The sequence below is a fragment of the Methylobacterium sp. A49B genome, from assembly GCF_053346215.1.
In genome coordinates, this window is the sequence record NZ_JBKFBO010000117.1 from 1 (window position 1) to 225,306 (window position 225,306).

The window sequence follows — 225,306 nt, forward strand, 5'->3', positions numbered from 1 at the left end:
CCGCCTGCGCGCCCTTCACAGCGCTGTAGCAGGCGGGATCTCTCGCGGGGTGGTCATCGGCGGTTGCCGGGTAGGGTCGGGTTGCGAGCACCAACCTCGAACCCGAGAGACCCCCGATGACCGACGAGATGATGGCCCTGCGCGGGCTGATGGAGAAGAGCGCCGACGCCGATCTGCTGCGCGAGATGATCGGCTTTGCGGCCGAGCGGCTAATGGAGCTGGAGGTCGGTGGCCTGACCGGCGCGGCGCACGGCGAGAAGAGCGCCGAGCGGCTGGTCCAGCGCAACGGCTACCGTGACCGGGATTGGCAGACGCGGGCCGGCACGGTCGAGCTGCGCATTCCGAAGCTGCGCAAGGGCAGCTACTTTCCGGGCTTCCTGGAGCCGCGACGCATGGCCGAGAAGGCGCTCACGGCTGTGATCCAGGAGGCCTACATCCAGGGCATCTCGACCCGATCGGTTGATGACCTCGTCCAAGCGATGGGCGGCACAGGCGTGTCGAAGAGCCAGGTCAGCCGGCTCTGCCAGGAAATCGACGAGCGCGTGGGCGCGTTCCTCGCCCGGCCCATCGAGGGCGAGTGGCCCTACCTCTGGATCGATGCGACCTACGTGAAGGTGCGCCAGGACGGCCGTATCGTCTCTGTCGCCGTAATCGTGGCGGTGGGCGTCAACGGTGACGGCCGTCGCGAGGTGCTCGGCATGGATGTCGGCCCGTCCGAGGCCGAGACGTTCTGGACGGACTTTCTCCGCAAGCTGGCGCGCCGCGGCCTGCGCGGGGTCAAGCTGGTCATCTCGGACGCCCACGAGGGCATCAAGGCGTCAGTGGCCAAGGTGATGAACGCGACCTGGCAGCGTTGCCGCGTCCACTTCATGCGCAACGTGCTCGCCCATGCCGGACGCAGCGGGCGGCGTGTCGTCTCCGCCTTCATCGCCACGGCATTTGCCCAGGACGATGCCGAGGCGGCCCGTCAGCAGTGGCGGCGCGTGGCTGATCAGCTCCGGCCGAAGGTCCCCAAGCTCGCCGCCCTGATGGACGAGGCTGAGCCGGACGTGCTGGCCTACATGGGCTTCCCCACCCAGCATCGGGTCAAGCTGCACTCCACGAACCCGCTTGAACGCCTCAACGGCGAGATCAAGCGCCGGACCGAGGTGGTCGGCATCTTCCCCAACGAGGCGGCCATCACACGCCTCGTCGGCGCGATCCTGCTGGAACAGAACGACGAGTGGGCCGTCCAGCGCTCCCGCTACATCACCCTGGAAAGCATCGCCCCGATCGGCGATGATCCCCTCGTCAGCCTGCCGACCCTGGCAGCCTGATCAATCCGGCCCCGGCCGGTGATCGTGGTGGCCACGCCGAAGCTACACCACGCCAGGGGACACAGCCCCGCGGACAGCGCGCGATCAGGCGACGGGCCACCTGCCTGACCCGCTCGCGATCGGCTTCCGTTGTGATGTACTCGACGGGCGACTTGCCATCGACGCGGCCAAGAAGGAGTGCCGGCAGGAGCCGCGCTGCACGCGCCTCCAGATCCTCGGGCCGCTCCCACTGCACACCGGAGAGATAGGCCGCTGAAAGGGCATCGAAACAGGCGAGGTACCGCGTCGCGTGCTGCCGCTTCCAGACGCACTTGAGGAGGAGGTGATTGAGGCAGAAGGCCAAGTCGAAGGCGGGTTCGCCGTACCAGGCGCATTCGGCGTCGAGGAGGACCGGTCCGGCTGGACCGGCCAGAATGTTCTTCGGACTGACGTCCCCGTGCACCAGAGCCAGCTTGCGCTGGATCGCTTCGCGGGACAGCGCGTACAGCTCTTCCGCGAGGTCGTTGTGTCGTCGCGCCGTCGCCTCAAGGTAAGGTTCCAGGCGGATGGCGTGGAACGTCTCATCGTTTCGGAAGCGGCGCGCGACGTCCGCCGATCGAGCGGTCGCCTGGTGAACGGCGACAATGGCTTGGCCGACCGCCGCGGCGAATGCCTGGCTGATCCGGCCGTCGCGGAGCTCGTTCTTCCAGATCGGATAAGTCGCAGGGTCGAGATAGGTCATTGCGAACACGCCCGCGGCGGGGTCGTGCGCGAGGATCTTCGGAACGGCGTTCGAGACGGCGCGCTGCGCCTCGATGAACCAGCCCACCTCGCTGGCATTTCGCGAGACCGGAGCGTTCCATTCCTGTTCGACGCGCAGGCGAGCCAGAGCCCTCTTCACGACAAACCTGCAGTCGCCAAGCTCTACCCGGAAGATGTCCGACGCAACCCCGCCTGTCAGAGGCACGAGTTGCGCTGCTTCGCCGGGCTTCACCAATCCAGACTGTTCGAGAAATGCCCTGATGGCCGGATCGGACTCGACCGGCGACGATGGGCCGACATCCATGCTGCGCCTCACCTGCGTCGGGGCCGATCGCACGCCGGACGCTACACGGCCTGACCTCGGCGCGCCACGAGCGCAATCCATGACCGCGTTGCGCCGATAGTCAGCGATCCGAGCCGCGCCCGCTCGTCTCATGCCTCATAGAGCAGGCACAGACCGGATCGAACCGTCACGAAATTCGATGGCAAGATGAAGGACGCTCGCACCCGCGATTGCAATGGACAAACCCGCGACTCGGCCCTCGAACCCGATGACACGTTCGTGCTCAGTGACCCAGGGCGCGTCGGTGTCCTCGGTGACGGTCAGCGCCGTTCAGCAGGGCCGCTGCGGTCTCGGCCTGGGGTTGCAGCGCGAGCCCATACCTGCCGCCTGAACGGTGGGAAGTGGCGGATCGTCGTCGAGCATCGGGACGTCGAAAGACGGTAGCGACCACTGCCCTCGGCTGGGTACGGCGCTTGATGCCGTTCGAGCGCACCGGTGCCGCCTGCTTGTGGCGAAGATCGAGCGGCTGACGCGCTCCTTCAACTTCCTGTCCCGCCCTCTGAAAAGCGGCGTTGCGGCGCGGTTCTGAGATCTGCGGCAGACCGAGGGGTCCGACGGCAAGTGCATCCTCAACGGAAAGGTGCCCTTCTGAGCCGGAGGCTGGCCTCATCAATGCCCGCAGCAAGACCGTCCAAGCAGCCGCCAAAGCCTGCAAGAAGCCGAGGCGCGGAGCGCGGTCGGTGCCATCCGAAGCCGCCGGCACGGCCGCCGTGAAGGTTAAGCTGGATGCCCCCTCGACCGACCTCGCCCGAACCAGCGCCGCGATCCGCGCCACCGCCATCGCTTCCGCCGGTGGTGTCGCGCAGGCGCTCACGGATCGTCGTATCAAGGCGTCCCAGGGCGGCGATCCGTGGAGCACCACGAAGGGTACCGTTGCTGCCGGCAAGGTTCGACGCTCAAGAGACGGCGTCAGCTACTTATTCAAGGGATCGTTGTCGCGCTGCCACCGCGTAACGAAGGCGTTGAGCTTGTTGCCATCGAGGTCACGGAAGTAGGCCACGTAGTAGTTGCCGCGCACCCCCGGCCCGCCCTCGCTGCTGCCGCCAAGATCGAGCGCCAGCCTGTGCAATCGGGCCACTTGCTCGCGATCCTTGGCGCCAAGCGCAACCATCACGCCATTGCCGACCGTGGCCGGATTGCCGTCGAAAGGTTTGGTCAAGCAGATGCCTGCTCCCCCGCCGCTCTCCCCCCAGGCAATGAAGTCGTCGCTCTCCATGGTGCGACCGGCACCCAACTCATGAGCCAGGGCGTCATAAAACTGAGCCGCTCGCTTCAGATCTTTCGTTCCGAGGGTCACGTATCCGATCATGAGCTTAACCCCCATGAGGGTGGCATGCCCGTGGCTTGACCGGTCCTCGGCTCATTCGAGCATCCGATCGATCGCGCGGCGGCTCTGACAATCATGCTGCAAGGGGCGAAGCACGACAAATGACAACCCCGCGATGGCGCTGATGCGAAACGTTGCTTTTCTGATAGGCTTCGACTGTTGAGACTGTTGAATTGATAGCCGAAATGCCGCCCCCCGCTTACCGGCATGAAGCTTCGGGCACGAGACAGACGCGTCAAGGTCAGCCGGCTGATATTGCGCGTTGGTGGTCAATGCCTTCGGGCGAGCCGGATGCGCGAGATTGCGCCCGTCCACCTCAGCGAACGGAGTAACGCCGACGCGGCCTCCATGTCCGAGACGAGCATCAGCCGCCGGATCGCATCGCCGACGGTCGAGCTGGAGCGGAGCGAGGTGCGCTTCGCCGCGGACGCCGAGGCCGAGGCGTCGGACTCCAATCCACGGAGGAGCGGAAACCCCATCGGTTGCTTGCATCCATGAGGCTGCGGCGGGGGCCCGCGCGACCGAGGCTCTCCGCATCGTCGGAGATCGGCCATGAACGCCTGCATTCGCGGCGCCGCACGCACCGCCCTGCAAGTTTTTTCCAGCCCCGTCGCTTCCGACTGTCCCGACCTGCTGCGCTCGGTTCGACACCGGGAAGCCTTGGAGCAGACCCGCGACGACGAGACCGGAGGGCTCGAAAGTCCAGGCCTGCGCGCGTCCGACAGCACTGGGAGCCGGCTTTGCTGCGACTATAAACTATAGAGAGCCGCGAGAGACCGTTATGCGGATCCGCCGTCAGGGAGCGCTGCGGTAACGACGGGTGAAGGACCCGTCTGTCTTTCCTGGATACTATGCGACGATCGAACCGAAAGGAATGCCAATCGGCGCCAAACCGCCGAGGCCGACTGCCACGAGCGTGACGTATCAGCCGGCAGCTTCGATAAGTATTTCAGCTCGCGAACGCTTCAAAATTCAATAATCACGGGTTTGGAACCGCGCAGACCGGGGCGCATCGCGGGCTGAGACCCGATTGGGTGACGGAGAGTTTCGTCTAGAAGCCTTCCGAACGCGCGACGGCCCGGCTTTTGAAACGCGAAAACGGCTGCCGTTCTGCCAGACCAGATCTTGGCATCCACGCCCGCGCTAGCAGCTTGAGGGGCACACCAGTCTACGGGCGTGGAGGTCGACCGGAGCCGACCGCACGCAATGCAGCTCTCGATGAAACGGTTCAAATTTTTCTGGATTCCTCTACGCCCGATCACGTCGCTTGATGGACGAAACGGCGCGTCCGTGGAGGGAGGAAGGCCTCGACCCCCGCATGGTGCAAGAACTGGACATCCACGCCCGCCCGGCGAGCTTCGGTGAGCACATAGGACGGGCGTGGATTGGCAGCCCATTGTTGGGCTGAAGGCGGCAAGTCTGAGTGGCAATCGTTACCGAAGGCTTAACGAACGCCGAATAACGCCGCCCTGAGCGCGTCGGGCGGGCGGAGACGCGTTCGCTTCCGACGACCTCCGGGTGGGGATCGAGCCGCATCAGCCGAGCTTGAGAAGTCGAAAGGCAGCCAACCGCGCGCCCCAGACCGACCGGCGCTGGCGGGGATCATTCTTGTGCGGCACACGGGCCTGCACTGGAAGCACCGGCCGCGTTCTGAGCCGGGCTGCAGCGGCAAGACGAGTTGGCGGCGGCTCGGCACGTGGCAGGCAGCCCGTGTCAGGGCCGTCCTGCATCGCGTGATGCTGGCGAAAAAAGGTGATCTGCGTCAGGGCCGAACCCGGCGGATCGGGGCACGCCGTGGACGAAGCGCCATCGCGTCGTGGTCGCCAACGGCACGCCCCTCCTGATGAGGCTGTCGAACCATCGGCCTGACCCAAACCCCGGGGCCAACTGCAACGACAGCCGTAGGCTGGCATCGCCGCCCGCAGCCCAGCCCAAACAAGCTGCACGCCGACAACGGCGACGACCGTCTTCGCGCCGGCGCGAGTGTGGCGCCGGCAGCATCACACCGCAGATCGCTCGACCGACCGCCAGCACCGCCTCCGTGGCTGAAAAACACAAACCGTCTCAAAATATCTGACGACGGACGCCCGTGATCAGTTCGATCTCGCTAGAGCGACTTGGATAAAATTCCTGATACGGCAGGCCCGCTAAGCTGTCTCAGCCGATCAAGCATCCAGCCTCGGCAGCCATACACTGCGGGGCGTCTTCGCGGTGGTGGTGCTTGACCACTTGATCTCGCTCAACAGGCCATCGGCCGCGGCGGCGTACGTGTGCGTTGCGCCAGGAGGAATGATGGTGCCGACCTTGGCTTCCGAGCGGCCATCGGTGGAAACGCGCCGCCACGACAAGTACGACCGGCTGATCGCTGCCGCCAAGGCGCTGCCGAAGCTGCGGGTGGCGGTTGCTCACCCTTGCGATGAGGCCTCGCTCGGGGCCGCCCTCGAAGCCGCTTCACTGGGGCTCATCGAGCCCATCCTGGTGGGGCCGCCGGGCAAGATCCACGCGGCCGCGGCTGCGCTCGGCGCGGACACCAGGGCGCATCGCAGCGTGGAAGCCGCGCACAGCCACGACGCCGCCGCCAGGGCCGTCGCCCTCGTACGTGCCGGCGAGGCCGAGGCTCTGATGAAGGGCAGCCTCCACACCGACGAACTCATGGCCGCCGTGGTCCGCCCGGACAGCGGTCTGCGCACCGCCCGCCGCATCAGCCACTGCTTCGTCATGGATGTGCCGGGGCATGCGACGCCCCTCATCGTGACCGACGCCGCCATCAACATCGCGCCAACGCTCGCGGAGAAACGCGACATCACGCAGAATGCCATCGATCTCGCGCACGCTCTGGGCGTCGAGAGGGTTCGGGTCGCCATCGTCTCGGCCGTGGAGACCGTCAACCCGAAGGTGCCCTCGACGCTCGATGCCGCCGCCCTCTGCAAGATGGCCGACCGGGAGCAGATCACGGGAGCCTTGCTGGACGGGCCGCTCGCCCTCGACAACGCCATCGACCTCGGAGCGGCCCGGATCAAGAAGATCCGTTCACCCGTAGCCGGCCAAGCCAACATCCTCGTCGTTCCCAATCTCGAAGCCGGCAACATGCTGGCCAAGAGCCTGACCTTCCTGGCCGGCGCCGATGCCGCCGGCATCGTGCTCGGGGCCCGGGTCCCGATCATCCTGACGAGCCGGGCCGATTCCCGCGTGACGCGGCTCGCCTCCTGCGCGGTCGCCGCCCTGTTCGCAGCCGCGCAGCGGACCGTGCGTCTGCTGCCCGAGGTCTAGCCGATGACCCCGGTCCTGCTCGTGCTGAACGCGGGCTCGTCGAGCCTCAAGTTCCAGGTCTTCGCGTCCGACGATGCAGCGGGCCCGCGCCGCCTCTTCAGGGGCCTCTTCGAAGGCCTCGGCGGGTCCGCCCATCTGATCATCCGGGACGGCACCGGCTCGGTGGTCGCCGAGGCGAGGTTCGATCGCGGGGGGGCGTTCGGCCACGAGGAAGCGCTGCTGCACGTGTCGGCGTGGCTCGGCGAGCAAAGCGGTGGCTTTCGGCTGATCGCCGCAGGACATCGGATCGTCCACGGCGGCACGACCTATTCCGAGCCCGTACGGGTGGACACCCAGGTCCTGGAAGCCCTCGAGCGGCTGGTTCCGCTCGCCCCCCTTCACCAGCCGCACAACCTCGAACCGATCCGGATCCTGCAGCGGCGCCTCCCCGACCTGCCCCAGATCGCCTGCTTCGACACGGCCTTCCATGCCGGCCAGCCGGAGATCGCCCGGCTCTTCGCCGTGCCGCACGCGATGATCGAGCGCGGCGTGTGGCGCTACGGCTTCCACGGCCTGTCCTACGCCTACATCGCCTCGGTGCTGGCGGAGTACGACCCGGCCCTGGCCGCAGGACGCGTGATCGTCGCGCATCTCGGCAGCGGCGCCAGCCTGTGTGCCCTGAACCGCGGCGCCAGCGTCGCGACCACGATGGGCTTCTCCGCCCTCGACGGGCTGCCCATGGGCACGCGCTGCGGCAGCCTCGATGCCGGCGTCGTGTTCTACATGCTGCGCGAGATGAAGCTCGGCCCGGACGAGGCGGAGCGCATGCTCTACACCCAGTCGGGGCTGCTTGGCGTCTCGGGAATCTCGAACGACATGCGCACGCTGCGCAGCGTCGCGGTGACCGACCCCGATGCCCGCCGCGCCATCGACCTGTTCGTCTACCGGATCGGACGGGAACTCGGCTCCCTAGTGGCGGCGCTGGGCGGCATCGACGCCCTCATCTTCACGGCGGGGATCGGCGAGAACGACGCCGCCACCCGCGCCGAGGTCCTGCGGGGTGCCGCCTGGGCGGGGTTCACCCTCGACGAGGCGGCCAATGCGTCCGGCGGCCCGCGCGTGACCCGCGGCTCCGGGCCGTCCGCCTGGGTCATCCCGACCGACGAGGAACTGATGATCGCGCGCGGCACGCGCGCGGTGCTGGCCCAGCACGAAAGCAGCCGGCCGCGGCCGACCCTACGAGCAACGGGAGATCGCCATGGAAGCGTTGAAAACGAGGCCGCCGACCGATCTCGAACTCGCCGACGAAACCTTCATGTCGGCCGCTGAACTCGGCGCGTACACGGCCAAGTTGAAGGCCGCCAAAGCCATGAAGGACATGAAGGCCGAGGATCAGGCGAGCAAGGCGCGAGATGAACTGATCAAGACCCTGTCCAAAACCATCGAACTCACGCCCGAGCGGGTGCAGGAGATCACGCGGCCGCTTCTGCACAAGCTGAGGATCGCGGCCGAGCAGGGCAAGAACGAGCTGCTGGTGATGCGCTTTCCGAACGCGATGTGCAGCGACGGCGGACGGGCGATCAACAACACGGAGGCTGACTGGTCCGAGACCCTGACCGGCCGGCCACGTCAAGCTTACGAGTTCTGGCGCGAGCGGTTGCAGCCCCTCGGTTACGGCCTGGCGGCGATGATCGTCGACTGGCCGGACGGCATGCCGGGTGACGTGGGCTTCTTTCTCACTTGGGAAAAGCTCCACGTGTGATGTCCAGGACGGCTCGGGACGGCAATCATGACCGAAGAGCGGACACAGGCCTCCACTTCCGCGAGGGGACACGCGTCACTTCCCAGTCTCTTCGCCCTCCAGAGACACATTGCGGATGTTTACCAGGGCCGCTGCGCGGCCGCCGCGCAGAGCTACTTCGACACGATGGGTCGGGCGGCCCAGACATGGCTCGACGCCACTCGGCCGCTCACGCCGCTTCAGGCCTGGAGCGACGCCGCGCGGTACTGGACCGACTTCCCCCAGCGGTCGCTGCTGTTCTGGGACACGCTCCGGCAGCGCGGCAACGGGTGGCTGGACCATGAGAAGGCCGGCAAGCCGCCCCTGCTGGCCTTCGATTGGGAGGTCGTGGCCGACGGCCGGACATTCGAGCGCCCGGTCAACTACGCGCTCGCGCGCATCGCGCCGCCGCCGGGCACGCACACCGATCCCGACAAGCGGCCCTTCGTGATCATCGATCCTCGGGCCGGCCACGGGCCCGGGATCGGGGGCTTCAAGGCCGAATCCGAGGTCGGGGTAGCGCTCAGGGCGGGGCATCCCGTCTACGTGGTCATCTTCTTTCCCGACCCGGTCGATGGGCAGACCCTTGCCGATGTCGCGCGGGCGGAAGCCGAGTTCGTGCGCATCGTGCGGTCGCGGCATGCCACCCGAGGCAAGCCGGTCATCGTCGGCAATTGCCAGGGCGGCTGGGCCGCCATGCTGGTCGGCGCGCTCGACTCCGATGGCGCAGGTCCTATCGTGGTGAACGGCGCCCCGATGTCGTACTGGGCCGGCAACGACGCCGAGAACCCGATGCGCTACGCGGGCGGCATGCTCGGCGGAAGCTGGACGGCACTGCTCGCGAGCGATCTGGGCGGTGGCAAATTCGACGGGGCCCACCTCGTCGACAACTTCGAATACCTGAACCCGGCCAACACGTTCTTCGGAAAGAACTACACGCTCTATTCCAAGATCGACACCGAACCGGGGCGCTACCTCGATTTCGAGCGCTGGTGGGGCGGCTACTTCCTCATGAACCGGGACGAGATCCGCTGGATCGTCGACAACCTGTTCGTCGGCAACCGCCTCGCCGCGGGCCGCGCCGAGTGGGCCGAGGGCAAGGCCTTCGACCTCCGCGCGATCCGCGCGCCGATCATCCTGTTCGCGTCGCTCGGCGACAACATCACGCCGCCGCAGCAGGCCTTCAACTGGATCGCCGACCTCTACCCGACCACGGAGGACCTCAAGGCGAGCGGCCAGGTGATCGTGGGGCTGATGCACGAGAGCGTCGGGCATCTCGGCATCTTCGTCTCGGCGGCCGTCGCGCGGCGCGAGCACGCCCAGATCGTCGACCTGCTCGAATATATCGAGCACCTGCCGCCGGGCCTCTACGGGATGCGGATCGAGGAGACGCGCGCGGGCGGAGCGGCCCAATACGATGTGGTGCTGGCGGAGCGGCGGGTCGAAGACCTGCAGGCGCTGCAGAAATACGCCCGGCGGGACGAGATCCCGTTCGGCGCCGTGGAGCGGGTTTCGCAGCTGAATGCCGCGCTCCACGAGACGTTCGCGCATCCGCTGCTCGCAGCCCTCGTGTCGCCGGAGGCGGCACGGGTCGCCCGCGCGCTTCACCCGCTCCGGGCGCGGCGTTGGGCGATCTCGGACCTGAATCCCTGGCTGGCGCCGGTGAAGGGGTGGGCGGAGTTCACGCGGGCTCATCGGGCGCCCCGCGACGAAACCGGTCCGAGCGTCGCCACTGAGCGGCTCGCGGCGGCCGGCATCTCGGCCGTCTGGGACCTGTATCAGCACTTGCGCGACGCCGCGGTGGAGAACACGTTCTACGCGGTCTACGGCCCGGCGAGCCTCGCGGTGCCTGCCGAACCGGGCGCGCCTGCCGTTTCTGAGGCGGCGGGCAAACCCTCGGCCGTCGCGGAGGCGCTCGTCCGGATCGAGGAGGGTGGACTGGTCGAAGCCGCGGTCCGGGCAGGCTTGCTGATTGCCCGCCGCGGAAGCCGCGAGAAGCGGCTCTCGACCGCCAAGCGCATCCGCGAACTCGTCGGCCGGGAGATCGGCCTCCTCGGGCGGCCGGCCGAGGCGGCGCGGCGAATCGTTCGGCAGCAATCCTACATCGTCCAGCACGAGCCCGAACGCGCCCTCGCGACTCTGCCGACACTCGTGCGGACGGCGGAGGACCGTCGACGGCTCCTGGAGATCCTAGAGCGGCTCGCGGAGCACATGAACTTCGACGGCGGGCAAAAGGCGCTGATGCCCGAGTTCCGGCGTTTGCTGGCGCGGGAGCCCCTTCCCGTACAGGCCGCCGCGGCTGGCGCCGCACCGCAGGTGCCCGGGCGCCGCACCCGCCCGGACCGGTCGCAGAGGGCGCGCCGATGACCCGGATCCCTGACGGCAACGCGCTGGCCGGCAAGCGCGCCCTCGTGCTCGGCGTCGCGAACGCGCACTCCATCGCGTTTGGCTGTGCCAGGGTCTTCCGCCAACTCGGAGCGGAGCTGGCTCTGACCTACCTGAACGAGCGGGCGAAGCCCTTCGTGGAGCCTCTGGCGCGGGAGCTCGGGGCCTCGGTCCTGGTCCCCTGCGATGTCCAGAGGGAAGGGGATCTTGAATCCGTATTCCACCAGCTGACCGAGACCTGGGGCAGCCTCGACATCGCCCTGCATTCGATCGCTTTCGCGCCGAGGGAGGATCTTCAGGGCCGGCTCGTCGACAGTTCGTCCGAGGGCTTCAAGATCGCCATGGACGTGTCCTGCCACTCCTTCATCCGCATGGCGCGGCTCGCCGCACCCCTGATGCGGGACGGCGGCACGCTCCTCACCATGAGCTACCACGGCGCCACGAAGGTCGTCCCGAACTACAACCTGATGGGTCCCGTGAAGGCGGCTCTGGAGAGCGCGGTCCGGTACCTCGCCTACGAGCTGGGCGGCCAAGCGATCCGAGTCCACGCGGTCTCGCCCGGCCCTCTCAAGACGCGGGCGGCGTCGGGCCTCAAGGATTTCGACGTTCTGCTGGCGGAGGCCGTGCAGCGCGCACCGATCGGCGAACTCGTCGACATCGACGATGTCGGCCTCACCGCGGCCTACCTGACGACCCCCTACGCCGCCCACCTGACGGGCATGACCGTGTACGTGGACGGCGGCCTCAGCATCATGGCGTGACGCGCACCGGCCCCTGTGCCGGCGTGCCCGCGCGCGACGGAGCGCAGCACGATGACTGACCTTTTCGCCGAACTGATCTCTCCCGAGCGGGTCGTCTTCGCGGGCGAGGTCCGCTCCGTCGTCCTTCCGGGCGTCGAGGGTGACATGACGGTCATGCCCGGCCACCAGCACCTCGTGACGGCGCTGCACCCCGGCATCGTGTTCGCGATCGATGCCGCCGGAACCGGCCGCCGGGCCTTCGTGCGGGGGGCCCTGGCGGAGGTCACGGCCAAGCGGGTGACGATCCTCGCCGAGCGGGTCCTCGCCGTCGAGGAACTGACCGGCGATCAGATCGACGCGGAGATCCTGCAGCTCCAGACGCAGCGGGACGCCACCCGCGATGAGGCGACACGGGCCGGATTCGAAGTCTCGATCGCCCGCCTCGAAGAGTTCAAGGCCGGGCTTGAACTTTGACGGACCGACCTTCGCGCGGGTGCTCGCCGTTGCCCTTTCAGTATCGCTCTGGAACGAAGTGCCCCGCGTTGAGGGCGTCGTCATAGGCCCTGTCCTTGATGCGCTTCGGCAAGGTCACGGCCTCGCGCTTCACCTCCTTGTAGGGAATCAGGTGAAGCAGATGGGCGATGCAGTTGAGCCGGGCCCGCCGCTTGTCGTCCGAGCGGACGATGTGCCATCGGGCCTCGTCGATATCGGTCGCGGCGAGCATCTCGTCGCGCGCAATTGAGTAGTCGTACCAGCGACTGTAGGACTCGAGGTCCATCGGGCTGAGCTTCCACTGCCGGAGAGGGTCATCGATCCGGGCCAGGAAGCGGCGCTTCTGCTCCTTCCTGCCCACTTCGAGCCAGAACTTGATCAGCTGCGTTCCGCCGCCGACGATGAAGCGCTCGATCTGCGGACAGAGTTCGAGGAAGCGGCGGCGTTCCGCTGCGCTGCAAAAGCCCATCACATGCTCGACGCCCGCGCGGTTGTACCAGCTCCGGTCGAAGACCACGATCTCGCCGGCCGCCGGGAAGTGCTCGATGTAGCGCTGCACGAAGATCTGGGTCTTCTGCCGGTCGGAGGGTGCCGGCAGCGCAGTGACGCGGAAAACCCTTGGGCTCACCCGCTCGGTGAGGGCCTTGATCGTGCCGCCCTTGCCGGCGGCATCGCGACCCTCGAAGACCACGATGATGCGCGCCCCGGTCTTCCGGACCCAATCCTGCAGGTGACAGAGTTGCACCTGCAACGCACTCAATTCCCGCTCGTACGCCTTGCGCTTGAGCTTGGGATGCGCCTGCCCGTCGTCGGCGGCTTCGTTGTCCTGTGCGAATTCCCGGACCTGCGTCGCCTCGTCCATCATGGCTGGGCCTCCCCATCCTGCCCGGCACGACCGCACGCGGTCATTCGGCCGGCATGTGCTCCTGCGTCCCGACCGGCTCTGCTGACTCTGCTGGCTCGTGTCGGTGGCCTTTCCCGCCCACGAGGCTCCAGGCCCGCTCGCGCAGGCTCTGGAACAGCACGTAGAGGGGCGGGATCACGAAGATGCCGAGGAACGACGCGGCGATCATGCCGCCGAAGACGGGCGTCCCCACGTTGCGCCGGGCGAGTTGCGAGGCGCCGACGGCGATGACGAGCGGAAACAGGCCGAGGATGAAGGCGAAGGAGGTCATCATCACCGGCCGGAAGCGCAGGCGCGCGCCCTCGGTCGCCGCCTCGTGGAGCGGTACGCCCCGCTCGCGCTGCTCCTTGGCGAATTCGACGATCAGGATGCCGTTCTTGGCGGCCAGACCGATCAGCACCACCATGCCGATCTGGGCGTAGAGATCGAGGGTCAGGCCGCCCCAGACCATCGCCGCGTAGGCGCCCAGGATCCCGACGGTGACCGACAGCAGCACCGGCACGGGGATCGTCCAGCTCTCGTAGAGGCCGACCAGGAACAGGAACGCGAACAGGATCGCGAATCCGAGGATGATCGCGGTCTTGCCCTCGGCCCGCTTCTCCTGGAACGCCGTATCGGTCCACTCGCCCGCGAACCCCGCCGGCAAGGTCTTGCCCGCGACCGCCTCCACGGTGGCGAGCGCCTGACCCGACGAGACTCCGGGCGCCGGAGAGCCCTGCACGGTGACCGCCCGCAGGTTGTTGTAGCGGATCAGCGCGGGTGGCCCGACCACGATCCGCGCCTCCGCCAGCGAGCGCAGCGGCACCATCTCGCCGTCCTTGTTGCGCACGTTGATGCGGTAGATGTCGTCGATCCGCGCCCGATCGGCCGCCTCGGCTTGAACCTGAACCTGCCAGGTACGGCCGAACAGGTTGATATCGTTGACGTAGTAGCCGCCGAGGGAGGCCTGCAGCGCCTGAAACACGTTGTCCAGGGGCACGCCGAGGATCTGGACCTTGTCGCGGTCGATATCGAGGAACACCGACGGGTTCGTGGCCGAGAAGGTGCTGAAGACGCGGTTGAGCTTCGGTTCCTCGTTCGCCGCCACGATCAGCCCGCGCACGACCTGGGCGAGGTCCTTCGGATCGCCGCCGCGCAGATCCTCCAGGACGTAGGCGAAGCCGCCGCCCGTGCCGAGGCCGATGATCGGCGGCGGTGCCAGAGGAACCACGGTCCCGCCCGGGGTCTCCCGGAATCGCCGGCCGAGCCGCGCGATGACGGCCGCGGCTCCGTCCCCGGCGCCGGTGCGGTCCTCGAAGGGCTTGAGGGTCACGACCAGGAAGGCGGCGTTGCCCTGCGAGTAGTTGTCGATGAAATTGAGACCGATCACCGATGTCGTGTCGGCGACCACGTGCTCCTGCCGCAGGATCTCCTCGGCCTTGGCGACCACCTCGGAGGTCCGCCCGACCGCGGCGCCTTCGGGGAGCTGCACCACGACGAAGAAGGCGCCCTGATCGTCCTCCGGCAGGAAGCCCGTGGGCGTCGTCCTGGCGAGCTGGACCGCGCCGTAGGCGGCCGCGCCGGCGAGCACGAGGCCGATGACGGAGAGGCGGACGATCCGCGCCACGACCGCACCGTAGCCGTCGCGCACCCAGTCGATCGCCCGCATGATGGCGCCCATGATACCGCGGCGGGGGCCCTGATGCGGTCGCAGCAGCACGCCGCACAGAGCCGGCGACAGGGTCAGCGCGTTCAGCGCCGAGATCAGCATCGCGACGGCGACGGCGACCGCGAATTGCCGGAACAGCTCGCCCGAGATCCCGGGCACGAAGGCGACCGGCACGAAGACCGAGAGCAGGACCAGGGTGATCGCGATGATCGGCGCCGTGATCTCGCTCATCGCCCGCTTGGTGGCCTCCCGGGGCGACAGCTCCGGGTGTTCCTCCATCACGCGCTCGACGTTCTCGACGACCACGATGGCGTCGTCGACCACGATCCCGATGGCGAGCACCAGGGCGAGCAGCGAGACGGAGTTCGCCGAGTAGCCCACCGCCTTCAGGGCGATGAAGGTCCCGATCAGGCTGACGGGCACGGCCAGCGTCGGAATCAGCGTCGCGCGCAGGCTGCCGAGGAACAGGAATACCACCACCACGACCAGCACGAAGGCCTCGACGAGGGTCTTCCGGACCTCGTGGACCGTCTCGGTGATGAAGGCGGTCGGGTCATAGGTCACCTTCCAGGCGAGCCCCTCGGGGAAGGCCTTCGCGAGCGCCCCGACCCGCCGCTCGACCTCCTTCAGGGTCGCCAGAGCGTTCGCCCCGGGCGACTGGTAGATCGCGATGACGGTGGCCGGGCTACCGTTCAGACGCGTCTCCCGGTCAAGGTTGGCGGCGCCGAGTTCGACCCGGGCGACGTCGCCGAGCCGCAGCACGGATCCGTCCGGGTTGGTGCGCAGGATGACGTCGCGGAACTGCTCCGCGGAGTTCAGGCGCCCCTGCGTCTGGATGCTCAGCTGGAGCTGCTGCTCGTCGGAGATCGGCCGGGCGCCGATCCGCCCCACCGGCGCCTGCACGTTCTGCGCCCGCAGCGCCCCGATGACGTCACCCGTGGTGAGGTTGAGGCCGGTGAGCTGGTCGGTCCGCACCCAGGCCCGCATCGCGTAATCCTGCGGCCCCCACAGCGTCGCGTCGCCGACGCCGGGCGTGCTCTTGATCCGGTCGAGCAGGTTGATCGTGACGTAGTTCGAGATGAACAGCGGGTCCTGCATGGCCTGGGGCGAGTAGACCGCCAGCACGCCGAGCAGCGCGGAGGATTTCTTCTTGACCGTGACGCCCTGCTTGCGCACGTCTTCGGGCAGCTTGGCGAGGGCGATCTGGACCCGGTTGTTGACGTTGACGGCGTTGATGTCCGGATCGGTGCCCAGCTCGAACGATCCGGTGAGCGTGTAGCTGCCGTCGTTGCCGCTGACGCTCTTCATGTAGATCATCTTGTCGACGCCCACGACCTGCGACTCGATCGGCTGGGCGACCGTGGATTCCACCACCGCGGCGGAGGCCCCGGGATAGGTCGTCGTGACCGAAACCTGGGGCGGCACGATATCGGGGTACTGCGCGACCGGGATGGTGTAGAGCGCCAGCGCTCCGGCGATCGACGTGACGATCGCAATGACCACCGAGAGGCGCGGCCGGTCGACGAAGATCGCCGAGAACATGGTCTCAGATTCCGCTGGCTGGCTGGGCGATCGGGTTCGCCTGCACGGCGATCCCGGGGCGCACGCGCTGCAAGCCGTCCACGATGACGAGTTCCCCACCCGATAGGCCGTCGTCGATGACCGCATCCGGGCCGGTGCCGCCGGCACCGGGCTTGACCCGCCGGATCACGGCCCGCCCGTCCTCGACAACGAAGACGTAGACGCCGCCCTGATCGGCGATGAGCGCGGCTTGCGGAACCACGACCTTCTGGTCAGGCTTGCCGATCTGCAGCGCGACCCGGACCAGCTGCCCGTCGCGCAAGGCACCCGCCGGGTTCGGCATGACGGCGCGGACCAGGACCGTGTCGGTCGTGCGGTCGACGCTGATGTTGACGAAGTCGACCCGGCCCAGCTGGCCGTAGTCCGAGCCGTCCTGGAATCGGATCCGGACCCCGACCTTGCTGCGGTCCGGGCTCTTCGCGCCCTGTTGGTAGCCCAGGAATTCGCGCTGGCTCACCGGGAAGGTGACGTAGATCGGGTCCTGACTGACGATCGTGGTCAGCACGCCGCTGTCGGGTCCGACAACGTTGCCCTTCGTCACGCTCGTGCGGCCGATCTGGCCGGCGATGGGGGCGGCGATGTCTGTGTAGCCGAGATTGATGCGGGCGGTCTGGAGGTTGGCCTCGTCGCCCGTGACGGCGCCCTTCGCCTGATCGAGGGAGGCGCGTGCCTGGTCGCGGGCCACGACGGTCCCCGAATTGCGGTCGAGCAGCTCCTGCGCCCTCTGCAACTGAATGGCGGCCAGAGCCTGGGCCGCCTTACCGCGCTCCAGGGCGCCTTCGGCCTGCCTGACGGCGGCCACGAACAGGTCACGCTCGATCCGATAGAGGGGGGTTCCCGCCTTGACCGGATCCCCCTCCTTGAACAGGACGGCCTCGAGATAGCCGGTGACACGGGCGCGGACCTCGACGCGACCCACCGCCTCGACCCGACCGACGAAGTCCAGCGCCTTGTCCAAGGCCTTGAGCTGCGCCGTGACGGTTCCGACCGCCAAGGCCGCGTTCGGCTCACCCTCGCCGCGAACCGACGGGCCGAGGCCGGCGGTCAGAAGGGCAGCCAGCGAGAGCGTGAGCAAGCGGTTCATGGCCAAGCCTCGGTCTCCTCGTGAGGCTGCGGACCGCAATTTTTCCGGTTCTGAGAACTTACGCTTGATCGAACGGGACACATCAGAGTTCCCGTCGCTGCCGATCGACTGATGAAATCTGGTGAAGGGCCTGTCGCGCGCGAGATGTTGAGCTAGCGCAAAGACGATCTCGTCCGTGGTTCGATGATAGGGATCGTGGCTACGCTCGCGCGGGAACAAGGTCGGAAGCTGATCTGAGCACGCCCCCTCGATCGCCGGCTGAGGTCTCCTGCCGTTGTCGCTGAAGCCGACCGACATACTCGGCCTGGACAGCTATGTTCGAGACTCCTCACCCCGTGCTCGTCGAGCGGAATTCCGGCGCCCCACCGGGCCGCATCATCGGGCAGGACGACAGGGACTCGCGTGTGCCCGGCCGTGATCGCGAAGACGCACGGGCCACGGTGGTCGAAGCCGCGATCCGGATCGGACTGGCGGCAGCGCTGGTCTATGCATGTGGCCGCATCATCTTTCCGCTGCACGAAGTCCTGATCTGGTCAGCGATCCTGTCCGTCATGCTATATCCGCTGCATGCGCGCCTGCTCAGCCGGATCGGCGACCGTTGGTCAGCCCTGCTGATCGGGTTCGTCGGTGGGACCATCATCACCGTTCCCACGATCGCGGTGGTGACGTCGGCCGGATCGACGATCTACACGTTCCTGTCGGACGTTCAGAATCAGACGCTGGCCCTGCCGCCGCCCCCGAACTGGGTCGCCCGCGCACCGCTCGTCGGTCCGAGATTGGCAGAAGCATGGGCGCTCGCTGCCGCCAACGCACCTCTGGCTCTCGCGCGATACGGTTCAATGCTCAAGAGACCCGTGGCCTGGCTTCTCTCGGCCGTGCGGGGCTTGGCGACCAGCGAAATCTCTTTCGTTCTCTCGTTCGCGATTGCGGCCGTGGTCATCGCGTATGGCGAGAGTGCAGCCAAGTTCTCGCGGACATTCCTGTCCCGCACCACCGGTAACGAGGCGCGAGGTTCTCAGCTCGCAGCCTTGATCGTCGCGACGATCCGCAGCGTCGCGCTGGGCATCGTCGGCGTCGCGGTGATCCAGGCGTTGCTGCTCGGCGCGGGTTTCTTTGCCGTCGGACTTCCAGCCGCTGGTCTTTTGACGCTCGCGACGTTTTTCCTCTGCATCGTGCAGGTGCCGGCACTTCTCCTGACCCTGCCGATCATCGCCTATGTCTTCGCGACGGAAGCGACACGACCGGCGGTCATCTTCCTCGCCTGGACCATCGGTGCCGGGCTCAGCGACAACATCCTCAAACCGTTCCTGCTCGGACGCGGCATGCAAGTGCCCATGCCGGTCATTTTGACCGGCGTCATAGGCGGCCTGATCGCTCACGGCCTTCTCGGTCTCTTCGTCGGGCCGGTCCTGCTGGCAACCGGCTACGTGCTGTTGGTCGAGTGGATCCGACGGGACGAGATAAACGCAGGCATGCCACCGTAGGCGAGGCCCTTCGGTCGAACGCACGCACCGACGAGGGCACCCCTCAAGCCGAGCCGCCTGGATCCCCGTCCATGCCGCTGCGCGCCGGGAAGGGGCCGCCACAGACCGTCATCGCTTCGCTGCAGGCAGTCGACTGGCAAGCCGGCACGGATCGGGCCTGATCTTCGAGACCCTCAGAGGAGAGCATCCGGCGTCGCGATGGGCTGACGGTTCCCAGCCGACATAGATGCCGCAGCCGCCTCTGGCTGAAGCACGGTTCGTGTGTGCGGTTGCGACCGTTCCATCGCAACCACGTCTGACGCTTCGACTTGGTGCAGGCTCAGACCCACGATGGGCGCTCTCCGATGCGGTAGCCTCACAGCCGGCCCGGTTCGAAATACCGGTCAGGTCAATACGCTCGATCGCGGCGGCATGATGCGGCGCGACCGCCGCCGACGGGCGCTGAGCGCCTCCTCCGGAACGCGTCAAGGCGCGCTGCGTGCCTGGACGATCGTGGTGCAGGCACTCTCGAGCTTCGGGAGGTCCCGGGCGGCGGCCATCCGCACGGTGAGCGGGCGGTTCTCGCCGCGCATGACAGGGCAATAGGGATCCGGCGCGTCGAGCCGGCCCATCAGGCGCCGCCGACCGGCGCAGCCCCCGTGGCAGGCGGCTTCGTGGGCGCAGCCGCTGCAGGGCGCGGGCAGCGATCGCGCCGCGACGAAAGGCTCGGTCTCGACGATCGCCGCGCCCGCCGAGACCAGGGCTTCGAGGCTCTGCCCGGTCCCGTCCCAATACACGCAGGGCTTGACCGTGCCGCGCGGCGTGACCCGCACGGTGCCGGTGCCGCAGCCGCCCCTGCGGGCGGGCAAGCCCGCCATGGCCCGCACCAGCGGCTCGCCGACCGCGATCGCGTCGGTCTCCGCGAAGAGGCGCTCGAATCCGGTCCAGTACTCCTCATAGGTGAGGGCGAAGGCGTCCGTCCGGACGGCCTGATAGACATTGATCCGCAGGGGCGCGTCGAAACGGGCCGCGATCCGCGCGATCTCGTGCAGGCGATCGAAGTTGGAGCGCATCATCACAGCGATGAAGGTCACGCCGACGCCGAGCCGGCGGCAGCGCGCCGCCTGCTCCATCACGAGGTCCCAATTGCCGGCGCCGCGCTGCCCGTCCTGCTCTTCGCGGGTCGGGTAATCGATCGAGAGCTCCACATCGGCGAACGCCCGGACCTGCGCGTCGCCGATCACCGCGATCGAGTGGCCGTTCGACGTGATGGTGAGCTTGATCGGCTCGTCCGCCAGAAGGGCGAGCACCTCCGCGAAGCGCGGGTGCATGCCGTTCTCGCCGGTACCGAGGTTGACCGAGCGCACGGGCAGCCGGTCGAGCACGGCGCGCACCTGCTCGGGCGCGAGGCGATCGACCCGGCCCTCATCGCGGTAGCAGAAGGCGCAGGCGAGGTTGCACTCGTTCGTCAGGCCGAGGCCCAGAGAAAAGCCGCGGTCCGCTCCCGCGAGGGCACTCGACTCGTCGCTCATCTCTCAACCCCTCGAAGGCGTCCGCAGGCGGGTCGCCGGCCCGGCGCCACCTGACCATTCGCGCGAAGGGCCATCCCGGTGACAGGATGGTCACTCCGATTCCGGCGCGATGACTGATGTCACCGACGCAACCTACGCTATCCTGTGCCCGTAACCACGGCCCGTGCGGCGCGAATGGTGTCGCGGCGGGCTTTGGGTCTCTCCCGAAACAGCGAGACCGGCCGCCCCGGATCGCCGAGGCGACGCATGCGCACTGATCCCATCTCGGATACCTTGGCTTTCCTGGCGGCGACGCAGGGTGATCAGGTCGCCTTGGGGCCGTGGCGCTGGGTCGCGATGGCGCTGCTGGCGGCCCTCGTGCTCGGCGGCCTCCTCGCCGCCGCCTACGCCTGGGCGGCGGACCCTGCGCAGCGCACCGGCCGCGACCTCGGGCTGTTCGTGGCCCGGTTCCTCGTCGGCCTGATGTGGTTCCAGAACCTGTTCTGGAAGCTTCCCATATCGACCGGGAACGGCCTGCATTACTGGACCGGCCTCGAGACCAAGGACGCGGCCTTCGCGGTCCACGCGGATCTGATCGCGGCGCTGGCTCTGCCGGCCCCGAATTTCCTGATCCTGAACGTCGTGGTGCTGGTAACGGAGTTCGCCTTCGCAGCCTCGATGATCCTCGGGCTCGGCGTGCGTCTGGCGGGCACGGTGGGCGTGCTGTTCGTGGCGCAGCTCTGGCTCGGGCTCTACCGCAACACCCAGGAATGGCCCTGGGCGTACGTCTTCCTCATGCTGTTGATGGGGTTGTTCGCCCTTCTGGCGGCCGGGCGCAGTCTCGGCCTCGACGCGACGCTCCGCCGGAGCCATCCGCCCGACATGACGGATGGCGTGACCGGCGCCTTCATCCGGCTGGCGACGTGACGCGGTCCGGCGGGGCAGACATGCGCGCCACCGACGCGGCGTCGACCTGCGCCATCGCGGTCATGGCGAAGGCCCCGCAGAGCGGCCGGTCGAAGACGCGCCTGTGCCCGCCGCTCACGCCGGACCAGGCGGCCCGGCTCAGCGCGGCGTTCCTGCGCGACACGACCGAGAGCCTGCGCGCCGCCTGCGCGAACGCGCCGATCGTCGCCTACGCCGCCTATGCGCCGACAGGCACGGAGACGCAGATCACGCCCCACCTCGCCCAGGGAACCGCGCTGCTGCTGGCCGACGGGCACATTCCGGTGCCCGCGGGCGTGGAGGGCTTCGGTCGCTGCCTGTTCCAGGCGATCGCGGCGCTGCTCGCGCGCGGCCATGCGGCGGCCTGTGTCCTGTCCTCGGACACGCCGACCCTTCCGACCCGGATCCTGACGGCGGCGGCCGATATCCTCCTGGCGCCGGGCGACAGGGCCGTCCTGGGCGCCTGCGAGGATGGCGGCTATTACCTTCTCGGCCTGAAGCGCGCCCATGCGCGCCCCTTCGCCGAGATCGCCTGGAGCAGCGACACGGTCGCGGCCACCACCCGCGCGCGGGTGCGGGAAGCCGGACTCGAGCTCGTCGAGCTCGATCCCTGGTACGACGTGGACGACGCGACCGCCCTGGCGCGCCTCGTCGCCGGGCGCGACGGCTATCCCGCGCCCGAGACACGCGCCACCCTCGCGGCGCTCGACGTCGCTGCGCCCCTTGCGGACGCGTCCGCGTGAACCGGGGGCTGGCGCCGCCTGCGCAGCGGCTCGCGTGGCTGGGCTTCGCCCTCGCGACGATCGAGATCGGCGCGCTGGCGATCCATGTGCCCGGCGCGGACACGGTCGGCTCCGCGACGCGCGCCAACCTGTTCGTCGCCGTCGTGGCGGCCGGGCTCATCCCCTATGTCCTGGCCGTGCGGCTGATCCTGCGGGAGCGCCTGCCGGGCCGGGCCCTGTGGCTCGTGCTCGGCCTCGCCGCGGCGATGCGGGCCGCGCTGCTGCCGGCGCCGCCGTTCCTGTCGAGCGACATCTACCGCTACGTCTGGGATGGCCGCGTGCAGGCCGCCGGGACCAACCCCTACCGCTTCATTCCCGCCGATCCGGCGCTGGCGCCCCTGCGCGACGCGGCGGTCTATCCCCTGATCAACCGGCGGGACTATGCTCGGACCATCTATCCCCCCGCCGCGCAGGTCGTGTTCGCGGCGGTGGGCCGGATCTCCGACACGGTCGTGGCGATGAAGCTCGCGATGCTGGCCTTCGAGGCGCTCGGCGTGCTGGCCCTGCTCGGCGTGCTGCGGATCGCCGGCCTGCCCCCGGAGCGGATCCTCATCTATGCCTGGAATCCGCTGGCCCTGTGGTCCTTCGCGTGCGACGGGCACGTCGATGCCGTCGGCATCGGGCTGCTCGGCCTCGCCCTGTGGCTGCGCGCCCGACATCGCGACACCCTCGCGGGGGCGGCCCTGGCCGCCGCGACGCTCGTGAAGGTGCTGCCGATCGCTGTGGCGCCCGCCTTCGTGCGCGGCGGGACATTGCTCGGGCCGGCGCTGGCGGGCCTCGCGGTGATCGCGCTCCTGTATCTCCCCTATCTTGGCGCCGGCCACGACGTGTTCAGCTTCTTCGCCGGCTACGGCGCTGAGGAGGGCTACGACACCGGCATCGGCTACTGGCTGCTCGCCGGCCTCGGACATCTCGGTGTGCCACCCGCATCGCTGCGGCTGCCTTATCTCGCGTTCGCGGCCGTGGGCCTCGCCACACTCGCGCTCGGCATCGCGTTCCGAAGGGATCGGCAGGCCGCCCCCGACGCCGTCACGCTCTGCCGGGACACGGCCCTGCTCGCCGCCCTCACCACCTGCGCGGCGAGTCCGCACTATGCTTGGTATTGCCCGTGGATCAGCCTCCCCGCGGTGGTGGCGCCGATCCCGGCGATCATCTGGATGGGCTCGGCACCGATCCTGTTCCTGATCGACCCGTTCAACGACCGCTTCCTCTGGCCGGCGCTGGTATTCGTCCCGGCGCTCCTTCTGGCGGCCGGCGCATCCTGGCGGAGCCGCCGCACCGTCCCGATCCCCGTGCACGGAGCTGCCCGATGACCGCTTCGGCCGCCCCGACGGACCCGCGCCGCTACTTCGAGGCGGTCGACGCCCGCCGCACCGAGACCGCCGAGGCGCTCCCCGTTTGCCTCTATCTGGAGGTCACGAACCGCTGCAACCTGCTGTGCGAGACCTGCCCGCGCACCTTCGAGACCCTGGAGCCGCCGGCCGACATGAGCTGGGCGCTGTTCACCCGGATCGTCGACCAAGTGCCGAATGTCGCCCGGGTCGTGCTCCACGGAGTGGGCGAGCCGATGCTCGTCAGGGACCTTCCGCGGATGGTCCGCTATCTGAAGGACCGCGGCACCTACGTCCTGTTCAACACCAACGGCACCCTGATGCAGCCGAGGCGCTTCCGGGCGCTGATCGACACCGGGCTCGACGAGCTGCGCGTCTCCCTCGACGCCGCCGACCGGGCCTCGTACCGCAGGGTGCGCGGCAAGGACTTCTTCGACCGGATCGTGCGCGACGTCGGCAAGTTCGTCGCGTTCCAGAACGCGATCGGTGCCACGACGCCCCGCGTCTCGCTCTGGCTCACGGGTCTCAAGGAGACCGTGGACCAGCTCCCGGCCTTCGTGCGACTGGCGGCCGAGATGGGCGTGACCGAGGTGCATTTGCAGCGCCTCGTCTTCGACGAGGCCGGGTACGGCATGGCCCGAGCCGACCTGTCGCTCTTCGAGAGCACGCAGGCCGCCGAGGCCGCGGCGATCACCGAGGCCGAGGCGATCGGGCGGGCGCTCGGCGTGACGCTGGACGCCTCGGGCGCGACCGAGCCGGGGCTCAGCCTCAAGCGGCAGGAGGATCGCGCCTGGGCGACGTGTCGCCGGCCCTGGTCGCTGATGTACTTCACCGCCCACGGACGGGCGCTGCCCTGCTGCATCGCGCCGTTCTCGGTGCGCGGCTATTCCAACTATACGCTGGGCGACGCGACGCAGGCGACGCTCCGGCAGATCTGGAACGGGACCGCCTACCGCGACTTCCGCACCGCGCTCCTCTCCGACGCGCCGCCGGCCCCGTGCCAGAACTGCGGCCTGCGGTGGAGCCTCTAGGGTGGCAACGGGATCGATGCCGGCGGCCACGATATACCCGGTCAGCGTCGTGATCCCGACGCTGAACGAGGTGGCGACGATCGCCGCGGCGATCCGGGAGCTGCCCGCGGTCTATGCGGGCGACGTCATCGTATCCGACGGCGGCTCTGCCGACGGGACGCAGGACGCGGCACGATACGCCGGCGCCCGTGTCATCGATGCCGGGCGCGGTTACGGGCGAGCCTGTGCGGCGGGTGCCGCCGCCGCCAAAGCGGACAGCCGCGTCATCGTCTACCTCGACGGCGACGGTGCCGACCGCGGAGACCTGATTGGGGACATCGCAGGCCCGGTGCTCGCGGGATCGTACGACTTCGTCCTTGCCTCGCGCACCCGCGGGACGCGGGAGCCCGGTTCGATGCTGTGGCATCAGGTGCTGGCGGGTCGGCTCGCCGGGCTCGGCATCGGTCTGCGCTACGGCGTCCGCTATACCGACATGTGCGCCTTCCGCGCCATCGACCGATCGGCTCTCGACCGCCTCCGCCTGCGCGAGCCGACCTATGGCTGGAACATCGAGATGCAGATGCAGGCCGCCCGGGCAGGCCTGCGTATCCTCGAGGTTCCGGTGCCCTATCGCCGCCGCCTGGGCGGCACCTCGAAGGTGGCCGGGTCCCTCGGTGGCACGGTTCGCGCGGGCGGCAAGATCATCTCCACCTATCTGCGCGTCGCTGCGCGGCCGGCCGGCCGCTGAAGCCGTTCCCTCGATCCAGGCCAACCGCGAATGTTTTACGACATTGGCGCGAAGCGGCCTGTCCACTTGCTGCATGGACGGCCCGATCATCGGACTCGTCCACTCTCGGCAGGAGTTAGCTCGCTCGAAGCGGCCTCTGACCTTATCCGCCTACAATCGCAGCCCACCTCGCTCGGCTGCGGAGGATCCGAGGTCATGACGCGGATAAAACGCTATGTTCTCAGCACGGCCGGGACCACCCTGGTGATCACCTCGGCCGTTGGTGCAACGACAAAAATCAGTGTCTGCAGACGGTTGTATGGAGCGGGCGATCGGGATCGAACCGACGACATTCAGCTTGGGAAGCTGACGTTCTACCACTGAACTACGCCCGCGTCGGAAAGGGTTTTGAACGGCTTGCGGCGTCCGAGTCAACGCCCGTCAGCGCGGCCCGCGCTGTTTGACGGCAGATTTGAAGCTCCGGCCCCGCGTCGGCGGCCCGCGCCGGCGGTTCGTTGATGATCGTCCCGCCGGTCACCGGATCCTCGCTCAGTCCAGGGCCACGGCAAAGCCTCGCTGAACAGCCGGTCGATCCATCAGCGTGCGATACCAGCGCGCGACGTGCGGGTAATCGGCCAGATCCACCTGATGGCGTTCGTGCCGCCACGCCCAGCCGAGAATCGCAAAGTCCGCGACGGACAGCGGACCCGCCACATACTCGACCTGAGCGAGACGGCGATCAAGCACACCGTAGAGTCGCCGCGTCTCGGCCAGATAGCGCGCGAGCCCGTAGGCACGGTCCTTCTCGGCCACGTTGAGGAAATGGTGGACCTGACCGGGCATCGGCCCGAAGCCGCCCATCTGCCACATCAGCCATTCGAGCACCGCGACGCGAAGCCGCCGATCCTCCGGAAGGAAGTGGCCCGTCTTCTCCGCGAGATACAGAAGGATGGCCCCGGATTCGAAGACCGAGATGGGCGCGCCATCCGGCCCCTCGGGGTCCACGATCGCCGGGATGCGGTTGTTCGGACTGATGGCGAGGAAGTCGGGTTCGTGCTGCTGCCCCTGGGTGATGTCCACCGGCTTGACCCGGTAGGCCAGGGACATCTCCTCCAACGCCACGCTGATCTTGCGTCCGTTGGGCGTGTTCCAGGCATACAGGTCGATCATGGCGCGTGGGATCCTGCTTGCACGCCGAGGTGGCGCATTCGCCAGTGCAGACCCGACGAACGAGACGGGTCAACCGCGCAGGACGGCCCGCAGGTTCCAGACCTTGCAATCCGTCGCCAGGACGGTGTTCCGATCGGTGCGACGGCGGCGCGCCTCCTGATGTGCGTATGGCCCGAACGATGCGAGGCAGGCACCGAGTGGCGAAAGGTGCCCCTCCGCACAGCCGATCGAGGACTCCGGCCGCCGCGGAACGCCAGGGTCGCCGGACCGTTGCGCTCCCTGGGAGCGTCGCGACCTGGACGGAGAATTGCATCGACGATGTGCGGGATATGCGGCGACATCAGCTTCGACGGACCAGCCAACCCCGCTGCCGTGGCGGCCATGATGGGAAGCCTTCGCCCGCGCGGACCGGACGGCGAGGGTCTGTTCGGCGCGGGCCGGGTCGTCTTCGGGCACCGTCGGCTCAAGATCATCGATCTGTCCGAGGCCGGTCAGCAGCCGATGGTCGATCCGGCGCTCGGCCTCGCCATCGTCTTCAACGGCTGCATCTACAATTTCCGCACGCTCCGCTCGGAGTTGGAGGCGAAGGGCTATGCCTTCTTCTCGACCAGCGACACGGAAGTCGTTCTGAAGGCCTATCACGCCTGGGGAAAGGCCTGCGTCGAGCGCTTCTACGGGATGTTCGCCTTCGCGATCCTCGAGCGCGATTCGGGCCGCGTCGTGCTGGCCCGCGACCGGCTCGGAGTGAAGCCGCTCTATTACAGCGCGACGCCGGGCCGCTTCCGCTTCGCGTCCTCGCTGCCGGCCCTGCTGGCGGCCGGCGGCGTCGACACGGCGATCGATCCGGCCGCGCTGCACCACTACATGAGCTGGCACGCGGGCGTGCCCGCGCCGCTGACCATTCTCAAGGGCGTGCGGAAACTCGCACCGGCGACCATCCTCACCCTTGAGGCGGATGGGACGCGCCGCGAGGAGATCTACTGGACGGTGACGATCGGACCGCGCGCGGACGATCGTGGAATGACCGAGGCGGATTGGCGCGAGGCCGTGCTGGAGACCCTCGGCACCGCGGTGGAGCGCCGGCAGGTCGCCGACGTGCCGACCGGCGTCCTGCTGTCGGGCGGGCTCGACAGCTCGATCCTGGTGGCACTGCTCGCCCGCAAGGGCCAGGCGGGCCTGAAAACCTTCTCGGTGGGATTCGACGCGGTCAACGGCGTCGAGGGCGATGAGTTCAAGTATTCGGACATCATCGCGCGCACGTTCGAGACCGACCACACCAAGCTGGCCGTTGACGGATCCCGCACCCTGGAGGCGCTGCCCGCGGCGATCGCCGCCATGTCCGAGCCGCAGATGAGTCACGACGCGGTGGCGTTCCTGCTCCTGTCGCAGGAGGTCGCCAAGCACGTCACGGTGATCCAGAGCGGGCAGGGGGCCGACGAGGTGTTCGGCGGCTACCACTGGTATCCGAAGCTGATGGGCTCGACCGATCCGGTCGCGGATTACGCCAAGGCCTATTTCGACCGGGACCACGCCGAGATGCGCGAGGCGCTGGCGCCCGACATGGTGAGCGGCGACTACAGCACCGACTATCTCGTCGATTTCTTCTCGACCTCCATGAGCGCGGGCGCCATCGACAAGACGCTTCAGCTCGATCAGCAGATCATGATGGTCGATGACCCGGTGAAGCGCGTCGACAACATGACGATGGCCTGCGGTCTCGAAGCGCGGGTGCCGTTCCTGGACCACGACCTCCTGGAACTCGCGGCCCGTATTCCGGCGGAGCTGAAGGTCCGAGACGGCGGCAAGTACATCCTGAAAGAGGCGGCGCGGGCGGTCGTCCCGGCCGAGGTGATCGACCGGAAGAAGGGTTACTTCCCGGTCCCGGCCCTGAAGCACATCCGCGGGCCCTTCCTCGATTTCGTTCGGGACGTGCTCGACCGGCCGGAGGCGCGTGCCCGCGGCATCTTCAACCGCCGCTACGTCGACCACCTGCTCGCGGATCCGGACGGAACCCTCACGCCAAAGGGCAATTCCAAGCTCTGGCAGGTTGCCCTGCTGGAGAGCTGGCTGCAGACGCACAGCGTCTGACGACCCGGTGGCGGCACGGCTCTCGCGAGGGATCGTGATCGACGCGGCGCTCAAGGTGCCGCGCTTTGTCCACGATCGTCCCGGATCAGACCCGCGACCGACACCCGGAGAAGCCTGTCGATGTGCCGCTGGATCGCCTACGCGGGACGCACCATCCCGCTGGAGCACTACGTCACCGAGCCGTCTCACAGCCTCGTGTCGCAGAGTATCCACGCCCTCGAATCGACCGCGGCCACAAATGGCGACGGCTTCGGGCTCGGCTGGTACGGCGACCACCCCGAGCCCGGCCGCTATCGCGAGGTGCAGCCCGCGTGGTCCGACGATAACCTGCGCTACCTGTGCCGGCACCTGCACTCGCATCTGTTCTTCGCGCATGTGCGGGCCGCGACGGGCACGCCGATCACCCGGCCGAACTGCCACCCCTTCGCGTGCGGTCCCTGGCTGTTCATGCACAACGGCTATATCGGCGACTGGAGCCGCCTGCGCCGGCCCGTCGAAGCGATGATCCCCGACGAGCTCTACCCGTCGCGGGCCGGAACGACAGATTCCGAAGCGATCTTTCTCGGGCTTCTCGGCTGCGGCCTGATGGGCGACGGTCCGCGGCGCGATCCCGTGGAGGCGACGACGCGGGCGCTCAAGCGCCTCACCGAGCTCGCGGGGGAGCATCCGTTCCGGTTCACCGCCGCCCTCGCCGACGGGCGGGACCTCTACGCATTCCGCTATGCGGCCAACGACAAGGCCAACTCGCTCTATTATCGCGCTTCGGAGGGCGGTGTGGTCATCGCGTCCGAGCCACTCGATCGCGACCACGGCACATGGACCGCGGTGGCGGAGAACAGCGTCGTGGTCGCGCGGCGGAACGAGCCCGTGACGATCCTGCCGCTCGCGCCGTTCGGCCTCGGGCAACCTGCACCGGATGCGGCCCCCCGCCGCCTGCGGGCCTGAAGGCGGCTCAGGCCACCCGGGACAGGCTGCCGGCCTGCGACCCACGTGTCTCGCGCGCGGCATCGTAGGCGCGGTTGCGCATGGCCGTCTCGCTTGGCAGCTGCTCCAGCACGGTGCCGGAGGACGAATCCACGACCTGGAAGACGATCGCGCTCGTGTCGGGATCCTGGATGAAGCGCGCCTTGCTCTGGGGCGCGCCGATGTCGAGCTTCACGGCCGGTTCGAGCGCGGCCGACGTGGGCTCGGGTGCCTCCTGCGTCGCCGCGGAGGCGGCGGTCGCTCCGAGCGCGTCGATACCCTGCGGGCCGGGCGTCGGGGTGCTGAGCGGGCGGATCTCCATGGCTGATCTCCTGCGATCCTGTGATCGAAGGATTCAGCCGGGATGCCGCCTAAGCGTCCCTTAACGGTGGCCGCTCATCCACCGCTTGCGCAGCGCCGTTCGCGCCTGCGATGAAGATTGCGTTAGCGCGCGGCCACAAATGCGCGGCGCTTTTGCTGTCCGTTCAGGCACGACAGGCAGGCCGCCCGGCAGCGGAAAACCGCTGCGGCTGCGGGTGAACTGCGCGGGCTGCCGTCGTTGTGATCCCAGCGGAGTGATCGGGCGGCGCAGCGTGCGCGAAGGCCGCAGGTCCGAAAATGCCTTCGCCGCACCCGTGAGGATGGGATCGCGCCGCCGGATCGTGGGGCTGCTCGATAAGAAGCCAATGCGGCGAGGCAGACGCGCCCGGGTCGTGAGAGACCCGGGTGCGGCCGTCGTTCATTCCGCGGCGTCGACGTAGAGCTTTCCGCCCTCGGCGAGGAATTCCTGCGACTTCGCCCGCATCCCGGCCTCGGCCTCCGCCTTCGACATGGCGGGCGATGCGCCCACGACCTCGCCGGCCTCCTCCATCGCCAGCACCTCGGCGCGGAGATCCTGCGTGATCTTCATGGAGCAGAACTTCGGCCCGCACATCGAGCAGAAATGCGCGACCTTGTGGGCGTCCTTCGGCAGCGTCTCGTCGTGGAAGCGCCGGGCCGTGTCCGGATCGAGGCCGAGGTTGAACTGGTCCTCCCAGCGGAAATCGAACCGGGCGCGGCTCAGCGCGTCGTCGCGGAGCTGCGCGGCCGGGTGCCCCTTGGCGAGATCGGCGGCGTGGGCGGCGATCTTGTAGGTGATGACGCCGGTCTTCACGTCGTCCCGGTCGGGCAGGCCGAGATGCTCCTTCGGCGTGACGTAGCAGAGCATCGCGGTGCCGAACCAGCCGATCATCGCGGCGCCGATGCCCGAGGTGATGTGGTCGTAGCCCGGAGCGATGTCGGTGGTCAGCGGGCCGAGGGTGTAGAACGGCGCCTCGCCGCACTCCTTCAGCTGCTTCTCCATGTTGACCTTGATCTTGTGCATCGGCACGTGGCCGGGGCCCTCGATCATCACCTGGCAGCCCTTGTCCCAGGCGATCTTGGTCAGTTCGCCCAGCGTCTCCAGCTCGCCGAATTGCGCGGCGTCGTTGGCATCGGCGATCGAGCCGGGGCGCAGGCCGTCGCCGAGCGAAAACGACACGTCGTAGGCCCGCATGATGTCGCAGATCTCGTCGAACCGCTCGTAGAGGAATGATTCCCGGTGCCCGGCGAGGCACCAGCGGGCCATGATCGAGCCGCCGCGCGAGACGATGCCGGTGACGCGCCGCGCGGTCAGCGGAACGTGCGCGAGCCGCACGCCGGCATGGATGGTGAAGTAGTCGATGCCCTGCTCGGCCTGCTCGATGAGGGTGTCCTTGAACACTTCCCAGTCGAGCTTGAGCGGGTCGCCGCCGACCTTCTCCAGGGCCTGGTAGATTGGCACCGTGCCGATCGGGACCGGGCTGTTGCGGATGATCCACGAGCGGATGTTGTGGATGTTGCGGCCGGTGGACAGGTCCATGACCGTGTCGGCGCCCCAGCGGATCGACCAGACCAGCTTTTCCACCTCTTCGGCCGCGGACGACGTCACCGCGGAGTTGCCGATGTTGGCGTTGATCTTGACCAGGAAGTTCCGGCCGATCGCCATCGGCTCCAGCTCGGTGTGGTTGATGTTGGCCGGAATGATCGCGCGGCCGCGGGCGATCTCCTCGCGGACGAAGTCGGGGGTGATGAACGGCGGCACCGACGCCCCGAAGCTCTGGCCGTCGGCGAGAGCCGCCTCCGCGCCCTCCAGCATCTGCTCGCGGCAGGCGTTCTCCCGGTGGGCGACGTAGATCATCTCCTCGGTGATGATCCCGGCGCGGGCGAACTCGTACTGCGTCACCATCTGGCCGGGGGCCGCCTTGCGGATGGTCCGCTCGGCGGGGCAGGGGGCCACGAGCTTGTCGCCGGCGAAGCCGTTGTCCTCGGGCTTCACCGCCCTGGGCTCGACAGACGCGTAGCCACGGCCCGCGAGCCAGGGCTCACGCACGCCCGGCAGACCGGCATTGAGGTCGATGCGCGCGTCGGTCTCGGTATAGGGGCCCGACGGGTCGTAGACCCGCACCGGCGCCTCCTTGGGATCGGAGAGGGCGATCTCGCGGTAGGGTACGCGGATATCCGGCCGGCCGGCCGGGCTCGCGTAGACCTTGCGCGATCCTGTGACCGGACCGGTGGTCACGGCCTCGGGGCTGCCTTTCACGTCCTTGGGGAGAACGGGTGCGTTCATCGTGGGCCTCTCCTCGTTCTGGAGCGGTCCGGTCCACGCGATGGGTGAGATGAGATCCGGCTGCACGCGTGCGACCGCAGGTTCCCGTCCCTCCGCCGGTATGAGCCGGATCAGGTTCAAGGGTCAGGGCAGCGTGCCCAATCTCAGCCCCCTGCGGGGCCCCCCTCGGAACGGTTCAAGATTCGGGCCCGGAGAAGCCTTTGTCAATGCGGGGCCCGGATCGTAGAGGAAAGATCCGATCCATCCGTCGCCCGGTCGCCGCCGCCTGCCCGATATGCGTCTCCTGATCGGCCTCGGCCTCGCGATCGGACTGGTCTACGGCGCGGCCCTGGCCGTACTGGCGCTCAACCAGCGCCGATTCCTCTACCCGGGCGCTTTTCGAGCGCCTGTGAATCTGCCCACGCCCGAGGGGGTCGCGGCGATCACCGTCGTCACAGAGGATCGGGAGCGGCTGCACGCCCTGTGGCGACCGCCGGCCCCGGGCTGCGCGGTCGTCGTCAGCTTCCACGGCAACGGCTCTTACCCCGAGCCGCACGCGGAACGCTTCGCCGCGGGCCCCTGGCGCGCGGGCGGCTGGGGCGTGCTGGCGCCGGCCTATCGCGGCTACCCCGGGTCGACCGGAATGCCCAGCGAGGACGGCCTGATCCGCGACGGCCTGGCCGCCGTCGCCGCCGCCGCGGAGCGCGCGCCGGGCTCGCCGATCCTGGTGCACGGTCATTCCCTGGGCGCTGCCGTCGCGATCGCGGTGGCCGAGCGCGTGCCCGCCATCGGCCTCTACCTGGAGGCGCCGTTCGACTCGATGACCCACGTGGTGCGGCTGCATGTCCCGCTGGTCCCGTCCTGGTTCCTGCGCGACACCTACCGCTCGGACCGGCGCATCCGCGCCGGAGCCGCCCCCGTCCTGATCATCCAGGGCCGCGATGATGGGATTGTCCCGGCCAAGCTCGCCCTGGCGCTGTCCCGGGCCGCGGGACCTCGGGCGCGGTTCGAAGTCATCCCGGGCGACCACGTCTCCATCCTGGGCGTCCGGGATCACGACGCCGAGGCGCTGTTCCGCGGCGGCTTGGACGCGGCCTGCACCGGGGCCGACGCGGCGGTGCGGTGACGATGGAACGAGGAGGAGGCGGATGGTCGGCCGGCGCGCCCGGCGCTGGAGCGCCGATGACCCCGAGACGCACGGCGCCGCGGCGCGGGTCGACCCGGTCTGTCCGCTCTGCGAGCGGCCGATCCCGCCCCGTGCGCGCTCCAGCCTCCATCACCTGACGCCGAAGCTGAAGGGCGGCACGCATCGCGGGACGGTCCGGCTGCACCAGATCTGCCATTCGGCGATCCATGCCCGCTACAGCGAGGCCGAGATCGCCAAGCGGCTCGCCGACGTGGAGGCCTTGCGGTCGGATCCTGAGATCGCCCGCTTCCTCGCCTGGGTTCGCGGGAAACCCAACGATTTTCACACCGCCACGCGCATGACCCGCGAGCGGCGCGGGGCCAAGCGCCGGACCTGATCGAAGACCCGGGATGGGCGGCACGCCCCTCAGATGCGCCTGCCCTGACGATTGCGCGACCGATCTTGAGCCGGTCCGGTGTGGCGCCTAGAGTCGCGGCCAGTTTTCGCCAGTCGACGCGTCGATGCGCTCTCTGATCTCGACCTCCGGCATTGCATCGCGCAAGAAGTTCGACGTCTGGCGCGATGTCTCGTACGAGCGGCTCGTCCCGAGCGAGGCGAGAAAAATCGGGGATTCGGTGTTCGAGGGGTCGCTTGAGGCGGCCGATATCGGCGGTCTTTTAATCACGCGATCGACGTTCGGGACCCTCCGGACCGAATTCACGCCGGGAAGCATTCGCCGGCACAGCAAGCAGCATACCCTGTCGGTCACGCTGCGACTCTCGGGCAGCGCCGCCACCGCGCAGCACGACCGCGCCCTGATCCAGAAGGTCGGCGACATGGTGGTGGTCGACCGCGCGCAGCCGGCCGTCCTGGAATACCCCGTGCCGACCCAGTCCCTTCTGATTGAGGTTCCGCGCGCCCGGCTGGAAGGCGCGCTCGGCTCGGCGCGCAACTACACGGTCCTCGCCTTCGGCGCCGATCGCCCGAGCACGGCCTTGGTCAGCACCTTCTTCACCGAACTGGTCCGCACGCACGAGGGACTCCTGCCGGCTACGGCGGCGCGCATGGCCTCGATCGGCGTCGATCTCATCGTGGCAAGCATCGCCGACGGTCTGGCCCGCGACGTTCCGAAATCGCTGCACGGCACCGTCATCGTCCAGCGGGCCAAGGCCTATGTCGAGGCCAACCTCTTCGATCCGGCGCTGGACCCACCGCAGCTCGCGGCCGCGCTGGGCATCTCGCTCCGGTGGCTGCAGGAGCTGTTCCAGGAGCGCGGCCAGCACGTCGCCGACTGGATCTGGCAGCGGCGTCTCGAAACCGCCGCCCTGCGTCTGACGGATCCGGGGCGGGCCCACATGGCCGTCGGTACGATCGCCTACGGCTGCGGTTTCGTCAGCCAAGCCCACTTTTCCCGCCGGTTCAGGGCCCGCTTCGGCATGACGCCGAGCGAGTATCGGCAGGCGGCACGGGCAGCCGGCTGACGGCCGGCGTTTACCTGGCATTGGGCACGTCGGCAGGTCGTCCGACGCCCGGCGCGATCCCGTCAACCTTGTCGAGGCAGGATGGTCCGGCCAGGGGGACGGGACCGATGGATCAGGCAGGAGAGACGGCGGGCCGGCTGGCCTGGGTCGACGTCGCGAAGGGCATATGCATCCTGCTGGTCGTGATGATGCACTCCGTCACCGGCACCGGCGAGGCCATGGGCGGAGAGGGCTTCCTGCATCCGGTCGTCGCCTTCGCGAAGCCGTTCCGGATCCCCGACTTCTTCCTGCTGTCCGGCCTGTTCATGGGCCGCGTCATCGGCCGGGACTGGCGCCTCTTCTCCGACCGGCGGGTGGTCCACTTCGCCTACTTCTACCTGCTCTGGCTCGTGATCCAGTCGGTGGCCCGCTACGGGAAGATCGTCGGTGACGGCGGGCCGGCGGCCTTCGCGGCGCATCTCGCGGACGGTCTCATCGAGCCCTACTCCAGCCTCTGGTTCATCTACCTGCTGGCCGTGTTCTCGGTGGTGACCAAGGCGCTCCGCCGTGCCCCCGGGCTGGCGCTGCTGGCGGGAGCCGCCCTGCTTCAAATCGCCGACATCCGCAGCGACTCGACCCTGATCGAGGAGTTCTGCGGCCGCTACGTCTACTTCGTCGCCGGCTACCTGTTCGCCGACCGGATCTTCGCCCTGGCCGACGCCGCGCGGGAGCGGCTCGCGCTCGCCCTCGCCGGACTCGCCGCCTGGGCGGCCGTCGAAAGCTGGCTCGCCCTGACGCCGTCGAGCGATCCGGCGTATCCGACCCTTGCCAGCCTGCCGCTCGTGAGCCTCGCCCTCGGCGCGGCCGGTGCGCTGGCGATCGTGGTGGCGGCCGCGCTGATCACCCGGGCCGGAGGCCCGGTCAGGGAGGCGTTGCGGACCTGCGGACAGCGCTCGATCGTGATCTACCTCGCGTTCTCGATTCCGATGGCCGCGGTGCGGGAGATGCTTGTCCGCACCGGCGCGATTGCCGATATCGGCGTCGCGAGCCTCACCGTCATGGCGGCGGCCGTGCTGCTGCCGCTCGCCCTCGAGCGTCTGGTGCGCGGCACGCGCTTCGGCTTCCTGTTCGTGAGGCCGGGACGGTTCCGGCTCGCGCAGACCGGCGCGCGACCGCGCTCGGCGCTCCACGCGACCTGAGGCGGCGCGTCAGCTCTCGAAGGCGATGCCGATCCGGCGGTCGCGCCGCCACGCCACGGCGGCCTGCCGCGCGGCGCCATCCTCGGTGAGGCGCAGCGAGAAACGCTCCGGCACAATCTCGGCGTCTCCCACCTCGATCTGGGCGCCCGTCTCGGTGGCGTCCCAGACCAAGCAGCCGACCTCGCCCTCGGCGAGCAGGAGCGTGCCGAACGTGAAGGCGTTCTTGCGGAAAGCGCCGCGGCGATTCTCCGTCATCAGCCTCCCCATTCAACGAGCGGGCGAGCCCGCAGGGCTCGACCCGGTCGGCCAGGACGATGCCGACGGGCGGTTAACAGGCTGGATACCGACGCGGACTGCCTCGCTATGTTCCCAGTTCACTCATCGTCCGGATCGGCGCGGTAGCGGCGCCGGGACGGCCCGTAATCCTCGTCGTCAGGACGCCGCGCCGGCGGCCGATCGTAGTCGCGGCCGTAGCGATAGGTGTCGCGGCGCGGCTCATCGTCATAGTCCCGGCGGTCGCGGTCGCGGACGCCGTCGCGCTCGTAGCCGCCGCGGTCATTCCCGACGCGGTCGTTAGCGCCGCCCGCGGTGATGCGCGGCGCGTACCAGCAGCTCTTCGCCTGGCCGGGTGCGGGATCACCGAAGGCCTGGCTGTTGCACGGCACGGCCCCGCCCTGAGGGAACGGCCGCCCGTTGGTCCGGCCGGGAACGCCGTAATACACGTTGGTCGGATAGGGCATTCGGCAGATGCCGCCTTCCTGCGCGCACCCGACGAGGTTCACCGTATCGAGTTGGTAGGCTTGGGCCGGGGCAATCGCCATGGGGCCGAATCCGAGCGATACGGCCCCCACGGCCAGAATAATCCGTTTGCGCACGCCCCGATTCCCCCGTGTCCGCCTTCACCGTGCCGGATAATCCGGATGACGGCTTCCGGCCAGCGGCCGCGCTCGCTATGGCGTCGCGATCGGCGGTCGTCCTGACCGATGTGGGCTATCGCCGGCAGGATGATCGGACGTCGCGCCGCGCTCGCTCCGGGCGGGTGCGCAGGGAGGCCGAGATGAGGGACGCGTCCGCGCAGGAACTGCTCCTGCTCAGTGCGCTGCAGGAATGCCGGATCCGGCTTGACGCGGCGCGCGGCGACGAAGCGGGCCGCACGGCCATCCGCGACGAGCTGGAGGCGGCGCTGCGGCGCGAGGCGGCGCTGAAGGACGAACTCGTGCGGGAGCGGGAACGAACGGAGGCGGTCCGGCTCGTCCTGCGGGCCTTCGCGGCCAGCATCGGGCGGTTCGGGCTGCGCCGCCGCCTGTTCCTGTCGCGGATCGCGCGCCTGGGTCGCGAGACACCGGATTCCGGGCCGCAATCCGCCCGGCATCAGGTTCTCCTCGACGAGGCCCGGCATGTGCTCGGGACTGGATGACGGACTGATCCGGTGACAGGGCCGTGACGGCTGACCCGACCATGCGGCCCGAGATCGACCGCTGCGCCGCGATAACGGCCCCTTAAACCGCCGCATTTAGCGTGCGGAAACCGTTCCGCGCCGCAGGGATACGCGCGCGGGTCCGGATCATTCGAAGACGGGATGCATGGCCAAGGGTCGGGGCAGGATTGAGCCGAACTTCGACGTGCCCGAAGGGCGCACGCGGGATCGCGGCGAACTCGATCTGCGCCTGAGCCGGGAGGACCGTCCCGGGTCAGGAGACCGCGTGGCGAAGAGATCGGGCGGGGCGGCGCAGCGGCCGGCCAAGGCGCCGGCACGGAATGCGGGCCGGTCGAAATCGACGGGCCGCGGCCGGCGCCGGCGATCCTGGCTCGGGCGCCTCGTCTACGCGACCGTCGTGCTCGGCCTGTGGGGCGTCATCGGGCTGGCCGGGCTCATCGCCTATCACGCCTCGCAGCTGCCGCCGATCGACCAGCTCGCCGTGCCCAAGCGGCCGCCCAATATCGCCATCCTGGCGAGCGACGGCTCGCTCCTGGCCAACCGCGGCGAGACGGGCGGCCGGGTCGTCTCCATCAGGGAGCTGCCCCCCTATCTGCCCCGCGCCTTCGTGGCGATCGAGGACCGCCGCTTCTACCAGCATTTCGGCGTCGACCCGGTCGGCATCCTGCGGGCCATCGGCCAGAACCTGACCCGTCGCGGCGTCGCGCAGGGCGGCTCGACCCTGACGCAGCAGCTCGCCAAGAACCTGTTCCTGACGCCCGAGCGCTCCGCCTCGCGGAAGATCCAAGAGGCGATCCTGGCCCTCTGGCTGGAACACAAGTACACGAAGGACGAGATCCTCGAACTCTATCTGAATCGCGTCTACTTCGGCGCCGGCGCGTACGGCGTCGAAGCGGCGGCGCAGCGCTATTTCGGCAAGCCCGCGAAGGAGGTCAGTCTCGCCCAGGCCGCGATGCTCGGCGGCCTCGTCCAGGCGCCCTCGCGCCTTGCGCCGAACCGCAACCTGCCCGCCGCCCAGGCTCGGGCCGCGCAGGTGCTCGCCGCCATGCAGGACCTCGGCTTCGTCCCGGCTCAGGACGTGAAGGTGGCGCTCGCCCAGCCGGCGAAACCCGCCAACGCCCGGGGCGGCGGCTCGGCCAACTACGTCGCCGACCTCGTGATGGACGTGCTCGACGACTATGTCGGCAAGTTCGACACCGACATCACCGTGCAGACCACGGTCGATACGGGCCTTCAGGCCGCCGCCGAGCGGGCACTGACCGAGGAACTCAACGCCAAGGGCGCCCGCTTCAACGTCGCCCAGGGCGCCGTGGTCTCGATGCGGCCCGACGGGGCGATCCGCGCGCTGATCGGTGGACGCGACTACGCGCAGAGCCAGTTCAACCGCGCGACCACGGCCAAGCGCCAGCCCGGCTCCTCGTTCAAGCCCTTCGTGTACCTCGCCGCAGTGGAGCACGGGGCCACGCCCGAAACGGTCCGGGAGGATGCCCCGATCCGGATCGGAAACTGGGCGCCGGAGAACTACTCCCACCGCTACGAGGGGGCGGTCACGCTGCGCACGGCGCTGGCGCAGTCGCTCAACACCGTGGCGGTTCGCCTCGGCCAGGAGGTCGGCCCGAAGGCCGTGGTGCAGACCGCGCAACGGCTCGGCATTACGTCCCCGCTGCAAGCCAACGGCTCGATCGCGCTGGGCACCTCTGAGGTGACGCTTCTCGAGATGGTCGGCGCATACGGCGCCTTCGCCAACGGCGGCACCGGGGTGATCCCCTACGTGGTCACGGCCGTGAAGGGCGCGGACGGCAAGGTGCTCTACAAGCGCGCCGACAGCGGGCTCGGCCGGGTTATGAGCGCCGATGCCGACGGCATGATGAACGCCATGATGCACGAGACCTTCGTCAGCGGCACCGGCAAGAAGGCCGACATCCCGGGCTGGGACCTCGCGGGCAAGAGCGGCACCACCCAGGATTACCGTGACGCGTGGTTCATCGGCTTCTCGGGCAGCCTCGTGACCGGCGTCTGGCTCGGCAACGACGACGGTGAGCTGACCAAGAAGGTCTCCGGCGGCAACCTGCCCGCCGAGATCTGGAAGACCTACATGACGCAGGCGCTGAAGGGACAGAATCCGGTCCCGCTTCCCGGCCTCAACCGCTGGCGCAGGGCGCCCGAGACGACCGCCTCCGTGGCCAGCGCAGGCCCGGGCGCTCCGCCCGGCATCCTCGGCCAGATCTTCGGCGAGCCCGAGGCGCCGGCGCCGCGTCCGGCCGCGCCAGCCCGCCGCGCGCAGAAGGATGACCGCAACTTCATCGAGAAGTTGTTTGGCATCGGTGAGTGAGGCGTAAGCCGACCTTGCAGGCGGATCGGGGTCGCGAATGATCCTGACGGGGCCACGCCCCGGCCTTCGCACCGCGCTGGTAACGGACCCGCCCGGGTTGCGCGAGCGCGGCGGCGCCTTGGGGCGGCGCGGAGCCGACCTGCCGAGCCCGCCGGACTGGATACCGTCGGTTGCAGGGAGATTTGCGCTCTCTGCTGTCGCGATGCGCGATAGCATCACTCTCGCCGACCAGATTGTCCCGCAGCCCGGGAGCGCCTGCGGCTTCGGCCGAGACCCGTTCGTTCAAGAAGCGCGTTGTTTGTTCAACAGCACTGCATCACACCATTTTTCAATATTCACGGACTAATATGGCGGGTGATCATTGATCCGGCGAACGCAAAATCGCGCTCGACCGCCGCCTCGACCCGAGATCCATGGTCCTGCGACCGGCCGTCACAACGATCCGCGCGCACCTCGCCGATCGCGCCACGCGTCTAATCGCGTGCGCCGGCGCGAGCCTGCTCCTCTGCATGACCGCGCTCGGTGCCTACCTCTGCGCCGACCTGCGCACCAACGCCTGGCAGGACGCCCGCCGCAATGCCGCGAACCTGCTGTCGGTGATGGAGGAAGGCGTCGGGCACAGCATCCGGAACTACGACCTGTCATTGCGCGAGGCGGCGCACCTCGCGAGCCGCCCGGACATCGCCGCCCTCGAACCGGGGCTTCAGCGCTTGGCCCTGTTCGACGTCGCGGCGACCGGGTCCGGGCTCGGGCTGCTCGCCGTCACGGATTTTGCGGGTCGCGTCGTCATGACGAGCGATCCGGGCCAGGGGAACCGCCCCGACCTGAGCGATCTCCCCGAGTTCGAGACGTTGCGCGGCAATCCGCTCACAGGCTTGATCCTGACAGGACCGACCCGGTCCCGCATGACGGGTCAGCCGATCATCCGTATGACTCACCGGATCGCGACATCGGACGGCACCTTCAAGGGAATCGCGACCGGTTCGATCCTCCTCGATCATTTCCAGGCCCTGCTCGATCGTCTGCGTTTCGACGACAGCCTCGCCATCACCGTGTTTCACCGGGACGGGACGCTCCTGCTACGCTCGCCGGCTCCAGCGGCGGCGCTCGGCAGAACAATCGCACCGGATGCGCGGGACCAGCACAACCGCATGGCCAAGCGAGGCGAATTCCTCGGGCGCTCGCCCGTGGACGGCGCCGCGCGGCTCTACCTCTTCTCCAATCTCGACGGGCTGCCGCTGACCGTGTCGGTCGGCACAAGTCTCGACAGCATCCGGGAGGCCTGGATCTACAAGGCGGCGATCATCGGCATCCTGATCCTGTGCCTCAATATCCTGACCTTCAGCCTGACGATTCTGCTCCACCGGGAGGTCGGGCGCCGCGCCGCGGCCGAGGCGGACACCCGCCAGACAAATGCCGCGCTCGCGATCCTCGCCAGGACGGATGGCCTGACCGGACTGCCAAACCGGCGTTGCTACGACGAGTGCGTCGCGGCGGAGTGGAAGCGGGCCACTCTGCATCGGACGCCGCTGGCTCTGATGATCGTCGATGCCGACGACCTCAAGCAGTTCAACGACCGTTTCGGGCATCAGCGTGGCGATGATGTCCTGCGGGCAATGGCGGGTTGTCTTCGGCGGACGCAGCCCTCCGGCGGCCTCGGCTTCCGGATCGGCGGCGAGGAGTTCGTGGTGCTCCTGCCTGGGCTGGACGCCGAGGCGGCGAGCGCGGCGGCCGAACGCCTCCGCCGGGCGATCGTCAACTTGCAGATCGGACACGCACCGGAGGTCGGGGACGTCGCCACAGTCAGCATCGGGGTCGCCAGCGCCGAACCCGACGCGGGCGAGACGCCAGACACCCTATTCATGGCGGCGGACGCGGCGCTCTATGCCGCCAAGAAGGCCGGCCGCAACCGCGTGCGGGCGGCACCGCGGCCCGTGCCGCTACCGGTCGAACAATGCGCGTAAGGTTATTCGACCTCACAGCATCGGCAGCATCCTGGGACGCGGCCCGCGGGGAAAATGCGCGTCGATCATGGCGAGTTCGGCCGCGCCGAGATGCAGGTCAGCGGCACCGGCATTCTCGACGGCGCGGCCCGAGCGGCTCGATTTTGGAATCGTAAACGTTCCTGACAGGCGGGTGAGGAAGGCGAGGGCGACCGCGTAAGGCGTGGTCCCGTGCGCGGCGGCGATCCCATCCAGAACGCGTCCGCCGGGACTCGCCGGATCGGGAAAATCGCCGCTGCCGAAGGGCGAGTAGCCGACCATCGCCACGCCCTGCCGCTCGCACCAGGGCAGGACCGCATGCTCGATCGCGCGCTCATTCAGGTGATAGAGGACCTGATTACAGGCGATGCGGTCCGGGCCCGCAATGGCGAGCGCCCGGTCGAGGTCGCCAACATCGAAGTTGCTGAGGCCCCAGGACAGGATCTTCCCGGCCCGGCGCAGATCCTCGAAACCCGCAATCGTCTCTTCAAGGGCATGCTGGCCCGGCCAGTGGAGCAGGTAACAGTCGAGCCGGTCCGTTCCCAGGCGGGTCAGGGACGCCTCGCAGGACCGCGCGACGCCGCGGCGTGTGGCGTTGCCCGGCACAACCTTCGAGACCAGGAAGACCTCCTCGCGGCAATCCGCGATCGCCTCGGCGACGATCGCCTCGGCATCGCCGTACATCTCCGCGGTGTCGATATGGGACATGCCGGCGTCGAGGCCGGCCCGCAACGCGCGGATCGCGTCTTTGCGGTCGGCGCTGTCGATGTGCCACGTGCCCTGGCCGATCACCGGCACCGAGACGCGCGTCGCGCCGAAGCTCCTTGCGTACATGGCAGCGCACCCTTCCCTGTCGCATCGTTTTCTTGGGGGGCGCGGACCGGTGGGTCGCGGGCTCCCGCCGATGCTGCGCCTACGCGGCGCCATCGTCCGGCACGCCTTACTCGCGCCATCTTGGGGGGATGAGCAATGGGGGGCGATCATCCGCGGCGCTGAACTTTAGGCCATTGTCTGAAGGCCGGCATCGCGGGCTCGCCGAGCCTGCGCCTCCACGTGCCGCGCCGCCGCGCGCCGGCTGCGCGGAACCCCGGACCGGGGCGCGGTCAGTCCGTTGGCGATGCTGGAGATGCGCCGATGCTGCCGGCCCACCGGATGTTCTGGGCTCTGATCCTGCTGGCCGCAGCCGGTGCTGGGCTTCTCTACAACATCATCTTCGCGGCGGGCGCCTCGCCGCTTGCCGGTTTCACCTACGGGCTCTGCATGGGCGCGACGGTACTGGCGTTCGATCGCGGGCTGATTCTGGCCGGGCTCCAGGCGCGCATCCGGCGTTTCCCCGCCTGGCTCTACGTTCCTGCGGCCGAGCTCGCCTACGTGCTGATGATCATGGCGGGCAACGCCATGGGCGGCTTCATCGTGTGGGCCTTCGCGCTTACGCCGGACGATCTGGCCACGGCGACCCGCATGACGGCGCGCGTCCTCGCCTACGCGCTGGCTGTCTCGGGCCTCCTCGTTTTCGTCATCCGGATGCGCGACCTCATCGGCGGCGAAGTCTTCGTGAACTTCATGATCGGGCGCTACCACAAGCCGGTGGCCGAGGAGCGTATCTTCCTGTTCCTCGACGTGGTGGGCTCGACCGCCTTCGCGGAAGCGCACGGCGACCTGCGCGCTCAGGAATATCTCGGCGCCGTCTTCGCAACCCTGGCCGAACCGGTGCGGCGCAACGGCGGATCGGTCGACGACTATGTCGGCGATCTCGCCATGGTGACGTGGCCGATGAACCGGGGCTTGAAGGACGCACGCTGCGTCACCTGCCTGTTCGAGGTGCTCGACCGGATCGAGGCGGACGCGGCGGCCTGGACGACCCGGTTCGGCACGGTTCCGCGGCTGCGGGCGGCGCTGCACGGCGGCTCGGTGGTCACGGCCGAAGTGGGCGTCGACCGGCACAAGATCGCGTATTTCGGCGATGCCGTGAACGTCACCTCGCGGATCGAGGCCCTGTGCCGGCCCCTCGGTGTCGGCATCCTCATCTCTCAGGATCTGCTCGGCCGGCTCCCGCGTCTGCCGCCAGGCATCCGTGCGCGCTCGCTCGGCGCCCATGCCCTGCGCGGCCGCGGGGCTCCGCTGGCTGTGGCGACCCTGGAGCGGGGATCCGCCGCGACGGCGGCCGTCGAGGATCTGGCGCCGCGCCGCGCCGCCGTCGCCCGCTGATGGCGACAACCGGCGCGGTGCGCACGCTGATCCTGACAACCGCCAAGATGGCGCTCCGCTTCGGCCTACCGCTGATCGGATTGATCATCTTCGGGGAGGCGATCGTCCGATCCGTCGGCGGGGATATCGAGCACTGGCTGTTCGGCCTCGGGGTGCTGTTCATCCTCGCGGGCTTCACCTCGAAATTGGTGCCGCGCCCGTGAGCGCAAAGCCAGACACGCCCCCAATCTATCTCGATGCTGACGCCTGCCCGGTGAAGGATGAAACCTACCGGGTGGCCGCACGCTACGGCCTGACGGTCCACGTCGTGGCCAACAGCGTCCTGAATCTGCCGCGCGAACCGTGGATCGTGCGGGTCGTGGTCGGATCCGCCCTTGATGCCGCCGACGATTGGATCGCCGAGCGGGCGGGACCCGGCAGCATCGTGCTCACGGCGGATGTGCCGCTGGCCGCGCGCTGCGTGAAAGCTGGCGCCACCGTGCTGGCCTTCACCGGGAAGCCATTCAGCGAGGCCTCGATCGGCATGGCGCTCGCGACCCGAGACCTGATGCAGTCGTTGCGCGAGGCGGGCACGATCACGGGCGGCCCGAAGCCGTTCTCGCGCGCCGACCGCTCGGCCTTCCTGTCCGCCCTCGATCGAGCCGTGAATCGGATCTTGCGGGATCGTTCGAGATCCGCTTGAGGCGTTGGGCCCTTATCCCTGCGCGTTCGGGATGAGCGCTTTCAGCGCCTCGTTGATGCGGTCCTGCCAACCCGGACCGTCCTTCTGAAAATGCGCGAGCACGGTGCTGTCGAGGCGCAGGGAAACCATCTCTCGCGCACCGGGCACAGAGGGGGCGCGTGGCACCGGCTCTTGCGGCAGCGGTGCGGCCGGCTTCGGGGTCGTGGCGGCGCGGAAGGCCGCCTCGGCCGCCGCGCGCGGATCACTGAAGCGGCGGCGATTGCGATCGTCGGCCATCGGCCCCTAATCCTTCGCGGCGGTCTTCTTTGGCGCGGCCTTCTTGGCGGCGCTCTTCGCCGCGCCCTTCGCACCTTTGGCGGCGGACTTGGCCTCCTTCTCGGCGGCCTTCGCCTGCGCTTCAGCGGCCTCCTTGGCGAGGCGGAGTGAGCGCAGCCGGACGGTCCGCTCGTCGACCGCCTTTATGGCCGCGTGATGCTCCGCCATGGCCTGGGCGCCCTCGCGGGCCATCCGCTCGGCGCGCTCGGCGCGCTCGGCACGGTTCTCGGCGCGCGTCTTCGCTTCCGCTTCCGCGTCGCGCGCGGCATTCTCCTCGTCGAGGTCGAACTCAGTATCGTCGCTCATCCTGTCCCTTTCGCCCCAGCGCAGCGGGTTCGTCCCTCCGCCGATGCGCGGGACGGTGACTGGGCGGGTCCGGCCTGTTTGGAGGGGGAGGGGAGGAAAGGCCGGATCATCCGCCCCTCCGCATCGTCGTCGAACGCGAAGGTGCGAATTCGATACGGCCTTAGCATGCTCCCCAGTCTCATGGCGAATCCGGGCAGCCAACTCGGTCCGCTAACGCACACTATTCGTGGCCGGCGCAGCAGAACTTGACAATCCCAAGTCCGCTCTGTCGAGCCGCACGTTGTGCAGATGAAATCACCGCACCCGGAAGTTGAGCGGAATTGAGACCGACAGGCTCGACTGGGTGACGCCGGGCGGAGCCGGAGGAAGGCTTCCCCGCACGGCGGAAAGCGCGGCGCTGTCGATCTGACCCACGCCGCTCGACCGCGCGAGCCCCGCGCTCGTGACCTGCCCCGACCGGAGGACCGTGAAGCGCACCGTCGCGGTCCCGCCGCTGGTCCCATTTGCGGCACCGGCGTTCATCCGCCCGTGGATCGCCGCGCTGATGGCGCCCGTCCACTGACGCATGGCGCTCGGATCGCTGCCGGCTGCGGCGCGTCCGGCGGCGTTCTGACGGGACGCGGACGCCGAGTTGCGCGACTCCGCGCCCTCCTGAGCCTTGGCCTGACGGGCCTTGGCCTCGCGGGCCGCTTTCGCCTTGGCTTCGCGGATCTCCTCAAGACGCTCCTGCCGGGCCTCCTCGCGAGCCTCCTCGCGCTTCTGCTCGCGGAGCTTCTCCTCGCGGATCTTCTTGAGCTTCGCCTCGCGTTCGGCCTTGAGCTTGGCGGGATCGGGCTCCGTCTTCGGCGGATCCTCGGTCTTGGCGACTTCGGCGGGCGGCGGCGTCAACGGCTCCGCGGTCTCCGCCGTCGAAGTGATGACCTGGTTCTGCGTCTCCACCGGCTGAGCTTCCGGCGGCGCCTCAACCGGCTGGCTCTCCTCCGGTTTCACCTCGGTCATCTCGGGCGGCGGCGGCTGCACGGCGTCGTCGGGCGGCAGGTCCACAGGCTTGGTCTCCGGCGGCGCAGCCTGGCTCATCTGCTGCTCCGCGGGCGCCTCGGTCGCCGCGTCGGTCATGACCGGTGCGAGGTCGACCGTGATCTGCTGCTCACCGGGTGGAGCCGGCGGCGCGAGCCGCAGGAACATCACCGTCGCCAGCACGAGCGCGTGCAGGACCAGCGCGACCAGGAAGGCCGGCACCAGCCCGGACGGGCGGCCTGCGCCGAAATCCTCCGACAGATCCGTCGACGTGAATGTGCTCATTGGTTCAGCGCGCGGTCCCTGCGGGGGGAGCGGGTGCGGCGGCAGGAGCGGCGGGCGAAGCCGCGGCGGCGCCGGGCGCCTGCGCGACCAGCGAGACTTTGGTGAAGCCGGCCTGACCGACCAAGCCCATGACTTCCATCACCTTGCCGTAGGGGACATCGCGGTCGCCGCGGACGAGGATCACCTGGTCCTTGTCGGCGGCGGCCATCTCGCGCAGGCGTGGTACGATGCTCTCCATCGTGAAGACCTCCTTGGCGATGGAGGGTTTGCCGTCCTTGTCGACGGTCACTTCCTGGGGCTTCTTGGATTGCGCCACCTTGGGGGCCGCGGTCTTCGGCAACTGCACCGGAACACCGGTCGTCATCAGCGGGGCCGCGACCATGAAGATGATCAGCAGGACGAGCATCACGTCGACCATCGGGGTCACGTTGATGTCGGACATGGGCATGTCGTCGAGGTCGTCCTCGTCGCTCGCGCGAAGGGATCCCATCGCCATGGGGCGTCTCCGGTCTCGTTGGCGTTCAGCGCGGGCAGGCTACTCGGCGGCGGCGCGGCGCGTGGCGGCGCGGTCGCGCGCGAGACGGTTGCCAAGCACCGAGATGTAGGAAGCGAAGGTACTCTGGATGCCGCTCACGTCGCTCGACAGCTTGTTGTAGGCCATGACGGCCGGGATTGCGACGACGAGGCCGATGGCGGTGGCGAACAGCGCCTCCGCGATGCCCGGTGCGACTACGGCGAGCGACGTGTCCTGGCTTCGCGCGATAGATGAGAACGAATTCATGATGCCCCAGACGGTGCCGAAAAGCCCGACGAACGGCGCGGTCGAGCCGGAGGTAGCGAGGAGCGACAGGCCTGTCCGAAGGCGCTTCATTTCGAGCGTGAGGGCTCCCTTCATCGCGCGCTCGATGCGTTCGCGGCGCTCCGCCCGCGTCTCGGACGGGTCCTGATCGCGCCAGGCGTCGATGGCGGCCTTCACCACGTGACCGGCGATTCCACCATGGTCGCCGTCGAGGCTGCCGCCGGACCGCACCAGCGTGGCGAACGCCTTCGCCTGCCGCCGCGCCGCGGTGAGGCGGATGACCTTCTCGAAGACTACGGTCCAGCAGGCGATCGAGGCGATCACCAGCAAAATCATGACGCCCTTCACGATCGGGTCGGCCTGGAGGAACAGGCCGAGGAAGGAGAAGTCGGGGGCGGCCTCGATCGGGGCGGCTTGTGTCGGGTCCATCGCGGGCTCCTGGCGTCGTGTCTCGGGCGGCTCTGCGCCGCCGGCGTGTCGGGGTGCGGCGAAGGCCGCCGACCGCCCGGCGGTCCCGCCGGGCGGCCTGAAAGTCAGCGATCCTCGTCGCCCGCGTCAGCGGTCGAAGGGCAGACCGGCCTTCGTCTCGGTCTCCGTCCGCTCGAGGCAGGCTTCCCGGGCGGCGTCGCCGCCATCGCAGGCCAGAATGTCGTTGAGCAGCACTCGGCCGACCTTGTTGCAGGTGATGCCCGGAAAATCGAAGATCTTCACGGTCGTCTTGCGGGCCGGGAGCGGGCCGAGTTCCACCGCGACGCGCTTCTGCGCCACACCCTCCGTGTCGAAGGCGAAGAGATCGGCCTTGTAGGATTTAAGGCCGGTGCCCTTCGAGTTGTCGATCACCATCGTGATCCGGCAGGCTTCGCCGGCGGTCTCGACCTTGTTCAGCTGCAGCTTCAGCGGCGCCTTCTCGGTGGCGTCCTGAGCCAGCGCGGGCAGCGCGAGTGCCGCACCGAGGGCGGTGCAGGCCGCCGCGGCGCAGGCAGAGCGCCCGGCGCGTCGAAGGTCCTGTGGAAGATGCAGCACTGGCACGGGCCGATAATCCTCTTCGTTTCCACTCCGGAAGCGCTGTTCGAGTCGCTGCCGGTTCAGTTCGAGCCTCGGAGGCTCAGTGCAGCACGGCGCCGCCGGGACAAGCCGCCGGCGCCAGGCGCTCGGCCGCCGCGTCGAGCGGACCCACCGCGGCCCGGACGGCCGCGACGAGGCGGGGCGCGGCCTCGCGCCCGGTGAGTTCGGCCGCGGCCTCCTCCAGATCGGTCCAGAGCCGACGCCGGCCCTGATTGATCAGGTTCACCAGCGCGCATTCGTGACCCGTCACGCGGCAGCAGCTCGCCGGCATGAACGACCAGTCGTCGTCGCGCTCGACCCGGAGCGCACGAATGATCGCCACCACGCAGCCGACGAAGCGACAGCCCTCGGCGGCGCCGAGCAGCTGTTCCGCGCCGTCGAAGGCGGCGTTCCAGCACGCCACGTCGCTGGTCATGTACCCCGCCGCGACGAACCGGGCGACCGACAACGCCAGGATGTCGGCCTCGTCACCGCATACGTCGGCGACGCGCCGCAACGCCGCATGCTCCGCCGGGGTCGAAGGCGCGCTCATGAGCTCGAATGCCTCACCGTGCGAAGGATGTCGGGAATCCGTATGGACCGGACGCGTGTCAGCCGCGGCAGTATCCATCGGCGCCGCCGTGATCAAGGCCCGGCGTGAAAATCAGAGCAGTTCCAAATTGTTACGCGAAAGCTCTGCCGTTTGCGGCGTTGCGCAAAAGTCCTGCTAATAATTGCCATTTCATCCCAATAATCGCGGCCGTCACTGATCCGGCCAATAGCTCCGGGTCCCTTGATGCTCCGAGGGCCCTTGGCCATATCTCCGAGTCGCCGCGGCCCCCGGCCCGGTGGAGCGCTGTCCCGTGCGGGCTCCCTATCGCTGAGGTGCTCGTAGGTTCTCGGGATGCGGCAAGTCCCTGAGATCGGAGGCCTCGCCTTCTGGATGACGGCCGCGATGACACGAACTTCGCCCTTCGGGCACCCTTTTCTGCTCGGCTTCGACGAGATCGAGCAGGCCCTCGACCGCGTCTCCAAGGCCGCCAACGACGGCTACCCGCCCTATAACATCGAGCGCCTGCCGCGGACCGAGAGCGAGCCCGAGCGTCTCCGGATCACGCTGGCCGTTGCCGGTTTCACCCGCGATCAACTCGACGTGATGCTGGAGGAAAGCCAACTCGTGGTTCGCGGCCGACAGGTTGACGAGCGCGAGCGGCATTTCCTCCACCGCGGCATCGCAGCACGCCAGTTCCAGCGGACCTTTCTTCTCGCGGACGGCATGGAAGTCCTCGGGGCCGATCTCGCAAACGGTCTTCTGTCCATCGACCTCGTCCGGCCGGAACCGGACCGGATCGTGCGCAAGATCGATATCGGCGCCCGCGGCTGAGCCCGATTGATCCAGCCGCGGGGATCCCCACATAGCGTTCAGGCCGCTGGTGCCTTGAAGGACCGGCGGTGGACGCTCTGCCACCCCAGGAGGGCTATGATGACCGCTCTGAATCCGTCGCCCCTGACCCCCGCCGACCTCGATCCCGCCGATTTCGAGGCTGCCGATCTCGCGGCCCTGGGAGAGGGCCACATCGCTTACGTCCGGCCGATCCGGTCCGACGACGTGCGCCGCTTCTTCCCGCAGGCCCCCGAGCTGACCCCGGGCCTCGACCTGTTCGCGTTGCTCTCCGCGAGCGGCGCGCCGATCATGCTTGCCGATTCCCGAGACGTCGTGCTGGCCAATGCCGTCGCGCACGACCTGCAGCCTGTCAGCCTGCACTGAGGCCTGGACGGGCCCGACCGGTCAGGCAATCTCCGCGACAGCCGCCTGCAGGCGCGCGATGTCCTGCATCCGCGACAGGCGGTGGTCTCCGTCCGCGATCAGCGTGAGCACGGTCCCCTCGGCGGGCAATTGGCTGAGGATCCTCAGGGCGTGCGTGTACGGCACGTCGGTGTCGCGCATGCCCTGAAGGATATGGATCGGGCAGCCCGGATCGAGCGCGCCGTCGAGCAGGCAGTTCCGGCGGCCGTCCTCGATCAGGTTGAGGGTGATCGGGTCCGGCTCCGGCGCGTAGTCGCTTGGCCGCCTGAGAACCCGGTCGCGCACCAGCATCTCGCGGGCCGCCTCGCTCAGACGCTTCCAGATCAACTCCTCGGTGAAGTCCAGGGCCGGCGCGATGAGCACGAGGCCCGCGAGCGTACCCCCCTGGGCCGCGTGGGCGCGCGCCGCGAGGCAGGCGATCCAACCGCCCATCGACGAGCCGACCAGGATCGGAGGCGCGTCGACATGGGCGCTCAGCACCGCCTGCGTATCCTCCAGCCATGAGGAGATCGTGCAGTCCGTGAAGCGGCCGCTCGACTCGCCGTGGGCGGCATAGTCGAACCGGATGAGCTTGCGTCCCGTCGTGGCCGCCCAGGCATCCAGGGCCGTGGCCTTGGTGGCGGTCATGTCCGAGCGGAAGCCGCCGAGCCAGACGACCGGCGGCCCGGCTCCATCGCGCACCCGCACCGCGATGCGGCGAGCGGCGCTGCCCGTGCCGACGTTTAGGAACTCGGGCCCTGTTTCGGTCATCGTCCTCTCCGATATCCCCATCCGCGCGCGGAAGAAGTCCTGTCGTGACCGGGCAGGCTTCAACTTCCGTTTACCGGACCGTAAAGCCCGGCGGCGATGCTGGAGCAATGGCAGCGAGCTTTTGGCAGACACCGGCGGGAGGCATGCGCCTCCGCATCGGCGAACCGCGGGTGAGTGACGTGACCCGTGACGTAACCCCTGGGCTGTCGGTCTTTCCGACCGAGATCGGGGCGCTGGCGGGCGCCCGGATCCTTCAGATCATCCCTGAGCTGGAAGCGGGCGGCGCCGAGCGGACGACGGTGGATGTGGCCGGCGCCCTCGCGGCGGCGGGCGCGCGCGCGTTGGTGGCCACTGAGGGCGGCCGGCTGGTCGGTGAGCTGCAGGCGAAGGGCGGTCACTGGCTCCGGTTTCCCGCGGCCTCAAAGAATCCGGCGCGCATGGCGGTCAACGTCCTGCGGCTCATGGCCCTCTGCCGGCGCGAGGGCGTGCAGGTCATCCACGCCCGCTCGCGCGCGCCCGCCTGGGTGGCCCTGGGCGCCGCGCGTCGCCTCGGTCTTCCCTTCGTGACGACCTATCACGGCAGCTATTCCGGCCGGACCGGCGTGAAGGTCCTGTACAACTCCGTCATGGCCCGCGGCGACGTGGTCATCGCGAACTCGCGCTACACGGCGGACCTGATCCATCAGCTCCACGCCGAGCAGGCCGGCGAACGGGTGCGGGTCATCCATCGTGGCACTGACCTCGCGATCTTCAATCCGGTCGCCGTCGGGGCGGCTCGGGTCGAGGCGCTGCGTCGGGCCTGGAACGTGGCGCCGCACGAGCGGGTAATTCTCCTGGCGGCTCGCCTGACCGCCTGGAAGGGCCATCGCGTCCTCATCGAGGCGGCCGCCCAGATGCGCGACCGGGGCGTCCCCGACCTCGCAGTGGTGCTGGCGGGCGATCCTCAAGGCCGCACCTCCTACGAGCGCGAACTTGACGGGCTGATCGCGGCGCGCGGGCTCGGCGGCATCGTGCGTCGCGTCGGCCATTGCACGGACATGCCGGCGGCCTTCCGGGCCGCCTCCGCGGTGGCGGTGCCTTCGGTGGAGCCGGAAGCCTTTGGACGCTCGGCTGTGGAGGCGCAGGCGCTCGGCACGCCCGTGGTGGTCTCCGACCTCGGCGCCGTGCCCGAGACGGTCTTGGCGTCGCCGGATGTGCCGAGCGGCCAGCGGACTGGCTGGCGCGTGCCGCCCGGGGATGCTGCCGCGCTCGCGACGGCGCTCACCGAGGCGCTGTCGCTGGGTGCGAGCGCCCGAGATGCGCTCGCCCGCAGGGGGCGGGCGCATGTCGAGGCGCACTTCTCGCTGGAGCGGATGGTCGGCGACACCCTCGCGGTTTACGCCGAGCTTCTCGGCCGCGCGCCCTGAGTGGTGCGCGGGATCAGCTTCGCCGCTCGGCCGCGTCGTGCTGTGCGAGGACCCCTTTGGCGGCAAACGACCCGTTGAGGGCGGCCGGGAAGCCCGCGCAGACGGCCATCTGCATCAGGAGTTCGACGATCTCGGCGCGCGACAGGCCAACGTTGAGGCCGGCCACGATGTGCACCTTGAGCTTGGGCGCCGCGTTCCAGACGGCGGCCGGCACGGTGACGGTGGCGAATTCCCGGCTGCACAGGTCGAGCCCGGGCCGGGAGCAGGTGTCGCCGAACGGAGATTCGATCAGGTAGCGGGCTAGGTCCGGCGCAATCTCCACGGGGCAACGATGAGCGCCTCGCCGGCGTGCCCGTCGATCTTTGGAAGCGCCTGTTCTCCGCGTTCGCAGCGGCTCGAGTGCGGAGCTGGTGCCTGCGACATGGATGATCCTCTCGGTGGATCCGGCGTGTCCGGCAATCGTCGAGTCGAAACGAGGAGGCAGTCCTGAAAGTCGGCCACGCGCCGCCGCAGCTGTTCCCGATGGTGCTCGAGCCGCCGCCGTTTTTCCGGACTTGTTGCCGCTTCCTGCACTCGCGGATCGGCGTAGCGGTGAATCTCGCTGATCGGCATCCTGGTGGCCATGAGCCGGCCGGGAGCGATCTACGCCAGGATCGATGCGTCGTAGTCCCGCCGTCCGGATCCGTCCTGATCGGCTTAAGGAAGCGGCCCGAGCTGCCCGTAGTGGCGGAGGGTGTGGGCCGACAGACCGGACCGCTTCGCGAGGTCGCCGATCGTCATGAACGCCTGTTCTCGTCACGACGCGAGCACAGGTACCGCTTCGAGCGCGCCCCAGGTCAAAGTGCCCGAAGGCGTCCCGCAGCCGAGGACGCACGAGATTTTGCTCCCGCTGGACCGATTATTTCGTCCTGCGTCTGCCGAGACCGTTGACTCTGGCCGCGCTTCTCCCAACGTTGTATGTCCGGATGAGACCGGAGCGGCTGGCGGTCAGGAGATCCTCCCGGGGGTTGTCCGGTCCGCCGTTTCGTCGTTGCAGCAGGAGATCGAAGCCATTCGTAGACCGATGAGAGCCATGCCGGCCCCGCAGAAGGACGGGCCGCGCGCCAACCGCGATATTCGCGGGGTGCGGGAAGTGCAGCTGATCGACGATACCGGGCAGAACCGCGGTGTCGTTGCCTTCTTCGACGCGCTGAACCTTGCCGAGGAAGCCGGTCTCGATCTCGTGGAGATCGCGCCGAACTCCGTGCCGCCTGTCTGCAAGCTGCTCGATTACGGGCGCTTCCGCTTCAACGAGCAGAAGAAGCAGAACGAGGCCCGCAAGCGCCAGAAGACCGTCGAGGTGAAGGAGATCAAGCTCCGCCCCGGCATCGACAAGCACGACTACGACACCAAGATGAAGTCGGTGCACCGCTTCTTCGAGGAGGGCGACAAGGTCAAGGTGACCCTTCGTTTCCGCGGTCGTGAGATGGCTCACCAAGATATCGGCCTGCGCCTCTTGGAGCGCGTGAAGAGCGAGACCGCCGAGATCGCCAAGGTCGAGAGCGAGCCCATGCTCGAAGGCCGGCAGATGATCATGATCCTCGCGCCGCGCTGATCGACCCGACCTCGAGAGTTCGCGCCGCCTCCTGATCGAGGCGGCGTTTCTGTATGCGGCCGCTTCCGCGTCGAGCCGCGGAGGATTATGGGCTGCCCATGACCCTCACCTCGGACGAGATCGAACGCTACGCCCGCCACCTCGTGCTCCCCGAGATCGGCGGTCCCGGCCAAGCCCGTCTTCGGGCGGCCCGGATCCTTGTGGTCGGGGCCGGGGGGTTGGGCGCGCCGCTGATCCAGTATCTGGCCGCCGCCGGGATCGGCACGATCGGCATTGTCGACGACGACACCGTGTCGCTCTCGAACCTCCAACGGCAGGTGATCCACGGGACGCCGGATCTCGGCCGGCTCAAGGTCGAGAGCGCCGCTGACGCTGTGGCACGCCTCAATCCACACGTGCAGATCGTCCCGCACGTTCTGCGGATCGATCCCGACAATGCCGTCGACCTGATCAGCGCCTACGACCTGGTCGCCGACGGGTCCGACAACTTCGCCACGCGCTACGCCGTCTCCGACGCCTGCTTCAGGGCGCGCCGTCCGCTGGTGACGGCGGCGCTCGGCCGGTTCGACGGTACGCTCACCACGATCCGCGCGCACGAGGCCGCTCCGGACGGGACGCCGAACCCGTCCTATCGATGCCTGTTCCCGAACCCGCCGCCGCCCGGGAGCGTTCCGGCTTGCGCGGAGGCCGGCGTTCTCGGGGCGCTAGCCGGCGTGATGGGCTCGCTGATGGCCATGGAGGTGATCCGCGCGGTGGCGGATTTCGGCGAGCCTCTGGTCGGGCGCCTTCTCATGGTCGATGCCCGCGCGATGCGGTTCGAGACGCTCACTTACGGCTGGGATCCCGAGAACCCGCTCAGCGGGACGGCGGTCTCAGCCGAATAGTGGCCCCGGCGGCATCCACGGACCCTCCGCGTCGACTTTGCCGAGGCAGCATTTCTTGAACTTCTTGCCCGAGCCGCAGGGGCAGGGATCATTGCGCCCGACATCCTTGAGCGGGTTGCGCTGGGGCTCGCCGGCGCCCTCGACAGTCCAGTCGAGCGCATCCACCGGATCATCCAGGTAGCCGTACTGGTACGGACCGAGGCGGTCCCGATCCTCCGGTTTGGTCTCCGCCTTGCGGAGGGCTTCTTTGAACCAAGCGGCGTCGCTGATCTCGTCCGTGAGACGCCCGTCCGCCCGGGCCGCCGCGGCCCGTGGGGCGAGATCGCGGAAGCCGAGATGGGCGATCGTCTCCTCCCAGCCAGCCCAGACCGGCGCTTCCTCGACGGCGGCCTGGGCGTTGTCGAACCGCACCAGCAGGTCGTGCATGGCGGCGCGGTCGATCCGGCCTTCCAGGGTCAGGAAGGTGCAGGCGGAGAGGAGCGCCATCCGGACGTAATCGTCAGCCGTGCTGTCCAGGATCAGCCGGAAGAACGGCGCGCGGTCGCCGTCGAACAGGCTCGCCAGGACCTTCGCCAAGGTCGCCGTGACGGCGTCGCCGAGCACGGCGTCGAGGTCTTCCTCGTCCTGCCGCATCAGGCGCAGGAGCGGCGCCAGGGCCCGCGCGTCCCGGGCATGGGCCATGACGTGAAGGCCCCAGAACAGAAGGTTGGTCTTCTCCGGACTCAGCTCCTGCCGGTCGGCCGCCGCCTCGAGCAGCGGCAGGGTCGCCTCGGCGACGGCGGCCGGATGCTTCAACGCCTCGCGCAACGCCGCGGTCGGCCTGTGCTCGGCCGCCGCGAGATCGTCGATGAGCAGGGCGATCCGGTCCATGCGGTCTTCCTCAACTCCGGAGTGTCGCGCCCGTCTTCCGCGACACTTCGGCGACGATCTTGGCGCTCACCGCCTCGATCTCGGCATCGGTCAGGGTGCGCTCCACCGGCTGCAGCCGCACCGCGATTGCTACGGACTTCGCGCCCGCTGGCACGCCCGGCCCCTCGTAGAGATCGAAAACGTCGATTCCGGTCACCAGCTTGCGATCCGCGCCTTGTGCGGCCTTCACGAGGTCGCCGGCCGGCACGTCGCGGCCAACCACGAATGCGAAATCGCGCGACAGCGGCTGGAACTCGGAGAGCGACAGGGCCGGCTTAGCCTTGGTCGGCTTGTGCTTGGGCAGCGGCAGGGCGTCGAGCACGATCTCGAAGGCCACGAGGCTCCCCTTGAGATCGAGCGCCTGCAGAATCCGCGGATGCATCTCGCCGAACCAGCCGAGCTCAGTCTTGGGTCCGAAACGCAGCGTGCCCGAGCGGCCGGGATGTAGCCAGGACGGGCCGCCGGCCGTGATCTGGAGGCCGCCTGTCGGTACCCCGAGGCTGCCGAGAAGGGCCAGGGCGTCGGCCTTAGCGTCGAAGGCGTCGACGGACTTTGCTGATCCGTCCCAGTGTCGCCCCGCTCCGGCCAGTGTGCCGCCGCCGCGGCGGACCGCCGCCGCGCGGATGGTCTGGCCCTCGGGCTCGTCAGAGGCGAAGCACTGGCCGACCTCGAACAGGGCCGCATCGGGATAGCCGCGGTCGGCGTTGCGCTGTGCCGCTCGCAGGAGCCCTGGCAAGAGGCTGGGTCGCATGTCCGACAGCTCCGACGCGATCGGATTCGCCAGGATGAGGGCAGCACCGCCGCCGCCGAACAATTCGGCGTCCGCGTGCGGGACGAAGGACCACGTGACGGCTTCCATCAGCCCGCGGCTCGCCAGCGCGCGCTTGGCGCTGCGGGTACGCTTCTGCATAGCGGTGAGCAGCGGCCGGCCGATCCCGGCGAGGCGGGGCAGAGGCTTGGCCTCGATCCGATCCAGGCCGGCGATGCGCACGACTTCCTCGACGAGGTCGGCCTTGCCCTCGACATCGGGGCGCCAGGACGGCGTGAGAACCTTCGCCCGGTCGCCGGTGCCCGAGACGTTGAAGCCCAGCGTCTCGAGGATCGCCCTCATCTCGGTATGAGGCACATCGATGCCGGCGAGGCGGCGAACCTCGGTCCAGGGGAAATCGATAATGCGCTCGGCTTCGGGCGGCGTGCCGGCGACCCGCGCCTGAGTCGGCGTGCCGCCGCAGAGATCGACGACCAGGCGCGTCGCGAGGTCGAGGCCCGGCAGCGTGAAAGCTGGATCGACACCGCGCTCGAACCGGTAGCGCGCATCGGTGATGATGCCGAGGCGGCGGCCGGACTGGGCGATGTTGGCCGGGTCCCAGAGCGCCGACTCGATCAGCACGTCCGTGGTACCGGCATCGCAGCCGGACTGCTGGCCGCCCATAATGCCGGCGATCGACTCGACGCCGCGCGCGTCGGCGATCACCACCGTATCGCCATTGAGCGTGTAGGTCCGGCCGTCGAGAGCCATCAGGCTCTCGCCGTCCCGCGCGCGCCGCACTGTCAGCGCGCCCGAGACCTTCGCTGCGTCGAACACGTGCAGCGGCCGTCCCCGGTCGAAGGTGACGTAGTTGGTGATGTCAACGAGCGCGTTGATCGGGCGCAGGCCAATCGCCCGCAGCCGGGCCTGCATCCAGGCTGGCGACGGGCCGTTCTTCACGCCGCGCACCAGCCGCAGGGCAAACATCGGGGCAAGATGCCGGTCGGCCGCCGCGAAGGCCAGTTCGACCTCGACAGGGCAGGGGCCTTCGCCCCGTACCCCTGAGAGGGTCTCGCGCTTGAGGGTACCGATCCCGGCGGCGGCGAGGTCGCGGGCAATCCCGTGCACCGAGGTGCAGTCCGGCCGATTCGGCGTCAGGTTGATCTCGATGACCGGATCGTCGAGCCCGGCGTAGAGCGCGTAAGGCTGGCCGATGGGCGCGTCGGTCGGAAGCTCCATGATGCCGTCGTGGTCGTCGCCCAGGCCGAGCTCGGCGCCCGAGCACAGCATGCCGCGGCTCTCCACGCCGCGAATCGTGCCCACCGACAGGGTGATGTTCTTGCCTGGGACGTAAGTGCCAGGCGGCGCGAAGACCGAGACGAGATCGGCCCTGGCGTTCGGGGCGCCGCAGACCACCTGCACGGGCGCGCCCGCGCCGGTGTCGACGGTGCAGACCCGGAGCCGGTCCGCGTTCGGGTGCTGCTCGGCCGTCAGGATCCGGGCGATCACGTAGGGCTTCAGCGCGGCGGCCTTGTCCTCGACGCCCTCCACCTCCAGCCCGATCCGCGTGAGGGTCTCGGCGACGGTGTCGAGGGAGGCCTCGGTGTCGAGGTGGTCCTTGAGCCAGGAGAGGGTGAATTTCATGATGGACCTTCGAGAGCCCTGGTATCGGCTCGACCGTCGGAGGAACAGGATCGCGGGGTCGTCGCCGGGGCCGGAGGGCCGCGGCAGGGCCGGGACGGCTCAGCCGGTGAGGCCGCCCACAAGGCTCGGCACGTCGAGCGGGCGGAAGCCGTAATGGTCGAGCCAGCGGACATCCGCCTCGAAGAACGGACGCAGGTCCGGCATGCCGTATTTCAGCATGGCGATCCGGTCGATTCCGACGCCGAAAGCGAAACCCTGCACGACATCCGGATCGAGGCCGCAGTTACGCAGCACGTTCGGGTGGACCATCCCGCAGCCCAGGATCTCGAGCCAGTCGTCGCCGTCGCCGAAGCGGATCTCGCCGCCTTTCCGCGAGCACTGGATGTCGACCTCCGCCGAGGGCTCGGTGAAGGGGAAGAAGGAGGGGCGGAAGCGCATCTTCACGCCGTCCACCTCGAAGAAAGCTTTGCAGAACTCCTCCAGCACCCATTTCAGGTTGGCGATGTTGGCAGTCTTGTCGATCACCAGTCCCTCAACCTGATGGAACATCGGCGTGTGGGTCTGGTCGGAATCGTGCCGGTAGGTCCGGCCAGGGATGATCACGCGGATCGGCGGCTCCTGCGACCGCATGGTCCGCACCTGCACGGGCGAGGTGTGGGTCCGCAGCACCTTGCGCTTCCCGTCGCGGTCCGGCGCCAGGAAGAAGGTGTCGTGCATCTCGCGGGCCGGGTGGCCGGGCGGGAAATTGAGGGCGGTGAAATTCAGCTCGTCCGTCTCGATGTCCGGACCCTCGGCGACCGCGAAGCCCATGTCGGCGAAGATCGCGGTGATCTCGTCGATGACCTGCGAGATCGGGTGGATCCGGCCGCGGACCTCGGGGGCCTCGCGGACCGGCAGGGTCACATCGACCCGCTCGGAGGCGAGGCGCGCCTCCAGCGCGGCCTCGGCGAGTTCGGTCTTGCGCGCGGTGACGGCGCCTTGAACCCGGTCGCGCAGGCCGTTGATCAGCGGGCCGCGCTCCTTGCGCTCGTCGGGCGTCATCGCGCCGAGGGTCTTCAGCAGATCCGAGACGCTGCCCTTCTTGCCGAGCGCGGCGACGCGGACCGCGTCGAGGGCCGCCTCGTCCGACGCCGCGCCCACCTGGGCCAGGAGATCGCGTTCGAGGGTGTCGAGATCGGTCATCGCTGTCTTCGAGCAGGGTTGGCGGAGTCGGCCGTCGGGCCGTGCTCTCGCGCGTTGTGCGGCCCGGTGCAAGCGCGGGGCGCGGGACCTCGTGAACGACGAAGGCGCGGTTCCCCGGGGAACCGCGCCTTCCGTCCGTCTCGCCCCAGGCCTGGATCAGGCAGCCTTGGCGGTGTTCTGCGGCAGCGCGGCCTTCGCCTTCTCGACGACGGCGGCGAAGCTCGCCGGCTCGTGGATCGCGAGTTCCGACAGGGCCTTGCGGTCGACGACGATGCCCGACTTGGCCAAGCCGTCGATGAAGCGCGAATAGGTCAGGCCATGCTCGCGGACAGCGGCGTTCAGGCGCTGGATCCAGAGCGCGCGGAACGTGCGCTTCTTGTTCTTGCGGTCGCGGTAGGCGTACTGCAGACCCTTCTCCACCGCCTGCTTGGCGATGCGGATCGTATTCTTGCGCCGGCCGTAATAGCCCTTGGCGGCCTTCAGAACTTTCTTATGCTTCGCGTGACTGGTCACGCCGCGCTTGACGCGGGCCATCGGTTATCTCCTGGATTCGACGAAAGACAGTGGCAACGGGTGTCGAAGGCTTACCGCGCGCTCGGCAGGAAGTACTTCTTCACGTTGGCGGCATCGCCCTCGAACAGGGTCGTGGTGCCGCGCAGGTTACGGATCTGCTTGGTCGTCCGCTTGATCATCCCGTGGCGCTTGCCGGCCTGGGCGTACATCACCTTGCCGGTGCCGGTGATCTTGAAGCGCTTCTTCGCGCCCGATTTCGTCTTCAGCTTGGGCATTTGGCTCTCCGTTGCGCGAAAATCCCTCAGACCGGCCCAGGTGGGTCGGATGCGGTTCGCGCGCTGATGCTTCTGGTGGAGCAGCACGAGCCGCCACGGCAGCCCTGATCGGCCGGGCGGTTCGACGCGGGGCGGCTTATGACAGAAAGCCGACGCGGCGGCAACGTCCCCGCTGCGGCGCGCTCCGTCGGAGATCGCCGATCTGTGTCCAGCGAGGGCGGAACGGAGCCGGGCCGTAGCTGTTCTGGTCCAGGCCGCCCGCAATGGTGATTCGGAGGAATTCGGGGACAGCGAGCGCACTGCACAAAACGGTGCGCGACAAGGGGGTCGCCAGGAACCATAACCTTAGCCGTCAGTTTCATTCATGTCCCGCTCAGGCCGGCAGGGTTAGACCCCCCGTCAAATTCGGCCAACCAGGAGACACTTCGTGCGCATTGCCCAGATCGCTCCGTTGTCGGAGGCCGTCCCTCCGAAGTTCTACGGCGGCACCGAGCGCGTCGTCAGCTGGATTACAGAGGAACTGGTTCGCCAGGGCCACGAAGTCACGCTGTTCGCCAGCGGTGACTCACAGACGACTGCCAAGCTCGCGGCCTGCACACCGGAAGGTCTGCGGCTGCTCGGCTATCGCGACCACACAGCGAGCCACCTGGCGATGCTCCATCAGGTCCATCGCCGCGCGCACGAGTTCGATATCCTGCACTTCCACATCGACCTGCTTCAGTACCCGATGTTTGAGGATCTGAACCACAAGTGCATCACGACGATGCACGGTCGCCTGGACGTGCCCGACTTCATGCCGGTCTACCGCACCTTCACCGGAATGCCGCTGGTCTCGATCTCCGACAACCAGCGCCTGCCGATGCCGCCGACCTCGAACTGGCTGGCGACGATCCATCACGGCCTTCCGACCGAGAACTGCCCGTACTATCCAGAGGCGAAGGGTGGCTATCTCGCTTTCCTCGGCCGGATCTCGCCCGAGAAGCGGCCCGATCGCGCCATCGAGATGGCGATCCGGTCCGGCACGCCCCTCAAGATCGCCGCGAAGGTCGACAAGGCCGACCAGGATTACTGGGACGAGGTCATCGAGCCGATGATCCACCACCCGCTGATCGAGTATATCGGCGAGATCAACGAGGAGCAGAAGAAGGAATTCCTCGGCAACGCCCTGGCACTCGCCTTCCCGATCGACTGGCCGGAGCCCTTCGGCCTCGTGATGATCGAGGCGATGTCGGCCGGCACGCCGGTGATCGCCTTCCGTAACGGCTCCGTGCCGGAGGTCATCAAGGACGGCGTCGGCGGCGTTCTGTGCAACACCATGGACGACGCCGTGGCCGCCGTGGCGCAGGTGAAGGCCATGAGCCGCGCCGGCGTTCGCCGTCACTTCGAGAGCCAGTTCACTGCCGAGTGCATGGTCAAGAAGTACGTGGCCGCCTACGAGGAACTGCTGTCGCGCGGCGCTGACGTGATCAAGCTGCCTAAGTCAGGCTTCAAGCCGCAATACGGCGAGGTGAATGGTTCGGCCCGTCCGGCGATCCCCGTCGCGGCGATGCCGGCCTGAAAACCGCCACCGGGCTTGCGAGGCAGGCCCGGCTCGGCCTAGCGTCTTAAAGGCGACTCATCCGTAGCGTGAACAGGGGCCGCCGCATCCGAGATGATGCGGCGGCCCTCTCGATTCGCACCCTCACAGACCCGGAGATGCCCTGCATGGCGGCAGAGAACTCGGCAGCGGCCCACGCAGCGACGGCCCGCGCCACGGCGGGTGTCGGAAGCGCGGCGCTCGGATTTCAGGACGCGGACGACGTGCTGCCGCCCTACCACATCGAGGCGCAAACCTCCCTGGTCGAGCGGCCACTGCGCTCGCTGAAGTTCGGCGAGGCCTTCGGCGTCCTCGATTCCTACGGCGATATCGGCGTCCAGCCGGGTCCGGAGGGTCTGTATTTCCAGGACACGCGCTACCTGTCGCGGCTGGAACTGACGGTCGAAGGTCAGCGCCCGCTGATGCTCTCCTCGGTGATGCAGGACGACAACGGCGCCCTCAGCGTCGACATGACCACGCCCGACATCCGCCTCGACGCCCACGACGAAACTTCGATACCCCGCGAGACGATCGCGATCGAGCGCACCAAATTCCTCTTTCGGGGCACCTGCTACGATCGGATCGGCCTGCGGTCGTTCGATTCGAAGCATCGCCGCCTGCGCATCGCCGTCACCTTCGATGCGGATTTCCGCGACCTGTTCGAGGTGCGCGGCACGGATCGCGGGCAGCGCGGCAAGCGCGGCGTCCAGGTGGCGAGCGATCGGGAAGTCCAGTTCCGCTATGTCGGCCTCGACGAGATCGTGCGGACGACGGCCCTGCATTTCGGGCCGAAACCGGATCTGATCGAGCCGGGCCGCGTCCTCTTCGATGTGTCGCTACCGCCGGGCGGCCGCACCTCGCTCTTCATCCGCGTCGCCTTCGAGGCGCACCGTGCCTTCACCAAGCCGCCGACCGAGACGCTGGTGGGTGAGGACGCGGCCGCCAAGTTGACGCTGGCGGCGAATGCCGGCGGCGCCCGGCGCGAATTGCGCGACACCGGCGAAGGCACGGTGTTCGCACGCGCCTATCGCGATGCGCGCCGCGACCTGCGGGCTTTGACGGCCGGGATCACAACGATCATCTCGTCGAACGATCAGTTCAACGAGGGGCTCTGCCGCGCCACGGCCGACCTCTACATGCTGGCAAGCCGCACCCCTGAGGGGATCTACCCCTTCGCCGGCATCCCCTGGTACTCCACTGTCTTCGGCCGCGACGGCATCATCACGGCGATGATGGCGCTCTGGATCGACCCGAAATTCGCTCGCGGTGTCCTGCGCTATCTCGCCTCGACGCAAGCCAAGGCGGTCGATCCGGCGGCCGATGCCCAGCCCGGCAAAGTCCTGCACGAGACCCGCCGCGGCGAGATGGCGATGCTCGGCGAGGTTCCGTTCCGGCACTATTACGGCACGATCGACGGTACCCCGCTCTTCGTGATGCTCGCCTGGGAGTATTACGCGGTCACCGGCGATCTGGAGACGGTCCGGGCGATCTGGCCGGCCCTGGAACTCGCCCTCGAATGGATGGATCGCTACGGCGACCGGGACGGCGACGGCTTCGTCGAGTACGCCCGCGACACCGACAAGGGCCTCGAGAACCAGGGCTGGAAGGACAGCCACGATTCGATCTTTCACGCGGATGGACATCTGGCCAAGGGCCCGATCGCGCTTTGCGAGGTGCAGGGCTACGTCTACGCCGCCAAGCACGGCATGGCGAAACTCGCGGCGCTGCTCGGGCACGACGCCATGGCAGAACGCCTCACCGAGGAAGCGACGACCCTGCGCGAGCGGTTCGACACGGCCTTCTGGAACGAGGAGATCGGCACCTACGCGCTCGCCCTCGACGGGGCGAAGAAGCAGTGCGCCGTGCGCTCGTCGAATGCCGGCCACGCCCTCTTCACCGGCATCGCCAAGCCGGAGCGGGCGGCGCGGGTCGCCGAGACGCTGTTGTGCAAGGATGGGTTCAACGGCTGGGGCGTGCGCACCATCGCCAAGGGCGAGGCGCGCTACAACCCGATGTCCTACCACAACGGCTCGATCTGGCCGCACGACAACGCGCTGATCGCGATGGGGCTGGCCCGCTACGATCGCAAGCACGAGGCCGCGCGCATCTTTCAAGGAATGTTCGACACCTCCCTCTACCAGGACCAGAAGCGCCTGCCGGAGCTGTTCTGCGGCTTCATGCGCCGCAAGCAGCGCGGACCGGTGTCGTATCCCGTCGCCTGCAGCCCGCAAGCCTGGGCGGCCGCCGCGCCCTTCGCGTTCCTGGCCGCCTGTCTGGGCCTCGAACTCGACCACGAGCGCAACAGCGTCCGTCTCAAGAATCCGATCCTGCCGGAATTCCTCGACGGAGTGACGCTCTACAACGTGAAACTCGGCGGCTCGCGCCTGGACATTCGGTTCCAGCGCTACGACGACGACGTCACGGTCTCGGTTCCGCGTCGCCAGGGAGACGTGCAACTCATCGTCACCAAGTAAGGGCATCCCATAGGGGCTCCCACGCGCGGCCCGCTTCGGGGTAAGCGGGCCGCGCGGCATGTCACGCCGCGCCGAGGACGGGTTCATGCCGGCTGATCACGATGCTCCGCACGCCGCCCTGCGCCTCGCGCAGGACCTGATCCGCTGCCCGTCCGTGACGCCCGAGGATCGAGGCGCCCTCGATGTGGTCGCCGATGCGCTCCGGCCCGCCGGCTTCGCCATCGAGCGGCCGGCCTTCTCGGAACCCGGGTTCCCCGACACGCCGAACCTCTACGCGCGCCTCGGCCAGGGTGGCCCCTGCCTGGTCTTCGCCGGTCACACCGACGTCGTTCCGGAGGGCGACGGCGCGTGGCGCCACGGTCCGTTCGACGGCGCGGTGGCCGACGGGATGCTGTACGGGCGGGGTGCCGCCGACATGAAGGGCGGCATCGCCTGCATGCTCGCCGCGACGCTGGCATTCCTGGAGAAGCGCAGTTCCGGATTCGACGGCTCCATCGCGTTCCTGATCACCGGCGACGAGGAGGGGCCGGCGGTCAACGGGACCGTGAAGCTGCTGGACTGGGCACGGGCCCGGGGCGAGCGCTTCGACCATTGCGTGCTTGGCGAGCCGACCAACCCTGGGCGGCTCGGCGAGATGATCAAGATCGGCCGGCGCGGCTCGCTGACCGGAAAGCTCACCGTACTGGGCCGCCAGGGCCACGTGGCCTATCCCCACAAGGCGGAGAACCCGATCCCAGGGCTGCTGCGGCTCGCCTCTGCGCTGGTCGCCGAGCCCCTCGACGGTGGGACGGCACATTTCGATGCCTCGAACCTGGAACTCACCACGATCGATGTGGGCAATCCGGCAACCAACGTGATCCCGGCTACCGCCCGGGCGACGTTCAACGTCCGCTTCAACGACGACTGGACAGCGGAAAGCCTGGGTGCCGAGATCCGGCAGCGCCTGGAGCGGGCAGCCGGAAATTCCGTCTCGTTCACCCTCGACCTCCAGCCGTCGAATGCGCCCGCCTTCCTGACGCGCCCGGATCCCTTTGTGAATCTCGTCTCGGAGGCGATCCGGGCGGAGACTGGCCTGACGCCGGTTCTCTCGACCTCCGGGGGCACATCCGATGCGCGCTTCATCAAGGATGCCTGTCCGGTGATCGAATTCGGTCTCGTGGGCGAGACGATGCATCAGGTCGACGAGTGCGTGGCGGTCGCCGACCTGGAGCGCTTGACGGCCATTTACGGCCGGGTGCTGGAAGCGTATTTCAGCGCGCCCATCCCCTGTTGAGCCACCCGAAATAAGCGTAGGCTACGCTGTTCAGTGGCGGCCTGCTCGCGCCCGGGAAGCGTCTGCTTTTCCGACCGAGGCGATCGCCGACCGCAATATAGATTTGACGAAGTCGTTGAACATGTGGATCGTCAAGCCTTAACTCTATGCTTCGCCGTACGACGGCAGCAGCGCTTGTCTTGTTAAGGCCTTCAATCGGGATCAATCCAGAACCGAGAATGACCCGACCAACTTCCAAAAGTAAGGCATCGTTCTCGACTTCGTCGTCCGTCGCGAGACGTTCAAGATCGAACAAGGTGCGCACGCCCAGCGGCCACAGCTTGACGATTTTATCGCGTCCTACTGAACAGCAGAGCTGAGCCTGGGCGACCCAGTCCATAATCTGGTACACGCCAAAGGGCGTTTCCACGAATAGCATCAGCGGATTGGCGGCCGCTAGATTCTGCGTCGAATGAATGTGATGATCTTCAAGTCGTGAGCGAATATCGCTATCAATCCCGTCAATGATCTCGATTGGCGTTATCTTGAAGGCTTGGAAGACCTCTCCTTCTTCTTGCTTGAAGTTTTTGAGCTGGTCGCGCTGGATGACCCATCGCAGGGCGACATCGGGCATAATTCCGACCACGAAGCACGCTGTGATCACAACCCCGAGGGCGATTGCGGGCGGTTGATGACCCATGAGCGCGAAAACCGGCTTCGCGATCTCGCCACCTACATTCGTCAGGACGATCGTGATCATCGGAGCCAGAGCTACGCTCAAAAGGATTTTGATCGTTTCAGAACCGATTGCTGCGGGGCTCAAATCGAAATTTCTGATTGCACGTAGCAAATTCCGTAAGGCGGTTATGTAGCTGCTGGCGAACGCGGCACACATTCCAAGGAGCCAGAGTTCGGAGAGGTTCCCTGACTTTGGGTAGGCTACGTCCGACCAGATCAATTGGCTGGGCGCGGTGGTGTAGGACGATAAAACATATAATAGCAGAGACAAAGAATAAAATGTCGCAAATCCGGCCAAAGCACTGAAGGGGCTGCACGCGATCAACCACGAGATGATCGAGAAATCTTTGCGTTTGCGACTGTGATCGATCCAATCAGCGGTCCTGCGATGCGCGTCGCCACGAATGATTTCGGGGTCGCGCCCTCGTTTGTGGCCGACAAAGTATTTGTACTTCACGAATTCAAACCGGGGAACAGAACCGAAAGTGCAGTGCAGACATGGACTGCTGTTGCAAACGGTAGATCCATTCGGGCCCCCTCGAATCGCTCGCAAGTCTCAACGGGGCGAGTGTCTCAGATCGTCCGGAATTTTCAAACCTAAGGTTTCCAAGCCTCCGTCAGTATTACGCTTCTGCGTAGTCCACACCGACGAAGGTCAGTCCGGCGGCAGGCGCCAGGGGGCCGCACCGGCGCTTGTCGCCGGAGGCCAGGATGTCGGCCACGTCATCTGCAGATAGGCGTCCGCAGCCGGCGAGCATCAGCGTTCCGACCATTGCCCGCACTTGGTGATGCAGAAAGGAGCGCGCCGAGGTCGTCACCACGATCTCGTCGTGCAGCGCCATCGGGCCACGAACGACCTCAAGTTGCTCAAGCGTGCGGACCGGACTGTTCGCCTGGCACTCGGCCGCGCGGAAGGCCGAGAAGTCGTGTCGGCCGATCAGGCGTCGGGCCGCCGCATGCATGAGGTCCGGGTCGAGGGGCCAAGGTACGTGCCAGACGTGTGCCCGGGTCAGCGCCGCGGGACTGCGCCGGTTGAGGATCCGGTACCGGTAGTGGCGCCGGATCGCGGAGTGGCGCGCGTCGAAGCTCTCAGGGACGATCTCGGCCGACAGGATTGCCACCGGCTGCGGCCGGAGATGCGCGTTCAGCGCGTCCCGCACCGTGTCGGTCCGCCATGCCTTAGCGAGGTCGACATGGGCCACCTGATGGATGGCGTGCACGCCGGCATCGGTCCTGCCGGCGCAGGCCAGCCGGGCCTCCTCACCCGAGAAGCGCGTCACCGCCGCCTCGATCGCCGCCTGGACCGTGGGATCTTCGGCCTGCCGCTGCCAGCCGCAGAACGGACCGCCGTCATATTCGATGACGAGCTTGTAGCGGGGCATCAGCCGAGACGGGCGCCGAGCGTCAGGCGGGCACCGCGGACGAATTCGGCCCCGCTCGCACTGCCGCCCTTGCCGGCGCGACGGAGCTCCGTCAGCCGCACTGCGCCTTCGCCGCAGGCTACGATGCCCTCGGCATCGACGAGCGTTCCGGCTCCGCCGGCCCCGTCCGTCTGGACCGCGCGAAGTACCTTCACCCGCTCGGGACCCTTCCCGAGATCTACCTCGAAGAAGGCGCCCGGGAAGGGCGAGAGCCCGTTAATGTGGTTCGCGACATGTGCGGCCGGGTGTGTCCAGTCGATCCGCGCCTCATCGTTCTTGATCTTGTGCGCGTAGACGACTCCCTCGTCCGGCTGCGGCGTGAAGGTGAGCGTGCCCCGGTCAAGGAGGCCGACGGCCTGCGCCATCAGGTCGGCGCCGAGCGGCATCAGCGCGTCGTGCAACGCGCCCGCGGTCATGCCCGGATTGATCGCAATCCGCGCTTCCATCGCCACGGGACCGGTATCGAGCCCGGCCTCCATGCGCATCACGCCGACACCACTCTCGGCGTCGCCCGCCATGACGGCACGCTGAATCGGCGCCGCCCCGCGCCAGCGCGGCAGGAGCGATCCGTGCAGGTTGAGGCACCCGTGCTTCGGCGCGTCGAGGATGGCCTGTGGCAGAAGCATCCCGTACGCGACCACCACGGCGACGTTCGCGCGATGCCCCGTGAAGGTCTCGGCGGCTTCCTCGGTGCGCAGGGTGGCGGGCGTCAGGACCGGCAGCCCGAGCGTCTCGGCCAGGGCATGGACCGGGGAGGGGCGCAGGCTCATGCCCCGCCCCGCCTTCGCGGGCGCGCGGGTGTAGACGGCCGCGATCTCGTGGCCGTCCTGCACGAGCCGCGCAAGCGTCGGCACCGCGAAGTCGGGTGTGCCCATGAAAACGACGCGCATCGTCGGATCAGGCCGCGTCGCGCTTGGCCGCCTTGGCGAACTTCTTGATCACGCGGTCACGCTTCAGCTTGGACAGGTGGTCGATGAACAGCACGCCGTTGAGATGATCGATCTCGTGCTGGATGCAGGTCGCGAGCAGCCCATCGGCCTCGATCTCCTGCTCCTTGCCGTCGAGGTCGCGAAACTTCACGCGGACCCGGTCCGGTCGCTCGACCTCGCCGTAATATTCGGGGATCGACAGGCATCCCTCGTCGTAGACGCGCTTTTCCTCCGAGGACCAGACGATCTCGGGATCGATGAACACCCGCGCTTCCCGGACGCCCTCTTCCTTCGACGTGTCGATCGTCACAACGCGCTTGGGCACGCCGATCTGGATCGCCGCCAGCCCGACGCCGGGTGCATCGTACATCGTCTCGAACATGTCGGCGACGAGGGTGCGGATCTCGGCGGTGATCGGCCCGACCGGATCGGAAGCGCGGCGCAGGACAGGATCGGGGAGGATGACGAGGGGGCGGATGGTCATGACAGGAACCGGCATAGACAGCGCCGGGACGAGTCCGGGCAACGCGTCGAATAGGATGCGGCCGGGAACCGGTCAAATGACCGCCGACCCCCATTTCCCCGGCGGCTCAGAAGGCGGTGCGGCTGCGGATGGCGGCGGTCAGCGTCCCCTCGTCGAGATAGTCGAGCTCGCCGCCCACAGGCACGCCGTGGGCGAGGCGCGTCACCTTCACGTCGCAGTGCCGGATCGACTCCGTGACGTAGTGGGCCGTGGTCTGGCCATCGACGGTGGCATTCAGGGCGAGGATTACCTCCTTCACCTCCGGCTGCGCCACGCGCTCCACCAGGGTCGCGAGGTTCAGGTGCTCCGGCCGCACCCCGTCCAGCGCCGAGAGCACACCGCCGAGCACGTGGTAGCGTGCCTTCACGGCGCCGGAACGCTCCAGTGCCCAGAGGTCCGACACGTCCTCGACCACCACGAGCGTCGTCGGGTCGCGTTCCGCATCGCGGCAGATCGTGCAGGGATCCGAGGTGTCGACGTTGCCGCAGCTCGTGCACACGATGATCCGGTCCGCCGCGACCCTCATGGCGTCGGCGAGCGGTCCGAGCAGCGTGTCGCGCTTTTTGATAAGCTGAAGGGCGGCCCGGCGGGCCGAGCGCGGTCCAAGCCCCGGCATGCGGGCGAGGAGCTGAATCAGGCGTTCGATTTCGGGGCCGGCGACGGCTTGGGGCATCGTGCCTCGTGGTGCCTCTGGGCGGAAGACGAGCGGGCGCTCGGTATCGGCATAGCCGTCGGCGCCTGGCATGCAAGGGCGCATGGGCGCTGACGGGGGATGCGGGTATTCCAGAGCCGTTCTGCGCGCCCCGGTGATCGAGCGGGCGCGTCCGACTGCTTACAGACGGGGGTTCCTGCGTCGACAACTGTGATCTAGCCTGTTGGTACACGTTGCGGGCTCCAGGCGGAGCCCATAATGACAGCGAAGCTTCGCCGCCTACTCATGCCGAGAGATGGGAAGCTGCCGGGGAACGGTGATCCTGCGTGCGGCGGACCTGTACGACCGCACGGACGTCCCCTGGTTCTTACCGGTCGACGGTGTCGCCCGGTGCAGTCGCGTCGACGGTCGAACAGGGGCCCGGAGGATACGGTCTTGACCAACATCGGTGATCACAACGCGGCCCATGGTGCCGAGGCGGCTGGCTTCCGCGACCTCAAGGCCGTCCACTGGAATTTCGAGGCCCCCCGGCTCTACGAGGAGGCGTTGTCCCGCAGGGAGGCGCAACTTGCCCGCGGCGGTGCGATCGTCGCCACCACCGGCAGCCACACCGGCCGCTCGCCCAAGGACAAGTTCGTGGTCCGCGACGCCGCCACCGAGTCCGAGGTCTGGTGGGACAACAACGGCGCGATCACGCCCGAGCAGTTCGAGACCCTGCGCCAGGACTTCCTGAAGCACGCCGAGGGCAAGGAGCTGTTTGCCCAGGATCTCTACGGTGGCGCCGACCCGGCCTACCGGGTGAAGGCTCGTGTGTTCACCGAGTTCGCCTGGCACTCGCTGTTCATCCGCAACCTGCTGATCCGCCCGGACCGCTCCGAGATCGCGTCCTACGTGCCGGACATGACGATCATCGACCTGCCGAGCTTCCAGGCGGACCCCGCCCGGCACGGTTGCCGGTCCAAGACGGTGATCGCCATCGACTTCGCCAAGAAGCTCGTGCTGATCGGCGGCTCGGCCTACGCGGGCGAGATGAAAAAGTCGGTCTTCACCTACCTCAACTACATCCTGCCCGGTAAGGGCGTGATGCCGATGCACTGCTCGGCCAACGCGGCGCTGGACGCCGAGGGTGGCTCGGCGATCTTCTTCGGCCTGTCCGGCACCGGCAAGACGACGCTGTCGAACGATTCCTCCCGCCAGCTCCTCGGCGACGACGAGCACGGCTGGTCGAACGAGGGCATCTTCAACTTCGAGGGCGGCTGCTACGCCAAGACCATTCGCCTGTCGCGCAACGCCGAGCCGGAGATCTACGCCACCACCGAGCGCTTCGGCACGGTGATGGAGAACGTGATCATCGATCCCGTCACCCGTGCGCCGAACTTCGACGACGCCTCGCTCACCGAGAACACCCGCTGCGCCTACCCGCTGGACTTCATCGCCAATGCGAGCGCCACCGGCCGGGCCGGGCACCCGAAGAACATCGTGATGCTCACCTGTGACGCCTTCGGGGTGATGCCGCCGATTGCCAAGCTCACGGGCGCCGAGGCGATGTACCACTTCCTCTCGGGCTACACCGCCAAGGTGGCCGGCACCGAGCGCGGCCTGACCGGACCGGAGGCGACCTTCTCGACCTGCTTCGGCGCGCCGTTCATGCCACGGCATCCGAGCACCTACGGCAACCTGCTCCGCGACCTGATCGCCAAGCACAGCGTCGATTGCTGGCTCGTCAACACCGGCTGGACCGGCGGCGGCGTCGGCACCGGCCGGCGGATGCCGATCCGCGTGACGCGGCGCCTGCTGACCGCGGCGCTCGACGGCTCGCTGGCGCAGGCCGAGTTCCGCCGCGACCCGTATTTCGGCTTCGCGGTCCCGGTCTCGGTGCCGGGCGTCGAGCCGCACATCCTGACCCCGGTGAAGACCTGGGCCAACAAGGGCGCGTTCGTCGAGACAGCCGCGCGGCTGGTCAAGATGTTCGACGACAACTTCAAGCGGTTCGAGACCCATGTCGATGCCGACGTGCGCGCCGCCGGACCGACCGCTCAAGCGATCGCGGCCTGAGAATCAGACGGGCGGCTCGACGGGCCGCCCGTTCCTCCGCGTCCTCGCGAGCGCAGCGGCGCAACCCCTGGGCAACGCGACACCCGCAAGCGTGGCCTAATTGAATTGCCTCGCTGCGCTGGCCAGGACGCTTTCGGACTTCTCGTCCGAACCGGTTCCTAGAAAGGCAACTTCATCCCGGGCGGCAGGGGCAGACCCTTCGTGAGCTCGGCCATGCGCTCCTGCATAGTCGCTTCCGCCTTCGTTCGGGCGTCGTTGCAGGCCGCCACGATCAGGTCCTCAAGGATCTCGCGCTCGTCCGCCACCATAAGCGACGGGTCGATGGTGACGCCCTTCATCTGCCCCTTGGCCGACATGGTGACCCGCACGGAACCGCCGCCCGACGCGCCGGTGACCTCGATCGCGTCCATCTCGGACTGCAGGTTGGCCATCTTCTCCTGCATGGCCTGAGCCTGCTTCATGATGCCCATCAGGTCGCGCATGCGGCTGCCTTCCGTTTCCGTGTCGTGGTCTGATCTGGGGACGGAGCTGGCGCTCCGCCACGCGGTGCCGGGCAAACAGCGCTAAAAGTCGTCGTCCGCGACCTCATCGGCCCGCGCCGCATCGCCTTCGCCTAGGATCTCCGCCTCGGCGGTCTCCAAGGCCTCGGACGCGGTCTCGCGCACGTCGACGATCTCCGCACCGGGGAAGCGTGTCAGCACCTCGCGCACGAACGGGTCCGCGGCGGCGTTCTCCCGCCGGGTCTCGGTGGCGGCCCGGGCGGCGGCGTCGAGGGTCGGCGCGCCCTCTTCCTTCGACAGCGCGACGGCCCAGCGCCGACCTGTCCAGCGCTCGATCGCCGTGGCGATATCGGTGGCCAGGGTCGGGCGCCCGCCCGGCGCGAGCCGGATCTCGATCCGTCCCTCCTCGAAGCGTACGAGATGGACGTCGCGCTCCAAGGCTGTCCGCAGCAGAATGTCCCGGTTGGCGTCGGCCAGGGCAATCAGATCTTCGAACCGGCCGAGGCGCGGGGTCGGCGGCGCGACGGACGCCGGCCGCGGCGTGGGGGCCGCCAACGCAGTCGGGGCCGAAACCGGGATCGGCTCTGCCGCGATGGTGCGGGGCGCCGCGGCCAGGGCTGCCGAACCGCCCCGAAGATCCGGGATCGGCGGCAGCGGCGGCCGCGCCGACGGGGACGGGGATTCGTCAGCGGGCGTGGCGGCGGCCTCGGCCTGGAGTTGGCGGAGGGCCTCGTCTGGGGTCGGCAAGTCGGCCGCGTAGGCGAGCCGCACGATCGCCATCTCGGCCGCCGCAAGCGGGCGGGGGGCAGCTTGCACCTCGGGGATCGCCTTGAGCAGGATCTGCCACGCGCGCGACAGGGCCCGAACGGAGAGCTTCTCCGCGAACAGAAGGCCGCGGACGCGCTCGGTCTCGCTGAGCGTCGGATCGGCAGCGGTCTCCGGGACCACCTTGAGCCGGGTCACGAGATGGGTGAACGCCGCGAGATCCGAGAGCACCACCGACGGATCGGCTCCAGCATCGTACTGATCGCGCAGCTCCGAGAACGCCGCCGGGACGGAGCCGCGCATCACGGCCTCGAACAGGTCGAGGATACGGGCCCGGTCAGCGAGGCCCAGCATGTCGCGCACGCCCTGCGCGGTCACCGACCCGGCGCCGTGCGCGATCGCCTGGTCGAGGAGCGAGAGCGCGTCGCGCACGGAGCCCTCGGCCGCGCGCACGATGGCACCCAGCGCCTCCTCCTCGGCCTCGACACCCTCAGCCGCGCAGACCTTCGCCAGATGGGCATGCAGGGTCGGCGCCTCGACCCGCCGCAAGTCGAAGCGCTGGCAGCGGGACAGGATCGTCACCGGGACCTTGCGGATCTCCGTGGTGGCGAACACGAACTTCGCGTGGGGAGGCGGCTCCTCCAGCGTTTTCAGGAAGGCGTTGAAGGCCTTCTCGGAGAGCATGTGGACCTCGTCCACGATGTAGACCTTGTAGCGCGCCGAGACCGGCCCATAGCGGATGCCGTCGATGATCGCCCGGACGTCGTCGATGCCGGTATGCGAGGCGGCGTCCATCTCCAGCACGTCCATGTGCCGGGATTCCATGATCGCCGCGCAGTGGAGGCCGAGTTCCGGCATCGACACGGTCGGGCCACCGTCGGCTATACCAGCCCGGGCGTAATTGAGGCCGCGGGCGAGGATGCGCGCCGTCGTGGTCTTGCCGACCCCGCGGACGCCGGTCAGCATCCAGGCCTGGGGAATGCGGTTGGCCGCGAAGCCATTGGCGAGGGTGCGCACCATCGCGTCCTGGCCGATCAGGTCGCCGAAGTTTGTCGGGCGGTATTTGCGCGCCAGCACCCGGTAGGGCGTCGCCGCTTCGGGGGGCGCCGGTAACCCGGGCAGGCCCGGCTCGTCGTCAGGCGTGCCGGTCGAAGCGTCCATGCCGTGTCGGGATCGGGCTGCCGCGCGGGAAATAGAGGTGGGAGGCTGGACGAAGACCCGCTCGGTCTCGTTAGGGCTGCTTCCTTCCGGACCTGACCCGGTTGGCGAGTGAAACGTCCCTCGCCAACCCCCCGCCGGCTATATGGCCGGGGCTTGCTGCGAACGCAAGCGCCGCCGCGTCACGTCGCCTACTCGGCCTTGCGCTTCACGATGGCGAGCGTCTTCGGATCGAGCTTCAGGTCGAACTTCTTTCCGTTGGCGTCGATAGCGTCGTCGACCTCGATCATGCCGTCGTCCAGCTCGATCTCGTCCCACTTGGTGAAGCCTTCCTGCTTCAGCATGGCCTCGACCTTGGCCTGCTGATCGGGCGGGAGCTTCTCGTCCGCATGGGCGGCGGCGCCGACGCCGGCGATCAGGGCGAGGGCGAGGAGTGGCGGGGCAAGACGCATGTCAGTCTCCTGTTGGTCGCGGAATGCCGGCTGTGAACAGGATTGCGGCACTGGGGTTCCGTCCCGGCGCCGATCCTCTTGAGCACCCCGTGATTCTCCCTCAAACCTGGGCCGTTCCGATCGCCGCGAGGATTTTGCGCCTATGGTCACCCGCGTCGCCACCGTGGCCTTCGAGGGCATCGAGGCGCGCGCGGTCGACGTGCAGATCCAGATCATCCCCGGCTCGGTGGTGTTCACCGTCGTCGGCCTGCCCGACAAGGCCGTGGCCGAATCGCGAGAGCGCGTTCGGGGTGCCCTCATCGCGTCCGGGCTGGCGCTGCCGGCCAAGCGCATCACCGTCAACCTCGCCCCGGCGGACCTGCCCAAGGAGGGCTCGCACTACGACCTGCCCATCGCCCTGGGCGTCATGGCGGCGATCGGGGCGATCCCGGCCGACGCGCTCGCCGGCTACTGCGTGCTCGGAGAACTCGCCCTGGACGGGAGCATCACGGCGGTGAACGGCGTGCTGCCGGCCGCCATCGCGGCGGCGGCGCGCGGCCTCGGCCTGATCTGCCCGGCCGCCACCGGTCCCGAGGCCGCCTGGGCCGGGGGCGACCTCGACGTGCTCGCCCCACGCTCCCTGATCCAGCTCGCCAACCACTTCAAGGGCAGTCAGGTGATGGCCCGGCCGGTGCCGTCCGTGGCGGCCGGCGCGGGGCCGCTGCCGGATCTCGCCGACATCAAGGGCCAGGAGGGTGCCAAGCGGGCGCTGGAGATCGCCGCGGCCGGCAGCCACAACCTGCTGATGAACGGGCCACCCGGTTCGGGGAAATCGATGCTGGCCGCCCGGCTGCCCTCGATCCTGCCGCCGCTCGGCCCTCGGGAGCTGCTCGACATCTCGATGATCCAGTCAGTGGCGGGCGAGTTGAAGGGGGGCGCCCTGTCGAACCGGCGGCCGTTCCGTCAGCCCCACCACTCCGCGTCCATGGCGGCCCTCGTGGGCGGCGGCCTGGGCGCGCGGCCGGGCGAGGTCTCCCTGGCCCATGCCGGCGTCCTGTTCCTGGACGAGCTGCCCGAGTTCAACGCTCAGGTCCTCGACAGCCTGCGTCAGCCCATGGAGACCGGCACGGTGATGATCGCCCGAGCCAATCACCGGGTTACCTATCCGGCCCGCTTCCAGCTCGTGGCGGCGATGAACCCGTGCCGCTGCGGCCAGGCGCTGGAGCCGGGTTACGCCTGCCGACGTGGCCCGAACGCCCGCTGCACGGCGCAGTATCAGGCGCGGATCTCGGGGCCGCTGCTCGACCGGATCGACCTGCGCATCGAGGTTCCGGCGGTGACGGCGGCGGATTTGATCCTGCCGCCGCCCGCGGAGGGGTCCCGCGAGGCGGCCGGGCGGGTGGCGGCGGCCCGAGCACTTCAGACGACGCGTTATGCGGGACGCGGACTGCCGGCGGCTACTACCAACGCGACCTGCCCGGCGAACCTGATCGCGGAGGTCGCGAGTCCCGATGCGGACGGGACGGCGCTGATCCGGCAGGCCGCCGAGACCATGCGGCTCTCAGCCCGCGGCTTTCACCGGACGCTCCGCGTGGCCCGGACGCTTGCCGATCTCGATGGTGAGCCGCAGGTGCGACGGTTGCACCTCGCCGAGGCGCTTTCCTACCGCGGACGCGCCGACGGCGCGGCGGCAGCCGCGTGAGCGAGCCCGGAGCGGCGGCGCGCGAGTTGGCGGTCTCCATCGGCCAGTACAGCACGGCCGGCCGTAAGGGGGCCAACCAGGATTTTCACGGCACTCTCGTGCCGGCACAGCCGGCCTTGAGTCTGAAGGGGATGGCGATGGCCCTCGCCGACGGGATCAGCAGCAGCAGCGCCGGGGCTGCCGCTGCCGAGACCGCAGTCAAGAGCTTCCTAGGCGATTACTACGCCACGCCCGACACGTGGTCGGTGAAGAACGCGGCGCATCGGGTGATCGCGGCGGCGAATTCCTGGCTCTACGCCCAGACCCGCCGGGGCATCGACCCGTACGATGCCGACCGGGGCTACGTGACCACCTTCGACGCCCTGATCCTCAAGGCGCGCACCGCGCACCTGTTCCATGTCGGCGACGGCCGGATCTGGCGCGTGGCGGGGCGGTCCCTCGAGCAGCTCACCGAGGATCATCGGGTCGTGGTCTCGGCGGCCGAATCGTATCTCGGCCGCGCGCTGGGGGCGAACGGCCGGGTCGAGATCGACTATCATGCGGTCGGCATCGAGCGCGGCGACGTCTTCCTGCTCACCACGGACGGCGTCCACGAGCACGTCCGGCCTCGGGACATGGCGGCGGCGGTCGCGGCGGCCGACGACCTCGATGCGGCGGCACGCGCGATCGTCGATGCGGCCCTGGCCGCCGGCAGCGCGGACAACCTCACGATCCAGATCGTGCGGATCGACGCGCTCCCCGAGGCTGAGCCGAACGATCTCCTCGGCGACATCGAGGGCCTCGATCCGGCGCCGCTCCTCGACCCGCCGGCGGCGTTCGACGGTTACCGGCTCCTGCGCACCCTTCATTCCGGACCGCGCAGCCGCGTGTACCTCGCCGTCGAGGATGGGACCGAAGCGAAGGTCGCCCTGAAGGTCCTCTCGCACGACCTCCGCGACGACCCCGCGCAGCGCCGCCGGTTCATGATGGAGGAGTGGATCGCGCGTCGGATCGACAACCCGCACGTCCTCAAGGCCCACCCACAGACCCGTCGCCGCAGCCACCTCTACACGGTGATGGGCTACGTCGAGGGCCAGACGCTGACCCAGTGGATGCGCGATCACGCGGCCCCGGAGCTCGAGACCGTGCGCCGCCTCGTGGAACAGCTCGCTCGTGGCGTGCAGGCGTTCCATCGCCGGGAAATGGTCCACCAGGATCTGCGTCCGGACAATGTTCTGATCGATGCGTCCGGTACCGTACAGGTCATCGACTTCGGCGCCACGAAGGTCGCCGGCGTTGTGGAGGGCGATCCGCGGATCGACACGGCCGAGATTCTCGGGACCGTGCAGTACACGGCGCCGGAATGCTTCCTCGGCGAACCTTCCAGCGCCGTCTCCGACATCTTTTCTGTCGGCGCCATCGCCTACCAGATGCTCACCGGACGGCTGCCTTACGGAGACGCCGTGCCCCGAGCGCGGACGCGCGCGGCGCAGCGCAAGTTGCGTTACGCTTCGGCCCTCTCGGCCCGTCCGCTGCTACCGATCTGGGTCGACGGCGCGCTGCGGAGGGCGGTGCATCCCAACCCCCTGCGGCGCTATCAGGCGCTGTCGGAGTTCGTCCACGACCTGCGGCACCCCAATCCGGCCTTCACCGATACCCGGAAGGCCTCGCTCCTCGATCGCGATCCGCTGCTGTTCTGGCGGCTGCTATCGCTGGCGCTGTTTGTCGTGGCATTCACGCTCGCGGCGATCTTGATCGCGCAGAAGGCAAGGTGAGCCGGCGGCCTCAGGGGTCGAGTTCGGGATAGCGGCGGAAGATGCCATCCTCGCTGAACGGGGTCCGCCGCGGGGTCGCGAGGTAGGCGGCTATCCGCGGACGCCGCGACACGGCCGCGTGCAGTCGTGCAACCTGCGGCACGTCGGTCAACGCGGCGGCCGTGGCCTTCGGGAAGGCGTAGAGCAGCCCGGCCACGAGCTGGAACAGGGAGAGGTCGGCGTAGGAAAGGGCGGTGCCTACCAGATGCTCACCGCCGTTGGCCGCCAGGACCCGCTCGAAGTAGCCGAGGAATTTCGGGATGCGTTCGGCCCGGAATTCCGCGGCACGGCGCAGGGCCTCGGCCTTCTGATCCGCGTAGTAGAGGCCGACAGCCACCGGATGGTGCGTGTCGTGCGCCTCGTTGACGGCATCGGCGATGGTGAGTTGGAGCTGGTGGGTCCAGATCCGGTCCGCTTCCGACTCGCCGACGAGCCCGAGACGCGGGCCGAGATACAGCAGGATCGCGGCGGTCTGCCCGATGACCACGTCGCCGTCGCGCAGGAAGGGCGGCGCCAGCGGCGGGCGCGGGTTGTCCGGATCGGACAGGCGGTCGAGCATCGGACCGATGCCGCCCGCGTCGTCGTCCTGACGGGCGACGTCGATATAGGGGGCGCCGGCTTCCTCGAGGGCGAGGCGGACGAACTCGCCCCTACCCTGGATCATCGGCCAGTAGTGCAGTTCGTACGGCATCGCCGGCAGCGGTACGACCGTGTCAGTTGCCCGGCGCGGCGTCCTCGGCCGATTTGTCGATCGGCGGCTCCGCGCTGGCGACGGCCTTGTGGGTCAGCATCGGCTCGAGCCGCTGGGCGAGCTGCTGGTCCAGATGCTTGACGTAGGCGCCTTTGAAGTAGCGCTCGCCGGTCTTCGCGCCGTAGATCCGGTCGTGCGCCTGGATCATGGCGGCGACCTCCGGCCGGCAGAGGAAGCCCGTGATGCCCACGGCCTCGTACCAGTGACCGGCGCGCGCCTCGGCGGTGGCCTTCGGATTGGACAGAACCGTGTCGGCGAAGCACTCGGTCGCGGCCTGCCGAAGAGGCGCCAGCACCTTCTCGGCGGCCTCGGCGTTCACCGCAGGGGCGGCCGGATGCCGATGCGGGCGCGCCTGCGCCGACGGCACGAGGGCGAGGACGGCGATCGTGGCGAGGAGCAAGGACTTCATGCGGGCGGTCTCGTCGGGTTCCGAACCGCGTTCAGCATTCCCTCATGATTGCGTCGGGAACGGGGCTGACGCGGCGATCGGCGTGCCCGATTGCGGGCAAGATCCGGACCGTTTCACGGCGTCTCAGCCGCGGCGCTCGGCGTTCCAGCGGCCGCGGCACTGCAGCAGGCCGGACGATACCCAACTCCCCACGCCGAAACCGTCCCGGCCGAGCCGACCGCGCACATCCGCCGTGGAGGTGCCGTTCGAGATCGAGCCCCGGATCGCGCCGCTTCCCGTGACGCCGCCCTCGACCGTGAAGGCGGTGCCGACGAAGCGTGCCCGGCCATGCTCGATCTTCACGGGGTAGCGGTAGGCCCGGTCGCAGGTGCCGGACTCGGTGATGATCTCCACGCTCCACGTGCCGTCGAACCGGTCCGGGCCAGCGACCCGGTGTGGGGCCGCGGCGGCGGGTGCCGCGGCGGCCAGGAACAGGATTGCAGCGATGAGGCGCGTCATGCGGCTCCGATTCGTTGGCTGGATTGAAGCGACCGGGTCTGCCCGAACCGTCAGGCGGCGCGCGGAGGGGCGGGCGCGCGCATGGCCGCGCGCAGCGCCGCGTTGAGCAGGGCCTGCATGTCGCAGCCGACATGCAGGAAGGTGGTCACACCTGCCTGCTGGAGCGGCTCCGCCAGATCGCCCGGCTTTCCAGCCAGGTAGACCGTGCCGGCGCCGGCCTGCGTCAAGGCCCCTGCCGCTTCGACCGCGCGCTCGGCGTAGATCGCGTCGGTGGAGCAGATGCAGGCGAGGGTGGCCCCGGAGGCGGTGAAGGCCTCCGCCAGGGCGGCAGGGTCGTCGAAGCCCTCGTTCGACAGAGCCTCGATACCGCCGGCAGCGAAGGCGTTGGCCGCGAAGGTCGCCCGCGCGTTGAAGGCTGCCACGGGACCGAGATTGGCGAGGAAGACCGCCGGGCGGCTCCCGGTCTTGGCGAGGTAGGCGTCGGAGGCGTCGCGCAGGGCCTCGTAGGGCTCGGCGAGGCGCTGGGATGGCAGGGCGTCGCAGGCGACCGCCGACCCGGAGCCGAAATTCGGGCCGCCGGACGCGCTCACCCGCGGCACGTTTAGCACCGTGACGGGCTTCTCGGCGAGGTTCGGGAACTCACTCGCGCCGGTCAGCGCCTCGCGCCGGCTGGCCACCGCCTTCGTCCGAGCCTCCCGGGTCATCTCGATCCGCCGCTGCAGCTTGCCGACGCTGAGCGAGGCAACGATGCCCCCCTCCGCCTCGACCGCCTGGAACGCCTGCCAGGCCGCCTCCGCGATCGCGCCGGTGAGCGCCTCGAACCCGCCGGCGCCCGCCGCCGGATCGCTGACGCGGGCGAGGTGCGCCTCCTCGATCAGCACGATCTGGCTGTTGCGGGCGACGCGGCGAGCGAAGGCGTCGGGCAGTCCGAGGGCCTGAGTATAGGGGAGGACCGCGACGCTGTCGGCGCCACCCATGCCGGCGGCCGCCGCCGCCATGCCGGTACGGAGGATGTTCACGAACGGATCGCGCTTGGTCATCATGCGCCACGCGGTCTCGGCGTGGAGGCGGAGGGGCTTCGGCTCCAGGCCGCAGGCCTGCTCCACCCGGGCCCAGAGACGCCGCATCGCACGGAATTTCGCGACGGTCACGAACTCGTCGGCATCGGCGGTCAGCAGCACGGCGACGCGGTCGCGGGCGCCGGCGAGATCGTGGCCGGCGGCCTCGAGGGCGCGGAGATAGGCCAGAGCGGTGGCGAGCACGGCGCCGATCTCGGTCGCCTCGCTCGCGCCGGCCTCGTGGTACGGCCGTCCGTCGGCCAGGAAGGCTCGACCCTGAAAGCCGGACGCCTCCAGCTCCGCCGCGGTCTCGGCGAGCCGCGGGGCGATCTCGCTCCACACCGCGCCGAGGCTGCCGGTCGCCGCCAGCACGCCGACGGGGTCGATGCCGAGATCCAGATCGTAGGTGGAGAGATCCTCGCCGCGGCGATCGGCCAGCGCCCGCACGAGGCTCGCCGCCTCGAGGCCCCGGCCGCCCGCGTCGAGACGCAGGGCGATCAGCGGCAGCATCACGCCCTTGAGGGCGGCGTCGAGGTCCTCAACGGTCGTAGCAGTCAGGCCGTAGCCGCGGGCCCCCGGGGCGCCCGCGAAGGCGAGGATGAGGGCGTCGGCACCGCCTTCAAGGTCGGCGAGCGCCTGCGCGTTCGCGGTGGCGAGATCCGGATGGTCGACCCGCTGGGCGATGCGCCAGGGACCCGGGGCGCGCACCGGCTGGGCGACTGCGTCCGCGCAGCCGTAGAGCGGCTCGATCCGCAGGCCGTCGGCCGTCCGGGACACAAGCCGCTTCTCGAAGTCGGCACCCTTCAGCACGCCTTCGACGAGGCCGAGCCATCGCGCCCGGTCGGCGGGCTCGAAGAGATCGGCGAGCGGTCTGTCTTCCATCGGTTCGTCCCAGAGCGCGGCGTCTCCCGCACCGCTTTGAAAGGATTGCCTCGCACGGCGCATCGCCGGAGGCAATCGCCCGATGGTTGAGGAAACCTCAAGGCACCGGTCACCGATATTTGATGAGAATTGCCGCAGCGATCGCGCGCCGCCGGCTAGGCCCTCAGCCGAAGATGATCAGCCCTGCGAATCCAAGGGCGCCGACGATGATCCGCCACCACGCGAACAGCCAGAAGCCGTGGCGCGAGACGTAGTCGAGAAGCACCCGCACCACGAACAGGGCCGAGATGAACGAGACGATGAAGCCGATCACGATCAGCCCGACATCGTTGCTCGACAGGTATTTGTAGTTGTCGAGCAGATCCTTGGCGAAGGCGCCAGCCATGGTCGGCATCGCCAGATAGAAGGAGAACTCGGTGGCCGAGCGCTTGTCGGCGCCCATCAGCATCGCGCCGACGATGGTGGCGCCCGAACGCGAGACGCCGGGGATCATGGCGAGGCACTGGAAAATGCCGATCTTCAGGTCCATCGGCAGGGAGAAGTCGTAGACGTCGGTCTTCTTCGCTTCGAGGTCGGTGTCATCGATGACGAGGAGGACCAGGCCGCCTGCCACTAGGGTCGCGCACACGATCCACGGGTTGAACAGATACGCCTTGATCATCTTCGAGAAGATGCCCCCGATGATGGCTGCCGGGAGGAAGGCCACCAAGATGCCGAGCACGAACCGGCGCGCCTTGGGGTCCGACGGCAGCGCCGTCGCGATGCCGAGCAGGCGGCGGAAATAGACCAGCAGGATCGCCAGGATCGCCCCGAGCTGGATCAGCACCTCGAAGGTGTTGTTGGGCGAGTGGAAGCCGATGAAGTGGCCGACCAGGAGCTGGTGGCCCGTGGACGAGACCGGGATAAATTCGGTCGCGCCCTCGACCAGGGCGAGCAGGACCGCCTTCCCGATGCTTGTCAGATCCATCGTGGTGCCTCGCGCCCGGGCGCACGCCGGCCCGTCTCGGGCGCGCCGCGTACCGATCCAATACTGTCCCGGTGCCTTCGCCCATCAGGGTTGACGGGCGGTTACCGGAGCCGGCTGCGCGTGTTAAGGGCTCGGCAACGGTCGGGCAATAACGCTCGGTCCGAAGTCCTGCGCGCCGGAGTCCCGTGCGTCTGGATCGACCGCGCGGACCGGCCGCGCCGTCAGACCGAACCGCTCCTACGGCCTCGATGGCAACGCTCTACCACTTTCCCTTCTGCGCGAATTCCCGGTTCATCCGTCTCGTACTCGCCGAGATGGGCATGGAGCCGACGCTGTTCGAGGAACGGCCCTGGGAGCACCGTGACGACTTCCTGCTGATCAACCCGGCGGGGACGACGCCCGTGCTGCTGGAGCAGAGCGGACTCGTCATCCCGGGCGCGGGCGTGATCGCCGAGTATCTCGACGAGACCCGCGGCCTCGGCCTTTCGGGCCGGCGAATGATGCCCGACGAGACGGTGGACCGGGTCGAGGTGCGGCGCTTGCTCGACTGGTTCCTGGTCAAGTTCGATTCCGAGGTGACCGGCTACCTCGTCAACGAGAAGATCTCGAAACGCTTCATGGCGGCCCGCGAGGGCGGCGGCCCGCCCGACATGAACGCGATCCGCGCCGCGCGCACCAACGTGCGCTACCATCTCAAGTATATCGGCTACCTGATTGCGCGCCGCCGTTGGGTCGCCGGCGACAACCTGACCTATGCCGATCTCGCTGCGGCCGCCCATCTCTCCTGCGTCGACTATCTCGGCGACGTCCCCTGGGACGAGGACGAGATGGCGCGAAATTGGTATGCCCGGATCAAATCGCGACCCTCGTTCCGCGGCCTGCTCGCCGACCGGGTGCCGGGGATGGCTCCGGCTGCTCACTACGCGGATCTCGATTTCTGAAACAGCGACGGATCTATCACGGCGCCGACCTGCGCCGGCTCTTGGAGGCCCGAGCCCGCGATCTCGGCTTCTGCGGCCTGCGCGTCACGCGGCCCGACCGTCTGCCAGACCTGCCGGGCCGGCTCTCGGCTTGGCTCGCTGAGGGCGCTCACGGCACGATGGACTGGATGAGCGAGCGCGCCGACCAGCGCGCTCGCCCGACCGGCCTTTGGCCGGGCCTGCGCAGCATCGTGGTCGTCGCGATGAACTATCGTCCCGAGAACGATCCGCTGGCGCTCGTGGCGCTGAAGGATCGAGGCGCGGTCGCCGCGTACGCACAGCGGCGCGACTATCACGAGGTTTTGAAGGGGAAGCTCAAGGAGCTTGGCGGCTATCTGTCGGCCAAGGGCGACGTGCGCGTAAAGGTCTTCTGTGACACCGCTCCAGTGATGGAGAAGACCCTCGCGGAGGCGGCCGGGCTCGGCTGGCAGGGCAAGCATACGGTGCTGATCTCCCGCGCGCACGGCAATTGGCTACTCCTCGGGGCGATCTACACCAGCGCGGAGTTCGAGCCCGACGTGTCCGGGCGCGACCATTGCGGCTCGTGCCGCGCGTGCCTGGATATTTGTCCCACCGACGCGTTCCCTGCGCCCTACCACCTCGATGCGCGGCGCTGCATCTCGTACCTGACCATCGAATACGCTGGCCCGATTCCCGTCGGGTTCCGCCCCGCGATCGGCAATCGCGTCTTCGGCTGCGACGACTGCCTCGCCGTCTGCCCCTGGAACAAGTTCGCCCGCACCTCCGCCGAGACGCGTCTGGCCGCTCGGGTGGAGCTGGATGCGCCCCCTCTTGCGGATCTCGCGGCCCTGGACGACGCCGCCTTCCGCAGCCTGTTCGCCGGGACGCCAGTGAAACGGACGGGGCGGGACCGGTTCCTGCGCAACGTGATGATCGCCGTCGGCAATTCCGGTGCGCGGGATCTCGCGGACCCGGCCATCGCGCGTCTCGCGGACGACTCGGCGCTGGTGCGAGGCATGGCGGTCTGGGCCTGCGGCCAGCTGCTGGAGCCGGAAGTCGTCCGCGCCCTGCACCGCCGCTACGGGCCGGGCGAGGCCGATCCCCACGTTCGCGCGGAATGGCGCGCCGCCGCCGGCTTGACGGAACCGTGGGCGGACGAGACATCCGCCGCATGAACGTCTTCATCTTCGGTCTGGGCTTCACCGGTCGCCGCTTCGCCGAGCGGGCGCGCAACCGGTTCGGGCGCGTCCGCGCCACCGTCACCGATCCCGCCGCCGCGGCGCGGCTCGCCTCCGAGACGGGCTTCACTCTGCGCGCCTTCGGCCCGGAAGCGGATGATCCGGGCATCGCCGAAGACCTCGCCGACACCGATGTGTTGCTCATCTCGGCGCCCCCCGGCGAGGACGGCGACCCGGTGCTCGCCCGGTATTCTGACGCCATCACGGTGAGCCGGATCGGCTGGATCGGTTACCTCTCGACGATCGGTGTCTACGGCGACCAGGGCGGCGCCTGGATCGACGAGGCGACGCCGGCCATCCCGCGCAGCGCCCGCTCGAAGGTCCGGCTGGACGCCGAGGCGGCATGGCTCGCTCTCGGAGCGCGGGCCGGCAAGGCCGTGCAGGTGTTCCGGCTGTCTGGGATCTATGGGCCGGGGCGCAACCCGATCGTGAAGCTGCGCGAAGGCCGCTCCCAGCGGATTATCAAGGCGGGCCAGGTCTTCAACCGCATCCACGTGGACGACATCGCCACTACCCTGCTGGCCTCGATCGACCGGCCGCGGGCCGGCGCCATCTACAACGTCACCGACGACGAGCCGACGGCGCCGCAGACCGTAACCGAGCACGCCGCCGCCCTGACCGGCTTGCCGCTGCCACCGGAGATCGACTTCGAGACGGCCGACCTCTCGCCTATGGCGCGAAGCTTCTACGGCGAGAACAAGCGCGTCCGAAACCGGCTGATCCGGGACGAACTCGGCGTGGATCTCACCTATCCGACCTACCGTGAGGGGCTGGCGGCGCTGAAAGATCAGCCCTGATCAGGCTTCGAGGTGCCGCGGTCGTCCCAGGCGGCGGAGCAGGCCGTCCTGTGGGCCCGCCAGCATGGAGGCGAGGTAGAGGGTTCCGGCCGCCAGTACGATGGCCGGGCCGCTCGGCAGGTCAAACTGGTAGGACAGGCTCAAGCCCGCCACGCTGGCGATCGCGGCGATCAGCATCGAAACCGGGATCAGGCCGCCGAGATCGCGAGCCCAGAACCGAGCCGCCACCGCCGGGAGCAGCATCAGGCCGACCGCCAGGAGCGTCCCGAGGGCCTGGAACCCGCCGACGAGGTTGACCACCACCAGGGCGAGGAAGACGAGATGCACCGGTCCGCCGCCGCGGCTCACGGTGCGCAGGAATAGCGGGTCGACGCATTCCATCACGAGCGGCCGAAAGATGAGGGCGAGGACCACGAGGGTCAGGGTGCTGATCCCGCCGAGGAGCGTCAGGGCGTCGTCGTCCAGGGCCAGGACCGAGCCGAATAGGAAGTGCATGAGGTCGATCTGCGAACCGCGCAGCGACACCAGCAACACGCCTGCCGCCAGCGAGATCAGGTAGAAGGCCGCGAGGTTGGCATCCTCGCGCACCACCGTGGCACGGGTCACAGCGCCAGCGAGCAGCGCCACCGCAAGGCCGGCGACGAGGCCGCCCAGCGTCATCGCCGGAAGCGACAGGCCCGCGACCAAGAAGCCGGCAGCGGCGCCCGGCAGGATCGCGTGGCTCATCGCGTCGCTCATCAAGCTCATCCGGCGCAGCATCAGGAACACGCCGATCGGGGGCGCCGACACCGACAGGGCCAAGCAGCCGGCCAACGCCCGGCGCATGAAGCCGAATTCCACGAAAGGCGAGACCAGCGACCCGAGCGGCTCGATCACGCGGCGTCCTCATGGTGATGGTGGCTACCCGGACCGTGGTCGTGGGCCTGTTCGGGGGCGTGTTCGTGCGCATGGCCGGCGCTCGCATGCGGCCCGGCGCAGATCGCCGCGTCCTCGTCCCAGGCCTCCGAAAGGCTGCGCGCACGGGCGAGATTTTCGGGCGTCAGCACCCGCGCGGTCTGACCCCAGGCCACCGGCTCGCGGGCGAGGAGCAGGGTGCTGGGGAAATGCGCGCGCACCTGGGACAGGTCATGGAGCGCGGCCACCACGGTTCGGCCCTCGGCGTGCCAGTGGCGCAGCAGCGCCAGCAGATCCTCCACCGTGCGGGCGTCGATTCCAGTGAAGGGCTCGTCGAGAAGCACCACGGGACAATCCTGCAGGATCAGACGCGCGAAGAGTGCCCGGCGGAACTGGCCGCCTGAAAGGGTCCCGATCGGCCGCGACTCGAAGCCTTCGAGGCCGACCGCCCCGAGGGCAGCCTCAATCGCCAGACGGTGCCGGTTCAGGCTGCGCCACGCGCCCGCGCGCTGCCAGAGCCCCATGCCGGCCAGATCCAGGACGCTCAGCGGGAAGCTTCGGTCGATCTCGTCGGCCTGCGGCATGTAGGCGATGGCGCCCGCCCGCTCGACGCGCCCTTCCAGGCAACGGATCTCGCCCACCATGCCTTTCAGGAGGGTCGACTTGCCCGCGCCGTTCGGGCCTACCAGCGCCAGCAGGTCCCCCGCCTGAACGGTCCCGTCGAGGTGGTGGACCGCGGGGTGGCGGTCATAGCCCAGGGTCAGTCCGACGAGGCGGATCGGGGCGTGCTGCGGGGTCATATGGCCAGCGCCCACGCGATGGTCAGCCAGACGAGGGCCGAGAACGCCCCCGCCAAGGCTAGGCGCGGCCCGACCCCGCTGCGGAACAGGGAGGGCGCGGCCACTCGTCTCGGGCTCTGTCTGCGGGGCAAGGCGTCCTCATCGCGCGTTCGTGCCGGCGCGGGGACCGTGCAGGGCAGCTGGTACTGGTGCGGTCCGGGGCGGCGGTGATACACTGTAACAAACCCGCGGGACAACCTGCGGATCTGTCCGTTGGAGACATCATGCACCGCCACGAGGGTCACGACGCGTGCCACGCGGGCGCCGATGACATGCTCGCGCGCGCGGAGACGATCTGCCGGGAGCGCGGGCTGCAGTTCACGCCGTTGCGCCGCGAGGTTTTGGAGGCCGTGTCGGTCTCCGGCAAAGCCCAGGGCGCCTACGACATCGCCGAGCGCCTCAGCGCGCCGGGCAAGCGCGTCGCACCGGTCTCCGTCTACCGCGCCCTCGACTTCCTGATGGAGCAGGGTCTGGTGCACCGGATCGCCAGCCGCAACGCGTTCATTCCCTGCGCCCACGGCCACGCCCCGGGCGAGGGCGTGATCTTTCTCATCTGTCGCACCTGCGGTGGCGTCGACGAGGCGTCTACAGAGGACGTCGAGGGCGGTCTCGGGCGGACGCTGGAGCGGGCCGGTTTCACGCCGATCCACAGCATCCTGGAGGTCGAGGGCGATTGTGGCACCTGCCGCGAGCTGAAGCGGGTGCCCTGACGCCTCAGAACGCGTTCCGGTAGGCGCGGCGCGAGATCACGGTCTGGATCATGATCTGGATGTCGAACCAGATCGACCAATTGTCGATGTAGTGAAGGTCGCAGGCGACGCGCCGCTCCATGGCGAAATCGGTCTGAGTCTCGCCGCGATAGCCATTGACTTGCGCCCATCCGGTGATGCCGGGCCGGACGTTGTGGCGGCGCGCGTAAAGGGCGATCCGCCGCTCGAAGCTGCGGTCGTGGGCGAGGGCGTGCGGGCGGGGGCCCACCAGCGACATCTCCCCCCGCAGGACGTTGATGAGCTGTGGCAGCTCGTCAAGGTTGGTCCGCCGGAGGAGGGCGCCGACCTGGGTGATGCGGTTGTCGTTGCGTGTCGCCTGCCGGAATGCGGCGCCGGCATCCGCGCGCATCGAACGGAACTTGAACACACCGAACGGCTGCTGGTTGAAGCCGTAGCGCTTCTGACGGAAGAAAACCGGCCCCGGGCTGTCGAGCTTGATCGCCACGGCGATCAACGCGAGCAGCGGCGAAAGCGCCACCAGGGCGATCGTCGCCACGATCAGGTCTAGCGCGCGCTTCACCAGAACCTCGCCCAGATTCAGCGGGCGCCTGCCGATGTTGATGCCCGAGACGCCACCGACCCGGGTAACCTGCAGATCTGGAAATCGGTCGAGGACGGCGCCGGGCCGCAGATGCAGCGCCGAGGGCACGCGCAGGAACGCGTCGATGCAACGCTCGACCTCGGCGGCGTCCGTCCACGGCACCAGAACGAACACGTCGTCCGGCCGCAGGAAGCGGACGACCGAGACCGCGAGGTCCAGATCCTCTTGTAACTGGTCATGCCGAGCGGCCGTGTCGGCGCCCGGATCGACGCGGCGCAGGTAGCTGGTTCCCACGATCCGGAGTCCGAGGTGGTCGGCCTCGTTGCCCGCGTAGAACCGGGCGATATCCTCCTCGTAGCCGACGAGATGCACCCGGCTCGCCGATGTCGACCCAGCGCTCAGGCTCCGCCGCACGAGGCGGACCATGGCGGCCCGCGTGAGAACCAGAGCCGGCAAGCCGAGGCAGAAGATGCCGAAGGAAACGATGCGGGAGTAGTCGTTCGTGGTCTTCGTCATGAAGCTGACGACGAGGACGACCGCCCAGGCCAGGAACCACAGCGAGATCGTCCGCTGCGGATTGCTCTTCTGCGTCATCGCGTTGTCGAGGTTGTACTCCGCACGCAACGCGTTCGTGGCGACGATGACGAGGCTCAGCAGCGCCGAGAGCCGCAGGCCGCGCAGCCCGTTGGCCCAGGCCGAGCCATCCTCCCAGACGCAATGATAGCTCAGCTCCAGAGTCAGGGTGATCGCCACGATCGTCGCGATGTCGGCGGCTGCCAGCGCCGCGGAGAGGGCGATCCGAGCGACTGCCTGGCCGCGGCGCGGCATCAGGGCCGACCACACGTCGCGGCGGCGTTCGGCCGCGCTCGGGAGAACCTGGAACGTTTCCGGGAGCCGTTCGTGAAACATCTGGCGCGCCAAGTCCCGTTCTGATCGGACTATGTACCAGTCTGAAACAGGAAAGGTTTCAGGGCCGGCCGATGCAAGCGACGGAGCAAGCGGCGGGCCTCGAAGAATCGCTGTCTGGTCGGCTCAAGAACGGTGTCAGCTAGTACGGTCGACGGAATCCCGCAATAAGGCGATTGTTGCTGAGTGGATCCTCGACGCGCAGCCTCGAGGATCTTAGGCAGGCTGAGCGTGGTATATCTGGCCCATAGCAATTCAGGCGCGATGCTTCTGAAGATCTACAACCGGTGCGCGTCGGCCCGCCGATGACGCCTCGCGCCGGACGGGGCCGATCGGTCCCTCCGGCACGAGAGCGAGACTCAGACCGCCTCCGCCCGCCGCTGCGCGTCGCTGGCGCCCCCGACGGTCTGGATCGCCTCGAAGCCCTCGAACTGCGGATGGCCCAGGTAGAGCGGCTTGGTCGTGGGAACGCGGCCATGCGCCTTCCGGAACTGTTCGGACCGGGTCCAGGCTTCGAAGTCGGCCCGTGTCCGCCAGATCGTGTGCGACGCGTACAGGACGTGATCCTCGTGCTCGGGCCCGCGGAGGAGGTGGAACTCGACGAAGCCCTCCATCTCGCCAAGATGGCTGTCACGGCCGAGCCACACGGCCTCAAAGTCCGCAGTCGCGTCCTTGACGACCTTGAACCGATTCATCGCGATGAACATGCACATCTCCTTCGAAGCGACGACCCTACAAGCCGGTTGGCGCGAAGGCGACCACGGCGCGGCGACACGGCGCAGTCGAAGAATCCGCGCAGACTTCTTACATCGACATTTCAGCAACAATGTTGCAAAGTTGTGTGCGCTTAAACTAGAAGGTGTAATCATTGACTTGCGAAGCTTGACAACTTGGTGTCCTACTGTCGGACGGCTTGAGGTGGCCCGAAAGCGGGCTGCCAGCTCTTGGGTCGTGCGATACACTTGTACGGCATAGGACGTAGGGGCGGACGGTGAAGCAGCGCGACGGCGAGGCGAAAACATCGCGTTCGCAGCAGGACGCAGTCCAATCTTCCGTGAAGGACCCGATCGGTCAGACGATGCCGAAGCAGACCACCGACGTTGATCGTTTGGTCGGGATCCGTATCACAGCGCTGCGGAAGGCGCGGGGCATGAGCCAGACCGCGCTGGGCAACGCGGTCGGCGTGACCTTCCAGCAGGTTCAAAAATACGAGAAGGGCCAGAACCGGGTCGGAGCCGGGCGCCTGCGCGAGATCGCCCGCCTGCTCGAAGTGCCGGTATCGGCGTTCTTCGAGGAGAGCGAGACGCGCGAGAAGACCCAGGAAGACGTGTTCGGCTTCCTGAGCGCCCACGGAGCTATCGAGTTGCTGCGCGCGTACGCGCAGATCGAGGACGAACAAATGCGGCGGGACGTGCTAGCCCTGGTCCGCAGTGCCGCACGCCTCGCGCAGGTCCGCGGCGCATTACCCGTCGATCCGGCCTGACGGCGATCGCTGCTCCCGGCGGTATTTCAAACGAAGCGCCTCGTCGCGAGCTGCGGGAGAACACATCGGGAGCAGGCTCACAGTCGGCGGCCCGATTCCGGGATTACTTCTTCCCGAGCCGCAGACACACGTCGATCTCGATGATTGGGGGCTGACCGGACGTCGCGCGTGCGACGACGGGCATTTCCGGTCATTCGCACGAACCTATCCTGTCGTCAGGGTGGCCCATCCGCGGCGATGAGGTGGAAGAAGCTCCCCGAGACCGTACCGACACGGTGGCCCGCGAAACCGAGATCGGTGCCTTCCGCGTCCGTCACCCGGGCGAGGGCCTCCGCCTCGGACGGAGCGGCCGACAGCTCACTCGCGTAGTGGAATTCGTGTCCGACGAGGCGTGCGCCGCGCAGGCCGAGGAGACCGTCGCCGCAGAGTCGCGCCACGCGGTACCCAAGATGGAGCTTGCGGCGTCGATACGACGTCTCCACCGGGAGCAAGCCCGCCATGAGGTGAGCCGTGCCCTCGGCATCCTCCAGCGTCCGGCCGAGCACCATGTAGCCGCCGCACTCGCCGTGAATCGGGCGCGTTCGCGCGAAGCTGCGCAGTCCGTCGAGGAACCGTGACGCCCCCGCGAGCCGGCCTGCGTGCAGCTCCGGATATCCGCCGGGCAACCAGCAGACGTCGCATTCCTGGGGCGGCGCTTCGTCGGCCAGCGGCGAGAACGGGATGAGGTCGGCGCCGGCCTCTCGCCAGCCAGCCGCTTGATGCGGGTAGAGGAAGCTGAAGGCTGCATCGCGCGCCACGGCGATGCGTTGTCCCGGCGGCGGCGGCAGCGATCCCGTGGAGGCCGGCACGGAGCCGCCCGCGCAGGCGGTCACGGCGTCGAGATCGATTCCCGCCGCCGCGAGATCGGCCAAGCGGTCGAGCCGCGCTTCCAGATCGCTCGTCTCGCCGGCCTGGACGAGACCGAGGTGACGCTCGGGCAGGACGAGCTGCGCGTCGCGCATCAGGGCACCGAGGACCGGCATGCCCGCGCGCTCCATGCCGGCCTCGACGAGGCGGCGATGGCGCGCGCTCGCCACCTTGTTGAGGATGACCCCGGCGATCGTCACCCGCGGGTCGTAGAGCCTGCACCCGAGGGCGACCGCGGCGGCCGACTGCGCCGCGCCGGAGACGTCCACGACCAGCACGACGGGCCAGCCGTAGCGGGCCGCGATGTCGGCGTTGGCGCCGGTGCGGCTCTCGGCCGCCCGCACGCCGTCGAACAGGCCCATGGATCCCTCGGCGACGACGATGTCGGCCTCCGCGGTCGTCGCGCCGGCGAGGGCATCGAGGAGCGGCGTCGCCATGGCGAAGCTGTCGAGGTTGAAGCTCGGCAGCCCGGTCGCCGCGTGGTGGAAGGCCGGATCGATGTAGTCCGGCCCGCATTTGGCGCCGCGCACGCGCAGCCCCCGGCGGGCGAGGGCGCGCATCAGCGCCAGCGCCACCGTGGTCTTGCCGGAGCTCGACCGCGGCGCCGCGACGAGGATCCCGCGGGCGCTCACGCGCCGCCCCCGACGGCGCCGCCCGGACGGTAGCGCCGGTCGTAATCGGCGGCGTAGAGCGCGCTCTCCCGGAAAGTTTCGGCCCCCAGCGCCGGCCCGACGAGGATCAGCGCGGTGCGCTCCAGACCCGCCTCCGCAACCAGCCCGGGCAGGGCGGCGAGTTCGCCCGTCAGCACGCGCTCGTCCGGCCAGGAGGCGCGGAACACCGCCGCCGCCGGGCAGGACGGGCCGTAGAAGGGGATCAGCGTGGCCGCGACGGTCTCGACCACGTGGATCGAGAGATGGATCGCCAGCGTCGCGCCGGTGGCCGCGAAGGCCGCCAGGGTCTCGCGCTCCGGCATGGCGCTCGCCCGACCGGAGGTGCGCGTCAGGACGACGGATTGCGCGACGCCCGGCACGGTCAGTTCGCGCCGCAACAGGGCGGCGGCGGCCGCGAAGGCCGGGACGCCGGGTGTGACCGTGTAGGGGATGCCGAGGGCGTCGAGCCGGCGCATCTGCTCGGCCAGGGCGCTCCAGATCGACAGGTCGCCGGAATGCAGCCGCGCCACGTCCTCCCCGTTGGCGTGGGCAGCCGCGATCTCCGCCATGATCGCGTCGAGGTCGAGGGGCGCCGTGTCGACGATCCGCGCCCCCGGCGGGCACCAGCCGAGGATCTCGGGGGCGACCAGGGATCCCGCGTAGAGGCAGACCGGGCAGCCCGCGATGCGGTCGCGCCCGCGCACGGTGATGAGGTCGGCCGCGCCGGGGCCGGCGCCGATGAAGTGGACGGTCATGGCTCGAGGTTCGGTGTCGGACGGACAGCGAGCGCGCAGGTCGCGCCGGAACTCGCGATGCGGGGCAGGGCGAGACGGCTTTCCGGCCCGGCAGCGGCCAGCGCCGCCGCCTCCGCCAGGGAGCCGACGCCGCGCAGACCCTCGATTCGCGCTGAGCGGGTCACGACCTGCCCGTCTCGGGCCTCCAGCGCCTCTGCGGCGACGGGGCAGGGTGACAGGCCGAAGGAGGCCGCAGCGTCGCGGATCGCCGGCTCGACGGCCCGGTCGGCCGCGGTGGCGACGACGGCGAGGTCGGATTCATCGGCTCCGACGAGGCCGAGGGCGCGGACGATGAGCGCCACGATCTCATCGGCACCGGTGCTGCGGCGAAACCCGATGCCGGCGACCACGGCGCCCGTCATGGCTTCGTCCAGGCCCACTGCGTCACCGGCATGGCGGGCCGCCAACCGTGCAGGCCGCCGACCGGACACGCCCGGTCGACCGCGAAGCGCCGCAGGGTGCCGCCCTGCGCCGCGAAGGCGGCCAGCAACGCGGCCTCGCCCTGGAGGGTGACCGCGTTGGCGACGCACCGTCCGCCGGACCGGAGGGCGCCCAGAGCCGCCGGCAGCAGGCCGGGCTCCGAGACGCCGCCGCCGATGAACACCGCGTCGGGAATCTCAAGGCCCGCGAGGGCGTCGGGTGCCGCGCCGACCACCACGGACAGGTCCGGGACGCCCAGCGTCCCGGCGTTGCGCCGGACGCGCTCGGCGCGGTCGGGCCGCGCCTCGATCGCCGTGGTGCGCAGGCTCGGATGGCGCAGCATCCACTCGATGCCGATCGAGCCGGCGCCGGCCCCGATGTCCCAGAGATGCAGTCCCGGATGCGGACGCAGGGCCGCCAGGGTGAGGGCGCGGATCTCGGCCTTGGTGAGCTGCCCGTCATTCTCGAACAGGTCATCGTCGAGGCCCGGCGCGAGGGGGAGGGCAGGGCCGTCACCCGACACGGCGACCGCGACCGTGTTGAGGGCGTCGATGGCTCCGAGGTTGAAGTCTTCCGCGCGCGCCGCGCGGACCTGTTCGCGGGGGCCGCCCATGGCTTCGAGGACCGTCAGGGTCGAGGCGCCGAAGCCCCGCTCGCGGAGCAGCCCCGCGAGCGCCGCCGGGGTTGCGCCGTCCCAGGACAGGACCAGCAGCCGGGCGCCCGGCTGCAGGTGCGGCACGATCCGGGTCAGCGCCCGGCCGTGCAGGGTGACGAGACCGCACTCCGCCAGCGGCCAGCCGAGGCGCGCGCAGGCGAGGGTGAAGGCCGAGGGTTGCGGGAAGGCGCGAAACTCAGCCGGTGGCACGAACCGGGCGATCTCGGCGCCGATCCCGTAGTGAAACGGATCGCCGGTCGCCAGGATGCATGTGGGCTCGCCCCTTCCGGCGAGGATCTCCGGATAGGCCTCGTGGATCGGGCTCGGCCAGGTCCGCGTCTCCGCCGCGAGCGGGCCTGCGAGGGCCAGATGGCGCCGGCCGCCATAGACCACGCGGGCGGCATCGAGCGCGGCCGTCGCGGCTCGGCTCAGTCCGGCCCGACCGTCCTCGCCGATACCGACGATCGACAGCCACGGGGTACGCGAACCGGCGCTCGACAGGGGCTCAGCGCTCATGGACAAAGCGCCCATGATGCGGCGCGACAAGCGAATCCTGATCCTCGGCGGGACCGGCGAGGCGAGCGCCCTGGTGCGGGCGCTGGCGGGGCGTGGCGACCTGTCCGTGATGCTGTCGCTGGCCGGGCGCACCGCCGCGCCGAAGGCAGAGCCCGTACCGACGCGGGTGGGCGGCTTCGGCGGCGCCGACGGTCTCGCGCGGTACCTGCACGACGAGGCGATCGGTTGCCTGATCGACGCGACCCATCCCTTCGCCGCCGCCATGTCGGCCAATGCCGCGCGCGCGGCAGCACGGGCGGGGGTGCCGCTCCTCGCGATCCGCCGTCCGGCCTGGAGCCCGGTGCCCGGCGATCGCTGGATCGCGGCCGGCAGCGTGGAGGCGGCCGTCGCCGCCCTCGGTTCGCGGCCGCGCCGGGTGTTCCTGACGATCGGCCGCCAGGAAGCCGCCGCCTTCGCGGCCGCGCCGCAGCACGCCTATCTCGCGCGGGCGGTCGAACCGCTCCGGGACGTGCTGCGCGTGCCGCATCTCACCACCATCGCGGCGCGGGGACCCTTCGACGCGGAGGCCGAGGCCGCGCTGATGCGCGAGGCCGGCACCGAGATCCTGGTGAGCAAGAATTCCGGCGGCGCGGCGACCTACGGCAAGATCGCGGCGGCGCGCGCCCTCGGGATCCCCGTCGTCATGGTGCGGCGGCCGGACAAACCCGACGTTCCGAGCGTCGTCGACAGCGCGGCCGCGCTTCGCTGGCTCGATGCCGACGATCACGCCGCGCCCTCGACCCGGCGCGAGGTGTAGACGAAAGGCAGTCGGCCGGTTCGGGGAATCAACCGCGTCGTCGAGGCGCCGAGGATCACCATCGTGGCCATGTCGGCCGGCACTGCGCGCGCCTCCGCGAGGGTCGTGACGCGGATCGCTTCGTCGGGCCGGCTGATCGCGCGGGCGAACATCACCGGTGTGTCCGGCGCGCGGATCCCTGCGGCGATCTCCAGGGCGGCGCCCAGCTGCCAGGGCCGGGCGGTCGAGATCGGATTGTAGAGCGCGATCACCAGATCGGCGCGCAGCACCGCCTCCAGGCGGGCGGTCACCACCGGCCAGGGCTTCAGGTTGTCCGACAGCGACAGCGCGCAGAAATCGCCGCCGAGCGGTGCCCCGAGCCGCGCCGCCGCCGCCAGCATCGCGGTGATGCCCGGCTCCACCGTGATGGCGAGGTCGCGCCAGCCCGGCTCGCCGTGTTCCACCGCCTCGAACAAGGCCGCCGCCATGGCGAACACCCCGGGGTCGCCCCCCGAGACCACCGCCACCCGGCGCCCGGAGGCGGCAAGCTGCAGGGCGTGCCGGGCGCGGTCCACTTCCACCCGGTTGTCACTGGCGTGCCGGGTCAGGCCCGGACGCTCCGGTACCCGGGCGACGTAGGGAAAATAGCCGACGACATCCTCTGCCGCATCGAGCGCGCGGCGCGCCGACTCGGTCAGCAGGCCGGCGTCGCCCGGACCGAGGCCGATGACGGCGAGGCTGCCACTCAAGGCCGCCGCCCCTCCCCCGGCAACAGGACCATGGAAAAGTACGGCGCGTCGTCGTCCGCCTTATCGGCCAGCATCACGACGCGCTCGCCCGCCATCGTGCCGCGCTCAACGTAGATCGCTCGCTCCAGGACGCCCGCAGCGGCGAGCGCTGCGCGCACCTTCGGCAGGTGGCGGCCGAGCTTCATCACCACCGCGGCATCCGTGACCCGCAGGCGCTCCGTCAAGGCGGCGAGCGGCAGGGTCGCGGGCAGGACGGTGAGGACGTCGTCCCCCCAGGTGATCGGCGTGCCGGCCCGGGTCCAGCAGCCGGACATGCCGGTCACGCCCGGCACCACCTCGACCGGGAAGCGGTCCTTCAGGCGCCGCCACAGGTGCATGAACGAGCCGTAGAAGAACGGATCGCCCTCCGACAGGATCGCCACGTCGCGTCCGGCGCCGAGATGGTCGGCGAGCTGCCCCGCCGCATCGTCGTAGAAGCCCGCGAGCGCCGCGACGTAGTCGGGATGCTCGGGATGGATCTCGGTGGTGTAGGGATAGGCCAGCGCCATCTCGCGGGCGGGGTCGCGCAGGATCGCGTCGGCGATGGTGCGGGCGTTCCCGCGCCGGCCGCGCTTGCAGAAATGCACCAGCACCGGCGCGCACTGCAGGATGCGCTGCGCCTTCACGGTCAGCAGCTCCGGATCCCCCGGGCCCATCCCGACGCCGTAGAGCGTGCCGGTGACGGCCGCGACTAGAATTTCTTCGGCGGGGGAATCCAGCCGTTCGAACCCGTCCATCACTCGACCTCGCTGGCCAGAGCGTTCACGGCCGCGGCCGTCATGGCGCTGCCGCCGCGGCGGCCGTGGACCACGACGAAGGGCACGCGCCCGTCCCGGGCCAGCGCCTCTTTGGATTCCGCGGCGCCGACGAAGCCGACCGGGATGCCGATCACGGCGGCGGGGGGCGCCAGCCCTTCGTCGAGCAGCTCCAGCAGGCGGAACAGGGCGGTCGGCGCATTGCCCACCGCCACGACGCTGCCCGGCATGTGCTCGCGCCACAGCTCCATCGCGGCGGCGGACCGGGTGGTGCCGAGGCTCTTCGCCAGATCGGGAACGCGCGGATCGCCCAGGGTGCAGATCACGCGGTTGTCGGCCGGCAGGCGCGCCCGGGTGACCCCGTCGGCCACCATGCGGACATCGCACAGGATCGGGGCGCCGGCCTCGAGCGCCGCGACGCCGGCCTCGGCGAAGCCGGGCGACATCTCCACGTCGGCCGGGAGGTCGGTCATGCCGCAGGCGTGGATCATCCGGACCACGACGCGCTCGGCCGCGCCGGACCACCGCGCCAGATCGGACTCGGCCCGGATCATCGCGAAGGAGCGCGCGTAGATCGCGCCGCCGTCGCGGACATACTCGTAGCGGGACTGGGTCTCGTGGGCCGCGGCCGGCTCCGATCCTGTCTGGCGCAGGGCGTTCTGGCTCGCGCTCATGCCGGTCTCCTGGTCCTCCCGAACTCCGTCGCGGCCGTATCCGGCGCGAAAGCGGCGGCCAGCCCGACAGTCTTGGCCCTTCCTAACCGCTCCAGCACGGCCTCGATAGGGAGATCCCATGCCGGCTCATCGCCGGGCGCGCCGCCGATGATGATTCCGTAGAAGCCGACGCGGCCGACAAGCGTCAGGTCCGCCGGGCCCGGCCGGGCGCAGCCCTTGGCGCAGCCGGAGACGTGCGCGGAGACGTCGCGATCCAGCGCCCCCGCGAGGCGACCCGCGTCCGCGAGGGTCGGGGTCGATCCGGAGGCGCAGCCCGGCGCGCCGGTGCAGGCGTCGATGCGATTGCGGGGATCGTCGGGCGCGGTGATGAAGGCGTCGGCGAGCCCCTCCAGAACCGATGGGGCAGGAACATCCGCCGCGGCCGACAGCACGAAGCCGCGCGTCGGTGAAAGGCGAATCTCGCTCGCGCCGATCGCGACGGCGGCGACCACGATCCGGTCGAAGGCGTCCGCGGTACAGCGGCCGAAAGGCGCGTCGATGACAAGGATTTGACTGGCGTTGCCCTCGTGACGGCCGGGCGTTGGCGCGAACGGCACCCCGCTCCGCGAGATGCCGCCGGGCTCCGTTTCCCGACAACGAGCGGGATCCTGCGCCAGCACCTTGACGTCGAGCGTCTTGGCCAGCGCCGTCCTCTCGTCGTCCGACAGGTCGCGCATTCGACGCCGGCCGGATCGCGCGAGGGCGGCGAGCAGCGTTGCGACCAAGCGGGGCGCTCCGCCTTCGCCGCAGGTCGCGATGTCGCGAAGCCCCTGTCCGGACTCGATCGCGATCGCCACGATGCCCGGACCGCGCGCGATCACCGAGCAATCCGCCTCCGGCAGCGCCGTGTCGCGGCGGCCCGTGACGACGACGAGGGTCTTGGCCGGCAGTCCGGGGATGTCGAGCCCCGCAGCCTCGATGGCGCGGGCCAAGCGCTGGACGTCGACCAATTCGTCCGGATCGCGGCCCGCGAGCGGGCTTGTGAGCGTCAGGCGCTGAGGGCCGCCGTCGGCGCGCACGTCGCCGAGGCCCACGTCTCCGAGCAGGTCAGCCAAGGGCGCACGTGTCGCCTCGGTGACGCCGCGGATCTGGATGTTGGCCCGGGCGGTCAGGTCAAGATGCCCATTGCCGAAGCGGCGCGCGCCCTCAGCCACGGCGCGGGCCTGATCGAGGGTGAGGATCCCGAGCGGCGGATGCACCCGCGCGAGGAGCCCGTCGCCCGTGGGCATGGGGCGCGCCAGCCCCGGGCACCAGCCCCGCCGGGCCGGTGCCTCCGGCAGCATACGGCGATGGTGGCGTGCGCTCACTCGGCCGCCTCCCGCAGCAGCGCGTCCGCCGGGAGGGCGTTGCGCCGGCTGTGCCAGAGGCCGCGGTCCCGGGCCTCGTCGAACCGCTCGAGGATCGCGCGGGTGGCGGCCGGGTTGGCGGCCCGGAGGCGCTCGAACACCTCGGCGTCGGCGATCCAGGCGGCGTAAAGCCGGTCGAAAGCGGCGTCCGTGACGGCATCGCTCGCGGCGGCGAGGACGAAGACGGCGTCGAGCCCCTGGGCCAGCTCCTGCGCTCCCCGGTACCCGTGACGCAACTGCGCGGCGATCCAGCGCGGGTCGGCGAGCCGTCCGCCGATCAGGCGCGCCACATCCTCCCGTGCGGTTCGCGCCTTCGGCCGCTCCGGCACGGAGACGTCGAGGCTGTAGAGGGCGGGCGTCCCGCCGGCCAGGGCGGCGGCGGCCGCGAAGCCGCCCATCGCGTCCACGGCGGCGTCCCCGTCGAACAGGTCGCGCTCGGCGACGTCGAAGGCGTGCAGATAGGCGTCGGCGGCCGCCACGCGGGCCGCGAAATCCGCGTCGGCGGCCTCTTGGTCACCGTAGGCGTGGGTGCTCGCCGCGAGGTAGGCTCGGCCGAGATCGGCGCGGGCATCCCAGGTCCCGTCCAGCGCGGTGGCGGCGGTTCCGGCCCCGTACCGACCGGGCGCCGCGCCGAAGACCCGTGTCGCCGCCTCGCCGCGGCGTCGGGCCGCCGCGAGGGGGTTCTCATCGTCCGGCTCGTCGCGTCCGGCCACCGCTCGGGCGGCGCGATCAATCAGCGCCAGCGTGTCCGGGAAGGTGTCGCGGAACGCGCCGGAGATCCGCACCGTCACGTCGATCCGCGGGCGGTCGAGCATGGCCAGCGGCAGCACCTCGAAGCCGGTGACGCGGGTGCTGGCATGGTCCCAGACCGGCCGGACGCCCATGAGCGCCAGGGCGTGCGCCACGTCCTCCCCGCCGGTGCGCAGGGTCGGGGAGGCCCAGAGATCCATGACGATCCGCGCCGGGTAGCCGCCCTCATCTTGAAGATAGCGGGTGACGACGGCGTCCGCGGCCCGGGCGCCGAGCAGCGCGGCGGCGCGGCTCGGGATCGCGCGCGGATCCAGGGTCGTGAGGTTCCGCCCGGTGGGCAGCACGTCGGCCCGGCCTCGCGACGGAGAGCCCGAGGGTCCGGGCTGCACGAACCGGCCGCCGAGGGCTGCCAGGAGGCCGGCGCGCTCGCCGGCCGCGCTCGCCACTACCGGTCCGTCGTCATCGTCGGGCGAACGGCCGAAAACGTGCAGGCCATCGCGGAACGTCGTCTCGCCGAGGTCACACAGGTGGGCGTCGAGGCGCGTCAATGCCTCGTCCATCGGCGTGTCGGCATCGATCGCGGCCCCGTCGAGCAGACCGGCCGCCTCGGCCTCCTCCAGAATGGCGCGGGCGATGATCTCCGCGCGGCGCGGGTCGAGGACGCTGGCGGCGGCATACTCCTCCACCAGTTCGCGCAGGCGGGCTGCCTCCGGGGGGAGGTCATGCGCGGTCGTCTGCGGCGTCAGGTGGCCGAGCGCCACGCCGCCGAGGCGGCGCTTCAGCGGAGCGGCCTCGCCCGGGTCATCGACGACGAACGGGTAGATCACCGGCAGGCCGCCGACGCACACAGCCGGCAGGCAATCGGGGGACAGCGCCACCGCCTTGCCGGGCAGCCACTCCGTGGTGCCGTGGGTCCCGAGCTGCACCAGCACGTCGAAGTGCTGCCGCAGGCCGAGATGGAACGCCAGATAGGCGTGGGTCGGGAGGCGCTCCGGATCGTGGTAGCCAGCCTTCCGGTCCGCGTCGCGACCGCGATCCGGCTGGAGGAAGACGGCGAGAGTTCTGCGACCGGCTGTGTCAACCATGTCGGGTGAAGCCCTGTCCCCGTCGATCACCGCCCGCGAACCTTCCACCATCCGGAAGCGGAACGCACCGTCCACGCAGGTGGCGTCGTCCTCCGGTTCGCCCCACGCCTCCACGAGGGCGGCGCGACTCGTTATGGGAAGGCTGCCGAGCCAGGCAGCATAGACCGCCAGCGGTACGCCGAACGCCGCCGGCCCTTGGGTCAGGGACTCCATCAGCGCGACTGCATCCGGCAGGGCGCCCGCCGCGTATCCGGCCTCCGCGAGGTCGGCGGCGATCGCGCGGGCGCTCTCGGGCGTGTCGAGGCCCACCGCGAACCCGGCCCGGCCGCCGCGGGCCGGATAATCGGACAGGACCATTGCGACACGGCGCGCGGCCGGGGGCCGGGCGGCGAGGCGCAGCCAGCCGGCGGCCCGGTCCGCCAGCGCTCCGATTCCGGGGGCGTAGGGGACGGCCCGGCGCTCGGCGAAGCCAGCGATTTCCGGAGCCTCCTCCTTGAAGGAGATCGGGAAGCCGGAGAGACGACCGTCGAACTCGGGTAGGGCCACCTGCATGGCGAGATCAGCCGCGCCGAGGCCCCGGGCCGACGACGCCCAGGCCGCTTGCGGAGACCCCACGGTGAAGGCCTGCAGCACCGGGCAATCGGCCCCGTCGAGGACGAAGTCGATGCCGTCCTCGCGGGCCGAGAACGCCGTGGCGGCGATCACCAGATCGGGCCGGCGCCTCCGGACGGCGTCGGCCACCGCGGCGGCGGCCTCCGGTTCCTTCAGGCTCGACACCGCCATCGCCAGGACGCCGATCCCGCGGGCGCGCAGCGCGGCCGTGAGCGCGACGAAGGGTGCGGTGTCGCCGCCGAGCACGGCGGAGCGGTAGACCAGCAGCAGGGCCATCGGCGCGGCCGACGACGCTGCGAGCGGAACCGCCGAACCGGCCGCGGCGAGAGCGACGTCGACGGGCAGGACGCCGCAGCCCGCACACCAGGCAAACCCGCGCGGCAGCGGCTGCGGTGGCTCGACCGCGTGGCCGGAACCGGTTCGAGCGGCCAGCATCCGCAGCATCCGCCGCAGATTGTCGATGCCCCCGGCGCGGAAGTAGCCATCGAGGCGGTCGGCGAAGTCCGGGTCGGTCGAGAAGGGGGCGAGCCGCGGGTCGGGGCGGTCGTCGCCGGGCAGCACCGCCAGCACGACACCGTGTGCACGGGCGGCCTCGGCGCAGCGCTCGATCCCGTAGCGCCAGTAATCCAGGCCGCCGAGGCAGCGGATCACCACGACCTTCGCCCGCGTCACCACCCGATCCACGTAGAGGTCGACCGAGAGCGGGTGACGAAGCTTGGCGAGCTTGGCCAGCCGCAGGCTCGGAAGCCCTGGCTCGGCCGCGTGGGCCTGGACGATCCCGGACAGGTCGGTGTCGGTGAAGGACACGACGACGAGATCGCCGGGCTCCTGCCCGAGATCCACAGCTGCCTCACCCTCGTCGAGGGAAACGGAATCGATGCGCACCAGATGCATCGCGGCGGCCCCTCAGAGCGTATCCGAACGGGCGCGCGCGACGGACATCATCCCGCGAGCGCCGCGGCGACCGCGTCCCGGTCGAAGCCCTTCAAGCCGATCACCACGAGCGTGCCGTCGCGCGGTTCGCCCGCCCGCCAGGGCCGGTCGAAGTGGTGGACGACGCGGCGTCCGACCCCCTGCACCACGAGGCGCATCGCCTTGCCCTCAACCTCCGCGAACCCCTTGATCCGCAGCACACCGTCCGTCCCCGCCGCCCGCTCTACACGGGCCGCGAGGTCACCGGCCGTGATTGCCGGGCGGATCGGCAACGCCACGGTCTCGAAATCGTCGTGGTCGTGGTCTTCGCCCTCGCCATGGTGCGAAGGCCGCGCGTCGAGATCGTCCTCGGCCGCCGCACCGAGACCCAGCAGCACCCGGGGATCGATGACGCCGTTCGCGGTCTCGACCACCTTCACGGCGCGGGGCAGATGGCCCTCCACCTCGGCGCGGACGCGGGCGCGTGTCGGCGCGTCGATCAGGTCGGCCTTGTTGAGCACCACGAGGTCGGCACAGAGGAGTTGATCCTCGAACACTTCCTCCAGCGGATTGTCGTGGTCCACCGACTGATCGGCGGCACGCTGGGCCTCCAGGGCCGCCGGATCCTCCGCGAAGGCGCCCGACGCCACCGCCGGCCCGTCAACCACCGCGACGACGCCGTCCACCGTCACGCGCGAGCGGATCGCCGGCCATTGGAAGGCCTGAACCAACGGCTTGGGGAGGGCGAGACCCGAGGTCTCGATCAGGATGTGCTCCGGCGGCTCGGCGCGCGCGAGCAGGGTCTCGAGGGCGGGCACGAAGTCGTCCGCCACCGTGCAACAGATGCAGCCGTTGGGCAGCTCGACGATGGCGTCCTCGGTGCAGCCCTCGACGCCGCAGGCCGCCAGGAACGACTTGTCGAAGCCGACATCGCCGAACTCGTTGACCAGAATCGCGAGGCGGCGACCCTTGGCGTTCTCGACCACGTGGCGAACCAGGGTGGTCTTGCCGGCTCCCAGGAACCCCGTGACGATGGTGCAGGGGATCTTAGACACGATGGTCATTCGGCGGCCTCCAGGGTGCCGGCCGGGAGCGGGCGGGGCTCGGGGAAGGGGGGAATGCGGGCGATGACGCCGGTGCGAAACGCCGCCGGGCGCTCGCGCCACGGCACGATGCCGTCCGTCGTGGCGGCGTACGCGCCGAGGCCGCCGAGGATCGTCTCGGCGGAGGCGGCGGGATCCATATCGCCATACACGTAGGTCCACCGGCCGGCCGACGCCACCGCCACCGTACAGGGCCGCTTACAGACGGAGAGGCACTCCACCGGCTCGATGCGCAGTTGCTGCGCGTCGCCGACCCGCGCCCTTAGGGCATCGAGCAGGCGGGCGCCAGCGCGGGGTCCGTCCGGATCGTCGCCCTCCCGGCGGCAGGTGGTGCAGACATACAGGATCGTCTCAGGCACGGGCAGAACCCCGCGCGTTGTCGCGGGCGAAGGCCTGCCACGCCCAGCCGAACCCGAGCGCGATCATGACCCAGAAGACGAAGCTGATCGCCAGGGAGCGGGCCGCGAACTGGGCGGCGAGGGCGGCCGGAAGCTCGGAGGCGCCCGTCGGGGGCTGGGGCGCGCCGGCCACGTGCGGCGCGATCAGCAGGACGAGGCCGCCCAGGATCGCGATGAGCGAGCGGCGGATCGCGATGAGGTAGAGTCCCATGCCGGTCGCCGCCGCGGTCATCACCCACCACGCCTGACGGGCAGCCAGGGGCGCGGCCTCGCTGCCGGGCAGTTCGGGAGGCAGGCCGAGGCCCGGCGCCAGGGCGACACTGGCGAAGCCCGCGATCGCGAAGGCGAGGCAGGTCGGCGGCGTCGGCTCGCGGCCGCAGGCGAGCATCACGGCGCCGAGCAGCAGGGCGTAGCCGACGCCGCCGACCAGGGTCGCCAGGGCTGTGAAGGCCATGCGCGGCAGGCCCTCCGCGGGCTGCCATTCCGGCGCTGCCTCGGGCGTGGCGTGCTCGTGCCCGCCATGGGCGAGCACGATCGGCAGCGCCTTCGAGGCCTGATGGGAGGGCTCGGCATGCTCGTAGCGCTCGGCGGCGAGGATCAGCGGCGAGGTCAGCGTGAGTTCGAGACCGCTCACGACGGCAGCCGCGATGAAGCCGGCGGCCAGAGCCGCCGACAGAAGCCGGATGATCATCCCTGGGACGCGGGCGTCAGTGACAGGGAAAATTCTGGGTGTGGCGGAAATCGTGCGCCGCGCTGTGGAACGCGATCGCCGGCGAGAAGCCCACCATGAAGAGCAGGCCGAGACCCAGGACGGCCGCGAGCGCGACGGCGACCGGACGTTCGGCGGCGCGGGTGCCGAGGGCGGCGGGGGCGAGGGTCGAAGTGGTCATCTGCCTGTCTCCAGCCGCCCCACCGGCGGCATTTCGGGATCCTGTCGTGACGGCAGGTCTCCTGGCTCGCGGCTCTGCGCGCCGGCCGCCTTCCCGGATCGCTCCGGTGGCACTCTGGCAGGCACTCGCCGCTCACAGTTGCGGGGGCAGCCGCGGATTCGAGGTTCGCACCCCTCACCGCATTCCCTTTTCACCCCGTCGCCGGGGCACCGTCACGGGACCGTTGTAGACGCATGACAGCCTCCGCACAACGGAGACGCGGTGGAATCCTGCGCAGGATCCAGGGTCTGCGCCGGGCGGCGCCATCGGGACGATGTCGCGGATCGTGCTTCGGGCCGGCGAGGACCTCGACCGATGGGACCTGGCTCGCCGGCCACGCGTGCGGCGACCCTCCCGCCCGCCCGGGCCGACGACCGCATGCCCCCGTTTCCGGCGGCTGGCCTCGTGCTGAAGTAACCCGGCGCGCTTGCCTTGGTGGCCGAGGATCTGTCGCTATTCGCGGAGGCCCTCAGCTTCGCTTTAAATTCTGGCGGGCTTCAGGGCCGGTCCGCGGAACGCTCGGCCGGCGCGCTCTCGGCGTCGCGCGCCCGGACAGCGTCCGCGTAGAGCCGCTCCACGTCCGTCCGGAATGCCGTGCGTGAATCCGGCCGCGTGTAGAACATGTGCCCGCCCGGGTAGACCGAAAGGCTGAGGCGGCCGGCGGCGTAGGCGGGAACCTGCGCGAGCAGCAGCTTCGAAGCGTAGTAGGGGGTCACGAGATCGGTGAAGCCGTGGGCGACGAGGACGCGCAGGCGCCCGTCGAGGGCGAGCGCGCCCTTGAGGTTCGAGAGCACCTCCGGAGCCTGACGCCCCGACCCCCAGGACCAGCCGCGGTTCACGGCGTTGTTGAGGAGCTCGTAGCGCATGTTGGGTACGGGCCACTTCAACGTGCGCGCGTAGAGATCGAGCATCGCGCTGGTGAGCGGCGCCTGTAGGGCGGTGAGCTGCGGATCCTCGAAGCTCGATTGCGCGGCCTCCGGATTCGGATCCCAACCGGTGATCCCGGTGTCGTAGGCGCTCGTCACGCGGCCGTCCGACCGGTCGATCTCGCGCTGGACGCTCCGCGTCGTGAGCCGCGCTGCCTGGGCGCGGACGAGGCCGGCGTCGAGGCCGACGAGGGGCACGACCTTCTCGGTCATCCGCGCCACCGCAGCCGCGTCGCCCGGCCCTTTCAGGAGGTCCGCCAGGTAGGGCCCCGACGCGTAGGCTTCCGCGTCGGCCAGCAGGTTCGGCCTCGGCACGGTGCCGGCCCGCTCCAGCGCGCCGGCCGCGAGGGAGGGCAGCTTCAGCACGTAGCCCCACGGATTGGCGCGCGGCGTCTCGAGCCAGCCGAAATCGAGCACCGGCGAGAGCAGGACCATTCCCGACAGGCCGACGCCGATATCCTCCTGCAGCTTCTCGGCGATCAGGGGCCCGCGGAATCCCCCGTAGCTCTCGCCGACATAGAATTTCGGGCTCGCCATCCGGTCGTTCACCCGCAGATAGCGGGCGATCACCGCCGCCAGGGTCGAGGCGTCGGAGTCGATCGACCAGTAAGTCTTGCCGTTGCCGTCGGAGGCGCGGCTGTAGCCGGTTCCCACCGGGTCGAGGAAGACGAGATCGCTGAAGCCGAGCCACGTGCCGTCGTTGGGCGACAGCGTGACCGGTTGCGACGGGCTGATGCTGTCCTTGCCGACGGGCAGCCGCCACGGGCCGATCGCGCCGATGTTCAGATAGGCCGACGACGCGCCCGGGCCGCCGTTGACCGCGAAGGTGACGGGCCGCGCGCGACCGGCCTCGCGTGCCATCGTGTAGGCCACGTAGGCGATCTCGGCCTGCAGCTTGCCGGCCTCGTCGACGAGCGGCAGGCTTCCCGCCGTGGCGGTGAAGTCGAGCGTCTTGCCGTCCGGAAGCGTCAGGCTGTGCTTGGTCGTCGAGTCGGGCGGCAGACGACGCCCCTCCGGACCGCGCGGCGCCGGCCGGGCCTCCTGCCGCGACTCCCCCTGTGGATGGCCGTGCGGTGCATCCTGAGCGCGCATGGGTGCGGCCAGCGCCAGAGTTAGGGCGAGGGCGGTGCCCGCGAGACGGATGCTGAGGGTCACGGTCAGGCCTTCTTGTTCCAGCGCCCGGAATCGTCCTGCTGCCAATAAGCGACCGCATGACCCGCATCCTTCGCCTGCTTCCACTGTTCGCGGGCGCGCAGCAGGGCGTCCTGATCGGTTCCATCGAACAGGATGCAAATCCGCTCGTAGGCACCCGCATCGGGCGGGAGATCGGCGCCCTCGACCAGGAAGCGGATCGAGGCTCGGTTCGGGTTCACGTCGCGCAGGGTCAGCACCACGGGCTGACTCCCGGCATCCGGCTCGCGGTCGGTGCCGTGCGGCAGGAAGCTCTCGTCGGAGTAGGTCCAGAGATGATCGTCCAGAGCTTGCAGCCGCTCCTCGCTGGCTGCCTGGACGGCCGCTTGCCAGCCGCGGTCCAGCGAGCGCTCGACGAGGTTCGGCAACACCTTCTCCAAGGGCTGACGCTGCATGTGGTAGAAGAGGATCTCGGTCACGGCCCCGTCCATATAGGGTGCGGGACCGTCCTGCGAGGAGCGGCGCGCCGCCGCGCCCCGAGCCCCCTCAGACCAGCCGGCTCTGCTCGATCGCCGCGCCGACAAAGCCCTTGAACAGCGGGTGCGGCTCGAAGGGACGCGACTTCAGCTCCGGGTGGAACTGCACGCCGATGAACCACGGGTGCCCGACATGCTCCACCGTCTCGGGCAGGAGCCCGTCCGGCGAGACACCCGAGAAGCGCAGGCCCTTGGCCTCAAGCCGCTCGCGATAGGCCATGTTGACCTCGTAACGGTGGCGATGCCGCTCCGAGATCTGCTCGGACCCGTAGATCTGGGCGATCTTCGATTCCGGATCGAGCTTGGCCTCGTAGGCGCCGAGCCGCATCGTGCCGCCGAGGTCGCCGGCGGCGGCGCGCCGCTCCAGTTCGTTGCCGCGCAGCCACTCGGTGAGCAGGCCGACCACCGGCTCGGCGGTCTCGCCGAATTCTGTGGAATTGGCCTCCGGCATGCCCGCGAGGGATCGGGCGGCCTCGATCACCGCCATCTGCATGCCGAAGCAGATGCCGAGATAGGGGATGCGCTTCTCGCGGGCGTAGCGGGCCGCCCGGATCTTGCCCTCGGCGCCGCGCTGGCCGAACCCGCCCGGAACCAGGATGCCGTTGAGACCTTCGAGGAAGGGCGCCGGGTCCTCGCGCTCGAACACCTCCGCCTCGATCCACTCGAGGTTGACCTTCACCCGGTGGCTGATGCCGCCGTGGGTCAGCGCCTCGGTGAGCGACTTGTAGGCGTCCTTCAGGCCCGTGTACTTTCCGACGATGGCGATAGAGACCTCGCCTTCCGGGTTGCGCACGCGCTCGGCGATCGTGCGCCAGCGGCCGAGATCCGGCTCGCCGCCGTGTTCCAGGCCGAAATGGCCGAGCACCTCCCGATCGAGCCCGGCCGTCCGGTAGGAGAGCGGCACCTCGTAGATGGAGGCCACGTCCCGCGCCTCGATCACCGCGGTCTCGCGGACGTTGCAGAACAGCGCGAGCTTGCGCCGCTCGTCGGTGGGGATGTCCCGGTCGCAGCGGCAGAGCAGGATGTCGGGCTGGATGCCGATGGAGCGCAGCTCCTTCACGGAGTGCTGCGTCGGCTTGGTCTTCAGCTCGCCCGCGGACGGGATGTAGGGCAGCAGCGTCAGGTGGACGTAGCAGCAGGTGCCGCGCGGCAGCTCCTGGCCGAGCTGACGGATCGCCTCGAAGAACGGGAGGCCCTCGATGTCGCCCACCGTTCCGCCGATCTCCACGAGCACGAAGTCGAAGCTGTCGTTGCCGTCGAGGACGAAGTCCTTGATGGCGTTGGTGACGTGCGGGATCACCTGGATCGTGGCGCCGAGATAGTCGCCGCGCCGCTCCTTGGCGATGATGTCCTGATAGATGCGGCCGGTGGTGATGTTGTCGGCCCGGCTCGCCGGAACGCCGGTGAAGCGCTCGTAATGGCCGAGGTCGAGGTCGGTCTCGGCACCGTCGTCGGTGACGAAGACCTCGCCGTGCTGGGTCGGGCTCATCGTGCCCGGATCAACGTTGAGATAGGGGTCGAGCTTGCGCATCCGGACCCGGTAGCCGCGGGCCTGCAACACCGCCGCGAGGGCCGCCGAGGCGAGCCCCTTGCCAAGAGACGAAACCACGCCGCCGGTGATGAAAACGTACCGCGTCATGGGCGTCGGTCCATAAAGAAGCTGCTGGCGTTTGCCAAACGACGGATGCCCCGGCCCGTGCATGGGCTGGGGATCGCGGAACGCATGGCACGAACCGGCTGACGCCGATTCGTCAAAAAGCGCGATGAGACGCTGCGCCGCTCCCGGCGCAGGCCGTCAGCGGGATTGCGGCGCGTCCGGAACCGCCGGCTGAGCTGGGGTCGCGGGCTGGGCCGGAGCCGTGGCCGGAACCCGGTCCTGCTGCTGGCGCAGCGTGTCGAGCAGGTTGTCGGCGCCGGTCGGCTGCTTGGCGGGCTGGCCCGATGTCTGCGGCGCGCCGGTGTCGAGGATAGACTTCGGCGCCGCCGAGCGGTGTGACAGGATCGCCAGCATCAGACTGGTGGCGAAGAACAGCGCCGCCAGGATCGCGGTCGCCCGCGTCAGGGCGTTGGCCTGTCCGCGGCCCGTCATGAAGCCGGCCACCCCGCCGCTCCCGCCGCCGCCCAGACCCAGGCCGCCCTCGGACCGCTGGAGCAGCACGACGCCGATCAGCGCGAGCACGATGATGAGGTGGACGACGATCAGGACGGTCTGCATCGGTGTTCCGAAAACGTCTTCAGGTCCGCGCGTCGATCCCGGCAGGCCGGTCGCAGGGACCGGCACGGGCGCGCGGCGGCCGCTGCCCTCGGCATCGGCCACAAATCTGCGCCGGCCATACACCACTCGCGATCCGGCGCCAACTTTATGATCGGGTCGCGCCTGTCGCCCGCGGGTCTCGCGCCATCCCGCGGCCTGTGCTCTGTCTGCGAGGGAAGGACGGCCCGCCAACGGGCCGTCCCGTCCCGGAAGGAAGCCATGCCGATCTCACGCCGCGCAGCGCTGGCCGCTGCTCTCGCAACGCCCGTCCTGCTGCGGACGGGTCCGGGAAGCGCCGCGAGCCCGGAGGCCGACGCTGTGGAGTCGGCGGTCGATGCCCTGACCCAGGCCCTTCTGGCCGGGGACGGGCCGGCACTCGAGGCTCTGACCCTCGACGGGTTGAGCTACGGCCATTCCAGCGGGCTGGTGCAGGACAAGGCGGCCTTCATCGCGCCGCTGGCCGCCAAGCGCGCCAGCTTCCCGAGCATCACCCTGTCGGACCGGTCGGTCTCGGTTGTAGGCGACGACGCCATCGCCCGGCACGTCTTCACCGGCGAGAGCGTCTCGAACGGCAAGACGTCCCCGGTGCATATCGGCGTGATGCAGGTCTGGCACCGGGATGGCGGGCGCTGGCGGCTGCTGGCCCGTCAGGCGTTCAAGATCTGAGATCGGCGCCGTTCGACCTTTCTCCGGAGCGGAGCGTTTGAGCGGCGCCACGAAGTCGGATCTCGCGCGCCTCGCGACACTCCTTCTGCCAAAGGTTCCGTCCCTGGCCGCTACCGCACAACGCCCGCGTCGAATGTGCTTTTCCAGGTATGACGGACCGATGCCACCGCTCCGCATCATCCCGGGGCCGCGTAGCGGCACCCGGGATCAAGAACCGCCGACGAGCAAGAACTTTCACCGCCAGCGGCTCTGGATTCCGGGCTCGCCTTCGGCGCCCCGAACTGACGGCGCGGGTCGTTGCTCTACGTCGACGGGGTCCTTGATCTAAGCTTTCCTCAGCTCGTCACGAGGGCGCGAGCGCGCTCACGCGTAGGCGGCGCAGATCCCAAGGAAGTCCTCGGCCACGAGGCTCGCGCCGCCGACCAGCGCGCCGTCGACGTTGTCGACCGACAGCAGCTCCTTGGCGTTCCCCGGCTTCACCGAGCCGCCGTAGAGGATGCGGATCTTCTGCGCCTCGTCGCCAACGAGCTTGTCGAGCATCTCGCGCAGCGAGGCGTGGACCTCCGCGATGTCGCGCGGGGTCGGGGTGCGGCCCGAGCCGATCGCCCAGACAGGCTCGTAGGCGATGACCGTGTCGGTCGCCTTGGCGCCCTTCGGCAGGCCGATGGCGAGCTGGGCGCGGACGATGTCGAGGGCGCGGCCCTGCTCGCGCTCCTCGATGGTCTCGCCCACGCAGATGATGCCGCACAGGCCGGCCCGGCGGGCGCCCAGCGCCTTAGCGTGGACGCCGTCGTCGGTCTCGTGGTGGTAGGCCCGCCGCTCGGAATGCCCGACGATCACGTACTTGGCGCCGAGATCGGCCAGCATCTCGGCCGAGATGGAGCCCGTGAAGGCGCCGCTCTCGCGGGCGTGCAGGTTCTGTCCGCCGATGGCGATGGGCGAGCCCGCAGACGCCGCCACGCAAGAGCTGATCAGTGTCGCGGGTGGGCAGATCAGGACGTCGATCCGGCCAGCGAGCTCCTGCGAGAGCCGGTCGCGGATCGTTTCGACCACTTGGATCGAAGCCCGCGTGCCGTTCATCTTCCAGTTGCCAGCGACCAGTGGCCTGCGTCCCGACTGCGTCATTCCTGCCCTCGCGCCACGCCGCCTGCCGGACGTTGCCGGGGCCTACCAGAGCGAGCTTGAGCGTGCAAACAGGTCTCGGCCGCCAAGCCTTTGCCTGTGGACCCGAATGGTCTATCGCGGTCGGCTCTCGGGGATGGTGCCGCTCCGGCGACGGGCGGCTGCCGAAGGTATTCGATCACAGACCATGCTTCAGGGCATCCGCAACGCAACCCAGCACTGGCTCGGCAAGATCATCTTGACGGTCATCTTCACGCTGTTGATCGCCGGTGTCGGCATCTACGGCGTCGAGGAGTTCTTCCGCGGCGGCGCGAGCAACCGCGTGGCCACCGTCGGCAGCACGCCGATCACCGCCGAGCAGGTGCGTCAGGCCTATCAGAACCAGCTGCAGCGCTATCAGGCGCAGCTGAAGCGCGCCCTGACCCCCGATCAGGCACGGATGCTCGGCCTCGACCGGCAGGTCATGTCCCAGCTCATCACCGAGGCGGCCCTCGACCAGAAGACGCACGATCTCGGCCTCGCGGTGCCGGATTCCGCGGTGATCCGGGCGATTCACGACGAGAAGAGCTTCCAGAACGCGCAGGGACAGTTCGAGCCGCAGCTCTTCTACCAGACGCTGCAACGCGCCGGCCTGAACGAGGGGATGTTCGTGCGCGAGCAGCGCTCGGTCATCGCCCGCCTGCAGCTGGCCGAGGCTGTCTCGTCCGATCTGCACGTGCCGGTGGCGATGCGCGAGGCAGTCCATCGCTACACGACCGAGCGCCGCTCCGCCGCCTACCTGATGCTGACGCCCTCCACCGCCGGCCAGATCCCGGATCCGACCGACGAGGAGCTGAAGACCTGGTACGAGGCCAACAAATCGGGATTCCGGGCGCCGGAGTTCCGCTCCGCCAATCTCCTCGTGGTCGATCCGGAGGCTATGGCGAAGCCCGACGCGATCACCGACGCCGACGCCCGCGCCGCCTACGGTCTCAACAAGGACCGCTACGGCAGCCCGGAGAAGCGCACGATCCAGCAGATCGTCTTCCCCGATGCTGCCGCCGCAGAGACCGCCCGCAAGGCGATCGAGGACGGCTCCAAGACGTTCGAGGCCGTGGCGACCGAGCGGGGTACCGACGAGAAGGACCTGACGCTGGGCACGCTCACGAAGAGCGAACTGTTCGACAAGGCCGTGGCGGACGCCGCCTTCGCGCTGCCGGAGGGTGGCGTGAGCCAGCCGGTCCAGGGGCGGTTCGGCACGGTGCTGCTGCGGGTGACCAAGATCGAGTCCGGGACAGTGAAGCCCTTCGACCAGGTCGAGGGGGAGATCCGCAAGGGGCTGGCTCTGGCCCGGGCGCGCGACGCCATGGAGAATACCCGCGACGCCATCGAGGACCAGCGCGCGGGCGCCAAGCCGCTCACCGACATCGCCGTCGAGCGCGGGCTCAAGATCGTGACCGTGAAGGCCATCGATCCCCAGGGCAAGGATCCGGAGGGCCGCAAAGTCGCCGACATCCCCGATCCAGACACGACCCTGCCGGCCTTGTTCCGCGCCGAGATCGGCGGCGATAACGAGCCCCTGCGCACCAAGGCGGGCGGCTACGTCTGGTACGACGTCACCAACATCGACCCCGCGCACGACAAGCCCCTCGATCAGGTCAAGGACGGCGTGAAGGCCGGCTGGACCGCCGCCGAGATTGCGAAGCGCCTCCAGGCCAAGGGGCGCGAGCTCGTCGAGAAGCTCAACACGGGCGAGACCATCGAGGCGGTGGCCCAAGAGGTCGGCGTCAACGCGCAGGAGGTGCAGGATCTCGCGCGCAATCAGGCCAAGGACATGCTGACCGCTGACGACGTCAACCTCATCTTCGCGACGGCGGTGGGCAAGGCTGGCACGGCGGCGGCGGGCGATTCGCGCGCGGTGTTCAAGGTCACGGCGGCGACGATGCCGGCCTTCGTGGCCGACAGCCCGAGCGACAAGACCATCACCCAGAGCTTCCAGGCGGCGCTCGCCGACGATGTGCTGTCGCAGTACATCGGCGAGGTCCAGAAGAACGCGGGCGTGAAGGTCGACGCGACGGCCCTGCGCCGGGCGTTGGGCGGCGAGTACTGAGGCATGGCCGAGGCGCCTGACTACGCGGCTTTCGCGGCACGCTATGAGGCTGGCCAGCCGGGTCTCGTCGCGCTGACCCTCGTGGCCGACCTTGAGACGCCCGTCGCTGCCTTCCTCAAGCTGCGGGATCGGCACGCGGGCTCCGCGTTTCTTCTCGAATCCGTCGAGGGCGGTGCCGTTCGCGGTCGCTACTCGATGATCGGGCTCGACCCGGACCTGGTCTGGCGCTGCCAGGACGGCGCGGCGGCCATCGCCCGCGATGCCGACCTGACCCAGTTCGTATCGGACGACCGCGCCCCGCTCGCGAGCCTGCGGGCTCTGATCGCCGAGAGCGCCATCGGCGACGCGGCGGATGGCGACCTGCCGCCGATGGCCGCCGGCCTGTTCGGCTATCTCGGCTACGACATGGTCCGCGCCATGGAACGGCTGCCGGAGCCGAATCCGGATCCCCTGGGCGTGCCGGACGCGATCCTGATCCGCCCGCGGGTGATGGTCGTCTTCGACTCGATCCGCGATCTCATCACCGTCGTCTCGCCGGTGCGGCCCGCGCCGGGCGTCGCGCCCCGGGCGGCCTACGAGGATGCGCTGCAGCGCCTCGACCGGGTGGCCGCCGCGCTCGAGGGACCGCTTCCGATCGAGGCCCGGGTGGACCTCTCGGCGGTCGCGCATCCGGAGCCGGTCTCGAACACCCCGCCGGACGACTTCTTCGCCATGGTCGCGCGGGCCAAGGAGTACATCGTCGCGGGCGACGTGTTCCAGGTCGTGCTGTCTCAGCGGTTCTCCGCCCCGTTCACCCTGCCGGCCTTCAGCCTGTACCGCTCGCTCCGGCGCACAAACCCGGCGCCGTTCCTCTGCTACCTCGACTTCGAAGCCTTCCAGATCGTCTGCTCGTCGCCGGAGATCCTGGTGCGGGTTCGGGAGGGCACCGTGACGGTGCGGCCGATCGCCGGCACCCGTCGCCGCGGCGCGACCCCGGCGGAAGACGCGGCGCTCGCGGCCGAACTCCTTGCCGATCCCAAGGAGCGCGCCGAGCACCTCATGCTGCTCGACCTGGGTCGCAACGACGCCGGCCGCGTCTCGCGGATCGGCAGCGTACGGGTGACCGACTCGTTCTTCATCGAGCGCTACAGCCAGGTGATGCACATCGTGTCGAACGTCGAGGGCGACCTCGATCCGCGGCACGACCCGCTGGATGCCCTGGCGGCCGGGTTCCCGGCCGGCACGGTCTCGGGCGCCCCGAAGGTGCGGGCCATGGAGATCATCGACGAACTGGAGCGCGAGAAGCGCGGGCCCTACGCGGGCTGCATCGGCTATTTCGGCGCGCGCGGCGAGATGGACACGTGCATCGTGCTCCGCACCGCCGTGGTCAAGGACGGGCGGATGCACGTCCAGGCCGGCGCCGGGATCGTCTACGATTCGGATCCTGCGTCCGAGCAGCAGGAATGCGTCAATAAGGCCAAGGCGCTGTTTCGGGCGGCCGAGGAGGCGGTGCGGTTCGCCGCGCAGGCGAAGCGCGGGCAGTAAACGACACCCCGATCGAAGCCGGTCGCCAGATGCAGTGCATGGTTGACCGCTCCGCCCCGAGCGGTCACATCGCGCCCATGCCCGAGCGTGCCGCCGCGATGCCCAACGTCCTCGTCATCGACAACTACGACTCCTTCACGTGGAATCTGGTCCACCTGATCGGTCCGCTGTGCGGCGCGATCGACGTGGTGCGCAACGACGCGCTCACCGTCCCCGAGATCCGCGCGAAGGCGCCGGACGCGATCGTGCTCTCGCCGGGCCCCTGCACGCCCAACGAGGCGGGCATATGCCTCGACGTCGTGCGCGACCTCTCGGAGGAAATCCCGATCTTCGGCGTGTGTCTCGGCCTCCAGGCGATCGGGCAGGCCTTCGGGGGCGACGTGGTCCGGGCGCCGCTGCCACTGCACGGCAAGGTCTCGACAATCCGGCACGGCGCCCGCGGACTCTTCCGCGGCCTGAACGACAGTTTCGAGGCCACGCGCTACCACTCGCTCGTGGTCGATCGTGCGAGCTGCCCGCAATCGCTTCGGGTCACCGCCGAGGCCGACGGTCTCATCATGGGCCTGGAACACACCGAGCGCCCGCTCCACGGCGTCCAGTTCCATCCGGAGAGCATCCGCTCCCAGCACGGGACGGAGATCGTAAAGAACTTCCTCGATCTGGCCGCCGCCTGGAACGCGGCGCGTGACAGGACCCGCGTCGACGTGCATTGACGCCCGGAGGCCGAGAGGGCCTTCCGACAGAGCGCATGGACAGTTTCAGACCCCATCTCGCGAAGGTCGCCGGAGGCCTCGCCCTCGACCGTGACGAGGCGCGCGCCGCCTTCGACGACCTCTTGTCGGGGGAGGTGACGTCCGTGCAGGCCGGCGCCTTCCTGGCCGCCCTCAAGGTGCGTGGCGAGACCGTGGAGGAGATCGTCGGCGCCGCCGAGGCCATGCGGGCGCGCATGACCCGCGTCGCGGCGCCCGGGAACGCCGTCGACGTGGTCGGCACCGGCGGGGACCATTCCGGCAGCGTGAACGTCTCGACCCTCGCGGCCATCCTGGTGGCCGCCTGCGGCGTGCCGGTGGCCAAGCACGGCAACCGTGCCGCGACCTCGCGCTCGGGCGCCGCCGACGTGCTCGCCGCCCTCGGCGTCCGGCTCGGGCTCGACGCGCAGAGCCAAGCGCGCTGCCTCGACGAAGCCGGCCTCTGTTTCCTGTTCGCCCAGGCGCACCATCCGGCGATGCGCCACGTGGCGGCGGTCCGCTCCGAGCTGCCGGTGCGAACGATCTTCAACCTGCTCGGCCCGCTCAGCAATCCGGCCGGCGTCGCCTACCAGCTCTTCGGTGTTGCCCAGGAGGCCCTAGCCGAGCCGCTGACGCGGGTGCTGGCGGAACTCGGCAGCCGCCGGGTCTGGACCGTGCATGGCTCCGACGGGCTCGACGAGATCACCGTCACGGGGCCGTCGCGCGTGGTCGCCCTGGAGGAAGGCCGGATCTCGCGGTTCACCATCGACCCGCGGGACCTCGGGCTGCCGCTGCGCGCGCCCGAAGAGTTGCGGGGCGGCGATCCTGCCGACAACGCCCGGTCACTGGAGGCGGTGCTCGCCGGGGCACGCAACGCCTACCGGGACATCGCGGTTCTCAATGCGGCGGCCGCACTCGTCGTCGCGGGGGGCGCGGCGACCCTAGCGGACGGGCTTGCGCGGGCGCAGGATGCCGTGGAGTCCGGGGCGGCCCGGGCGACACTCGCCCGACTGATCCGGGCCTCGAACGACCACTCCACTGGGCCGGAGGGCCGATGAGCGCGATCACGCATGAGGCGAAGGGGGTCGCTGCACCCGAGGGGGAGAGCGAGCGCCCGAACGTCCTCGCCCGCATCGAGGCCTACAAGCGCCGCGAGATCGCCGAGGCAAAGCTGCGGGTGCCGCTCGCCAAGCTCGAGCGCAAGGTCGCGCAGGCCGAGCCCGTGCGCGGCTTCGCGGCGGCGATCCGGGCCCACCTTGCCGAAGGACGCCCTGGGCTGATCGCCGAGGTGAAGAAGGCCTCGCCCTCGAAGGGCCTGATCCGGGCCGATTTCGATCCGGCGCGCCTTGCCGCTGCCTACGAGGCCGGGGGCGCCACCTGCCTCTCGGTCCTGACCGACGAGCCTTCGTTCCAGGGTCGGCCGGAATACCTGACGGCGGCCCGCGACGCCTGCGGGCTGCCGGTCCTGCGCAAGGACTTCCTGTTCGAGCCCTATCAGGTCTACGAGGCCCGGGCCTGGGGCGCAGACTGTATCTTGGTCATCATGGCTTGCCTCGACGATGACGAGGCGGTCGACCTCGTCGAGACAGCGCACCTCCTCGGGATGGACGTGCTGGTCGAGGTCCACGACGCGGCGGAGCTGGAGCGCGCCATCCCTCTGGGCGCCGCACTCATCGGGATCAACAACCGGAACCTGAAGACCTTCGAGGTGTCGTTCGACACCGCCATCCGCCTCGGTGCGGGGATTCCGTCGGACAGGATCGCCGTCGCCGAGAGCGGGATCGGCGGACATGCCGATGTGGTGCGCCTTCGGGAGAATGGTCTCGGCGTGGTGCTCGTCGGCGAGAGCCTGATGCGGCAGGCGGACGTCACCCGGGCGACCCGGGCGCTGCTCTTCGGCGAGGCCGAGGGAACGGGGATCAACGCCAAGGCCACCGAGCCCAAGGGCGGCAAGGTCAAGAAGAAGGGCTGAGCGATGCAGCCCGGCGCGACGCTCACCCATCTCGATACCAGCGGCGCGGCCAACATGGTCGACGTCACCGACAAGCCCGCCACGGACCGCACCGCGCGCGCGGAGGGCGTCATCGTGATGAGGCCCGAAACCCTGACGCTGATCCGCGAAGGTGATGCCAAGAAGGGCGACGTGATCGGCACGGCTCGCCTCGCCGGCATCATGGCGGCCAAGCGCACCCACGAACTGATTCCCCTCTGCCACCCGCTGCTCCTCTCGAAGGTGCGGGTCGAGTGTGAGCCGGACGACGCACTGCCTGGCTTGCGCGTCGTCGCCGAGGTGCGGGTCCAAGGTCCCACTGGCGTCGAAATGGAGGCGCTGACGGCGGTTTCGGTGGCCTGCCTCACGGTCTACGACATGGTGAAGGCCGTCGATCGCGGCATGCGGATCGAGGGCATAAGGCTCGTCGCCAAGGACGGAGGCCGCTCCGGCGCCTACCGGGCTCCCGCCGCATGAGCGGCCTTATCCCGGTCGCGGAGGCGCTCGATCGCGTCCTGTCGAGCGTCGCCGGTCCCGTCGAACCCGAGATCGTGTCGCTGGCCCAGGCCGCCGGCCGGACGCTTGCCGCCGATATCGTCGCGACGCGCACCCAACCGCCGTTTCCGGCCTCCGCGATGGATGGCTACGCGGTCCGGCGCGCCGATGCGGATGTTGTGGGGGCGCGGCTGCGCCTCATCGGCAGCAGCGCGGCCGGACACGGCTACACTGGCGCGATCGGTCCCGGCGAGACGGTGCGCATCTTCACCGGCGCCCCAGTGCCCGAAGGGGCGGACGCGATCCTGATCCAGGAGGACGCCCGGACGGACGGCGACACCGTGCAGGTCGTCGAGCCGGTGGAGCCCGACCGTTTCATCCGCCGTGCCGGACTCGATTTCTCCGCCGGCGATACCCTGCTTTCGGCCGGGATGAGCCTCGATGCCCGGCGCCTCGCCCTGGCGGCAGCGGCCGGCCATCCCCGCCTTTCCGTCAGGCGCAGGCCACGGGTCGCGATTCTCGCGACCGGCGACGAACTCGTTGAGCCGGGTGCAGCTCCGGCCTGGGACCAGATCGTCGCCTCGAACAGCCTCGCGCTCGGTGCGCTCGCCGCGGAAGCCGGGGCCGAGATCATCGATCTCGGCATCGCGGCGGATAATCACGACGCGCTCGAGGATGCGTTCCGGCGCGCGCGAAACGCGCGGGCCGACGTGCTGGTGACGCTCGGCGGCGCGTCGGTCGGCGATCACGACCTCGTCCAGGCAGCCCTCGCCAGGGAGGGGTTGGAACTCGGCTTCTGGCGCGTGGCGCTGCGGCCCGGAAAGCCGCTGATGCACGGGCGCCTCGGCGACATGCTGGTCATCGGTCTACCGGGAAATCCGGTCTCGTCCATCGTCTGCGGGCTGCTGTTCGTTGTGCCGGCGATCCGCGCACTTCAGGGCGATCCCCAGGCGGGCGCAGACCGCAGCGAGGCGGCGACCCTGGGCCGCGATCTGCAGGCCAATGACGGGCGTGCCGATTACATGCGCGCGACCCTCGCGGTCGAGCCGGGCCGCCTGCCAGTGGCGACGCCGGAGCAGCGGCAGGATTCCTCGATGCTGGCGGTCCTCGGTCGTGCCGAGGCGCTGCTGCTCCGCGCACCGCACGAGCCTGCTGCGAGGGCCGGCGACCTTTGCCGGATCATCCGGCTCGACCGCCGCCTTCTCTGACCCGACGCCGCGCGCCGGACGCGAGGAACGGTCGCCGACCGATGCGCGCGCCTACCGCGGCGGCACGCGCCAGACCTTCAATGGGCCTGGCAAGTCCAGGGGCTCGAGTCGTTCGGATCGCACCGCCCCGGCGGCGAGCCGCGTCGCGAAGGCGGGCTCGGCCTGGAGATCGTCGGCCGGACGATCCGGGCAGGCGACGAGATAGCGGATCCCGAAATCCCGCAGTACGGCGTCGAGATCCGCCTCGGTCCCGCCCAGTCCCTCGATGGCCGCCTGGAGGCCGGTTATGGCGCGGTGATAAGGGGCTGCCACGATGCTGTGGGGCGTGCGTAGCAGGATCGTCGGTCCCATGAAGACCGGCGCCAGTACGGTCCCGGGCGGAAGCGCGGCCAGGGGACGCAGGGCGGCCTCGCTCTGGCAGGCGACCGCGCCCGCGGGATCGAGGGCCGTGCGCGATGCGGGCGCGAGGGTCTCGGCAAGCATGGACGGGACCATCCAGAGCGTGCTCACGAGGCCGCAGCCCAGCGCCAGAAGACCCCAGCGCCGTGCGCCGCCGCCTGGCTCGCCCGCGCGGGTGACGGCGCGGTCGATCACCGCCCCGCCCACGACCGGCACGAAACCCGAGGCGATGTAGAGGCCGCGGAACTGGAAGTACCCGAGGATCAGGCCGGGCCACAGGAACAGCGCGATGACGGACCACGCGCGCCGCTGCGGGCCGCGCCACGTCATCCAGGCGGCACTCAGGCCCGCGAGCAGCGCCACCGGGTAGAAGACCAGGACCTCCCACTGCCCGTGATCGACGAACTTTGGCACCGAGGCCATCTCGTTGACCGTCAGCAGCCAGTGGACCCGCACCAACTCAGGCATGCCGGGGAACGGGCCGCCGAGGCAGGCCGGGAAGGCGAGGACGAAGCCGGACAGAAGGACGGTGCCGAACAGGCCGGCGAGGGCCGCACGCGCCCGCATCGCGGCAAGGTGAGGCGCCAGGATCACGGCCGAAGATCCGAGGACGAAGCCGCCGGAGGTCAGCCATAGCCAGGGTGTCGAGAGCGCGTCGCAGCGCGGCGCGGTCCAGAGTCCGGGAGACGTCTGGGCAGCGAAGAGCAGCGGCGCGGCGGTTCCGAGGGCGAGGCCGAAGCCCGACAGCACTGGCAGGGCGGCACGGCCGCGCAGGCACCAATCCCCCGTCAGATAGAGAGCGGCGAGGGCGATGGCTGGCAAGCCCTCGAGCCCGACTGCGAGCGACAGGGCTGCCAGGCACCCGCCGCCGAGGCCTGCCCGAAAGCCGCCGCGGATCATGCAGAAGGCCAGGCCCAGAATGGCGAGGATCTGGACGTTGTGATGATCGACGCGCCCCGGCTGGAACTGGATGGCCACCCCGAAGGTCTGGGTCGCCACGAGGATGGCCAGGATCGCCGCCCGGCTGCCGAAGCTGGCGCGCGTGCCGCGGTACAGCACGACGGCGTACAAGCCGAACAGCGCGGCTGGCCAGAGCACGGCCGTCACGCCGAGGGCGAGTTGCACGCCCAGGACGGGGGCCAGCGCCGCGACTAGCCCGGCGATGGGAGCGTCCACCAGACGCGACCAGTGGCTCGGTACCCCCGCGGGGGCGAGGAAACGGTACTGGACGTTGTCGTACCAGCCCTGACCGGCCAGGAGGTCGCGCACCTCGACGAGCCGCATCGCATCATCGGTATCGGGCAACCGGAGATGACGAACCGTCTCCCAGACGTCGTGGGGCGGGTACAGGGTCGCGAGGCAGAGCGCGACGATCATCCAGACGATCGCGCGACGGTCGATCCGGCCCGGCATGACGGCGACCGCGGACGGCATCACTTCCCCCTGCGCGCCGCGGGCGAGCGGCGGCTCCTCTATCTCCGAAGACGCTTAAGGACCGGTCAATCCGCTGCGACGACATTCCTTAACCATCCGCCTGCGATAACCGGCGGGCCGGAACGGGTTCCGGCCGGGCAGCCAGCCGGAGCAGGGGATGAGCCACCACACCGAGACGCTGGTGATCGGCGCCGGGCCCGCGGGGCTCACCGCCGCCTACCTGCTGTCGAAGCAGGGGCGCTCGGTCATCGTCCTGGAGCGGGATCCGGCCCAGGTCGGCGGCATCTCGCGGACGGTCTCACACAACGGCTACCTCTTCGACATCGGCGGACACCGGTTCTTCTCGAAGTCGAAGGCTGTGGTCGATCTGTGGGACGAGATCCTGCCGAACGATTTCATCGAGCGTCCGCGCCTGTCACGGATCTACTACCGCGGCCGCTACTACGCCTATCCGCTCAAGGCTTTCGAGGCGTTGCGCAACCTCGGCGTTTTGACCAGCGTGGCCTGCCTCGCCTCCTACCTCCATGCCCGCGCGCGGCCGGTGGCCGACCCGAAGACCTTCCACGCCTGGGTGCGCAACCAGTTTGGCGAGCGGCTCTTCACCATCTTCTTCAAGACTTACACCGAGAAGGTGTGGGGCATGTCCTGCGACGCGATATCGGCCGATTGGGCGGCCCAGCGGATCAAGGGGCTCGACCTCGGCGCCGCGATCCGCGACGGGCTCAGGCGCTCGCTCGGCCTGCACAAGCGGGCCCGGTCGAGCGGCCCGGTGATCAAGACTTTGATCGAGTCGTTTCGCTATCCGCGGCGCGGGCCCGGCATGATGTGGGAGGCGGCCGCGGCCAAGACCCGGGCGCAGGGCGGCCGGGTGCTCCTGGACCGCGGCGTCGACTCGCTCAGCTACGATGCCGGTACAGGTCTCTGGACAGTGGCGGCGCGCGGCGCCGACGGCACCCGCGAGACCTTCACGGCCCGCCACGTCGTATCCTCGGCACCGGTGCGGGACCTGATCGATTCGATGCGGCCGCGACCGCTGAGCACCTTCAACGCGCGGTCGCTGAAATATCGGGATTTCCTCACCGTCGCGCTCATCGCCAGATCCCGGACGCAGTTTCCAGACAACTGGATCTATATCCACGATCCGTCGGTGAAGGTCGGCCGCGTGCAGAATTTCCGCTCCTGGTCGCCCGAGATGGTGCCCGACGAGGGCCACACCTGCCTCGGCCTCGAGTACTTCTGCTTCGAGGGCGACGGATTGTGGAACGCCACGGATGCCGACCTCGTGGACCTGGCGAAGCGCGAGATTGGACAGATCGGCCTGATCGACCCGGCCGACGTGGTCGATGCCTGCGTGGTCCGCCAGCCGAAGGCTTACCCGGTCTACGACGAGGAATATGCCGGCCACGTCTCCACGGTGCGCCGAGAGCTGGAGCGGGATTTCCCGACCCTGCACCTCGTCGGCCGCAACGGCATGCACAAGTACAACAATCAAGACCACGCGATGATGACCGCGATGCTGACCGTGGAGAACATCCTCTGCGGCCGGCGCCGGCACGACGTGTGGCAGGTCAACGAGGACGCCGAGTACACGGAGGCGGGGGTGTCGGGCGCGCAGGCCGCGCTGGGCAGCGAGCGACTCGTGCCGCGGAAGGTCGCCTGACAGGCGACAGGGATCGGGCCGCGTCACCGGCGCGGCTTGTTCCTGGAAATCTCGCCTCTATCGTTCGCTGCCGGACAGGCCCAGGTTCAAGGGCCGCCGGGAGGAACGTTTCCGATGCGATCATTGATCATCGCCGCACTTCTGGCCGGCGCCGCCGCGCCCGCTCTGGCGCAGGGCGCCGCCCCGGCCGAGACGAAGGCCAAGACCGACGATCTGGAGAAGCTCGAAGGCTTTCATAGCACCAACACGCAGGCCGCCCCCGAGGTGCCGCAGACCGGTCGGCGGGCGGACGCGATCCGCAAGAACCTCGGCAAGGTCAAGCTGCCGGACGGCTTCAAGATCGACCTCTATGCCGTCGTACCGGATGCCCGCGCCATCGCGGTCGGCCCCAATGCCGGCGTGCTCTTTGTCGGCACGCGAAAGAGCAAGATCTACACGGTCACCGACCGCGACAAGGACCGGGTCGCCGACGAGGTTCGCCCCTTCGCGCCGGGCATCGAGTTCAAGATCCCGAACGGCGTCTGCTTCTCGAAGGACGGCGTGCTCACCGTGGTGGAGCAGAACCGGGTGCTGGCCTTCCCGGCCGCCGAGTTCTTCTACGAGAACCCCGACGTCGCCGCCGGCGTGCTGGTGAAGCAGGGCGAGCTGATCCCGGCCTCCGAGGAGAGCTTCAACCACACCGCCCGGGTCTGCCGGGTGGGTGCGGACGGCAAGACCTACATCGCGCTCGGCCAGCCCTACAACGTGCCGCCCGCTGAGAAGATGGATTTGTACAAGAAGGCGGGGATCGGCGGCATCATCCGCATCGATGCCGACGGCAAGAATCGCGAAGTCTACGCCACTGGCATCCGCAACTCGGTGGGAATGGATTTTGCCGCCGACAAGACGCTCTGGTTCACCGACAATCAGGTCGACGGCATGGGCGACGACAAGCCGCCGGGCGAGCTGAACCACGCCACCAAGGCCGGCGAGAATTTCGGCTTCCCGTGGTTCGGCGGCGGATCCGTCCGCACGGTCGAGTACAAGGACCAGACGCCGCCGGCCGACGCCGTCGCCCCCATGGCCGAGCTGCCGCCGCACGCGGCCGATCTCGGCATGACCTTCTACAACGGCAAGCAGTTCCCGGCCTCGTACAAGGGCGGGATCTTCATCGCCGAGCACGGCTCGTGGAACCGCACCGAGCCGGTGGGCGCACGGGTGATGTTCGCCAAGCTCGGGGCCGACGGGAAGGTCGAATCGGTGAAGCCCTTCGCGGAGGGCTGGCTTACCGGTGACGGCGAGTATCTGGGGCGTCCGGTGGACGTGGCGGTGATGCTCGACGGCTCGCTGCTGGTCTCAGACGATTCCGCCGGGGCGATCTACCGGATCTTGTACGAGAAATAAGGGGTTCTTCCCTCCCCCTTGCGGGGAGGGATCGAGGGTGGGGGTGGTGCAGGATGAGGCGCAGCGGTGCCTCCTGCACCACCCCCACCTCCAACTCCTCCCCGCAAGGGGGAGGAGCGTATCGTCGTGCAATCCGAGCCCGCCTGATGATCCGTCCGCTTTTCGTCCTGATCGCCACCCTCGTCCCGCTCACGGCCCAGGCCGGCGACGCGGCCGCGGGCAAGAAGCGCGCGAGCGCCTGCCAGACCTGCCACGGGATGGACGGGCTCTCGAAGCTGCCGGAGGCGCCCAACCTCGCCGGGCAGGTCGAGCCCTACCTCGTGAAGGCGCTCACCGAGTACCGCGACGGCAAGCGGCAGAACGAGATCATGAACGTGGTCGCGAAGGAGCTGACGGACGCCGATATCGCGAATCTGGCGGCGTATTATTCTGGGATCCAAGTTGATGTGCTGCCGCCGGGGTAACCCGCGCGCGCTCCAACCTCCCTTTGCGGGAACGGGAGGGCGGAGTTGCCTCAATCGTCCATCTTCAGGGCGGCGATGAACGCCTCCTGCGGGATCTCCACGCGCCCGAACTGGCGCATCTTCTTCTTGCCTTCCTTCTGCTTGTCCAACAGCTTGCGCTTGCGCGAGATGTCGCCGCCGTAGCACTTGGCGGTCACGTCCTTCGACAGCGCCTTGATCGTCTCGCGGGCGATGATCTTGCCGCCGATCGCCGCCTGAACGGGGATCTGGAACAGGTGGCGAGGGATCAGATCCTTCAGCTTCTCGCACATCGCCCGGCCGCGCGACTCGGCGCGGGTGCGGTGGACCAGCATCGATAGGGCATCCACCGGCTCGGCGTTGACCAGGATCGACATCTTGACGAGGTCACCCTCGCGGTAATCGGACACATGGTAGTCGAAGGAGGCGTAGCCCTTCGAGATCGACTTCAGCCGGTCGTAGAAGTCGAAGACCACCTCGTTCAGCGGCAGGTCGTAGACCACCATGGCGCGCTTGCCGACGTAGTTGAGGTCGATCTGCACGCCGCGCCGGTCCTGGCAGAGCTTGAGCACGCCGCCGAGGTACTCGTCGGGCGTCAGGATCGTTGCGCGGATCCAGGGCTCCTCGACCGTCTCGATCTTCATGACGTCCGGCATGTCGGCCGGGTTGTGCAGCTCCTTGGTCTCGCCGTCGCGCATCTTGAGGCGGTAGACCACAGAGGGCGCCGTTGAGATCAGGTCGAGGTTGAACTCGCGCTCCAGCCGCTCCTGGATGATCTCCAGGTGCAGCAGCCCGAGGAAGCCGCAGCGGAAGCCGAAGCCGAGGGCGGCCGAACTCTCCATCTCGTAGGAGAACGATGCGTCGTTCAGGCGGAGCTTGCCCATGGCAGAGCGCAGATTCTCGAATTCGGCCGCATCCACCGGGAACAGGCCGCAGAACACCACCGCCTGCACTTCCTTGAAGCCCGGCAGCATCTCGGTGGTCTGGCGCTTGTCCTCGGTGATGGTGTCGCCGACGCGGGTGTCGGCGACCTCCTTGATCGAGCCGGTGAAGAAACCGACCTCGCCCGGGCCCAACTCGCCGATATCGGCCATCTTCGGCCGGAACACGCCGATCCGGTCGACGCCGTAGACGGCGTCGGCGCCCATCATGCGAATGGTCATGCCCTTCTTGAGGGTCCCGTCGATGATCCGCACCAGCACCACGACGCCGAGATAGGCGTCGTACCAGCTGTCCACGAGGAGCGCCTTCAGGGGTGCGTCGCGGTTGCCCTTCGGGGGCGGCAGGCGCGTGACGATGGCCTCCAACACCGCTTCGATGTTGAGGCCGGTCTTCGCCGAGATCGGCACCGCGTCGGAGGCGTCCAGGCCGATCACCTCCTCGATCTGCTCCTTCACCCGGTCCGGCTCGGCGGCCGGAAGATCGACCTTGTTGAGGACCGGGACGATCTCGTGGTTGGCGTCCAGTGCTTGGTAGACGTTGGCGAGGGTCTGTGCCTCGACGCCCTGGGACGCGTCCACCACCAGCAGCGAGCCCTCGCAGGCGGCGAGCGAGCGCGAGACCTCGTAGGCGAAGTCCACGTGGCCGGGCGTGTCCATCAGGTTCAGGACGTAGTCCTTGCCGTCCTCGGCCTTGTATTCCAGACGCACGGTCTGCGCCTTGATGGTGATGCCGCGCTCCTTCTCGATATCCATCGAGTCGAGCATCTGCTCGCTCATGTCGCGCAGCGCCACGGTGCCGGTGGCCTGGATCAGCCGGTCTGCCAGGGTCGATTTGCCGTGGTCGATATGCGCGACGATCGAGAAGTTGCGGATGGATTCGATCGGGGCTGTCATCGGCATTCCGTTCGGGCGCGCGCCGGCGCGCACCGTCTGTCGTCTGGACGTGTTCGGATGGATCGGCTCCCGCGCGAGATAGCAGCGCGGCGGGAAGGCGCCAAGCGCGGCCTAAGCGCCGACGTGCGTCGTCGTCGAGGCGATAGCTCAGTCCTAGGATACCACGATTGCGCGGCAGGGATGACGAAAAGCCCCATCCCGTCGGCCCCCACAGACGAAACGACGGGGGCCGGAATAGTCCGGCCCCCGGGTCAAGGTCGCGTCTGGCACGAAATCGCGGGCGGCCGGCTTAGCGGCCGCGATCCCGGATCAAGCGTTCGATCTCCGCCTCGCCGTGGGAGCGCGCCTTAGCCTCGGTCGGATGCTTCCGGTCCGAGCGCTGGTGCAGCTTGCCGTGCTTGCGGATGCTCCACTGGAACAACGAGCCGCTCTCGCCGACCGGCTCAACGTCAAGGCTGAAGGGGTAGGTATCTGTCTGCGTGTCGCTCATGGGGCCGATATGGGGCATTCAGCGACGTTTCGCCATGCCCCCGGATGAAGTCCTTCTGGACTCATGACGGTGAGTCGGTCGTTCGCGCCCGCGCAGCCATGGCGACGAGGCTTTTGCGCAGCGTTCCCATGTCGGTCACGCGCTCCGGGTAGGTGACACGGGCCGTGCGGTCACCCGCGATCAGATCCATTCCCTCCGGATCCAAGCCGCTGAGCCGCCAGGGCAGCCCTGCTTCGACCCCGGAGCCGGAGGCGTAGAGGGCCAGGGCATCGGCGTGGTCGGCATTCATGTGCTCCACGGCGCCTCGCTCGCCCGCCACGATAGCCTGCGCGTCCGCGAGGTCGAGAAGGAGTTGGTCGCGCGTGAGCGTCGCCGCCTTGGCGAAACCGCCGTTCAGGTGTCCGGTTTCCGGATCGAGGGCGAAGAACCCGAAATCCGGGAAGTCGGCGTAGAGCTTGGCCTTGGGATGACGCGCGAGGAATCGCTCCCGCGCCCGCGCTTCCCCCGTCTGGACGGCGCGGCCGACGACGGTCAGCCTGGGATGGGCGAGGGGATCGCCCTTGCCGCCCTGCGAAAACAGCAGCGAGCAGCGCGGATTGGCCAGCAGGTTGCGGGTGTGGGCCGAGAGACGCGACAGCAGCATGAGCGGCGTGCCATCCGTGTCGGTCGCCATCGTCACCAGGGAGGCGAAGGGCGTGCCGTCCGGGTCGAGGGTCGCGAGCGCCCCGGACCGGATGCTGCGCAGAAGGATCCGCGACAGGCCGATGGCGTCGAACGGCGCTGCCTCCGCCGGCAGCGGCCGGGCCGGGCCCCGGGGTGCGTCTTCGTTCGTCTCGCCCATGCCGTTCCGTCCCAACCGGATCGCTGCCGCAGTGCCCGGTCACGTTAACGGCACTGCCGGCTCCACGCGAGACGTCCGGCCCGCGTCACATCACGGCACGTGCCACGGCAAAGGTCCACGTGCCACAGCGGATACCGCTCAGCGCATTGGCCGGACCGACCGGACCGCGGCATCGGGCGCGGCCACGGAAGGAGGCGATCGATTGGTCGTTACAGCCAAGCTATGACCGCCGCTCGCTTTTTCCATGTGACCGTACTAAAGCACCTGTCCCTTTGCGCGCGCCGGGCTGCGCCGAAACCGCCCGGTTCGCGCTCTTGTCTGCCCCTCAGGGGCCGGGACGCGGCGCGGCCTGCGCGTTGAGCCGGGACCGCGCCCGAACCCGTTCAGTCAGGGACCGCGCATGCCGACCATCGCCCTCGTCGACGACGACCGGAACATCCTCACCTCTGTGTCGATCGCGCTGGAGACCGAAGGCTACCGCATCCAGACCTACACGGACGGCGCCTCCGCCCTCGACGGTCTGCGGCATTCCCCGCCCGATCTCGCGATCTTCGACATCAAGATGCCGCGCATGGACGGGATGGAGCTTCTCCGACGCCTGCGGCAGAAATCTGACCTTCCCGTGATCTTTCTGACCTCGAAGGACGAGGAGATCGACGAGCTGTTCGGCCTCAAGATGGGCGCAGACGACTTCATCCATAAGCCGTTCTCCCAGCGGCTGCTGGTCGAGCGCGTGAAGGCGGTGCTGCGCCGCTTCGCCAAGGAAGCACCCGGCGCCACGCCGCGCGGGGCCGAGGAGGTCGCGGCACGTTCCCTGGAGCGCGGCGCGCTGATGATGGATCCCGAGCGCCACACCTGCACGTGGAAGGGCGAGCCTGTGACGCTCACTGTCACCGAGTTCCTGATCCTTCAGGCTCTCGCCCAGCGCCCCGGCGTCGTGAAGAGCCGCAACGCCCTGATGGACGCGGCCTACGACGATCAGGTCTACGTCGATGACCGGACCATCGACAGCCACATCAAACGCCTGCGCAAGAAGTTCAAGGTGACCGACCAGAGCTTCGACATGATCGAGACGCTGTACGGGGTCGGCTACCGGTTCAAGGAGGCGTGACCTTCGGGATCCGCCGCGTGACCGCCCGCACACCCGCCCAGGCCGAGGATGCGCGAGACCGCTCCACCCTGACCCAGGCTCTGTCCCGCCCGCTCGCCTGGCCCCGCGCCCTCTGGGACGCGATCGGCCAGCGCGCCTCGTCGAGCCTGACGCGCCGTATCGTCGTCCTCAACCTCGTCGGGCTGATCGCGCTGCTCGTCGGGTTCCTCTACCTCAACCAGTTCCGCCAGGGCCTGATCCAGGCCCGGACCCAGAGCCTCGCGATTCAGGGCGAGATCATCGCGGGCGCCATCGCGGCCTCCGCGTCGGTGGACACCGACACGATCCGCATCGACCCCGACAAGCTGCTCCAGCAGCAGGCCGGCGAGGCAGCGACGGAGGAGGAATCGCAGCCGCTCGCCTTCTCGCTCAATCCCGAGAAGGTGGCGCCGCTGCTCTCGCGCCTCGTCACGCCCACGGGCAACCGCGCCCGCGTCTACGATCAGGAGGGGGGCCTCCTGTTCGACACGCGCACCCTGTTCAAGCGCGGCGACGCCGGACGGCCCGATCCGCTCGAGCCGCGGCCGCACAAGCCGGGGATGCTCGAATCCGCCTTCGAGACCATCCAGTCGAAGCTGGGCGGCCTGTTCCGCGGTCGCACTGAGCAGGTCGAGGAGACCGGGCCGGTGAACGGCCATTCCCTCCGGGAGGTCCAGGCGGCGTTGGGCGGCAACCGGGCGAGCCTGGTGCGCCGGAACAAGCTCGGCGAGACCACCGTCTCGGTGGCGGTGCCGATCCACCGGGCCGGCTCGGTCCGGGGGGCGCTGCTGATCTCCACGCAGGGCGATGCGATCGATCGCGTCATCGCCTCCGAGCGATTCGGTCTGTTGCAGGTGTTCCTGGTGGCCTCGGCCGTCATGGTGGTGCTGTCGTTCCTACTGGCGGGCGCCATCGCGGGTCCGGTACGCCGCCTCGCCGAAGCCGCCGAGAAGGTCCGCATGGGCATCAAGACTCGGGAAGAAATCCCGGACTTCACCGAGCGCACCGACGAGATCGGCCACCTGTCCGGGGCGCTCCGCGACATGACCCAGGCGCTTTACCGGCGCATCGACGCCATCGAGAGTTTTGCGGCCGACGTGAGCCACGAATTGAAGAACCCACTCACCTCGCTCCGCAGCGCCGTCGAGACGCTGCCGCTGGCCAAGAGCGATGATTCGCGCGGACGCCTGATGGCGATCATCCAGCACGACGTGAAGCGCCTCGACCGGTTGATCAGCGACATCGCCGACGCCTCGCGCCTCGATGCCGAGCTGGCGCGTGCCGAGGCGCGGCGGGTCGACCTGCGGCGCCTGCTCACCACGGTCGTGTCGGTGGCGAATGAGCGGCGGCGCCCGAAGGATTGCCTGATCCAGTTTGATGTCGACGCGGTCGCGTCGGAGCAGGACGCACCGTTCACGATCATCGGCCACGACAGCCGGCTCGGGCAGGTTGTCAACAACCTCCTCGACAACGCCCGCTCTTTCTCGCCGTCCGACGCGAAGGTCCGGGTGGTGCTGCGAAGGGTGCGCGGCGAGGTCGAACTCGTCTGCGAGGACGAGGGGCCGGGCATCCCGGAGCACGCCCTAGAGCGGATCTTCGAGCGCTTCTACACGGACCGGCCCGAGCAGGGGTTCGGCCAGAATTCCGGCCTCGGCCTGTCGATCTCCCGCCAGATCGTGCAGGCCCATCGGGGTACGATCCGCGCCGAGAATCGGCCGGGCGCTCCCGACGAGGACGGCGAGCCGACCGTGCGCGGGGCGCGCTTCATCGTGCGCCTGCCGGCCGCTCCGCGCCAACTCCACGCCTGATGGTCACCCTCCACGCCGCCTGCTGTGTGCTGGGCGGCGACGGCGTGTTGATTCGCGGAGCTGCGGGTTCAGGCAAGTCGAGCCTCGCCCTGCTGCTCGCCGCGGCGGCGGACGGGGCCTTCGTGGCCGACGACCGGGTCATCTGCACAGTCCAGGCCGGTCGGCTTCTCGCCCGCCCGCACGCGGCCCTGGCCGGTCGCGTCGAGGTGCGCGGGCAGGGCATTCTCGCGGTGACGGAACTGGGCGTCTCCTGCCGGGAGGAGACGGTCCTGCACATCGCAGTGGATCTCGTCGACTCGACGCCGCGGCTGCCGGATCCGCCCGGCGATGCCGAATACTTCGGGATCGCCCTGCCGCGCCTCGTGCTGGACGCGGGAGTGCGCGCCGCCGGTCTGGCCCCGCTGCTCATCCGTGCGGCACTGCGGAAGCAACCGCCGTGACTTCGCAGCCGCACAAGCCGCTGGAGTCGCGCAACAGTGGTATCCCCCCATGGCGCGCAGAAAGCGACCGTGTCATGATCCCAGCAATGTCCGGGCAAAAAAGTCGCGTTCGCCTTGTGGGGGGCTGTGCGATGCACAACATGGCGGCACAGATGGGACGTTGGAACACGTGTCGATGATTGGCATGGTGCTCGTCACCCACGGGCTGCTTGCGACCGAGTTCAAGGCCGCGCTGGAGCACGTGGTCGGCCCCCAGGATCAGATCGAGACGATCACGATCGGGCCGGAAGACGATATGGAGCTGCGACGCCGGGACATCATGTCCGCGGTCTGTCGCGTGAATACCGGAGACGGGGTGGTGGTGCTCACCGACATGTTCGGCGGCACGCCCTCCAATCTCGCGCTCTCCTGCATGAACGGCGGGTCGGTAGAGGTGGTGGCCGGCATCAATCTGCCGATGCTGATCAAGCTAGCCAGCGTCCGCGACGAGGAGAAGCTCGGCGACGCGGTGCTTCACGCTCAAGAAGCCGGCCGCAAGTATATCAACGTCGCCTCGCGGGTTCTCGCGGGCAAATAGGCGTCGTCACGCTTCCAGCGCCGAAGTCGCGGGAACCGACCGCCGCGCACCGATTGTGATCCCCACAGAGGCCGCGATTACGAGGCCGATCGCGAGCCACTGCACGGCGCTGATACGCTCACCCAGCAGGACAAGGCCCGCGCAGGCCGCGACCGCCGGCTCCAAGCTCATCAGCACGCCGAAGCTCTTCCGGTCGAGCCGCCGCAGCGCGACCATCTCGAGCGAATAGGGCAGGGCACTCGACATCAGCGCCACCGCGAGGCCCGCGGCCAGGATGCCGGGGGCGAGCAGGCCCGGCCCGGCCTCCGCCACGCCGAAGGGTGCGACGACCAGCGCCGCGGTGAGCATACCGAGAGAGACGGCCTGACCGCCGTCCATCCGTCCGGCCCGCTGGCCGAACAGGATATACAGCGCCCAAGCGAACGCGGCGCCGAGATCGAGTAGGATGCCGATGGGATCGAGGCCGTCCGTGGTGGCGATCGGCAGGAGGAGCGTGAGGCCGAGGACGGCCACCCCGATCCACAGGAAATCCGATCGACGGCGCGAGGCGATCAGCGCTACGGCGAGCGGGCCAACAAACTCGATCGCCACGGCGGGTCCCAGCGGAAGCCGGGCCAGAGCAAGGTAGAACAGGAGGTTCATCAGCCCGAGGGCGCCCCCGTACAGGGCGATCCAGCCGGCCTCCCGCGCCGGCAGGCTGCGCCGCCACGGCCGCCAGACGGCGACGAGGATCAGCGCCGAGAAACCGACCCGCAGGGCGGATGTGCCGGCAGGGCCGACCGCCGGGAACAGGTTCTTGGCGAAGGTCGCGCCGCACTGGAGCGACACCATGCCGGTGACGAGGGCCATCACCGAGAGCACGGTGTCACCGAGTCCGAACCTGTTGCGTGACACGCGACGCTTCTCTCAAGGATGCGGTGCGACGAGACTGGTACCGGTGCCGCATCCGTCGGCGGCCGCGATCGTCGCCCGGTCACTCCAGAACCGGGATCGTGATGACCCCGGCACGACCGCGGTTCCGACTTCCGAGTCCGCTTCGGGCGACACCGGAGGACGGGCACGATCATCGGTGCGCTCAGGAAGGATTCCGCGCCAGCCCGATCCTCACAGAATGAAGCGGCTCAGATCCGCGTTCGCGGCGAGATCCTCGACACGCGCGCGCACATAGGCGGCGTCGATCGGCACGGTCTCGCCGGACCGGTCGGTGGCAGTGAATGAGATCTCGTCAATTACCCGCTCCAACACGGTCTGAAGTCGGCGGGCGCCGATGTTCTCAACCGAGGCGTTCACCTCCACCGCCACGCGGGCGAGCGCATCCACGGCGTCGTCCGTGAAGTCGAGGGTCACGCCCTCCGTCTCCATCAAGGCGACGGTCTGCTTGATCAGGCTCGCTTCGGTCGACGTGAGGATCTGCTTGAAATCCTCCACGGTGAGCGGCTGCAGCTCGACGCGAATCGGCAGCCGGCCCTGCAACTCCGGCAACAGGTCGGCGGGCTTCGAGACGTGGAAGGCGCCCGACGCGATGAACAGGACGTGGTCCGTCTTCACAGGCCCGTGCTTGGTGGCGACGGTGGTCCCTTCGATCAGCGGCAGCAGATCGCGCTGCACGCCCTCGCGGGACACGTCGCCTGAAGAGCGGCCCTCGCGAGCGCAGATCTTGTCGATCTCGTCCAGAAAGACGATGCCGTTGTTCTCGACCTCGCGGATCGCCTCACGCACCAGCGCCTCGTCATCGACGAGCTTGTCGGATTCCTCGGCCATCAGGGGCGCGTAGGCGTCCCGCACCAGGATCCGCCGCGGCTTGCCGCGCTGACCGCCGAGGGCCTTGCCCAGCATGTCGCCGATATTGATCGCCCCCATGGACGCGCCGGGGACGCCGGGAATCTCGAACATCGGCAGGCCCGCAGGGGCGCCGGAGGTCAGCTCCAGCTCGACCTCCTTGTCGTCCAGCTCGCTGTTGCGCAGCTTGCGCCGGAAGCTGTCGCGTGTCGCGGCGCTCGCGGTCGGTCCCACGAGGGCGTCGAGGATCCGGTTCTCGGCGGCCGCCTCGGCCTTGGCCTTCACGCCCTCGCGCTTCTGCTGGCGCGTCAAGCCGATCGCCACCTCCACGAGGTCGCGGACGATCTGCTCGACGTCGCGGCCGACATAGCCGACCTCGGTGAACTTGGTCGCCTCGATCTTCAGGAACGGCGCGTTGGCCAGCCGGGCGAGTCGGCGGGCGATCTCGGTCTTGCCGCAGCCGGTCGGCCCGATCATCAAGATGTTCTTGGGCGCCACCTCCTCGCGGAGCGGCCCGGTGAGCTGCTGGCGCCGCCAGCGGTTGCGAAGCGCGATCGCCACGGCGCGCTTGGCGTCGTGCTGCCCGACAATGAAGCGATCGAGTTCGGACACGATCTCGCGCGGAGAGAATGTCGTCACCGCTGTGCCATCCCTGTTCCCGGCCTGAAACTGGCCCCGCGCCGGGAATGGGGTCCCGCGCGGCGCCGCGCAAGAGGCGCGGGGGGGACGGATAGCCGTCTCAATGAGCCGTCGGCACCGGCGCGGCGCCGGTCTTGTCGTGCTGGGCGAAGCGCTCCACCAGGGTCATGCTCGCCGCGTTCAGACCTATGACCTCGACGGTGCGCCCGCGGGCGCGCGCCTTCATCACCACCCGGTCGAGGGCCGCGACCGCCGAGATATCCCAGAAATGGGCGGCGTGGACGTCGATCACCAGCCGCTCCACCGGCTCCAGTACGTCGATAGCGCCCTGGAACGTGCCGGCGGAGGCGAAGAAGACCTGGCCGGCGACGCGGTAGGTCCGGGTCTTGCCGTCGGAGGCGAGTTCGGAGGTGATCTGATTCAGCCGCGAGACCTTCCCGGCGAAGAACACGCCGGAGAGCATCACGCCGGCCAGAACGCCGACGGCGAGGTCCTTCGTCGCCACGACCACCAGGACCGTCACCAGCATCACCGCGGAGGACGGCAGCGGGTTCGTCCGCAGCCGCAGCAATGAACGCCAGGAGAACGTGTTGATCGAGACCATGATCATCACGGCGGTGAGCGCCGCCACAGGCACGACGGCGAGCAGGCTTTGCAGGGCGACGAGGAGCACCAGCAGGAAGGCCCCGGCCACCAGCGCGGACAGTCGGCCGCGGGCGCCGGAGGACACGTTGATCACCGACTGCCCGATCATGGCGCACCCACCCATGCCGCCGAAGACTGCCGAGGCCATGTTGGCAACGCCCTGGCCCATGCATTCGCGGTTCTTGTCGCTGCCGGTGTCGGTCATGTCGTCGACGATCTGGGCGGTGAGCAGGCTCTCGAGCAGGCCGACGGCGGCGAGGGTCGCCGCGTAGGGCAGGAGGATCCGCAGGGTGTCGAATGTCAGCGGCACGTCCGGCAGGGCGAAGTGCGGCAGAGCCGAGGGCAGGGCGCCGAGATGCGCCACGGTGCGCACATCGAGGTGAAAGGCGGCCGTGACCGCCGTGAGGACGGCGATCGCCACCAGGGGCGAGGGAACGGCCCGCGTGAACCGCGGCAGGCCGTAGATGATCACGAGGCCGAGGGCGATCAGCCCGTAGGTCGCCGGCGTGACCCCGGTCAGCTCGGGCATCTGCGCCAGGAAGATCAGAATCGCGAGGGCGTTGACGAAGCCGGTCATCACCGATTGCGAGACGAACCGCATCAGCCGGCCGAGCCGCAGCAGGCCGGCCAGGATCTGGAACAGGCCCATCAGGATGGTGGCGGCGAAGAGATACTGGACGCCGTGCGCGCGCACGAGATCCACCATCACGACCGCCGTGGCGGCCGTGGCGGCCGAGATCATCGCCGGGCGTCCGCCCGCGAAGGCAATGGTGCAGGCGATGACGACCGAGGCGTAGAGCCCGACCTTCGGATCGACTCCGGCGATGACCGAGAAACCGATCGCCTCGGGGATCAGAGCCAGGGCGACGACGATCCCCGACAGGGTGTCGCCGCGAATGTTGGATGTCCACGACCGGAAAAGCCCGACGTGTCCCGAAATGCTGCGTGTCATGAGCGAGTCCGCACGAGAGGCGTGTCCGCCTTGGGCGGACGTAGGAGCGTCTCGAATGCGTTGTCCGGCGGATCGGCGGCCGGAAGAGCCACCCGGGCTTTCACCGGGTCCTTGCGAATGCGCGGAGCCTTAGGGGCAGCCGCGCTGCAATGCAACATCCGGGCGGGCGTTCCGACCTCGCATGGGACGGCTCAGGCGGCGCGCACCTGAGCGACGAAACCCGCGACTTCCCCGCCGAGGCCCGTCGAGCGCCGGGCGATGTCGGCCGCGGCGTCGAGCACCTCGGCAGCGCTGGCGCCGGTCTCGCGGGCGGCGCCGAGGACCGCCGCCATCGTCTCGGTGACGGCGCGGGTCCCGCTCGCGGCCTCGGAGACGCTGCGGGCGATCTCCTGCGTGGCGAGCTGCTGCTCCTCCACGGCCGCGGCGACACCCAGGGCGATGCCGTGGACCTGCTCGATCGTCCCGCCGATCTCCTCGATGGCCAGGACGGCCTCCTGCGTAGCGTTGCGCATCGCGGCGATCTGGCCGCCGATCTCCTCGGTCGCCTTGGCGGTCTGGGTGGCGAGGTCCTTCACCTCGGTGGCGACGACCGCGAAGCCGCGGCCCGCTTCGCCGGCACGAGCGGCCTCGATGGTGGCGTTGAGCGCCAGCAGGTTGGTCTGGCCGGCGATGGTCGAGATCAGCGAGACGACCTTGCCGATCCCGTCCGCGGTGCGCGCCAGGGTCTGCACGCTCGACCGGGTGCGCTGGGCGGCTTCCACGGCGCTCTGGGCCGCCGTCGAGGTCTGCGTGACCTGGACGCCGATCTCGCTCGCGGTGGCGGCGAGTTCCTCGGTGGCGGCCGCGACGGCCTCGACGTTGCGGGCCGTCACCTCGGCGGCGCGCGTCACGGCCTGCGACTGCGTGCCGGTGTGCTCGGCATTGCCGGCCATGGCGGCAGCGGCGCGCTCCAGGCCGGACGCCGCGCCGGCGAGATGATCGACGAGGCTGCCGATGCTGCCCTGGAAGCGGTCGGCGAGGCCGCCCATCTCGGCCCGCTTGTGGGTCGCCGCCTCGGCACCCGTGCGCTGATGCTCCAGCCGCAGCGCTTCGGCGCCGCGCATGGCCTCGGCGAGCACCGCCATGCTCGCCCAGATCGCGCCGATCTCGTCGCGGCCAGGCTTGGCCGCGGTGAACGCGTGCTCGCCCCGCGCCAAACGCTGGATGGCGTCGGAGACCGACTGCAGCGGCCGGGCAATCTGGCGTTGCCCCACGAGCAGACCCAGGGCTGCGCAGATCAGCGAACCCGCGAGAGCGAGGGCGAGGAGGAGCAGGGCGCGGGCCTCGAACAGCGCCCGCGTGTCGGCCTGGACCGCAGTCATCTCCGCCTTGCCCTGGTTCACCAGGGCATCGATGCTGGCCTGGAAGGCCCGGCGATTGCCCTGATTGGCCTCGTTGAACCCGAGATCGGCGGCAGCGCGCGGACCGACCGTCTCGCCGGCATCGGCGAGGGCGCTGCGCAAGGTCCGGAAGGCGTCGGCGTTGTGCGCCATCGCGTCGAAGAGCGGGCGCTCGGCATCCGTGACGGTCGGCGCCCAGGCGGCGCGCAAGTCATCCATCTTGGCGAGCCCCTTCCGGATACCGGCCGCGTATTTCGCGGCCTCGGCGCGGTCGGCTGAGGCGTAGACGCCGCGGGAGTCCATCGTGACCTCGGCGGCGAGCCGGTTGAAGTTCGCCGCGTTCAGGGCACGGGTCGAGGCGCTCTCGACGGATGTCAGGGCGTGCTCGAAGCTGTTGAGCGTCGCCACGCTCACGCCCGCAACCACCAGCGTCGTCAGGCTGCAGGCGCCGACGAAGCCCAGCACTTTTCCGCCGATCTTCATGATTGTTTTACTGCCCAGGCAAGGATGAATGCAAAATGCCTCCAATTATTCAATACGAGATTAACTGAAGTCGGCTGACCACAGCCGCATTCCGAGCCGCTCTGGCGTGCCGGACCGAACAACGATCGCGAGGTATGCGCTTCCTCAGGAGGAGGGCTCCGCTCGATACCGGGAGGCGGACCGTCCCTTGCTGGGCGGGCGGGATCAGCGCCGGCGGGATACCACGAACCGTTCGCGACGCCGGCTCGTGCGCGGATCCGGCGTCGCGGCCCATCCGCGCCAGGCAGGCCCCAAGGAGACCCTGCGCGACCTGCGAGACTCAGTCCGCGTCGAGGGCTTCGATGACCAAGTTGCCGTTGGTGTAGACGCAAATCTCGGCCGCGATCGCCATGGCGCGGCGCACGATCGCCTCCGCATCAAGGTCGCCGTCCTCCAGGGCGCGGGCCGCCGCGAGGGCGTAATTGCCGCCGGAGCCGATGGCCATGACGCCGCTCTCGGGCTCCAGCACGTCACCGGAACCGGACAGGAGCAGGCTGACGTCGCGATCGGCCACCAGCATCATGGCTTCGAGGCGGCGCAGGTAGCGGTCGGTCCGCCAGTCCTTGGTGAGTTCCACGCAGGCGCGGGTGAGCTGGCCGGGATACTGCTCCAGCTTGGCCTCCAGACGCTCGAACAGGGTGAAGGCGTCCGCCGTGGCACCCGCGAAGCCGCCGATCACCGAGCCCTTGGCCAGACGGCGGACCTTGCGGGCATTGCCCTTCACGATCGTCTGCCCGAGGCTGACCTGACCGTCGCCGCCCAGCACGACCCGGCCGCCCTTCCGGACCATCAGGATCGTGGTCGCGTGCATCTGGGGCACGGAGCCCCGGTCGTCGTACCTGAATGCTTCCTGGCTCAAGATTCGGCTCCGCTCTCGCTGGCGCCGAGATGGGGAGCTTTATCGGCCGAGTCCACCCGGGGCGTCGACGCGTGCCGTCTTACTCGGCCACGGCTTCGGCGGTCCGGAGCGGCCCGGCATCCTGCAGAATCGACTGGGCCGCGGCCTCGGCGAGAAGCGCATAGCCGCGGTCGGCCATGTGCAGGCCGTCGGAGGCGAAGAGCTGCTTCGTCGTCAGTTTGCCCTCGCGCACCCAGCCGTGCATCAGGTCGGCGCGGCGGATCACCGGCACGTCGAGTTCATCGCCGATGCTGCGCACCGCCTCAAGGAAGCGCGCCGAGCCGGGGGTCGCCTCGAGCTTGGGGCACCATTGCGGCTCCATCAGCACCACGTCGATGCCAGCCTCCCGGATCCGCCGGATCGCCGCCACGGTGGCCTCGCGGAAATGGTCGATCGACACGCCGCGCAGGGGATCGTTGCTTCCGGTCTGCCAGATCACCAGCTGCGGCTCGGCCGCGATGACGTCGCGGTCGAGGCGCTTCAGCATGTCGTCGACGTGCTCGCCGCCGATGCCGCGGTTGATGACCGCCACATCCATCCCGCGCAGCTTCTTGCGAAGATCGATCTGCAGGCGGGCCGGATAGGCGTTGGCCGGGCTCGACGCTCCCACGCCCTCCGTGGAGGAGGAGCCGAAGGCGACGATCTTCAGAGGCGCACCGATCGCGATCTGGCGGGCGACGTGGGGCAGATCCGGGCTCTCCCGGGTATCGATCCCGATCAGATCCAGCGACTCGGGCAGCAGATCCGCGTAGGCGAGAACCGCAGTCGGAAGGACGAGCAGGCCGCAGATCAGCCCGAGACGACGCAGCCCCTTGCGCAGGGGCCGGCCAGACATCGCATGCATCAAAACGTGGGACACGGGACGGACAGCTCCGGCTCTCGCGAGCGACGGATACAATTTGACACACAGCTTTGGAAGAGCGGTTCCGCGGCCCGCTTGAAAGCTGACTGAATTCGTAACACAAAATTAATGGCCACCATCATCCGCGTGCGCCCGCCCCAGGGGAAACGGCACGAACGATGCGTGGACCCGGAGCGGATCTCCGGTGGGCGGCGGAGAGCGCGGTCCGGAATATCGGGATTCTTTCCCGATTGGATGCGGACCATCGTGAGCCGGCCCCGGGGTCGACAGCTTGCGTATCGCGATCCTCACCCATGCGACGGCACCCCGGGGCGAGGTCGCCCACGCCCTGTCCCTCGGCGAGGCCCTGTGCGCCCTGGGGCATGAGGCCGTCGTCCACGCCCCCGACCCGACCGGCCGCGGCTTCTACCGGGATGCGACCTGCCCGTCGGTCTCGGTGGCCGCCAAGCCGGTCGTCGGTTCCGTCGCCGCCCTTTTCGGCGCCCGGATCGCCGATTACCTGGCCCATTTCGCGACGCCCGCGGCCTGCGATTTCGATGTCTTCCATGCCCAGTGCAGCATCAGCGGCAACGCGCTGGCCACCCTGACGCGGCGGCGGCTGATTCAGGGTTTCGTGCGCACCGTGCACAGGGTCGAGACCTTCGACGACCCGGCGCTCGCCCGCTGGCAGGATCGCGCGATCGGCGATGCTGGCCGATTGCTGTGCGTCAGCGCATTCGGGGCCGCGAGCCTCGCGGCCGACTATGGCGTGGACGTCGAGGTGGTCGGAAACGGCGTCGACGGCGCGGTCTACAAGCCGGAGCCCGACTCCGGTGACGCCCTCCTGCGCCACCGCCTCGGCCTCCGCGCCGGGCCGATCTTCCTCAGTATCGGCGGCTTCGAAATGCGCCGGAACGCGCTCGCGATCATCGAGGCTTTCGCGACTCTGCGGCGTGAGATTCCAGAGGCGCAGTTGATCCTCGCGGGCGGCGACGCCGCGCTCGACCGGACGGGCTACGCAGCCCGCTGTTGGGCCGCACTGGAACGCGAAGGTTTGGAAGTCGGTCCCGGTCGGCCGGTGATCCTAACCGGACTGGTGGCGCAGGCAGATATGCCGCGGCTCTACCGACTGGCGGACACGCTGGTCTTTCCCTCTCTGGCAGAAAGTTTCGGCCTCTGCGTGCTGGAAGCCTTGGCGTGCGGCACCCCGCCGATCGTCCCGGCCCGGCCGCCCTTCAGCGAGTACCTCACTCCGGGCTCGGCCCTCTGGATCGCGCCCGACGAGCCAGGCGCGATCGCTTCCGCCATGCGGGCGAGTCTCGATCCCGCGCGGCGCGCCCGGATGCGGAACGTCGGCCGCGATCTTGTCCGTGACAACGCGTGGGCGGCCTGCGCGGCGCGCCACCTCCCGAGCTACGCGGCACTCGTGCCGACTCCGGTCGCGGCAGCATCCTTCGCCACGGGCTCGGCAGCCTGGAACATCATGCGGATGCCGACCGACGGTTGATGACAACGGCCGGCGCCAGCGCCACGCGGCTTCGCCCAATCGGATTCCCACTCCGATGGTCCCAGTGATCCGTCCCCGCTTTTATGGCCAGGGAAGCGGAGCGACACAGCACATCGGGAGCTCAGACGGCATGGCGTCGACTGGAATGCTTCGCTCCCCCTGCGATGACGGCTGCGCGAAAACTTGTCGGCGATCGAGAATCCAAAGACAGCCTTCCGCGGCGGAACGGCGCGCTTCGATCCAGGCTGCCTTCTCGTCGATGGCTGAAGGCCTGCGGCCGCGGACCGAAAAGCGCATGCGATGGCCCGAACGAGCCACCCGATTGTTTCCGGTTCGGGAGGCGCCCGGCCGGCCCCGGAGGTCATCGCATCGCAGAGATGCTCAGACCGACCCCGCGACGAGCGGGCACGGAACAATGGTCCGCACCGGCGTGGTTATTCGCCAGCATCGCAACGGAAGACAGTCGCAATGATGATCCGGATCGTTTCAGCGCTCGTGCTGGCCGCAGCGCCCGCCATGGCGCAGACCCGGCCATCGACCACGACCATGACCTGTCAGCAGACGGTTCGCCTCGTCCAGGCGCGCGGCGCCCTGGTCATTGGGACCGGCGGCATGACCTACGATCGGTTCGTCCGCGACCGCTCGTTCTGCGAGCCCACCGAGATCGCCAAGCGCGCCTTCCGGCCGACGCGCGACAATCCCAGCTGCCTGATCGGCTACACCTGCTACGAGCCCGGCTTCGACGACTGGCCCGGTCAGGGCTTCTGAGCCGGGCCCGCCTCGAGCCCGACGATGATCCGCCGGTCTCCGGCGCGTCGGGTGAAGCCGGTGGCGTCGAGGTGCTCCAGGAGCGGGATCGAGAACTTGCGGCTGATCCCTAGCGTTGCGCCGGCTTCCCGGGCGAGGAAGCCCGACTCGGGCGTCGCGGCGTTGGGAAAGGCCTGGGCGAGACGCGCCCGCGCGCCCGCCACCGCCTCCCGGTGGAACAGCACAGCGCGGCGCTGCACGCGGTCGACGGCACGGATCACCGTGCCGGCGCCCACAAGGTAGGTCAGCGCCTCACGGCGGCGGACATCCCGGCCGACGGCCTCGGATTCATCGGGCGGATTGAGGCCGGCCCGCCGGAACATCTGCTCCAGCTTCCGGGCGACCTCGCTCTCGTTGCGGGCCGGATCGAAGTCGGCCCGCCGCCACAGGCTGCCGGTCTGGGTGACCGCGCCGGCGGCGGCCAACTCGCGCAGGACCGTGCCGGCGAAAGCCTCCGGAAGCGCCAGCGTGCGGGACAGGCGCTCGACCGCGATCCCGTGTTCCATCGGATTGTCGCGGTGATGCTGCGACAGGGCGGCCAGGGTTCCCGTCCGCAGCGCGCTGAAAGCCGACGCACCGATGAACTGTTCGCCGATCTCGCGGGCCTCCGCCTCCGCGAGTAGGCGGCGCGCCCGGTCGGGCGCCGTGCCGGCGAGGCGGGCGAGGTCCGGCAGCGTCGCGCCGGCCGCGCCGGCCTGCCCGAGACGGATCGTCAGCGCGTCGGCCGGGCCCCCCGATGCCAGGGCTGCGAGGTCGGCCGTGACGCGCGGATCCCGCCTCCGCCGGCGGCGGCTCGCCGGATCGAGGATCCGGCCACCCGCCACGGTTGCTGGGGGCGAATCGAGCCGCAGCACGAAGGGCTCGCGGGCCGGTACCGCTACGGGCTCGGCCAGGTGCAACTGCGCCTGGGTGTGGCCACCGGGTTCGAGCGCGTCGCGGTCGAGCAGCCGCAGCCGGGCCTCGACCTCGGTCGTGCCGAACAGGAGGCGGCAGGCGGTGCCGCCCGCGAGGGCTTCGTCGGCGCTGGCCGCCGCCGTGATCGACACGTCCAGCCACGCGCTCGGCGCGAGCAGATCCGGCATCGACAGGGCCTGCCCGCGGCGGATCTCGTCGAGGCCGATGCCGCGCAGGGCGACGGCGGTGCGCCGTCCGGGCTCCGCGCGCTCGACCGGGCGACCGTGGATCTGGAGGCCGCGCACCACGGCGGTCCGGCCGCCGGGGGCGATCTCCACGGTGTCGCCCACCGCCAGCGGTCCGCGCCGCAGCGTGCCGGTCACGACGGTGCCGAAGCCGGCGCGGGAGAAGACCCGGTCGACCGGAAGATAGGGGAAGCCGTCGTCGCTGCCGGGCGCCGCGTCCCCGAGCAGGCCCGTGAGCGCCGCCTTCAGGTCGGCGACGCCGGTGCCCGTGACAGTCGATGTCGCGATCACCGGACCTGCTTCGATCCCGGCGCGGGATGCGGCCGCGGCGATCTCGGCCGCACGCGCATCAAGCACGTCGGGCGTGGCCAGGTCCGCCTTCGTCAGAGCCAGCACGCCCCGGCGCACGCCGATGAGCCGCGCGATCTCCAGGTGCTCGATCGTCTGGGGTTTGATGCCCTCGTGCGCGTCGACCGCCAGCAGCACGGCCCGCATGCCGGTGGCGCCGGAGACCATGGCGCGGACGAAGCGTTCGTGACCGGGCAGGTCCACGAGGTCGATCTCGCCCATCTCGGAGGACAGCAGGGCGAAGCCCGGGACGATGGAGACGCCGCGCGCGCGCTCTTCCTTCAGCCGATCGGTCTCGACACCGGTGAGGGCGCGGACCAGCGCGGTCTTGCCGTGATCGACGTGCCCGATCACGCCGACGAGAAGTGTCTTCAACGCAGTCACCGACCGGACCATCTCCGCGGTGCCACCCTCCACGCGGGGCGCAACGCTCGTTCAACAGGGTATCCGCCCCGCTGGCTCACCGCCGAGCCGTGCGCCGTCAGACAGTCGGGACCGAAAGCCGTAGGCAGATCAATTGTGGACAATTTATCTTGCCACGCCGGATCGATTTGGAAAAGCGAGATTTTAACGCACTGCACCATGCGCATCCTCGGGACAAACGCGGGTGCGTCGCGCTTGACGCCGTCGCGGTGTCCACCTTCTCTCAGACAGAGCGACGGACGCCCAAGCCAAGCCGTGGTCGCGCGAGAGTCGCGTGCAACCGGACGACGGCTCTTCAGTGTTGGGCGTGCGGGTCACAAAGAGGAGAGCATGAGCAAGATCGACAGCGAATCCGGCACGGAGCCACGGGAGATCGAGCTGAAGCTCGACTGCGCGGGACCGGATCTCACGGCCCTGGCGGGTCATCCGCGGCTCCAGGGCGCGTCCTCCGAGCCGGACCTGCTGGTCACGACCTACTACGACACGCCGAACCGCGATCTGCGGGCGGCCGGCCTGACGCTGCGGATCCGCGCGCAGGGCGGGCGACATATCCAGACCGTGAAGGCGGGGAGCGGCGCTGTCGGGCTGTTCGACCGTGCCGAGTGGGAGACCGAGATCGGCGGCGAGACGCCCGATCCCGCGGCCTGGGCCGGCACGGCGGCCGAGGAGGTTCTGCAGAAGGCCGAGGCTGCGCCGGAGCGCCTGTTCTCCACCATCGTCATGCGACGGGAGGTTCCCGTTGAGCATGGCCGATCCCGCATTCTGGTCACGCTGGACCAGGGACGCGTCGAGAGCTCGGCCGGCGACGCGCCGCTGTGCGGGCTCGAGTTGGAGCTCCAAGAGGGCGACCCCGCAGACCTGTTTGTCGTGGCGCAGGCCTTCGCCGAGACCGTTCCGCTGCGCCTGAGTGTCAACGCCAAGAGCGGGGTCGGTTTCGCGCTGATCGACGGCATCGGCCCGGGCGTGGTGAAAGCCGAGCCGGTGGACCTGCCCGATGGCGCGAGCGCCGGCGAGGTCTTCCGCCGGGTCGCACGGGCGTGCCTGCGCCACATGCGGCTGAACGAGACGGCATTCCTGGAGGGCGGGCGGGCGCCCGAGGCCCTGCACCAGATCCGCGTGTCCTTGCGGCGGCTGCGATCGGCGCTCTCGCTGTTCGCGCCGATGCTGGAAGGCGATCCACGGGCGGACGGCTTCAACGACGAGATCAAGCGGGTCACCGAGCCGTTCGGCCATGCCCGCAACCTCGACGTGTTCCTCGGCCAGACGCTTTCGGCTCTGGCGAAGGAACGGCCGGACGAGCCGGGCCTCGACGGGCTGCGGGAACGTGCCGAGGCGGAGCGGGAACGGGCCTACGACGCTGTCCTGGCAACCCTTGAGAGTCCGCAATGGCGCGGCCTCGTCATCGATTTTGCCGGCTGGGTCGAGGCCGGCGCCTGGACGGCGCAAGAGGCCGCCGCCGAGGACGGGCGCGCCTTCGCGGCGCGGGTGCTCGATCGGGCCCGCCTGCGGCTGAAGAAGCGCGGGCGCGGCCTCAAGCGCCTGGACCCGCATACCCGCCATCGCGCCCGCATCGCCGCCAAGAAGCTCCGCTACGGCGCCGAGTTCTTCGCGGGCCTCTATCAGAAGAAGAAGGCGCGGCGCCGGCAGGACAAGTTCGGTGCTGCCCTGTCGGACCTGCAGGACTATCTCGGCGTCCTGAACGACCTCGAGACAGCCCGGTCGATGACCGAGAGCCTCTCGGGTCCGCCCATGCCCGGTGCCGACGAGACCAGCACGCAGGACCTGCTGGAGGCCGCGGCGGATGCCAGGGCCGAGCTCCTCGACGTCAAGCCGTTCTGGCGCTGACGCTTTTTGCGCCAGGGCCCGGCCGGAACCCGGCCGTTGCGGCAGCGTTCGCCGGGTGATGTGCGCGATCAGGCGGGCAGGGAGTGTGTATGGCCCACGCGTACAGGTTCGGCATCGAGGAGGAGTTCTTCCTCGCCGACGCCCGCTCCCGGGGCACACCGCGCGCGCGGCTCCGTTCGTTCCACGCGGCCGTGCGGGCCCGGCTCGACGACGCCGAACGCGAGCAGCTGCAATGCCAAGTCGAGATCGCCTCGCCGCCGAGCGGCGATGTCGGCGAGGCTGCGGAGCACCTCACGCGCCTGCGCCGCAGCCTCGCGGAGATCGGCGCCGAGCGCGGGATCCTGACCTTCGCGGCCGGGACGCACCCCACGGCCCGGTGGCGGGACCAGCGTCCCACCGACAAGGCCCGCTATCACGGCATCATGGCCGACCTTCGGATGCTCGGCCGGCGCAATCTGGTCTGCGGGCTCCATGTGCATGTCGAGGTGCCGGATCCGGAAGCCCGCCTTGGGCTGATGAATCGCCTGCTTCCTTTTCTGCCGGTCCTGCTCGCGCTCTCCACCTCCTCACCATTCTGGCAAGGCCAGCAAACCGGAATGGCCGGCTACCGGATGCGTGCCTACTCCGAGTTGCCCCGCACCGGCGTGCCGGAGCTGTTTGCCGACGCTGCCGACTACGCCCACTACGTCGACGTGATGACCAAGGCAGGGGCCATCGCGGATGCCAGCTATCTCTGGTGGCATCTCCGCGCCTCGGTGAAGTATCCGACCCTCGAATTGCGGGTCGCCGACAGCTGCACGCATGTCGACGACGCGGTCTGCATCGCCGCCCTGTTCCGCTGTCTCGTCCGCCGGGTGGTGCGGGACCGGAGGCTCAACGCCGGCATGACGGCGGCGTCCCGCGGATTCGTCATGGAGAACCTGTGGCGGGCCGAGCGCGACGGAACCCGGGCCACGCTCATCGACGAGGCGCGGGTCCGCGCGGTGCCGCTCGGGGAATGCGTCGAGAATGTCCTGGCCCTCATCGCGGAGGATGCGGAGGCGCTGGACTGTGTCGCGGCCTGCAATCGGGCCCGCCACATCGTCGCCGAAGGCACGAGCGCCGACAGGCAGATGGCGGTCTTCGCCGCGGCCCGCAGGTCCGGCGCGCAGGAGCGCGCGGCGCTCTCCGCCGTGGTGGACCACCTGGCTGCAGAAACCGCCGCCGGCTCGAAGCTCGGACCTGGGGGCGTCCGGACGTCGAGCCGACGGCGTAGCGACGGAAACGGATCCGGCTGAGGGGGGGTTAGCTGAGCCCGCAATCCGTCGGCCGCGCTGGAGTGCACGGTCGACCGATCGAGTCGCACGGTCACGTTTCCGAAGGATGTCTGCACGGGTTCGGCCCGTCGATTCGTCAGCACGGTGGGAGGGGTCGCCACGTGTCAGCGTGGGCTCGTGTCGCGGTCACCGCATGCGCACCATACGCTTTCCTCCGCGCCATCGTCTGCTATCCCTCACACGTTTCCGCGGCCACCCTCGACCTCCGGTCACTCGACCCATCGGCATGAACCTTCTCCGCGACCTCTTCGGCCAAGTCGGCCGCACCGTGACGGCCTATGCGGGCGACAGGGCGCTCATGCTGGCGGCCGTCTCCGCCGCAGCGAACGTCATCGTGGCCGACGGCGAGGTGGCCGGCCAGGAATTCGACGCTGCGCTCCACGGCCTGCGCGCCGACCCGGTCCTGATGAAGGGCTACGACGCGCTGATGCTGGAAACCGAACTCTATGAGGGCATCGCCCGGGCGCGCACCCGCCTCGGCCGGGCCGAGAACCTCCGGCACGTCGCGGCGGTCGTGGCGCGCCCGGCCAACCAGCGCGAGAACGTCTTCCTCATAGCCGCCGATGTCGCCGATCAGGACGGGATCAGCAACATTGAGGCGAGCGCGCTCGGCGAGATCGCCGCGGCCCTTCGGGTCGACGGCGTGAGCCTGCTGCGCGCCAATCCTGTGCGGCGACCGCCGACGTGATCGACGCGATGGCATCGGCGTTGCTCATAGGGGGCGCTCCGCCAATCCGGTGGTGCTCCCTCACCGTTAACGTGTCGCACGGCGTCGCGCCGTGAAAGGAACCGGCATGGCCGAGATCAGCCTCAGCACGACCCACAACCTGCGCGCAGACGGCGCCCGCCTGTGGTCCACGATCCTGGAGACCGCCGCTTTCGGCGGAACGCCGGCCGGCGGTATCAACCGGCTGACGCTTTCGGCCGAGGACGGGCGCGTGCGCGACTGGTTCCGCGAGGCCTGCGAGGCGGCCGGCCTGACGGTCACGGTGGACGCCCTCGGCACCCAGTATGCCCTGCGCCCCGGCCGCGACATGAGCCGGAAGCCGATCGCCTTCGGCTCGCACCTCGACACGCAGCCCACGGGGGGCAAGTTCGACGGGGTTCTCGGGGTGCTGGCCGGCCTGGAGGTGATGCGCAGCCTCAACGATGCCGGCATCGAGACCGAGGCACCCCTCCTGGTGGTCAACTGGACCAACGAGGAGGGCTCCCGTTTCGCCCCCGCCATGATGGCCTCGGCGGCCTATGCCGGCGCGTTCACGACGGACGAGATCCTGGCCAAGCGCGACGCCGCCGGGACCACCGTGGCCGAGGCTCTCGACGCCATCGGCTACCGCGGCGTCGAAGCTGTCGGCACGCGGGACATCGGCGCCTTCGTCGAGTTGCACATCGAGCAGGGACCGATCCTGGAGGCGGAAGGCAAAACGATCGGCGTCGTCGAGGGCGGCCAGGGCATCATGTGGTTCGACGGCGTCGTGACGGGCTTCGAGAGCCATGCCGGCACGACGCCGATGCCGCGCCGTCGGGACGCGCTGCTGGCGCTGTCGGAATTCGCGCTGGCCGCTGAGCGGATCGCCCTGGCGCACGCGCCCTCCGCGGTGGCGACGATCGGCGAGGCCGTGATCTTGGCGCCCTCCCGCAACGTCGTGCCGGGCCGGATCGCCTTCACGGTGGACGTGCGCGACCCGCGCTCCGCGACCCTCGACGCCATGGAGGCGGCCCTGAACGAAGCGGCGGCCGAGATCGCCGGACGCCGACGCGTCGAGATCGCGCTCAACCGCATCTGGCGCAAGGAGCCGGTGCCGTTCGATCCCGCCATCGTGGCGGCGATCGAGTCCGCGGCCGAGAGCCTCGGGCACGCCCGCCGTCGCATCATCTCGGGGGCCGGCCACGACGCCTGTAACCTCGCCGCGAAGGTGCCCGCCGCGATGATCTTCGTGCCCTGCAAGGACGGTGTCAGCCACAACGAGTCGGAATCCGCCACGCAGGGCGACTGCGCGGCCGGCGCCGACGTGCTGCTGCAGACGGTCCTGCGCCTCGCCAACATGCCCGCGCGCGATCACACGGGTCCGTCAGGTCCGTAGCGACGGACCGGGCCCGGCCCCGGCCCCGTTCGGGTCAGCCCGCACCGCGACGGTGCCCCGTTCGGGCCGGAGGTGTACCGCGCCTTAAAATCCCGTAAGGACCGCTGCATGAGCGCGCGATCCTATCGCGACGCCAGAGGCCGGCCGCTCGTGGCTGTCACCGGCCTCGGCGTCGTTTCTTCCCTCGGTCAGGGACAGGCGGAGACCTGGGCGGCCATGGTGGCGGGCCGGTCGGGCATCCATGCCATCGACCGGTTCTACACGGAGGGCCTGCGCACGCGGATCGCCGGTACCGTGGACTTTCTCGACACCGAACCCCTCGTCGCGCCGTTACTGTCAGAGCGTTTCGCCGCGGTGGCCGCCGAGGAGGCCGTGGCGCAGGCCGGGATCGGCGCGAAGGGCGAGTTTCCGGGCGCCCTCTTCATCGCGGTGCCGCCGGTCGAGATGGAGTGGCCGCAGCGGCAGGCTCTCGCGGAGGCGGCGGCCGGCGACGGGCCGGTCGACTACGCGGGGCTGCTCCGGGCGGCCGCGACGCGCCGGTTCGATCCCTGGCACGACCTCTTCATCTTCGGCACCGTCGCCGATCGCATCGCCGACCGCTTCGGCACGAAGGGGTCGCCGATCTCACTCTCCACCGCCTGCTCGTCGGGGGCGACGGCGATCCAGCTCGGCGTCGAGGCGATCCGCCGCGGTGAGACCGCGGCGGCGCTCTGCATCGGGACGGACGGGTCGGTGAATCCGGAATCGCTGATCCGCTTCTCTCTCCTCTCGGCGCTCTCGACCCGCAACGACGATCCGGCGGCGGCCTCGAAGCCGTTCTCGAAGGACCGGGACGGTTTCGTCATGGGCGAGGGCGCCGCCGCCCTGGTCCTGGAGGACGCGGAGGCCGCGGTCGCCCGGGGGGCGACCATCCTCGGCTACGTGCTCGGCTGCGGGGAGAAGGGTGACGGCTTTCACCGCACCCGCTCCAGCCCGGACGGCGCGCCGATCATCGCGGCAATCCGGGCGAGCCTGGACGATGCCGGGCTCGAGGCCGACGCCATCGACACGGTCAATGCCCACGGCACCTCGACACCGGAGAACGACAAGATGGAGGCCTTGGGACTCGGGGCGGTGTTCGGCGACCGCGCGGCCGCCCTGCCGGTGACCTCCAACAAGTCCATGATCGGTCACACCCTCACGGCCGCCGGCGCCATCGAGGCCGCGGTGTCGCTGCTGACCATTCGCAACGGCCGTATCCCCCCGACGATCAACCACCGGGTGCCGGATCCGACGATCGCCCTCGACGTGGTCGAGACCGCCCGCGACCTGCCGGTGCGTACGGTCCTGTCCAACTCCTTCGGATTCGGCGGTCAGAACACCTGCCTGGTCTTCGGCGCGGAGCCGACGTGAGCGCCGGATCCCCACCCCGCCGCGTCCTCGTCACCGGGGGCGCCACCGGCATCGGCGCGGCGACCGTCCGCGCCCTGGCGGAAGCCGGATACGCCGTCGACTTCACCTATCGCGCCTCCGCCGAGGCCGCGCAGGCACTGCTCGAAGAGCTTCGGACGGCCCATCAGGCCCGCACCTTCGAAGCCTACGCGGTGGATCTCGCCGACAAGGCCGCGCTCGACGGCTTCTGCGAGACCGCGGAGGCGGCCGGGTATGCCGGGCTCGTCCACAACGCCGGTCAGCCCTGCGACGCCTTGGCGGCGATGCTCGATCAGGACCGCGCCGAGGCCGCGATGCAGGTGAACTTCTTCTCCCTGACCCGGCTCGCGAAGGCGCTCATGCGCGAGATGATCCGGGCGCGCTCCGGCCGGATCGTCGCGATCGGATCGGTCGCGGCGCTGCGGGGCAATGCCGGCAACGCCGCCTACGCGGCCACTAAGGGCGCGCTGATCGCCTACTGTCGCACCCTGGCGATCGAATCGGCCAAGCGCGGGGTCACCGTCAACGTGATCGCGCCGGGCTTCGTCGACACGGCAATGATGGCGCGCTACGCCGCCTACCGGGACGGTATGGAGCGGCAGATCCCCGCCGGACGCTTCGCCCGGCCGGACGACGTGGCCGCGCTCGCCACCTTCCTGATGGGCGAGGGGTCTTCCTACATCACGGGGGCCGTGCTGCCCGTCGACGGCGGCCTGACGGCGATGATGGGCGTCCATCGGACCTGACGGTGATGCAAGCGAACCCGACGATCCTGCCGATGCGCGCCCGCCTCGCCCTCTCCGCCCTCTGCCTCGGGGCAACCCTCGTCGTGGGCCAGGCCCGGGCCGAGCCCGAGTCCTACCGGATTTCGGGCCTGCCGCCCGGCGAGCCGCTGAGCATCCGCGCGGAGCCGGATCCGTCCGCCGAGCAGATCGGCGAGATCCGCTCCCGGGCGCTGGTTTTCGGCTGCACCAACGATACGCCGAGCCGCACCACGTGGTGCCGGGTCAAGGCTGGCCGGGTGCTCGGCTGGGCGCGGCGGCGGTACCTGGCGCCGGACTGAACGAGAGACAGGATGCAAGCCCTCCAGCTGTTCGGCGACCGCGACCTGCGCCTGACCGAGATCGAGCCACCGCCGGCTCCGGGGCCGGGCGAAGTCCGGATCCGCATCCGCGCCGTCGGACTGAACTTCATCGACGTGTGGGGTTTCCGCGGGATGGCGTTCGCCAAGCGGAAGATGCCCCTGATCGTCGGGGCGGAGGCTTCAGGCGTGGTCGAGTCGATCGGCGCGGGCGTCACGGGTCTCAAACCTGGAGATCGGATCGTGCCGTACGGCGCGATGACCTGCGGCCGGTGCCGGGCCTGCCGAGACGGCCGCGACAACCTCTGCGAGGATGTCTCGGGTGTGATGGGCTTCCACCTCGATGGTTTCGCCCGCGAGCTGGTGACCCTGCCGGAACGCCTCGTCGTGAAGGTCCCGGACGGCGTCGACGATACTGACGCCGCCTGCGCGGGGATCGCTTTCGGCACCGTCCAGCACATGCTGTTCGACAATGCCCGGCTGGAACCCGGCGAGAGCGTCCTCGTCCATGCCGGCGGCTCGGGAATCGGGACCGCAGCCATCCGCATGGCCAAGGCCATTGGCTGTACGGTCTACACCACCGTCGGCGACGACGAGAAAGGCCGTAAGGCGGCCGACCTGGGCGCCGACCATGTGATCAACTACCGCACGGAGCGGTTCGAGGGCGAGGTCCGGCGCCTGACGAAGCGCAAGGGCGTGGACGTCGTCTTCGAACATGTCGGCGCAGATACATGGAACGGGTCGCTGCTCTGCCTCAAGCGCGGCGGGCGGCTGGTGACCTGCGGATCCACCTCGGGCGTCTCGGCCACCATGAACCTGATGCAGCTGTTTCAGCAGCAATATCGAATCACCGGTTCGTTCGGTTGCTCGCTCGCCAATATCGCCCAGTCGCTCGACAAGATGGCCGCCGGGATCCGGCCGGTCGTGGACACGGTCTACCCGCTCGCCGACTTCGCCCAGGGTCTGGAACGGCTCGAGTCGCGCCGCGTCTTCGGGAAGATCCTGGTCAGCCTGTAGTCGCAATTTCGCGCTGCGAGAGACTTGGCTTAAGCTTCGCTTTACGCGTGCGTCGGGGGCCGCAAGCGAACGCCCGGGAACCGATTGTGCTGCGTCTCGCCCTCCTCCTGAAACGGTCGTACCCGCGCCTCGCGGGTTTCGCGATGGTCCCGCTGATCCGCGCGCTCGTCTGGCTCGCGCGCGCGCTCGGGGCGGCCCGGTCGACCGCGCTCGGCGCCGCCATCCTGCGCCGCGTCGGCCCACTGCTGCCGGCGCACCGCACCGCCCTGGCGAACCTGCGCGCGGCGTTTCCGGACATGCCGGAAGAGCAGCGGAAGCGCGTCGCCCTGGAGGCCTGGGACAATCTCGGCCGGACGGGCGCCGAGTACGCGCATCTCGACACCCTGTTCGACTACGATCCCGCCGCGAGCGGGCCGTTGCGGACCGAGGTCTCGGGCATCGAGCACTTCTTCGCCCTGCGCGACGACGGGAAGCCGGGCCTGATCTTCTCGGCTCATCTGGCGAACTGGGAGCTTCCGGCGATCTGCGCAGCCCGCTTCGGGCTGGAGGCCACCGCGGTGTTCCGGCCGCCCAACAACCCCGCGGCCGCCCGGCTCGTGCAGGAGGTCCGCCGCAGGTCCATGGGCGGGCTGGCGGCGTCCAAGCCGGGCGCGGTCTTCGCCATGCGGGACGTGGTCGACAACGGCGGACATCTCGGTCAGCTGATCGACCAGCACTTCACCCGCGGCGTCGTGGTCGAGTTCCTGGGCCGGCCCTGCCTCGCCAACCCGCTGCTCGCCAAGCTCGCCCGGCACTACGAGTGCCCGGTCCACGGCGTGCGCGTCGTGCGGCTTCCCGAGGGCCGCTTTCGGCTGGAACTGACGCCGCCCCTGGACCTGCCCCGGGCCGCGGACGGCACCATCGACGTGACGGGCGCCATGCAGGCGATGACCGCGGTGGTCGAGGGCTGGGTTCGCGAGCATCCCGGCCAATGGCTCTGGATGCATCGCCGCTGGCGCCCAGACATGCTGCCCAAGGCTCGGACGAACTCGGCACCGGCTCAACCGCTGGTGGAAGCCTCTCAAGCCAACGTGATTTCACAGACCGCGTCACAGACGCTCTGATACGGCCATGACGCCCCGGCACCGCGCCCGCCTTCGCGACCGCCGCGCGCTCTGCGCAGCCGCTCTGATCTGTGTGTCGGCGTCCGCGGCCCGGGCCGAGCCGGTCCGCGCCGTCGTCGAGCTGTTCACCAGCCAGGGTTGCGGCGCCTGCCGCGCGGCGGAACCGGTCCTGCGCGATCTCGCCCGGCAGCCGGGCGTGATCGCCCTGACCCTTCCCGTCACCTACTGGGATTACCTCGGCTGGAAGGACACCCTGGCGCTGCGCCCGCTGACCGAGCGCCAGCGCGCCTACGCCCGCGGCCGCGGGGCCCGCCAGGTTTTCACGCCGCAGATCGTGGTCGACGGCAGCGGTTTCGCGCTGGGCTCCGACAAGGCGGCCCTCGACCGGCTGCTGCGCGATGCCGTGCAGCGCGGCGGACTGCCGGTTCCCGTGCGCGGAGAGAATCGAGGCGACCGGATCGTGGTCGAGATCGGCGCCGCGCCGGAGGTCAAGACTGACACACGCGGGGAGGTCTGGCTCTTGCCGGTCTTGCGCAGCCGGGCGATCGCGATCCAGTCCGGCGAGAATGGCGGCCGGACGGCGACCTACGTCAACGTTGTGCGGGGTCTCCAACGCCTCGGCGCCTGGACCGGGCAGGCGCTGCGCTTCGACGTGCCCGTCCTCCAGGCCGAGATGGGTGACGCCGACAGCTGGGTCGTGCTGGTCCAGGGAGCGGCGGACGGGCGGCCCGGCCGGATTCTCGGTGCGGCCAAGGGACCGGGGCTCGAGCGCTGAGCCCGCGCAAGCCGACGATGCTATTTCAGGTTAACAAAGTCAGTCCGCCACCGGTGCGCGCTCGGCTCGCGGGCGAGAGCCACCATCCGCCCATCGAGGCGCTCAGTGACGCGTCGGAGCCAGTGAACAATACGCCGGCCCTCACGATCGATGGCAGCGCCGGCAGCGTCGTTTGTCGCATCGAGGCGGGGCCAGCCTGAAGCGGCGTGATCGAGCCGGACGCGGTGTTGCCTTGAGCGGCACGTGCGGACGTTTTCTCGGCGTCGAGAGGGATCGCGGTGAGGCCGAGCCACGGAATGCCGGCACCGGCTCGCCATAGAACCGCGGGGACGGCAGGCTCGTTGCATGCAGGTGGCCGTCCGCCGATCGGGGTGGGCGTCCCCCCAAACGAGCCCCGGCCATGCGGCGACGCCACCTCCTATCCGGGCTCCTCTCCGGCCTTCTCGCGCCGCTGTCACCGGCGCTTCGCAGCGCGAACGCCGCCGATCAGGCCGTCGACGTCCTTCTGGTCCTCGCCGTCGACGTCTCCTTGAGCATCAGCGAGGCACGGTTCGAGCTGGAGCGGCGCGGTTATGCCGAGGCCTTCAGCGATCCGCGGGTGCTGCGTGCCATCGGCGAGGGCGAGACCGGCCGGATCGGTGTCGCCCTGTTCGATTGGGCCGGCCCCGGCGAGCAGCAGGTCGCGGTCGACTGGATGGTCATCGGGTCCAAACAGGATGCCGGTGTTTTCTCGGCCAGGCTCGAAGCCGCGCCGCGCCCATTCTACGGCCGCACGGCCATCGGGTCGGCCATTGCATTCGCCACGGACTTGCTGGCGCGGGCTCCGTTCCGGACCGGGCGAAAGGTCATCGACATCTCGGGCGACGGCACCGGCAACAGCGGTCGCTCCATCGCGGAGGCGCGAGATGCCGCCGTAGCGGCCGGCATCACCGTCAACGGCATCGTCATCCTCACCGACCCGGAGGGCATGCTGAGTTTCCTGAAGGACCACACAAATCCGGCAGGCGGCCTGGCTGCCTACTACCGGGCCATCGTGATCGGCGGGGACGGGGCCTTCGTCATGACAGCGGAGAACTTCGAAGCCTTCGGACGCGCCCTGGTCGCCAAACTGGTGCGCGAGATCTCCTGACCCGCCCTCCCGCTGACCCGAGGAACTCCGCCGATGCGCCTTGCCGTGCTCCAGTTCACGCACGAGACCGTGACGTTCCTGCCCAACGACACGATCCGGGACGACTTCATCTATCCCGGGTCGCCCGCTTCGGGTCCGGGCCTGCTGGCCACCGATCCGAAGGGTTACATGGGCGGCTTCGTACAAGTCGCGCGCGAGCAACAGGACGTCGAGCTCGTCGGCATCACGTCACCGCTGTGGCCGCGTACCGGCACCGCCTCGGGCTGGATCACAGCCGACGCCTACGCCCATTTCGTGGCCCTCATGCTGTCGGATCTACGGGGGCAGGGGCCCTTCGATGGCGTCTACATGGCGCCCTACGGCGACTCGCCCGGACCGCTGGCGCCCGGCCCGTGAGCGGGAGCCCGACCGCCGAGACGACAGGTGCCGCGCAGCGTCACCCCCGATGCTCGCGCCGCAAGTCCGAGGGCGCTAGGCTCATCCCGAACGCGCCCGGTGAGGCGCGGCCCAGGGAGGCGAGGCAATGCGGATTTCAGCCGACAGGCTGTCCGATTACGTGCGGGACATTTTCATCCGGGAAGGTTGTCCGGAGGCGGAGGCCGAGCGGATCGGCCGCTTCCTCGTGGCCGCCAACCTCACCGGGCATGACAGTCACGGCGTCGTTCGCGTCACGCGCTACGTCGAGTGGCTGCGCACGGGCGAGGTCGAGGCTGGCCGCACGCCACAGATCGTCACCGACGCGCCGTCCTTCGCGCTGCTCGATGCGCAGTACGGCTTCGGACAGACCGCGGGACCCTTCGCCACCGATCTCGGCATCGCCAAGGCTCAGGAGAGTGGTGTGGCCATCGTGGCGCTCCGCCATGCCGGTCATCTCGGACGGATCGGCGAATGGGCCGAGCGGGCGGCCGCGGCGGGGCTGGTCTCGGTGCACTTCGTCAACGTGGCGGGCAGCCTGCTGGTGGCACCCTTCGGCTCGGTGGAGCGCCGCTTCTCCACGGCGCCCTTCGCGGCCGGGTTCCCGGTGCCGGGAGCGGAGCCGATCATCCTCGATTTCGCCACCTCGGCGGTGGCCGAGGGCAAGGTGCTGGTCGCCTCCCGGGGTGGCAAGCCGCTGCCGGAGGGTGCGCTGATCGAGCCGGACGGCCGGCTCAGCGCGGACCCGGCGACCCTGTTCGGTCCCCTGGACGGCGTCGAACGCGACAACCAGCGCGGCGCCGGCGCGATCCGGGCCTTCGGAGAGCACAAGGGCTCGGGCCTCGCGCTCATGTGCGAGCTCCTGGCCGGCGCGCTCACCGGGTCCGGCACCGCGGGGCCCGGACGGCGGCGGATCTGCAACGGCATGCTGTCGATCTACGTGACGCCGTCCGCCCTCGGCACCGAGGAAGTTCTGGCGACCGAGGCGCGCACCTATCTCGATTTCTTCAAGAGCGCCCGACCGATGCCGGGAGCCGAGGTGCTGCTGCCCGGCGAGCCGGAGCGCCGCATGCGCGCCCAGCGCCTCGCGGAAGGCGTGCCGCTGCCGGAACCCGTCTGGGAGACTCTCCTCGCGGCGGGCCGGCCGCACGGGCTCGACGGAGACGCCTATCGCGTCTGAGCCGGCCCGACGTGACGCGCGCGGCGACCCGGGGAAGACCGGGACGCCGCGTCCGGAATTCCGGAGAGTGACAGCATGCCCAGACTGCGCTGGCTGATGATCGGCCTCTGCATGGCGGCGAACGCCATCAACTACATCGACCGCGCCAACCTTGCGGTCGCCGCGCCGTCGATGTCGAAGGAGCTGGGCCTCGACGCCACCGACATGGGCCTGATCCTGTCGGGCTTCTTCTGGACCTACGCGATCATGCAGTTGCCCTTCGGGTACGTCGCCGATCGCGTCGGCCCGCGGCTGTCTCTGATGGTCGCCGTCGTCTGGTGGTCGGCCTGCACGGCGCTCACGGCCGTGGGACGGGGCTTCCTGTCGCTGCTCGGCCTGCGCATGCTCCTCGGTGTCGGGGAGGCGGGGGCCTATCCCTCCTTCGCCAAGGTGGCGGCCTCGTGGTTCCCGCGCAGCGAGCGGAGCTTCGCCAGCAGCATCTTCGACAGCGGCTCCCGGGTCGGCGCGGCGCTGGCGATCCCCCTGGTGACCTGGGTGATCGCAATCCTCGGCTGGCGCGAATCCTTCGTGGTGACCGGCCTGCTCGGCTTCGCCTGGGCGGTGTTCTGGATGTGGCTGTACCGGGAGCCGGAGGACCATCCCGGGGTGTCGCGCGAGGAACTCGCCCGCCTCCGGGCCGGCCAGGAGCGGCCCCAGGTGACCGAGACGCGGGACGCGCCCCAGGGGGCGGTGCCGTGGCTGTCGCTGTTCCGCTACCGCACGGTGTGGGGGATGATGGCGGGCTTCTTCTGCCTGAACTTCGTGATCTACTTCTTCATCACGTGGTTCCCGACCTACCTCGTCAAGGCCCGCGGCTTCTCGCTGGCCGAACTCGGCACCCTCGGCAGCCTCCCGGCGCTCGCTTCGATCCCGGCGGGCTGGCTCGGCGGTTTCGCGTCGGACGCCCTTTACCGCCGCGGCTGGAGCCTCACGGCCGCCCGGAAGACCTGCCTGGTCGGCGGCATGCTCATGTCGTCGGTGATCACCCTGTCGCTGATCGCCCCGAACATCTACGTGGCGCTGCTGTGCTTCGCGGTGGCCTACGGCAGCCTCGCCTTCACGGCCGCCTCCATCTGGGCGCTGCCCGGGGACGTGGCGCCCACCCCCGCCCACGTGGCGTCGATCGGCGGCATCCAGAACTTCGCCTCCAACGTCGCGGGGATCGTGACGACCACCTTCACCGGGGTCATGCTCACGATCACGCAGGGCTCGTTCGCGATCCCCCTGATCGTGGCCGGCGGGTTCTGCCTCCTGGGCGCCTTCATCTACCTGTTCGTGGTCGGCGAGATCGCGCCGCTGCCGGTGCGTGACGCATCCGCGCCGGCCCTTCAGCCGCGCGCCGCCCGGTGAGCGGTACCGCGCGAGAGGATCGTGAGGAGAGACCGATGTCCAGCTATCCCGTCATCACCCTGCGTCCGGACGACGGCGTCGTCGTGGCGCGTGGCGCGATCGAGTCCGGCACGGCGGTCACGGACAGCGTGACGGCGGCGGAGCGGATTCCGGCCGGCCACAAGGTCGCGGTCCGATCCCATCGCGTCGGCGAGCCGGTGACCAAGTACGGCCAGATCATCGGTTTCGCGAAGGCCGACATCGCCGCCGGGCAGCACGTGCACGTGCACAATCTCGGCATGGGCGACTTCGCCCGCGACTACGCCTTCGGTGTCGACGCGCGGCCGACCCGGCTCGTCGCGCCGCCCGCGACCTTCCAGGGCATCCGCCGGCCGGACGGGCGCGTGGCGACCCGCAACTACGTCGGCATCCTGACCTCGGTGAATTGCAGCGCGCACGTCGCGGACCTGATCGCCGACGCGTTCCGCCGCCACCCGATTCTCGGCCTCGATCCCCTCGCCGAATATCCGAACGTCGACGGCGTCGTGGCACTGACGCACAAGACCGGCTGCGGCATGGCCATGGGCGAGCCCCTGCGGCTCCTGCGCCGGACGCTCGCGGGTTACGCCCGGCACGTCAACTTCTCGCACATCGTGATGATCGGACTCGGCTGCGAGGTGAACCAGATCGGCGCGTTCCTGGAGGAGCAGGGGCTCGGCGACCGGATCCGCAGCATGAACATCCAGAGCCTCGGCGGCACCCGGAAAACCGTGGAGGCCGGCATCGCGTTCGTGAAGGGCATCCTGGCCGAGGCCAATGTCGTCCATCGGGAGCCGGTGCCGGCGAGCGAGCTGATCGTCGCCCTGCAGTGCGGCGGCTCGGACGGGTATTCCGGCGTCTCGGCCAATCCGGCGCTCGGCGTCGCCAGCGACCTCGTGGTCCGGAACGGCGGCACGGTGATCCTGTCGGAGACCACCGAGACCTACGGGGCCGAGCACCTGTTCACCCGCCGCGCCGTGAGCCCGGAGGTGGGCCAGAAGCTCGTCGACCTGATGCACTGGTGGGAGGAGTACACCCGCAAGGAAGGCTCGGAGATCGACGCCAACCCGTCGCCGGGCAACAAGGCCGGAGGCCTGACGACGATCCTCGAGAAATCGCTGGGCGCCATGGCGAAAGCCGGCAGCACCAACCTCGTCGACGTCGTGCGCTACGCCGATCCGGTGACGGCCAAGGGCTTCGTCTTCTTGGACACGCCCGGCTACGACCCGGTCTCGGCCACCGGGCAGGTGGCGGGCGGCGCGAACCTCGTCTGTTTCACCACCGGCCGCGGCAGCGTCTTCGGCTGCAAACCCTCGCCGTCGATCAAGATCGCCACCAACTCGGCCATGTACAAGCGGCTGGAAGAGGACATGGACGTCAATTGCGGCACGATCCTCGAGGGTGCCGAGAGCGTCGAGCAAGCGGGTCAGCGGATCTTCGATCTGATCCTGCGGGTGGCGGGCGGCGAGCGGACGAAGAGCGAGCAGTTCGATTTCGGATCGTCGGAGTTTGCGCCCTGGCAGATCGGCGCGACGGTGTGAGCCGGAAGGCTGCCGCCAAGCACGCGCGCGAATGTCCAAACCGTCTTTGCGAGCGAAGCGAAGCAACCCAGTGTCGCGCCACGCCCTTCGATCGCGCGCCGCCCTGGGTCACATCGCTCCGCTCGTGATGACGGCGCGAGCGGGGACCAATGCGCGATCAGAGATCCGTCCGCACCACATCCGGGAAGCCCAGGATGAAATCCGCGCCGAAGGCGGTGACCGGCGTGTGAAATCCCGCGGCCACGGCGCCGGCCGCGAGGCGTCGGGCAACCTCCAGGGCCGTCCGGACCGTCAAGGTGTAGCCCTCGGGCGTCTCCATCCGGCCGGCAACGCGCCGTCCCGTCGCATCCCAGGCCTCGGCCAGGAACGTGCTGCGGGCCGAGGCCCGCGCGGCGGCGGACGGTCCCTCCGGCAGCCGGTCGATCCCACGATTGATCAGCCGCTGCGCCGTCTCGCCGGCGATGATCCGGCGGAGGCCGGCCGGCAGCCCCGCCGCCGCCGCCATGGCGGGGAAAGCCTCGAAGTAGACATCGATATCGGGGACGCCGGTCGAGTACCACGCGCTCGACACGTCGCCCCAGCCGAGCCCGACCGTGCGCCGGGATCCGCGGCCGAAATCGGCGCTTCCGCGAGGCGGGCTCGGCAACTCGACGATCCGGCCGCCGCGCCGCACCCGCGTGCCCCAGGCGATCCCCTCGGCCATGGTCCGGGCGGTCCCGCGGCTGAACCCGCCAAACCCACCGATCGAGATCCGCAGGCGGTTCGCGCCGGGCAGTCGCGCCGCCACATGCGCGGCGAGGCAGTCGCTCGGCACCACGTCGAAGCCCGCCGCGGGCAGGAGGACGATGCCGGCGGCCTTTGCGTCCGCGTCCCGCGCGGCCAGAGCCTCCAGGACGCTGATCTCGCCGGTGATGTCGCTGTAATGAGCGCCCACGGCGAGGCAGGCCTCGGCCATGGGGCGTGCCGTCTTCGAGAAGGGGCCGGCCGCGTGGATCACCACCGCGACGTCCGCCAGGGCGGCGCGCAGGCCGTCCGGATCGTCGAGGCGGGAGGCGCGCCACGCGAGCCCGAGCCGCGCGGCGAGGGGACGGAGCTTCTCGGGGTCGCGACCGGCCAGGATCGGTCGCAGTCCCTGTCCGACGGCGTGCTCGGCCAGGAGCCGGCCGGTGTAGCCTGTGGCGCCGTAGATCATGATCGCGGTCATGTCCGGGCTTCTGCCACCGCGACGGCCGGTATCAAAGCGCGCGACGCGAGGCAAACGGGCAGACGCCGCCTGTTAAACTGCGACGCCGGAGGGCGTAGCCTGCGGCAGGCCTGAGGTGCGAAGCTTCGGCCCGCTTCGGGGATGGTCCATGCGTGACGCCCGTGACTCAGAGCGTGCCGCCGGTCCGTTCAGGGCCTTCGCCGCCGCGCTGCCGTCCCTGTCGCCCCTGCGCGCGGCCGTGGTCGAGGCCTGTCGGCGGCCGGAGCCCGACTGCGTCGGACCGCTCCTCGACCAAGCGCGCCTGCCGTCCGATGCCGCTCGGCGCGTGGCCGATCAAGCCCGGCAACTCGTCGAATCGCTGCGGCGCCGGATGCCCCGCGGGGGCGTCGAGGGTCTGATCCACGAGTATGCCCTGTCGAGCCAGGAGGGCGTGGCGCTGATGTGCCTCGCTGAGGCGCTGCTGCGCATCCCCGACACGGCGACGCGCGACGCGCTGATCCGCGACAAGATCGCGGGCGGCGACTGGCGCGCCCATCTCGGGCACAGCCGGTCGCCCTTCGTCAACGCTGCGACCTGGGGATTGCTCGTCACCGGCCGTCTCACAGCGACCCGAGACGAGGCCGGCCTGTCCGCGGCGCTCACGCGGCTGATCGCCCGCGGCGGCGAGCCGGTGATCCGTGGCGGCGTCGATCTCGCCATGCGGATGATGGGCGAGCAATTCGTCGCCGGCCGAACCATCGAGGAGGCTCTCCGCAACGCCGCGCCGCAGGAGGCGAAGGGTTTCACCTACTCGTACGACATGCTCGGCGAGGCCGCGGTGACCGCGCACGACGCCGAAAGCTACTTCCGCGCCTACGAAGAGGCCATCCAGGCGATCGGGGATGCCGCGGCCGGTCGCGGCGCGCTTCTCGGACCCGGAATTTCGGTCAAGCTGTCGGCGCTGCATCCTCGCTACTCGCGGATGCAGCGCGCCCGCGTCCTGGCGGAGCTGACGCCGCGGGCGCTTGGGCTCGCGCGCCTGGCGAAGGAGCGTGGCATCGGCCTCAACATCGACGCGGAAGAGGCCGACCGCCTCGATCTGTCGCTGGACGTCCTGGAAGCCCTCGCGACCCATCCGGACCTCGCCGGCTGGGACGGCCTCGGCTTTGTCGTGCAGGCCTACGGCAAGCGCTGTCCCTTCGTGATCGACGTGCTGATCGACCTCGCCCGGCGCAGCCGGCACCGGCTGATGGTTCGTCTCGTGAAGGGCGCCTACTGGGACAGCGAGATCAAACGGGCTCAGGTCGACGGGCTCGCGGATTTCCCGGTCTTCACCCGGAAAGTTCACACGGACGTCTCGTACCTCGCCTGCGCGCGCCGCCTCCTGAACGCGCCGGACGCCGTCTTCCCGCAATTCGCGACCCACAACGCGCAGACACTCGCCACAATCGTGGAGATGGCGGGCCCGGCATTCCGGCTCGGCCAGTACGAGTTCCAGTGCCTGCACGGCATGGGCGAGCCCCTCTACGAGGCGGTGGTGTCCGGGGAGATCCTGCAGAGGCCCTGCCGGATCTACGCGCCCGTGGGCACGCACGAGACCTTGCTGGCCTATCTGGTCCGGCGCCTGCTGGAGAACGGGGCCAATACCTCCTTCGTCAACCGGGTCGCCGACGCCACCGTGCCGGTGGAGACGCTCATCGCCGATCCGGTCGCCGCGGTAGAGGCTGCGGCACATCCGGGCGCGCCGCACCCGCGCATCGCGTTGCCGCGGGCTCTCTACGGTTCGACCCGTGCCAACGCGGCCGGCCTCGACCTCACCGACGAGGCGGCGCTCAGCTGTCTCGCCGAAGGACTTGCTGTGAGCGGGCAAACCGAGTGGTGCGCCGTACCCTCTGGCAGCGATCCCGCTTCGGCCGACGCGGCCGTCATCAATCCGGCGGATGGACGGGACCGGGTGGGCGCGTGGCGGCCGGCCACGCCGGCCGAGATCGAGCGAGCGATCGCACGCGCCGCTGCCGCCTCTGCAGCCTGGGCTGCGACCCCCTGCAGCGTTCGGTCCACCACGCTGCGTCGCGCGGCCGACACCCTCGAGGCGAGAATGCCGGTCTTGATCGGCCTAGTCGTCCGCGAGGCCGGAAAATCCTTCGGCAACGCCGTGGCCGAGATCCGCGAGGCCATCGACTTCCTGCGCTACTACGCCGCCGAGGCCGAGCGGACGCTCGTCGGCGCGCTGGACCCGCTCGGGCCGGTCGCCTGCATCGCGCCCTGGAACTTCCCGCTGGCAATCTTCGTCGGGCAGGTGGCCGCAGCCCTGGCGGCGGGCAACCCGGTCCTCGCCAAGCCGGCCGAGGAGACGCCGCTCGCCGCCGCCGAGGCCGTCCGGATGCTGCATGCGTCGGGCGTCCCGGATGACGTGCTCCAACTCGTGCCCGGCGACGGCACGGTCGGCGGTGCCTTGGTCGGCGACGCGCGGGTGCAGGCCGTGATGTTCACCGGGTCGACGGCGGTCGCCAAAGAGATCCAGCGCGTGCTCGCCGAACGCCTGAACCGCTTCGGCGAGCCCGCCGCGGTCATCGCCGAGACCGGCGGCCAGAACGCCATGATCGTCGATTCTTCGGCCCTGGCCGAGCAGGTCGTGGCGGATGTCATCGCCTCAGCCTTCGATTCCGCGGGTCAGCGCTGTTCGGCCCTGCGCATCCTGTGCCTGCAAGAGGACATCGCCGACCGGACGCTCGCGATGCTGCTGGGGGCGCTTCGCGAGATGGCGATCGGGGATCCCCGCCGCCTCTCCACGGATATCGGCCCAGTCATCACCGCCGCGGCCGCCGAGGCCATTGCCGGCCACGTGGCGATGATGCGCGCCCGCGGCTTCGCCGTGCACCAGGTCCCCCTTCCGCCGGGCACGGGAGACGGGAGTTTCGTGCCGCCGACGCTCATCGAGATCGAGCGCGTCGCCGACGTCGGGCACGAGGTGTTCGGACCGGTCCTGCACGTCCTGCGCTATGCCCGGACCGACCTCGACCGGCTTCTCGGGGACATCGATGCCACCGGCTACGGCCTTACCTTCGGGCTGCACAGCCGCATCGACGAGACGATCGCGCATGTTCTCGGACAGGTGCGCGCTGGCAACCGTTACGTGAACCGGACCGTGATCGGCGCGGTGGTGGGGGTGCAGCCTTTCGGCGGTTCAGGCCTGTCCGGCACCGGGCCGAAGGCCGGCGGCCCCCTCTATCTCGGCCGGCTCTCCCGGCGGCCGTCGAGCGCCGCCGTTAGCGAGTGGGCAGCCGGTGGTGCGGCGATCCGCCCGTTCCTGGACTGGCTGCGCTCGAACGGCCACGGCCGGATCGCCGACCGTCTCGCGGCCGTCCACTTCCCCACCTTCGCGGAAACGATCCTGGAAGGGCCCGTCGGCGAGCGCAACCTTCACACGGTCCGTCCCCGAGGCCGCGTCGCCGCAATCGCCCTGACCGAGACGGGACTCCTCGTGCAACTCGGGACGATTCTAGGCAGCGGGAACAGCGCGATCGTCGTCACCCCGGAGAACGAGCGATTCAGCCTCCCTGGGCTTCCGCCCGCGTGCGCCGCACGGATTACTTGGGCCGCGGATCTCGAGGCCGCACCGGCGCTCCACGCGGTCCTGTTCGAAGGTGATGCGGCCGGCCTGCTTCGCCTGAACCAGGCCATCGCGGCGCGCCCCGGGGCGATCGTGCCTGTCCAGGCGCGCACGTCGGAGGCGCTGAACGCAGGCGACCTCTACGGTGCGGCCGGCCTCATTGAGGAGGTCTCGACCGCGATCAACACCGCCGCGGCCGGGGGGAATGCCAGCCTCATGAGCATCGGCTAGGCGGCCGCCATGCGTCAGGCGGCGCGGCGCAGGTTCCAGAACAGGGGCAGGCCCGTGAGCATGCCGTCGAGGTCGCACCGATACGCGGTTGGCTGGAAGTACTGGCCGCACGGGATGTAGGCGCCGACGCCGAGGGCGCGCTCCTGGATCTGCGCGGCCACGACCTTCTGGGCCGCGAGGTCGGGCTCCGCGAACCAAGCCGCGCGCAGGTCCTCGAGGGGCGCGTCGGTCAGCCAGCTCGGGACCCCGGCGCGACCATTGCCGCGGATCACCAGATGGTAGGCCGGCGACAGGTGGTCGAGGCCGCCGGAGAAGATCCCGAACATCGACCAGCCGCCCTGGTCCAGCGGCTTCGGGCTGAGGATCCGCTGATTGACCGTCCCCCAGTCGGTGGCCACGACATCGACGTTCATCCCGAGCTTGCGGCAGACGTCGGCCATGACCTCGCAGATCGCGTTGATCCGCGGCACGTCGGTGCCCGAGAGCAGCACGACACGCTCACCCTTGTAGCCCGCCTCCGCCAGGGCACGCTTGGACGCCGCGAAGTCGCGCGGGCCGGCGAACACGTGAAGTCCGGCGTCCGAGGCCATCGGGCCGCCCGGCGTGAACACGCCTGCCGGGCCGCGCCGAATGGCCGGGTCGCTGCCCGCGACAGCATCCATCATCTCGCCCTGATCGACGGCCGAGAGCAGGGCGCGGCTGATCGCCGGGTTGTCGAAGGGCGGCAGCGTGTGGTTGAGCCGGATCTGTCCGATCAGTCCCGCGGTCTCGACAAGCTCGACGCGCACGGCGCTCTGGCGCATCAGATCAGGGACGAGGTCGACAAGGGGCTGCTCCCACCAGTCGATCTCACCGGAGCGGAGGGCTGCGGCGGCAGTGCCGCCATCGGGGATCGTGCGCCACTCCACCCGGTCGAAATGTGCAATTCGCGGACCGGCCGTGAAGCTCGGCGTACCGTCCTGGCGGGGCCGATAGGCCTCGAACCGGCGGTAGACGTTGAGTGAGCCCGGCACCCGCTCGTCGGCGACGTAGCGGTAGGGTCCGCTGCCGACCACTTCTGGCACCGCCTGCGTGGCCGGCACCGTGCTCAGCCGCTCGGGCATGATCACCGGGACGTAGGAGGTCGGCTTGGCCAGTGCGTCCGGCAGGAGGGGGAATGGCCGCTTGAGCCGAAACTCCACCACCGCATCGGACGGGGCCGTCAGCGCGTCCACTGTCGCGAACAACGCGCCCCCGTAGGCATCCCGCTGTGACCAGCGCCTGAGGCTCGCCACCACGTCGCGGGCGAGCACCGGTGTGCCGTCGTGGAAGCGCAGGCCGTCGCGGAGGTTCAGGCGCCACGTCAGGCCGTCCGCCGAAACCGTGTGACCGGCCACCATCTGCGGCTGCGGTCGGTAGGCGGCGTCGAGACTGTAGAGGGTGTCGAACACCATCAGCGCGTGGGTGCGCGTGACGTAGTTGGTCGTGATGATCGGATCGAGCAGGGCCAGATCGGCGTAGGGCACGAAGCGCAGCGTCGTCGCCGAGGCCGCCCGGACCAGGGCTGGCCGCGCGAGGGCTCCGGCCATCAGCGCTCCCGCGCCTTGCAGCAGGGTGCGTCGCTTCATCGATCCATCCCGGTCGCATCTGCAGGTCGTCGCCCCGGCGGGTGGGCGCGTATCGCTCGCAAATGGTACGCCAGAGATGGCTTGCTCCGGAAACGCGCAGGCCCGTCCGGCGTCGCGCCGGACGGGCCTGCGCGTCCCGCGCGGCGCGTTTTCCTATAGGTCTAGCGGGAAGTCCGGATGCGGTTGCTCACGCGGCGCGAGACCAGCGGATGTCGCCGAGGCTCTCGCGGAAGGCGAAGCGGGCGAGGTGGTCGGAGACCACGTTCTCCAGCCGGGTGAGGTTGACCGGGTCGGCGCTGTCGATCCGCATCAGCAGCGCGTCGGGCTCGGCGTCGAAGGTGCAGATACGGTCCTCGCCGAAGGGCACGGTGCCGTGCATGGAGGTCGCCTCGACCTTGAACTTGTGGCTCCAGTGCCGGCAGAGCTGCTGCAGGTAGCGGCTCGCTTCGGTGGTCTGCACGCGGGCCTGTGAGGTAGGCATTCCGTCGGTCTCCAGAAGGATCAAGAACTGTCTGTCGGGGACGGGTCGTGTCTCGATCTCGCACATGCGAGATAGGAAAGCCTCAGAGCAATTGCCATGCCCAGCGGTGACGGACACGTCGCCGTCGTCTCTCTGCGAAGGTCGGTCCGAAGCGTTAGCGGCCGCTTAACACCTCAGGCGCCCGCGACGGATCGCGACGACGCGTGGCTCTCCTGCACCCATCTGCGTCCCGAATTATGGCGCGGCGCACAAAATCGGGCCGCGTGACGCTGTCAGCTGTCCGGCCTGAGCGCGATGACCTTGCCGGGATTGAGAAGGTTCAGGGGGTCGATCGCGCCCTTCAGCCGGCGCATCAGGTCGAGACCCACCGGATCGCCGTAGCGTTCGAGCTCGTCGCGCTTGATCAGGCCGACCCCGTGCTCCGCCGCGATCGAGCCGCCGAGGCCGTGGACGATGTCGTGGACGATGCGGTTGAACCGACCCCATTCCGCCAGGAAGTCCGCAGGCGGCATCTCCGCGGGCTGCGTCAGGTTGAAGTGGATGTTGCCGTCGCCGAAATGCCCGAAGCCGCAGGGTCTGAGACCCGGCATCGCGGCGATGCAGGCGTCTTCGGCCTGCTCCAGGAAGTCGGGCAGGCGCGAGAGCGGCACCGAAATGTCGTGCTTGATCGAAGCGCCTTCCCGCGTCTGGGCCTCGGGAACGCCTTCGCGCAGGCGCCAGAGGGCGTAGTCCTGCGCGCCGCTCGCGCCGATTGCCGCGTCGGCGATCAGGCCATCCGCCATGGCGTCTGAAAGGGCGGCCTCCAACCCGGCACGCGCATCGGCATCCGGCCGCGCCGAGGCCGCCTCGATCAGCGCGTAGGCGCCGTGCGGATCCGCCAGCGGACGGACCGTACCCGGAACATGCCGCAGGACGATCTCCAGGGCGAAGGGCGGCAGGTACTCGAAGGCCGTGAGGTCCCGGTCCAGCCGGGACCGGAGGAACACGAACAGATCGAGGGCCGCCCGCGCCGAATCCAGACCGACGAAGGCGACGCCGGTGGTCCTGGGCTTCGGGAACAGCTTGAGCACGGCCGCGGTCACGATACCCAACGTGCCCTCGGACCCGATGAAAAGCTGCTTCAGGTCGTAGCCGGCGTTGTCCTTGCGCAGGGCCTTGAGCCCGTTCCAGACCCGTCCGTCGGCCAGGACCACTTCGAGACCGAGGACGAGGTCCCGCGCGTTGCCGTAGGCCAGGACCGCGATACCGCCCGCGTTCGTGCTGATGCCGCCTCCGATCCGGGCTGAGCCGCGCGACGCGTAGGAAAGCGGGAACAGCATGCCGGCCGCGTCGGCCGCCGCCTGCACCTCCTGCAGGATCATCCCGGCCTCCACGGTGATGGTGGCGTCCACGGGATCGACCGCGCGCAGCCGCACCAGCCGCTCCAGGGAGAGGACGACACCACCGTGCGGCACCCCGGCGCCAGTGAGCCCGGTATTGCCGCCGAGGGGAACCACCGCGACGCCCGCCTGCGTGCAGGCGCGGACCGCGAAGGCGACCTCCTCGGTGCTGCCAGGGCGCAGGACGGCGAGAGCCGAGCCGGTGAACAGCTTCCGGCTCTCGACCAGGTAGGGCGCCATGTCCTCCGGATCGGTCACCACGTGCCGATCGCCCAGGCCATCCCGGAGCGCGGCGAGCAGAGTGTCGAGGGAGGCGGCCATCGGAGTCATCGGTAAAATTTTGTAGGCCACAGCGCCGTCGTGGCAAGCGCCGGGATGGCGCGGGCCGGCGCGGAGCTTACAACGGTCCGGTAGTTGCCGGGCGGAGCGTCGTCCGGCCGTCGAACGATCCACCGCAGAGGCAGAGATGCTCTCCGTCATCCAGAACCCGCCCCGCGTCGCGCTTCCGATCGTCGGCAGCAGCGACCTCTTTCCCGTCCGGCGCGTCTACTGCGTCGGCCGCAACTACGCCGCCCATGCCCGCGAGATGGGTGCGGACCCGGACCGCGAGCCGCCGTTCTTCTTCATGAAGCCCGCCGACGCGCTCCAGATCGTCGGTGCCGAGCCGACGCCCCATGCGTACCCGCCGAAGACGCGGAGCTACCACTTCGAGGTCGAGATGGTGGCTGCGCTCGCCGGCGGCGGCAGCGACATCCCGGTGGCGAGCGCCCTGGACCACGTCTACGGCTACGCGGTCGGCCTCGACATGACCCGCCGCGATCTCCAGGACGAGGCCAAGAAGATGGCGAGGCCCTGGGATCTCGGGAAGGCAGCGGACGGCTCGGGCCCGATCGGCGCTTTGCACCCGGCTTCCGAGATTGGGCACCCGAGGCGCGGTTCGATCACCCTGTCGGTGGACGGCGAGACGCGCCAGAAGGGCGATCTGGGCGATATGATCTGGTCGGTGGCCGAGCAGATCGCCTACCTGTCGGAGTACTTCATCCTCCAGCCGGGCGACCTGATCTTCACCGGCACGCCCTCCGGCGTCGGTCCCGTCGAGCGCGGACAGCGAATGATGGCGGCCATTGACGGGCTCGGCGCGATCACGCTCGACGTCGCCTGATCCGACATGATCCTCGATCGGCCGCTGTTCCGGCACCTGTTTCACCTCGGGGCTCTCGCATCCCGGGGCATGACGCTCGGCGTGCGCGGCATCGCCCTTGATGCGCAGGGCTGCGTGGCGCTGGTACGTCACACCTATGTCAGCGGGTGGCACCTCCCGGGCGGCGGCGTGGAGCGGGGCGAGACCGCGCACGACGCGATGGTCCGGGAGTTCCGCGAGGAGACGGGGATCGTCGCCGGGGAGCGGCTCCGCCTCCACGGCCTCTACCGCAATGTGGTCGCGGCTCCGCGGGACCACGTCGCGCTGTTCATCCTTGAGGCCTTCACCATCCCGCAGCCGAAGGTCCCGGACCGCGAGATCGCCGCCTGCGCATTCTTTCCGATCGATGCGCTGCCTGACGACACGACACGCGGGACGCGGACCCGCCTCGACGAACTCCGCCTGGGACGTCCGCCCGCCCCGAATTGGTGAATCGGCGCCCGGGGCAAAAGAGACGCTTGCGTCGTCCGGCGGAATGGTGTTTAGAGAGCGCCGCCGGGGGCCGCCGGCACGAAAGTTCGGGCGGCGCGGCACTAGTGAGCGGGTGTAGCTCAGGGGTAGAGCACAACCTTGCCAAGGTTGGGGTCGAGGGTTCGAATCCCTTCGCCCGCTCCAGTTTTTCCAACCCATTTATTGATTTACAAGGCCGCACCTTCGCGGCCTTTGTCGTTCCTGACCGGTTGCGGGATCGTCCTACCCCACCGGGCGGTCTGATCCGAACGTTGGTGCAGGATCACCGAGAACATTGCGCTGAGCGCGGTCCACTTTGCCGGGTCCGGGGGCACTGCGCGACGGGCCCGAAGCCAGCCCGGCAGCGTTGCGCCCATCACAGCTACCGAGCAGGCCTCGAGAGCATCTTGGAAGCCGAAATTACGAGAGCCCCCTTTATACGTCCGATCACCGACGATTACTTGTAATTTATGTACTACCAAAGACGGTCGCGGTGTTAGCTCAAGAATGACGCTGATATTGATGCAGCAGCGGCATTATAGGCTTTGCGAGCCCACAACAAGCTCATCCCCGTTAATCGACGACCGGCCGGTCCGGTGATTTCGGCTTGAATCTGGCCTGTCTGCTGGGCTCTACTCCCGAAGGCTGAGCCGGGAGTTCGACATGGAAAGGCAGGTTCCTGTCGCACCGGAAGTGCAGCGTCAGCGAGCTAGGTTCATCTTGCAGGAGCCGGTTCCGAGCAAGTCCTTCGCTCGGCTCGGCGTCTATACTTGGCTTGTCGTCTGCGTCACCTGTCTAGGCGCCGCCGCCGGGCAGATCGATGCCAGCATCGTCCAGCTGGGATTGCCAGCTCTGGAGCAAGCCTTCGATGCGTCGCTCGATCAGGTGAGCTGGGTCGCGGTGGGCTACAGCCTCGCATTCGCCGCGGTGCTGCCCGTCTACGCTCGGCTGGCCGAAATTGCCGGGCGCAAGCTGATGTACCTTCTCGGCTTCGCGCTGTTCGGGCTGTTCTCGGCTCTATGCGGATTAGCCCCGAGTCTGCCGTGGCTCATCGCCTTTCGCGTGCTGCAAGGCATGAGCGGAGCTCTGCTCGGGGCGAACAGCATCGTCATCCTCGTGGCAGCCACAGATCAATCTCAGCGTGGACGTGCGATGGGACTGTTCGCCAGCGCCCAGGCCATCGGTGTGAGTACGGGACCAGCGCTCGGTGGCCTGCTGCTGAGCAACCTCGGCTGGCACTGGATCTTCTGGGTGACCGTGCCGTTCGCTGCTCTCGGAGCGGTGCTGGGCTGGGTGCTCGTGCCGGTGAGCGCGCGGCTCAGCGAGGCAGTTACGTTCGACTGGTGGGGCGCACTTTTGCTGATCCCAGCCCTGAGCGCGTTGATGATGACGCTCACCGAGCTGAATGCCTGGGGGCCATACTCGCCCGCGCTGCTCATCTGCGCGACGTCAGCAGCCGTTTTGCTGACAGGGTTTGTCTGGTGGGAGAAGCGTGCCCCTGAACCGCTGATCGACTTGGGCTTGTTTCGGTCGCGTGCCTTCACCGGCAAGACGGTCGCCACCTTGCTGTCCTACGCGATGCTGTACGGGATGTTCTTCACCATGTCGTTCGCGCTGGTGCGCGGCTACCACGACGCGCCGCTTTCGGCGGGACTGCGGCTCGCCATCATACCCGTTGCGCTCGGCGTGGTGGCGCCGTTTAGCGGCAGCCTCTCAGAGCACTGGCCGCGTCTTACGACAAAGGTCAGCATGGGATTGTGCGCGGCTGCGACTGTCGGTCTGAGCCGAACGCTCACCGGCAATCCCAGCAGCGAGCCGGCCATGATGATGTTGCTGGCCATGTATGGGGTGGGACTCGGCTTGTTCATCGCCCCGAACAACAGCGCCACTCTAGCGGCGGCACCGGCCGAGCATGCCGGACAGGCGGGCGGCCTGTTGAACCTCATGCGGGCATTCGGCACGGCAACAGGGGTGGCAACTGCTTCCACGTTGCTCGCATGGCGCTTGGAATTAGCGTCTGGCGTTCACGGACGTACAATTGGGGTGAGCGAGCATGCCTTGTTGGGCGCGGCGAGCGACGTGATGATCCTACTGACCGCGCTCGCGGTGGCGACGATGCTTGCCGCATCATTGGAAGATCGAGGGCGGTCTTTGGCGCAGCCTACCTGATACCTTCGCCGATCCGCCTTCGTCGGCTCGCCTGGCAGATGCATGCCGGTCGAAGGGTGTATCCGGGCGCGCTCCGGCGCCCGAACGCATCGCTTTCAGGCGGCCGCCGCGTACCGGTGTCGCCGGCATCATGACCACGGCAATCTTCGCCGCTCAGCGTGCGGCGCAACGCGCCGTCCCCGTATCACAACGAGCGTCGCTTCTCCGACTTGAGCGCCGCGACTGCCAAGGCCGCGTGCGGCCAAGCCGAGCCGATTGCATCGCGCCCTCTGCCGCCGACCGGCCGATCGGACTGATGGGATCCGAATTGGGCGTGCCGCTTTCCCGTCGGATCAGGAATGGATGCCTGTGCCTGCGCGGGATGTCCGCGGGTTCGCCGAACGCTCGAGGGCCAGGACCGGTCCAATGGCAGCGATTGGCCGGTCCGCCTGCTCTGTCCGCAGTCGGTCGCGCGCGGCGACCGACTGCGGCTTCCATTACTCAGCCGGCTGCAGCGCGCCCGTCGGCACAGCTTCACGCACGCTCCGTCCGGCGAGGGCGTCGGCGAGCTTGGCTTCATCGACCTCGTTCTCCCAGCGCGCAACCACGATGCAGGCGACCGCATTGCCGATGAAGTTGGTCAGAGCCCGGCACTCAGACATGAACCGGTCGACCCCAAGGATCAGTGCCATGCCGACCACCGGCACGGACGGCACCACCGCCAGCGTCGCCGCCAGGGTGATGAAGCCCGAGCCCGTGACGCCCGCCGCCCCCTTCGAGGACAGCATCGCCACGAGCAGCAGCAGCGCCTGCTCGCCGAGGCTCAGCGGTGTGTCGGTCGCCTGGGCGATAAACAGCGCCGCCATGGTCATGTAGATGTTGGTGCCATCGAGGTTGAACGAGTAGCCCGTGGGCACCACGAGGCCGACCACCGGCTTCGAGCAGCCGGCCCGCTCCATCTTCTCCAGCAGCGAGGGCAGCGCCGACTCGGACGAGGACGTGCCGAGCACGAGAAGCAACTCTTCCTTGATGTAGCGGATGAGCTTGATGATCGAGAAGCCGTTGTAGCGGGCGACCGCTCCCAGCACGACCAGCACGAAGATCGCCGACGTCAGATAGAAGGCGGCGACGAGGTAGGCGAGGTTGGCCAGCGAGCTGATGCCGTACTTGCCGATCGTGAATGCCATCGCGCCGAAGGCGCCGATCGGGGCGACCTTCATGATGATGTTGACGACGCCGAAGATCGCCTCGGAGAGCACCTTGATGATGTCGAGCACCGGCTTGCCGCGGTCACCCAGGAAGGCGAGGCCGAAGCCGAACAGCACCGAGAAGAACAGCACCTGCAGGATCTCGCCGCCCGCGAAGGCGCCGACAGCCGTCGTGGGGATGATGTTCATCAGGAAATCGACGATGCTCTGCTCCTTCGCCTTGCCGGCGTAGGTGGCGATCGCCTTCGGATCGAGCGACTTCGGGTCGATGTGCAGTCCGTTGCCGGGCTGGAGCACGTTGGCGACGACGAGGCCGACGATCAGCGCCAGCGTCGAGAACGTCAGGAAGTAGATCAGCGCCTTGCCGCCGACACGGCCGACCTTCTCGAGGTTGGTCATCCCGGCGATGCCGGAGACAACAGTGAGGAAGATCACCGGGGCGATGATCATCTTGACGAGCTTGATGAAGGCGTCACCGAGCGGCTTCAGCTCGGCGCCGAGCTGCGGATAGAAATGTCCGAGCAGGATGCCGATCGCCACCGCGACCAGGACTTGGAAGTACAAGGTCCTGTAGATCGGCCTGGGCTTGGCGGGCGGATGGGGTGCTGTGAGCGGGGATGGTACGGCAACCATGGGGCGTTCTCCCTGTCGTCGGGTTTCATCGGGGCGGCTGGCGCCGGCGTAGTCCGGCAGGGTCCGCGCTTGGTCTTGGCCTTCCGGAACACAGCTTTGCCTTGAGGACATGGCTGTGTTTCATTCTGTGAATGGCAACGGCCGTGCCACGGGATGGGCGCTGGCGATCTTTTGTTAAAGCTTTGTTCCGTATGAGATTTTTTAGAACGCTGATCGGCTGCCGGGTCGCCGGTCGTGCGGAAATCCGCACCCACATGGCCGGAACGGTCTGGATCTCCGCTCCGGTGGATGGTCCGTGATCGAGGCCTCGGAAACCACGCGGGGGCGGGCGGCCCGGATCATGCCGGGTCGCGGCTTGATCGTCCTCGCCTGCCTTTGCGCAATCGTCACCGCGGCCTGGCTCGCGGGACGCACCGCGGAGCGCTGGGCGCTCACGGATCTGCGGCGCGGGGCCCGATCGGCGATCGGGCTCCAAGTCGGCTTGCTGCTTGCCGAGATGCAGAAGCAGGCATCCCTGCCGCTGGCGCTCGCCGCCGACCCGGAGGTCGCTGCGGCGGTCGCTTCGGGAGCCGGGCGCGAACTCCTGGACCGGGTCGACCGCCGGCTCTCCGAAGTGGCAGCGGCCACCGGCGCGGCGGTGATCTACGTCATCGGTGCCGAAGGTGTGACGGTGGCGGCCAGCAATGCCGGTGGCGACGGAAGCTTCGTCGGGCGCGACTACGCATTCCGTCCGTACTTCCGGCAGGCGCTCACGGAGGGTGCGGGTTCGCAATTCGCCCTCGGCACCGTCAGCGGCCGGCCCGGTCTCTACTTGGCCCGGCGCATCGGCGCGGCGGTCGGGGTCGTGGTGGTCAAGGTCGAATTCGACGCGGTCGAGGCGGCTTGGCGGGCCGCTCAGCAAGTCACGTTCGTCACCGATGCCCGCGGCATCGTCCTCGTCACCAGCGAGCCGTCCTGGCGTTTCGGGACGCTCGACGCCCTGGACGCTGCCGAACGCGCCCGGATCAAGGCGGGTCGCGAGTTCGGAACCGCGGCGCTGGAGCGGTTGCCCCTGCATGCTACCGGCCAGGCCGATGTCAGTCGCATCGGGCGTGGGGCGCTCCCGGCCTGGACGGCGATCACCACCCAGGCGCCTGTGCCCGGGACCGGCTGGACCCTGCACACGCTGACCCCGGTCGGAACCACAGTGGAGCGCGAGCGGCTTCAGGCCTGGATCATCGCTGCCCTGACCACGGCGCTGGCGGGCTTCGGGGCCGTAGCCCTGGCTGACCGGGGCCGCCGGACGCGGGCGCGGCTTGCGGAAGCGGCCTCGCGCCGGGCAGAGCTGGAGAGCCGCGTCGCTGAGCGAACCCGCGCCCTGCGGGAAGCCAACGCGCAGCTGCGCGCCGAGATCGAGGAGCGGCAGCGCGCTGAGGCCGAGCGCGAGCGCCTCGGCCGCGAGCTCGCCCAGGCCGGCCGGCTTGCGGCTCTCGGACAGTTCGCCGCCAGCATGGCGCACGAGATCAACCAGCCGCTCGCCGCGATCCGCTCCTACGCGGACAACACTGCGGTCCTCGTCCGCCGCGGCCGGACGGAGGACGCGGCCGAGAACGCCGCCGCCATCGGCCGGCTCACCGATCGCATCGCCGGGCTTACGCGACAGCTCAAGGGGTTCGCCCGGCGCGCCTCGCCGCGCCGGGAGCCGGTGCCGCTTGGCGGAGTGCTGGACAACGCACTGGAACTGGTGCGCGCCCGCGCCGCCGCCCTGGGCGTGCCCCTGGAGGCGGACGCGTCCGATCCGGAGCTGCGCGTCCTCGGGGACGGGCCGCGTCTGGAGCAGGTGCTGGTCAACCTTCTCCAGAACGCCCTCGACGCGGTGGCCGGACGTCCCGACGCCCGCGTCAGTCTGCGCGTCGATGCCGCGGTTTCCGAGCGCGTGGCGGTGGAAGTGACTGACACCGGCCCCGGGATCCCGACGGCGGAGCGCGGCCAAGTCTTCGATGCGTTCTTCACGACCAAGAGCGACGGCCTCGGGCTCGGCCTCGCCATCGCCCGCGGGATCGTGGAGGATTGCGGTGGGAACCTGACCTTGGTCTGCAAACCGGGGGGCGGCACGGTTTTCCGGATGGAGCTCATCCGGGCGGCGGGGGCGGATCGGGCATCGGGGCAGCGCGTGGGGGCGGCGCAGTGAGTGAAGGCGGAGCGGGAACGCCCGAGCGCGTCGTGTTCATCGACGACGAAGCCGAGGTGCGCCGGGCCAACGGCCAGAGTCTGGAGCTCGATGGCTTTGCCGTCGAGGCCTTCCCGGCGGCCGAGCCGGCCCTCGCGGCGATCCTGGCCTCTCCGCCAGGCGTCGTGATCAGCGACGTGCGTCTGCCGGGCCTCGACGGGATCGGCCTTCTGGCACGGCTGCAACGGGTTGATCCGGATCTGCCGGTGATCTTGATCACAGGCCACGGCGACATCCGCATGGCCGTGGCGGCCATGCAGGGCGGTGCCTACGATTTCCTGGCCAAGCCCTATCCGGCCGAGGCACTGGTCGCCTCGGTGCGCCGGGCACTGGAGAGGCGGCGTCTCGTCCTGGAGAACCGGGCGCTGCGTGCCCGGCTCGACGCGGCGGTCAAGGAGGACTCCGCCTTTCTGGGCGATTCCCCCGCGATGGTCCGTCTGCGGACGCTCGTGCGCGAGGTGGCGCGAGCCGATGTCGACGTGCTCGTCTTCGGCGAGACCGGGTCCGGCAAGGAGGTGGTGGCGGGCGCCCTGCACCGCTGGAGCCGCCGCGCCGGGCGCAATCTTGTGGCGATGAATTGCGGTGCCCTGCCGGACTCCGTGGTGGAGAGCGAGCTGTTTGGGCACGAGGCGGGCGCCTTCACCGGGGCAGTCAAGCGCCGCGTGGGCCGGATCGAGCATGCCCACGGCGGCACGCTGTTCCTCGACGAGATCGAGAGCATGCCTTTGCCACTTCAAGTCAAGCTCCTGCGGGTGCTCCAGGAGCGCGCCGTGGAACCGCTCGGCACCAACGAGGTGCGGCCGGTCGACATGCGGGTCGTGGCAGCCACCAAGGTCGATCTCGGGCAAGCGGCGGCGCAGGGCACGTTCCGCGACGATCTCTACCACCGCCTCAACGTCATAACGGTGGCGATCCCGCCCCTGCGCGACCGGGGCGATGATGTGATGCTGCTATTCGAGCACTTCCTGCGCCGCGCGGCCGAGCGCTTCGGGAAGGCGGTGCCGGCGATCACCCAGGCCATTCGCGATCACCTTCGGGAGCACGCCTGGCCTGGCAACGTCCGCGAACTCGGCCACTTCGCCGAACGCTACGCCCTGGGCTTCGTCGAAGTGCATCAGGTCGCGCCCGAGGGGTCCGCCGGAACGCTTGCCGAGCAGATGGACCGCTACGAGAGCCGGCTCATTCGGGAGGAGCTGCAGGTCGCGGGCGGGGACGTCCGCGCGGCCGCTGAATCGCTCGGCCTGCCGCGCAAGACTCTCTACGATAAGATGACGCGCCACCGACTTAACCCGGCCGATTACCGGTAGCCGCGATCTTGGGGATCGTTTGATCTCAACGGCTCATTCTGCTGCGCCTCCTCCAGATCAGGTCAGCAGATTTCGATCTGACCTGTCTGACGCGCAGTCCGCGACCGACACGCCGGGTGAGGCACGGCGGGTTGCGGAAATCGAGCGGCCGCGCTCGCGGAGCAAGGTCGGTTTGGTTGAGGTTCGCCCGCCTCCCCGGCGGAGTTGCTCGAAGCCCTCATTCTGTTTTGACCAGCTACGGCACGCCGGTCACGCCGCCGCACTGCCGGTCACGTAGCGGCGCCAGCCGCCGAACCGCGTGATATCGGCCGCACCCGCGATACCGGCCGCCTCCACCAGGAAGCCCTTCGGCGTGGTCCCGTCGTTGAGCCGTACGGTACCGATGCTGAGCGGATCCGGTATTCCGGCCACGAAAGTCCCGAAGGCGGACGGCGGCAACGCCCAGACCTCCGTCTCGATCCCGCTTCCTTCACCGGCGGCCACCCGCAGCAGGCCGGGACGATGCGGCGGCCCGCCGGGCAGGGCGTAGAGGCGGTAATCCGGCCGCGTCACCCCCGCGCGGAGGTACCGGGCGCCACATGCGACCAGCTCGCCGTTCAGGGGCAGGCCCGACAGATGCGCTCCCACGACCGCCAGCTCGATCTCGCCGGGCCTCGCCGAAGCCGGCCCCGATTTCGCGGCCGGGACCGGTGCCGCACTGGCGCCGATCCGGCCGGCCGAGGCCGCGTGCAGGCGCGCGCCCAGAGCGGCGAGCAACCCGTCGCACCCGCGCGGCGCCAGCAGGGTGACGCCGGAGGGAAAGCCGCCGGTCCTGGAGCGTCCCGGGACTGCGAGGGCGCACCAGTCGAGCAGGTTGACGAAGTTGGTGTAGGTCCCGAGTTCGCTGTTCGGCCCGATCGGGTCGGCGGCGACGGACGCACAGGTCCGGGGGCGCGGATAGGTCGGCACGGCGAGGACGTCGATGCGGTCCCAGATCGCGTCCGCGTGGCGGCACAGCTCCGCCAGTCTGTAGAGGCCCGCGAAGGCGTCCGCGGCGCTGTAGCGCTCGGCAGCGGCGATGACCGCCCGCGTCGTCGGGTGCAGGATCCCGGGCCGTGTCTCCATGACCGGCCGGACCGCCGCGTAGCGCTCGGCCACCCACGGACCGTCATAGAGCAGGGCCGCCACGGCGAACATGGGGTCCAGGTCGACCGGCGCCCCTGCGCCCGTGATTGCTTCGAGATCCGCGGCCGCCGCCGCGAAGGCCGCCTCCGAGAGGCCGTCGCCGCCGAACCGCCGGCTCGCCGCATCCGGAAGCCCCAGACGAAGGCCCGGCGGCAGGCCGGCGGGCGCGGACGGCACGGGCAGCGCCCGTGACCAGGGATCAGCCCTGTCCGGACCCAGCATGGCCCGGAAGGCCGCGTCGGCGTCGGCGACGGTGCCGGCGAAGATCGAGAGGGTGTCGAGGGTCCGGCAGGCCGGCAGCATGCCGCGGCTGGAGACCGCCCCGAGGGACGGCTTCAGGCCGACGATGTTGTTCAGCGCCGCCGGCACCCGGCCCGAGCCCGCGGTGTCGGTCCCGAGGGCGAAGGACACGATCCCGTGCGCCACCGCCACGGCGGAGCCGCTGCTGGAGCCACCGGGGACGTAGGCCGGATCGATCGCGTTACGGGGGGCCGGGTAGGGCGTGCGCAGACCGACCAAACCGGTGGCGAACTGGTCGAGATTGGTCTTGCCGATCAGGATCGCTCCGGCCGCCAGGAGGCGCGCCACGGCGGGTGCGGTCTCGGTAGGGCTATAGGCGAAGTCCGGGCAGGCGGCGGTGGTCGGCAGCCCGGCCACGTCGATGTTGTCCTTGACAGCGAAGGGCACGCCCCAGAGCGGCATCGACACGGGGTCGAAGGGCGGCAGCGCGGCCGCCGCAGCCTGCGCGTCGGCCTCCGGCACCAGCGCGAGGAAGATGCCGGGATCGTCGACCTCGGCGATCCGGCGATAGGCCGCGGCTACGACGGCGCGCGGGTCGAGGCCGTCGGCATAGGCCGCGTGCAGAAGTGGGATCGTCGGGAAGGGCGACACGGCGGCTCCTCGGGTCGCGGCTCAGGATGCGTCGCCGGTGGCGCGGTACCAGTCGAGGATCTCGCCCCCCTGCATGACGGCCACGTCGGCGCGCGCCAGGATGGCGTCCAGCAGCCGTTCCAGCAGACCGATCCGGTGCGGCACGCCGGTGATGTACGGGTGGATCGCGAAACCCATCACCTTGGCCCCGCCGAGGGGGCCGGGATACGCAGCCTCGAGAGCGAGCCGGTCGAGGTTGGCGAGCGCCCGCTCGACGAATTCGTCGGCCCGGTGGTGCTGGATGGCCAGCAACGGGATGTCGTTGAGTTCGACGGAGTAGGGGAGGGCGACGAGGTCGCCCGTACGCGTCGCCACCCGGCAGGGGCGGTCGTCGACCACGAAGTCGCCGACATACTCGAGGCCGGCCGCGTGCAGGTGGTCAGGCGTGTCGAGGGTCTCGGTGAGGCCCGGTCCCAGCCAGCCGCGCGGCGGGCGCCCCGTGGTCTCGGTGATTGCCGCGATGGTGCGAGAGATCATCGCCGGCTGGTCCTCGACCCGGTGGGTCGGCACCTGATGGAAGCCGTGGGCCATGAATTCCCAGCCGGCCGCGTGGGCGGCCTGGGCGACGCGGGGATAGGCCGTGCAGACCGAGCCGTTGATCGACAGGGTCGGGCGGATGCCGCGGCTGGCGAAGGCCTCGAGGAAGCGCCAGAAGCCGACCCGCATACCGTACTCGTGCCACGCCCAGTTCGGGATGTCGGGCAGCAGGCTCGCGGCGGTCGGCGGCACCAGGATCTGGCGCGGCATGGGGTGGTCGATCAGCCAGTGCTCGACATTGACCACCGGCCAGATCGCGACGTGCTTGCCGCCGGGCAGGGTCAGCCACGGCCGGTCGATGGCGGCGGTGTAAGCGAGGCGGTTCTCGGGCCGGCGGGTATCGTCGGGGGCCGTGTCCATCAGGCGGCGGCCCGCGGGGCGTGGTGGCTGTGGAGCTGGGCTGCCAGCATCCGCCGCAGGTCGTTGAAGCTGGGGCTCGACACGTCGCGCCGCCGCGGCAGCTCGACCGGATGGATCGCCTCGATCCGGCCGGGACCCGGCGACATCATCACGATGCGGTCGGCCAGAAAAATCGCCTCCTCGATGGCGTGGGTGACGAACAGGATCGTCAGCCCGGTGCGCGACCAGAGGTCGAGCAGCTCGTCCTGCAGGCGCTCGCGGGTCATGGCGTCGAGCGCCCCGAAGGGCTCGTCCATCAGCACCACCTCGGCCTCGTTGGCGAGCACCCGGGCGATGGCGACGCGCTGCTTCATCCCGCCCGAGAGCTGGTGCGGATAGGCGTCGGCGAAGGCCTGGAGGCCGACGAGGGCGATGTAGCGCTCGGCGGTGTCGCGCACCTCGGCGGCGGAGCGGCCCCGCGCCTTCGGGCCGAAGCCAATATTGTCCCGCACGGTGAGCCACGGGAACAGGCCGTAATCCTGGAAGACCATGCCGCGGCTCGGTCCCGGCCCCGCGATGGGCTTGCCCCACATCAGGGCCTCCCCGGCGCTCGGCGCCTCGAAGCCGGCGGCGACCCGCAGCAGCGTCGACTTCCCGCAGCCCGAGGCGCCGAGCAGGCAGACGAACTCGCCCCGCGACACGGTGAGGTTCGCCTCGCGCAGGGCCTCAGTGCGGCGCCCGCCCGCCGTGTAGGTCTTCGAGACCGCGCGCATGTCGAGGATCGGGATCGTGGGATCAGCCATGGGTGGGGCTCCAGGCGAGCAGGCGGCGGCCGAGCTGCATGACCAGCCAGTCGGACACGAAGCCCGCGACCCCGATCACCGCCATGCCGCAGATCACGATCTCGGTGCGCGAGAGCTGGCGCGCCTCCATGATGATTGCGCCGAGACCGGTCTGGACGCCGGTCATCTCGCCGACGACGATCACCACCCAGGCGAAACCGAGGCCGAGCCGCAGGCCCGTGAAGATCGACGGCAGCGCCGCCGGCAGCACCACCCGGCCGAACTGCGCCGGCCCGGTGCAGCCCAGCATCGCGGCCGCCTCGAACAGGCGCGGCTCCACCGAGCGGACCCCGAACACCGTGTTGACCAGGATCGGGTAGAACGCCCCGAGGAACACGAGGAAGAAGGCCGAGCGCGGCCCGAGGCCGAACAGGATCATGGCGAGCGGCAGCCACGCCGTGACCGGGACCGGCCGCAGCACCTGCAGCACCGGATCGAGGAGGGCCCGGATCAGCGGGACGCGGCCGATCAGCAGGCCGAGCGGCAGGGCCGCGGCGGCCGCGAGCGCGAAGCCGCCGTAGACGCGGCCCAGCGAGGCCGCGAGGTGGGTCCACAAGGTGCCGCTGAACGCGTCGTCGTTGACGCCGCCGACCGCGAGATCCCGCAGCTCGGCCCAGACGTCGGCGGGGGGCGGAATCAGGCTGTAGGGCCGGCCCGCGGTGGTCACCTGCCAGATCGCCAGCAACAGAGCCGGCACCACACAGGCCAGGGCCAGCCCGCGGAGGCGGGCGAGCATCGGGCTCGCCGTGCCGGCCCCGCGGGCCGGGGCCGGCGTCACCGGCGCCGTCACCGGCAGGGTGCCGGCCTCGACCCCGGTGCTCACGCCCGCCCCATCGCGTCGACGAAGCGGGTGTCGATGAAGCCCGCCTCGGGAAGGCGCTTGATCTGCTTGAGCGCCAGCATGTGCTGCGCGTAGGCGCCGGCCTGACGGACCTCGTCCGGCCCGAGGCGCCAAGTCAGCTCGACGTTCGGGGCCGAGAGTTCGAGCGCCTCGCGCTTCTGGCCGAGCTTGGCCACCGCCATGGCGATCATCGCGTTGCGGTCGCCGGCCGCGAAGTCGGTCGCCTTGCGGTGGATCTCCAGCATGGTCCGGACGAGGTCCGGCCGCTCGGCCAGCGTGTCGCGATGGGCGCCGAACACCATGTTCAGCGCGCCCATCTCGGTGCCGTACGGGTACTCGACGAGCTGCCCGACCCCCGAGGCGAGGCTCACGCCGGGGCCGGGCTCGGCGCCGACATAGGCATCGACGTCACCGCGGGCCAGCGCGATGTGCATTTCCGAGAAGGAGACCCGCACGGGGGTGATGTCCTTCACGGAGAGGCCCTCCATGCGCATCCGCTCCAGGACGAAGACCTCCTGGGTGCTGCCGGGCCAGATCGCGACGCGCTTCCCGCGGAGATCCTTGATGGCGCGGATGTCGGAATCCTTCTTGGCGATCACCGCCATCCCGCGGTTGCAGGTGGAGGCGATGACGACGATCGGCTCGCCGGCCGCGGCCCCCAGCGTCGCCGCCGCGATGCCGAAGGTGCCGAAATCGACCGACTTGGTGACGACGGCGTTCTTGCACTCGGTGGGACTCTCGAAGGGCACCACCTCCACCGTCACGCCCGCGGGGGTGAAGCGCTCGTAGAAGCTCGGCGCGATCGAGTGGATCAGCTTGAGCGAGCCCATCCGGATGGTGACAGGAGTGCTATGGGCGCGTGCCCCGGACAACGGCCCGGCGACGAGGCCGGCCCCGAAACCGGCCAGGAGGGTACGGCGGCGGATCATCGCATGGCTCCTGCAGAGTCCCGATGTCCACGACGCTAGGGGCGCGCGATGTTGCAAGGAAGTGCTATTATCTGAGCATGGTGTTGCGTTTCGGGAAACGGGCCGGAGCCGATCGCGTGAAGCACCTGCGCAGTGTCACTTACATCGCCGAGGTCGCCCGTGCCGGCTCGATCCGGCGCGCTGCGGAGCGGCTGAACCTGACGCCCTCAGCCCTGACCCGTCAGATCCAAGATCTCGAGCACGAGCTCGGCACGCCGATCTTCGAGCGCCTGCCGCAGGGCATGCGGCTCAACGCGGCCGGCGAACTCTTCGTCCGTCATATCCGCGACCAGGCTGCGGACCTCGACCGGGTTCGCTCGCAGATCGCCGACCTCTCCGGGGTCAGGCGGGGCCACGTGGCGCTGGCCTGCAGCCAGGCCTTCATCACGCAGGTGGTGCCGGAGGAGGTGGAGGCCTATCGCAGCCGATTTCCCCAGGTCGGCTTCACCGTGCAGGTCCGCGACCACGCGCAGGCGGTCACCGCCCTCGCGGCCTTTGAGGCGGATCTCGCCCTGATCCTGCAGCCGCCGCCCTCGGCGGAGCTGCACCCGCTCTATTCCGGTCACCAGACACTCTGCGCGCTGATGCGCCGGGGCCATGCCCTGGCGGCGGAGAGCGGCCCGGTGCGCCTGCGCGACTGCCTCGCCCATGCCCTGGCGCTGCCGGACCGTTCGCTCGCGATCCGCCACCACATCGAGCACACGCTCGCCCGCCGCGGTGTCGAACTGCGGCCGGTGGTCGAATCCGGCTCCCTGGAGTTCCTGCGCAATCTCACGCTGCGGGAGGATGTGGTCAGCCTGCAGATCCCGAGCGGCATCCCGCAGGATCCGCGCCTGCACAGCCGGCCCATCGACACCCGCGACCTGACGCCAATGACCCTGGTCCTGGCGCAGCTGCGCGGTCGATCGCTCTCCGTGGCCGCGGCGAAGTTTGCCGATCAGCTTGCCGTCCGGCTTAATCGTGACGATCCCTGACGCGTCGTGCGTGTCGAGGCCGCGCCCAGTTCCTCAGGGTCGGAGGCGCGTCACGGAGTTGGTCAGGACGTCTGCCTCAGCACGTTGTCTCCCAGCCGGAGCCATAGCCCATCGGATACGGTCTCGACCGCGAACAGGCGAAGGGCACGAAACGACCAGCCTGGCGAGACGGAACCGTCCCGAAGGTCGAAGGAGGCGAGATGCCTGGGGCAGAGCAGCCGTCCACCCGCGCACCGGCCGAGCGCCAGGTCCGCCCCCTCGTGCGGACAGGCCCGCTCGGCGGCGACGATCCGCGCGCCATCGCGCACGAGCAGCCAGTGATGCCCGCCCGCGGTGACCGGCATCATGTCCCGGTCGCCGAGCAGGTCGACCGGGCCGAGGCGCAGGCGCGCCGGCCGACCGGTCTCAGCCACCGAGATAGGCGTCCCGGACGTGCGGGTCGGCGATGAGCGCCTGCCCCGAGCCCTCCAGCACGATGCGGCCGGTCTCGAGGAGATAGGCGTAGTCGCAGAGTTCGAGGGCCGCGAAGGCGTTCTGCTCGACGAGCAGCACCGTCGTGCCGGCGTCGCGGATCGCCCGGATGACGGCGAACATCCGCTCGACGATGTTCGGGGCCAGCCCCAGGGAGGGCTCGTCGAACATCACGAGCTTCGGACGCCCCATCAGCGCCCGACCGATCGCCAGCATCTGCTGCTCGCCGCCCGAAAGCGTGCCCGCCGCCTGGTCGCGGCGCTCGGCGAGGCGCGGGAACTCGCCGTAGATCCGCTCCAGATCCGCCGCGACGGCCGCCCGGTCGCGTCGCAGATACGCGCCCATGGCGAGGTTCTCGGACACCGTCATCTGCGGGAAGACGCGCCGGCCCTCGGGACAATGGGCGATGCCTACGGCCAGGATCCGGCGGGCCTCCGCGCCCGCGATGCTGTGGCCGTCGAACCGGATCGTGCCGGAGCGCGGCGGGACGAGGCCGGAGATCGCCCGGAGCGTCGTCGATTTGCCGGCGCCGTTCGCGCCGACGAGGGCGACGAGCTGGCCCTCGCGCACGTCGATCGACAGCCCTTTAAGTGCGGTGACGTGGCCATAGCCGCAGACGAGGTCGCGGATCTCAAGCATGGGCCGCCTCCCGAACCGCCGCGGCGGCCTGCCGGGCGGCGCTGCCCTGGCCGAGATAGGCCTCGATCACTGCTGGGTCGCTGCGGATCCGGTCCGGCGGCCCCTCGGCGATCAGGCGGCCGTAATTGAGCACGACGATGCGGTCGGAGACCTCCATCACCATCGGCATGTCGTGCTCGACGAGGAGGATGGTGACGCCGCGCTCCCGGATCTGCCGGATCAGCCGCACGAAGACCCGCGTCTCGGAGGCGTTCATTCCCGAGACCGGCTCGTCGAGGAGCAGCATGGCGGGCTCGGTGGCCAGCGCCAGCGCAACCCCGACGAGGCGCTGCTCCCCGTAGGCGAGGGCGCCGGCCTTCTCGTGCGCCCGGCCGGCGAGCCCGACCCAGTCGAGGAGCGCCTCGGCGCGGGCCCGCAGCTGCCTCTCGCCGGCCTCAGCGCGGCCGAGGAGGGCGTCGAGAACCGGCACGCGCCCCGCCGCGGCACCCATCTGGTGCAGGCCGATCATCACGTTGTCGAACACGGTGTCGTCCGGGAAGACGCTGGTGCGCTGGAAGGTGCGGGCGAGGCCGAGCCGCGTGATCGCGTGCGGCGACAGGACTTTCAGGGATGTGCCGCGGAAGCGGACGTCGCCCTGGCTGGGCTTGAGGAAGCCCGTCATCACGTTGAAGGCCGTCGTCTTGCCGGCCCCGTTCGGGCCGATCAGGCTGACGATCTCGCCCGCGTGGACGTCGAAATGCAGGTCGGCGATGGCGACGAGACCGCCGAAGCGGACCCCGACATGCTCGACCGAGAGGATCGCGCTCATCGCTGCACCGCCGGATTGACTTCGAGGACGGGCGCGGCCTGGGCCGGGCGGCGGCCGAGCAGCGCCGCCAGTCCCGGCACGATGCCCCGCGGCATCACGAACAGGATCACGATCAACACGAGGCCGTAGACGATCCACTGCGCCTCCGGCGCCATGACCGGGCGGAGCGCAACCGGCAGCAGGCCGAAGATCAGGCCGCCGACGACCGGGCCCATCAGGGTGCCCTTGCCGCCCGCCACCACCATGATGACCATGCTGACCGTGGTGGCGAACAGGAACACGTCGGGATCGATGATCCGCAGGTAATGGGCGTAGAGGCTGCCGGCGGCGCCCGCCATCGCGGCCGAGATCACCGCCGCCACCGTCAGCGTGCGGGTGGCGTTGATGCCGACCGACAGCGCCAGCGGCTCGTTCTCCTTGAGGCCCCGCATCGCCCGGCCGAAGCGCCCGCCGACCAAGCGGGCGATCACGGCATAGCAGAGCGTGCCCACGGCCAGCACGAGGTAGTAGTTCTGGAGCTTGGTCTTGAGCGTCCACATCCCCAGGCCCGGCAGGCCGAGGGTGATGGCCGGGATGTTGGTCAGCGCGAGCGGCCCCTGCGTCAGCTCCACCCAGTTGAGCGTCACGAGCCGCACGACCTCGGCGAAGGAGATCGTCACGATCACGAAGTAGGCGCCCCGCACCCGGAAAGAGAGCCGCCCGATCAGGTAGCCGCAGCCGCCCGCCGCGACCGTCGCCAGCAGGAACCCGACCGCCGCCGGCCAGGGCTCGTGGACCGCGCGGAGGCCGAACCCGAGATCGACGTCGAAGCCGAGGCTCGTCAGCGCGCTGACGTAGGCGCCGATGCCGAAGAACGCGATGTGGCCGAGGCTGAGCTGCCCGGTGAAGCCGAGGAGCAGGTTCAGGCTCATGGCGCCGATCGTGAGGATGCCCGTCACGATCAGCGCGTTGAGGAGATAGGGATTGCCCGTGAGGGCAAGCGGCAGGACGATGAGGCCGGCGAGCAGCGCCAGGGGGAGGAGCCGGGTCATCCGATGCGCTCCGCCTTCGCGAACAGACCGGTCGGCTTGTAGAGCAGGACCGCGATGATGATCAGGAACCCCATCGCGTCGCGGTAGCCGGAGGAGACGTAGCCGGCCCCCAGCTCCTCGGCGAGCGCCAGGATGAAGCCGCCGATCGCCGCGCCGGTGACGTTGCCGAGGCCGCCCAGGATGACGATGGCGAAGGCCTTCAGCTCGGCCAGTCCGCCCATCTGCGGGAACACCACGTAGACGGGACCGAGGAGCGCGCCGGCCGCCGCCGCCAGCGACGAGCCGAGCGCGAAGGTGGCGGTGTAGATCCGGCGGACGTCGACGCCCATCAGCGCCGCCGTGTCGGCATCCTGGAAGGCGGCGCGCATGGCGAGCCCGAGCTTGGTCCGGTTGATCAGCGCGTAGGTCAGGGCGATCAGGGCCAGCGCCGCGCCGAGCACGAACAGCCGCAGCCACGACACCGAGACCGGGCCGATCTGGAGCGGCGCCTCCGGGAAGGGCGCGGGGATCGCCTTGGCGACGCCGCCGAAGGTCCAGAGCGTGCCCGATTGCAGGATGATGCCGGCGCCGATCATCACCAGCATGGTGGTGTCGATGTCCGAGCCCCGGAACGGACGCAGCAGAACCAACTCGATCGCGGCCCCGAGCAGGAGCCCGCCGAGGATCGCCACAGGAAGCGCCAGGAAGAAGTTCAGTCCCAGCGCGGCGACCGCGAGATACATGACGTAGGCACCGACCGTGTAGAGCGCGCCGTGGGTGAAGTTCACGACGTTCATGATCCCGAAAATCAGCGTCAGGCCGATCCCCAGCAGCGCGTAGGTGCCGCCGAGGATGAGGGCGTTGACGAGGTGCTGGATCAGTTCGTTCACGGGCGGCCTCCGAGGGTGCGCCCCGGCCCGGGGGCCGGCGGACGGGCGAGGGGGCCGCCATCAGAGCGCCGGCCCGGGGACGCTCACAGCGCCGGCACGATTACCTTCCCGTCCTTGATCTCGACGAGGTAGACGTCGGGCTTGCTCTGGCCGCTCTCCTTCCCGGCGGGGCCGGCCTTGGCGAAGCGGATCGGCCCGTTGAGCCCGACGAAGTCGACCGACCAGAAGGCCTTGGTGATCGCGGCCGGATCGGCCGAACCCGCCTTCTCGATGGCGTGGGCGATCGCGCGGATGCCGTCGTACCCGCGAAAACTCTCGGTGACGCCGGCGAAGTCGAAGCCGCGCTTCTTCCACGCGGCGATGAAGGCCTCGGTGGCCTTCGGGTCCGGCGTCCTGTCGGGCGACCAGGGCAGGAAGGTCGTGAGGTGCATCGTGCCGTCGGCGGCCGCGCCGGCCTGGGCGATGATCTGGTCGGGGTTCTGGGAGCCGCCGGTGGTGATGACCCGCTTCTTCAGGCCGAGCGCCGCCATCTGCTTGAACAGCAGCACGAGCTGATCGACCGAGCTCGTGATCATGATCGTGTCGGAATCCGACGCCTTGAGCTTGGCGAGCTGGGCGCTCATGTCCTGCGCGCCCTGGTCCATGGTCTCGACGAGGCCGACCGTCACGCCCTTGTCCTTGAGCATCTTGCCGAAATCGGTCGCGGCGCCGCGGCCGAAATCGTTGTTGAGGACGAGGAAGTCGACCTTCTTCAGCCCGAGGCGAGACACCATCGGCGCGAAGGTCTCGGCCTCGAGCGACGAGGGCGGCGAGATCCGGAACACGTAGGGGTTGCCGGAGGTCGTGATCTTGCCGGACGAGGAGGTCTCGACCAACATCGGCGTCTCGTAATCCGTGAGCTTGGGCATCACGGCGAGCGTCAGACTGGAGCCCCAGGCACCCATCATCACCGGGGTCTTGTCGCTGGTGATCAGCTTCTCGGCGACCGCGGCGGCCTCGGTCGGGTTGCTCTTGTTGTCCTCGATCACGAGTTCGAGCGTCTTTCCGAGGACGCCACCCTTGGCGTTGATCTCGTCGGCCGCGATCTTGGCGCCGTTCACCACGTAGGTGCCCGAGGCCGCGAACGGCCCGGTCAGCGGCTCGTTGACGCCGATGCGGATCGCGCCCGCCCGGGCGCCCGTCGCCGTCAGCGCCAGCAGGATCGCGGTCGTGAGGGTGAACCTGCTGGGCATTCGCGTGTCTCCGGTGCGTTGAGGCGGGATGGGATCAGGCGCGGCGGAACCAGGCCGCGAGGCGTGCGCGGGCGAGGCCGAGGAGAAGGCGGAGCGGATTGAGATTTGCCGGTGCCGGGGCGGCGACGCCGGAGAGCCGGGCATCGAGGTTGCGGGCGAAGTCCGCGGCGATGCGGCCGGCGAGATCGCGCACCAGACCGGGGCGGCCGAACTGGGCGATGGGTCCGGTCAGGGTGTAGCCGACGTCGAGCGCGACCCGGGCCGTGCCCGGCGCCGGTCCGGCCTCGACCCGGTAGCGGATCCGGCCCTCGGTGGCCGAGCGGCCACCGGCGTCGGTTCCGGCGCCGTGGACCGCGCCGGTTCGCGCCGCCTCGTCCCTGGAAAGGCGGGCGCGGCCGCGGAACGTCGCGGCGATCGGCCCGATCCGCGCCTGCAGGCCGCCCTCGACCGTGTCGGGGGTGGGCCGGGCCGTCAGCACCGCGCCCGGCAGGCAGGCGGCGACCGCCGCGATGTCGCCCAGCAGGGCGAAGACGGCCTCCGGCGGGTGGGCGAAGTCGAGCACCTGCGTGAAGCTGTGGGCCGGCGCGAACGCGTCGGACAGATCCGCCACCGCGGCGGGCGAAGCCGGGGCGGGCCGATCCGCCGGCGGGGGCGCCAGCACTGTCGCGCCGACCTCGGTGCCGACCCGCGCGCCGACCGGGCCGAGGGCGCGCGCCGCGCCGGTCTCCGGCGGGATGCCGCGCCCGCGCCGGTCCGCGATCACCGCCATCACGGCCCTGACGATGCCGGCATAGCCGGTGCAGCGGCAGAGATTGCCCGACAGGCCGACGCGGATCCGCCGCTCGTCGGCCTCGGGCAGCCGCAGGACCAGGTCGCGGGCAGCCACCAGCATCCCGGGCGTGCAGTAGCCGCACTGGAGCGCGTGCTCGCGGTTGAAGGCGGCCCGCAATTCGCCCGCGATGGCGTCCGCGTCGAGGCCCTCGATCGTCGTGACCGCGGCGCCCGCGCAGGCGCCCGCGAAGGTCAGGCAAGCGCGGGCCGGCTCGCCGTCGAGAAGCACGGTGCAGGCGCCGCAGACGCCGTGCTCGCAGCCCAGATGCGTGCCGGTGAGATCGAGCCCGTCGCGCAGCACGTCGCCGAGATGGCTGCGCGGCTCGGCCGCGACCCGCACGGCGCGGCCGTTCACCGTCAGCGCGAGGGCCATGCGGGACGGCCCGGGTTCGGCCAGCGCGGCGCTCATGCGGCCTCCGGAAGGGTGTCGGAGCGGGGATCGGGCGCGGCCGCTGCGGCCACCGCGCGGCTCAGGACGGTGACGTGGATGTGCCTCTCGACCGCGTCGGCCATGCCGGCCTCCCGCAGGGCCTGGTCGGCGGCCCGGGGGTCGAAGCGCGCGGCGAAGTCGGTGCCGATGCGGCCGCCGAAGAGCGGGCGGGCATCGGCCAGGAGCACGGGCGGTCCCTCGACCGCGCCGATCACGGCCCGGCCGCGGCCCGCCCCGGGTTCAAGGCGTACCGCCCCGATGGCGTGGGCGAACTCGCCGATCTTCGCGCAGTGCTTGACGTAGCCCCAGGCCGCGCCCGCCGGCAGCGCCGGGACGCGCACCGCGACCAGGATCTCGTCCGCGCCGAGCGCCACTTCGAGGGCGCCGGTGACGAAGCGCTCCACCGGCAGGGTGCGGCGGCCGCTCCGGCCCGCGATCTCGACCTCGGCGCCGAGGGCGGTCAGGGCGCTCACCCAGTCGGCGGCCGGGTCTGCGTGGACGAGGCTGCCGCCGACCGTGCCGCGGTTGCGCACCGGCCGGTAGGCGATCGCGGCTGCGACCCGCCGCAGCGCGCCGCCGGTGAGATCCGGGACGCGCCCGTCCTCGATGTCCGCGTGGGTCACGCAGGCCCCGAGCACGAGCGTGTCGCCCTCGACCCGCGCGGTCCGGAGCTCGGGCACGCCGGTGATGTCGAGGATGAGGGTGGGCTCGACGAGGCGCAGGTTCAGCATCGGCCCGAGGGACTGGCCGCCCGCGATCAGCTTCACGCCCGCGGGGGCTTCGGCGAGGCGTGCCAGCAGCGCGGGCAGGCTGTCGGGGCGCTCCCAGGCGAAGGCGGCGGGCTTCATGCGGCCTCCCGCGCGGTCTCGGCGGCCGCGCGGGTGGCGAGCACCGCCTCCACGATCCGTCGGGGTGTGACGGGGGAATGCAGCATCTCGACGCCGAGCGGCGCCAGCGCATCGTTGATGGCGTTCGCCAAAGCCGCCGGGGGCGCGATGGCGCCGCCCTCGCCGATGCCCTTCTGGCCGAAGCGCGTGTAGGGCGAGGGCGTCTCCATGTGGTCGATGCGCGCCATCGGCACGTCGGCGGCGCCGGGCAGGAGATAGTCGGCGAAGGTCGAGGCCAGCGGCTGGCCGCGGCCGTCGAAGCACATCTCCTCGAACAGAGCCGTGCCGATCCCCTGCGCGAGGCCGCCGTAGATCTGGCCGTCGACCACGAGGGGGTTCACCAGCGTGCCGCCATCCTCGACGATGACGTAGTCGAGGATCTCGACCGCCCCGAGATCGGGATCGACCGCCACCACGGCCGCGTGCGCCGCGTACGAGAAGGTGCCGGAATCGCGCACCGGCTTGTAGCCGGCGGTGACTTCGAGGCCGCCCGGATCGGTGTCGGGGGCGAGGTCCTGCGGGCGCCGGTACCAGGTGCGGGCGATCGCCTCCAGCGGCACATCGCCCGTGGGACCGACGACGTGGCCGCCCTCGAACCGGCATTCCTCGGGCCGCGCTTGGAGCAGGTGGGCGCCGATCCGCACGGCGCGGTCGCGCAACGCCTCGCAGGCCGCCGCCACCGCGCCGCCGGCCATCACCATGACGCGGGAGCCCCAGGAGCCGGTGGAGTAGGGGGTCATGGCGGTGTCGCCGTGGATGAGGCGGGTGCGCGCCACCGGGACGCCCAGGATCTCGTGGGCGACCTGGGCCAGCGTCGTCTCCAGGCCCTGGCCGTGGGAATGGGCGCCGATCCGCAGTTCCAGGCCGCCGTCCGGGGTCAGGCGGGCGCTGGCCTGCTCGTGGCCCGGCACCATCGGGATGCCCCAGCCGGAATAGACCGAGGTGCCGTGCGCGGCCTGCTCGCAGTAGATCGCGAGGCCGAGGCCGATCCGGCGCCCGTCCGGCTCGCCCTCACGCTGGCGGGCGCGGAGCGCGTCCACGTCGACGGCCTTCAGCGCCCGGGCGAGCGCCTCCGGGTAGTCGCCGCTGTCGAAGTGTTTCTTGGTGATGTTCTCGAACGGCATCTGCCCGGGCCGGACGAGATTCTTCTCACGCACCGCCTCGGGCGGGATCCCGGCCGCGCGGGCGACGGCGTCGAGCACCAGTTCCAGGGCGAAGCAGACGCCGGTGCGCGCGACCCCGCGATAGGGCAGGATCGGGCACTTGTTGGTCGCCACCGACCATGTCCGGCAGCGATAGGCCGGGAAGTCGTAGGGCCCCGGCAGGATGCTGGCGACCTGCGCGGCCTCCAGGCAGGCCGAGAACGGGTAGGCCGAGTAGGCGCCGGAATCGACGGTGGCCTCGCAGTCGATGCCGCGCAGGGTCCCGTCCCGCTCCGCGTAGGCGGTGATGCGGTAATGGTGCTCGCGGCAATTGGCGTTGGCGGTCAGGTGCTCGCGCCGGTCCTCCACCCAGCGGACCGGGTGGCCGCAGCGGAGCGCGAGCCACGCCAGCGCCACGTCCTCGGCGAGCAGGATCGCCTTGTAGCCGAAGCCGCCGCCGACATCCGGCGAGACGATGCGGATGCGGCCCTGCTCGATCCCGAGGCATTCCGAGAGGCCGTTGCGCACGATGTGCGGCATCTGGCTCGCGGTGTGGACGACGAGCTGGTCGAGGCGGTGATCGAGGCTCACCACGGTGCCGCGGCCCTCGATCGGCGCCATGCACTGGCGGCCCGTCGAGATGGTGCGGCTGACCTTGATCGGCGCGTCGAGGGCGCTCTCGATGCCGACATCGACCAGGGTCTCCAGGAAGACGTTGTCGCCCCAGTGCTCGTGGACGAGGGCGGAGCCCGGCGCGCGGGCGGCCAGCATGTCGTGGATGGCGGGCAGCTCATGCAAATCGAGCACCACGGCGGCGGCGATGTCCTCGGCCTCCGCGCGGGTCGGGGCGACGCACAGCGCCACCAATTCGCCGACCTGCCGGACCTTGCCGGTGGCGAGCACCGGCTGCTCGGACACCTTGAAGCCGGGCAGCCCCGAGACCGCCCGGATCGGCAGCACCCCGTCGAGGTCGGCGGCGGTGAAGACGCGGTCGCGGTAGGCCTCCGGCACGTGGATGGCGCGGATCCGGGCATGGGCGAGCGGGCTGCGCACGAAGGCGACGTCCTGCATCCCCGGCAGCCGGAGATCGCCGACATACTGGCCGCGCCCGCGCATCAGGCGGTCGTCCTCCTTGCGAGGCAGCGGAGCCCCGACGCCCTCGCGGCTCATCGGGCGCCTCCGAGAACATCCTGGGCGGCGCGGACCAGAAGGCCGTCGGGCCGGCGGAATTCGTTGAGGATCGAGAAGTGGTCGGCGCCCGGCACCGGCAGCAGGGCGCCCGGCGCGTGGGCGGCGCTGCGCAGGGCGTGGAGGTTGCGCGCGTCGCGGACGAGGGCGGGCAGCTCCCGGCTGCCGTAGGCGATCGTCATGGGCTTGGGCACGACGGGCAGGCGCAGGGGCGACAGCGTCCCGATCTCGTCCTCGGTCAGCCCGAGCTTCTCGTTCAGGTAGGTCTCGCGGATCGGCGCGAGGTCGTAGACGCCGGAGATCGCCAGGACCGCGGACACGGCGGGATGTCCGAGATGAAGGGCGGCGAGGTGCGCCCCCGCGGACCAGCCGGCGAGGACGACCGGGCCGCCGATCCCGCGCGCCGCCCCGTGCCCGGCGAGCCAGTCGAGGGCGGCACCGATCTCGGCGGCGATGCCGGTGAGATTCGCCTCGGGTGCCAGGGTGTAGCCCGGCATCGCCACGGACCAGCCGGCGGCGTTCAGCCCCTCCGCGAAGCAGGCGAAATCGGCCCGGGCGTTGCGCTGCCAGTAGCCGCCGTGGACGAAGACGAGGCACGGGGCCCGCGCTCCCGCCGCCGGGTAGAGATCGAAGGCGGTGCGGTCCCCCGCGGCGTAGGGGATGTCGAGCCCGGCCAGGTGCGCCGCGCGGTAGGTCGCGGAGGCCGCGTTGCGGGCCGCGACCTGGGCGGCGCTGTCGGGCACGCCCGCGTTGTTGTCGTAGCAGGCGCCCCGGGCCGCGAAGTCCAGGGCGTCCCAGCGGCGGCGCGGGTCCGGCGGAGTCGGGTCGTCGAGGGCGAAGGCGGGCACCGGCGCCACCTCAGGCCGCGATCGCCTGAGGCAGGATCGGCGAGTCGGCCTCGAAGCGCGTCCCCGCGCGCAGGCAGAAGGCTGGTCGCAGCAGGCGGTCGGCGATCACCCGCGTGTCCTCGTTGTCGCGCAGCAGGAAGCGGCCGCGATCGTCGTGCAGCACCGAGACGTCGGCCGCGTAGCCGACCTTGAGGGCGCCGATCCGGTCGCCCATGCGCAGCATCTCGGCCGGGTGCGACGTCACCATCGGCACCACCTCCTCCAGCGGGATGCCCAGCGCCATCATCGAGCTCATCGCCTGGGTCAGGCTGAACCGGGCCTGCCCGAGGAACGGGTGGTTCTCGTCGTCGTGATGCTCGTCCGGGGTGCCGGCGGGCTTCTTCACCTCGGGGACCTCGGTGTTGTAGCCGTGCATGTCGGCGCCCAGCGTGTAGGGGATCACGCCGGCCGGCAGGGACGCGCGGGCCACACGGTAGGAGAAGTGGCTGCCGTGGCCGACATCGACCTTCAGCCCGGCGTCCATCGCCCGGCGGATGATGTGGTGGACCTCGCCCTGCTCGTTGATGAAGCCGCCCGGGTGGCGGGTGAAGGGGTGGGCCAGGACGTCGCCGGGCCGCAGCAGCGGGATCACCCGCTCGACGATGGTGTCGGCGTCCTCGCCGTTGGCGCCCGATTCCGGCAGGCCCCAGAGCTGGCCGAAATGCACGTAGAGCGGCAGGTCGGCGCGGCGGCTGATCTCGGCCGCCATCTCCATCACCTTGATGCCCCAGCGGGCGAAGCCGCCGATCTCGGCGTGACCCTTGATGCCGCGCACGAGGTCGCGGTTCTCGGTGGCCGACTTCACCGTCGCGTCGATGTCGACGCCGTCCGGGCTGTAGAGGTTCGGGTAGAAATGCCCCTCCAGGCCGCCGACGAGGTAGGCCGACAGGAAGGCGAGCACCTGCGTCTGCGAGCGCTCGGCGATGAAGTGGCGGAAGCCCGGCAGGGTCATGCAGGACGGGCCGCCCTGGTCCACCACCGTCGTCACGCCCGAGCGCACGCCGACCATGTCGGGGTTCAGGCCGAAGCGGCCGGTGACGTACTGGTAGACGTGGGCGTGCGTGTCGATCATGCCGGGCAGGACGAGCTTGCCCGAGACGTCGACCACCTCGGTTGCGGCCGACGGCAGGATGGTCTCCTCCACGGCCGCGATGCGCCCGTCGCGCACCGCAACGTCGCGGATGCCATCCACGCCGGAGGCGGGGCAGATCACCCGCCCGCCCCGCAGAACCAGATCGTAGCGGCGATTGTCCATCTCGACCTCGCGATTTCGACCGGCTCGCACCGGCCGCTGACTTGCCAGATGCGAAGCATGCTTCGTATTTCGGCGTTTGCATAGGGCATGCCAAGAATGATTCCGAACCGCGGGGACGGGGTGATGGGTGAGGGTCTGCGAGCCGATCCGGCAGACGAGCCGACCGACGCGAAGGCGTCGGCGGGTACGCCGCACTGGCCGCTGGTTGAACGCCCGGGTTTCCTCGCCCGCCGCATGCACCAGATCCACGTCAGCCTGTTTGCGGAGCGTTGCGCCGCTTTCAACGTCACTCCGCTGCAGTACAGCCTGCTCTCGATCCTGCGTGACCTGGAGGAGGCCGATCAGACGACGCTCGCGGCCGCGGTCGCCCTCGACCGGACGACGACGACCGGCGCCCTCAAGCGGCTTGCGGCGCGCGGCCTCGTCAGTCGCGCGACGTCACCCTTGGATCGCCGCGCCCAGCTCTGCCGCCTGACAGCGGAGGGCGCGGCCCTCCACGGCGCGATGGAACCGGCAGCCCGGCTGGCGCACGCCCAGACCGTCGCGGCGCTCACGCCGACGGAACAGGACCTCCTGACCCAGCTCCTGAGACGCGTCATCGAGGGGCACGAACACCGGCGCGGACAGGCCATCATCGAGTGAGATGTGCCTATGCCTACGGCGCGATCAGGCTTGGGCCTCTTCCGCTACCTCGACTGACCTTTTTGTAATAGAATAGGCATTTTCAGCCAGACTACATCGCGATGGACCCTTCTGCGCAAGAACCTGGAAGAGTTACTTGCTATCCGGCGCATCGATCCCGTGCGGTCAGAGCCGCGTGCCGTGGATCATTTGCGTGTCGCCATCGGTGACAAAGGCGTGCCCGGTGATCTGTCCTGGCGCGAGAACGGGTTCGACGAAGAGTGCAATCCCGATCAGGCTCCGACTTTGCTCTGAAGCGAGAAATTGAGCATCGAGCTATCTGCACTGCCGATCGAGCATCCTCGCTATGTCGAGGCCTCCGAACGACATGCCGCGCTTGAATGGCGGACCCGGAGAGATCCGGACACGACCGTTGTCGCTGAAGAGTTCGAGGGGCTGCTGCACACTCCACGATCCGTCTGGGTTGCGCGTAAATCGGGAGCAGTCCAATTCCATCTGACCGGTCGGCTGCTGCGCCTGAGCCGAACTTGCGACGAGCGCCAATGCGGACAGACCTAACTTGGTAGATCGCGACAGCATGCACGGTCCCTCGTCGAATTGCGAAGCGCATCTAGGCGTTCGAGTTGAAAAAGCCAGTCGCACTATTCAGTGCGTGGCTACTACGGACTGGACGTTGGCGAGGCATATCGCTTCCCGGGAGACGCGCACGCACCGATCGTGGCCTGTGGCGCGCACGCTGCAGGATTCGGTTCGACGCTGACCGTCTTGCGCCCGTGGCCGAGCTTGACGTGCGGCATCCGCTGGAAGGTCGCGACCGGGGGTCTTGAGGGACGAGCCATGTGTCGCTGACGGTAAGTCAGGACACCGAAGGCATTTCGATTGAAGACCCGTCGAAGGTGCTGGACCGACCGCGGAATGCTGCCTCGGAGGCGGATCACCGCGATCGAGACGCTTCGTGAGCGGCCAAGACGTTAGCGGTCGGTTCACAGGAATGCCTGCTTCTCTGGACAGATCTGCTCAAGAGCCGATCAATCGCTCACAGTCAGCTTCCGTCACGCTGTTCGGTGTCTGTGAGGGTTGAACACGGTCGGATCTGCCAATCTGCTCGCAGGCGCAAAAACATCTGATGGGCGTCCGACGCCGATTGGACGCCGGCCTAAAGCCGAGAAGCCCTCATCGAGCCGGACGGGCAGAAGGGCAGATCTCAACATGATGATTGCAAAAGAAGATTTGGCGACGCCTTTCACATCTTCTCTTCGATGCTGGCTCCCACGCGCGGTCATTTACCGGGAAGCTGGCGAGGAAGCCTGCCACCATGGCGGCCTGCACTGCGGATGGAAATTCCCCCACCAGACGGCCCGAGCAGCAAGGATGCGACGGAAAGGTCATGGAGCCAGCCCGACACGGAAGGCGGCGCTCAATGGTGCGCCGCCAGCATCCAGAGGGCCATGGCGACCATCATTATGTTCTCGGTCAGCGAGACGAAGCCAAGCGGCACCTTGCTCGACCCGCCCACGCAGGCGCACTTGATGTCGCGCTTGTCGACGTAAACCGCCTTGAAGACCGATAAGGACCCGACCGAGCCGATGAACAGCGCCACGGGGATCGAGATCCCGTTGAGGGCGCCCGCCACCATCAGCACGCCGGCGATACCCTCCAGGAACGGGTAGGCGTAGGCGTAGCGAACCCAGCGCCGCCCGAGCATGTCGTAGCCAAGGAACATCGAGGAGAAGCTCTCGACATCTTGAAGCTTGAGCAGCGCGAGCACGCACATGCTGAAGGCGATGAACCACTCCGCGGCGCGCATCGTGAGCGGCGTCCCGTAGGCGGCGTAGCTCGCCGCCAGGGCCATGAGCGCCGTCATCGAGAACACCACCATGACAGGCACGTAGGTCGGCTCGTTCGGGTCATTGGCGGCCGTGCCGAAGCGGCGCTTCAGGTCGTCGAAGCCGCCGACGCGCTCGCCGTTGATGAAGGTCTGCGGCGTCGACTTGACCTGATGTTCGGCCTTGAACCGGTCGGTTTCCGCCCTGTCCGTCAGTAGGTGGTCCTCGACCTCGAAGCCCTTGCGTTCGAGGAGGTCCTTGGCCTTCAGTCCGTAGGGACAGGTGTGCTCGGGGGTGACCATCCGGTACAGGACGGCCTTACGGGCAGGCGACAACATGAGCGGCTCCTTTCCGATGTGGGGCGGGGGGCGCGCCGGCGCTACTCGGCGGCGGCCCGGTGAGGTATCGACTCCTCGACGCCGTTCGTCTGAATTTGATTGCCGGACGGCAGCCTCCAGCCCTTCACGAGCGCGTAGACGGCGGGGATCACCACGAGGGTCAGCACGGTGGAGGAGACCATCCCGCCGATCATCGGCACGGCGATGCGCTGCATGACCTCCGAGCCCGAGCCGCTGCTCCACAGGATCGGAACGAGCCCGGCCATGATGGCCACGACCGTCATCATCTTCGGACGCACCCGCTCGACCGCGCCGACCATGATCGCGCGGCGCAGGTCAGCCCGCGTCTGGGGGCGGCTCTCCCGCGCGCATCCGGACCGGATCTCGTCCCAGGCGTGGTCGAGGTAGACCAGCATGATCACGCCGGTCTCTGCGGCGACGCCGGCCAGCGCGATGAAGCCGACCGCCACCGCAACCGATAGGTTGAAGTCCATGAACCAGAGCAGCCACACCCCGCCGACCAGGGCGAAGGGCAGCGACAGCATGACGATCAACGTCTCGGTCAGGCGGCGGAAGTTCAGATAGAGGAGCAGGAACACGACGAGCAAGGTCAGCGGCACCACGATCCGCAGGCGTGCCTCGGCCCGCTCAAGGTACTCGTACTGCCCGCTCCACTGGAGGGTCGTGCCCGGGGGCAGCTGGACTTCCTTCGCCACTGCCGCGCGCGCCTCGGCGACGTAGCCGCCCAGGTCCCGGCCGGTAATATCGACGAAGATGTAGACCGCGAGCTGACCATTCTCGGTCCGGATCGAGGTCGGCCCCCGGGCGAGCTCGACCTTCGCGACCTCGCGAAGCGGAACCGTTCCCCCTGCCGGAAGGGGCACCTGCACCTCGTCGGCGATGGCGCGGGGGTCCGAGCGGAAGGCGCGCGGGTAGCGCACGTTCACGGTGTAGCGTTCGCGGCCCTCGACCGTGGTCGTCACGGCCTGGCCGCCGAGCGCCGTGGCGATCACGTCCTGCACGTCGCCGACCATCAGGCCGTAGCGGCCCAGCGCCTCCCGGTCGGGGGTGATGTCGAGGAAGTAGCCGCCGATGACCCGCTCGGCATAGGCGCTCGACGTGCCCGGCACAGCGCGCACTACCGCCTCGACCTGCCGGGCAACGCCCTCCATTTGCTTCAGGTCGGTCCCGAGCACCTTGATGCCGACCGGCGTGCGGATGCCGGTCGAGAGCATGTCGATGCGGGCACGGATCGGCTGCGTCCAGGCGTTCGAGACACCCGGGAACTGCAAAGCGTCGTCCATCTCCGCCTTGAGGCTGGCGCGGGTGACGCCGGGGCGCCACTCCGTCTTGGGTTTCAGGGTTATGACGGTCTCGAACATCTCCATCGGAGCCGGGTCGGTCGCCGTGTTGGCGCGGCCCGCCTTGCCGTAGACCGAGGCGACCTCCGGGAAGCTCTTGATGATACGGTCCTGGGTCGCGAGGAGCTCGCCCGCCTTGGTGACGGAGATCCCGGGCAGGGTCGTCGGCATGTAGAGCAGGCTGCCCTCGTCGAGGTCCGGCATGAACTCGGAGCCGAGTTGCCGGGCCGGCCACACGGTCGCCGCCAGCACGCCCACGGCGATCAGAATGGTCAGCATCCGCGCCCGCAGCACCCCGGCGATGAGCGGCCGGTACAGCCAGATCAGAAGGCGGTTGAGCGGGTTGCGGTGCTCCGGGACGATCCGCCCGCGCACGAACAGCACCATCAGCGCAGGCACCAGCGTCACCGAGAGGAGCGCTGCCGCCGCCATGGCGAAGGTCTTGGTGTAGGCGAGCGGCCCGAACAGCCGTCCCTCCTGGCTCTCCAGGGTGAAGATCGGCAGGAAGCTCACGGTGATGACGAGGAGCGAGAAGAACAGCGACGGGCCGACCTCGGACGCGGCCTCAACCAGGATCAGGACCCGCGGCTTGCCCAGGGGCGCGCGCTCCAAGTGCTTGTGGGCGTTCTCGATCATCACGATGGCGGCGTCGATCATGGCGCCGACCGCGATGGCGATGCCCCCAAGGCTCATGATGTTGGCGCCGATTCCGAGCGCCTTCATGCCGGCGAGGGCCATCAGGATGCCGACCGGCAGCATCAGAACCGCCACGAGCGCGCTGCGCAGGTGGAGCAGGAACACGACGCAGACCAGGGAGACGACGACGCTCTCCTCAACCAGCGTGTGCCGCAAGGTGTCGATGGCCGCGTCAATGAGTTGGGAGCGATCGTAGACCGGCAGGATCTCGGTGCCGGCCGGCAGACTCTTCGCGACCTCGGCGAGCTTCGCCTTCACCCCCTCGACGACGCTGAGGGCGTTGGCACCGAAGCGCTGCAGGACGATGCCGCCGGCAACCTCGCCGTCGCCGTTCATCTCGGTGATGCCGCGCCGCTCGTCCGGCCCGAGCTCGACGCGGGCGACGTCCCGCACCCGCAGCGCCGTGCCGCCGGAGGTCTTGAGAACGATGTTCTCGATGTCGGCGACGCCCTTCAGGTAGCCGCGTCCGCGCACCATGAACTCGAACTCCGAAAGCTCGACGGTGCGTCCGCCGACGTCGGCGTTGCTCGCGCGGATCGCGTCGCGGAGCTTGTTGAGGGGGATGCCCTGGGCCCGCAGGCGATTTGGATCGACGACGACGGTGTACTGCTTCACGAAGCCGCCGACGCCGGCGACCTCGGCCACACCCTCGGCCCGAGAGGCACCGAAGCGGATCACCCAATCCTGGATCGAGCGCAGTTCGGCGAGCGTCCGCTCCTTGGCTACCACGACGTACTGGTAGACCCAGCCAACGCCGGTGGCGTCGGGACCGAGCGTCGGATTCACCCCGGCCGGGAGCTTGCTCCCGGCTGCGTTGAGGTACTCCAGAACCCGTGAGCGGCCCCAATATGGGTCGGTACCGTCCTCGAAGATGACGTAGACGAAGCTGACCCCGAAGAACGAGAAGCCGCGCACGACCTTGGCCCTCGGCACCGTCAGCATGGCGGTGGTGAGCGGGTAGGTGACTTGGTCCTCCACGACCTGGGGGGCCTGACCCGGATACTCGGTGTAGACGATGGCCTGCACGTCCGAGAGGTCGGGGATGGCGTCCAGCGGCAGCGTCCGGAGCGCCAGCAAGCCGGCCGCGACGGCGAAGATCGTACCGACCAGCACCAGGACGAGGTTGCGGGCCGACCAGCCGATGAGGCGTGCGATCACGGATTGCCTCCCGCGTTCGCCGCCTGCCGGTCGTCCTTCGGGGTGGCCAGGGACTGGAGCGCTGTCTTCAGGTTGCTCTCGGCGTCGATCAGGAAATTCGCAGCCGTCACCACCCGCTCGCCCGCCGCCACGCCGTGGCGGATCTCGGTGTAGCCTCCTCCGCTGACGCCGACCGTCACTGCCCTCGGCTCGAAGCGGCCCTCGCCGCGGTCGAGGAGCACGATCTGGCGCTCGCCGGTGTCGATGACCGCGTCGTCCGGAACTGTCGCCACCGGCTTGGCATCGCCGGTGGCGATCTCGACGTCGGCGTACATGTCGGGCAGGAGCACACCGTCCGGGTTCGGCAGCTCGATCCGGACCCGGGTGGCCCGAGTGTCGGGGTTCACCTGCGGGTAGACGACCGCGACCTTGCCCAAGAAGCTACGGCTGGGGGCCGAGCGGAGCCGCACGGTGGCGGGCTGGCCGACCCGTACCCCGGCGAGGTCGCGCTCGGGCACGTCGGCCAGCACCCACATCGTCGAGATGTCGCCGATTCGGAACAGGGTGTCGCCGGCCGCCGCCTTCATACCCTCGACTGCGTTCCGCTGCAGGACGACGCCGTCGCGGGGCGAAGCCCATGTGATGGCCATGGGCACCTTCCGGGTGCGCTCCATCTCGTCGATGACGGGTTCGGATACGTTCAGGTTCTGCAGGCGTCGCCGGGCGCCGTCGAAGCCAGGGTTGGCGATGAGCTGGGCGGCCGCCGCGTTGATATCGGGGGAGTAGACGTGCACCAGCGCCTGGCCCTTCCGGACCCGGTCGCCGGTCGTGACGTTCTCGACGTGGTCGACGAAGGCGTCGGAGCGGGTTGCCACGACGGTGACGCGCCGCTCGTCGAGCGCCACGGTGCCGGGCACGCGCACCGGCTGCGCCACCACGCGCCGCTCGACGGTCTCGGTGCGCACGCCGGTGCGCTGTACCTTGCCGGGCGAGATGGTCACGGTGGTCCCGCCATCGCCCTCACTGGCGTAGACAGGGATATAGTCCATCCCCATCGAGTCCTTCTTCGGCACCGGCGAGGTGTCCGGCAGCCCCATCGGGTTGCGGTAGTAGAGAACTCTGCGGTCGCCGCCCGCGGATTTGGCTGCCTCGCTCGCCGCCATGCCGTGCTTGGACATGTCGTGGCCGGACGTCCCGGATAGCTTGGCATCGCCGTCCTCGGCACCGTCGAAGCTGACGTCCTCGCCGGCCCGGACAGACCGAAATTCCCGGCCGTCGTCGGTCACCATCTGCGAGGCCGAGTAGACCGGCTTCCCGTCCGGGTCCTGGTAGTAGACCACCGGCCCGGTCGCCTTTGCGGGCTGCGCAGCCGCGTTCGGGCGGCCCGCGATGATCGGGAGCCAGTCGGCGATCCGCACCTGCACCACTCCGGGCAGCGCGGCCGCCAGCTCGGAACGGGCCCGTTCAACAAGGGCCGGTACGGAGTCACTCTCGTGCCCGGCGATGTAGCCGGCGCCCCCCGCCGCGAGTGCGACGAGGGTCCCGGCGAGCCATGCAGACCGGCTCACTTGACGGCCTGGAAGATCAGCTTGTCCTCGACCGTGCCGGTCTCGCCCTGGACCTTGGCCCCAAGGGAGAGGCGCCAGCCGCCGGCCATCGAGAGCTTCGCCTTGAAGCGGTAGATGCCGGGCTCGGTGGAGGGTAGTTGATCAAGCTTGGTGACCATCTCCTCCATGCCGTCGGGAGCCATGTCGAGCCGTTTGGCGAAGATCACGGCGTCGGGCACCGGCTTGCCGCTGCGTCTGTCGACGATGCGCACGGCGACAACGGTCTCGCCGACCTTCGCCTCCGGCTGCACGAGCTGGAACTGGTAGTCCTTGATGTCGGCCTGGGCGGGCAGGGTCATCGCCGACGCGGACAGGCCGGCGCCGAGCAGTGCGGCTGGTAGGGCGCACGCGAATGGGTTCTTTGTCACAGGTGCTATCTCCTGAACGCGATGGATGGCGTTGCGCGGGCGCGCGTCATCGTGCCGGCGCAGGCGCCGGCGGCATCGGGTTCAGGCTCGAGGGGGCTCCGGTAACGGCGATCCGTGCACACTGGCGAAGGCCGCGTGGTCAGGCCAAGTCACGTCCGCGTGGATCGCGACGGGCACCGGGACGGGCTCCGTGCCCGGCAGCAGGGAGGCCACGCTCGCCAAGCACAGGGCCATAAGCGGGCACCCTTTCGCGCAGTCCGGCTTGGCGGCATCGGACTTCGGGCAGCAGGGCATGTCGTCCATGTCCATGCCGGCCATGTCCATGCCGGCCATGTCGACCGACGCGGCCGCATGGTGGCCCGTCGCGGCATGGTCCATCCCGGCCTTGCCGTGGTGATCCGTGGTGGCCGCGTGACCGCTCCACGCCATCGACGCGTGCATGCCGGCGGTTGCCGCGGGTGCGGTCACCGGTGTCAGGGCGAGGCTGAGGACCGCCAGGAGCGGCAACAGTCGCCGAAGGGCGAGCCAGAGGGTCACGGGTCTAGGATGCCAAATTCTGGGCCGGTGTGGAAGTCCGTCCGGCGGCAGCGGGAACGTCGGACTCGCCGCGTCGCGCCGACCCTCAGACAGGCTCGACCGGGTAGCCAGCCCGGCTCATGGCCTGCGCGGTCCGGTCGGCCGGCCGCACCGCACCGGACATGTCATCGAAGCAAACATGGCCGCTGCGAGAGCGCACAACCCGACCCATTCACGCTGATCGCCACGGAAAAAACCTGAGAACGGCCCTTCCTCGGGCTGCCGGCGGATCATGGAGCTGGTCCAATCTCGGGTCGCCGCTTGCCGCGCTCATCGACCAATTCGACGACGGTATCTCGGCCAGCGATGCCCTGTTGCTCGTCTGCCGCCCCGGAGCGCAGGCGGCGACGCTGGCCGGAGGCGGGCCCGCCGGCTACCGGTATAATCTTCGGTGATCATCAAGGCGCGATGTCGCCGAAACCTTGCAGCTTGACTATGGTGAGATCTACGCTCCAACGCGGCGCCGTCGAGCAACGAGCGCCGTGTAACTGGGCCAGAAGGCCGAAGCGCCGACCAACGGCACGCGGCCGCGCCCCGAGGGAGGTTGGACCATGTCCGATTTGTCGCGTCGTAGCTGGCTCGGCCTCGCTGGCGCCCTGGCGGCCGTGGGGCCCGCTGCCGCCGTGCCCGACCGGTTCGACCTGCTGATCAAGGGCGGGGAGGTCATCGACCCGAGCCAGTCGCTGCGGGCGAAGCGCGACGTCGGGATCCGCTTCGGTGTGGTGGCCGCCCTCGAGCCAGATATTCCCGCTGAACGCGCCAAGCAGACGATTGATGCCTCCGGCAAGCTCGTGCTGCCGGGACTCGTCGATCTGCACGCTCACACCTATCCCTACGGCTCGGCGATCGGCATCCCAGCCGACGAGACCGTCCCGTTCTCAGGGGTGACCACGGTGGTCTCGGCAGGCGATGCGGGAGCCAACAACATCGCGGCGCTCCGGCGCCACATCGCGGCCCAGACACGCACGCGGATGTTCGCCTTCATCCACATCGCCAACAACGGCCTGTCGGCCTTTCCGGTGGCCGAGCTGTACAACCTCGACAATGCGCAGGTGGAGGCCTGCGCCCTGGCGATCGCCGAGAACCCGGACTTCGCCATCGGCGCCAAGGTCCGGATGTCCGAAAATGTCATCTTCAAGCATGGGGCCGAACCGCTAAAGCGCGCCATCCAGGCCTGCGAGATGTCGGGGCGGCCGGCGAAGGTGATGGTCCATATCGGCGGCGTCGAGACGCCGGCGCTGATGAGCCAGATCCTCGATCTGCTGCGGCCGGGCGATATCCTCACGCATTGCTACTCGGGTGCGCCCAACAGCGCCGGTCAGTTCACGAACATCGTCCAGGACGGCAAGCTGCTGCCGGCTGCCCTGGAAGCCAAGCGGCGGGGCGTCGTGTTCGACATCGGCCACGGCGGCGGTTCGTTCGATTTCACCGTCGCCGAAGCTGCGATCGCGCAGGGTGCGCCGCCCGACACGATCTCCTCGGATCTGCATGTCTTCTCCGGCAACACCCCCGGCATGCCTTTCCTTCCGGTGGTGATGAGCAAGTTCCTGCCGCTGGGCTTCAGCCTGGAGCAGGTGATCGCGATGGCGACCCACAAGCCCGCCGGCATCATCGACAGGGTGCCGAAGCTCGGAACTCTGCAAGTGGGCGCGCCCGGCGATGTCTCGGTGATGGAGTGGGTCGAGCGCCCGCTCTCGATGGTGGACACGCGCAACAACCGACGCGACGGCAAGGGCTTTCTGGCGCCGGTGCAGACAGTCAACAACGGTGTGCCGTTCGGCCGTCCCTATCAGTCACCCTTCTCCGTCCGCTGAACGCTGCGCGAGGTGAAGGCGATTGCCCTCAGCGGCGGAAAAGGCGGTGCGACGCTTCCGGATCGTCTGGATCTCTAGGATCAGGCGGCCTCAGCGCGGGGATCGGGCAAGCCGGCCCAGCGCGAAGGCGACGTCGAAGACGGCGCGTAGCGTCGAGGTGCGGTTTGCGTCGGTGTGACGGATCGGGCGGCAGCCGTGGGTGCCACCCGGTGGCGGGCTTCCTCGGCGTAGTGCCGTCCGTCGTCGATCAGGTGGTCGGCGCGGATCCGGGCCTCGTGAGCCAGGGCACGTCCGTCCTCGGCGCAGTTCTCGGCGCGGCCGCGAGTCCGGCCGTGAGCGTGCTGCGCGCGCGCCGGCCTCCGCGTTCGACGCCCCGCGGACCTGACGAGTCGGATCGCCGGTCTGGCCGCCCCGCGCGATCCGCGTGCCGCCGTTCAGGTGGCGGGACGCGCTTCGAGCGCTTCGCTAAGCTGATCAAGAGAGTTCAAAGGCGGGTTCGATGCACTGCTGTGCCAATCGCGTCGCCGGGCAGCCAACGCAGAGTTGCAACGTACTGTAATACCACACTCGGTGTTGCAGCGTGTTGCGAGCCGTGTCGGACACATTACGGGCAATGAAAAACCCGCCAAGTCATTGACAGGGCGGGCAGAACCGATGGTAGCGAGGGAGGGATTTGAACCCCCGACACAAGGATTATGATTCCTCTGCTCTAACCAGCTGAGCTACCCCGCCCCAAGCGGCATCCGCCCCGGGAGGACGGCTTGTCGCGAGGCCGCGGTATAGGAAGACGGGGTGCGGGGTGTCAACGGTCCGTTGCCGGCCGGACGCAGAATCCCGTGACCGGCATGCTGAAACATGGTCGCAACTGTCAGTCCGAACGGGGTGATCGCAAGATCGTACCATGTCCGATCCGGTACGCGCCGCTATCTTGACCCAAGGGCCCGGAACGAGGGCCGGCAGACCCGGAGTGTTCGATGACCCGCAGTGCCAGCATCCGCTTCGCAGTCCTGCTCGCCGTCGCGGCAGCACCCCTCGCCGGCGCGCCGGCATTCGCGGCCGACAAGACCTACCGGGCGGCGCTGACCGGGAGCAGCGAGGTGCCACCGACACAATCGCAGGGCACCGGCGAGGTCACCGCGACCTTCGACCCGGCCAGCAAACGCCTCAGCTGGAAAGGTACCTACAGCGGACTCACCGGCCCTGTTACGGCGGCCCATTTTCATGGCCCCGCCAAGGCGGGCGAGAACGCGGGCGTGCTGGTGCCCGTGACTGCCGCCAGCAGCCCGTTCTCCGGCGAGGCCATGCTGGACGACGCAAAGGCGGCCGATCTGGAAGGAGGCCGGCTCTACTTCAACATCCACACCGCGGCCAATCCCAAGGGTGAGATCCGCGGCCAAGTCGAGCCGGCGCGCTGAGCCGGCGCCTCGACGGGCAGTCTTCGTCCGGTTAGGCGGGGAGCCCCACCTGCCGGAGCCTTCGGATGAAGCAGATCGAGGCCATCATCGCCTGGACACCCCGTCGCTGGGCAGAGTTGAAACCGGAGACCGCCGGTCAGGTGGCGGTGCTGCCGGCACCCGACGAGGCCGGCGCGGCCAAGCGCTACATGATGCGCGCGGGCGCCAGTTCGTCCGCGCTCGCCGCCCTCTCGGAGGAGGCGCGGATTGCGCGCCTGTTCATCGATTTCCAGACGCTCGTGGTCCGCGACGGCATCGATCCGCAGGTTGTGCACCGCGCCTTCCTGGCGATCGACGAGTACCGCTTCCGCATCGCCCCCGACACCGAGGGTGCCGAATTCGAGGATCCGCCGGAGGAGGACTGAGCCGTTCCGCCAGTCCATGGAATGCCGCGGGACCGGGGGCCTCGCGCAAGCGTGAGAATAACGAATACACTTCCTGCAGTCGCCGCCCTATCTCCCCGTCGTCCTGACTTCGCCGGAGGCCGGCCATGTCCGTATCCCGTCGCGCCGTGATCGCCGCAGCGGCCCTGATGCCCGCCGCGGGCCGCTTGGCGCGGGCCGCCGAACCTCTGATCCGCCGGCCGATCCCATCGACCGGGGAGATGCTTCCGGCGATCGGCATCGGCACCTCCCGGCGCTACGAGGTTGAAGCCACGCCCGACAAGGTCGCACCCCTCAAGGAGGCCGTGCAGACCTTCGTCGCGCTGGGCGGCACAGTGATCGATACCGCGCCGAGCTACGGGACCGCTGAGGACGTGCTCGGGGTCATCCTGGCGGAGACGGGCCTGCGCCAGAAGATCTTCCTCGCCAGCAAGGTCGACACGACGGGCCGGGATCAGACCCGGGCGGAGTTTGAACGGTCGCTGAAGCGGATGATGGTCGACACACTGGATCTCGTGGCGGCCCACAACCTGATCGATGTGGACGACAACCTCGCGGTGCTGCGCGATCTGAAGGGCGAGAAACGGATCCGCTATGTCGGAGTCACAGTGTGGCGCGACAAACAGCTCGACGCTTTGGAAGCGGTCATGAAGCGCGAGACCCTCGACTTCATCCAGGTGAACTACGCCATCGATAACCGTGCCGCCGCCGAGCGCGTGCTTCCGCTCGCCGCCGACCGGGGGGTGGCGGTCATGACGAACGTGCCCTTCGGCCGCGACCGCCTGTTCAAGGCCGTGCAGGGCAAGGAGCTGCCCGCCGTCGCCAAGGATCTCGGCTGCGCGACCTGGCCGCAGTTCTTTCTCAAGTACGTGCTCGGCAACCCGGCCGTGACCTGCCCGATCCCCGGCATGGCCAAGGCTTCCTACGTTGAGGACAATCTCGGCGCCGCCCAGGGCAGGCTCCCGGATCCGGCGCAGCGCAGGCAGATGGAGGCTTTCATCGATGCGGTCTGATCACACCACGCGCCGCTCGGCGCTCGCCCTGGCGGCCGGGTTGTCCCTGGCGGCCGCCATGCCGGCCCTGGCGCAGGACGGCGCCAGGAAGATCCGGATCGGGGTAATCGGGGCCGGAAATATCGGCGGCACGGTCGGCACCCTCTGGGTCAAGGACGGCCATGAGGTAATGTTCGCCTCGCGGCATCCGGAGACCTTGGCCCCGATGGTCTCGGAACTCGGGCCGAAGGCGAAGGCCGGTACGCCCGAGGAGGCGATCAGGTTCGGCGATGCCGTGTTCATCGCCGTGCCCTACAAGGCCTATCCGGATCTCGCGAAGGAGATCGGCCCGTCGCTGAAGGGCAAGATCGTGCTCGACGCCGGCAATGCCACGCAGAAGCGTGACGGGGCCCTCTACGACGAAGTGCAGGCGAACGGTCTTGGGCTCACGTCCGCGAAGTATTTCCCTGGCGCAAAGCTCGTCCGGGCCTTCAGCTCAGCCAACTACAAAGTGTTCGCGAAGGAGGGCGCCAATGGCGGGCGCGACCGCACCGGCGGCCGGATGGCGATCCCGATCGCCGGCGACGATCCTGCGGCGCTCCGGGTCGCCGAGGAACTCGTCCGTGATGCCGGGTTCGATCCGGTCGTGATCGGCTCTCTCAAGGATGCCGATAAGGTCGCCATCGGTGCTCCGGCCTTCGGACAGAACGTCACCGCGTCGGAGCTGCGCGAGAAGCTCGGACTAGCGAATTAGAGGCATGGGCGCGGCAGGCCCTGCGCTCGATCAGGCCGGTCGAGACGCCGCGCCGTCGAGACGCCGTGTCGGCCGACGGCACGGGAACGCTCCGTTGAGATCTCTCCATGCCTGAGCCCGCAAGAGCTGGTGGCCCACTGGCGCGCTTGATCGGCGTTCAGCCCGGGGAAGGTCGGGCCCTCGCATGGTCCTGGGCCTACATCTTCTCGATCCTCGCCGCCTACTACGTCCTGCGTCCGATCCGCGACCAGATGGGCGTCGCGGGCGGCATCGAGAACCTGCCGTGGCTATTCACAGCCACGCTGGTGGGCATGCTCAGCCTCAACCTGCCCTTCGCCTATCTGGTGAAGCGGATGCCGCGGGCGCGTTTCGTGCCCATCACCTATCGGTTCTTCGCGGCCAACATCCTCGCCTTCGCGCTGACGCTTTACCTCGCGCCGCCCGAGTGGGGCGTGTGGATCGGGCGCGTCTTCTTCGTCTGGCTGTCGATCTTCAACCTGTTCGTCGTATCGATCTTCTGGGCAACGATCGTCGACGTGTTCTCGAACGCCCAGGGCAAGCGCCTGTTCGGCTTCATCGCGGCCGGCGCCACGGTGGGCGCGATCGCCGGTTCGGCCACAACCGCGCTGCTCGCCAAGAATGTTCCAACCTGGGGGCTGATGCTCTGCGCAGTGGTGTTGCTGGAGGTCGCGGTCTTCTGCATGCGCGGGCTGGCGGCCCTGTCGACCCGACTGCACGAGGTTCCGGGGAACAGCCCGACCGCGGAGGACGGGCAGGACCGGACGATCGGCGGCAGCGTGCTCGCCGGCGTGACCCGTACGCTGGCGTCCCCCTACCTTCTCAACATCTCCCTGTTTTTGCTGCTGTTTTCGGTGACGTCCACCTTCCTGTACTTCGAGCAGGCGGGCATCGCGAAGCGCAGCTTCCCGGACCGGGGCGCTCAGACCGCCTTCTTCGCCAGCGTCGACCTTGCGGTGAACGTGCTGACCCTCGGCATCCAGCTCTTCCTCACCGGGCGGATCGTGAAGCGACTCGGCGTCGCCATGACCCTCGCGATCCTGCCGGCCTTCAGTATCCTCGGCTTCGCGGCGCTCGCGGCCTGGCCGACGATCGGCGTCATCGTGGCCTTTCAGGTCCTGCGCCGGGCCGGGAACTTCGCCATCGCGCGGCCCGTCCGGGAGGTTCTGTTCACCGTGGTCCCGCGGGAGGACCGCTACAAGGCCAAGAGCTTTATCGACACGGTGGTGTATCGGCTGGGCGATCAGGTCGGCGCGTGGTCGTTCACCGGCATCCAGACTATCGGCCTCGGCAGCGCGAGCATCGCCGGCGCGGCGATCCCGCTGTCGCTGGCGTGGTTGGTGAACAGCGTCTGGCTCGGCCGCGCTCAGGAGCGCCGACGGATCGCGCAGGACTGCGAGACGGGCGACGACACCGGCCGGGTGCACGGCGGCGTCATCGTTGGGCGAAGGTAGCAGCGCGCCGTCCGCCCGCCGCCGCCAGCGCGAGGCCGTCGACCTACCGGTGCTTCATGAAATCCCAGATCAGGAAGGCCGGAAAGGGGAGCATGATGGCGAAGAAGATCCAGTCGAACATCTGAGGCATGGGGCAGTCCTTCTCACGGTCCGCCTTGGGTTCTACCGGCGCGGCAGCTCGAAGTTCCGAAACGGCCACCGTCCCGCCCGTTAAGACGCGGTTTACCCTGTGCGCTGAGGGTTCGGGCTCGGTCGTGTCGGGAGAGCAGGATGGCGGGGTCCTCGACGGGGCGGCGGTGGCGCCGGCACGGCGGCTGTCTGCTGGCCCTGCTCATCCCGCTGCTCACAGCGCCCCTTCAGGCGTCCGCGCAGGAGGCCCTCTTCATCCGGATCCGGCCGCTCCCCGACGCCGAAGCCGCGCGCGTCGCCCGGGAGATGCTCTGGGCACGCCGGCAGGCTCATGCCCGCGCGGTCATCGAATCCGTCTGCACCGGCTGCCTCGGCGCCTGGAAGGCCGAGGCCCCACCGCCCACGGCTGCGCCGCCCGCACCCGCAGAAGCCCGTGAGGCGCAGATTGCGAACCTCGCGGTGCCGATAGGGGTTGAACTCGACCCCAGTGCCGGGGCATCCGACGAGCATCCCGATCCATCGCCTTCCGAGGTGCATCCATGACGCAAGCGCATCCGACCAGCGGCGCCGAGCCCGAAGTCGATTGTCCGGTGACCCTCGAGGTTCTCGGCTCCGTGTATCGGGCCGACGATTTCGATCTGCCGCTGATCCTCGAGCAGATCCCGCCGCTCAAGCGTGCGCAGCTCGCCGCCTACCTGTACGGCAAGAGCCACATGCACAAACTCGGCCTCAAGGTCGCCCGCTCCTGCGAGCGCGACGACCTCATCCGCGTCGCCGGCGAGATCGGATCGGTGATCCACGGCCAGGCTCACCTGAAGCCGTCCCGGCCGGCGCCGGAGGCCGCGCCGCAGCTGCGCGCGAAGACGCCGCCAGGGCAGAAGAAGGTGAGCCTCGCCGGCGCGGCACCGAAGCCCGCGATCAGCCTGGGCGGTTCGGCCAAGGTCCGGAATTTCGACTGAACGGCCACCGACCCGGGGGTTGCGGTGCGCACCTTGCGTTGCGATCCCCAGCCCGGCGCGGGCCAGCGCGTTGCGCGCGTCCCGGCCATCGGATAATCGCCCGCGATGAACACCGACCACGACAAGATCCTGATCGTCGATTTCGGCTCTCAGGTGACCCAGCTCATCGCCCGCCGGGTGCGGGAGGAGGGCGTCTATTGCGAGATCGTGCCCTTCACGAAGGCCGAGGCCGCGTTCCGCGAGCAGCGGCCGAAGGGCGTGATCCTCTCCGGCGGCCCCGAGTCGGTGACGGTGGAGGCCTCGCCCCGGGCGCCCCAGCTGGTCTTCGATTCCGGTGTCCCGGTCTTCGGCATCTGCTACGGCCAGCAGACCATGGCGGCGCAGCTCGGCGGAGCGGTCGAGGGCGGCCACCATGCGGAATTCGGGCGGGCCGAGGTCGAGATCCTGGCCGATTGCCCGCTGTTCAACGGCGTCTGGCATAAGGGCGAGAAGTACCCGGTCTGGATGAGCCACGGCGACCGGGTCACCAAGCTGCCCGACGGCTTCACCACCGTGGCGATCTCGAAGAACGCGCCCTTCGCGGCGGTGGCGGACGAGGCGCGCAACTACTACGCGGTCCAGTTCCACCCGGAGGTGGCGCACACGCCCCACGGCGCCCTGCTGATCCGCAATTTCGTCCGCGACGTCGCCGGATGCTCAGGCGACTGGACCATGGGCGCCTATCGCGAGGAGGCGATCGCCAAGATCCGCGAGCAGGTCGGCGCGGAAAAGGTGATCTGCGGGTTGTCCGGCGGCGTCGATTCCGCCGTCGCGGCCGTGCTGATCCACGAGGCGATCGGCGACCAGCTCACCTGCGTGTTCGTCGATCACGGGCTCCTGCGGCTCGGCGAAGCCGAGCAGGTCGTGGCCCTGTTCCGCGACCACTACAACATCCCGCTGGTTCACGTGGAAGCCTCGGGCATGTTCCTCTCGGCGCTCGAGGGGGTCAGTGACCCGGAGGTGAAGCGCAAGACCATCGGACGCCTGTTCATCGACGTATTCGAGGCCGAAGCGAAGAAGATCGGCGGGGCGGCGTTCCTCGCGCAGGGCACGCTCTATCCGGACGTGATCGAGAGCGTGTCGTTCACAGGTGGCCCCTCGGTGACGATCAAGAGCCACCACAACGTCGGCGGGCTGCCCGAGCGCATGAACATGAAGCTCGTGGAGCCGCTGCGCGAGCTGTTCAAGGACGAGGTCCGGGTACTGGGCAAGGAACTGGGCCTGCCCGAGGGTTTCGTCGGCCGCCATCCGTTTCCCGGTCCGGGTTTGGCGATCCGCTGTCCCGGCACGATCACGGCCGAGAAGCTGGAAGCCCTGCGCAAGGCCGACGCGATCTACCTAGACGAGATCAGGCAGGCCGGGCTCTACGACACGATCTGGCAGGCCTTCGCGGTGATCCTGCCGGTGAAGACCGTGGGCGTGATGGGCGACGGCCGCACCTACGACCACGTCTGCGCGCTCCGGGCCGTGACCTCGGTGGACGGCATGACGGCCGATTTCTACCCGTTCGACATGGCCTTCCTCGGCCGGGTCGCCACCCGCATCATCAACGAGGTGAAGGGTATCAATCGGGTGACCTACGACATCACCTCGAAGCCCCCCGGCACGATCGAGTGGGAGTGAGCCGGCCTCCGGACCGATCTTCATCCGAGTGCTGCGCCGTCATCGCGAGCGCGGCGAAGCGACCCCGTGCAGCGCGACGTCGGAAGACGTGGCGCCCCTGAATTGCTTCACTTGGTCCGCGAAGCCAACGAGGGTTCGCGAAGCCAACGAGGGCGGCAGAGCCCGCGTCGCGGGCGCTGTCATGGTGCACACAGGGCTGGTTCAAGCGCCTGCAGGGCCGGCCGAAACGCAGCCAGGTGCAGCCCGTCGCGCAAGGCACCGGGCTTAGCATAGCCGGTATCGCCATCGCGCAGCGCCGCGAACGGATCCGCGAAGGTGCAGCCGAGACGTCCGCAGAGGTTCTCAAGCCGCCGCGAATAATCCGCCACCGCGCCTGCCTCGACGAGCTTGCCGATCTCCCGGCCGACCGGGGGCAGGGCGGTCACGACGACCCGGGGGCTCAAGTCCTGGAGCCGCCTGATGATCGCCTCGGCAGATGCTTCGAACTGCTCCGTGGGCTTCGTCAGTTGCGGATTGTTCTTCACTAGGATGTCGTTGGTCCCGATCGTGAGGGCGGCCAAGCGCGGGCGGGTCTTGAAGGTCAGGCGCTTCAGGTAGTCGGCATAGTTGCCCGCCGTCGCCCCGCTGACGCCGCCGTTGACCAGATCCAGACCGCACGGGCGCTGGCCGCCGGGCTGCAGTTCCACCTGAGAATCGCCGGCCCAGAACACGTATTCGGGTGGCGCCTCGTCGAGGCTCACCTGCACGGCGATTAGGCGCATGTCCGCGTAGGCGCGCGCGTCGGCCCCGGGCCGGTGGAGGCGCCATCCGGCGAGGCCGCCGAGCGCCAGCAGGACTAGGCCGACGACGAGCAAAAGAGTGAGGCGCTTCACGAAGCGGCACCAGCGCGATCGACCTGGGCGTCAGGCCGCGAATCCGTCGATGCGTAATAGGGCTTGATGTCGAGGAGCGGCGTGCCGTCGATGCAGTCGAGGCCGCGAACCTTCAGAACCGCGCCGTCGCGGCCGACCAGTTCCACCACCGAGAGGGCGATCGGGTTCGGCCGCGCGGGCGAGCGGAGCGAGAAGGTCCCGCGCGGCCCATCGGCGTGACGCGGGTGCTGGACGACGAGGCCGCGGGTCGCCCGGTCCATCCAGTAGAGCAGGATCAGGTGCGTGCAGCCGGTCACGGTACGCAGGCCGGGGGCGAAGGCGGGGTCGACCTCGACGCTGCAGACCGCGTCGGTTTGGAGGCCGTTCTTCGGACAATCCGAGCGCGTTTGCCACGGCGTGCGCAGCCGGCCGATGAAGTAAAGGCCGGCGTCGTAGCGCTCCGGCAGAGCCGCCACCTCTTCGCCGGGACGGATCCCGAACTCGCCCGCGCCCATGCCGCCTCGCTCCGGTTCGGCGGGCTTGTCGACCAAGCGCCCGGCGCCCGCAAGCCCACATGGCACGCGCAGCAGGCCTGCATCTCGCTCCCCGGCGGCCGCAGGTGTAGATCCGCCGCCAGCGACGGAGGCGACATGATCGAGCGTGAATTGCGGCCGATGCAGGCGGTGGCCGATGCCGGGACCGCCATCGACCGCTTGGTCGAACTCTACGACCACGCGGCTGGCGCTCTGCGAACCGCGCTGGAACGCTACCTCGCGGGCGGCCCGCCGCCGGACGCGACCGAACGGCTGGCCTTCCGCTATCCCGAGCTGCGCGTCAGCTACCGGCCGGACGGACCGCTGCCCCGAGTGCGGCGCGCCACCGCCAAGCTCCAGGCCGCCGGTACCTACGCGACGACAATCACTCATCCAGGCTTCTTCCGCGACTACCTCACCCGGCAGTTGGAGCCACTCATCGCCGATTACGGCGTGGCTCTCGAAATTGGCCTGAGCGCGCAGGAGATCCCCTATCCCTACGTGCTGGAGGCCGGGCTCGATGCCCGCGGCCGGGCCGTCGACGGCGCGGAGCTCGCCACGTACTTCCCGGTTCCGCTCCTGTCGCTTGTCGGCGACGAGATCGCCGACGGGACGTTCGCTCAAGCCGACGGCGAGCCGCTGCCTCTGGCGCTGTTCGATGCGGTGCGGGTCGATTACTCGCTGCGGCGGCTGGTTCATTACACGGGCTGCGACTGGCGGGACGTCCAGCCCTGGATCCTGCTCACCAACTACCACCGCTACGTCGACCAGTTCGTGCGCCACGGCCTGGAACGGCTCGCCTCCGATGAGGAAGGCTTCGAGCGGCTGGTCCTTCCGGGCGGCGTCTCTGTGACGCGCGCGGAGGCCGCGGATGCCGATCCCGCGGCCGTGATTGCCGCCTCGCCGTGGCACCGGCACCAGATGCCGGCCTATCACCTCGTCGCCCGCGGTGCGGACGGGACGCTGCAGGGCACGACGCTCGTCAACATCGGCGTCGGTCCCTCGAACGCCAAGACGATCACCGACCACCTCGCGGTGCTTCGCCCGGATTGCTGGCTGATGGTCGGGCATTGCGGCGGTCTTCGTCAGTCCCAGACCATCGGTGACTACGTCCTCGCCCACGCCTACCTGCGCCGGGACCGGATTCTCGACGAACTGGTTCCACCGGATGTGCCGGTGCCGGCGCTGGCCGAGGTGCAGGTCGCTCTGCAAAGCGCAGCCGCCGCGGTGACGGGCGAGCACGCTGACGCCCTGAAGCAGCGCCTGCGGACGGGTACGGTCGTCACCTATGACGACAGGAACTGGGAGTTGCGCTTCAGCCAGGAGCGGCGCCGGATCAATCAGTCGCGCGCGGTCGCGGTCGACATGGAGAGCGGCACCGTCGCGGCTCAGGGATTTCGGCTGCGCGTGCCCTACGGAGCCCTGCTCTGCGTTTCCGACAAGCCGCTCCACGGCGAGATCAAGCTCCCGGGCGCCGCGAACGCGTTCTACGACCGGGCGGTCTCGGAGCATCTGCGGGTCGGCCTGGCGGCACTGGACGGTCTGCGCGCCGACCGTCACGGACTGCATTCGCGCAAACTGCGGAGCTTCGACGAGCCACCGTTCCGCTGAGCGGGTTCGACCGGGGCGGCCATCGTTCCCGCGACGAGGACCGGCGACACGTCCAGGATCTGAGCGAATGACGTCGTCGGCCGCCGCCGCGACTCTGCGCAACGGTGCCGACGCCCTGATTCCTGCCGTCGGCGGTCGATGGGACAGCGGTCACAGCGACCGACTGCCACGCCGCCTCTTCGCGCTCACGCTTGGAAACCTTGTCAGCGAGGCGTGTTTGGAAAGTCAGATCCCTCTCAAGATTTGGACTTTCCGATGAAGCGTTTAGCGATTGCATCGACGGCCCTTCTGGCCGCCGCAATGTTCCTGCCCGGCAGTGCGGATGCCCGCGGTTTCGGCGGTGGCGGGTTCCATGGCGGTGGCTTCGGTGGCTTCCACGGCGGCGGTTTCGGTGGTAGCGGTTTCCGCGGAGGCGGGCTGGGTGGCGCCCGTGTCGGCGGCCTCGGCGGCGGCTTCCGTGGAGCCGGCCTCGGCGCCGGCGGCGTGGCGGGAACCGGCGTCGGCGGTCTCCGCACCGGCGGATTCAACAACGCAGGACGGGGCGGCGTCGGTCGGGCGGGTGTGATCGGCAACCGCGGCTTCGCGGGTCGTGGCTTCGCCGGACGCGGGTATGGCCGCGGTTACGGTCGCGGCTTCGGTTACGGGCTCGCCGGTGTCGGACTGGGTCTCGGCGTCGGCTACGGCCTTGGCGGCTTCGGCTACGACAATTGCGCCGATGGTTTCGGTTACGGTGGCTACGATCCGGCATATTGCAACCTCTACGGCTACGGCTACTGAGCCGGGAAGTCGCTTCGTCCCTTTCACAGGATCGGCACTGAGAAAGGCTCGGTCGCGGACGCGGCCGGGCCTGCTCCGTTGGGCCGCAGCGATGCTGGGGGCGAGGGGCAGTGCCGCTGGCGCATGCCACACACCTGGACGCGTTCCTTCGTCATGCGCGAAGGCACTATCAAGAACATCCGAATTGCGAACCGTGCCAATCCGGCCAGGATGCGGGGCATCCGTAAAGGGCGCGGCGTCGGGAGGTCCGGGTGAGCGGGGAGGCTGTGGTTCCGGCGACGGCGGTCCTGCTGGTGGTCTGCATGGGCCTCTGGGCCACGGCGCTGCTACCGGAAGTGGTCACGGCCCTAGCCTTCTTCGGCCTAGCGATGTTGCTGCGGCTGGGCAGTGCCGGAACGGTCTTCTCGGGATTCGCGACTTCGGCCTTCTGGCTGGTCCTGTCCGGGATGATCGTGGGCCAGGGGATGACGCGCACAGGGCTGGGCGCCCGCATGGCGCGCGCGCTGGCTATGCGCCTGTCTGGCTCCTACGGACGCTTCATCGCCGGCCTCGTGACGCTGAGTTTCCTGATCGCCTTCGTCATGCCGTCGAATCTCGGGCGCATCGCCCTGATGATTCCCATAACGCTGGCGCTCTGCGATGCCTTCGGCCTGACGGCTGGTCGTCCGGGGCGCACGGGCGCCGTGCTGGCGGTCGGTGTCGCAACGCCGATCCTGTCCGCCGCCATCCTGCCGGCGAACGTGCCGAATCTCGTCATGGCGGGCTCAGCCGAGCGGTTGCTCGGCCTTCACCTCTCGTACCTGTTCTACTTCGTGCTGCACGCGCCGGTGCTCGCGGTCGTCAAGGGTGCGATGCTGGTGGCCCTGATCCTTCGACTATTCCCGGACCGGCTGTCATCGGCCGCCCCAACTCTGCCGGCGCTTCCGCCGATCTCGGCCGCCGAGCGGCGCCTCGCCGTCATTCTCGCCTGCACGCTCGCGCTCTGGATGACCGACAGCCTGCACGGTCTCGCACCGGCATGGGTCGGGCTGGCGGCGGCGGTAATCTGCCTGCTGCCGAGGATCGGGGTGCTGCAGCCGGAGGCCTTTCAGCAGGTGAACCTGCGAACCTGCTTCTACATCGCGGCGCTCCTCGGCCTCGTCGCCCTCGTCAACGAGACCGGACTCGGCGAGCGACTGGGCCACATCCTGCTGGCGGTCGCGCCCCTGACGCCCGGCGCGGACGCGGCGAATTTCGCGGTGCTCGCCGGACTCGGCACGGTGCTGACGCTCCTCGTCACCGCCAACGGCGCGCCGGCGCTCTATACCGGCCTCGCAGGCGAGATGACGGAGGCTAGCGGCCTGTCACCACTCGCGGTCGTCTCGCTTCAGGTGATCGGTTACTCGACCGTGTTCTTCCCCTACCAAGCGCCGCCGATCGTGTTCGCCAGCGAACTCGGTGGCGTGCGGCTTCGGGATGCCACACGCCTGACGCTGAGCTTCGGGCTGCTGTCACTCCTGGCAGCGCCGCTGGACTACGCCTGGTGGCGGATCCTGGGGCAACTGAAGTGACAGATTCTCGATAGTGTCGCCCAGCTTGTCACATTGCGTTGCAGCATGACGCATTGCGGCTTGCTCCCGTAGCCACTAGCGCTACCAGATTAGAGACGGTCCAGTTCGCAGCTGCGAGGCTTCAACCCGATGGCACCCACCGCTCGCCCGACAGTGGCACAGCCCATGTCGCCGCATCTCCAGATCTATCGCTGGACCTGGACGATGGCGATGTCGGTGTTTCACCGCGTCACCGGCACGGCCCTCTACGGAGGGACTGCGCTGGTCGCGATCTGGCTCGTCGCACTGGCTTCGGGACCGGTGGCCTATTCTTACGTGGCCGGCTTCTTCGGCTCCCTGTTCGGGCGGCTGATCCTGTTCGTCTACACGTGGATCCTCATGCACCACATGCTCGGCGGTCTGCGCCATCTGGCCTGGGACTTTGGGATCGGCTTCGATCGGGAGAAGCGGCTTGCCATGTCCCGCCTGACGCTCATCGGGTCGGTGGCGCTCACCCTCGTCATCTGGGCGGTCGCCCTTCTGGTTCGCTGAGGAGGTCGGCATGGCCAAGGAACAGGTCCGCCAGGACACCAGCGTCTCCATCCGCACGCCGCGGGCCCGCGTCCGCGGTCTGGGCGTCGCCCATCACGGCGTCAGCCATTGGTGGCTGCAGCGAATCACCGCAGTGACCAACACTGTGCTGATGCTGTCCTTCGTGGTCATCATCGCCCGGATGGCCGGGCGCGGCTATGCGGATGCAGTCCACGTCCTCGCGAACCCTTTCGTCTCGATCATCCTCATCCTGGCGTTCCTGTCGGTGACCCTCCACATGCGCATCGGCATGCAGGTGATCATTGAGGATTACGTGCACGCGCAGGCGACCAAGATCGCCGCCGTGTTCGCCAACAACGTCTACGCGGTCCTGGTGGCCGTGGCCTGCGTCTACGCGGTCCTGCGGATCGGCTTCGGACAGCCGGCCTGAACCCGCATCAACGAATCTCGAGGAGCCGATTATGGCCGCCAACGGCACGAACGGCAGCGGGCCTGCCTACACGATCCACGATCACGCCTTCGACGTGGTAATCGTCGGCGCGGGCGGCGCGGGCCTGCGCGCCACCGTCGGCTGCTCTGAGGCCGGCCTGCGCACAGCCTGCATCACCAAGGTGTTCCCGACCCGCTCGCACACCGTCGCGGCACAGGGCGGCATCTCGGCGTCCCTCGGCAACATGGGCCCGGACGACTGGCGCTGGCACATGTACGACACCGTGAAGGGGTCGGACTGGCTCGGCGACCAGGACGCCATCGAGTACCTCGTGCGCAACGCGCCCGCCGCGGTCTACGAGCTGGAGCACTGGGGCGTGCCCTTCTCCCGCACGGAGGAAGGCAAGATCTACCAGCGCCCGTTCGGCGGCATGACCACCGATTACGGCAAGGGCACCGCCCAGCGCACCTGCGCGGCGGCCGACCGAACCGGCCACGCCATGCTGCACACCCTCTATGGGCAGGCAGTGAAGAACCAGACCGACTTCTTCATCGAGTACTTCGCCCTCGACCTGATCATGGACGACGAGGGCCGCTGCCGCGGCGTCATCGCCCTCGATCAGGCCACCGGCGAGATCCACCGCTTCCGCGCCCAGATGACCATCCTGGCGACCGGCGGCTACGGGCGCGCCTATTTCTCGGCGACCTCCGCCCATACCTGCACGGGCGACGGCAACGCCATGGTGCTGCGCGCCGGCCTGCCGCTGCAGGACATGGAGTTTGTGCAGTTCCACCCGACCGGCATCTACGGCGCGGGCTGCCTGATCACCGAAGGCTCCCGCGGCGAGGGCGGCTATCTGACGAATTCCGAGGGCGAGCGCTTCATGGAGCGCTACGCGCCGTCGGCCAAGGACCTCGCCTCGCGCGACGTGGTCTCACGCTCCATGACCATGGAGATCCGCGACGGCCGCGGCGTGGGCAAGAACAAGGATCACATCTACCTGCACCTCGACCATCTCGACCCGAAGATCCTGCACGAGCGCCTGCCCGGCATCTCGGAATCGGCGCGGATCTTCGCGGGCGTCGACGTGACCAAGGAGCCGATCCCGGTCATCCCGACCGTCCACTACAACATGGGCGGCATCCCCACGAACTATCACGGCGAAGTGCTGACGCTCCGCGATGGCAACCCCGACACGGTGGTTCCCGGCCTGATGGCGATCGGCGAGGCGGCCTGCGTTTCCGTCCACGGCGCCAACCGTCTGGGCTCCAACTCGCTGATCGACCTCGTCGTCTTCGGCCGCGCCGCCGGCAAGCGCTGCGCCGAGATCGTCGAGCCGAACGGCCGGGCCATGGAGCTGCCGAAGGGCGCGACCGACAAGGCCTTGGAGCGTCTCGACCGCTTCCGCAATGCCAACGGCTCGACGCCGACCGCGGAGTTGCGCGCCGAGATGCAGAAGACCATGCAGAACAACTGCGCGGTGTTCCGCACCGGCGAGGTTCTGGAGGAGGGCAAGGGCCTGATCCACAAGGTCTGGAACGCCGCCGCCGACGTGAAGGTCACTGACCGCTCGCTGGTCTGGAACACCGACCTCCTGGAGACCCTGGAGTTCGACAACCTGATCGGCCAGGCGGTCGTCACGATGGAGTCGGCCGCGAACCGCACGGAATCTCGCGGCGCTCACGCCCGCGAGGACTTCCCGGACCGGGACGATAAGGACTGGATGAAGCACACCTTGTCCTGGCTCGACGAGGGCCAGCACCAAGTGGTCATCGATTACCGCCCGGTGCACACCTACACGATGTCGAACGAGATCCAGTACATCGAGCCGAAGGCGCGAGTGTACTGATCTTAAATCCCGAGTCATGCGCGCAGTCGCCGGTCCCGGCCGTGCGACTGCCCCATTCTGCTCCAGCGGAAGCTGACGATCATCATGGCCCAGTTCAATCTTCCGAAGAACTCGCAGATCACGCCGGGCAAGTCCTGGCCGGCGCCGCCCGGCGCCAATAGCTTGCAGACCTTCAAGATCTATCGCTGGAACCCCGATGACGGGGCCAATCCGCGGATCGACACCTACCAGGTCGACCGCGAGGATTGCGGTCCGATGGTCCTCGACGCGCTGCTGTGGATCAAGAACAAGGTCGATTCGACCCTGGTCTTCCGCCGGTCCTGCCGCGAAGGTATTTGCGGCTCCTGCGCGATGAACATCGAGGGCCAGAATGCGCTCGCCTGCACGATGGGCATTGACGAGTGCAAGAGCCCCGACAACGCGCTGCCGGTCTTGACCCGCAAGGACAAGGACGGCGCGATCCGGATCTACCCGCTGCCGCACATGCCGGTCCTCAAGGACCTCGTGCCGGACCTCACGAATTTCTACGCGCAGCACGCGGCGATCGAGCCCTGGCTGCAGACCGAGACGCCGGCGCCCGAGAAGGAGTGGCGCCAGACGCCTGAGGACCGCTCGCGGCTCGACGGGCTTTACGAGTGCATCCTGTGCGCCTGCTGCAGCACCTCGTGCCCGAGCTACTGGTGGAACGGCGACAAGTTCCTCGGTCCGGCCGCGCTGCTTCAGGCCTATCGTTGGCTAATCGATTCCCGCGACGAGAACACCGGTCACCGCCTCGACGGTCTGCACGACCCGTTCCGGCTCTACCGCTGCCACACGATCATGAACTGCGCCAACACCTGCCCGAAGAACCTGAACCCGGCGAAGGCGATCGCCGAGATCAAGAAGATGATGGTCGAGCGCACGCTTTGATCGCATCCCGGTGAGGCCTTCCGGTCACACCCGGGGGAAAAGGCCCGGCTCTTCGCACCGGTTTTGTTTGCGGAGGGAGCGGCCGCCTTGCGGTCAGCGCATTTGGATCGGAGTCAGGCGGCTGGCGCTTCAGCGCCCCGTTCAGCCCGACTCAAAGTGGACCGATGCTGCGCCCGAATCTGCCGACATTCGCCGTCCTCTGCCTGAGCGCCAGCCTCGGTGCCTGCGCGTCGAGCCGCCTGGACGGCCCGCGGACCCGCGCCCCGTCCCAGCAAGGATCCCTCGACGCGGTCACCGCGATCCCGTCGGGAACCGTGACCGCGGCGCCCCTGGCACCGCCGCCCGGTGCCGCGGCGAGCCCCGACGCGCCCCCGCCGCCCGGTGCGCAAGCCGCGCTGTCGCCCGCTGCGCCGACCGTGATCCCGGAGCCGGTCACCCCGCCGGCACCGCCCCCCCCGGTGGTGGCGAGCGGGCGGGCGTCCGTGGTCGGCTCCTGGGATGCGCGGGACGCCACCGGGGCGAACTGCAAGGTCACCCTGTCGAGTGCGCCCGCCCTCGATCTGTACAAGGCTACGGCTTCGGGGTGCGCCAACAAGGATCTGGCCCGGGTCTCGGCCTGGGATTTCCGGGACGGCGAAGTCTACCTCTATCAGCCCGGCGGCTCGGTGGCGGCGCGCCTCCGGCAGGGAGGCGCCGGCCTGGAGGGTGCGCTGACCAAGTCTGGCGCCGCGCTGGCCTTGAATCGCTGAGGCCTTCGGACAGGACACCGGAACTGCTGCCGCGACCACTCCGCACGGTTGGCACGCGGCAGCCCGCACTTACATGAAGGCTCCCGCAGCCTCACACCCCCGGCAGCATGTTCCTCGATTGGCTCGAGCGCCGAGTCGACCCGTTCGCGCCCTTCGACGAAACGCGAATGCCGCCGCGGTCGGTCCTCGGCTTCGCGTGGTTTTACCTGCGGCCGATCCGCGGCGTGCTGGCGCTGCTGTTCATCATTGCGGTGATCGCCGGCACGGTCGAGGCCTCCCTTTACCTCGTCATGCGCTGGTTCATCGATCTGCTCGGCACGGCGGATCGGGCAACAGTGCTCTCCGACCATGCGGCGGGGCTAACGCTCGCGATCCTTCTCATCGCCGTTGTGCGACCGGTCTCGATCTGGGCCCACGAGGTGCTCTCCAACCAGCTCGTGGTCCCACAATCCACTAACCAGATCCGCTGGCGTGCCCATCTCTACACGCTCGGCCACTCGCTCTCGTATTTTCAGGGCGACTTCTCCGGCAGACTCGCCAACCGCGTCGTGCAGGTGGGCCCGGCGGTCCGCGAACTCGCCGTCGTCTTCATCGACACGCTTCTCTACGTGGCGATCTACGCCGTCACCGCGGTCGGGCTGTTCGGCTCGATCTCGCCGTGGCTGGTCCTGCCGGTGCTGATATGGATTGCCGCCTACGCGGCTCTGACCACGTGGTTTGTGCCACGGGCGCGGTCGCGCTCCCACCGCACCGCCGACACCCGTTCGACGCTGATCGGCCGGATCGTCGACAGCTACACCAACATCCTCACCGTGAAGCTCTTCGCCCGCGACCGCGAGGAGCGGGCGGCGGTGCGGGATGCCGTTGAGGTCCACACGGCGGCCTATCTGCACCAGTTCCGCTTGGTGACCCTGACCACCAGCCTGCTCGGGCTCCTCAACAGCGCTCTCCTCATCGCAACCG

201 protein-coding genes, 3 tRNA genes, 1 other RNA gene, 2 pseudogenes, 2 riboswitches and 1 other annotated feature (1 of these 210 only partly in view) are annotated in these 225,306 nt (G+C 69.4%); of the genes and pseudogenes, 103 read left to right on the forward strand and 104 right to left on the reverse strand.

Annotated elements, in window-relative coordinates; genetic code table 11:
* The first annotated feature begins 116 nt into the window (after nt 1–116).
* On the forward strand, nt 117–1,316 hold the full coding sequence (locus ACLBX9_RS21285) for an IS256 family transposase (RefSeq protein ID WP_042675019.1): 1,200 nt from the start codon (nt 117–119) through the stop codon (nt 1,314–1,316).
* Here the strand turns inward: ACLBX9_RS21285 and ACLBX9_RS21290 are convergent.
* Complete coding sequence (locus ACLBX9_RS21290) at nt 1,291–2,361, reverse strand: phosphotransferase (protein WP_447720335.1); 1,071 nt, start codon at nt 2,359–2,361, stop codon at nt 1,291–1,293. The two genes, ACLBX9_RS21285 and ACLBX9_RS21290, sit on opposite strands and share 26 nt — an antisense overlap.
* A gap of 952 nt (nt 2,362–3,313) precedes the next feature.
* Complete coding sequence (locus tag ACLBX9_RS21295) at nt 3,314–3,709, reverse strand: VOC family protein (protein ID WP_447720336.1); 396 nt, start codon at nt 3,707–3,709, stop codon at nt 3,314–3,316.
* 1,536 nt (nt 3,710–5,245) lie between these two features.
* On the opposite strand from ACLBX9_RS21295, the pseudogene ACLBX9_RS21300 reads away from it, so the two are divergent.
* From ACLBX9_RS21300 to atpC, 7 genes and pseudogenes are all read left to right on the forward strand, one after another.
* Nucleotides 5,246–5,747: pseudogene (locus ACLBX9_RS21300) on the forward strand (transposase); the annotation flags it as partial.
* A gap of 272 nt (nt 5,748–6,019) precedes the next feature.
* Complete coding sequence (locus ACLBX9_RS21305) at nt 6,020–6,997, forward strand: phosphate acetyltransferase (protein WP_447720337.1); 978 nt, start codon at nt 6,020–6,022, stop codon at nt 6,995–6,997.
* A 3-nt stretch (nt 6,998–7,000) separates the two neighbouring features.
* On the forward strand, nt 7,001–8,305 hold the full coding sequence (locus ACLBX9_RS21310; protein ID WP_447720338.1) for an acetate/propionate family kinase: 1,305 nt from the start codon (nt 7,001–7,003) through the stop codon (nt 8,303–8,305).
* Complete coding sequence (locus tag ACLBX9_RS21315; protein WP_039892265.1) at nt 8,235–8,738, forward strand: hypothetical protein; 504 nt, start codon at nt 8,235–8,237, stop codon at nt 8,736–8,738. The genes ACLBX9_RS21310 and ACLBX9_RS21315 overlap by 71 nt, the downstream gene beginning before the upstream one ends.
* A 27-nt stretch (nt 8,739–8,765) precedes the next feature.
* Entirely contained in the window at nt 8,766–11,123 is a 2,358-nt protein-coding gene (locus ACLBX9_RS21320) for a DUF3141 domain-containing protein (RefSeq protein ID WP_447720339.1), read from the forward strand.
* The gene (gene fabI / locus ACLBX9_RS21325) at nt 11,120–11,902 is read left to right on the forward strand and encodes an enoyl-ACP reductase FabI (RefSeq protein ID WP_447720340.1); all 783 of its coding nucleotides are present in this window, start codon (nt 11,120–11,122) and stop codon (nt 11,900–11,902) included. The genes ACLBX9_RS21320 and fabI overlap by 4 nt, the downstream gene beginning before the upstream one ends.
* Before the next feature lie 51 nt (nt 11,903–11,953).
* Nucleotides 11,954–12,355 (forward strand): ATP synthase F1 subunit epsilon, encoded by a 402-nt coding sequence (gene atpC / locus ACLBX9_RS21330; protein ID WP_447720341.1) that lies wholly within the window; start codon nt 11,954–11,956, stop codon nt 12,353–12,355.
* A gap of 37 nt (nt 12,356–12,392) precedes the next feature.
* Here atpC and ppk2 read toward each other — a convergent pair whose 3' ends face one another.
* The 3 genes from ppk2 to ACLBX9_RS21345 are packed head-to-tail and all read right to left on the reverse strand — an operon-like array spanning nt 12,393 to nt 17,590.
* Nucleotides 12,393–13,235: a polyphosphate kinase 2 gene (ppk2, locus tag ACLBX9_RS21335; RefSeq protein WP_447720620.1), complete on the reverse strand. Its 843-nt coding sequence runs from the start codon at nt 13,233–13,235 to the stop codon at nt 12,393–12,395.
* Between the two features lie 43 nt (nt 13,236–13,278).
* Nucleotides 13,279–16,467 carry an efflux RND transporter permease subunit gene (locus ACLBX9_RS21340; protein ID WP_447720342.1) on the reverse strand — a complete coding sequence of 1,063 codons (3,189 nt, stop codon included), beginning with the start codon at nt 16,465–16,467 and terminating at the stop codon, nt 13,279–13,281.
* Between the two features lie 4 nt (nt 16,468–16,471).
* The gene (locus tag ACLBX9_RS21345) at nt 16,472–17,590 is read right to left on the reverse strand and encodes an efflux RND transporter periplasmic adaptor subunit (RefSeq protein WP_447720343.1); all 1,119 of its coding nucleotides are present in this window, start codon (nt 17,588–17,590) and stop codon (nt 16,472–16,474) included.
* Nucleotides 17,591–17,904: 314 nt separating this feature from the next.
* Between ACLBX9_RS21345 and ACLBX9_RS21350 the strand changes: the two genes are divergently transcribed.
* Together ACLBX9_RS21350 and ACLBX9_RS21355 are read left to right on the forward strand one after the other, a co-directional pair.
* Nucleotides 17,905–19,074 carry an AI-2E family transporter gene (locus ACLBX9_RS21350; RefSeq protein ID WP_447720344.1) on the forward strand — a complete coding sequence of 390 codons (1,170 nt, stop codon included), beginning with the start codon at nt 17,905–17,907 and terminating at the stop codon, nt 19,072–19,074.
* 107 nt (nt 19,075–19,181) lie between these two features.
* Nucleotides 19,182–19,370, forward strand: a pseudogene (locus tag ACLBX9_RS21355) (hypothetical protein); the annotation flags it as partial.
* 168 nt (nt 19,371–19,538) lie between these two features.
* Here ACLBX9_RS21355 and ACLBX9_RS21360 read toward each other — a convergent pair.
* The gene (locus ACLBX9_RS21360; RefSeq protein ID WP_447720345.1) at nt 19,539–20,585 is read right to left on the reverse strand and encodes a radical SAM/SPASM domain-containing protein; all 1,047 of its coding nucleotides are present in this window, start codon (nt 20,583–20,585) and stop codon (nt 19,539–19,541) included.
* 246 nt (nt 20,586–20,831) lie between these two features.
* Between ACLBX9_RS21360 and ACLBX9_RS21365 the strand changes: the two genes are divergently transcribed.
* Genes ACLBX9_RS21365 through ACLBX9_RS21385 form a run of 5 tightly spaced genes read left to right on the forward strand, consistent with a single transcriptional unit; the run spans nt 20,832 to nt 25,380 of the window.
* Nucleotides 20,832–21,491, forward strand: a complete 660-nt coding sequence (locus ACLBX9_RS21365; protein ID WP_010682356.1) for a hypothetical protein — start codon at nt 20,832–20,834, stop codon at nt 21,489–21,491.
* A gap of 20 nt (nt 21,492–21,511) precedes the next feature.
* Nucleotides 21,512–22,252 (forward strand): TIGR04282 family arsenosugar biosynthesis glycosyltransferase, encoded by a 741-nt coding sequence (locus tag ACLBX9_RS21370; RefSeq protein WP_447720346.1) that lies wholly within the window; start codon nt 21,512–21,514, stop codon nt 22,250–22,252.
* Nucleotides 22,249–23,604 carry a glycosyltransferase 87 family protein gene (locus ACLBX9_RS21375; protein ID WP_447720347.1) on the forward strand — a complete coding sequence of 452 codons (1,356 nt, stop codon included), beginning with the start codon at nt 22,249–22,251 and terminating at the stop codon, nt 23,602–23,604. Before ACLBX9_RS21370 ends, ACLBX9_RS21375 begins: the two co-directional genes overlap by 4 nt.
* Nucleotides 23,601–24,653, forward strand: coding sequence for a radical SAM/SPASM domain-containing protein (locus ACLBX9_RS21380; protein WP_447720348.1), 1,053 nt, complete (start codon nt 23,601–23,603; stop codon nt 24,651–24,653). The genes ACLBX9_RS21375 and ACLBX9_RS21380 overlap by 4 nt, the downstream gene beginning before the upstream one ends.
* Nucleotides 24,654–24,669: 16 nt before the next feature.
* The gene (locus ACLBX9_RS21385) at nt 24,670–25,380 is read left to right on the forward strand and encodes a glycosyltransferase family 2 protein (RefSeq protein ID WP_447720621.1); all 711 of its coding nucleotides are present in this window, start codon (nt 24,670–24,672) and stop codon (nt 25,378–25,380) included.
* Nucleotides 25,381–25,679: 299 nt separating this feature from the next.
* On the opposite strand, the gene ACLBX9_RS21390 is transcribed toward ACLBX9_RS21385, so the two are convergent.
* Together ACLBX9_RS21390 and ACLBX9_RS21395 are read right to left on the reverse strand one after the other, a co-directional pair.
* Nucleotides 25,680–25,754 (reverse strand) — tRNA-Gly (locus ACLBX9_RS21390).
* A gap of 154 nt (nt 25,755–25,908) precedes the next feature.
* On the reverse strand, nt 25,909–26,529 hold the full coding sequence (locus ACLBX9_RS21395; RefSeq protein WP_447720349.1) for a glutathione S-transferase family protein: 621 nt from the start codon (nt 26,527–26,529) through the stop codon (nt 25,909–25,911).
* 318 nt (nt 26,530–26,847) lie between these two features.
* On the opposite strand from ACLBX9_RS21395, the gene ACLBX9_RS21400 reads away from it, so the two are divergent.
* Together ACLBX9_RS21400 and ACLBX9_RS21405 are read left to right on the forward strand one after the other, a co-directional pair.
* A complete protein-coding gene (locus ACLBX9_RS21400; RefSeq protein ID WP_447720350.1) occupies nt 26,848–28,617 on the forward strand; it encodes an N-acetylglutaminylglutamine amidotransferase in 1,770 nt (589 codons plus the stop codon).
* Between the two features lie 120 nt (nt 28,618–28,737).
* Entirely contained in the window at nt 28,738–29,562 is an 825-nt protein-coding gene (locus ACLBX9_RS21405) for a class II glutamine amidotransferase (protein WP_447720351.1), read from the forward strand.
* A 7-nt stretch (nt 29,563–29,569) separates the two neighbouring features.
* Here the strand turns inward: ACLBX9_RS21405 and ACLBX9_RS21410 are convergent, their stop codons facing one another.
* Nucleotides 29,570–29,902, reverse strand: coding sequence for a hypothetical protein (locus tag ACLBX9_RS21410; protein WP_447720352.1), 333 nt, complete (start codon nt 29,900–29,902; stop codon nt 29,570–29,572).
* Nucleotides 29,903–30,319: 417 nt separating this feature from the next.
* Nucleotides 30,320–32,206: a phosphomethylpyrimidine synthase ThiC gene (gene thiC / locus ACLBX9_RS21415; protein ID WP_010682347.1), complete on the reverse strand. Its 1,887-nt coding sequence runs from the start codon at nt 32,204–32,206 to the stop codon at nt 30,320–30,322.
* Nucleotides 32,207–32,276: 70 nt separating this feature from the next.
* A riboswitch (TPP riboswitch) is annotated at nt 32,277–32,382 on the reverse strand.
* Between the two features lie 98 nt (nt 32,383–32,480).
* Between thiC and ACLBX9_RS21420 the strand changes: the two genes are divergently transcribed.
* The 4 genes from ACLBX9_RS21420 (at nt 32,481) to ACLBX9_RS21435 (ending at nt 35,970) form a co-directional block, all read left to right on the forward strand.
* A complete protein-coding gene (locus ACLBX9_RS21420) occupies nt 32,481–33,311 on the forward strand; it encodes an alpha/beta hydrolase (RefSeq protein ID WP_447720353.1) in 831 nt (276 codons plus the stop codon).
* 22 nt (nt 33,312–33,333) lie between these two features.
* Nucleotides 33,334–33,708 carry a restriction endonuclease gene (locus tag ACLBX9_RS21425; protein ID WP_447720354.1) on the forward strand — a complete coding sequence of 125 codons (375 nt, stop codon included), beginning with the start codon at nt 33,334–33,336 and terminating at the stop codon, nt 33,706–33,708.
* 124 nt (nt 33,709–33,832) lie between these two features.
* The gene (locus ACLBX9_RS21430) at nt 33,833–34,792 is read left to right on the forward strand and encodes a helix-turn-helix domain-containing protein (protein WP_447720355.1); all 960 of its coding nucleotides are present in this window, start codon (nt 33,833–33,835) and stop codon (nt 34,790–34,792) included.
* Between the two features lie 107 nt (nt 34,793–34,899).
* Complete coding sequence (locus ACLBX9_RS21435) at nt 34,900–35,970, forward strand: acyltransferase family protein (protein WP_447720356.1); 1,071 nt, start codon at nt 34,900–34,902, stop codon at nt 35,968–35,970.
* Between the two features lie 9 nt (nt 35,971–35,979).
* On the opposite strand, the gene ACLBX9_RS21440 is transcribed toward ACLBX9_RS21435, so the two are convergent.
* Together ACLBX9_RS21440 and ACLBX9_RS21445 are read right to left on the reverse strand one after the other, a co-directional pair.
* Nucleotides 35,980–36,225 carry a hypothetical protein gene (locus ACLBX9_RS21440; protein WP_010682342.1) on the reverse strand — a complete coding sequence of 82 codons (246 nt, stop codon included), beginning with the start codon at nt 36,223–36,225 and terminating at the stop codon, nt 35,980–35,982.
* 119 nt (nt 36,226–36,344) lie between these two features.
* A complete protein-coding gene (locus ACLBX9_RS21445) occupies nt 36,345–36,845 on the reverse strand; it encodes a hypothetical protein (protein ID WP_010682341.1) in 501 nt (166 codons plus the stop codon).
* Between the two features lie 182 nt (nt 36,846–37,027).
* Between ACLBX9_RS21445 and ACLBX9_RS21450 the strand changes: the two genes are divergently transcribed.
* The 3 genes from ACLBX9_RS21450 (at nt 37,028) to ACLBX9_RS21460 (ending at nt 41,704) form a co-directional block, all read left to right on the forward strand.
* A complete protein-coding gene (locus ACLBX9_RS21450) occupies nt 37,028–37,387 on the forward strand; it encodes a hypothetical protein (protein WP_010682340.1) in 360 nt (119 codons plus the stop codon).
* A 166-nt stretch (nt 37,388–37,553) separates the two neighbouring features.
* A complete protein-coding gene (locus ACLBX9_RS21455; RefSeq protein WP_447720357.1) occupies nt 37,554–39,740 on the forward strand; it encodes a transglycosylase domain-containing protein in 2,187 nt (728 codons plus the stop codon).
* Between the two features lie 413 nt (nt 39,741–40,153).
* The gene (locus ACLBX9_RS21460; RefSeq protein WP_447720358.1) at nt 40,154–41,704 is read left to right on the forward strand and encodes a sensor domain-containing diguanylate cyclase; all 1,551 of its coding nucleotides are present in this window, start codon (nt 40,154–40,156) and stop codon (nt 41,702–41,704) included.
* Nucleotides 41,705–41,716: 12 nt separating this feature from the next.
* On the opposite strand, the gene ACLBX9_RS21465 is transcribed toward ACLBX9_RS21460, so the two are convergent.
* Entirely contained in the window at nt 41,717–42,556 is an 840-nt protein-coding gene (locus tag ACLBX9_RS21465) for an aldo/keto reductase (protein WP_447720359.1), read from the reverse strand.
* Between the two features lie 300 nt (nt 42,557–42,856).
* Between ACLBX9_RS21465 and ACLBX9_RS21470 the strand changes: the two genes are divergently transcribed.
* From ACLBX9_RS21470 to ACLBX9_RS21480, 3 genes are read left to right on the forward strand one after another with little or no spacing between them, the layout of a single operon-like run.
* Nucleotides 42,857–43,930 carry an adenylate/guanylate cyclase domain-containing protein gene (locus ACLBX9_RS21470; RefSeq protein WP_010682335.1) on the forward strand — a complete coding sequence of 358 codons (1,074 nt, stop codon included), beginning with the start codon at nt 42,857–42,859 and terminating at the stop codon, nt 43,928–43,930.
* Nucleotides 43,930–44,133, forward strand: a complete 204-nt coding sequence (locus tag ACLBX9_RS21475; protein WP_447720360.1) for a hypothetical protein — start codon at nt 43,930–43,932, stop codon at nt 44,131–44,133. Before ACLBX9_RS21470 ends, ACLBX9_RS21475 begins: the two co-directional genes overlap by 1 nt.
* A complete protein-coding gene (locus tag ACLBX9_RS21480) occupies nt 44,130–44,612 on the forward strand; it encodes a YaiI/YqxD family protein (protein WP_010682333.1) in 483 nt (160 codons plus the stop codon). The genes ACLBX9_RS21475 and ACLBX9_RS21480 overlap by 4 nt, the downstream gene beginning before the upstream one ends.
* A gap of 12 nt (nt 44,613–44,624) precedes the next feature.
* Here the strand turns inward: ACLBX9_RS21480 and ACLBX9_RS21485 are convergent, their stop codons facing one another.
* The 7 genes from ACLBX9_RS21485 to ACLBX9_RS21515 all read right to left on the reverse strand — a co-directional run bounded on the left by ACLBX9_RS21485 (nt 44,625) and on the right by ACLBX9_RS21515 (nt 48,931).
* Complete coding sequence (locus ACLBX9_RS21485) at nt 44,625–44,888, reverse strand: BrnA antitoxin family protein (RefSeq protein WP_010682332.1); 264 nt, start codon at nt 44,886–44,888, stop codon at nt 44,625–44,627.
* 6 nt (nt 44,889–44,894) lie between these two features.
* Nucleotides 44,895–45,233 carry a hypothetical protein gene (locus tag ACLBX9_RS21490; protein WP_447720361.1) on the reverse strand — a complete coding sequence of 113 codons (339 nt, stop codon included), beginning with the start codon at nt 45,231–45,233 and terminating at the stop codon, nt 44,895–44,897.
* A 294-nt stretch (nt 45,234–45,527) separates the two neighbouring features.
* Nucleotides 45,528–46,535, reverse strand: coding sequence for a cell envelope integrity protein TolA (gene tolA / locus ACLBX9_RS21495; RefSeq protein WP_447720362.1), 1,008 nt, complete (start codon nt 46,533–46,535; stop codon nt 45,528–45,530).
* Nucleotides 46,536–46,539: 4 nt separating this feature from the next.
* Nucleotides 46,540–47,031 carry an ExbD/TolR family protein gene (locus tag ACLBX9_RS21500; protein WP_447720363.1) on the reverse strand — a complete coding sequence of 164 codons (492 nt, stop codon included), beginning with the start codon at nt 47,029–47,031 and terminating at the stop codon, nt 46,540–46,542.
* Nucleotides 47,032–47,070: 39 nt separating this feature from the next.
* Nucleotides 47,071–47,763, reverse strand: a complete 693-nt coding sequence (locus ACLBX9_RS21505) for a MotA/TolQ/ExbB proton channel family protein (protein ID WP_447720364.1) — start codon at nt 47,761–47,763, stop codon at nt 47,071–47,073.
* A 126-nt stretch (nt 47,764–47,889) separates the two neighbouring features.
* A complete protein-coding gene (locus ACLBX9_RS21510) occupies nt 47,890–48,363 on the reverse strand; it encodes a hypothetical protein (RefSeq protein ID WP_010682327.1) in 474 nt (157 codons plus the stop codon).
* Nucleotides 48,364–48,439: 76 nt separating this feature from the next.
* Nucleotides 48,440–48,931 (reverse strand): hypothetical protein, encoded by a 492-nt coding sequence (locus tag ACLBX9_RS21515; RefSeq protein WP_010682326.1) that lies wholly within the window; start codon nt 48,929–48,931, stop codon nt 48,440–48,442.
* A 402-nt stretch (nt 48,932–49,333) separates the two neighbouring features.
* Between ACLBX9_RS21515 and ACLBX9_RS21520 the strand changes: the two genes are divergently transcribed.
* Complete coding sequence (locus tag ACLBX9_RS21520) at nt 49,334–49,762, forward strand: Hsp20 family protein (RefSeq protein WP_447720365.1); 429 nt, start codon at nt 49,334–49,336, stop codon at nt 49,760–49,762.
* A 99-nt stretch (nt 49,763–49,861) separates the two neighbouring features.
* Nucleotides 49,862–50,146, forward strand: coding sequence for a BQ00720 family protein (locus ACLBX9_RS21525; protein ID WP_010682324.1), 285 nt, complete (start codon nt 49,862–49,864; stop codon nt 50,144–50,146).
* Between the two features lie 21 nt (nt 50,147–50,167).
* Here the strand turns inward: ACLBX9_RS21525 and ACLBX9_RS21530 are convergent, their stop codons facing one another.
* Nucleotides 50,168–50,935 carry an alpha/beta hydrolase gene (locus ACLBX9_RS21530; protein WP_010682323.1) on the reverse strand — a complete coding sequence of 256 codons (768 nt, stop codon included), beginning with the start codon at nt 50,933–50,935 and terminating at the stop codon, nt 50,168–50,170.
* 107 nt (nt 50,936–51,042) lie between these two features.
* Here ACLBX9_RS21530 and ACLBX9_RS21535 point away from each other — a divergent pair, with 107 nt between their 5' ends.
* Nucleotides 51,043–52,341, forward strand: coding sequence for a glycosyltransferase (locus ACLBX9_RS21535; RefSeq protein WP_447720366.1), 1,299 nt, complete (start codon nt 51,043–51,045; stop codon nt 52,339–52,341).
* A 13-nt stretch (nt 52,342–52,354) separates the two neighbouring features.
* Here ACLBX9_RS21535 and ACLBX9_RS21540 read toward each other — a convergent pair whose 3' ends face one another.
* Both ACLBX9_RS21540 and ACLBX9_RS21545 read right to left on the reverse strand, forming a co-directional pair.
* Nucleotides 52,355–52,663, reverse strand: coding sequence for a carboxymuconolactone decarboxylase family protein (locus ACLBX9_RS21540; protein ID WP_447720367.1), 309 nt, complete (start codon nt 52,661–52,663; stop codon nt 52,355–52,357).
* A 374-nt stretch (nt 52,664–53,037) separates the two neighbouring features.
* Nucleotides 53,038–53,121: a MerR family DNA-binding transcriptional regulator gene (locus ACLBX9_RS21545; protein ID WP_447720622.1), complete on the reverse strand. Its 84-nt coding sequence runs from the start codon at nt 53,119–53,121 to the stop codon at nt 53,038–53,040.
* A 292-nt stretch (nt 53,122–53,413) separates the two neighbouring features.
* Between ACLBX9_RS21545 and infC the strand changes: the two genes are divergently transcribed.
* Nucleotides 53,414–53,935, forward strand: a complete 522-nt coding sequence (gene infC / locus ACLBX9_RS21550) for a translation initiation factor IF-3 (protein WP_010682320.1) — start codon at nt 53,414–53,416, stop codon at nt 53,933–53,935.
* Nucleotides 53,936–54,033: 98 nt separating this feature from the next.
* Nucleotides 54,034–54,819 (forward strand): HesA/MoeB/ThiF family protein, encoded by a 786-nt coding sequence (locus ACLBX9_RS21555; RefSeq protein WP_447720368.1) that lies wholly within the window; start codon nt 54,034–54,036, stop codon nt 54,817–54,819.
* Here the strand turns inward: ACLBX9_RS21555 and ACLBX9_RS21560 are convergent.
* The 5 genes from ACLBX9_RS21560 to rpmI all read right to left on the reverse strand — a co-directional run bounded on the left by ACLBX9_RS21560 (nt 54,808) and on the right by rpmI (nt 60,090).
* Nucleotides 54,808–55,689 (reverse strand): DUF1186 domain-containing protein, encoded by an 882-nt coding sequence (locus ACLBX9_RS21560; RefSeq protein ID WP_447720369.1) that lies wholly within the window; start codon nt 55,687–55,689, stop codon nt 54,808–54,810. The two genes, ACLBX9_RS21555 and ACLBX9_RS21560, sit on opposite strands and share 12 nt — an antisense overlap.
* Nucleotides 55,690–55,699: 10 nt before the next feature.
* On the reverse strand, nt 55,700–58,120 hold the full coding sequence (gene pheT, locus ACLBX9_RS21565; protein ID WP_447720370.1) for a phenylalanine--tRNA ligase subunit beta: 2,421 nt from the start codon (nt 58,118–58,120) through the stop codon (nt 55,700–55,702).
* 99 nt (nt 58,121–58,219) lie between these two features.
* Nucleotides 58,220–59,302 carry a phenylalanine--tRNA ligase subunit alpha gene (gene pheS / locus ACLBX9_RS21570; RefSeq protein WP_447720371.1) on the reverse strand — a complete coding sequence of 361 codons (1,083 nt, stop codon included), beginning with the start codon at nt 59,300–59,302 and terminating at the stop codon, nt 58,220–58,222.
* 156 nt (nt 59,303–59,458) lie between these two features.
* Nucleotides 59,459–59,836, reverse strand: a complete 378-nt coding sequence (gene rplT, locus ACLBX9_RS21575) for a 50S ribosomal protein L20 (protein ID WP_010682315.1) — start codon at nt 59,834–59,836, stop codon at nt 59,459–59,461.
* Nucleotides 59,837–59,886: 50 nt separating this feature from the next.
* Nucleotides 59,887–60,090 (reverse strand): 50S ribosomal protein L35, encoded by a 204-nt coding sequence (rpmI, locus tag ACLBX9_RS21580; RefSeq protein WP_447720372.1) that lies wholly within the window; start codon nt 60,088–60,090, stop codon nt 59,887–59,889.
* A 427-nt stretch (nt 60,091–60,517) separates the two neighbouring features.
* Between rpmI and ACLBX9_RS21585 the strand changes: the two genes are divergently transcribed.
* From ACLBX9_RS21585 to dapE, 3 genes are all read left to right on the forward strand, one after another.
* Nucleotides 60,518–61,648: a glycosyltransferase family 4 protein gene (locus tag ACLBX9_RS21585; RefSeq protein ID WP_447720373.1), complete on the forward strand. Its 1,131-nt coding sequence runs from the start codon at nt 60,518–60,520 to the stop codon at nt 61,646–61,648.
* Nucleotides 61,649–61,794: 146 nt separating this feature from the next.
* Nucleotides 61,795–64,140: an amylo-alpha-1,6-glucosidase gene (locus tag ACLBX9_RS21590; RefSeq protein WP_447720374.1), complete on the forward strand. Its 2,346-nt coding sequence runs from the start codon at nt 61,795–61,797 to the stop codon at nt 64,138–64,140.
* An 85-nt stretch (nt 64,141–64,225) separates the two neighbouring features.
* On the forward strand, nt 64,226–65,413 hold the full coding sequence (gene dapE, locus ACLBX9_RS21595) for a succinyl-diaminopimelate desuccinylase (protein ID WP_447720375.1): 1,188 nt from the start codon (nt 64,226–64,228) through the stop codon (nt 65,411–65,413).
* On the opposite strand, the gene ACLBX9_RS21600 is transcribed toward dapE, so the two are convergent.
* From ACLBX9_RS21600 to recR, 5 genes are all read right to left on the reverse strand, one after another.
* Entirely contained in the window at nt 65,391–66,587 is a 1,197-nt protein-coding gene (locus ACLBX9_RS21600) for a hypothetical protein (RefSeq protein ID WP_447720376.1), read from the reverse strand. The two genes, dapE and ACLBX9_RS21600, sit on opposite strands and share 23 nt — an antisense overlap.
* A gap of 166 nt (nt 66,588–66,753) precedes the next feature.
* Nucleotides 66,754–67,512, reverse strand: coding sequence for a tRNA pseudouridine(38-40) synthase TruA (gene truA / locus ACLBX9_RS21605; RefSeq protein WP_447720377.1), 759 nt, complete (start codon nt 67,510–67,512; stop codon nt 66,754–66,756).
* Complete coding sequence (gene fmt, locus ACLBX9_RS21610; RefSeq protein ID WP_447720378.1) at nt 67,512–68,441, reverse strand: methionyl-tRNA formyltransferase; 930 nt, start codon at nt 68,439–68,441, stop codon at nt 67,512–67,514. Before fmt ends, truA begins: the two co-directional genes overlap by 1 nt.
* Before the next feature lie 7 nt (nt 68,442–68,448).
* Nucleotides 68,449–68,964, reverse strand: a complete 516-nt coding sequence (locus tag ACLBX9_RS21615) for a peptide deformylase (protein WP_447720379.1) — start codon at nt 68,962–68,964, stop codon at nt 68,449–68,451.
* Between the two features lie 106 nt (nt 68,965–69,070).
* Nucleotides 69,071–69,676, reverse strand: a complete 606-nt coding sequence (recR, locus tag ACLBX9_RS21620) for a recombination mediator RecR (RefSeq protein WP_039892250.1) — start codon at nt 69,674–69,676, stop codon at nt 69,071–69,073.
* Between the two features lie 414 nt (nt 69,677–70,090).
* Between recR and ACLBX9_RS21625 the strand changes: the two genes are divergently transcribed.
* The gene (locus ACLBX9_RS21625) at nt 70,091–71,710 is read left to right on the forward strand and encodes a phosphoenolpyruvate carboxykinase (RefSeq protein ID WP_010682306.1); all 1,620 of its coding nucleotides are present in this window, start codon (nt 70,091–70,093) and stop codon (nt 71,708–71,710) included.
* A 158-nt stretch (nt 71,711–71,868) separates the two neighbouring features.
* Here ACLBX9_RS21625 and ACLBX9_RS21630 read toward each other — a convergent pair whose 3' ends face one another.
* The 4 genes from ACLBX9_RS21630 to ACLBX9_RS21645 form a co-directional block, all read right to left on the reverse strand.
* Complete coding sequence (locus tag ACLBX9_RS21630; RefSeq protein WP_010682305.1) at nt 71,869–72,192, reverse strand: YbaB/EbfC family nucleoid-associated protein; 324 nt, start codon at nt 72,190–72,192, stop codon at nt 71,869–71,871.
* Nucleotides 72,193–72,273: 81 nt separating this feature from the next.
* Nucleotides 72,274–74,136 (reverse strand): DNA polymerase III subunit gamma/tau, encoded by a 1,863-nt coding sequence (locus tag ACLBX9_RS21635; RefSeq protein WP_447720380.1) that lies wholly within the window; start codon nt 74,134–74,136, stop codon nt 72,274–72,276.
* 35 nt (nt 74,137–74,171) lie between these two features.
* An RNA gene (ffs, locus tag ACLBX9_RS21640) (signal recognition particle sRNA small type) lies at nt 74,172–74,270 on the reverse strand.
* A 54-nt stretch (nt 74,271–74,324) separates the two neighbouring features.
* Nucleotides 74,325–74,585 carry a PepSY domain-containing protein gene (locus ACLBX9_RS21645; protein ID WP_010682303.1) on the reverse strand — a complete coding sequence of 87 codons (261 nt, stop codon included), beginning with the start codon at nt 74,583–74,585 and terminating at the stop codon, nt 74,325–74,327.
* A 142-nt stretch (nt 74,586–74,727) separates the two neighbouring features.
* On the opposite strand from ACLBX9_RS21645, the gene ACLBX9_RS21650 reads away from it, so the two are divergent.
* Nucleotides 74,728–76,266, forward strand: a complete 1,539-nt coding sequence (locus ACLBX9_RS21650) for a YifB family Mg chelatase-like AAA ATPase (protein WP_447720381.1) — start codon at nt 74,728–74,730, stop codon at nt 76,264–76,266.
* On the forward strand, nt 76,263–78,020 hold the full coding sequence (locus tag ACLBX9_RS21655) for a protein kinase domain-containing protein (RefSeq protein WP_447720382.1): 1,758 nt from the start codon (nt 76,263–76,265) through the stop codon (nt 78,018–78,020). The genes ACLBX9_RS21650 and ACLBX9_RS21655 overlap by 4 nt, the downstream gene beginning before the upstream one ends.
* 10 nt (nt 78,021–78,030) lie before the next feature.
* Here the strand turns inward: ACLBX9_RS21655 and ACLBX9_RS21660 are convergent, their stop codons facing one another.
* The 5 genes from ACLBX9_RS21660 to ACLBX9_RS21680 all read right to left on the reverse strand — a co-directional run bounded on the left by ACLBX9_RS21660 (nt 78,031) and on the right by ACLBX9_RS21680 (nt 82,624).
* Nucleotides 78,031–78,750: a glutathione S-transferase gene (locus ACLBX9_RS21660; protein WP_447720383.1), complete on the reverse strand. Its 720-nt coding sequence runs from the start codon at nt 78,748–78,750 to the stop codon at nt 78,031–78,033.
* Nucleotides 78,751–78,772: 22 nt separating this feature from the next.
* Complete coding sequence (locus ACLBX9_RS21665) at nt 78,773–79,219, reverse strand: hypothetical protein (RefSeq protein WP_447720384.1); 447 nt, start codon at nt 79,217–79,219, stop codon at nt 78,773–78,775.
* 123 nt (nt 79,220–79,342) lie between these two features.
* A complete protein-coding gene (locus ACLBX9_RS21670; RefSeq protein WP_447720385.1) occupies nt 79,343–79,717 on the reverse strand; it encodes a hypothetical protein in 375 nt (124 codons plus the stop codon).
* Between the two features lie 50 nt (nt 79,718–79,767).
* The gene (locus ACLBX9_RS21675) at nt 79,768–81,657 is read right to left on the reverse strand and encodes a methylmalonyl-CoA mutase family protein (protein ID WP_447720386.1); all 1,890 of its coding nucleotides are present in this window, start codon (nt 81,655–81,657) and stop codon (nt 79,768–79,770) included.
* A gap of 163 nt (nt 81,658–81,820) precedes the next feature.
* Nucleotides 81,821–82,624: an undecaprenyl-diphosphate phosphatase gene (locus ACLBX9_RS21680; protein WP_447720387.1), complete on the reverse strand. Its 804-nt coding sequence runs from the start codon at nt 82,622–82,624 to the stop codon at nt 81,821–81,823.
* Nucleotides 82,625–82,872: 248 nt separating this feature from the next.
* Here ACLBX9_RS21680 and ACLBX9_RS21685 point away from each other — a divergent pair, with 248 nt between their 5' ends.
* Genes ACLBX9_RS21685 through ACLBX9_RS21695 form a run of 3 tightly spaced genes read left to right on the forward strand, consistent with a single transcriptional unit; the run spans nt 82,873 to nt 85,600 of the window.
* The gene (locus ACLBX9_RS21685) at nt 82,873–83,565 is read left to right on the forward strand and encodes a glutathione S-transferase family protein (RefSeq protein WP_010682295.1); all 693 of its coding nucleotides are present in this window, start codon (nt 82,873–82,875) and stop codon (nt 83,563–83,565) included.
* A 29-nt stretch (nt 83,566–83,594) separates the two neighbouring features.
* A complete protein-coding gene (gene queG, locus ACLBX9_RS21690; protein ID WP_447720623.1) occupies nt 83,595–84,740 on the forward strand; it encodes a tRNA epoxyqueuosine(34) reductase QueG in 1,146 nt (381 codons plus the stop codon).
* On the forward strand, nt 84,737–85,600 hold the full coding sequence (locus tag ACLBX9_RS21695; RefSeq protein ID WP_010682293.1) for an SDR family oxidoreductase: 864 nt from the start codon (nt 84,737–84,739) through the stop codon (nt 85,598–85,600). The genes queG and ACLBX9_RS21695 overlap by 4 nt, the downstream gene beginning before the upstream one ends.
* Here the strand turns inward: ACLBX9_RS21695 and ACLBX9_RS21700 are convergent, their stop codons facing one another.
* Both ACLBX9_RS21700 and ACLBX9_RS21705 read right to left on the reverse strand, forming a co-directional pair.
* Nucleotides 85,601–86,425: a metal ABC transporter permease gene (locus tag ACLBX9_RS21700; protein ID WP_447720624.1), complete on the reverse strand. Its 825-nt coding sequence runs from the start codon at nt 86,423–86,425 to the stop codon at nt 85,601–85,603.
* Nucleotides 86,426–86,472: 47 nt separating this feature from the next.
* Nucleotides 86,473–87,294, reverse strand: coding sequence for a metal ABC transporter ATP-binding protein (locus ACLBX9_RS21705; protein ID WP_447720388.1), 822 nt, complete (start codon nt 87,292–87,294; stop codon nt 86,473–86,475).
* A 263-nt stretch (nt 87,295–87,557) separates the two neighbouring features.
* On the opposite strand from ACLBX9_RS21705, the gene ACLBX9_RS21710 reads away from it, so the two are divergent.
* Nucleotides 87,558–88,043: a transcriptional repressor gene (locus ACLBX9_RS21710; RefSeq protein ID WP_447720389.1), complete on the forward strand. Its 486-nt coding sequence runs from the start codon at nt 87,558–87,560 to the stop codon at nt 88,041–88,043.
* 4 nt (nt 88,044–88,047) lie between these two features.
* On the opposite strand, the gene ACLBX9_RS21715 is transcribed toward ACLBX9_RS21710, so the two are convergent.
* Together ACLBX9_RS21715 and ACLBX9_RS21720 are read right to left on the reverse strand one after the other, a co-directional pair.
* Nucleotides 88,048–89,553, reverse strand: a complete 1,506-nt coding sequence (locus ACLBX9_RS21715) for an undecaprenyl-phosphate glucose phosphotransferase (RefSeq protein ID WP_447720390.1) — start codon at nt 89,551–89,553, stop codon at nt 88,048–88,050.
* A gap of 356 nt (nt 89,554–89,909) precedes the next feature.
* Complete coding sequence (locus ACLBX9_RS21720) at nt 89,910–90,257, reverse strand: antibiotic biosynthesis monooxygenase family protein (protein WP_010682288.1); 348 nt, start codon at nt 90,255–90,257, stop codon at nt 89,910–89,912.
* A 371-nt stretch (nt 90,258–90,628) separates the two neighbouring features.
* Here ACLBX9_RS21720 and ACLBX9_RS21725 point away from each other — a divergent pair, with 371 nt between their 5' ends.
* Nucleotides 90,629–91,033 (forward strand): helix-turn-helix domain-containing protein, encoded by a 405-nt coding sequence (locus ACLBX9_RS21725; protein ID WP_039892533.1) that lies wholly within the window; start codon nt 90,629–90,631, stop codon nt 91,031–91,033.
* Nucleotides 91,034–91,248: 215 nt separating this feature from the next.
* Here the strand turns inward: ACLBX9_RS21725 and ACLBX9_RS21730 are convergent, their stop codons facing one another.
* The 4 genes from ACLBX9_RS21730 to cbiE are packed head-to-tail and all read right to left on the reverse strand — an operon-like array spanning nt 91,249 to nt 94,974.
* A complete protein-coding gene (locus ACLBX9_RS21730; protein WP_447720391.1) occupies nt 91,249–92,571 on the reverse strand; it encodes a cobyrinate a,c-diamide synthase in 1,323 nt (440 codons plus the stop codon).
* Nucleotides 92,568–93,344 (reverse strand): precorrin-4 C(11)-methyltransferase, encoded by a 777-nt coding sequence (cobM, locus tag ACLBX9_RS21735; protein WP_447720392.1) that lies wholly within the window; start codon nt 93,342–93,344, stop codon nt 92,568–92,570. Before cobM ends, ACLBX9_RS21730 begins: the two co-directional genes overlap by 4 nt.
* Nucleotides 93,341–93,745, reverse strand: a complete 405-nt coding sequence (locus tag ACLBX9_RS21740; protein WP_010682284.1) for a cobalamin biosynthesis protein — start codon at nt 93,743–93,745, stop codon at nt 93,341–93,343. Before ACLBX9_RS21740 ends, cobM begins: the two co-directional genes overlap by 4 nt.
* Nucleotides 93,742–94,974, reverse strand: a complete 1,233-nt coding sequence (gene cbiE, locus ACLBX9_RS21745) for a precorrin-6y C5,15-methyltransferase (decarboxylating) subunit CbiE (RefSeq protein ID WP_447720393.1) — start codon at nt 94,972–94,974, stop codon at nt 93,742–93,744. The genes ACLBX9_RS21740 and cbiE overlap by 4 nt, the downstream gene beginning before the upstream one ends.
* Here cbiE and ACLBX9_RS21750 point away from each other — a divergent pair.
* Nucleotides 94,973–95,770: a cobalt-precorrin-6A reductase gene (locus ACLBX9_RS21750; protein WP_447720394.1), complete on the forward strand. Its 798-nt coding sequence runs from the start codon at nt 94,973–94,975 to the stop codon at nt 95,768–95,770. The genes cbiE and ACLBX9_RS21750 overlap by 2 nt on opposite strands.
* On the opposite strand, the gene cobJ is transcribed toward ACLBX9_RS21750, so the two are convergent.
* From cobJ to secG, 13 genes are all read right to left on the reverse strand, one after another.
* A complete protein-coding gene (gene cobJ / locus ACLBX9_RS21755; RefSeq protein WP_010682281.1) occupies nt 95,737–96,498 on the reverse strand; it encodes a precorrin-3B C(17)-methyltransferase in 762 nt (253 codons plus the stop codon). The genes ACLBX9_RS21750 and cobJ overlap by 34 nt on opposite strands.
* Entirely contained in the window at nt 96,495–97,274 is a 780-nt protein-coding gene (locus ACLBX9_RS21760) for a precorrin-2 C(20)-methyltransferase (protein WP_010682280.1), read from the reverse strand. Before ACLBX9_RS21760 ends, cobJ begins: the two co-directional genes overlap by 4 nt.
* Entirely contained in the window at nt 97,274–97,846 is a 573-nt protein-coding gene (locus ACLBX9_RS21765; protein ID WP_447720625.1) for a precorrin-8X methylmutase, read from the reverse strand. Before ACLBX9_RS21765 ends, ACLBX9_RS21760 begins: the two co-directional genes overlap by 1 nt.
* A gap of 116 nt (nt 97,847–97,962) precedes the next feature.
* Nucleotides 97,963–99,234 carry a precorrin-3B synthase gene (locus ACLBX9_RS21770; RefSeq protein ID WP_447720626.1) on the reverse strand — a complete coding sequence of 424 codons (1,272 nt, stop codon included), beginning with the start codon at nt 99,232–99,234 and terminating at the stop codon, nt 97,963–97,965.
* 74 nt (nt 99,235–99,308) lie between these two features.
* Nucleotides 99,309–102,692 carry a cobaltochelatase subunit CobN gene (cobN, locus tag ACLBX9_RS21775; protein ID WP_447720395.1) on the reverse strand — a complete coding sequence of 1,128 codons (3,384 nt, stop codon included), beginning with the start codon at nt 102,690–102,692 and terminating at the stop codon, nt 99,309–99,311.
* A gap of 47 nt (nt 102,693–102,739) precedes the next feature.
* Nucleotides 102,740–103,774: a cobalamin biosynthesis protein CobW gene (gene cobW / locus ACLBX9_RS21780; protein ID WP_010682276.1), complete on the reverse strand. Its 1,035-nt coding sequence runs from the start codon at nt 103,772–103,774 to the stop codon at nt 102,740–102,742.
* Complete coding sequence (locus tag ACLBX9_RS21785) at nt 103,771–104,172, reverse strand: DUF1636 domain-containing protein (RefSeq protein WP_010682275.1); 402 nt, start codon at nt 104,170–104,172, stop codon at nt 103,771–103,773. The genes cobW and ACLBX9_RS21785 overlap by 4 nt, the downstream gene beginning before the upstream one ends.
* Complete coding sequence (locus ACLBX9_RS21790; protein ID WP_447720396.1) at nt 104,165–104,902, reverse strand: CbtA family protein; 738 nt, start codon at nt 104,900–104,902, stop codon at nt 104,165–104,167. Before ACLBX9_RS21790 ends, ACLBX9_RS21785 begins: the two co-directional genes overlap by 8 nt.
* 16 nt (nt 104,903–104,918) lie before the next feature.
* Nucleotides 104,919–105,101: a CbtB domain-containing protein gene (locus ACLBX9_RS21795; protein ID WP_447720397.1), complete on the reverse strand. Its 183-nt coding sequence runs from the start codon at nt 105,099–105,101 to the stop codon at nt 104,919–104,921.
* A 34-nt stretch (nt 105,102–105,135) separates the two neighbouring features.
* A riboswitch (cobalamin riboswitch) is annotated at nt 105,136–105,330 on the reverse strand.
* A gap of 307 nt (nt 105,331–105,637) precedes the next feature.
* Nucleotides 105,638–107,221 carry a S10 family peptidase gene (locus tag ACLBX9_RS21800; RefSeq protein ID WP_447720398.1) on the reverse strand — a complete coding sequence of 528 codons (1,584 nt, stop codon included), beginning with the start codon at nt 107,219–107,221 and terminating at the stop codon, nt 105,638–105,640.
* Between the two features lie 2 nt (nt 107,222–107,223).
* Entirely contained in the window at nt 107,224–107,676 is a 453-nt protein-coding gene (locus tag ACLBX9_RS21805; RefSeq protein WP_039892526.1) for a DNA polymerase III subunit chi, read from the reverse strand.
* A gap of 67 nt (nt 107,677–107,743) precedes the next feature.
* Nucleotides 107,744–109,372 (reverse strand): CTP synthase, encoded by a 1,629-nt coding sequence (locus ACLBX9_RS21810; RefSeq protein ID WP_010682270.1) that lies wholly within the window; start codon nt 109,370–109,372, stop codon nt 107,744–107,746.
* Between the two features lie 156 nt (nt 109,373–109,528).
* Nucleotides 109,529–109,948 carry a preprotein translocase subunit SecG gene (secG, locus tag ACLBX9_RS21815; protein WP_192706774.1) on the reverse strand — a complete coding sequence of 140 codons (420 nt, stop codon included), beginning with the start codon at nt 109,946–109,948 and terminating at the stop codon, nt 109,529–109,531.
* Between the two features lie 258 nt (nt 109,949–110,206).
* Here secG and ACLBX9_RS21820 point away from each other — a divergent pair, with 258 nt between their 5' ends.
* Nucleotides 110,207–110,653 carry a nuclear transport factor 2 family protein gene (locus tag ACLBX9_RS21820; RefSeq protein WP_447720399.1) on the forward strand — a complete coding sequence of 149 codons (447 nt, stop codon included), beginning with the start codon at nt 110,207–110,209 and terminating at the stop codon, nt 110,651–110,653.
* Between the two features lie 363 nt (nt 110,654–111,016).
* On the opposite strand, the gene tpiA is transcribed toward ACLBX9_RS21820, so the two are convergent.
* The gene (tpiA, locus tag ACLBX9_RS21825; RefSeq protein ID WP_010682267.1) at nt 111,017–111,778 is read right to left on the reverse strand and encodes a triose-phosphate isomerase; all 762 of its coding nucleotides are present in this window, start codon (nt 111,776–111,778) and stop codon (nt 111,017–111,019) included.
* Nucleotides 111,779–111,962: 184 nt separating this feature from the next.
* On the opposite strand from tpiA, the gene ACLBX9_RS21830 reads away from it, so the two are divergent.
* The 7 genes from ACLBX9_RS21830 (at nt 111,963) to ACLBX9_RS21860 (ending at nt 119,809) form a co-directional block, all read left to right on the forward strand.
* A complete protein-coding gene (locus tag ACLBX9_RS21830) occupies nt 111,963–113,864 on the forward strand; it encodes a peptidyl-prolyl cis-trans isomerase (protein ID WP_447720400.1) in 1,902 nt (633 codons plus the stop codon).
* Nucleotides 113,865–113,867: 3 nt separating this feature from the next.
* Nucleotides 113,868–115,388, forward strand: a complete 1,521-nt coding sequence (gene trpE, locus ACLBX9_RS21835; RefSeq protein ID WP_447720401.1) for an anthranilate synthase component I — start codon at nt 113,868–113,870, stop codon at nt 115,386–115,388.
* Nucleotides 115,389–115,486: 98 nt separating this feature from the next.
* Nucleotides 115,487–116,101 (forward strand): anthranilate synthase component II, encoded by a 615-nt coding sequence (locus tag ACLBX9_RS21840; RefSeq protein WP_039892524.1) that lies wholly within the window; start codon nt 115,487–115,489, stop codon nt 116,099–116,101.
* Between the two features lie 35 nt (nt 116,102–116,136).
* Entirely contained in the window at nt 116,137–117,174 is a 1,038-nt protein-coding gene (trpD, locus tag ACLBX9_RS21845) for an anthranilate phosphoribosyltransferase (protein ID WP_447720402.1), read from the forward strand.
* Entirely contained in the window at nt 117,171–118,088 is a 918-nt protein-coding gene (trpC, locus tag ACLBX9_RS21850; protein ID WP_447720403.1) for an indole-3-glycerol phosphate synthase TrpC, read from the forward strand. Before trpD ends, trpC begins: the two co-directional genes overlap by 4 nt.
* A 3-nt stretch (nt 118,089–118,091) precedes the next feature.
* Nucleotides 118,092–118,583, forward strand: coding sequence for a cyclic pyranopterin monophosphate synthase MoaC (gene moaC / locus ACLBX9_RS21855; protein ID WP_010682261.1), 492 nt, complete (start codon nt 118,092–118,094; stop codon nt 118,581–118,583).
* Complete coding sequence (locus ACLBX9_RS21860) at nt 118,580–119,809, forward strand: molybdopterin molybdotransferase MoeA (RefSeq protein WP_447720404.1); 1,230 nt, start codon at nt 118,580–118,582, stop codon at nt 119,807–119,809. Before moaC ends, ACLBX9_RS21860 begins: the two co-directional genes overlap by 4 nt.
* Nucleotides 119,810–119,860: 51 nt before the next feature.
* Here the strand turns inward: ACLBX9_RS21860 and ACLBX9_RS21865 are convergent, their stop codons facing one another.
* Nucleotides 119,861–121,642, reverse strand: a complete 1,782-nt coding sequence (locus tag ACLBX9_RS21865; protein WP_447720405.1) for a hypothetical protein — start codon at nt 121,640–121,642, stop codon at nt 119,861–119,863.
* Nucleotides 121,643–121,799: 157 nt separating this feature from the next.
* Here ACLBX9_RS21865 and ACLBX9_RS21870 point away from each other — a divergent pair, with 157 nt between their 5' ends.
* The 3 genes from ACLBX9_RS21870 (at nt 121,800) to ACLBX9_RS21880 (ending at nt 125,149) form a co-directional block, all read left to right on the forward strand.
* Nucleotides 121,800–123,302: an NAD(P)/FAD-dependent oxidoreductase gene (locus tag ACLBX9_RS21870; protein ID WP_447720406.1), complete on the forward strand. Its 1,503-nt coding sequence runs from the start codon at nt 121,800–121,802 to the stop codon at nt 123,300–123,302.
* Nucleotides 123,303–123,416: 114 nt separating this feature from the next.
* Complete coding sequence (locus ACLBX9_RS21875) at nt 123,417–124,685, forward strand: PQQ-dependent sugar dehydrogenase (protein WP_447720407.1); 1,269 nt, start codon at nt 123,417–123,419, stop codon at nt 124,683–124,685.
* A 146-nt stretch (nt 124,686–124,831) separates the two neighbouring features.
* Nucleotides 124,832–125,149: a c-type cytochrome gene (locus ACLBX9_RS21880; protein ID WP_447720408.1), complete on the forward strand. Its 318-nt coding sequence runs from the start codon at nt 124,832–124,834 to the stop codon at nt 125,147–125,149.
* A 50-nt stretch (nt 125,150–125,199) separates the two neighbouring features.
* On the opposite strand, the gene lepA is transcribed toward ACLBX9_RS21880, so the two are convergent.
* The 3 genes from lepA to ACLBX9_RS21895 form a co-directional block, all read right to left on the reverse strand.
* Entirely contained in the window at nt 125,200–127,002 is a 1,803-nt protein-coding gene (lepA, locus tag ACLBX9_RS21885) for a translation elongation factor 4 (RefSeq protein ID WP_010682255.1), read from the reverse strand.
* 289 nt (nt 127,003–127,291) lie between these two features.
* Nucleotides 127,292–127,492: a hypothetical protein gene (locus ACLBX9_RS21890; protein ID WP_010682254.1), complete on the reverse strand. Its 201-nt coding sequence runs from the start codon at nt 127,490–127,492 to the stop codon at nt 127,292–127,294.
* 61 nt (nt 127,493–127,553) lie between these two features.
* Nucleotides 127,554–128,333: a HugZ family pyridoxamine 5'-phosphate oxidase gene (locus ACLBX9_RS21895; RefSeq protein ID WP_447720409.1), complete on the reverse strand. Its 780-nt coding sequence runs from the start codon at nt 128,331–128,333 to the stop codon at nt 127,554–127,556.
* A gap of 400 nt (nt 128,334–128,733) precedes the next feature.
* Here ACLBX9_RS21895 and ACLBX9_RS21900 point away from each other — a divergent pair, with 400 nt between their 5' ends.
* The 4 genes from ACLBX9_RS21900 (at nt 128,734) to ACLBX9_RS21915 (ending at nt 132,287) form a co-directional block, all read left to right on the forward strand.
* The gene (locus ACLBX9_RS21900; protein WP_010682252.1) at nt 128,734–129,444 is read left to right on the forward strand and encodes a response regulator transcription factor; all 711 of its coding nucleotides are present in this window, start codon (nt 128,734–128,736) and stop codon (nt 129,442–129,444) included.
* A 68-nt stretch (nt 129,445–129,512) separates the two neighbouring features.
* Entirely contained in the window at nt 129,513–131,270 is a 1,758-nt protein-coding gene (locus ACLBX9_RS21905; protein ID WP_432419908.1) for a stimulus-sensing domain-containing protein, read from the forward strand.
* A complete protein-coding gene (locus ACLBX9_RS21910; protein WP_447720410.1) occupies nt 131,270–131,710 on the forward strand; it encodes an HPr kinase/phosphorylase in 441 nt (146 codons plus the stop codon). Before ACLBX9_RS21905 ends, ACLBX9_RS21910 begins: the two co-directional genes overlap by 1 nt.
* Before the next feature lie 175 nt (nt 131,711–131,885).
* Complete coding sequence (locus tag ACLBX9_RS21915; RefSeq protein ID WP_010682249.1) at nt 131,886–132,287, forward strand: PTS sugar transporter subunit IIA; 402 nt, start codon at nt 131,886–131,888, stop codon at nt 132,285–132,287.
* Nucleotides 132,288–132,293: 6 nt separating this feature from the next.
* On the opposite strand, the gene ACLBX9_RS21920 is transcribed toward ACLBX9_RS21915, so the two are convergent.
* From ACLBX9_RS21920 to ACLBX9_RS21945, 6 genes are all read right to left on the reverse strand, one after another.
* Nucleotides 132,294–133,181, reverse strand: coding sequence for an EamA family transporter (locus ACLBX9_RS21920; RefSeq protein WP_447720411.1), 888 nt, complete (start codon nt 133,179–133,181; stop codon nt 132,294–132,296).
* A 210-nt stretch (nt 133,182–133,391) separates the two neighbouring features.
* Nucleotides 133,392–134,705 carry an ATP-dependent protease ATPase subunit HslU gene (gene hslU / locus ACLBX9_RS21925; RefSeq protein ID WP_010682247.1) on the reverse strand — a complete coding sequence of 438 codons (1,314 nt, stop codon included), beginning with the start codon at nt 134,703–134,705 and terminating at the stop codon, nt 133,392–133,394.
* Between the two features lie 100 nt (nt 134,706–134,805).
* On the reverse strand, nt 134,806–136,302 hold the full coding sequence (locus ACLBX9_RS21930; RefSeq protein WP_447720412.1) for a SulP family inorganic anion transporter: 1,497 nt from the start codon (nt 136,300–136,302) through the stop codon (nt 134,806–134,808).
* Between the two features lie 58 nt (nt 136,303–136,360).
* Nucleotides 136,361–136,416, reverse strand: a sequence feature (sul1 is cis-regulatory element that is thought to sense ions involved in sulfur or methionine metabolism; They are found in Alphaproteobacteria).
* Between the two features lie 77 nt (nt 136,417–136,493).
* The gene (locus tag ACLBX9_RS21935) at nt 136,494–138,164 is read right to left on the reverse strand and encodes a methyl-accepting chemotaxis protein (RefSeq protein WP_447720413.1); all 1,671 of its coding nucleotides are present in this window, start codon (nt 138,162–138,164) and stop codon (nt 136,494–136,496) included.
* A gap of 319 nt (nt 138,165–138,483) precedes the next feature.
* Nucleotides 138,484–139,014 (reverse strand): ATP-dependent protease subunit HslV, encoded by a 531-nt coding sequence (hslV, locus tag ACLBX9_RS21940; protein WP_447720627.1) that lies wholly within the window; start codon nt 139,012–139,014, stop codon nt 138,484–138,486.
* 127 nt (nt 139,015–139,141) lie between these two features.
* Complete coding sequence (locus tag ACLBX9_RS21945; protein ID WP_010682243.1) at nt 139,142–139,945, reverse strand: SGNH/GDSL hydrolase family protein; 804 nt, start codon at nt 139,943–139,945, stop codon at nt 139,142–139,144.
* Between the two features lie 289 nt (nt 139,946–140,234).
* Between ACLBX9_RS21945 and ACLBX9_RS21950 the strand changes: the two genes are divergently transcribed.
* Both ACLBX9_RS21950 and ACLBX9_RS21955 read left to right on the forward strand, forming a co-directional pair.
* On the forward strand, nt 140,235–141,449 hold the full coding sequence (locus ACLBX9_RS21950; RefSeq protein ID WP_447720414.1) for an MSMEG_0565 family glycosyltransferase: 1,215 nt from the start codon (nt 140,235–140,237) through the stop codon (nt 141,447–141,449).
* Nucleotides 141,450–141,917: 468 nt separating this feature from the next.
* Nucleotides 141,918–142,217, forward strand: a complete 300-nt coding sequence (locus ACLBX9_RS21955; RefSeq protein WP_447720415.1) for a hypothetical protein — start codon at nt 141,918–141,920, stop codon at nt 142,215–142,217.
* Here the strand turns inward: ACLBX9_RS21955 and selB are convergent.
* Nucleotides 142,205–144,139 carry a selenocysteine-specific translation elongation factor gene (gene selB / locus ACLBX9_RS21960; RefSeq protein ID WP_447720628.1) on the reverse strand — a complete coding sequence of 645 codons (1,935 nt, stop codon included), beginning with the start codon at nt 144,137–144,139 and terminating at the stop codon, nt 142,205–142,207. The two genes, ACLBX9_RS21955 and selB, sit on opposite strands and share 13 nt — an antisense overlap.
* Before the next feature lie 357 nt (nt 144,140–144,496).
* Here selB and ACLBX9_RS21965 point away from each other — a divergent pair, with 357 nt between their 5' ends.
* From ACLBX9_RS21965 to ACLBX9_RS22035, 15 genes are all read left to right on the forward strand, one after another.
* Nucleotides 144,497–146,011 carry a CYTH and CHAD domain-containing protein gene (locus ACLBX9_RS21965; RefSeq protein ID WP_447720416.1) on the forward strand — a complete coding sequence of 505 codons (1,515 nt, stop codon included), beginning with the start codon at nt 144,497–144,499 and terminating at the stop codon, nt 146,009–146,011.
* An 89-nt stretch (nt 146,012–146,100) separates the two neighbouring features.
* Nucleotides 146,101–147,288, forward strand: coding sequence for a carboxylate-amine ligase (locus tag ACLBX9_RS21970; protein ID WP_447720417.1), 1,188 nt, complete (start codon nt 146,101–146,103; stop codon nt 147,286–147,288).
* A 265-nt stretch (nt 147,289–147,553) separates the two neighbouring features.
* Nucleotides 147,554–148,015: a tellurite resistance TerB family protein gene (locus ACLBX9_RS21975; protein WP_010682237.1), complete on the forward strand. Its 462-nt coding sequence runs from the start codon at nt 147,554–147,556 to the stop codon at nt 148,013–148,015.
* A gap of 106 nt (nt 148,016–148,121) precedes the next feature.
* Nucleotides 148,122–149,411, forward strand: a complete 1,290-nt coding sequence (locus ACLBX9_RS21980; protein WP_447720418.1) for an allantoate amidohydrolase — start codon at nt 148,122–148,124, stop codon at nt 149,409–149,411.
* A gap of 108 nt (nt 149,412–149,519) precedes the next feature.
* On the forward strand, nt 149,520–150,803 hold the full coding sequence (locus ACLBX9_RS21985) for a beta-ketoacyl-ACP synthase (protein ID WP_447720419.1): 1,284 nt from the start codon (nt 149,520–149,522) through the stop codon (nt 150,801–150,803).
* Complete coding sequence (locus ACLBX9_RS21990) at nt 150,800–151,567, forward strand: SDR family NAD(P)-dependent oxidoreductase (RefSeq protein ID WP_447720420.1); 768 nt, start codon at nt 150,800–150,802, stop codon at nt 151,565–151,567. Before ACLBX9_RS21985 ends, ACLBX9_RS21990 begins: the two co-directional genes overlap by 4 nt.
* 5 nt (nt 151,568–151,572) lie before the next feature.
* On the forward strand, nt 151,573–151,884 hold the full coding sequence (locus ACLBX9_RS21995) for an SH3 domain-containing protein (RefSeq protein ID WP_447720629.1): 312 nt from the start codon (nt 151,573–151,575) through the stop codon (nt 151,882–151,884).
* Between the two features lie 12 nt (nt 151,885–151,896).
* Nucleotides 151,897–152,919, forward strand: coding sequence for a zinc-binding dehydrogenase (locus ACLBX9_RS22000; protein ID WP_447720421.1), 1,023 nt, complete (start codon nt 151,897–151,899; stop codon nt 152,917–152,919).
* An 86-nt stretch (nt 152,920–153,005) separates the two neighbouring features.
* Complete coding sequence (locus tag ACLBX9_RS22005) at nt 153,006–154,022, forward strand: lipid A biosynthesis lauroyl acyltransferase (RefSeq protein ID WP_039892224.1); 1,017 nt, start codon at nt 153,006–153,008, stop codon at nt 154,020–154,022.
* Nucleotides 154,023–154,029: 7 nt separating this feature from the next.
* Entirely contained in the window at nt 154,030–154,797 is a 768-nt protein-coding gene (locus ACLBX9_RS22010; protein ID WP_010682230.1) for a DUF1223 domain-containing protein, read from the forward strand.
* A 400-nt stretch (nt 154,798–155,197) separates the two neighbouring features.
* Nucleotides 155,198–155,926: a DUF1194 domain-containing protein gene (locus ACLBX9_RS22015; RefSeq protein WP_447720422.1), complete on the forward strand. Its 729-nt coding sequence runs from the start codon at nt 155,198–155,200 to the stop codon at nt 155,924–155,926.
* Nucleotides 155,927–155,959: 33 nt separating this feature from the next.
* Nucleotides 155,960–156,322, forward strand: coding sequence for a M81 family metallopeptidase (locus ACLBX9_RS22020; RefSeq protein ID WP_447720423.1), 363 nt, complete (start codon nt 155,960–155,962; stop codon nt 156,320–156,322).
* Nucleotides 156,323–156,449: 127 nt separating this feature from the next.
* Nucleotides 156,450–157,520 carry a malate/lactate/ureidoglycolate dehydrogenase gene (locus ACLBX9_RS22025; protein WP_010682227.1) on the forward strand — a complete coding sequence of 357 codons (1,071 nt, stop codon included), beginning with the start codon at nt 156,450–156,452 and terminating at the stop codon, nt 157,518–157,520.
* Between the two features lie 75 nt (nt 157,521–157,595).
* Nucleotides 157,596–158,909, forward strand: coding sequence for an MFS transporter (locus ACLBX9_RS22030; protein WP_447720424.1), 1,314 nt, complete (start codon nt 157,596–157,598; stop codon nt 158,907–158,909).
* 35 nt (nt 158,910–158,944) lie between these two features.
* Nucleotides 158,945–160,468, forward strand: a complete 1,524-nt coding sequence (locus tag ACLBX9_RS22035) for a UxaA family hydrolase (protein ID WP_447720425.1) — start codon at nt 158,945–158,947, stop codon at nt 160,466–160,468.
* A 157-nt stretch (nt 160,469–160,625) separates the two neighbouring features.
* Here ACLBX9_RS22035 and ACLBX9_RS22040 read toward each other — a convergent pair whose 3' ends face one another.
* Complete coding sequence (locus tag ACLBX9_RS22040; RefSeq protein WP_447720426.1) at nt 160,626–161,672, reverse strand: saccharopine dehydrogenase family protein; 1,047 nt, start codon at nt 161,670–161,672, stop codon at nt 160,626–160,628.
* A 148-nt stretch (nt 161,673–161,820) separates the two neighbouring features.
* Here ACLBX9_RS22040 and putA point away from each other — a divergent pair, with 148 nt between their 5' ends.
* Nucleotides 161,821–165,495 (forward strand): trifunctional transcriptional regulator/proline dehydrogenase/L-glutamate gamma-semialdehyde dehydrogenase, encoded by a 3,675-nt coding sequence (gene putA, locus ACLBX9_RS22045; RefSeq protein WP_447720427.1) that lies wholly within the window; start codon nt 161,821–161,823, stop codon nt 165,493–165,495.
* Nucleotides 165,496–165,509: 14 nt separating this feature from the next.
* Here putA and ACLBX9_RS22050 read toward each other — a convergent pair whose 3' ends face one another.
* From ACLBX9_RS22050 to ACLBX9_RS22060, 3 genes are all read right to left on the reverse strand, one after another.
* Nucleotides 165,510–167,102, reverse strand: a complete 1,593-nt coding sequence (locus ACLBX9_RS22050; RefSeq protein WP_039892220.1) for an ABC transporter substrate-binding protein — start codon at nt 167,100–167,102, stop codon at nt 165,510–165,512.
* A 187-nt stretch (nt 167,103–167,289) separates the two neighbouring features.
* The gene (locus ACLBX9_RS22055; protein WP_039892515.1) at nt 167,290–167,583 is read right to left on the reverse strand and encodes a DUF2218 domain-containing protein; all 294 of its coding nucleotides are present in this window, start codon (nt 167,581–167,583) and stop codon (nt 167,290–167,292) included.
* A 272-nt stretch (nt 167,584–167,855) separates the two neighbouring features.
* The gene (locus ACLBX9_RS22060) at nt 167,856–169,292 is read right to left on the reverse strand and encodes an FAD-binding oxidoreductase (RefSeq protein ID WP_447720428.1); all 1,437 of its coding nucleotides are present in this window, start codon (nt 169,290–169,292) and stop codon (nt 167,856–167,858) included.
* A 136-nt stretch (nt 169,293–169,428) separates the two neighbouring features.
* Here ACLBX9_RS22060 and ACLBX9_RS22065 point away from each other — a divergent pair, with 136 nt between their 5' ends.
* The 4 genes from ACLBX9_RS22065 to ACLBX9_RS22080 all read left to right on the forward strand — a co-directional run bounded on the left by ACLBX9_RS22065 (nt 169,429) and on the right by ACLBX9_RS22080 (nt 172,782).
* Entirely contained in the window at nt 169,429–170,124 is a 696-nt protein-coding gene (locus tag ACLBX9_RS22065; RefSeq protein WP_447720429.1) for a fumarylacetoacetate hydrolase family protein, read from the forward strand.
* Between the two features lie 6 nt (nt 170,125–170,130).
* Complete coding sequence (locus ACLBX9_RS22070; protein ID WP_039892218.1) at nt 170,131–170,595, forward strand: NUDIX domain-containing protein; 465 nt, start codon at nt 170,131–170,133, stop codon at nt 170,593–170,595.
* Nucleotides 170,596–170,703: 108 nt separating this feature from the next.
* Nucleotides 170,704–170,778: transfer RNA gene (locus ACLBX9_RS22075), tRNA-Gly, on the forward strand.
* Between the two features lie 498 nt (nt 170,779–171,276).
* On the forward strand, nt 171,277–172,782 hold the full coding sequence (locus ACLBX9_RS22080) for an MFS transporter (protein WP_447720430.1): 1,506 nt from the start codon (nt 171,277–171,279) through the stop codon (nt 172,780–172,782).
* Between the two features lie 476 nt (nt 172,783–173,258).
* On the opposite strand, the gene ACLBX9_RS22085 is transcribed toward ACLBX9_RS22080, so the two are convergent.
* The gene (locus ACLBX9_RS22085; protein WP_010682215.1) at nt 173,259–174,602 is read right to left on the reverse strand and encodes a dicarboxylate/amino acid:cation symporter; all 1,344 of its coding nucleotides are present in this window, start codon (nt 174,600–174,602) and stop codon (nt 173,259–173,261) included.
* 340 nt (nt 174,603–174,942) lie between these two features.
* Between ACLBX9_RS22085 and ACLBX9_RS22090 the strand changes: the two genes are divergently transcribed.
* Entirely contained in the window at nt 174,943–176,772 is a 1,830-nt protein-coding gene (locus tag ACLBX9_RS22090; RefSeq protein ID WP_447720630.1) for an ATP-binding protein, read from the forward strand.
* Complete coding sequence (locus ACLBX9_RS22095; RefSeq protein ID WP_447720431.1) at nt 176,769–178,118, forward strand: sigma-54-dependent transcriptional regulator; 1,350 nt, start codon at nt 176,769–176,771, stop codon at nt 178,116–178,118. The genes ACLBX9_RS22090 and ACLBX9_RS22095 overlap by 4 nt, the downstream gene beginning before the upstream one ends.
* 249 nt (nt 178,119–178,367) lie before the next feature.
* Here the strand turns inward: ACLBX9_RS22095 and atzF are convergent, their stop codons facing one another.
* The 5 genes from atzF to ACLBX9_RS22120 are packed head-to-tail and all read right to left on the reverse strand — an operon-like array spanning nt 178,368 to nt 183,700.
* On the reverse strand, nt 178,368–180,173 hold the full coding sequence (gene atzF, locus ACLBX9_RS22100; RefSeq protein WP_447720432.1) for an allophanate hydrolase: 1,806 nt from the start codon (nt 180,171–180,173) through the stop codon (nt 178,368–178,370).
* A 21-nt stretch (nt 180,174–180,194) separates the two neighbouring features.
* A complete protein-coding gene (locus tag ACLBX9_RS22105; RefSeq protein WP_447720433.1) occupies nt 180,195–181,109 on the reverse strand; it encodes a polysaccharide deacetylase family protein in 915 nt (304 codons plus the stop codon).
* A complete protein-coding gene (locus ACLBX9_RS22110) occupies nt 181,109–181,891 on the reverse strand; it encodes an ABC transporter ATP-binding protein (protein ID WP_447720434.1) in 783 nt (260 codons plus the stop codon). Before ACLBX9_RS22110 ends, ACLBX9_RS22105 begins: the two co-directional genes overlap by 1 nt.
* Complete coding sequence (locus ACLBX9_RS22115; protein ID WP_447720435.1) at nt 181,884–182,753, reverse strand: ABC transporter permease; 870 nt, start codon at nt 182,751–182,753, stop codon at nt 181,884–181,886. Before ACLBX9_RS22115 ends, ACLBX9_RS22110 begins: the two co-directional genes overlap by 8 nt.
* Nucleotides 182,750–183,700, reverse strand: coding sequence for an ABC transporter substrate-binding protein (locus ACLBX9_RS22120; protein ID WP_447720436.1), 951 nt, complete (start codon nt 183,698–183,700; stop codon nt 182,750–182,752). Before ACLBX9_RS22120 ends, ACLBX9_RS22115 begins: the two co-directional genes overlap by 4 nt.
* Before the next feature lie 116 nt (nt 183,701–183,816).
* Here ACLBX9_RS22120 and ACLBX9_RS22125 point away from each other — a divergent pair, with 116 nt between their 5' ends.
* Nucleotides 183,817–184,713 (forward strand): LysR family transcriptional regulator, encoded by an 897-nt coding sequence (locus ACLBX9_RS22125; protein WP_039892216.1) that lies wholly within the window; start codon nt 183,817–183,819, stop codon nt 184,711–184,713.
* Between the two features lie 62 nt (nt 184,714–184,775).
* Here ACLBX9_RS22125 and ACLBX9_RS22130 read toward each other — a convergent pair whose 3' ends face one another.
* From ACLBX9_RS22130 to ACLBX9_RS22180, 11 genes are all read right to left on the reverse strand, one after another.
* A complete protein-coding gene (locus ACLBX9_RS22130) occupies nt 184,776–185,126 on the reverse strand; it encodes a Rieske (2Fe-2S) protein (RefSeq protein WP_447720437.1) in 351 nt (116 codons plus the stop codon).
* The gene (locus ACLBX9_RS22135) at nt 185,119–185,823 is read right to left on the reverse strand and encodes an ABC transporter ATP-binding protein (protein WP_447720438.1); all 705 of its coding nucleotides are present in this window, start codon (nt 185,821–185,823) and stop codon (nt 185,119–185,121) included. The genes ACLBX9_RS22130 and ACLBX9_RS22135 overlap by 8 nt, the downstream gene beginning before the upstream one ends.
* Entirely contained in the window at nt 185,816–186,631 is an 816-nt protein-coding gene (locus ACLBX9_RS22140) for an ABC transporter ATP-binding protein (RefSeq protein WP_447720439.1), read from the reverse strand. The genes ACLBX9_RS22135 and ACLBX9_RS22140 overlap by 8 nt, the downstream gene beginning before the upstream one ends.
* Nucleotides 186,628–187,662, reverse strand: a complete 1,035-nt coding sequence (locus tag ACLBX9_RS22145; protein WP_447720440.1) for a branched-chain amino acid ABC transporter permease — start codon at nt 187,660–187,662, stop codon at nt 186,628–186,630. Before ACLBX9_RS22145 ends, ACLBX9_RS22140 begins: the two co-directional genes overlap by 4 nt.
* Nucleotides 187,659–188,531, reverse strand: coding sequence for a branched-chain amino acid ABC transporter permease (locus tag ACLBX9_RS22150; RefSeq protein ID WP_447720441.1), 873 nt, complete (start codon nt 188,529–188,531; stop codon nt 187,659–187,661). Before ACLBX9_RS22150 ends, ACLBX9_RS22145 begins: the two co-directional genes overlap by 4 nt.
* A gap of 83 nt (nt 188,532–188,614) precedes the next feature.
* A complete protein-coding gene (locus tag ACLBX9_RS22155; RefSeq protein WP_447720442.1) occupies nt 188,615–189,763 on the reverse strand; it encodes an ABC transporter substrate-binding protein in 1,149 nt (382 codons plus the stop codon).
* Between the two features lie 34 nt (nt 189,764–189,797).
* The gene (locus ACLBX9_RS22160) at nt 189,798–191,003 is read right to left on the reverse strand and encodes a xanthine dehydrogenase family Fe-S subunit (protein ID WP_447720443.1); all 1,206 of its coding nucleotides are present in this window, start codon (nt 191,001–191,003) and stop codon (nt 189,798–189,800) included.
* A complete protein-coding gene (locus ACLBX9_RS22165) occupies nt 191,000–191,872 on the reverse strand; it encodes an FAD binding domain-containing protein (protein ID WP_447720444.1) in 873 nt (290 codons plus the stop codon). Before ACLBX9_RS22165 ends, ACLBX9_RS22160 begins: the two co-directional genes overlap by 4 nt.
* Nucleotides 191,869–194,223: a xanthine dehydrogenase family protein molybdopterin-binding subunit gene (locus ACLBX9_RS22170; RefSeq protein ID WP_447720445.1), complete on the reverse strand. Its 2,355-nt coding sequence runs from the start codon at nt 194,221–194,223 to the stop codon at nt 191,869–191,871. The genes ACLBX9_RS22165 and ACLBX9_RS22170 overlap by 4 nt, the downstream gene beginning before the upstream one ends.
* Nucleotides 194,220–195,089 (reverse strand): alpha/beta hydrolase, encoded by an 870-nt coding sequence (locus tag ACLBX9_RS22175; protein ID WP_447720446.1) that lies wholly within the window; start codon nt 195,087–195,089, stop codon nt 194,220–194,222. Before ACLBX9_RS22175 ends, ACLBX9_RS22170 begins: the two co-directional genes overlap by 4 nt.
* Before the next feature lie 10 nt (nt 195,090–195,099).
* Nucleotides 195,100–196,383: an amidohydrolase/deacetylase family metallohydrolase gene (locus ACLBX9_RS22180; protein ID WP_447720447.1), complete on the reverse strand. Its 1,284-nt coding sequence runs from the start codon at nt 196,381–196,383 to the stop codon at nt 195,100–195,102.
* A 123-nt stretch (nt 196,384–196,506) separates the two neighbouring features.
* Between ACLBX9_RS22180 and ACLBX9_RS22185 the strand changes: the two genes are divergently transcribed.
* A complete protein-coding gene (locus ACLBX9_RS22185; protein ID WP_447720448.1) occupies nt 196,507–197,025 on the forward strand; it encodes a MarR family winged helix-turn-helix transcriptional regulator in 519 nt (172 codons plus the stop codon).
* Between the two features lie 1,417 nt (nt 197,026–198,442).
* On the opposite strand, the gene ACLBX9_RS22190 is transcribed toward ACLBX9_RS22185, so the two are convergent.
* From ACLBX9_RS22190 to ACLBX9_RS22210, 5 genes are all read right to left on the reverse strand, one after another.
* On the reverse strand, nt 198,443–199,189 hold the full coding sequence (locus ACLBX9_RS22190) for a MauE/DoxX family redox-associated membrane protein (RefSeq protein ID WP_447720449.1): 747 nt from the start codon (nt 199,187–199,189) through the stop codon (nt 198,443–198,445).
* A gap of 41 nt (nt 199,190–199,230) precedes the next feature.
* Complete coding sequence (locus tag ACLBX9_RS22195; RefSeq protein ID WP_447720450.1) at nt 199,231–202,404, reverse strand: efflux RND transporter permease subunit; 3,174 nt, start codon at nt 202,402–202,404, stop codon at nt 199,231–199,233.
* Nucleotides 202,401–203,951, reverse strand: coding sequence for an efflux RND transporter periplasmic adaptor subunit (locus tag ACLBX9_RS22200; protein WP_447720451.1), 1,551 nt, complete (start codon nt 203,949–203,951; stop codon nt 202,401–202,403). The genes ACLBX9_RS22195 and ACLBX9_RS22200 overlap by 4 nt, the downstream gene beginning before the upstream one ends.
* Nucleotides 203,948–204,358 carry a FixH family protein gene (locus ACLBX9_RS22205; protein WP_447720452.1) on the reverse strand — a complete coding sequence of 137 codons (411 nt, stop codon included), beginning with the start codon at nt 204,356–204,358 and terminating at the stop codon, nt 203,948–203,950. The genes ACLBX9_RS22200 and ACLBX9_RS22205 overlap by 4 nt, the downstream gene beginning before the upstream one ends.
* Before the next feature lie 81 nt (nt 204,359–204,439).
* Complete coding sequence (locus ACLBX9_RS22210) at nt 204,440–204,895, reverse strand: hypothetical protein (protein WP_447720453.1); 456 nt, start codon at nt 204,893–204,895, stop codon at nt 204,440–204,442.
* 590 nt (nt 204,896–205,485) lie between these two features.
* Between ACLBX9_RS22210 and ACLBX9_RS22215 the strand changes: the two genes are divergently transcribed.
* Nucleotides 205,486–206,748 (forward strand): amidohydrolase/deacetylase family metallohydrolase, encoded by a 1,263-nt coding sequence (locus ACLBX9_RS22215; protein ID WP_010682188.1) that lies wholly within the window; start codon nt 205,486–205,488, stop codon nt 206,746–206,748.
* A gap of 655 nt (nt 206,749–207,403) precedes the next feature.
* Here ACLBX9_RS22215 and ACLBX9_RS22220 read toward each other — a convergent pair.
* A tRNA-Met gene (locus tag ACLBX9_RS22220) sits at nt 207,404–207,480 on the reverse strand.
* A 242-nt stretch (nt 207,481–207,722) separates the two neighbouring features.
* Here ACLBX9_RS22220 and ACLBX9_RS22225 point away from each other — a divergent pair.
* From ACLBX9_RS22225 to guaA, 8 genes are all read left to right on the forward strand, one after another.
* Nucleotides 207,723–208,163 (forward strand): CHRD domain-containing protein, encoded by a 441-nt coding sequence (locus ACLBX9_RS22225; RefSeq protein ID WP_447720454.1) that lies wholly within the window; start codon nt 207,723–207,725, stop codon nt 208,161–208,163.
* Between the two features lie 65 nt (nt 208,164–208,228).
* Nucleotides 208,229–208,567 carry a hypothetical protein gene (locus ACLBX9_RS22230; protein ID WP_447720455.1) on the forward strand — a complete coding sequence of 113 codons (339 nt, stop codon included), beginning with the start codon at nt 208,229–208,231 and terminating at the stop codon, nt 208,565–208,567.
* A 125-nt stretch (nt 208,568–208,692) separates the two neighbouring features.
* Complete coding sequence (locus ACLBX9_RS22235; RefSeq protein WP_447720456.1) at nt 208,693–209,598, forward strand: aldo/keto reductase; 906 nt, start codon at nt 208,693–208,695, stop codon at nt 209,596–209,598.
* Nucleotides 209,588–210,331, forward strand: a complete 744-nt coding sequence (locus ACLBX9_RS22240; protein WP_447720457.1) for an NADPH-dependent F420 reductase — start codon at nt 209,588–209,590, stop codon at nt 210,329–210,331. Before ACLBX9_RS22235 ends, ACLBX9_RS22240 begins: the two co-directional genes overlap by 11 nt.
* 107 nt (nt 210,332–210,438) lie before the next feature.
* Nucleotides 210,439–211,803, forward strand: coding sequence for an NTP/NDP exchange transporter (locus ACLBX9_RS22245; protein ID WP_447720458.1), 1,365 nt, complete (start codon nt 210,439–210,441; stop codon nt 211,801–211,803).
* A 270-nt stretch (nt 211,804–212,073) separates the two neighbouring features.
* A complete protein-coding gene (locus ACLBX9_RS22250; protein ID WP_447720459.1) occupies nt 212,074–212,475 on the forward strand; it encodes a hypothetical protein in 402 nt (133 codons plus the stop codon).
* Nucleotides 212,472–212,891, forward strand: a complete 420-nt coding sequence (locus ACLBX9_RS22255; protein WP_010682089.1) for a hypothetical protein — start codon at nt 212,472–212,474, stop codon at nt 212,889–212,891. The genes ACLBX9_RS22250 and ACLBX9_RS22255 overlap by 4 nt, the downstream gene beginning before the upstream one ends.
* Nucleotides 212,892–212,996: 105 nt before the next feature.
* The gene (gene guaA, locus ACLBX9_RS22260) at nt 212,997–214,553 is read left to right on the forward strand and encodes a glutamine-hydrolyzing GMP synthase (RefSeq protein ID WP_447720460.1); all 1,557 of its coding nucleotides are present in this window, start codon (nt 212,997–212,999) and stop codon (nt 214,551–214,553) included.
* A gap of 179 nt (nt 214,554–214,732) precedes the next feature.
* On the opposite strand, the gene ACLBX9_RS22265 is transcribed toward guaA, so the two are convergent.
* Nucleotides 214,733–215,425, reverse strand: a complete 693-nt coding sequence (locus tag ACLBX9_RS22265; RefSeq protein ID WP_447720461.1) for an SGNH/GDSL hydrolase family protein — start codon at nt 215,423–215,425, stop codon at nt 214,733–214,735.
* On the reverse strand, nt 215,422–215,919 hold the full coding sequence (gene tsaA / locus ACLBX9_RS22270) for a tRNA (N6-threonylcarbamoyladenosine(37)-N6)-methyltransferase TrmO (protein WP_447720462.1): 498 nt from the start codon (nt 215,917–215,919) through the stop codon (nt 215,422–215,424). Before tsaA ends, ACLBX9_RS22265 begins: the two co-directional genes overlap by 4 nt.
* 135 nt (nt 215,920–216,054) lie before the next feature.
* On the opposite strand from tsaA, the gene ACLBX9_RS22275 reads away from it, so the two are divergent.
* The 9 genes from ACLBX9_RS22275 to ACLBX9_RS22315 all read left to right on the forward strand — a co-directional run.
* On the forward strand, nt 216,055–217,548 hold the full coding sequence (locus ACLBX9_RS22275; RefSeq protein WP_447720463.1) for an AMP nucleosidase: 1,494 nt from the start codon (nt 216,055–216,057) through the stop codon (nt 217,546–217,548).
* A 255-nt stretch (nt 217,549–217,803) separates the two neighbouring features.
* Entirely contained in the window at nt 217,804–218,325 is a 522-nt protein-coding gene (locus tag ACLBX9_RS22280) for a hypothetical protein (RefSeq protein WP_447720464.1), read from the forward strand.
* 251 nt (nt 218,326–218,576) lie between these two features.
* Nucleotides 218,577–219,875, forward strand: a complete 1,299-nt coding sequence (locus ACLBX9_RS22285) for an SLC13 family permease (protein WP_447720465.1) — start codon at nt 218,577–218,579, stop codon at nt 219,873–219,875.
* Between the two features lie 129 nt (nt 219,876–220,004).
* Nucleotides 220,005–220,406 carry a succinate dehydrogenase, cytochrome b556 subunit gene (gene sdhC, locus ACLBX9_RS22290; protein ID WP_039892184.1) on the forward strand — a complete coding sequence of 134 codons (402 nt, stop codon included), beginning with the start codon at nt 220,005–220,007 and terminating at the stop codon, nt 220,404–220,406.
* A 10-nt stretch (nt 220,407–220,416) separates the two neighbouring features.
* Nucleotides 220,417–220,836, forward strand: coding sequence for a succinate dehydrogenase, hydrophobic membrane anchor protein (gene sdhD / locus ACLBX9_RS22295; RefSeq protein ID WP_447720466.1), 420 nt, complete (start codon nt 220,417–220,419; stop codon nt 220,834–220,836).
* Between the two features lie 31 nt (nt 220,837–220,867).
* A complete protein-coding gene (gene sdhA, locus ACLBX9_RS22300; RefSeq protein WP_010682080.1) occupies nt 220,868–222,685 on the forward strand; it encodes a succinate dehydrogenase flavoprotein subunit in 1,818 nt (605 codons plus the stop codon).
* 84 nt (nt 222,686–222,769) lie between these two features.
* Complete coding sequence (locus ACLBX9_RS22305; RefSeq protein ID WP_447720467.1) at nt 222,770–223,594, forward strand: succinate dehydrogenase iron-sulfur subunit; 825 nt, start codon at nt 222,770–222,772, stop codon at nt 223,592–223,594.
* 164 nt (nt 223,595–223,758) lie between these two features.
* Nucleotides 223,759–224,343 (forward strand): AprI/Inh family metalloprotease inhibitor, encoded by a 585-nt coding sequence (locus ACLBX9_RS22310; RefSeq protein ID WP_010682078.1) that lies wholly within the window; start codon nt 223,759–223,761, stop codon nt 224,341–224,343.
* 107 nt (nt 224,344–224,450) lie between these two features.
* Nucleotides 224,451–225,306 carry the beginning of an ABC transporter ATP-binding protein gene (locus ACLBX9_RS22315; RefSeq protein ID WP_447720468.1) on the forward strand. Its footprint extends 1,058 nt past the window's final position, so only the first 856 of its 1,914 coding nucleotides appear in the window; it begins with the start codon at nt 224,451–224,453; its stop codon lies beyond the right edge, outside the window.

What these genes read in the sequence shown, in the direction of transcription:
- ACLBX9_RS21285 (WP_042675019.1), top strand. Translation starts at nt 117, where the DNA reads ATGACCGACGAGATGATGGCCCTGCGCGGGCTGATGGAGAAGAGCGCC.
- ACLBX9_RS21290 (WP_447720335.1), bottom strand. Translation starts at nt 2,361, where the DNA reads ATGGATGTCGGCCCATCGTCGCCGGTCGAGTCCGATCCGGCCATCAGG.
- ACLBX9_RS21295 (WP_447720336.1), bottom strand. Translation starts at nt 3,709, where the DNA reads ATGATCGGATACGTGACCCTCGGAACGAAAGATCTGAAGCGAGCGGCT.
- ACLBX9_RS21305 (WP_447720337.1), top strand. Translation starts at nt 6,020, where the DNA reads ATGGTGCCGACCTTGGCTTCCGAGCGGCCATCGGTGGAAACGCGCCGC.
- ACLBX9_RS21310 (WP_447720338.1), top strand. Translation starts at nt 7,001, where the DNA reads ATGACCCCGGTCCTGCTCGTGCTGAACGCGGGCTCGTCGAGCCTCAAG.
- ACLBX9_RS21315 (WP_039892265.1), top strand. Translation starts at nt 8,235, where the DNA reads ATGGAAGCGTTGAAAACGAGGCCGCCGACCGATCTCGAACTCGCCGAC.
- ACLBX9_RS21320 (WP_447720339.1), top strand. Translation starts at nt 8,766, where the DNA reads ATGACCGAAGAGCGGACACAGGCCTCCACTTCCGCGAGGGGACACGCG.
- fabI (WP_447720340.1), top strand. Translation starts at nt 11,120, where the DNA reads ATGACCCGGATCCCTGACGGCAACGCGCTGGCCGGCAAGCGCGCCCTC.
- atpC (WP_447720341.1), top strand. Translation starts at nt 11,954, where the DNA reads ATGACTGACCTTTTCGCCGAACTGATCTCTCCCGAGCGGGTCGTCTTC.
- ppk2 (WP_447720620.1), bottom strand. Translation starts at nt 13,235, where the DNA reads ATGGACGAGGCGACGCAGGTCCGGGAATTCGCACAGGACAACGAAGCC.
- ACLBX9_RS21340 (WP_447720342.1), bottom strand. Translation starts at nt 16,467, where the DNA reads ATGTTCTCGGCGATCTTCGTCGACCGGCCGCGCCTCTCGGTGGTCATT.
- ACLBX9_RS21345 (WP_447720343.1), bottom strand. Translation starts at nt 17,590, where the DNA reads ATGAACCGCTTGCTCACGCTCTCGCTGGCTGCCCTTCTGACCGCCGGC.
- ACLBX9_RS21350 (WP_447720344.1), top strand. Translation starts at nt 17,905, where the DNA reads ATGTTCGAGACTCCTCACCCCGTGCTCGTCGAGCGGAATTCCGGCGCC.
- ACLBX9_RS21360 (WP_447720345.1), bottom strand. Translation starts at nt 20,585, where the DNA reads ATGAGCGACGAGTCGAGTGCCCTCGCGGGAGCGGACCGCGGCTTTTCT.
- ACLBX9_RS21365 (WP_010682356.1), top strand. Translation starts at nt 20,832, where the DNA reads ATGCGCACTGATCCCATCTCGGATACCTTGGCTTTCCTGGCGGCGACG.
- ACLBX9_RS21370 (WP_447720346.1), top strand. Translation starts at nt 21,512, where the DNA reads ATGCGCGCCACCGACGCGGCGTCGACCTGCGCCATCGCGGTCATGGCG.
- ACLBX9_RS21380 (WP_447720348.1), top strand. Translation starts at nt 23,601, where the DNA reads ATGACCGCTTCGGCCGCCCCGACGGACCCGCGCCGCTACTTCGAGGCG.
- ACLBX9_RS21385 (WP_447720621.1), top strand. Translation starts at nt 24,670, where the DNA reads ATGCCGGCGGCCACGATATACCCGGTCAGCGTCGTGATCCCGACGCTG.
- ACLBX9_RS21395 (WP_447720349.1), bottom strand. Translation starts at nt 26,529, where the DNA reads ATGATCGACCTGTATGCCTGGAACACGCCCAACGGACGCAAGATCAGC.
- ACLBX9_RS21400 (WP_447720350.1), top strand. Translation starts at nt 26,848, where the DNA reads ATGTGCGGGATATGCGGCGACATCAGCTTCGACGGACCAGCCAACCCC.
- ACLBX9_RS21405 (WP_447720351.1), top strand. Translation starts at nt 28,738, where the DNA reads ATGTGCCGCTGGATCGCCTACGCGGGACGCACCATCCCGCTGGAGCAC.
- ACLBX9_RS21410 (WP_447720352.1), bottom strand. Translation starts at nt 29,902, where the DNA reads ATGGAGATCCGCCCGCTCAGCACCCCGACGCCCGGCCCGCAGGGTATC.
- thiC (WP_010682347.1), bottom strand. Translation starts at nt 32,206, where the DNA reads ATGAACGCACCCGTTCTCCCCAAGGACGTGAAAGGCAGCCCCGAGGCC.
- ACLBX9_RS21420 (WP_447720353.1), top strand. Translation starts at nt 32,481, where the DNA reads ATGCGTCTCCTGATCGGCCTCGGCCTCGCGATCGGACTGGTCTACGGC.
- ACLBX9_RS21425 (WP_447720354.1), top strand. Translation starts at nt 33,334, where the DNA reads ATGGTCGGCCGGCGCGCCCGGCGCTGGAGCGCCGATGACCCCGAGACG.
- ACLBX9_RS21430 (WP_447720355.1), top strand. Translation starts at nt 33,833, where the DNA reads ATGCGCTCTCTGATCTCGACCTCCGGCATTGCATCGCGCAAGAAGTTC.
- ACLBX9_RS21435 (WP_447720356.1), top strand. Translation starts at nt 34,900, where the DNA reads ATGGATCAGGCAGGAGAGACGGCGGGCCGGCTGGCCTGGGTCGACGTC.
- ACLBX9_RS21440 (WP_010682342.1), bottom strand. Translation starts at nt 36,225, where the DNA reads ATGACGGAGAATCGCCGCGGCGCTTTCCGCAAGAACGCCTTCACGTTC.
- ACLBX9_RS21450 (WP_010682340.1), top strand. Translation starts at nt 37,028, where the DNA reads ATGAGGGACGCGTCCGCGCAGGAACTGCTCCTGCTCAGTGCGCTGCAG.
- ACLBX9_RS21455 (WP_447720357.1), top strand. Translation starts at nt 37,554, where the DNA reads ATGGCCAAGGGTCGGGGCAGGATTGAGCCGAACTTCGACGTGCCCGAA.
- ACLBX9_RS21460 (WP_447720358.1), top strand. Translation starts at nt 40,154, where the DNA reads ATGGTCCTGCGACCGGCCGTCACAACGATCCGCGCGCACCTCGCCGAT.
- ACLBX9_RS21465 (WP_447720359.1), bottom strand. Translation starts at nt 42,556, where the DNA reads ATGTACGCAAGGAGCTTCGGCGCGACGCGCGTCTCGGTGCCGGTGATC.
- ACLBX9_RS21470 (WP_010682335.1), top strand. Translation starts at nt 42,857, where the DNA reads ATGCTGCCGGCCCACCGGATGTTCTGGGCTCTGATCCTGCTGGCCGCA.
- ACLBX9_RS21475 (WP_447720360.1), top strand. Translation starts at nt 43,930, where the DNA reads ATGGCGACAACCGGCGCGGTGCGCACGCTGATCCTGACAACCGCCAAG.
- ACLBX9_RS21485 (WP_010682332.1), bottom strand. Translation starts at nt 44,888, where the DNA reads ATGGCCGACGATCGCAATCGCCGCCGCTTCAGTGATCCGCGCGCGGCG.
- ACLBX9_RS21490 (WP_447720361.1), bottom strand. Translation starts at nt 45,233, where the DNA reads ATGAGCGACGATACTGAGTTCGACCTCGACGAGGAGAATGCCGCGCGC.
- tolA (WP_447720362.1), bottom strand. Translation starts at nt 46,535, where the DNA reads ATGAGCACATTCACGTCGACGGATCTGTCGGAGGATTTCGGCGCAGGC.
- ACLBX9_RS21500 (WP_447720363.1), bottom strand. Translation starts at nt 47,031, where the DNA reads ATGGCGATGGGATCCCTTCGCGCGAGCGACGAGGACGACCTCGACGAC.
- ACLBX9_RS21505 (WP_447720364.1), bottom strand. Translation starts at nt 47,763, where the DNA reads ATGGACCCGACACAAGCCGCCCCGATCGAGGCCGCCCCCGACTTCTCC.
- ACLBX9_RS21515 (WP_010682326.1), bottom strand. Translation starts at nt 48,931, where the DNA reads ATGAGCGCGCCTTCGACCCCGGCGGAGCATGCGGCGTTGCGGCGCGTC.
- ACLBX9_RS21520 (WP_447720365.1), top strand. Translation starts at nt 49,334, where the DNA reads ATGACACGAACTTCGCCCTTCGGGCACCCTTTTCTGCTCGGCTTCGAC.
- ACLBX9_RS21525 (WP_010682324.1), top strand. Translation starts at nt 49,862, where the DNA reads ATGACCGCTCTGAATCCGTCGCCCCTGACCCCCGCCGACCTCGATCCC.
- ACLBX9_RS21530 (WP_010682323.1), bottom strand. Translation starts at nt 50,935, where the DNA reads ATGACCGAAACAGGGCCCGAGTTCCTAAACGTCGGCACGGGCAGCGCC.
- ACLBX9_RS21535 (WP_447720366.1), top strand. Translation starts at nt 51,043, where the DNA reads ATGGCAGCGAGCTTTTGGCAGACACCGGCGGGAGGCATGCGCCTCCGC.
- ACLBX9_RS21545 (WP_447720622.1), bottom strand. Translation starts at nt 53,121, where the DNA reads ATGACGATCGGCGACCTCGCGAAGCGGTCCGGTCTGTCGGCCCACACC.
- infC (WP_010682320.1), top strand. Translation starts at nt 53,414, where the DNA reads ATGCCGGCCCCGCAGAAGGACGGGCCGCGCGCCAACCGCGATATTCGC.
- ACLBX9_RS21555 (WP_447720368.1), top strand. Translation starts at nt 54,034, where the DNA reads ATGACCCTCACCTCGGACGAGATCGAACGCTACGCCCGCCACCTCGTG.
- ACLBX9_RS21560 (WP_447720369.1), bottom strand. Translation starts at nt 55,689, where the DNA reads ATGGACCGGATCGCCCTGCTCATCGACGATCTCGCGGCGGCCGAGCAC.
- pheT (WP_447720370.1), bottom strand. Translation starts at nt 58,120, where the DNA reads ATGAAATTCACCCTCTCCTGGCTCAAGGACCACCTCGACACCGAGGCC.
- pheS (WP_447720371.1), bottom strand. Translation starts at nt 59,302, where the DNA reads ATGACCGATCTCGACACCCTCGAACGCGATCTCCTGGCCCAGGTGGGC.
- rplT (WP_010682315.1), bottom strand. Translation starts at nt 59,836, where the DNA reads ATGGCCCGCGTCAAGCGCGGCGTGACCAGTCACGCGAAGCATAAGAAA.
- rpmI (WP_447720372.1), bottom strand. Translation starts at nt 60,090, where the DNA reads ATGCCCAAGCTGAAGACGAAATCGGGCGCGAAGAAGCGCTTCAAGATC.
- ACLBX9_RS21590 (WP_447720374.1), top strand. Translation starts at nt 61,795, where the DNA reads ATGGCGGCAGAGAACTCGGCAGCGGCCCACGCAGCGACGGCCCGCGCC.
- dapE (WP_447720375.1), top strand. Translation starts at nt 64,226, where the DNA reads ATGCCGGCTGATCACGATGCTCCGCACGCCGCCCTGCGCCTCGCGCAG.
- truA (WP_447720377.1), bottom strand. Translation starts at nt 67,512, where the DNA reads ATGCCCCGCTACAAGCTCGTCATCGAATATGACGGCGGTCCGTTCTGC.
- fmt (WP_447720378.1), bottom strand. Translation starts at nt 68,441, where the DNA reads ATGCGCGTCGTTTTCATGGGCACACCCGACTTCGCGGTGCCGACGCTT.
- ACLBX9_RS21615 (WP_447720379.1), bottom strand. Translation starts at nt 68,964, where the DNA reads ATGACCATCCGCCCCCTCGTCATCCTCCCCGATCCTGTCCTGCGCCGC.
- recR (WP_039892250.1), bottom strand. Translation starts at nt 69,676, where the DNA reads ATGCCCCAAGCCGTCGCCGGCCCCGAAATCGAACGCCTGATTCAGCTC.
- ACLBX9_RS21630 (WP_010682305.1), bottom strand. Translation starts at nt 72,192, where the DNA reads ATGCGCGACCTGATGGGCATCATGAAGCAGGCTCAGGCCATGCAGGAG.
- ACLBX9_RS21635 (WP_447720380.1), bottom strand. Translation starts at nt 74,136, where the DNA reads ATGGACGCTTCGACCGGCACGCCTGACGACGAGCCGGGCCTGCCCGGG.
- ACLBX9_RS21645 (WP_010682303.1), bottom strand. Translation starts at nt 74,585, where the DNA reads ATGCGTCTTGCCCCGCCACTCCTCGCCCTCGCCCTGATCGCCGGCGTC.
- ACLBX9_RS21650 (WP_447720381.1), top strand. Translation starts at nt 74,728, where the DNA reads ATGGTCACCCGCGTCGCCACCGTGGCCTTCGAGGGCATCGAGGCGCGC.
- ACLBX9_RS21660 (WP_447720383.1), bottom strand. Translation starts at nt 78,750, where the DNA reads ATGCCGTACGAACTGCACTACTGGCCGATGATCCAGGGTAGGGGCGAG.
- ACLBX9_RS21665 (WP_447720384.1), bottom strand. Translation starts at nt 79,219, where the DNA reads ATGAAGTCCTTGCTCCTCGCCACGATCGCCGTCCTCGCCCTCGTGCCG.
- ACLBX9_RS21670 (WP_447720385.1), bottom strand. Translation starts at nt 79,717, where the DNA reads ATGACGCGCCTCATCGCTGCAATCCTGTTCCTGGCCGCCGCGGCACCC.
- ACLBX9_RS21675 (WP_447720386.1), bottom strand. Translation starts at nt 81,657, where the DNA reads ATGGAAGACAGACCGCTCGCCGATCTCTTCGAGCCCGCCGACCGGGCG.
- ACLBX9_RS21680 (WP_447720387.1), bottom strand. Translation starts at nt 82,624, where the DNA reads ATGGATCTGACAAGCATCGGGAAGGCGGTCCTGCTCGCCCTGGTCGAG.
- ACLBX9_RS21685 (WP_010682295.1), top strand. Translation starts at nt 82,873, where the DNA reads ATGGCAACGCTCTACCACTTTCCCTTCTGCGCGAATTCCCGGTTCATC.
- ACLBX9_RS21695 (WP_010682293.1), top strand. Translation starts at nt 84,737, where the DNA reads ATGAACGTCTTCATCTTCGGTCTGGGCTTCACCGGTCGCCGCTTCGCC.
- ACLBX9_RS21700 (WP_447720624.1), bottom strand. Translation starts at nt 86,425, where the DNA reads ATGCGCCGGGCGTTGGCCGGCTGCTTGGCCCTGTCGGTGTCGGCGCCC.
- ACLBX9_RS21705 (WP_447720388.1), bottom strand. Translation starts at nt 87,294, where the DNA reads ATGACCCCGCAGCACGCCCCGATCCGCCTCGTCGGACTGACCCTGGGC.
- ACLBX9_RS21710 (WP_447720389.1), top strand. Translation starts at nt 87,558, where the DNA reads ATGCACCGCCACGAGGGTCACGACGCGTGCCACGCGGGCGCCGATGAC.
- ACLBX9_RS21715 (WP_447720390.1), bottom strand. Translation starts at nt 89,553, where the DNA reads ATGTTTCACGAACGGCTCCCGGAAACGTTCCAGGTTCTCCCGAGCGCG.
- ACLBX9_RS21720 (WP_010682288.1), bottom strand. Translation starts at nt 90,257, where the DNA reads ATGTTCATCGCGATGAATCGGTTCAAGGTCGTCAAGGACGCGACTGCG.
- ACLBX9_RS21725 (WP_039892533.1), top strand. Translation starts at nt 90,629, where the DNA reads ATGCCGAAGCAGACCACCGACGTTGATCGTTTGGTCGGGATCCGTATC.
- cobM (WP_447720392.1), bottom strand. Translation starts at nt 93,344, where the DNA reads ATGACCGTCCACTTCATCGGCGCCGGCCCCGGCGCGGCCGACCTCATC.
- ACLBX9_RS21740 (WP_010682284.1), bottom strand. Translation starts at nt 93,745, where the DNA reads ATGACGGGCGCCGTGGTCGCCGGCATCGGGTTTCGCCGCAGCACCGGT.
- ACLBX9_RS21750 (WP_447720394.1), top strand. Translation starts at nt 94,973, where the DNA reads ATGGACAAAGCGCCCATGATGCGGCGCGACAAGCGAATCCTGATCCTC.
- cbiE (WP_447720393.1), bottom strand. Translation starts at nt 94,974, where the DNA reads ATGAGCGCTGAGCCCCTGTCGAGCGCCGGTTCGCGTACCCCGTGGCTG.
- ACLBX9_RS21760 (WP_010682280.1), bottom strand. Translation starts at nt 97,274, where the DNA reads ATGGACGGGTTCGAACGGCTGGATTCCCCCGCCGAAGAAATTCTAGTC.
- ACLBX9_RS21765 (WP_447720625.1), bottom strand. Translation starts at nt 97,846, where the DNA reads ATGATCCGGGCCGAGTCCGATCTGGCGCGGTGGTCCGGCGCGGCCGAG.
- ACLBX9_RS21770 (WP_447720626.1), bottom strand. Translation starts at nt 99,234, where the DNA reads ATGCCCACGGGCGACGGGCTCCTCGCGCGGGTGCATCCGCCGCTCGGG.
- cobN (WP_447720395.1), bottom strand. Translation starts at nt 102,692, where the DNA reads ATGCATCTGGTGCGCATCGATTCCGTTTCCCTCGACGAGGGTGAGGCA.
- cobW (WP_010682276.1), bottom strand. Translation starts at nt 103,774, where the DNA reads ATGACCATCGTGTCTAAGATCCCCTGCACCATCGTCACGGGGTTCCTG.
- ACLBX9_RS21790 (WP_447720396.1), bottom strand. Translation starts at nt 104,902, where the DNA reads ATGATCATCCGGCTTCTGTCGGCGGCTCTGGCCGCCGGCTTCATCGCG.
- ACLBX9_RS21795 (WP_447720397.1), bottom strand. Translation starts at nt 105,101, where the DNA reads ATGACCACTTCGACCCTCGCCCCCGCCGCCCTCGGCACCCGCGCCGCC.
- ACLBX9_RS21810 (WP_010682270.1), bottom strand. Translation starts at nt 109,372, where the DNA reads ATGACGCGGTACGTTTTCATCACCGGCGGCGTGGTTTCGTCTCTTGGC.
- secG (WP_192706774.1), bottom strand. Translation starts at nt 109,948, where the DNA reads ATGCAGACCGTCCTGATCGTCGTCCACCTCATCATCGTGCTCGCGCTG.
- ACLBX9_RS21820 (WP_447720399.1), top strand. Translation starts at nt 110,207, where the DNA reads ATGCCGATCTCACGCCGCGCAGCGCTGGCCGCTGCTCTCGCAACGCCC.
- tpiA (WP_010682267.1), bottom strand. Translation starts at nt 111,778, where the DNA reads ATGACGCAGTCGGGACGCAGGCCACTGGTCGCTGGCAACTGGAAGATG.
- ACLBX9_RS21830 (WP_447720400.1), top strand. Translation starts at nt 111,963, where the DNA reads ATGCTTCAGGGCATCCGCAACGCAACCCAGCACTGGCTCGGCAAGATC.
- trpE (WP_447720401.1), top strand. Translation starts at nt 113,868, where the DNA reads ATGGCCGAGGCGCCTGACTACGCGGCTTTCGCGGCACGCTATGAGGCT.
- ACLBX9_RS21840 (WP_039892524.1), top strand. Translation starts at nt 115,487, where the DNA reads ATGCCCAACGTCCTCGTCATCGACAACTACGACTCCTTCACGTGGAAT.
- trpD (WP_447720402.1), top strand. Translation starts at nt 116,137, where the DNA reads ATGGACAGTTTCAGACCCCATCTCGCGAAGGTCGCCGGAGGCCTCGCC.
- trpC (WP_447720403.1), top strand. Translation starts at nt 117,171, where the DNA reads ATGAGCGCGATCACGCATGAGGCGAAGGGGGTCGCTGCACCCGAGGGG.
- moaC (WP_010682261.1), top strand. Translation starts at nt 118,092, where the DNA reads ATGCAGCCCGGCGCGACGCTCACCCATCTCGATACCAGCGGCGCGGCC.
- ACLBX9_RS21860 (WP_447720404.1), top strand. Translation starts at nt 118,580, where the DNA reads ATGAGCGGCCTTATCCCGGTCGCGGAGGCGCTCGATCGCGTCCTGTCG.
- ACLBX9_RS21865 (WP_447720405.1), bottom strand. Translation starts at nt 121,642, where the DNA reads ATGCCGTCCGCGGTCGCCGTCATGCCGGGCCGGATCGACCGTCGCGCG.
- ACLBX9_RS21870 (WP_447720406.1), top strand. Translation starts at nt 121,800, where the DNA reads ATGAGCCACCACACCGAGACGCTGGTGATCGGCGCCGGGCCCGCGGGG.
- ACLBX9_RS21875 (WP_447720407.1), top strand. Translation starts at nt 123,417, where the DNA reads ATGCGATCATTGATCATCGCCGCACTTCTGGCCGGCGCCGCCGCGCCC.
- ACLBX9_RS21880 (WP_447720408.1), top strand. Translation starts at nt 124,832, where the DNA reads ATGATCCGTCCGCTTTTCGTCCTGATCGCCACCCTCGTCCCGCTCACG.
- lepA (WP_010682255.1), bottom strand. Translation starts at nt 127,002, where the DNA reads ATGACAGCCCCGATCGAATCCATCCGCAACTTCTCGATCGTCGCGCAT.
- ACLBX9_RS21890 (WP_010682254.1), bottom strand. Translation starts at nt 127,492, where the DNA reads ATGAGCGACACGCAGACAGATACCTACCCCTTCAGCCTTGACGTTGAG.
- ACLBX9_RS21895 (WP_447720409.1), bottom strand. Translation starts at nt 128,333, where the DNA reads ATGGGCGAGACGAACGAAGACGCACCCCGGGGCCCGGCCCGGCCGCTG.
- ACLBX9_RS21900 (WP_010682252.1), top strand. Translation starts at nt 128,734, where the DNA reads ATGCCGACCATCGCCCTCGTCGACGACGACCGGAACATCCTCACCTCT.
- ACLBX9_RS21910 (WP_447720410.1), top strand. Translation starts at nt 131,270, where the DNA reads ATGGTCACCCTCCACGCCGCCTGCTGTGTGCTGGGCGGCGACGGCGTG.
- ACLBX9_RS21915 (WP_010682249.1), top strand. Translation starts at nt 131,886, where the DNA reads ATGATTGGCATGGTGCTCGTCACCCACGGGCTGCTTGCGACCGAGTTC.
- ACLBX9_RS21930 (WP_447720412.1), bottom strand. Translation starts at nt 136,302, where the DNA reads ATGACACGCAGCATTTCGGGACACGTCGGGCTTTTCCGGTCGTGGACA.
- ACLBX9_RS21935 (WP_447720413.1), bottom strand. Translation starts at nt 138,164, where the DNA reads ATGAAGATCGGCGGAAAAGTGCTGGGCTTCGTCGGCGCCTGCAGCCTG.
- hslV (WP_447720627.1), bottom strand. Translation starts at nt 139,014, where the DNA reads ATGCACGCGACCACGATCCTGATGGTCCGGAAGGGCGGCCGGGTCGTG.
- ACLBX9_RS21945 (WP_010682243.1), bottom strand. Translation starts at nt 139,945, where the DNA reads ATGCATGCGATGTCTGGCCGGCCCCTGCGCAAGGGGCTGCGTCGTCTC.
- ACLBX9_RS21955 (WP_447720415.1), top strand. Translation starts at nt 141,918, where the DNA reads ATGATGATCCGGATCGTTTCAGCGCTCGTGCTGGCCGCAGCGCCCGCC.
- selB (WP_447720628.1), bottom strand. Translation starts at nt 144,139, where the DNA reads ATGGTCCGGTCGGTGACTGCGTTGAAGACACTTCTCGTCGGCGTGATC.
- ACLBX9_RS21965 (WP_447720416.1), top strand. Translation starts at nt 144,497, where the DNA reads ATGAGCAAGATCGACAGCGAATCCGGCACGGAGCCACGGGAGATCGAG.
- ACLBX9_RS21970 (WP_447720417.1), top strand. Translation starts at nt 146,101, where the DNA reads ATGGCCCACGCGTACAGGTTCGGCATCGAGGAGGAGTTCTTCCTCGCC.
- ACLBX9_RS21975 (WP_010682237.1), top strand. Translation starts at nt 147,554, where the DNA reads ATGAACCTTCTCCGCGACCTCTTCGGCCAAGTCGGCCGCACCGTGACG.
- ACLBX9_RS21980 (WP_447720418.1), top strand. Translation starts at nt 148,122, where the DNA reads ATGGCCGAGATCAGCCTCAGCACGACCCACAACCTGCGCGCAGACGGC.
- ACLBX9_RS21985 (WP_447720419.1), top strand. Translation starts at nt 149,520, where the DNA reads ATGAGCGCGCGATCCTATCGCGACGCCAGAGGCCGGCCGCTCGTGGCT.
- ACLBX9_RS21995 (WP_447720629.1), top strand. Translation starts at nt 151,573, where the DNA reads ATGCAAGCGAACCCGACGATCCTGCCGATGCGCGCCCGCCTCGCCCTC.
- ACLBX9_RS22000 (WP_447720421.1), top strand. Translation starts at nt 151,897, where the DNA reads ATGCAAGCCCTCCAGCTGTTCGGCGACCGCGACCTGCGCCTGACCGAG.
- ACLBX9_RS22010 (WP_010682230.1), top strand. Translation starts at nt 154,030, where the DNA reads ATGACGCCCCGGCACCGCGCCCGCCTTCGCGACCGCCGCGCGCTCTGC.
- ACLBX9_RS22015 (WP_447720422.1), top strand. Translation starts at nt 155,198, where the DNA reads ATGCGGCGACGCCACCTCCTATCCGGGCTCCTCTCCGGCCTTCTCGCG.
- ACLBX9_RS22020 (WP_447720423.1), top strand. Translation starts at nt 155,960, where the DNA reads ATGCGCCTTGCCGTGCTCCAGTTCACGCACGAGACCGTGACGTTCCTG.
- ACLBX9_RS22025 (WP_010682227.1), top strand. Translation starts at nt 156,450, where the DNA reads ATGCGGATTTCAGCCGACAGGCTGTCCGATTACGTGCGGGACATTTTC.
- ACLBX9_RS22030 (WP_447720424.1), top strand. Translation starts at nt 157,596, where the DNA reads ATGCCCAGACTGCGCTGGCTGATGATCGGCCTCTGCATGGCGGCGAAC.
- ACLBX9_RS22035 (WP_447720425.1), top strand. Translation starts at nt 158,945, where the DNA reads ATGTCCAGCTATCCCGTCATCACCCTGCGTCCGGACGACGGCGTCGTC.
- ACLBX9_RS22040 (WP_447720426.1), bottom strand. Translation starts at nt 161,672, where the DNA reads ATGACCGCGATCATGATCTACGGCGCCACAGGCTACACCGGCCGGCTC.
- putA (WP_447720427.1), top strand. Translation starts at nt 161,821, where the DNA reads ATGCGTGACGCCCGTGACTCAGAGCGTGCCGCCGGTCCGTTCAGGGCC.
- ACLBX9_RS22050 (WP_039892220.1), bottom strand. Translation starts at nt 167,102, where the DNA reads ATGAAGCGACGCACCCTGCTGCAAGGCGCGGGAGCGCTGATGGCCGGA.
- ACLBX9_RS22055 (WP_039892515.1), bottom strand. Translation starts at nt 167,583, where the DNA reads ATGCCTACCTCACAGGCCCGCGTGCAGACCACCGAAGCGAGCCGCTAC.
- ACLBX9_RS22060 (WP_447720428.1), bottom strand. Translation starts at nt 169,292, where the DNA reads ATGACTCCGATGGCCGCCTCCCTCGACACTCTGCTCGCCGCGCTCCGG.
- ACLBX9_RS22065 (WP_447720429.1), top strand. Translation starts at nt 169,429, where the DNA reads ATGCTCTCCGTCATCCAGAACCCGCCCCGCGTCGCGCTTCCGATCGTC.
- ACLBX9_RS22070 (WP_039892218.1), top strand. Translation starts at nt 170,131, where the DNA reads ATGATCCTCGATCGGCCGCTGTTCCGGCACCTGTTTCACCTCGGGGCT.
- ACLBX9_RS22080 (WP_447720430.1), top strand. Translation starts at nt 171,277, where the DNA reads ATGGAAAGGCAGGTTCCTGTCGCACCGGAAGTGCAGCGTCAGCGAGCT.
- ACLBX9_RS22085 (WP_010682215.1), bottom strand. Translation starts at nt 174,602, where the DNA reads ATGGTTGCCGTACCATCCCCGCTCACAGCACCCCATCCGCCCGCCAAG.
- ACLBX9_RS22090 (WP_447720630.1), top strand. Translation starts at nt 174,943, where the DNA reads ATGCCGGGTCGCGGCTTGATCGTCCTCGCCTGCCTTTGCGCAATCGTC.
- ACLBX9_RS22105 (WP_447720433.1), bottom strand. Translation starts at nt 181,109, where the DNA reads ATGGACACGGCCCCCGACGATACCCGCCGGCCCGAGAACCGCCTCGCT.
- ACLBX9_RS22110 (WP_447720434.1), bottom strand. Translation starts at nt 181,891, where the DNA reads ATGGCTGATCCCACGATCCCGATCCTCGACATGCGCGCGGTCTCGAAG.
- ACLBX9_RS22120 (WP_447720436.1), bottom strand. Translation starts at nt 183,700, where the DNA reads ATGATCCGCCGCCGTACCCTCCTGGCCGGTTTCGGGGCCGGCCTCGTC.
- ACLBX9_RS22135 (WP_447720438.1), bottom strand. Translation starts at nt 185,823, where the DNA reads ATGCTTGAGATCCGCGACCTCGTCTGCGGCTATGGCCACGTCACCGCA.
- ACLBX9_RS22140 (WP_447720439.1), bottom strand. Translation starts at nt 186,631, where the DNA reads ATGAGCGCGATCCTCTCGGTCGAGCATGTCGGGGTCCGCTTCGGCGGT.
- ACLBX9_RS22145 (WP_447720440.1), bottom strand. Translation starts at nt 187,662, where the DNA reads ATGACCCGGCTCCTCCCCCTGGCGCTGCTCGCCGGCCTCATCGTCCTG.
- ACLBX9_RS22155 (WP_447720442.1), bottom strand. Translation starts at nt 189,763, where the DNA reads ATGCCCAGCAGGTTCACCCTCACGACCGCGATCCTGCTGGCGCTGACG.
- ACLBX9_RS22160 (WP_447720443.1), bottom strand. Translation starts at nt 191,003, where the DNA reads ATGAGCGCCGCGCTGGCCGAACCCGGGCCGTCCCGCATGGCCCTCGCG.
- ACLBX9_RS22165 (WP_447720444.1), bottom strand. Translation starts at nt 191,872, where the DNA reads ATGAAGCCCGCCGCCTTCGCCTGGGAGCGCCCCGACAGCCTGCCCGCG.
- ACLBX9_RS22170 (WP_447720445.1), bottom strand. Translation starts at nt 194,223, where the DNA reads ATGAGCCGCGAGGGCGTCGGGGCTCCGCTGCCTCGCAAGGAGGACGAC.
- ACLBX9_RS22180 (WP_447720447.1), bottom strand. Translation starts at nt 196,383, where the DNA reads ATGGACAATCGCCGCTACGATCTGGTTCTGCGGGGCGGGCGGGTGATC.
- ACLBX9_RS22185 (WP_447720448.1), top strand. Translation starts at nt 196,507, where the DNA reads ATGGGTGAGGGTCTGCGAGCCGATCCGGCAGACGAGCCGACCGACGCG.
- ACLBX9_RS22190 (WP_447720449.1), bottom strand. Translation starts at nt 199,189, where the DNA reads ATGTTGTCGCCTGCCCGTAAGGCCGTCCTGTACCGGATGGTCACCCCC.
- ACLBX9_RS22215 (WP_010682188.1), top strand. Translation starts at nt 205,486, where the DNA reads ATGTCCGATTTGTCGCGTCGTAGCTGGCTCGGCCTCGCTGGCGCCCTG.
- ACLBX9_RS22225 (WP_447720454.1), top strand. Translation starts at nt 207,723, where the DNA reads ATGACCCGCAGTGCCAGCATCCGCTTCGCAGTCCTGCTCGCCGTCGCG.
- ACLBX9_RS22230 (WP_447720455.1), top strand. Translation starts at nt 208,229, where the DNA reads ATGAAGCAGATCGAGGCCATCATCGCCTGGACACCCCGTCGCTGGGCA.
- ACLBX9_RS22235 (WP_447720456.1), top strand. Translation starts at nt 208,693, where the DNA reads ATGTCCGTATCCCGTCGCGCCGTGATCGCCGCAGCGGCCCTGATGCCC.
- ACLBX9_RS22240 (WP_447720457.1), top strand. Translation starts at nt 209,588, where the DNA reads ATGCGGTCTGATCACACCACGCGCCGCTCGGCGCTCGCCCTGGCGGCC.
- ACLBX9_RS22245 (WP_447720458.1), top strand. Translation starts at nt 210,439, where the DNA reads ATGCCTGAGCCCGCAAGAGCTGGTGGCCCACTGGCGCGCTTGATCGGC.
- ACLBX9_RS22250 (WP_447720459.1), top strand. Translation starts at nt 212,074, where the DNA reads ATGGCGGGGTCCTCGACGGGGCGGCGGTGGCGCCGGCACGGCGGCTGT.
- ACLBX9_RS22255 (WP_010682089.1), top strand. Translation starts at nt 212,472, where the DNA reads ATGACGCAAGCGCATCCGACCAGCGGCGCCGAGCCCGAAGTCGATTGT.
- guaA (WP_447720460.1), top strand. Translation starts at nt 212,997, where the DNA reads ATGAACACCGACCACGACAAGATCCTGATCGTCGATTTCGGCTCTCAG.
- tsaA (WP_447720462.1), bottom strand. Translation starts at nt 215,919, where the DNA reads ATGGGCGCGGGCGAGTTCGGGATCCGTCCCGGCGAAGAGGTGGCGGCT.
- ACLBX9_RS22275 (WP_447720463.1), top strand. Translation starts at nt 216,055, where the DNA reads ATGATCGAGCGTGAATTGCGGCCGATGCAGGCGGTGGCCGATGCCGGG.
- ACLBX9_RS22280 (WP_447720464.1), top strand. Translation starts at nt 217,804, where the DNA reads ATGAAGCGTTTAGCGATTGCATCGACGGCCCTTCTGGCCGCCGCAATG.
- sdhC (WP_039892184.1), top strand. Translation starts at nt 220,005, where the DNA reads ATGGCACCCACCGCTCGCCCGACAGTGGCACAGCCCATGTCGCCGCAT.
- sdhD (WP_447720466.1), top strand. Translation starts at nt 220,417, where the DNA reads ATGGCCAAGGAACAGGTCCGCCAGGACACCAGCGTCTCCATCCGCACG.
- sdhA (WP_010682080.1), top strand. Translation starts at nt 220,868, where the DNA reads ATGGCCGCCAACGGCACGAACGGCAGCGGGCCTGCCTACACGATCCAC.
- ACLBX9_RS22305 (WP_447720467.1), top strand. Translation starts at nt 222,770, where the DNA reads ATGGCCCAGTTCAATCTTCCGAAGAACTCGCAGATCACGCCGGGCAAG.
- ACLBX9_RS22310 (WP_010682078.1), top strand. Translation starts at nt 223,759, where the DNA reads ATGCTGCGCCCGAATCTGCCGACATTCGCCGTCCTCTGCCTGAGCGCC.